The 229,758-nt window shown below is 64.2% G+C and carries 199 protein-coding genes and 1 tRNA gene (1 of these 200 only partly in view); 114 read left to right on the top strand and 86 right to left on the bottom strand.

All coding sequences use genetic code 11. The features are described 5' to 3' along the window. The 8 genes from JJB74_RS18960 to hmpA all read right to left on the bottom strand — a co-directional run. Positions 1-256, bottom strand: the start of a protein-coding gene (locus tag JJB74_RS18960) for a hypothetical protein (RefSeq protein ID WP_200594397.1). 1,154 nt of this gene lie to the left of the window's left edge; the window shows 256 of its 1,410 coding nt (coding positions 1-256); the start codon lies at positions 254-256; the stop codon falls past the left edge of the window. A 42-nt stretch (positions 257-298) separates the two neighbouring features. Further along, entirely contained in the window at positions 299-1,453 is a 1,155-nt protein-coding gene (locus JJB74_RS18955; RefSeq protein ID WP_200594395.1) for an MraY family glycosyltransferase, read from the bottom strand. Between the two features lie 489 nt (positions 1,454-1,942). Further along, positions 1,943-2,914 carry a hypothetical protein gene (locus JJB74_RS18950; protein WP_200594393.1) on the bottom strand — a complete coding sequence of 324 codons (972 nt, stop codon included), beginning with the start codon at positions 2,912-2,914 and terminating at the stop codon, positions 1,943-1,945. Then, positions 2,911-4,143, bottom strand: coding sequence for a hypothetical protein (locus tag JJB74_RS18945; protein ID WP_200594391.1), 1,233 nt, complete (start codon positions 4,141-4,143; stop codon positions 2,911-2,913). The genes JJB74_RS18950 and JJB74_RS18945 overlap by 4 nt, the downstream gene beginning before the upstream one ends. A 20-nt stretch (positions 4,144-4,163) precedes the next feature. Next, positions 4,164-6,425 (bottom strand): polysaccharide biosynthesis tyrosine autokinase, encoded by a 2,262-nt coding sequence (locus tag JJB74_RS18940; protein WP_200594389.1) that lies wholly within the window; start codon positions 6,423-6,425, stop codon positions 4,164-4,166. A gap of 271 nt (positions 6,426-6,696) precedes the next feature. After that, entirely contained in the window at positions 6,697-7,674 is a 978-nt protein-coding gene (locus JJB74_RS18935; protein WP_267913170.1) for a LysR family transcriptional regulator, read from the bottom strand. Between the two features lie 648 nt (positions 7,675-8,322). Continuing rightward, the gene (locus JJB74_RS18930) at positions 8,323-9,459 is read right to left on the bottom strand and encodes an acyltransferase family protein (RefSeq protein ID WP_200594385.1); all 1,137 of its coding nucleotides are present in this window, start codon (positions 9,457-9,459) and stop codon (positions 8,323-8,325) included. A 360-nt stretch (positions 9,460-9,819) separates the two neighbouring features. Continuing rightward, positions 9,820-11,034 carry an NO-inducible flavohemoprotein gene (gene hmpA / locus JJB74_RS18925; RefSeq protein WP_200594383.1) on the bottom strand — a complete coding sequence of 405 codons (1,215 nt, stop codon included), beginning with the start codon at positions 11,032-11,034 and terminating at the stop codon, positions 9,820-9,822. Positions 11,035-11,172: 138 nt separating this feature from the next. Here hmpA and JJB74_RS18920 point away from each other — a divergent pair, with 138 nt between their 5' ends. The 17 genes from JJB74_RS18920 to JJB74_RS18845 all read left to right on the top strand — a co-directional run bounded on the left by JJB74_RS18920 (position 11,173) and on the right by JJB74_RS18845 (position 26,064). After that, positions 11,173-12,003 (top strand): alpha/beta hydrolase, encoded by an 831-nt coding sequence (locus tag JJB74_RS18920; protein WP_234484288.1) that lies wholly within the window; start codon positions 11,173-11,175, stop codon positions 12,001-12,003. Positions 12,004-12,236: 233 nt separating this feature from the next. Then, positions 12,237-13,001, top strand: a complete 765-nt coding sequence (locus JJB74_RS18915) for a class I SAM-dependent methyltransferase (RefSeq protein ID WP_200594381.1) — start codon at positions 12,237-12,239, stop codon at positions 12,999-13,001. Positions 13,002-13,066: 65 nt separating this feature from the next. Further along, positions 13,067-13,354 carry a phosphopantetheine-binding protein gene (locus JJB74_RS18910; protein WP_200594379.1) on the top strand — a complete coding sequence of 96 codons (288 nt, stop codon included), beginning with the start codon at positions 13,067-13,069 and terminating at the stop codon, positions 13,352-13,354. Then, positions 13,354-13,995, top strand: coding sequence for a COG4648 family protein (locus tag JJB74_RS18905; protein ID WP_200594377.1), 642 nt, complete (start codon positions 13,354-13,356; stop codon positions 13,993-13,995). Before JJB74_RS18910 ends, JJB74_RS18905 begins: the two co-directional genes overlap by 1 nt. Positions 13,996-14,016: 21 nt before the next feature. Then, on the top strand, positions 14,017-15,408 hold the full coding sequence (locus JJB74_RS18900; protein WP_325170141.1) for an AMP-binding protein: 1,392 nt from the start codon (positions 14,017-14,019) through the stop codon (positions 15,406-15,408). Then, the gene (locus JJB74_RS33950; RefSeq protein WP_325170140.1) at positions 15,405-15,719 is read left to right on the top strand and encodes an ApeI family dehydratase; all 315 of its coding nucleotides are present in this window, start codon (positions 15,405-15,407) and stop codon (positions 15,717-15,719) included. Before JJB74_RS18900 ends, JJB74_RS33950 begins: the two co-directional genes overlap by 4 nt. 4 nt (positions 15,720-15,723) lie before the next feature. Beyond that, entirely contained in the window at positions 15,724-16,656 is a 933-nt protein-coding gene (locus JJB74_RS18895) for an LpxL/LpxP family acyltransferase (protein ID WP_200594375.1), read from the top strand. Next, the gene (locus JJB74_RS18890; RefSeq protein ID WP_200594373.1) at positions 16,653-17,252 is read left to right on the top strand and encodes a LolA-related protein; all 600 of its coding nucleotides are present in this window, start codon (positions 16,653-16,655) and stop codon (positions 17,250-17,252) included. The genes JJB74_RS18895 and JJB74_RS18890 overlap by 4 nt, the downstream gene beginning before the upstream one ends. Continuing rightward, positions 17,249-19,621, top strand: a complete 2,373-nt coding sequence (locus JJB74_RS18885; protein WP_200594371.1) for an MMPL family transporter — start codon at positions 17,249-17,251, stop codon at positions 19,619-19,621. Before JJB74_RS18890 ends, JJB74_RS18885 begins: the two co-directional genes overlap by 4 nt. After that, positions 19,618-20,313: an alpha/beta fold hydrolase domain-containing protein gene (locus JJB74_RS18880; protein WP_200594369.1), complete on the top strand. Its 696-nt coding sequence runs from the start codon at positions 19,618-19,620 to the stop codon at positions 20,311-20,313. Before JJB74_RS18885 ends, JJB74_RS18880 begins: the two co-directional genes overlap by 4 nt. A gap of 100 nt (positions 20,314-20,413) precedes the next feature. Then, positions 20,414-21,295 carry a polysaccharide deacetylase family protein gene (locus tag JJB74_RS18875; RefSeq protein WP_200594367.1) on the top strand — a complete coding sequence of 294 codons (882 nt, stop codon included), beginning with the start codon at positions 20,414-20,416 and terminating at the stop codon, positions 21,293-21,295. Further along, entirely contained in the window at positions 21,292-22,065 is a 774-nt protein-coding gene (locus JJB74_RS18870; protein ID WP_200594365.1) for a class I SAM-dependent methyltransferase, read from the top strand. Before JJB74_RS18875 ends, JJB74_RS18870 begins: the two co-directional genes overlap by 4 nt. 36 nt (positions 22,066-22,101) lie before the next feature. Further along, the gene (locus JJB74_RS18865) at positions 22,102-23,316 is read left to right on the top strand and encodes a beta-ketoacyl-[acyl-carrier-protein] synthase family protein (protein WP_200594363.1); all 1,215 of its coding nucleotides are present in this window, start codon (positions 22,102-22,104) and stop codon (positions 23,314-23,316) included. Continuing rightward, positions 23,313-24,113, top strand: a complete 801-nt coding sequence (locus tag JJB74_RS18860) for a beta-ketoacyl synthase chain length factor (protein ID WP_200594361.1) — start codon at positions 23,313-23,315, stop codon at positions 24,111-24,113. The genes JJB74_RS18865 and JJB74_RS18860 overlap by 4 nt, the downstream gene beginning before the upstream one ends. After that, positions 24,110-24,583, top strand: a complete 474-nt coding sequence (locus JJB74_RS18855; RefSeq protein WP_200594359.1) for a hydroxymyristoyl-ACP dehydratase — start codon at positions 24,110-24,112, stop codon at positions 24,581-24,583. Before JJB74_RS18860 ends, JJB74_RS18855 begins: the two co-directional genes overlap by 4 nt. A gap of 25 nt (positions 24,584-24,608) precedes the next feature. Then, complete coding sequence (gene fabG / locus JJB74_RS18850; protein WP_200594357.1) at positions 24,609-25,340, top strand: 3-oxoacyl-ACP reductase FabG; 732 nt, start codon at positions 24,609-24,611, stop codon at positions 25,338-25,340. Positions 25,341-25,479: 139 nt separating this feature from the next. Beyond that, complete coding sequence (locus JJB74_RS18845; RefSeq protein WP_200594355.1) at positions 25,480-26,064, top strand: TMEM175 family protein; 585 nt, start codon at positions 25,480-25,482, stop codon at positions 26,062-26,064. A 92-nt stretch (positions 26,065-26,156) separates the two neighbouring features. Here the strand turns inward: JJB74_RS18845 and JJB74_RS18840 are convergent, their stop codons facing one another. Further along, positions 26,157-27,377 carry an MFS transporter gene (locus JJB74_RS18840; RefSeq protein WP_407672385.1) on the bottom strand — a complete coding sequence of 407 codons (1,221 nt, stop codon included), beginning with the start codon at positions 27,375-27,377 and terminating at the stop codon, positions 26,157-26,159. A 61-nt stretch (positions 27,378-27,438) separates the two neighbouring features. Between JJB74_RS18840 and JJB74_RS18835 the strand changes: the two genes are divergently transcribed. After that, positions 27,439-27,828 (top strand): LysR substrate-binding domain-containing protein, encoded by a 390-nt coding sequence (locus tag JJB74_RS18835; RefSeq protein ID WP_200594353.1) that lies wholly within the window; start codon positions 27,439-27,441, stop codon positions 27,826-27,828. On the opposite strand, the gene JJB74_RS18830 is transcribed toward JJB74_RS18835, so the two are convergent. The 3 genes from JJB74_RS18830 to JJB74_RS18820 form a co-directional block, all read right to left on the bottom strand. Next, positions 27,825-30,125 (bottom strand): ATP-binding protein, encoded by a 2,301-nt coding sequence (locus JJB74_RS18830; RefSeq protein ID WP_200594351.1) that lies wholly within the window; start codon positions 30,123-30,125, stop codon positions 27,825-27,827. The genes JJB74_RS18835 and JJB74_RS18830 overlap by 4 nt on opposite strands. 8 nt (positions 30,126-30,133) lie before the next feature. Further along, positions 30,134-33,583 (bottom strand): PAS domain S-box protein, encoded by a 3,450-nt coding sequence (locus JJB74_RS18825; RefSeq protein WP_200594349.1) that lies wholly within the window; start codon positions 33,581-33,583, stop codon positions 30,134-30,136. A gap of 201 nt (positions 33,584-33,784) precedes the next feature. Further along, positions 33,785-34,663 (bottom strand): IclR family transcriptional regulator domain-containing protein, encoded by an 879-nt coding sequence (locus tag JJB74_RS18820; RefSeq protein WP_200594347.1) that lies wholly within the window; start codon positions 34,661-34,663, stop codon positions 33,785-33,787. Positions 34,664-35,091: 428 nt separating this feature from the next. Here JJB74_RS18820 and JJB74_RS18815 point away from each other — a divergent pair, with 428 nt between their 5' ends. Further along, on the top strand, positions 35,092-36,492 hold the full coding sequence (locus tag JJB74_RS18815; protein WP_200594345.1) for an MFS transporter: 1,401 nt from the start codon (positions 35,092-35,094) through the stop codon (positions 36,490-36,492). 10 nt (positions 36,493-36,502) lie between these two features. On the opposite strand, the gene JJB74_RS18810 is transcribed toward JJB74_RS18815, so the two are convergent. Beyond that, complete coding sequence (locus JJB74_RS18810) at positions 36,503-37,771, bottom strand: MFS transporter (protein WP_200594343.1); 1,269 nt, start codon at positions 37,769-37,771, stop codon at positions 36,503-36,505. Between the two features lie 77 nt (positions 37,772-37,848). Between JJB74_RS18810 and JJB74_RS18805 the strand changes: the two genes are divergently transcribed. After that, positions 37,849-38,796: a LysR family transcriptional regulator gene (locus JJB74_RS18805; protein WP_200594341.1), complete on the top strand. Its 948-nt coding sequence runs from the start codon at positions 37,849-37,851 to the stop codon at positions 38,794-38,796. Between the two features lie 22 nt (positions 38,797-38,818). Here the strand turns inward: JJB74_RS18805 and JJB74_RS18800 are convergent, their stop codons facing one another. After that, a complete protein-coding gene (locus JJB74_RS18800) occupies positions 38,819-39,103 on the bottom strand; it encodes a hypothetical protein (RefSeq protein WP_200594339.1) in 285 nt (94 codons plus the stop codon). 212 nt (positions 39,104-39,315) lie between these two features. Next, complete coding sequence (locus tag JJB74_RS18795; protein WP_200594337.1) at positions 39,316-40,098, bottom strand: IclR family transcriptional regulator domain-containing protein; 783 nt, start codon at positions 40,096-40,098, stop codon at positions 39,316-39,318. 122 nt (positions 40,099-40,220) lie between these two features. On the opposite strand from JJB74_RS18795, the gene JJB74_RS18790 reads away from it, so the two are divergent. The 7 genes from JJB74_RS18790 to JJB74_RS18760 all read left to right on the top strand — a co-directional run bounded on the left by JJB74_RS18790 (position 40,221) and on the right by JJB74_RS18760 (position 47,263). Beyond that, positions 40,221-41,108, top strand: a complete 888-nt coding sequence (locus JJB74_RS18790; RefSeq protein ID WP_200594335.1) for a 4-hydroxyphenylpyruvate dioxygenase — start codon at positions 40,221-40,223, stop codon at positions 41,106-41,108. After that, entirely contained in the window at positions 41,105-42,004 is a 900-nt protein-coding gene (locus JJB74_RS18785) for a sugar phosphate isomerase/epimerase family protein (RefSeq protein WP_200594333.1), read from the top strand. The genes JJB74_RS18790 and JJB74_RS18785 overlap by 4 nt, the downstream gene beginning before the upstream one ends. Before the next feature lie 69 nt (positions 42,005-42,073). Further along, a complete protein-coding gene (locus JJB74_RS18780) occupies positions 42,074-42,934 on the top strand; it encodes a shikimate dehydrogenase (protein ID WP_200594331.1) in 861 nt (286 codons plus the stop codon). Between the two features lie 188 nt (positions 42,935-43,122). After that, complete coding sequence (gene aroQ, locus JJB74_RS18775; RefSeq protein WP_200594329.1) at positions 43,123-43,578, top strand: type II 3-dehydroquinate dehydratase; 456 nt, start codon at positions 43,123-43,125, stop codon at positions 43,576-43,578. Between the two features lie 91 nt (positions 43,579-43,669). Further along, positions 43,670-44,827, top strand: a complete 1,158-nt coding sequence (locus JJB74_RS18770) for a porin (protein ID WP_200594327.1) — start codon at positions 43,670-43,672, stop codon at positions 44,825-44,827. A gap of 57 nt (positions 44,828-44,884) precedes the next feature. Then, on the top strand, positions 44,885-46,234 hold the full coding sequence (locus tag JJB74_RS18765; RefSeq protein WP_234484287.1) for an MFS transporter: 1,350 nt from the start codon (positions 44,885-44,887) through the stop codon (positions 46,232-46,234). Between the two features lie 234 nt (positions 46,235-46,468). Continuing rightward, positions 46,469-47,263, top strand: a complete 795-nt coding sequence (locus tag JJB74_RS18760) for an alpha/beta fold hydrolase (protein ID WP_200594323.1) — start codon at positions 46,469-46,471, stop codon at positions 47,261-47,263. A gap of 73 nt (positions 47,264-47,336) precedes the next feature. On the opposite strand, the gene JJB74_RS18755 is transcribed toward JJB74_RS18760, so the two are convergent. From JJB74_RS18755 to JJB74_RS18730, 6 genes are all read right to left on the bottom strand, one after another. Next, complete coding sequence (locus JJB74_RS18755) at positions 47,337-48,839, bottom strand: tryptophan halogenase family protein (protein ID WP_200594321.1); 1,503 nt, start codon at positions 48,837-48,839, stop codon at positions 47,337-47,339. A gap of 32 nt (positions 48,840-48,871) precedes the next feature. Next, positions 48,872-49,306 (bottom strand): hypothetical protein, encoded by a 435-nt coding sequence (locus tag JJB74_RS18750; protein WP_200594319.1) that lies wholly within the window; start codon positions 49,304-49,306, stop codon positions 48,872-48,874. A gap of 44 nt (positions 49,307-49,350) precedes the next feature. Continuing rightward, on the bottom strand, positions 49,351-50,883 hold the full coding sequence (locus JJB74_RS18745; RefSeq protein WP_200594317.1) for a hypothetical protein: 1,533 nt from the start codon (positions 50,881-50,883) through the stop codon (positions 49,351-49,353). 11 nt (positions 50,884-50,894) lie between these two features. Then, positions 50,895-52,220 carry a DUF6765 family protein gene (locus tag JJB74_RS18740; RefSeq protein ID WP_200594315.1) on the bottom strand — a complete coding sequence of 442 codons (1,326 nt, stop codon included), beginning with the start codon at positions 52,218-52,220 and terminating at the stop codon, positions 50,895-50,897. Between the two features lie 135 nt (positions 52,221-52,355). Beyond that, positions 52,356-53,984: an LVIVD repeat-containing protein gene (locus tag JJB74_RS18735; protein WP_200594313.1), complete on the bottom strand. Its 1,629-nt coding sequence runs from the start codon at positions 53,982-53,984 to the stop codon at positions 52,356-52,358. A 716-nt stretch (positions 53,985-54,700) separates the two neighbouring features. Continuing rightward, positions 54,701-54,937, bottom strand: a complete 237-nt coding sequence (locus tag JJB74_RS18730) for a hypothetical protein (protein WP_200594311.1) — start codon at positions 54,935-54,937, stop codon at positions 54,701-54,703. A gap of 173 nt (positions 54,938-55,110) precedes the next feature. On the opposite strand from JJB74_RS18730, the gene JJB74_RS18725 reads away from it, so the two are divergent. The 3 genes from JJB74_RS18725 (at position 55,111) to JJB74_RS18715 (ending at position 58,221) form a co-directional block, all read left to right on the top strand. Next, entirely contained in the window at positions 55,111-55,974 is an 864-nt protein-coding gene (locus JJB74_RS18725) for a LysR family transcriptional regulator (protein WP_200594309.1), read from the top strand. Between the two features lie 549 nt (positions 55,975-56,523). After that, on the top strand, positions 56,524-56,955 hold the full coding sequence (locus JJB74_RS18720) for a PAS domain S-box protein (protein ID WP_200594307.1): 432 nt from the start codon (positions 56,524-56,526) through the stop codon (positions 56,953-56,955). Positions 56,956-57,015: 60 nt separating this feature from the next. Further along, entirely contained in the window at positions 57,016-58,221 is a 1,206-nt protein-coding gene (locus JJB74_RS18715; protein WP_234484286.1) for an HPP family protein, read from the top strand. Between the two features lie 298 nt (positions 58,222-58,519). On the opposite strand, the gene JJB74_RS18710 is transcribed toward JJB74_RS18715, so the two are convergent. Together JJB74_RS18710 and JJB74_RS18705 are read right to left on the bottom strand one after the other, a co-directional pair. Next, a complete protein-coding gene (locus tag JJB74_RS18710) occupies positions 58,520-61,534 on the bottom strand; it encodes an FAD-binding and (Fe-S)-binding domain-containing protein (RefSeq protein ID WP_200594305.1) in 3,015 nt (1,004 codons plus the stop codon). Beyond that, positions 61,531-62,247: a GntR family transcriptional regulator gene (locus JJB74_RS18705; protein ID WP_200594303.1), complete on the bottom strand. Its 717-nt coding sequence runs from the start codon at positions 62,245-62,247 to the stop codon at positions 61,531-61,533. Before JJB74_RS18705 ends, JJB74_RS18710 begins: the two co-directional genes overlap by 4 nt. Before the next feature lie 154 nt (positions 62,248-62,401). Between JJB74_RS18705 and JJB74_RS18700 the strand changes: the two genes are divergently transcribed. The 7 genes from JJB74_RS18700 to JJB74_RS18670 all read left to right on the top strand — a co-directional run bounded on the left by JJB74_RS18700 (position 62,402) and on the right by JJB74_RS18670 (position 68,868). Then, on the top strand, positions 62,402-63,628 hold the full coding sequence (locus tag JJB74_RS18700; RefSeq protein ID WP_200594301.1) for a pyridoxal-phosphate-dependent aminotransferase family protein: 1,227 nt from the start codon (positions 62,402-62,404) through the stop codon (positions 63,626-63,628). A gap of 61 nt (positions 63,629-63,689) precedes the next feature. Beyond that, entirely contained in the window at positions 63,690-64,970 is a 1,281-nt protein-coding gene (locus JJB74_RS18695; RefSeq protein WP_200594299.1) for an MFS transporter, read from the top strand. Positions 64,971-65,074: 104 nt separating this feature from the next. After that, a complete protein-coding gene (locus JJB74_RS18690) occupies positions 65,075-65,854 on the top strand; it encodes an enoyl-CoA hydratase/isomerase family protein (protein ID WP_200594297.1) in 780 nt (259 codons plus the stop codon). Beyond that, the gene (locus tag JJB74_RS18685) at positions 65,851-67,098 is read left to right on the top strand and encodes a CaiB/BaiF CoA transferase family protein (RefSeq protein ID WP_407672384.1); all 1,248 of its coding nucleotides are present in this window, start codon (positions 65,851-65,853) and stop codon (positions 67,096-67,098) included. Before JJB74_RS18690 ends, JJB74_RS18685 begins: the two co-directional genes overlap by 4 nt. Before the next feature lie 143 nt (positions 67,099-67,241). Then, on the top strand, positions 67,242-67,463 hold the full coding sequence (locus tag JJB74_RS18680; protein ID WP_200594295.1) for a hypothetical protein: 222 nt from the start codon (positions 67,242-67,244) through the stop codon (positions 67,461-67,463). 40 nt (positions 67,464-67,503) lie between these two features. After that, positions 67,504-67,974 (top strand): hypothetical protein, encoded by a 471-nt coding sequence (locus JJB74_RS18675; RefSeq protein WP_234484285.1) that lies wholly within the window; start codon positions 67,504-67,506, stop codon positions 67,972-67,974. 99 nt (positions 67,975-68,073) lie between these two features. After that, positions 68,074-68,868, top strand: coding sequence for a molybdate ABC transporter substrate-binding protein (locus JJB74_RS18670; protein WP_234484284.1), 795 nt, complete (start codon positions 68,074-68,076; stop codon positions 68,866-68,868). 125 nt (positions 68,869-68,993) lie between these two features. Here the strand turns inward: JJB74_RS18670 and JJB74_RS18665 are convergent, their stop codons facing one another. After that, complete coding sequence (locus tag JJB74_RS18665; RefSeq protein ID WP_200594293.1) at positions 68,994-70,175, bottom strand: YncE family protein; 1,182 nt, start codon at positions 70,173-70,175, stop codon at positions 68,994-68,996. 1,089 nt (positions 70,176-71,264) lie between these two features. On the opposite strand from JJB74_RS18665, the gene JJB74_RS18660 reads away from it, so the two are divergent. Beyond that, a complete protein-coding gene (locus JJB74_RS18660; RefSeq protein WP_200594291.1) occupies positions 71,265-72,992 on the top strand; it encodes a PemB family protein in 1,728 nt (575 codons plus the stop codon). Positions 72,993-73,056: 64 nt separating this feature from the next. On the opposite strand, the gene JJB74_RS18655 is transcribed toward JJB74_RS18660, so the two are convergent. Both JJB74_RS18655 and bla read right to left on the bottom strand, forming a co-directional pair. Beyond that, complete coding sequence (locus JJB74_RS18655) at positions 73,057-74,454, bottom strand: FAD-binding oxidoreductase (protein WP_200594289.1); 1,398 nt, start codon at positions 74,452-74,454, stop codon at positions 73,057-73,059. A 113-nt stretch (positions 74,455-74,567) separates the two neighbouring features. After that, entirely contained in the window at positions 74,568-75,455 is an 888-nt protein-coding gene (bla, locus tag JJB74_RS18650; protein WP_200594287.1) for a class A beta-lactamase, read from the bottom strand. A 478-nt stretch (positions 75,456-75,933) separates the two neighbouring features. Here bla and JJB74_RS18645 point away from each other — a divergent pair, with 478 nt between their 5' ends. From JJB74_RS18645 to JJB74_RS18635, 3 genes are all read left to right on the top strand, one after another. Continuing rightward, positions 75,934-76,593, top strand: coding sequence for an FMN-binding negative transcriptional regulator (locus JJB74_RS18645; RefSeq protein ID WP_200594285.1), 660 nt, complete (start codon positions 75,934-75,936; stop codon positions 76,591-76,593). Between the two features lie 136 nt (positions 76,594-76,729). Next, complete coding sequence (locus JJB74_RS18640; RefSeq protein ID WP_200594283.1) at positions 76,730-79,066, top strand: hybrid sensor histidine kinase/response regulator; 2,337 nt, start codon at positions 76,730-76,732, stop codon at positions 79,064-79,066. A gap of 153 nt (positions 79,067-79,219) precedes the next feature. Continuing rightward, a complete protein-coding gene (locus tag JJB74_RS18635) occupies positions 79,220-79,726 on the top strand; it encodes a hypothetical protein (RefSeq protein ID WP_200594281.1) in 507 nt (168 codons plus the stop codon). A gap of 73 nt (positions 79,727-79,799) precedes the next feature. Here the strand turns inward: JJB74_RS18635 and JJB74_RS18630 are convergent, their stop codons facing one another. Beyond that, a complete protein-coding gene (locus tag JJB74_RS18630; protein ID WP_200594279.1) occupies positions 79,800-80,354 on the bottom strand; it encodes a hypothetical protein in 555 nt (184 codons plus the stop codon). Positions 80,355-80,532: 178 nt separating this feature from the next. After that, positions 80,533-81,483, bottom strand: coding sequence for a LysR family transcriptional regulator (locus JJB74_RS18625; RefSeq protein WP_200594277.1), 951 nt, complete (start codon positions 81,481-81,483; stop codon positions 80,533-80,535). Between the two features lie 122 nt (positions 81,484-81,605). Between JJB74_RS18625 and JJB74_RS18620 the strand changes: the two genes are divergently transcribed. Next, the gene (locus JJB74_RS18620; RefSeq protein WP_200594275.1) at positions 81,606-83,084 is read left to right on the top strand and encodes an MmgE/PrpD family protein; all 1,479 of its coding nucleotides are present in this window, start codon (positions 81,606-81,608) and stop codon (positions 83,082-83,084) included. Positions 83,085-83,107: 23 nt separating this feature from the next. Here the strand turns inward: JJB74_RS18620 and JJB74_RS18615 are convergent, their stop codons facing one another. Further along, positions 83,108-83,671 carry an isochorismatase family protein gene (locus tag JJB74_RS18615; protein WP_200594273.1) on the bottom strand — a complete coding sequence of 188 codons (564 nt, stop codon included), beginning with the start codon at positions 83,669-83,671 and terminating at the stop codon, positions 83,108-83,110. A 107-nt stretch (positions 83,672-83,778) separates the two neighbouring features. Next, positions 83,779-85,548 carry a hypothetical protein gene (locus JJB74_RS18610; protein ID WP_200594271.1) on the bottom strand — a complete coding sequence of 590 codons (1,770 nt, stop codon included), beginning with the start codon at positions 85,546-85,548 and terminating at the stop codon, positions 83,779-83,781. A gap of 458 nt (positions 85,549-86,006) precedes the next feature. Here JJB74_RS18610 and JJB74_RS18605 point away from each other — a divergent pair, with 458 nt between their 5' ends. After that, positions 86,007-87,371 (top strand): hypothetical protein, encoded by a 1,365-nt coding sequence (locus JJB74_RS18605; protein WP_200594269.1) that lies wholly within the window; start codon positions 86,007-86,009, stop codon positions 87,369-87,371. A 43-nt stretch (positions 87,372-87,414) separates the two neighbouring features. On the opposite strand, the gene JJB74_RS18600 is transcribed toward JJB74_RS18605, so the two are convergent. After that, positions 87,415-87,867, bottom strand: coding sequence for a hypothetical protein (locus JJB74_RS18600; protein WP_200594267.1), 453 nt, complete (start codon positions 87,865-87,867; stop codon positions 87,415-87,417). A 241-nt stretch (positions 87,868-88,108) separates the two neighbouring features. Here JJB74_RS18600 and JJB74_RS18595 point away from each other — a divergent pair, with 241 nt between their 5' ends. Beyond that, a complete protein-coding gene (locus tag JJB74_RS18595) occupies positions 88,109-88,516 on the top strand; it encodes a hypothetical protein (RefSeq protein WP_200594265.1) in 408 nt (135 codons plus the stop codon). A gap of 25 nt (positions 88,517-88,541) precedes the next feature. Here JJB74_RS18595 and JJB74_RS18590 read toward each other — a convergent pair whose 3' ends face one another. Continuing rightward, positions 88,542-88,727 carry a hypothetical protein gene (locus JJB74_RS18590; protein ID WP_200594263.1) on the bottom strand — a complete coding sequence of 62 codons (186 nt, stop codon included), beginning with the start codon at positions 88,725-88,727 and terminating at the stop codon, positions 88,542-88,544. 185 nt (positions 88,728-88,912) lie between these two features. On the opposite strand from JJB74_RS18590, the gene JJB74_RS18585 reads away from it, so the two are divergent. Beyond that, complete coding sequence (locus JJB74_RS18585) at positions 88,913-89,821, top strand: methylglyoxal synthase (RefSeq protein ID WP_200594261.1); 909 nt, start codon at positions 88,913-88,915, stop codon at positions 89,819-89,821. Positions 89,822-89,831: 10 nt separating this feature from the next. On the opposite strand, the gene JJB74_RS18580 is transcribed toward JJB74_RS18585, so the two are convergent. After that, complete coding sequence (locus JJB74_RS18580) at positions 89,832-90,062, bottom strand: DUF3072 domain-containing protein (protein ID WP_200594259.1); 231 nt, start codon at positions 90,060-90,062, stop codon at positions 89,832-89,834. 400 nt (positions 90,063-90,462) lie between these two features. On the opposite strand from JJB74_RS18580, the gene JJB74_RS18575 reads away from it, so the two are divergent. After that, positions 90,463-91,026: a hypothetical protein gene (locus JJB74_RS18575; protein ID WP_200594257.1), complete on the top strand. Its 564-nt coding sequence runs from the start codon at positions 90,463-90,465 to the stop codon at positions 91,024-91,026. A gap of 161 nt (positions 91,027-91,187) precedes the next feature. Here the strand turns inward: JJB74_RS18575 and JJB74_RS18570 are convergent, their stop codons facing one another. Beyond that, on the bottom strand, positions 91,188-92,240 hold the full coding sequence (locus JJB74_RS18570) for a DMT family transporter (RefSeq protein ID WP_200594255.1): 1,053 nt from the start codon (positions 92,238-92,240) through the stop codon (positions 91,188-91,190). A gap of 171 nt (positions 92,241-92,411) precedes the next feature. Between JJB74_RS18570 and JJB74_RS18565 the strand changes: the two genes are divergently transcribed. The 5 genes from JJB74_RS18565 to JJB74_RS18545 all read left to right on the top strand — a co-directional run bounded on the left by JJB74_RS18565 (position 92,412) and on the right by JJB74_RS18545 (position 97,346). Then, positions 92,412-93,371, top strand: coding sequence for a chromate resistance protein ChrB domain-containing protein (locus JJB74_RS18565; protein WP_234484283.1), 960 nt, complete (start codon positions 92,412-92,414; stop codon positions 93,369-93,371). After that, a complete protein-coding gene (locus JJB74_RS18560) occupies positions 93,371-94,543 on the top strand; it encodes a chromate transporter (RefSeq protein WP_200594253.1) in 1,173 nt (390 codons plus the stop codon). The genes JJB74_RS18565 and JJB74_RS18560 overlap by 1 nt, the downstream gene beginning before the upstream one ends. A 17-nt stretch (positions 94,544-94,560) precedes the next feature. Next, positions 94,561-95,469 (top strand): DUF1259 domain-containing protein, encoded by a 909-nt coding sequence (locus tag JJB74_RS18555; RefSeq protein WP_200594251.1) that lies wholly within the window; start codon positions 94,561-94,563, stop codon positions 95,467-95,469. 90 nt (positions 95,470-95,559) lie between these two features. Beyond that, complete coding sequence (locus JJB74_RS18550; RefSeq protein ID WP_200594249.1) at positions 95,560-96,297, top strand: hypothetical protein; 738 nt, start codon at positions 95,560-95,562, stop codon at positions 96,295-96,297. Between the two features lie 20 nt (positions 96,298-96,317). Next, the gene (locus JJB74_RS18545) at positions 96,318-97,346 is read left to right on the top strand and encodes a YncE family protein (RefSeq protein ID WP_200594247.1); all 1,029 of its coding nucleotides are present in this window, start codon (positions 96,318-96,320) and stop codon (positions 97,344-97,346) included. Positions 97,347-97,426: 80 nt separating this feature from the next. Here the strand turns inward: JJB74_RS18545 and JJB74_RS18540 are convergent, their stop codons facing one another. Then, the gene (locus tag JJB74_RS18540) at positions 97,427-99,058 is read right to left on the bottom strand and encodes a Na+/H+ antiporter (protein ID WP_200594246.1); all 1,632 of its coding nucleotides are present in this window, start codon (positions 99,056-99,058) and stop codon (positions 97,427-97,429) included. A 302-nt stretch (positions 99,059-99,360) separates the two neighbouring features. Here JJB74_RS18540 and JJB74_RS18535 point away from each other — a divergent pair, with 302 nt between their 5' ends. Next, complete coding sequence (locus JJB74_RS18535; protein ID WP_200594244.1) at positions 99,361-101,331, top strand: peptidase U32 family protein; 1,971 nt, start codon at positions 99,361-99,363, stop codon at positions 101,329-101,331. A 143-nt stretch (positions 101,332-101,474) separates the two neighbouring features. Here JJB74_RS18535 and JJB74_RS18530 read toward each other — a convergent pair whose 3' ends face one another. After that, the gene (locus tag JJB74_RS18530) at positions 101,475-102,329 is read right to left on the bottom strand and encodes a hypothetical protein (protein WP_200594242.1); all 855 of its coding nucleotides are present in this window, start codon (positions 102,327-102,329) and stop codon (positions 101,475-101,477) included. 403 nt (positions 102,330-102,732) lie between these two features. Here JJB74_RS18530 and JJB74_RS18525 point away from each other — a divergent pair, with 403 nt between their 5' ends. Further along, a complete protein-coding gene (locus tag JJB74_RS18525) occupies positions 102,733-103,023 on the top strand; it encodes a hypothetical protein (protein ID WP_200594240.1) in 291 nt (96 codons plus the stop codon). 94 nt (positions 103,024-103,117) lie between these two features. Further along, the gene (locus tag JJB74_RS18520; RefSeq protein WP_200594238.1) at positions 103,118-104,176 is read left to right on the top strand and encodes an AI-2E family transporter; all 1,059 of its coding nucleotides are present in this window, start codon (positions 103,118-103,120) and stop codon (positions 104,174-104,176) included. A 78-nt stretch (positions 104,177-104,254) separates the two neighbouring features. Here JJB74_RS18520 and JJB74_RS18515 read toward each other — a convergent pair whose 3' ends face one another. Further along, the gene (locus JJB74_RS18515; RefSeq protein WP_200594236.1) at positions 104,255-104,950 is read right to left on the bottom strand and encodes an RES family NAD+ phosphorylase; all 696 of its coding nucleotides are present in this window, start codon (positions 104,948-104,950) and stop codon (positions 104,255-104,257) included. Next, positions 104,943-105,731, bottom strand: coding sequence for a hypothetical protein (locus JJB74_RS18510; protein ID WP_234484282.1), 789 nt, complete (start codon positions 105,729-105,731; stop codon positions 104,943-104,945). Before JJB74_RS18510 ends, JJB74_RS18515 begins: the two co-directional genes overlap by 8 nt. Before the next feature lie 113 nt (positions 105,732-105,844). Between JJB74_RS18510 and JJB74_RS18505 the strand changes: the two genes are divergently transcribed. Further along, positions 105,845-107,896: an NAD(+) synthase gene (locus tag JJB74_RS18505; RefSeq protein WP_200594234.1), complete on the top strand. Its 2,052-nt coding sequence runs from the start codon at positions 105,845-105,847 to the stop codon at positions 107,894-107,896. A 24-nt stretch (positions 107,897-107,920) separates the two neighbouring features. Here JJB74_RS18505 and JJB74_RS18500 read toward each other — a convergent pair whose 3' ends face one another. Continuing rightward, entirely contained in the window at positions 107,921-108,697 is a 777-nt protein-coding gene (locus tag JJB74_RS18500; RefSeq protein WP_200594232.1) for a GNAT family N-acetyltransferase, read from the bottom strand. A 119-nt stretch (positions 108,698-108,816) separates the two neighbouring features. Then, complete coding sequence (locus JJB74_RS18495) at positions 108,817-109,926, bottom strand: substrate-binding domain-containing protein (RefSeq protein ID WP_200594230.1); 1,110 nt, start codon at positions 109,924-109,926, stop codon at positions 108,817-108,819. A gap of 134 nt (positions 109,927-110,060) precedes the next feature. Between JJB74_RS18495 and JJB74_RS18490 the strand changes: the two genes are divergently transcribed. The 3 genes from JJB74_RS18490 to JJB74_RS18480 all read left to right on the top strand — a co-directional run bounded on the left by JJB74_RS18490 (position 110,061) and on the right by JJB74_RS18480 (position 114,788). Further along, complete coding sequence (locus tag JJB74_RS18490) at positions 110,061-110,855, top strand: extracellular solute-binding protein (RefSeq protein ID WP_234484299.1); 795 nt, start codon at positions 110,061-110,063, stop codon at positions 110,853-110,855. Positions 110,856-110,979: 124 nt separating this feature from the next. Further along, complete coding sequence (locus JJB74_RS18485) at positions 110,980-112,089, top strand: patatin-like phospholipase family protein (protein WP_200594226.1); 1,110 nt, start codon at positions 110,980-110,982, stop codon at positions 112,087-112,089. A gap of 353 nt (positions 112,090-112,442) precedes the next feature. After that, positions 112,443-114,788, top strand: coding sequence for a sensor histidine kinase (locus JJB74_RS18480; RefSeq protein WP_200594224.1), 2,346 nt, complete (start codon positions 112,443-112,445; stop codon positions 114,786-114,788). 139 nt (positions 114,789-114,927) lie between these two features. Here JJB74_RS18480 and JJB74_RS18475 read toward each other — a convergent pair whose 3' ends face one another. After that, positions 114,928-115,383, bottom strand: coding sequence for a fasciclin domain-containing protein (locus tag JJB74_RS18475; RefSeq protein ID WP_200594222.1), 456 nt, complete (start codon positions 115,381-115,383; stop codon positions 114,928-114,930). Positions 115,384-115,562: 179 nt separating this feature from the next. On the opposite strand from JJB74_RS18475, the gene JJB74_RS18470 reads away from it, so the two are divergent. Beyond that, the gene (locus JJB74_RS18470; protein WP_234484281.1) at positions 115,563-116,546 is read left to right on the top strand and encodes a MerR family transcriptional regulator; all 984 of its coding nucleotides are present in this window, start codon (positions 115,563-115,565) and stop codon (positions 116,544-116,546) included. A 76-nt stretch (positions 116,547-116,622) separates the two neighbouring features. Then, on the top strand, positions 116,623-117,048 hold the full coding sequence (locus JJB74_RS18465; RefSeq protein ID WP_200594220.1) for a hypothetical protein: 426 nt from the start codon (positions 116,623-116,625) through the stop codon (positions 117,046-117,048). 201 nt (positions 117,049-117,249) lie between these two features. On the opposite strand, the gene JJB74_RS18460 is transcribed toward JJB74_RS18465, so the two are convergent. Together JJB74_RS18460 and modA are read right to left on the bottom strand one after the other, a co-directional pair. Then, a complete protein-coding gene (locus JJB74_RS18460) occupies positions 117,250-117,981 on the bottom strand; it encodes a hypothetical protein (RefSeq protein ID WP_200594218.1) in 732 nt (243 codons plus the stop codon). A 556-nt stretch (positions 117,982-118,537) separates the two neighbouring features. Continuing rightward, complete coding sequence (gene modA, locus JJB74_RS18455; protein WP_200594216.1) at positions 118,538-119,332, bottom strand: molybdate ABC transporter substrate-binding protein; 795 nt, start codon at positions 119,330-119,332, stop codon at positions 118,538-118,540. Between the two features lie 201 nt (positions 119,333-119,533). On the opposite strand from modA, the gene JJB74_RS18450 reads away from it, so the two are divergent. Then, on the top strand, positions 119,534-120,022 hold the full coding sequence (locus tag JJB74_RS18450; RefSeq protein ID WP_200594214.1) for an antitoxin Xre/MbcA/ParS toxin-binding domain-containing protein: 489 nt from the start codon (positions 119,534-119,536) through the stop codon (positions 120,020-120,022). 17 nt (positions 120,023-120,039) lie between these two features. After that, a complete protein-coding gene (locus tag JJB74_RS18445) occupies positions 120,040-120,522 on the top strand; it encodes an RES family NAD+ phosphorylase (RefSeq protein ID WP_407672383.1) in 483 nt (160 codons plus the stop codon). A gap of 17 nt (positions 120,523-120,539) precedes the next feature. Here JJB74_RS18445 and JJB74_RS18440 read toward each other — a convergent pair whose 3' ends face one another. After that, the gene (locus JJB74_RS18440; RefSeq protein ID WP_200594210.1) at positions 120,540-120,944 is read right to left on the bottom strand and encodes a c-type cytochrome; all 405 of its coding nucleotides are present in this window, start codon (positions 120,942-120,944) and stop codon (positions 120,540-120,542) included. Between the two features lie 149 nt (positions 120,945-121,093). On the opposite strand from JJB74_RS18440, the gene JJB74_RS18435 reads away from it, so the two are divergent. Further along, positions 121,094-122,329: an MFS transporter gene (locus tag JJB74_RS18435; RefSeq protein WP_234484280.1), complete on the top strand. Its 1,236-nt coding sequence runs from the start codon at positions 121,094-121,096 to the stop codon at positions 122,327-122,329. Between the two features lie 8 nt (positions 122,330-122,337). Here the strand turns inward: JJB74_RS18435 and JJB74_RS18430 are convergent, their stop codons facing one another. Beyond that, positions 122,338-123,408 (bottom strand): flavodoxin family protein, encoded by a 1,071-nt coding sequence (locus tag JJB74_RS18430; protein ID WP_200594208.1) that lies wholly within the window; start codon positions 123,406-123,408, stop codon positions 122,338-122,340. 248 nt (positions 123,409-123,656) lie between these two features. Here JJB74_RS18430 and JJB74_RS18425 point away from each other — a divergent pair, with 248 nt between their 5' ends. The 13 genes from JJB74_RS18425 to JJB74_RS18365 all read left to right on the top strand — a co-directional run bounded on the left by JJB74_RS18425 (position 123,657) and on the right by JJB74_RS18365 (position 135,210). Beyond that, positions 123,657-124,877, top strand: coding sequence for a zinc-dependent alcohol dehydrogenase (locus JJB74_RS18425; RefSeq protein WP_200594206.1), 1,221 nt, complete (start codon positions 123,657-123,659; stop codon positions 124,875-124,877). 274 nt (positions 124,878-125,151) lie between these two features. Then, positions 125,152-125,331 carry a hypothetical protein gene (locus JJB74_RS18420; RefSeq protein WP_200594204.1) on the top strand — a complete coding sequence of 60 codons (180 nt, stop codon included), beginning with the start codon at positions 125,152-125,154 and terminating at the stop codon, positions 125,329-125,331. Between the two features lie 341 nt (positions 125,332-125,672). Beyond that, positions 125,673-127,454, top strand: a complete 1,782-nt coding sequence (locus JJB74_RS18415) for a methanol/ethanol family PQQ-dependent dehydrogenase (RefSeq protein WP_200594202.1) — start codon at positions 125,673-125,675, stop codon at positions 127,452-127,454. Beyond that, on the top strand, positions 127,451-128,356 hold the full coding sequence (locus JJB74_RS18410; RefSeq protein ID WP_234484279.1) for a substrate-binding domain-containing protein: 906 nt from the start codon (positions 127,451-127,453) through the stop codon (positions 128,354-128,356). The genes JJB74_RS18415 and JJB74_RS18410 overlap by 4 nt, the downstream gene beginning before the upstream one ends. Before the next feature lie 14 nt (positions 128,357-128,370). Then, entirely contained in the window at positions 128,371-128,889 is a 519-nt protein-coding gene (locus JJB74_RS18405) for a c-type cytochrome (RefSeq protein WP_325170139.1), read from the top strand. Further along, positions 128,886-129,905, top strand: a complete 1,020-nt coding sequence (gene coxB, locus JJB74_RS18400; protein ID WP_234484278.1) for a cytochrome c oxidase subunit II — start codon at positions 128,886-128,888, stop codon at positions 129,903-129,905. The genes JJB74_RS18405 and coxB overlap by 4 nt, the downstream gene beginning before the upstream one ends. Positions 129,906-129,913: 8 nt before the next feature. Then, complete coding sequence (ctaD, locus tag JJB74_RS18395; RefSeq protein ID WP_200594201.1) at positions 129,914-131,869, top strand: cytochrome c oxidase subunit I; 1,956 nt, start codon at positions 129,914-129,916, stop codon at positions 131,867-131,869. Next, on the top strand, positions 131,862-132,473 hold the full coding sequence (locus JJB74_RS18390) for a cytochrome c oxidase subunit 3 (RefSeq protein ID WP_200594199.1): 612 nt from the start codon (positions 131,862-131,864) through the stop codon (positions 132,471-132,473). Before ctaD ends, JJB74_RS18390 begins: the two co-directional genes overlap by 8 nt. 52 nt (positions 132,474-132,525) lie before the next feature. After that, the gene (locus JJB74_RS18385) at positions 132,526-132,903 is read left to right on the top strand and encodes a hypothetical protein (protein ID WP_200594197.1); all 378 of its coding nucleotides are present in this window, start codon (positions 132,526-132,528) and stop codon (positions 132,901-132,903) included. Then, complete coding sequence (locus JJB74_RS18380) at positions 132,891-133,811, top strand: cytochrome c oxidase assembly protein (RefSeq protein ID WP_200594195.1); 921 nt, start codon at positions 132,891-132,893, stop codon at positions 133,809-133,811. The genes JJB74_RS18385 and JJB74_RS18380 overlap by 13 nt, the downstream gene beginning before the upstream one ends. A 13-nt stretch (positions 133,812-133,824) precedes the next feature. Beyond that, positions 133,825-134,190 carry a c-type cytochrome gene (locus JJB74_RS18375; RefSeq protein WP_200594193.1) on the top strand — a complete coding sequence of 122 codons (366 nt, stop codon included), beginning with the start codon at positions 133,825-133,827 and terminating at the stop codon, positions 134,188-134,190. Between the two features lie 59 nt (positions 134,191-134,249). Beyond that, a complete protein-coding gene (locus JJB74_RS18370; RefSeq protein WP_200594191.1) occupies positions 134,250-134,960 on the top strand; it encodes a lipid-binding SYLF domain-containing protein in 711 nt (236 codons plus the stop codon). Positions 134,961-134,979: 19 nt separating this feature from the next. Next, positions 134,980-135,210, top strand: coding sequence for a hypothetical protein (locus JJB74_RS18365; RefSeq protein ID WP_200594189.1), 231 nt, complete (start codon positions 134,980-134,982; stop codon positions 135,208-135,210). A gap of 40 nt (positions 135,211-135,250) precedes the next feature. On the opposite strand, the gene JJB74_RS18360 is transcribed toward JJB74_RS18365, so the two are convergent. Both JJB74_RS18360 and JJB74_RS18355 read right to left on the bottom strand, forming a co-directional pair. Continuing rightward, positions 135,251-135,730 carry an HPP family protein gene (locus tag JJB74_RS18360; RefSeq protein ID WP_200594187.1) on the bottom strand — a complete coding sequence of 160 codons (480 nt, stop codon included), beginning with the start codon at positions 135,728-135,730 and terminating at the stop codon, positions 135,251-135,253. Then, positions 135,696-136,112 (bottom strand): DUF1622 domain-containing protein, encoded by a 417-nt coding sequence (locus tag JJB74_RS18355; protein ID WP_234484277.1) that lies wholly within the window; start codon positions 136,110-136,112, stop codon positions 135,696-135,698. The genes JJB74_RS18360 and JJB74_RS18355 overlap by 35 nt, the downstream gene beginning before the upstream one ends. Before the next feature lie 184 nt (positions 136,113-136,296). On the opposite strand from JJB74_RS18355, the gene JJB74_RS18350 reads away from it, so the two are divergent. Further along, a complete protein-coding gene (locus JJB74_RS18350) occupies positions 136,297-137,322 on the top strand; it encodes an SDR family oxidoreductase (protein ID WP_200594185.1) in 1,026 nt (341 codons plus the stop codon). A gap of 6 nt (positions 137,323-137,328) precedes the next feature. Next, the gene (locus tag JJB74_RS18345; protein WP_200594183.1) at positions 137,329-139,143 is read left to right on the top strand and encodes a glycoside hydrolase family 15 protein; all 1,815 of its coding nucleotides are present in this window, start codon (positions 137,329-137,331) and stop codon (positions 139,141-139,143) included. Here the strand turns inward: JJB74_RS18345 and JJB74_RS18340 are convergent. After that, a complete protein-coding gene (locus JJB74_RS18340; RefSeq protein ID WP_200594181.1) occupies positions 139,118-139,396 on the bottom strand; it encodes a hypothetical protein in 279 nt (92 codons plus the stop codon). The genes JJB74_RS18345 and JJB74_RS18340 overlap by 26 nt on opposite strands. Positions 139,397-139,665: 269 nt before the next feature. Here JJB74_RS18340 and selA point away from each other — a divergent pair, with 269 nt between their 5' ends. The 4 genes from selA (at position 139,666) to JJB74_RS18320 (ending at position 145,672) form a co-directional block, all read left to right on the top strand. Beyond that, a complete protein-coding gene (gene selA / locus JJB74_RS18335; RefSeq protein ID WP_200594179.1) occupies positions 139,666-141,114 on the top strand; it encodes an L-seryl-tRNA(Sec) selenium transferase in 1,449 nt (482 codons plus the stop codon). 277 nt (positions 141,115-141,391) lie between these two features. Beyond that, positions 141,392-142,120 carry a lipid-binding SYLF domain-containing protein gene (locus JJB74_RS18330; RefSeq protein ID WP_200594177.1) on the top strand — a complete coding sequence of 243 codons (729 nt, stop codon included), beginning with the start codon at positions 141,392-141,394 and terminating at the stop codon, positions 142,118-142,120. Positions 142,121-142,153: 33 nt separating this feature from the next. Next, positions 142,154-145,021, top strand: a complete 2,868-nt coding sequence (locus JJB74_RS18325) for an AsmA family protein (protein WP_200594175.1) — start codon at positions 142,154-142,156, stop codon at positions 145,019-145,021. Between the two features lie 228 nt (positions 145,022-145,249). Continuing rightward, on the top strand, positions 145,250-145,672 hold the full coding sequence (locus JJB74_RS18320; RefSeq protein WP_200594173.1) for a hypothetical protein: 423 nt from the start codon (positions 145,250-145,252) through the stop codon (positions 145,670-145,672). Between the two features lie 93 nt (positions 145,673-145,765). On the opposite strand, the gene JJB74_RS18315 is transcribed toward JJB74_RS18320, so the two are convergent. The 6 genes from JJB74_RS18315 to JJB74_RS18290 all read right to left on the bottom strand — a co-directional run bounded on the left by JJB74_RS18315 (position 145,766) and on the right by JJB74_RS18290 (position 149,596). After that, positions 145,766-146,530, bottom strand: a complete 765-nt coding sequence (locus tag JJB74_RS18315; RefSeq protein WP_200594171.1) for a DUF4142 domain-containing protein — start codon at positions 146,528-146,530, stop codon at positions 145,766-145,768. A gap of 339 nt (positions 146,531-146,869) precedes the next feature. Further along, complete coding sequence (locus tag JJB74_RS18310; protein WP_200594169.1) at positions 146,870-147,337, bottom strand: hypothetical protein; 468 nt, start codon at positions 147,335-147,337, stop codon at positions 146,870-146,872. Between the two features lie 94 nt (positions 147,338-147,431). Next, the gene (locus JJB74_RS18305; protein WP_200594167.1) at positions 147,432-147,767 is read right to left on the bottom strand and encodes a hypothetical protein; all 336 of its coding nucleotides are present in this window, start codon (positions 147,765-147,767) and stop codon (positions 147,432-147,434) included. Continuing rightward, on the bottom strand, positions 147,724-148,704 hold the full coding sequence (locus JJB74_RS18300) for a mechanosensitive ion channel family protein (RefSeq protein ID WP_200594165.1): 981 nt from the start codon (positions 148,702-148,704) through the stop codon (positions 147,724-147,726). The genes JJB74_RS18305 and JJB74_RS18300 overlap by 44 nt, the downstream gene beginning before the upstream one ends. Positions 148,705-148,776: 72 nt before the next feature. Further along, positions 148,777-148,998, bottom strand: coding sequence for a hypothetical protein (locus tag JJB74_RS18295; RefSeq protein ID WP_200594163.1), 222 nt, complete (start codon positions 148,996-148,998; stop codon positions 148,777-148,779). A 64-nt stretch (positions 148,999-149,062) separates the two neighbouring features. Further along, positions 149,063-149,596 carry a DUF4426 domain-containing protein gene (locus JJB74_RS18290; protein ID WP_325170144.1) on the bottom strand — a complete coding sequence of 178 codons (534 nt, stop codon included), beginning with the start codon at positions 149,594-149,596 and terminating at the stop codon, positions 149,063-149,065. 346 nt (positions 149,597-149,942) lie between these two features. Here JJB74_RS18290 and JJB74_RS18285 point away from each other — a divergent pair, with 346 nt between their 5' ends. From JJB74_RS18285 to otsB, 9 genes are all read left to right on the top strand, one after another. Further along, complete coding sequence (locus JJB74_RS18285) at positions 149,943-150,617, top strand: response regulator (RefSeq protein ID WP_200594159.1); 675 nt, start codon at positions 149,943-149,945, stop codon at positions 150,615-150,617. Next, positions 150,614-152,002 (top strand): ATP-binding protein, encoded by a 1,389-nt coding sequence (locus JJB74_RS18280; RefSeq protein WP_200594157.1) that lies wholly within the window; start codon positions 150,614-150,616, stop codon positions 152,000-152,002. The genes JJB74_RS18285 and JJB74_RS18280 overlap by 4 nt, the downstream gene beginning before the upstream one ends. A 79-nt stretch (positions 152,003-152,081) precedes the next feature. After that, positions 152,082-152,519, top strand: a complete 438-nt coding sequence (locus JJB74_RS18275) for a hypothetical protein (protein WP_200594155.1) — start codon at positions 152,082-152,084, stop codon at positions 152,517-152,519. Positions 152,520-152,637: 118 nt separating this feature from the next. Further along, positions 152,638-153,081 carry a hypothetical protein gene (locus JJB74_RS18270; protein ID WP_200594153.1) on the top strand — a complete coding sequence of 148 codons (444 nt, stop codon included), beginning with the start codon at positions 152,638-152,640 and terminating at the stop codon, positions 153,079-153,081. A gap of 366 nt (positions 153,082-153,447) precedes the next feature. Beyond that, complete coding sequence (locus JJB74_RS18265) at positions 153,448-154,179, top strand: DUF4396 domain-containing protein (RefSeq protein WP_325170138.1); 732 nt, start codon at positions 153,448-153,450, stop codon at positions 154,177-154,179. Between the two features lie 308 nt (positions 154,180-154,487). Next, entirely contained in the window at positions 154,488-155,228 is a 741-nt protein-coding gene (locus JJB74_RS18260; protein ID WP_200594149.1) for a ZIP family metal transporter, read from the top strand. 726 nt (positions 155,229-155,954) lie between these two features. After that, complete coding sequence (locus JJB74_RS18255) at positions 155,955-157,019, top strand: mechanosensitive ion channel family protein (protein ID WP_200594147.1); 1,065 nt, start codon at positions 155,955-155,957, stop codon at positions 157,017-157,019. Position 157,020: 1 nt separating this feature from the next. Further along, complete coding sequence (locus JJB74_RS18250; protein ID WP_407672382.1) at positions 157,021-159,282, top strand: alpha,alpha-trehalose-phosphate synthase (UDP-forming); 2,262 nt, start codon at positions 157,021-157,023, stop codon at positions 159,280-159,282. Position 159,283: 1 nt separating this feature from the next. Further along, positions 159,284-160,054, top strand: coding sequence for a trehalose-phosphatase (gene otsB, locus JJB74_RS18245; protein ID WP_200594145.1), 771 nt, complete (start codon positions 159,284-159,286; stop codon positions 160,052-160,054). Between the two features lie 13 nt (positions 160,055-160,067). Here otsB and JJB74_RS18240 read toward each other — a convergent pair whose 3' ends face one another. Continuing rightward, positions 160,068-160,361 carry a hypothetical protein gene (locus tag JJB74_RS18240; protein WP_200594143.1) on the bottom strand — a complete coding sequence of 98 codons (294 nt, stop codon included), beginning with the start codon at positions 160,359-160,361 and terminating at the stop codon, positions 160,068-160,070. Positions 160,362-160,465: 104 nt separating this feature from the next. Here JJB74_RS18240 and JJB74_RS18235 point away from each other — a divergent pair, with 104 nt between their 5' ends. Both JJB74_RS18235 and JJB74_RS18230 read left to right on the top strand, forming a co-directional pair. Beyond that, positions 160,466-161,827 carry a DUF2254 domain-containing protein gene (locus tag JJB74_RS18235; RefSeq protein ID WP_200594141.1) on the top strand — a complete coding sequence of 454 codons (1,362 nt, stop codon included), beginning with the start codon at positions 160,466-160,468 and terminating at the stop codon, positions 161,825-161,827. Positions 161,828-161,905: 78 nt separating this feature from the next. Further along, positions 161,906-162,439, top strand: a complete 534-nt coding sequence (locus JJB74_RS18230; protein ID WP_200594139.1) for a DUF421 domain-containing protein — start codon at positions 161,906-161,908, stop codon at positions 162,437-162,439. Between the two features lie 12 nt (positions 162,440-162,451). Here the strand turns inward: JJB74_RS18230 and JJB74_RS18225 are convergent, their stop codons facing one another. Further along, positions 162,452-163,699, bottom strand: a complete 1,248-nt coding sequence (locus tag JJB74_RS18225; protein WP_200594137.1) for a cation:proton antiporter — start codon at positions 163,697-163,699, stop codon at positions 162,452-162,454. Positions 163,700-163,841: 142 nt separating this feature from the next. Then, on the bottom strand, positions 163,842-164,132 hold the full coding sequence (locus tag JJB74_RS18220; RefSeq protein WP_200594136.1) for a hypothetical protein: 291 nt from the start codon (positions 164,130-164,132) through the stop codon (positions 163,842-163,844). Positions 164,133-164,172: 40 nt separating this feature from the next. Here JJB74_RS18220 and JJB74_RS18215 point away from each other — a divergent pair, with 40 nt between their 5' ends. Continuing rightward, on the top strand, positions 164,173-164,433 hold the full coding sequence (locus JJB74_RS18215; RefSeq protein ID WP_200594134.1) for a hypothetical protein: 261 nt from the start codon (positions 164,173-164,175) through the stop codon (positions 164,431-164,433). 557 nt (positions 164,434-164,990) lie between these two features. On the opposite strand, the gene JJB74_RS18210 is transcribed toward JJB74_RS18215, so the two are convergent. From JJB74_RS18210 to JJB74_RS18185, 5 genes are all read right to left on the bottom strand, one after another. Then, entirely contained in the window at positions 164,991-165,329 is a 339-nt protein-coding gene (locus tag JJB74_RS18210; RefSeq protein WP_200594132.1) for a hypothetical protein, read from the bottom strand. After that, the gene (nrfD, locus tag JJB74_RS18205) at positions 165,326-166,408 is read right to left on the bottom strand and encodes an NrfD/PsrC family molybdoenzyme membrane anchor subunit (RefSeq protein WP_200594130.1); all 1,083 of its coding nucleotides are present in this window, start codon (positions 166,406-166,408) and stop codon (positions 165,326-165,328) included. Before nrfD ends, JJB74_RS18210 begins: the two co-directional genes overlap by 4 nt. Beyond that, the gene (locus tag JJB74_RS18200; RefSeq protein WP_200594128.1) at positions 166,405-167,316 is read right to left on the bottom strand and encodes a 4Fe-4S dicluster domain-containing protein; all 912 of its coding nucleotides are present in this window, start codon (positions 167,314-167,316) and stop codon (positions 166,405-166,407) included. The genes nrfD and JJB74_RS18200 overlap by 4 nt, the downstream gene beginning before the upstream one ends. Next, positions 167,306-170,428, bottom strand: a complete 3,123-nt coding sequence (gene fdh, locus JJB74_RS18195) for a formate dehydrogenase (protein WP_325170143.1) — start codon at positions 170,426-170,428, stop codon at positions 167,306-167,308. The genes JJB74_RS18200 and fdh overlap by 11 nt, the downstream gene beginning before the upstream one ends. 86 nt (positions 170,429-170,514) lie before the next feature. Further along, entirely contained in the window at positions 170,515-170,760 is a 246-nt protein-coding gene (locus JJB74_RS18185) for a hypothetical protein (protein WP_200594122.1), read from the bottom strand. Positions 170,761-171,044: 284 nt separating this feature from the next. Here JJB74_RS18185 and selB point away from each other — a divergent pair, with 284 nt between their 5' ends. From selB to JJB74_RS18160, 5 genes are all read left to right on the top strand, one after another. After that, positions 171,045-172,988 carry a selenocysteine-specific translation elongation factor gene (selB, locus tag JJB74_RS18180; protein WP_200594120.1) on the top strand — a complete coding sequence of 648 codons (1,944 nt, stop codon included), beginning with the start codon at positions 171,045-171,047 and terminating at the stop codon, positions 172,986-172,988. Positions 172,989-173,204: 216 nt separating this feature from the next. Then, positions 173,205-173,294, top strand: a tRNA-Sec gene (locus JJB74_RS18175). Between the two features lie 28 nt (positions 173,295-173,322). After that, complete coding sequence (locus JJB74_RS18170) at positions 173,323-174,195, top strand: c-type cytochrome (protein WP_200594118.1); 873 nt, start codon at positions 173,323-173,325, stop codon at positions 174,193-174,195. Positions 174,196-174,266: 71 nt separating this feature from the next. After that, positions 174,267-175,214: a cation diffusion facilitator family transporter gene (locus JJB74_RS18165; RefSeq protein ID WP_200594116.1), complete on the top strand. Its 948-nt coding sequence runs from the start codon at positions 174,267-174,269 to the stop codon at positions 175,212-175,214. A 240-nt stretch (positions 175,215-175,454) separates the two neighbouring features. After that, a complete protein-coding gene (locus tag JJB74_RS18160) occupies positions 175,455-175,769 on the top strand; it encodes a BON domain-containing protein (protein WP_200594114.1) in 315 nt (104 codons plus the stop codon). An 858-nt stretch (positions 175,770-176,627) separates the two neighbouring features. Here JJB74_RS18160 and JJB74_RS18155 read toward each other — a convergent pair. The 4 genes from JJB74_RS18155 to JJB74_RS18140 form a co-directional block, all read right to left on the bottom strand. Continuing rightward, positions 176,628-177,296 carry a YbhB/YbcL family Raf kinase inhibitor-like protein gene (locus JJB74_RS18155; protein ID WP_200594112.1) on the bottom strand — a complete coding sequence of 223 codons (669 nt, stop codon included), beginning with the start codon at positions 177,294-177,296 and terminating at the stop codon, positions 176,628-176,630. 84 nt (positions 177,297-177,380) lie between these two features. Further along, a complete protein-coding gene (locus JJB74_RS18150; RefSeq protein ID WP_200594110.1) occupies positions 177,381-177,698 on the bottom strand; it encodes a hypothetical protein in 318 nt (105 codons plus the stop codon). 90 nt (positions 177,699-177,788) lie between these two features. Then, entirely contained in the window at positions 177,789-178,742 is a 954-nt protein-coding gene (locus JJB74_RS18145) for a GGDEF domain-containing response regulator (RefSeq protein WP_200594108.1), read from the bottom strand. 170 nt (positions 178,743-178,912) lie between these two features. After that, positions 178,913-180,196, bottom strand: a complete 1,284-nt coding sequence (locus JJB74_RS18140; RefSeq protein WP_200594106.1) for a hypothetical protein — start codon at positions 180,194-180,196, stop codon at positions 178,913-178,915. A gap of 513 nt (positions 180,197-180,709) precedes the next feature. Here JJB74_RS18140 and JJB74_RS18135 point away from each other — a divergent pair. From JJB74_RS18135 to glf, 3 genes are all read left to right on the top strand, one after another. Continuing rightward, positions 180,710-182,032: an Nramp family divalent metal transporter gene (locus JJB74_RS18135; RefSeq protein ID WP_200594104.1), complete on the top strand. Its 1,323-nt coding sequence runs from the start codon at positions 180,710-180,712 to the stop codon at positions 182,030-182,032. Between the two features lie 261 nt (positions 182,033-182,293). Next, positions 182,294-183,619 carry a dicarboxylate/amino acid:cation symporter gene (locus JJB74_RS18130; protein WP_200594102.1) on the top strand — a complete coding sequence of 442 codons (1,326 nt, stop codon included), beginning with the start codon at positions 182,294-182,296 and terminating at the stop codon, positions 183,617-183,619. A gap of 189 nt (positions 183,620-183,808) precedes the next feature. Beyond that, positions 183,809-184,960 carry a UDP-galactopyranose mutase gene (gene glf / locus JJB74_RS18125; RefSeq protein ID WP_200594100.1) on the top strand — a complete coding sequence of 384 codons (1,152 nt, stop codon included), beginning with the start codon at positions 183,809-183,811 and terminating at the stop codon, positions 184,958-184,960. Positions 184,961-184,969: 9 nt separating this feature from the next. On the opposite strand, the gene JJB74_RS18120 is transcribed toward glf, so the two are convergent. Further along, positions 184,970-185,161 (bottom strand): hypothetical protein, encoded by a 192-nt coding sequence (locus JJB74_RS18120; RefSeq protein ID WP_200594099.1) that lies wholly within the window; start codon positions 185,159-185,161, stop codon positions 184,970-184,972. Between the two features lie 217 nt (positions 185,162-185,378). Here JJB74_RS18120 and JJB74_RS18115 point away from each other — a divergent pair, with 217 nt between their 5' ends. Continuing rightward, positions 185,379-187,088: a ShlB/FhaC/HecB family hemolysin secretion/activation protein gene (locus JJB74_RS18115; RefSeq protein ID WP_200594098.1), complete on the top strand. Its 1,710-nt coding sequence runs from the start codon at positions 185,379-185,381 to the stop codon at positions 187,086-187,088. 21 nt (positions 187,089-187,109) lie between these two features. Next, on the top strand, positions 187,110-195,920 hold the full coding sequence (locus JJB74_RS18110) for a hemagglutinin repeat-containing protein (RefSeq protein ID WP_200594097.1): 8,811 nt from the start codon (positions 187,110-187,112) through the stop codon (positions 195,918-195,920). A 7-nt stretch (positions 195,921-195,927) separates the two neighbouring features. Here JJB74_RS18110 and JJB74_RS18105 read toward each other — a convergent pair whose 3' ends face one another. The 4 genes from JJB74_RS18105 to JJB74_RS18090 all read right to left on the bottom strand — a co-directional run bounded on the left by JJB74_RS18105 (position 195,928) and on the right by JJB74_RS18090 (position 202,503). Further along, a complete protein-coding gene (locus JJB74_RS18105; RefSeq protein ID WP_200594096.1) occupies positions 195,928-196,560 on the bottom strand; it encodes a CDP-alcohol phosphatidyltransferase family protein in 633 nt (210 codons plus the stop codon). 291 nt (positions 196,561-196,851) lie between these two features. Then, positions 196,852-197,916 (bottom strand): AI-2E family transporter, encoded by a 1,065-nt coding sequence (locus JJB74_RS18100; RefSeq protein WP_200594095.1) that lies wholly within the window; start codon positions 197,914-197,916, stop codon positions 196,852-196,854. A gap of 144 nt (positions 197,917-198,060) precedes the next feature. Then, positions 198,061-199,662, bottom strand: a complete 1,602-nt coding sequence (gene gshA / locus JJB74_RS18095) for a glutamate--cysteine ligase (protein ID WP_200594094.1) — start codon at positions 199,660-199,662, stop codon at positions 198,061-198,063. Between the two features lie 165 nt (positions 199,663-199,827). Then, the gene (locus JJB74_RS18090) at positions 199,828-202,503 is read right to left on the bottom strand and encodes an ATP-binding protein (protein WP_200594093.1); all 2,676 of its coding nucleotides are present in this window, start codon (positions 202,501-202,503) and stop codon (positions 199,828-199,830) included. Positions 202,504-202,720: 217 nt separating this feature from the next. Between JJB74_RS18090 and JJB74_RS18085 the strand changes: the two genes are divergently transcribed. Both JJB74_RS18085 and JJB74_RS18080 read left to right on the top strand, forming a co-directional pair. Further along, the gene (locus JJB74_RS18085; protein WP_200594092.1) at positions 202,721-202,948 is read left to right on the top strand and encodes a hypothetical protein; all 228 of its coding nucleotides are present in this window, start codon (positions 202,721-202,723) and stop codon (positions 202,946-202,948) included. Positions 202,949-203,170: 222 nt separating this feature from the next. After that, on the top strand, positions 203,171-203,464 hold the full coding sequence (locus JJB74_RS18080) for a DUF378 domain-containing protein (RefSeq protein ID WP_200594091.1): 294 nt from the start codon (positions 203,171-203,173) through the stop codon (positions 203,462-203,464). Positions 203,465-203,503: 39 nt separating this feature from the next. Here JJB74_RS18080 and queC read toward each other — a convergent pair whose 3' ends face one another. Genes queC through JJB74_RS18065 form a run of 3 tightly spaced genes read right to left on the bottom strand, consistent with a single transcriptional unit; the run spans position 203,504 to position 206,189 of the window. Continuing rightward, complete coding sequence (queC, locus tag JJB74_RS18075) at positions 203,504-204,235, bottom strand: 7-cyano-7-deazaguanine synthase QueC (RefSeq protein ID WP_200594090.1); 732 nt, start codon at positions 204,233-204,235, stop codon at positions 203,504-203,506. 40 nt (positions 204,236-204,275) lie between these two features. Further along, complete coding sequence (locus JJB74_RS18070) at positions 204,276-204,995, bottom strand: DUF3108 domain-containing protein (protein WP_200594089.1); 720 nt, start codon at positions 204,993-204,995, stop codon at positions 204,276-204,278. Between the two features lie 21 nt (positions 204,996-205,016). Further along, a complete protein-coding gene (locus tag JJB74_RS18065; protein ID WP_200594088.1) occupies positions 205,017-206,189 on the bottom strand; it encodes a DUF3108 domain-containing protein in 1,173 nt (390 codons plus the stop codon). Positions 206,190-206,328: 139 nt separating this feature from the next. Between JJB74_RS18065 and JJB74_RS18060 the strand changes: the two genes are divergently transcribed. Beyond that, positions 206,329-207,066: a PhaM family polyhydroxyalkanoate granule multifunctional regulatory protein gene (locus JJB74_RS18060; RefSeq protein ID WP_234484275.1), complete on the top strand. Its 738-nt coding sequence runs from the start codon at positions 206,329-206,331 to the stop codon at positions 207,064-207,066. 39 nt (positions 207,067-207,105) lie between these two features. Here the strand turns inward: JJB74_RS18060 and JJB74_RS18055 are convergent, their stop codons facing one another. Next, complete coding sequence (locus JJB74_RS18055) at positions 207,106-210,024, bottom strand: ATP-binding protein (RefSeq protein ID WP_200594087.1); 2,919 nt, start codon at positions 210,022-210,024, stop codon at positions 207,106-207,108. Between the two features lie 49 nt (positions 210,025-210,073). Next, complete coding sequence (locus JJB74_RS18050) at positions 210,074-210,319, bottom strand: hypothetical protein (RefSeq protein WP_200594086.1); 246 nt, start codon at positions 210,317-210,319, stop codon at positions 210,074-210,076. A 197-nt stretch (positions 210,320-210,516) separates the two neighbouring features. On the opposite strand from JJB74_RS18050, the gene JJB74_RS18045 reads away from it, so the two are divergent. Continuing rightward, positions 210,517-210,882, top strand: coding sequence for a hypothetical protein (locus JJB74_RS18045; RefSeq protein ID WP_200594085.1), 366 nt, complete (start codon positions 210,517-210,519; stop codon positions 210,880-210,882). 206 nt (positions 210,883-211,088) lie between these two features. After that, positions 211,089-214,436 carry a hybrid sensor histidine kinase/response regulator gene (locus JJB74_RS18040; protein ID WP_200594083.1) on the top strand — a complete coding sequence of 1,116 codons (3,348 nt, stop codon included), beginning with the start codon at positions 211,089-211,091 and terminating at the stop codon, positions 214,434-214,436. Positions 214,437-214,596: 160 nt separating this feature from the next. Here the strand turns inward: JJB74_RS18040 and JJB74_RS18035 are convergent, their stop codons facing one another. Then, positions 214,597-216,150 (bottom strand): CYTH and CHAD domain-containing protein, encoded by a 1,554-nt coding sequence (locus tag JJB74_RS18035; RefSeq protein ID WP_200594081.1) that lies wholly within the window; start codon positions 216,148-216,150, stop codon positions 214,597-214,599. A 103-nt stretch (positions 216,151-216,253) separates the two neighbouring features. After that, positions 216,254-216,823 carry a glutathione peroxidase gene (locus JJB74_RS18030; RefSeq protein ID WP_200594079.1) on the bottom strand — a complete coding sequence of 190 codons (570 nt, stop codon included), beginning with the start codon at positions 216,821-216,823 and terminating at the stop codon, positions 216,254-216,256. Positions 216,824-217,106: 283 nt separating this feature from the next. Here JJB74_RS18030 and JJB74_RS18025 point away from each other — a divergent pair, with 283 nt between their 5' ends. Further along, positions 217,107-217,964, top strand: coding sequence for a ferritin family protein (locus JJB74_RS18025; RefSeq protein ID WP_200594077.1), 858 nt, complete (start codon positions 217,107-217,109; stop codon positions 217,962-217,964). Next, entirely contained in the window at positions 217,964-218,449 is a 486-nt protein-coding gene (gene rfaE2 / locus JJB74_RS18020; RefSeq protein WP_200594075.1) for a D-glycero-beta-D-manno-heptose 1-phosphate adenylyltransferase, read from the top strand. Before JJB74_RS18025 ends, rfaE2 begins: the two co-directional genes overlap by 1 nt. Positions 218,450-218,468: 19 nt before the next feature. Here rfaE2 and lysM read toward each other — a convergent pair whose 3' ends face one another. The 5 genes from lysM to JJB74_RS17995 all read right to left on the bottom strand — a co-directional run bounded on the left by lysM (position 218,469) and on the right by JJB74_RS17995 (position 222,274). Then, positions 218,469-218,987 carry a peptidoglycan-binding protein LysM gene (gene lysM / locus JJB74_RS18015; RefSeq protein ID WP_200594073.1) on the bottom strand — a complete coding sequence of 173 codons (519 nt, stop codon included), beginning with the start codon at positions 218,985-218,987 and terminating at the stop codon, positions 218,469-218,471. Positions 218,988-219,205: 218 nt separating this feature from the next. Beyond that, entirely contained in the window at positions 219,206-219,970 is a 765-nt protein-coding gene (locus tag JJB74_RS18010; protein WP_200594071.1) for a BPSS1780 family membrane protein, read from the bottom strand. Positions 219,971-219,972: 2 nt separating this feature from the next. Then, a complete protein-coding gene (locus JJB74_RS18005) occupies positions 219,973-220,929 on the bottom strand; it encodes a homoserine kinase (RefSeq protein WP_200594069.1) in 957 nt (318 codons plus the stop codon). A gap of 47 nt (positions 220,930-220,976) precedes the next feature. After that, positions 220,977-221,420 carry a DUF2782 domain-containing protein gene (locus JJB74_RS18000; RefSeq protein ID WP_200594067.1) on the bottom strand — a complete coding sequence of 148 codons (444 nt, stop codon included), beginning with the start codon at positions 221,418-221,420 and terminating at the stop codon, positions 220,977-220,979. Between the two features lie 116 nt (positions 221,421-221,536). Then, on the bottom strand, positions 221,537-222,274 hold the full coding sequence (locus JJB74_RS17995; protein ID WP_200594064.1) for an LOG family protein: 738 nt from the start codon (positions 222,272-222,274) through the stop codon (positions 221,537-221,539). Here JJB74_RS17995 and polA point away from each other — a divergent pair, their 5' ends adjacent. The 3 genes from polA (at position 222,275) to JJB74_RS17980 (ending at position 227,095) form a co-directional block, all read left to right on the top strand. Next, on the top strand, positions 222,275-225,034 hold the full coding sequence (gene polA, locus JJB74_RS17990) for a DNA polymerase I (protein WP_200594062.1): 2,760 nt from the start codon (positions 222,275-222,277) through the stop codon (positions 225,032-225,034). A 190-nt stretch (positions 225,035-225,224) separates the two neighbouring features. Beyond that, complete coding sequence (locus tag JJB74_RS17985) at positions 225,225-226,109, top strand: dienelactone hydrolase family protein (protein ID WP_200594060.1); 885 nt, start codon at positions 225,225-225,227, stop codon at positions 226,107-226,109. 308 nt (positions 226,110-226,417) lie between these two features. Continuing rightward, a complete protein-coding gene (locus JJB74_RS17980) occupies positions 226,418-227,095 on the top strand; it encodes a ZIP family metal transporter (protein ID WP_234484274.1) in 678 nt (225 codons plus the stop codon). On the opposite strand, the gene JJB74_RS17975 is transcribed toward JJB74_RS17980, so the two are convergent. The 3 genes from JJB74_RS17975 to JJB74_RS17965 all read right to left on the bottom strand — a co-directional run bounded on the left by JJB74_RS17975 (position 227,096) and on the right by JJB74_RS17965 (position 229,615). Beyond that, positions 227,096-227,938, bottom strand: coding sequence for a sulfurtransferase (locus JJB74_RS17975; protein ID WP_200594058.1), 843 nt, complete (start codon positions 227,936-227,938; stop codon positions 227,096-227,098). Between the two features lie 23 nt (positions 227,939-227,961). Then, positions 227,962-229,062: an aromatic ring-hydroxylating oxygenase subunit alpha gene (locus JJB74_RS17970; protein WP_200594056.1), complete on the bottom strand. Its 1,101-nt coding sequence runs from the start codon at positions 229,060-229,062 to the stop codon at positions 227,962-227,964. Positions 229,063-229,315: 253 nt separating this feature from the next. Then, positions 229,316-229,615: a hypothetical protein gene (locus JJB74_RS17965; RefSeq protein ID WP_200594054.1), complete on the bottom strand. Its 300-nt coding sequence runs from the start codon at positions 229,613-229,615 to the stop codon at positions 229,316-229,318. Positions 229,616-229,758 lie beyond the last annotated feature (143 nt).

The raw sequence follows: 229,758 nt of genomic DNA, 5'->3' as shown, positions 1-229,758 counted from the left end.
CCCCTTCACGTGCCACCCATTGCGTGATCGTGTAGGAAAAGCCGAAGTCAAAGACGATATGCAGCCCGAGCAGGGTAAGGAAAGTGAAGTACAGACCCTGCTGCGTGCCGTCCAGGAAATGCACGATGAACAGCATCGTCACTGCATTCGAGCCCAGCATCCATATCCTGTTGATGAGCGTGTAGCCGATGGCCAGGTCGATGTCGGCCCGGCGCAGCAGGCGGCGCAGCGGCTGCATGAGCATGATCGTTTGCATGGTCGATTCCGGAAATGGGCGTTCTTGACCGAGCCGGGCGCTTCAGGCCGGGTTGCCGCGCGCCTCGGGCGCCAGTCCGAGCATGACCTTCGGATCGAAGCACCAGTGGCCTCGCACCAGGCGCGTGTAAAACACCATGTAGACCCCGACCTGTGCCGCCACCAGGAACAGCGCCGACATGCCCGGGCCGAGGATGACGGCCGCCGCGGTGAAGAGCATGGTCCACGGCGCGATGACCAGCACCACCGCCGCATTGCGCATCCATGGCTGGGTCGCGCGGCGCGCCACCTTCTGGCAGATGAAGCGACGGTAGACCAGCATGTGCAGATGCAGGCGGTCTGGAATGGCGGGACTCATCCTGCGCACCATCTTCTTGCGGTAAATGCTGTACAACACCTCGATCACCGGGTAGGCATAGATTGCAAGCACCTGCCATGCATCGATCGATGCATTGCGCCGGATCGCCAACACCGCGACTTCGGCGCACCAGAAGCCGAGCACATAAGCGCCGCCGTCGCCCATGAACAGCTTGCCGCGCGGGTAGTTCACCAGCAGGAAGCCGAGCGCGGCGCCCATGCCGAGCAGGGACAGGTTGACGATGAGCGCATCGCCCGCCTGCCATCCGAGAAGCGCCATCCCGGCCAGCATGACGACCACGGTGCTCGCCGCGATGCCGTTGAAGCCATCGATGATGTTGACCGAATTGGTTACGCCGACCACGGCGAACACCGTGACCGCAATCGCCGCGGGCGCATAGGCCAGCAGATCATCGATCAGCCACAGGTCGACCCTGGGCATCACCGCTCCGACGGCCCAGGCTGCAAGCATTGCCCCGCCCGCAGTAAAGAACAGGCGCGCACGCACGCTGACCTTCTTTGTCGCGTCCTCGATCAGCCCGATCATGAAAACCGGTAGCGCCGAGAGCGACATCCAGAGCGCACCGCTCATCACTTCTTCCGGCACGACGTCCGCATGCAGGAACCGGATCCAGGCGAACCCGCACACCATGCCCAGCATCAGCGCGAGTCCGCCCACGCGCGGAACCGGGACGGTATGGAATTTCTGCTTTCCGGCCAGGTCGCAATCAAGACTGAGAGCGCCATGCCAGTTCTGCGTGACGACGATGAGGCGGCTGGTGAAGAAGCTGACCAGCGCCGCAACCAGCGCGCCTTCGATGAATGCTGTGATATGCATCATGAGATCCTCATTCGAAAATTCGCTTGGCTTGCGAGTCAATGACGCGACGTTCCCGCGCGGACTGCGCCGCGTGGGCGCCTGCTGCATGAAGTCGCGCCTTGCAAACAATGTAATGGCCGCTTCGCGTCTCGAAAATGTGGACTTGGTTATCGATGAAGCAGCACGCTAACGGATCATCGGTCCGCTTTATTGATGAACGATGCGTGTCCCCGGCATGCGGGACGATTGATGATTTCGTCCGCGATGCGGCGGCATGTTTCAGGAGATCTCCAGGAAAGCTTCAATTGTCCGCGCCGCGGCGTGCAGGATGCGGCCCGGAGGGACGCACTGCGGGATCATGTCGATCGGCGCGGCATGGAACGCGGCAAGGGGACGGGAAGCGGCGCGTGCCGCAGATGCAGGAAGCCCGGATCGCGGCGCAGCGACGATCCGGGCCTTTTGATGCAGGGTTTTTTCAGCCGCCGCGGGTACCGAGTCAGTATGCAGGCGTCAGGCCTTCGAGTTCAGCGCCGTCAGCACAGGCATCCAGTGACGCCGGTATGCCGCGCCGCCGAAATGCTCTTCGAACATGCGCAGCGCGGCATCGGAATAGCTATCGAAATGCGCCTCGATGTCGCGGATCGCCGCAGCGATGTGTTCCGTCGCAATCTGTTCACGGTCCAGCACCACGCCGGCGCCGTACGCTCGCACATGCGGCGCGAAAGCGTCCAGTTCCGAGACGATTACCGGGACGCCATAGCGCAGGGAATCGGGCGTGACCCCGGATTGATTGTGCGGCACGCTGTAGATGTTCACGGTACACAGCGCATGCCGCATCAGCTCGTCCTTGTCCGCGGAGGTCTTGCTGTTCTCGGTCGGGAAAAAGGCAATGTCGCCTTCGCGCCCGGCCAGTGACAGCAGGACCTTGCTCGCGACTCCCTCGAAGAAATCCAGGCAGCGGTGGGCAGAGCGCTTGCCGAGGTAGACGACGGCATCGTGCGCTGGCGCATGCGCTTCACCGGGGGGCGTGAAGATAAGCGGGGCATAGCGCATCGCATGCTTCTTGCTGTTTTCGCTGTTTGGCGTGATGACCATGTCGGCGAAGCGAAGGAATAGGCACTCGTACAGGGAAACGACGTGCGAGTAGATGAAGGGATCGCCCTTGCGCAGTCGCTGGCGCAGCCCGCCAGGCTCGTGGCAGACGGCGACGATATGCACCTGCCGGTTCAGCAGGCGTATCAGCGGCAGGAGAAGGTAAGTGATGCCGACTGACCAGAGGATCAACGCAGTGCATTCTTTACGCGCCACGCACAGTAGCAATGCCAGCGGCGAATATCTTTCGGTGGCTTGCTGTCCGGGCGCAAGCTTCGGATGCGCAATCGTTCGGACGCTGGTCGGGCCGTGGCGGCCGGCATAATCGGTGAGCGCTTCGGAATGCTCCATCAGGCCGTAACGCGGCCGGTCGACAATGGAAAGGATCATGCCTTGCTCCTGGAAAGTGACAGACGGGTGTCGAGCGTGGAGGCGATCAGGCCGACCGCCAGGAATCCGGACAGTTGCCACTTGGGCGCCAGGAAGATGGCGTTGGCAAGCAGCGTGTAGACAATGGTCACCTGGCTCGTTCTGAGCGCATAGCGTGCAAACCTGCGGTGCGCCGCATGAAAGAGCAGCGCAATCCAGAGCAGGGCACCGATGATGCCCAGGTCAAGCATGGCTACGCCGATCGCGGAGAACGGCTGCACGATCCAGCCGCTTCCATCGAGACCGTGCAGCTGCAGACCATAGGAAATCGCATCGGCCCAGCCTGCGGCGCTGTGATAGGGAAAGAAGGAAAGCGGCGCCGCCTGGAGGAAGGCAGCGTAATTGGACAGCGTCCGCCAGGAGCCGTATTTCTCGAGAGAGTCGCGGATGAAGGACAGGTCCAGCGTGCCATAGACCAGGAAGGAATAGCCGCCCAGGATGATGGCGACGGCGAACAGCGCGGCCAGCATTCCGGTTGCCGGCCCGGTCCCATCGAAGCGGGAGCCGCTTCCCGCAATCAGGCGCCGCATGCCCAGGAACGCATATATCGCGGCAAAGACGCAGGCTTGCTGGAAGAAGGTGCTGGCGCGTATGAGCAGCATGGCGCCGAGGATGCAGGCACTGGTGCCGCATACCAGCCTGCGCGCGAAGAAAACGTGCACCATCGCCAGCGCGAAAAGCATTTCGGCGGCGAATGAGGGCTCCATCGAAAATGCCGAGGCGCGCGCAAACATGCGTTCGTAGGTCATGAAGCCATCGAGGAAGGGAGCGAAGATCCGGTTCGAAAGACCGGGCAACAGGGACTGGATCACGCATGCCGCGAAGATCAGGCGTGCGGCACAGCCGCAGAATTCATCGATGTCGATACGCATGCGCTGCGTGTCCAGCAGCAGGAATGGCATGCATAGCACGATGAGCGAGATCAGCAGGTTCGCGTTCATGCTGAAGCCATGCAACGCCAGCACGGCAAGCGCGAAGCCGAGCCCCGCCATCAGCTTCAGCGGGCTGGCGCAGGCGAGGAAGGGCGCCAGCGTGCGTATGGAATGGTCCGCCGTGCCGGCGCTCGGGATGGAGATTTCCTGCAGCAGAAATGCCGCGGTCCACAGGTAGGTGCGCGCTCGGCCGCGCGCGCGGGACAGTATTGCCTTCGTCCGGCTCTTCGTGGATGAAGCGCGCATCGTTGCGACCATCGCCGGCTCCCTGTTTCCGCTCAAACGCTGGTGGCGCCGTATTGCCGGTTGCTGTAGCCATACTGCGGATACCGCATCCGACAGTCGTTCATTACCACGCCGGCCAGATGCGCGCCGGCCTGGTTCAACTGCCGGGTCGCTTCTTCGATTTCCGCGGAAGTGGTGACGCCGCTGCGCACGATATGGAAGGTGGCGGCAGCGCCCGCCGCGACCGTCAGCGCATCCGACACCAGCAGCACGGGCGCGGTGTCGACGATCACATGGTCGTAGCGCGCGCCCTCCTGCAGCAGCAATCGATGCAGATTCTCGCTGGCCAGCAGTTCGGCCGGATCACGCGGCAGCGCGCCGGTGGGAATGAAGTCGACGCGCTCGAGCACCTGCCTGCGGATCGCATCCTTGCCTTCCAGGCTGCCCTCGAGGTACTCGGCCAGGCCGAGCTCGCGTGGCACACCGAAGGAGCGATGCAAATACCCGGTGCGCAGGTCGGCGTCGATGAGCAGCACCTTCTTGCCGACCGAAGCCAGTACCCCGGCCAGGTTCGCCGCAACGAAGGACTTGCCTACCCCTTCCGTAGGTCCGGTGATGACGATGATGTTGTTGCTGCAGTTACGCAGGGAGTGCTGCATCGCTGTGCGGAAGCGGCGCAGGCTTTCGATCGCGTTGTCGTCCGGAGTGACGTGCTGCAGCAGCGTTGGCATGTGCGCATCGCTTGCCGCCAGCCCGTGCGCGGAAAGCGCGCGCTGCTTCGCGCTGTGCGGAATGGCGACGCTGACGGTCAGGCCGAATTGCCGTTCCACTTCGGATGGGCCATCCACCTTGCCCGTGTAGATCTTCCTGGCGCTTGCGGCGAACAGGCCCAGCAGCAATCCCGCGGCGGCGGACGCGGCAAGGATCTGGCCCGGCCTCGGCTGCGTCGGATTGACCGGTGTCTCGGCCGCATCGAGCAGGCGGACATTGCCTATCCTGCTGGCCGAAGCCAGCCGCAACTGCTGCGCCGTGGCCAGGACCGAGGTGTATACGTCGGTGTTGACCTTTACATCGCGGCTCAGGCGCACGACTTCCTGCTCTACCGCCGGCAGATTGCGGATGCGCCGGTTGACATCGGTCATTTCCTGGTTGAGCGAGCGGATCTGCTGGTTCGCCGCAAGCATGTAGGGATGTTCTTCTGTGAATCGCGCGGACAATTCCTGCTTGCGCTGCGTGAGTTCCATCATTTTCGTCTGTGCCGTTACCGACAATTGCAGCAGTCCCTTGGCTTCCTCTCCGAGATCGATCGTGCCGAGCCGGTGACGCAGCCGGTTCAGGTTCGCTTCCGAGGATTCCAGCGACAGCTTCAGTTCCGGCAGCTGCCGATCCAGCACGGCAAGCGATTTCTCAGCGCCTTCCGCCTTGCGGTCTTCGTTCTGGCGCAGATACTGGCGCGCGACTTCATTGAGCACCTTTGCAGTACGCTGCGCATCGGTGCCTTCCAGAGCGACGCTCACTACGCCGGACTGCTTGCCCCTTTCGGCTATCTTCAGTGCGCGCTGCAGCGCCTCGATGCTTTCGAGCCGCGCTTCGCGCCTGAGAACGAAGTCGACACCGGCGCGTCCGTGCAGCTGCCGCACCAGCAGGTCGATGCCGCCCTGGTTTGTATCCCAGTGCATCGGCATGCCGACGCGTCCGGCAAGGCGCATCGCGCCGTCTTCATCGATCAGCGTGTAGCTTTCATCGTGGCCTGCGGTCAGCGTGAAGCGGCGGCCTTCGAACGCGGCAGGCACCCGGAAATCGCTGACGACGATGCGCTCGGCGCCCCATGCATAGCCGCCGTGGCCAAACAGCCCGGGCTTTAGCAGATCGTGTTCGTCCTTTGCCAGCCGCGCTCCGATTAGCGGGAAGCGTTTCGGTTTCGCTTCAAGCGACAGATCGAGTTCATCGACCGCGCGGGCAAGCACCATGCGCGAGCGCAGCACTTCAAGTTCGGGCGCGGTTGCGCCATGCAGATCCAGCGTCCTGCTCAATTCGCCAAGCATGCGGTCCGTCGGCTGCGGCTGGTCTTCGATCTGGATCAGGACGCTGGCCTGGTACACCGGGGCGGCGAAATACGCATAGGCGCCGCCGATCAAGGCGCTGATGCAGACGCTGCCGGCAATGAGCAGCTTGCTTGTGCGGGCAGCCGTGAACAGCTTCTGATAGTAGCCCGCGGCGTCAGGCGCAGATTCGTGCAGCGCCGGCACTTCGTGGACGGCCACAGCAGGGCGAGCTGCCGATGTGATGGGCTTCAGGGAGCGGTCATTCTGCATAGTGCTGCACCGTTGGATGATTTCATTGCCCGCGTAGCGCTGCGGCCGCCAGGTGGCAGGGGACATCTGAATCTTAGTGGCGATGGCTTGCTGCAATAAGGCGAATCTCCTTATCGAAATCCGCTGCCGCTCGGATCCATTAATCTGCTTTAAGGTCGTGGAAGGAAACGCAGCGCATGGGCCGCGGAGCCGCTATCGTGCGCGGGCGTGAAAGAGGAGGGGGCAGGAAAGCCGCCGGGCCGCGCGTCAGGGCAAGGTCCGGCGGAGGCAATCAGGCGGCGATGGAGAGATGCGGCATGGATTGGCCGTCAAGCGCGATGGCGTCATGCAGTGTGCGTGCGAGCCGGTTGGCGTCCGTGCTCGGGATTGACGAGGCAAGGTGAACCAGATGGAAGCAAGCGCTCGCGGCTGCGCTGCTGCGCAAGGGAAGGACGGCCAGCTCGCCGCGTACGATGGCATCGCGCACCTGGTAATGCGGCAGCCAGCCGAAACCGATGCCCTTGGCGAGTATCTTTTCTGCCGTGTCCAGGCTGCTGACCGTCCACAGGTTGCGAACAGGATGCGCACCGATCGGGGGCGCATCCTGGTTGGAGCCCACCACCACGCGGGTCTCGTCGTGGAGGTCCTCTTCCGTCAGCGGCGCATCCATCGCGAACAGGGAATGCGAAGGATGCGCTACGGGCAGATAACGTGTCTCAACCAGGACGTCTCCCTGCAGCTCGTGATGAAGCTGCCTGGTAATTGCAAGTTCGGCATTGCGCTCCTGCATGAACTTCGGAATATCGGTGGCGGGCAAGGCCAGCAGTGTGACCTTTGCCGCAGCCTCCTCGCTCGAATGGAGTTGCAATGCGGGCAGCAGCAGTTCCATCGGGAATGCATCGTCAACCACCAGCCGCAGCCGCGGACGCCATGACTTCTTCAGGCCCGCGGCGAATTGCTCCACCTGGATCGCTTGCTGCAGCAATGATTCGACGCGGGCCACGAGTTGCCTGCCGGCTTCGGTGATCCTGGACCTGCGTCCTTCGAGTTGCAGGATGGGAAAGCCGACGTGTTCTTCGATCTTCGTCAGCGCATAGCTGATCGCCGGCTGGCTGACATGCAACTGCTCGGCGGCGTGCGAATAGCTGGTGCTGCGCACGACGGCGACGAGCATGTTCCATTGCTTGAGACTGATGTGTGAATTGGGAAGCTTGCTTCCTGCTTCCGGTGCCGACTGTGCTGTTACGGACCGGTCCGTGTTTTCTGGCATGAATTGTTCAATCATTTTTTTTCCAAACATGTTTTAGTGCTACGCAATGTCCGGACTTGCCGACGGTCTGCTGCCGCCGTGCGTGCCCTCACAATCCCCTGCCATACGCCGTGAGCTTTGCGGCTCGCGGCCAAGCGTTTCAACATGAACAGCGCGTTGAAAGCGTGTATCCGCGTTCGTGCTTCTATTGTCCGTGCGACGCCTCCTTTTCCGTATTGATGACGAGTCGGACTCTCTGCAACCGGGTGTCGCTGAGGTCAGTCATGACGCACAAGGCCAAATCTGAGCCTTGTAACTGGTAGCGGAGAAATCTGGCTTGTAGGTTAAAAGAGGCGATAAACGGTCTCAATGGGCGCTTAGTTAATTGTTAAATGCGCTTGATACGTCTCAAGCCTTTGGGATCTTTCGCAATATGGCCTCGCAATGTATGCCTTTTACCGCGCTGCGCATCGATGATTGTTTCTTTCGCGGCGCGACAAGGACAGACGGCCCGAGCGGCCTTGCAGAAAGGATTGCCTCACGATGAGTGAGTGCGTCGGCTGCGATGCGCGTCTCTGAGGTAAAGACCGTGGGGGCACGGTTTGACGCACGGCAATTGGGGCTGCGGGCCTGCGTGGCGGCGCAGCCCGCTGCCGGGGTGAACTGATGTCAGACCGAAGAGCCAGAGGCCGAGGTCATGGAGGCCGGGGTCCCGCCCGGGGCAGAAGTCCGGATTGGCCCGGCATGGACGATGTCGGCAACCCTGGGTTTCGAGAGCGCTGTGCGCCAGGGTGAAATCAATCGCATCTCCAATGCCAGCATGAGTGCCGAGAGAAGAAGAGCGACCAGAAACGCGGCGCCGGTGAGAGCGTTGTCCGTCATCGGCGATGGGCCATGCGGCACGAGCCCCAGCAGTCTCAACAAAGGTTCATGAAACAGATAAAAGGGATACGAAAGTTCCCCAAGTAGACGATCGACACGCAGATCATGTGTGGCTCGGTACATCGCGGGAATGACAAGGGCGGCGAGGAACGGCGCGACTAGCGTATCGATCTCGATATGGGTATAAGGAATCGGAAATATGGGCTGATGGGACAAGGCGAGCATGGGAAGCATCATGGCCAACGCATAGGCAGCCGGACGCGCCAGTTTCCGCGGCCAGCGCGCTGTCCAATCCAGCGCGCCGCGCCAGCGCCACGCGAGTGCTCCGGCCAGAAAGCATTCGCTGGCCGCCATCAGCGGCGCATGCGTGTTGTAGGGCACCAGGCGCAGCAGCAGGCCAAACGCCATCAAGGCGATGAGCTTTCGATCCGAAAGGCGGAGCAGCCATGGGGCCAGCAGGTAGAAGGAAAGCTCCACGCCCAGGCTCCACGCCGGGCCGACAAGGAGTTGCGAGGATGAGGGAATGTTCAGCCCGATCATTGTGAGCTGGGAGAGCGTCAGCCCGAATGCCATTCCGATACCGGCGGAGCTTCTGGCGTCCGTGGGAGGCGCAAGCGCGTCCGGGCTTGATGCGATGGATGGTTCCTGCAGGGAAAACAAGGCCTGAACGGCGATTGCGATGAGGCAGGCTGCCGCATAGGCCGGATAAAGACGGCAGTAACGTGCCACATGGAACATGCGCCACCATGCCGGGCCGAGCTGCTCAGGCGTATAGCGGGTGGCAAGAACCATCTGGATATAGAAGCCGGAGATCACAAAGAACACATACACCGCCGCGATGCCGGATATCCATGAGAATCCACCGGATGACATGGCGTGCTGGAAGAACACGGCAAAGGCGAGAAGCAGTCGAAGCAATCCCATTGGTGTCCCCTGATGCCATTGGCTGATTGGCCCGCGCTCCGCCCGGCCCCGGCTTCGAAAGCCGGAGCGGCAGTTGGCGGCAGAAAGCGCAAGCGGCATGGCGCTCGCAGACGCGCGCATCATGCTTGTTTCACGACTCGTAGTGTCCCGGGGAAGGCGTTCAGAAAAAATTCAGGCTTATTGATATGTCGATGACCGGGCGTGCTTGTATTTGCGCGCTTTAAGCAATTCTCCGAAGAAATGGGCAGTTGCTGAAGCGGAAAACACGCGCGACCGCCGAGCGACCGGAGGCAAACACCGGGGCCCGGCGCATCGGCTGATGGCGCACGATGTGCGCCGGGTCACTTATTGGACGGCAACTCATTCCGCGAACAGGTCCGGCCCAAATACCTCGTAATGGATGCGCGGCTCCTTGATGCCGCGCGCAATCAACCCGTCATGCTGCAGGCGCATGAAGGGAATCGGGCCGCAGATGTAGTAATCCGCGTCGGGCAGCATGACGCGGTCCTCGATTCTGGCCAGGTCGACGATGCCGGCATAGTCGTAATCGCTTCCTTCGCTGTCTGCGGGCAGCGGATGCTCGTAGAAGATGATGGTGTGAAAGTTCGGATGGCTCGCCGCGGTCTGCTGCAGATGATCCTTCATTGCATGCACCGCGCCGTTGCGCGCGCCATGCACGAAGACCACGTCCCGGCCCGGCGACTGCAGCACCCGGTTCAGCATGCTGATCATCGGGGTCAGGCCGACGCCGCCGGAGATCAGCACCACCGGCGTGGTCGCGTTCACGTCCACATAGAAGGTGCCATGCGGCGCGGCGACCTTGATGTGGTCGCCGACCTGGACCTCGTCATGCAGCAGCGTTGATACGTAGCCCGCCTGGCTGGAATCGGCCCCGCCTTCGCGCTTGACCGAGATGCGGTAAGTCTTGCCGTTGGGCGCGTCCGACAGGCTGTACTGGCGGATCTGCTGTAGCCCGAGCCGCGGCACCTGCAGCGCCACGCTGATGTACTGTCCGGGCTCGAAGCCCACCACCGGCTTGCCGTCTGCCGGCTCGAGCAGGAAGGAAGTGATCACTTCACTCTCGGGCTGCTTGGCGCGCACGATGAAGTCGCGCCAGCCGGCCCAGCCGCCGGGCTTGTCGCAGGTTTCCTCGCGCAGGCCGGATTCCATGCCCATCAGGATATCGGCCAGGTTGCCGTAGGCCTGGGCCCAGGCCGAGATGATGTCCTCGGTGGCCGCGTCGCCGAGCACTGCCTTGATCGCCCCCAGGAGATGTTCGCCGACGATCGGATATTGCTCCGGCCGCACATCCAGGCTCACATGCTTGTTGGCGATGTTCTTCAGCACCGCTTCCAGGCAGGCCGGATCGTCGATGTTGGCCGCATAGGCATACACCGCGCGCGCCAGCGCTTCCTGCTGCTCGCCGCGCTGTTGATGGCGCATGTTGAATACGTTCTTCAGCTCCGGATGCGCCGACAGCATGTCGCGGTAGAAATGCTTGATGATGTCGTAGCCGTGTTGCGCCAGAACCGGCGCGGTAGCCTTGACGATTTCCTTCGTGCGGGGTGTCAGCATGGCGATTCCTCCTGGTCGTAGTCATGCGCCCATGGACGGGGCGGGTCGGCATTGGACGGTGCGCACTGCGCCGGGTTCTCTACCGCGTAGCGAGCTTGCCCATATACAATGCGCGCTCCATCAGGGGGGACGATAAGCATGCATAACGATGAGCAGCCGGGCCGCATCGCGCGATTCACCAGTCCATGGCTGCGCCGCAAGCGTCCGCGCGCGCTTGTGGCCGCGCTGGTGCTCCTGTCTTCGCTGACGGGCTGCGCGCTGTTCTTTCCGACCAAGGACCATCTGGACGTCGTACGCGTGGCGTCAAACTGTCCGACGCGCGCCGATACGTTGCTCGTCTTCCTGCCCGGCCGCTACGACGCGCCGCAGGATCTTGTCGACCACGGCTTCATCGAGGCGCTGCGCGCGGCTGGCGTGCATGCCGACGTCGCTCTGCCGGACCTGCATTTCGGCTATTACCTCAATCGCAGCGCGGTGGACCGCCTGCGCGAAGACATCATCCTGCCTGCCCAGCGCCAGGGTTATCGCCACATCTGGTTTGCCGGGATATCGCTCGGCGGCCTGGGGTCGCTTTTGTACCTGCAGCAGCAACCGGGCGTCATCGACGGCGCCTTCCTGATTTCGCCGTATCTGGGCGGGGACGCGATACACCGCGACATCGCCGCCGCTGGCGGACTGGCGCGCTGGAGCGGCGCATCGCCCAAGGCGGAAGACTTCGAGCGCGACTTGTGGCTCTGGCTGCGTGAGCACGCGCCGCAAGCCGGCAGGGCAGGGGAGCCGCAGCTATACCTCGGCTACGGCGCACAAGACCGCTTCGCCGCCAGCAATGCGCTGCTCGCGGCAGTGCTGCCGCCCGAGCACACGATGACGACCGAAGGCGGGCATGATTGGGCGCCGTGGCTGCGCGTATGGAAGGCGATGCTGGGGAAGGGCGCGCTGCCGGCCTGCACGGCACAGGAACAGCGTTGACCTGCCGGATTTGCCAAGCATGGCGGCGGCACGATGTCAATTCCCAGCTGCAACAAGATTTGCGCTAGCGCATGGATAAACGTTGCGAACGGCCGTCGGTTTGGGTATCGTTACAGCCCGTTGCAAGAAGGCACTTCCGGTATACCAAACTCATAAACCCCGCGTCGCCGCGCTGATGTCCCGCCCTGACGGCCCGCGGGACATGCCCGCGAAGCGCAGCCACAGAACTCATCATGCAGAAATCCCCCGTCAGCAAGGATGACGTGGTGCATGCGCCCCATGCGCCACTGACGGACTACTATCCGAGCGAAGACGCGCGTCGCGGCTGGGTCGCCGACATGTTCGACAGCACCGCGCCGGATTACAACCGCATCGAGCGCATCCTGGGCCTGGGCACCGGCCCATGGTACCGGCGCCAGGCCTTGCTGCGCGCCGGTCTTGCGCCCGGAATGCGCACCCTCGATGTCGGCGTCGGCACCGGGCTGGTGGCGCAGCAGGCGGTGGCCATCCTGGGCGATGCTGCGCTGGTGACCGGCGTCGACCCCAGCCCGGGCATGCTGGCCAACACCGTCGTGCCCGCCGGCGTGGCGCTGGTCGAGGGCAGGGCGGAACGCATTCCCTTCCCGGACAACAGTTTCGATTTCCTCAGCATGGGCTACGCGCTGCGCCATATCAGCGATCTGTCGCTGGCCTTTGCCGAATTCCATCGGGTATTGAAGCCTGGCGGCCGCCTGTGCATCCTCGAGATCACCTGCCCGGAAAAGCCGCTGCAGAAGCTGCTGCTGAAAACCTATGCCCGCCATGTCGTGCCGATGCTGGCGCGACTGGCCGCAAGAAGCGGCAACACCTCGGTGCTGTGGCGCTATTACTGGGACACCATCGAAGCCTGCGCCGTGCCCGCCGACGTGATGCGCACGCTCGAGGGCGCCGGCTTTGCCAGCGTGAAGCGGCATCTCGAACTGGGGATGTTTTCGGAGTACCAGGCGCAAAAGCCCTGAATACAGCGGCAAGCAAGACGACAAACAACGCGCCTTTCGCAAAATCCCATCATTGAAGACCTGACATGAGCATTGAAAATTCCGTAGCTTCCGGCGCCAACATTCAGCAGGAAGTCGCCGCGCTGATCGTTGAAGCCCTGAACCTGGATGTGGCGCCCGCCGACATCCAGCCCGACGAACCGCTGTACGGCGAAGGCCTGGGCCTGGATTCGATCGACATCCTCGAAATCGCGCTGGTCGTCTCCAAGCATTACGGCCTGCAGCTGCGCGCCGACAGCGAAGACAACCATCGCATCTTCAGCACGCTGCGCACCCTGTCGGATTACATCGTCGCGGCGAAACGGGCCGGCTGATGGCGCGCGCCGCTCGCCTTTTCCAGGTGGGCGCCGTCGCGGCGCTGGCGGTGGCCTATGCCTGCCTCGCGCATTACACCAACGCATCTAGCAGCCGCGCAGCCGGCGCCGCGCTGGCCTTGGCCCCGCTCGGCGTGGCGGCGCTGGCGGCCTGCGCGCGCGCCGGCTGGCGCGGCATGCCGGTGGCGCTCGCGCTTTCCGGCGGCATCGCGTACCTGTGGCCGTGGCTGATGTCGCATTACGGCATGCTGTACTGGATCGAGCATGCCGGCACACAGTGCCTGATCGGCTATGCCTTCGCACGCAGCCTGGCGCCCGGGCGCGAGCCGCTGTGCAGCCGTTTCGCGCGCATGGTGCATGGCGCGCTCGAGCCGGCTGTCGCTGCCTACACCCGTGGCCTGACCCGCGTCTGGGCGCTGTTCAGCTTCGCCATGGCCAGCATGTCGACCGCGCTCTATGTGGCCGCGCCGCTCAAGGTGTGGTCGGTGTTTGCCAACTTCATCACCGGCCCGCTGATCCTGCTGATGTTCGTCGGCGAATATCTGCTGCGCCGCCGCCTGCTGCCGCATATCGAGCACGCGAGCATCCTCGCCGGCATCGAGGCTTACCGCGCGTCACCGGGCGTGGCGCGCGAGCACTGAAACCTGTTTCTGATTTTTCGAATGCCGACCTTTCCACTGATTACGCATGACAGCCCGCAGCAGCTCATCGCCTGGCGCGACGGCGCGCCGATCACGGCCGCACGCTTTCTCGCCGACGTCGAGCGGGTGCGCGTGAGTCTGCCGGCCGGCGTGCACATGCTCAATGCCTGCGCCGACCGCTACCGTTTCATGGTCGGCCTGGCCGCGGCCATCACCGCCGGCAAGACCAGCCTGCTGCCATCGACGCAGACGCCGGAAATGATGCGCCACCTGCTGCAATTCGCGCCGGACGCCTTCTGCCTGGCCGATGTCGAAAAGGATGCGCACGGCCTGCCGGTGTGCCGCTTTCCCGATCTCGATGGCATGGCAGCCGTCGACGTCGGCAAATCGGCCGACCGCGCCGTGCCGCAGATCGATGCGACGCAATGCGTGGCCTATGTCTTCACCTCGGGCTCGACCGGCACGCCGCTGCCGCATGCCAAGCGCTGGGGTGCGCTGGTGGCCAATGTGCAGGCCGAAGCGCGGCTATGCGGCCTCGCCGATGGCCGCGCGCATGCCGTCATCGGCACGGTGCCGCCGCAGCACATGTACGGCTTCGAATCGACGGTGCTCATCGTCATGCAGAGCGGCAATGCGCTGGTGGCGGGCAATACCTTTTATCCGGCCGACATCTGCCGCGCGGTGGCCTCGGTGCCGCGGCCGCGCATGCTGGTGTCCACGCCCATCCACCTGCGCTCGGTGCTGAGCGCCGGACTGCCGCTGCCGCCGGTGGACCGGCTGATGTCGGCCACCGCGCCGCTGTCGCCGCTGCTTGCGCAGGAAGCCGAAGCCGCGTTCGGCGCGCCGCTGGTGGAAATCTACGGCAGCACCGAAAGCGGCCAGATCGCGCTGCGCGAATCGGTGCGCACGCAGGAATGGCAATTGTTCCCGGACCTGCGTTTCGTGCCGCGCGAAGGCGTGCACTGGGTCGAGGGCGGCCATGTCGAGACGCCGACGCCGATGAACGATGTCATCGAAATGACTGCGCCGCAGCGCTTCCTGCTGCACGGTCGCATGGCGGACCTGGTCAACATCGCCGGCAAGCGCAATTCGCTGGCAAATTTGAATCTCCAACTGAATGCGCTGCCCGGCGTGGTCGATGGCGCGTTCTACATGCCGGATGAGGAAGGCGCCGACGCGGTCACGCGCCTGGCGGCCTTCGTAGTCGCGCCCGGCGTGGCGGCTGCAGACATTCTGCACGGCCTGCGCCAGCGCATGGACCCGGTGTTCCTGCCGCGCCCGCTGGTATTCGTCGATGCCTTGCCGCGCAATGCCACCGGCAAGCTGCCGCGCGAAGCGCTGCGCGACATGGCTGCGACGCTGACGCGCACACGGGAAGGTCGAAACGCGTCGGAAGACGGGAGCGCAGCATGACGTCGCCGCTTGCCATCTCGATTCCCGCCGACCACCCGGCCTTCGCCGGTCATTTCCCCGGCATGCCTATCGTGCCCGGCGTGGTGCTGCTCGATGAAGCGCTGCATGCGATCGGCGTGGCCTTGGGGCGCGACATCTCGGATTGCCGCATCGCCTCGGCCAAGTTTCTCGCGCCGGTGCTGCCCGGCCAGGCGCTGGCGGTGGAACATGCGTTCGCCGCATCCGGCGCGCTGCGCTTCACCATCTGGCAGGACGCGCGCAAGGTCGCCACGGTTGCCTGCGACCCCGATGCGTCTTCCGCGCAGGCATAGCGACATGCAGACCTCGAAACCGGCCGACGCCGCCTGGCAGCACCGTCCCGAGCGCAGCAACATGACGATGCTGCGCATCATGACCTGGATCTCCCTGAGGCTAGGCCGCAGCGCGGGACGCATCGTGCTGCACGGCATTGCCGCGTATTTCCTCGCGTTCGCGCCAGCCAGCCGTGCCGCCTCGCGCGCGTACCTGACCCGCGCGCTCGGCCGCGCGCCGCGCACGGTGGACATCTACCGCCACATCTTTGTTTTCGCCGCCACCATCCACGACCGCGTCTACCTGCTCAACAACCGCTTCGATCTGTTCGACATCGAAGTCGAAGGCGATGCGCTGATGCGCGGAACGCTGGCCCCGGGCGGCGGCTTGTTCCTGATCGGCGCGCACCTCGGCAGCTTCGAAGTCATGCGCGCGCTCGGCCGGGAAAAAGCCGGTGCGCCGGTGGCCATGGCGATGTACGAGGAAAACGCGAAGAAGCTCAACAGCATGCTGGCGGCGATCAATCCGCAAGCCGGGCAGGAAGTCATCGGCCTCGGTCATATCGATTCGATGCTGAAGATCTCGGCCGCGCTCGATCGCGGCGCGATGGTGGGTGTGCTGGCCGACCGCGGCCTTGGCGGCGATGCCTATGCCAGCCTGCCGTTTCTCGGCGCCGAAGCGCCGTTTCCGCGCGGACCGTTCCGCATGGCCGCGCTGATGCGCCGGCCGGTGGTGTTCATGACCGGCCTGTACCTCGGCGGCAACCGCTACCGCATCCGTTTCGAGCAGCTTGCCGACTTCACCGACATGGCGCGCGGCCAGCGCGAAGCGGCGATCGACGCGGCCATGGCGCGCTATGCGGCGCTGCTGGACGCGCATTGCCGCGCGTATCCGTACAACTGGTTCAACTTCTTCGATTTCTGGCGCCCGGCCGGCGCGGCAAAGGACTCAGCATGATCGAGCGATACGCTTCCCACCTGGTTCGCGCCCTGTCGGCCCTGCTTCTGCTGACGGTCGTGAACGTGGCCGTTGCGGCGGAAGCCGCCTGGAACATCGACAGCCTGATGGCCGCGCTGGGCCGTGTCGGCATGGGCCGCGCCGACTTCACCGAGACCAAGACCATCGCCATGCTGGACAAGCCGGTGGAGTCCTCGGGCCAGTTGTTCTATGTCGCGCCGGACAAGCTGCAGAAGCGCACCGTCAAGCCCAAGCCTGAAGAGCTCATCATCGAAGGCAATACGCTGACCATCGACCGCGCCGGCCGCACGATGACCATGGCCGTGGACAGCGCGCCCGAACTGGCCGGCTTCGTCGACAGCATCCGCGGCACGCTCGCCGGCGACCGTAAAGCGCTGGAGCGCAGCTTCGCGCTCACGCTCGAAGGCCCGCCCGAGCGCTGGGTGCTGGAACTCAAGCCGCGCAATGAGCGCATGGCGCGCGCGGTCAGCGATATCCGCATCTACGGCAGCCGCGACGATGTCAAGCGCATCGAAACCCGCCAGGCCGACGGCGACCGCTCGGTAATGACGATACGCCGCGTCTCCGCGCAATGATTGGGCCGCTCCGCTCCGCGCGCGGTCGGGCGCTCGCGCTGTGGCTGACCTTCGTGCTGCTGTGCGCCGGCGTCATCCACGGCACGCGCTTTTCGGCGGACCTGTCGGCCTTCCTGCCGCAGTCGCCCACGGCCGAGCAACGGGTGCTGCTGGACCAGTTGCGCGACGGCGTGGTGGCGCGGCTGATCCTGGTCGGCATCGAAGGCGGCGACGCCGGCGCGCGCGCCGCGCTGTCGAAAGCGATGGCCGCGCGCCTGCGTGCTGATGCGGGCTTTGCCGCGATCAACAATGGCGAGCCCATCAATGCCGAGCGCGACCAGCGTTTCCTGTTCGAGAACCGTTATCTGCTGAGCCCGGCGGTGGAGCCCGAGCGCTTCCGCGCCGACGGCCTGCGCGAGGCGCTGTCGGCCACGATCGACCTGCTGGCTTCGCCGGCCGGCATGCTCGTCAAGCCGCTGCTGCCGCGCGACCCGACCGGCGAAACCGTGGCGCTGCTCGAAGCGATGGCATCGAACAACCGGCCGCGCAGCGCCGATGGCGTCTGGGTCTCGCGCGACGGCAAGACCGCGCTGCTCTTGGCGCAGACGCGCGCGGCCGGCGCCGACACTGATGGCCAGGCACAGGCGATGCGCAAGGTGGAAGACGCCTTCGCCGCCGCCCGCGCAAGCGTGCCGGGCGCCTCGGCGCTGCGGCTGGAAATGACCGGCCCCGGCGTATTCTCGGTGCGCTCGCGCGACACCATCGAAAGCGAAGCGACGCGGCTGTCCATCATCGGCTCCTGCATCATCATCGCGATGCTGCTGATCCTGTACCGCTCGCCGGTGGCGCTGGCGCTCGGACTGTTGCCGGTGGTCTCCGGCGCGCTGGCCGGCGTGACCGCGGTGAGCCTGGGCTTCGGCGTGGTGCACGGCATCACCCTCGGCTTCGGCACCACGCTCATCGGCGAGGCGGTCGACTATTCCATCTACCTGTTCGTGCAATCGCGCGCGCTGGCCGATGGCGGCGCCGATGCCAAGCGCGGCTGGATACGCGAATTCTGGCCGACGGTGCGGCTGGGCGTGGCCATTTCCATCGTCGGCTTCGCCTCCCTGTTGCTGTCGACCTTTCCCGGCCTGGCGCAGCTCGGCCTGTACTCGATCGCCGGTCTGGTCACCGCGGCGCTGGCGACGCGTTTCATCCTGCCGTATCTGCTGCCGAAGAATTTCCGCGTGCGCGATGTCGCGCCGCTGGGCCGAAGGCTTGCGTCCCTGGCGCAGCGTGCTCCACTGCTGCGCTTGCCGCTGGGCTTGCTGCTGATCGCCGCAGTCGCGCTGGTATGGCAGCACCGGCACGGCTTGTGGAATACCGAGCTGGCTTCGCTGTCGCCGGTGCCGCAGGCCGAGCAGGATCTCGATGCCCGCCTGCGCGCAAACCTTGGCGCGCCCGATGTGCGTTATCTCGTCTCGGTGTCGGCCGACAGCCGCGAAGCGGCATTGATTGCTTCCGAGCGCATTGCGCACCAGCTCGATGCCTTGGTCTCACGCGGCCTGCTCTCCGGCTATGAAAGCGCGAGCCGCTATCTGCCCAGCCTTGCGGCCCAACGCGCGCGGCAGGCGAGTCTGCCGGCCACGGGCCTGGACGATGCGCTGCGCCAGGCAGCCAGCGACCTGCCGGTGCGCGCCAGCCTCTTCGCGCCTTTCCTCGAGGATGTGGAGGCATCGCGTACCAAGCCGCTGCTCACGCGCGCTGATCTCGACGGCACCTCGTTCGCGCAGGCGGTGGATTCCCTGATGTTCGAGCGCGACGGCCGCTGGAGCGCGCTGCTGCCGCTGTCGGCCTCCGCGCAGGGCGGCGCGCTGCCGGTGGATGCGGTACGCGCGGCGCTGGACGCGGCCGGCGAGCCCGGCGCGGTGTTCGTCGACATGAAGACCGAATCGGACCGCATCTACGCCGGCTACCTGCGCCAGGCGCTGCTGTTGTCGGCTGGCGGCGTGGTGGCCATCGTCGCGCTGCTGCTGCTGGCCCTGCGCTCGCCGCGCCGGGTGCTGCTCCTGCTGCTGCCGCTGTCCGCTTCGGTGATCTCCATCGTCGCGATCCTGACCGCCTGCGGCGTGCGCATGACGGTGCTGCACCTGGTCGGGCTGCTGCTGATCGTCGCGGTCGGCTCGAACTATGCGCTGTTCTTCGACAATGCCGGCAAGGCAAAGGCGGGCGGCCCCGCGCCCGAAACCCTGGCCTCGCTGATGTTCGCCAATCTTTCCACCGTGGCCGGCTTCGGCGTGCTCGGGTTTTCGCAAGTGCCGGTGCTGCAGGCGATCGGCGCTACCGTCGGGCCCGGCGCGGTGCTGGCGCTGGTGTATGCGGCGGTATTCGTCGGAGGCAAACGATGACGCTGCGCTGCCTGCACGATGCGCTCGAGCCCGGCCGGCGCGCCGATGCGCTGATGGTGCTGCTGCCCGGCGCATTGCAACGCCCGGAAGACCTGATCGAGCATGGTCATGCGCGCGCCGTGCGCGAGCGCGGCCTGGCCTTCGACATCGTGCTGGCCGACCCGGGGCTGGCGCACATCGGCGAAGCCGCCAATACGCAGGCGGTGGACCGGCTCGATGAAGAACTGCTGCGGCCGGCGAGCCGGCAGTACCGCGAGGTCTGGATTGCCGGCATATCGCTGGGCGGTTTTCTCGCGCTGGCGCATGCGGCGCGGTATCCGGGCGTCACAACGGGACTGTGCCTGCTCGCACCCTATCCGGGCACGCGCATGGTCACGGGCACGATCGCGCGCGCTGGCGGCCTGGACGCATGGATGACGACCGGCGAAGCGCCGCGCGGCTATGGCGGCGAGGATGACGATGAATGCCGCATCTGGCGCTGGCTGGCCGGGCATCGCGGGCAGGCGCGGCCGGAGATGCATCTTGGCTATGGTGTGTCGGATCGTTTCGCGGATGGTCAGCGGCTGATGGCATCGGCGCTGCCTGAGGAGCGCGTGGAAGCGATAGCCGGGGATCATGATTGGCCGACGTGGGAGAGGCTTTGGCGGAGTTTTCTGGACAGACGCTTCGCGCGAGCCGCAAACATTCCGTAGGTTGGGCTGACGCAGGAAGCCCAACGAATGCTCGCGGACCGCAGGCGCCGATGTTGGGCTTGGCAGCCCAACCTACGAGACAACAAGGGATATCGCAACAATGAAAGACAACGCCAATCAGACCAGCCGCGCGCCGACCATGTCGCCCCTGCTGCGTTTCAGCCTCGCGCTGCATGTCGCGCTGGCGCTGGGCCTGGTGCTCGCGCCGCAAGCCTGGCGCTGGCTGCTCGCCGCCTTCATCGCCGACCATGTCTTGCTGACCTTCGCCGGCCTGTGGCCGCGCAGCAGCCTGCTCGGCGCGAACTGGACCGAGCTGCCGCGCGTCTGTGCCATCCGCGGCGAGATTGCGCTGACCATCGACGACGGCCCCGACCCCGAAGTCACTCCGGCCGTGCTCGACCTGCTCGACCGGCATGGCGTGAAGGCGACCTTCTTCTGCATCGGCGAGCGCGCGCAGCGCCATCCCGCGCTGTGCCGCGAGATCGTCGCGCGCGGCCATGCCGTCGAAAACCACTCGCAGCATCATCACCACAATTTCTCGATGCTCGGTCCGCGCGGCTATGCGCGCGAGCTGCGCGCGGCGCAGGACACACTGACCGCCATCACCGGCCGCGCCCCGCGCTTCTTCCGCGCGCCGGCCGGCCTGCGCAATCCCTTTCTCGATGCGCAGCTGCGCCGGCTCGGCCTGCGGCTCGCGGCCTGGACCCGGCGCGGCTACGACACCCGCACCGGCGACGTCGACATCGTGATGCAACGCCTGCTGCCGGGCCTGCGTCCTGGCGCAATCCTGCTGCTGCATGACGGCCATTGCGCCCGCACCAGCGCCGGCGCGCCGGTGATCCTGGCGCTGCTGCCGCAACTCATCGAGCGAGTGCACGCGGCCGGGCTGCGTTTCATCACGCTGCCCGACGCGCTGCAAACCGCAGAACAAACCGAAAAACACATCGCCCCGCATTCCGCCAAGGAGTCCCGCCAGCCATGACCCAAGCCTTTCTCTCGCGCCTGATCGATCGCGCATCCGCTCCCTATCGCAGCGCCGGCCGCTTTGCCTGGCATTTCGCGCGCGGCAAGCTCGGCGGCGATCCGGTATTCGCCGGGCTGCTGCGCCATGGACTGATCCCGGATGGCGCGCGCGTGCTCGACATCGGCTGCGGCCAGGGGCTGCTGGCTTCCTGGCTGCTGTCGGCCGGCGCGCTCGCCGCCGACGGCGACTGGCCGGCGGATTGGCCGCGGCCGCCGCGCGCGGTGGCTATCCATGGCATCGAGCTCATGCCCAAGGACGTGGAACGCGCCCGCGCCGCGCTGGGCGACGCCGCGCGCTTCACCGTCGGCGACATGTGCCGCGCCGATTTCGGCCGTGCCGACGCGGTCGTCGTGCTGGATGTGCTGCATTACGTCGATTACGCCGCGCAGGACGATGTGCTCTCGCGCATCCGCGATGCGCTTGCCCCATCCGGCGTGCTGGTGCTGCGCGTGGGCGATGCCGCCGGCGGCTGGCCGTTCCATTTCAGCGTCTGGGTCGACCGCGTGGTGACTTTTGTCCGCGGGCACCGCAATCCGCGCCTGTATTGCCGCACGCTGGCCGACTGGAAAGCGGCGCTCGCCAAGCTCGGTTTCGCGGTAGAGAGCCTGCCGATGAACGAAGGCACGCCGTTCGCCAACATCCTGCTGATCGCGCGCCTCGGCGTCGATGCCTCCCAAGGGGCCACAGTTACCGATGCGGCAGCGGATTCGGCCAAGGCACTTTGTTAAAATCCGCGCTTTCGCACTCAATCCATCGGCGTCCAAGTGAATCCGCTGCTTCTTTCTCATTACACCGCGACGAGCTGCCTGGGCATTGGCCTGGCGGCGACGCTGCGCGCGCTGCAGAGCGGCGCCAGCGGCCTAAAGCGCTGTGACTTCGACCGCGTCGACCTCGATACCTGGATCGGCGAAGTCGACGGCGTCGAACAGGTCGCGCTGCCCGCCGGTCTCGAAGACTACGCCTGCCGCAACAACCGGCTGCTGCAGCTGGCCCTGGAGCAGGACGGTTTCGCCGACGCGGTGCGCGCGGCGGCCGCGCGCTACGGCGCCTCGCGCATCGGCGTCTTCATCGGCACCAGCACCTCGGGCATCCTGCAGACCGAACTGGCCTATCGCCAGCGCGATGCGCAAAGCGGCGCGCTGCCCGCCGACTTCCATTACGCCACGACCCACAACACCTTTTCCGCGGCCAGCTATGCGCAGCGCGCGCTTGGCCTCACGGGCCCGGCGGCCGCAGTGTCCACTGCCTGCTCATCCAGCGCCAAGGTCTTCGCCTCGGCGCAACGCATGATGGCGGCCGGCCTGATCGATGCAGCCGTGGTCGGCGGTGTCGACACGCTGTGCCTGACCACGCTGTACGGCTTCCATTCGCTCGGCCTGACCTCGCCACGCCCCTGCATGCCGTTCTCGGCCGAACGCAGCGGCATCTCGATCGGCGAAGCGGCGATGCTGGCATTGGTCGAGCGCGCCGGGCCCGATGTGCCCGAGGATGCGATTCTCGTCACCGGCATCGGCGAGTCCAGCGACGCGCATCACATGTCCTCGCCGCATCCGGAAGGCCTGGGCGCGCGCATCGCAATGGAAAAGGCCCTGGCCGCGGCCGGCCTTGCGCCGTCCGACATCGGCTACATCAATCTGCATGGCACTGCCACGCCGGCCAACGATGCGGCCGAGGGCAAGGCAGTGTCCGCGCTGTTCGGAACCTCGGTTCCCTGCAGCTCGACCAAGGGCGCGACCGGCCATACGCTGGGCGCGGCCGGCGGCCTGGAAGCGCTGATCTGCGCGCTGGCGCTGGAACACGGTTTCCTGCCGGGCAGCGCCAATACCGATGCGCTGGATGCGAGCATCGCCGTCGGCTACCTGCTCGAACGCCGTGATGCCCGCGTGCGTCATGCGCTGACTAATTCCTTCGGCTTCGGCGGCAGCAACTGCAGCCTGGTGCTCTCGCGCGCAGATGCGATACAGGGAGCACAGCGATGAGCCGCCTGTTTGCGCATATCGATGGCATCGGCCTGCTCGGCCCCGGCCTGAACGGCTGGGAAGCGGGCAGCGCGGTGCTGGCGCGGCGCAGCGCACATGCGGTGGAAAAGACGCTATTGCCGCCGCCGGCGATGCTGCCGGCCGCCGAGCGCCGCCGCAGCGGCCCGCTGGTGCGGCTCGCGCTCGCGGTCGGCGCCGAAGCCGGCGCCGGGCAGGATCTGTCCAAACTGCCGACGGTGTTTTCCGCCTCCAGCGGCGACGGCGCCAACTGCCACGAGATCTGCCAGATGCTGGCCGCGGGCGACACCATGATTTCACCGACCCGCTTCCACAACTCGGTGCACAACGCCGCATCCGGCTACTGGAGCATCGGCGCCGGCGCGATGGAAAACGCCTCGGTGCTGTGCGCGCATGACGCCAGCTTCGGCGCCGGCCTGCTCGAAGCGATGGCCATGGTCGCGGTGGATGGCGCGCGCGTGCTGCTGGTCGTGGTCGACAGCAGCTATCCCGAGCCGCTGCGCACAGCCCGACCGATACCGGATGATTTCGGCGTGGCGCTGCTGCTGTCGCCGCAGCCGGGCGCCGCAACGCTCGCGCGTATCGGGCTCGAATTCAGCACGGACGCGCCCAGCCGCATGGCTGATGCCGCGCTCGAAGCCATGCGCGAGACGATACCGGCCGCGCGCAGCCTGCCACTGCTCGAAGCGCTTGCGCAACGCGCGAACGGCCGGGTGGTGCTCGATTATCTCGAGCACAGCCGCCTTGCGATCGACATGGAAGCGAGCCCGTCCGCATGAAGCCGGACAGAGAGCCGTTGCTGGCCGATCGCGCCGCCATCCTCGCGCGCATTCCGCACCAATGCAGCATGTGCCTGCTCGACGGGGTCGTTGCCTGCGACGAGACCGAAGTGCGCTGCATCGCCAGCAGTCATCGTGATGCCTCCAATCCCTTGCGCGCGCATGGCCGCCTGGGGGCGGTCTGCGCGATCGAATACGCGGCGCAAGCCATGGCCGCGCACGGCGCGCTGCTCGCCAGCGCCGCCGACAAGCCCGCTCCGGGCTTTCTCGCCAGCGTGCGCGGCGTGCAGTTGCATGTGAAGCGCCTCGACGACATCGACGAGGACCTGGAAGTGACCGCCACGCGCATCAGCGGCGACGCCGCCACCATCCTCTACGATTTCCGCGTGAGCGCCGGCGGCCGCGCGCTTGCCGATGGCAGGGCGGCGGTATTCCTCAACGCTGCCGCCGCACATGCTGCAGCCACCTGATTATTCTCGATAGGAAACAGCAGCAATGAACAAGCCAGCAAGGCGCGCCCTCGTCACCGGCGGCAGCGGCGCCATCGGATCGGCGATCTGCGAGGAGCTGGCACGTGCCGGCTGCCACGTGATCGTGCATGCCAACAGCCGCGCGGAAGCCGCGCAAGCCGTGGCCGCGCGCATCGTGGAAAACGGCGGCAGCGCGGAGACGGTGGTCTTCGATGTCGCCGACGCGCAGGCCGTCGAGGACGCGCTCGCGCCCCTCATCGAGCACGAACCGATACAGGTGCTGGTCAACAATGCCGGCATCCATGACGACGCCGCATTCCCGGGCATGCGCGCCGCGCAATGGCACCGGGTCATCGACGTGTCGCTGCACGGCTTCTTCCATGTGACGCATGCGCTGATGATGCCGATGATCCGCAGCCGCTGGGGACGGGTGATCAACATGTCGTCGGTCGCGGCGCTGGCGGGGAACCGTGGCCAGACCAATTACGCGGCGGCGAAGGGCGCGTTGAATTCGGCAACCAAGTCGCTGGCTATCGAGGTGGCGAGCCGTGGCATCACGGTGAATGCGGTGGCGCCGGGGATTATCGCCAGCGAGATGAGCGCAGAGGCGTTTGATGAGAAGGCGATAGCGGGGCTGGTGCCGATGAAGCGCGCCGGGCGGCCGGAGGAGGTGGCGGCGCTGGTGCGGTTCCTGGCTTCGGAAGATGCTGCGTATGTGACGGGGCAGGTTATTTCGATTAATGGCGGGATGGTTTGACAGCGGGGGTGCAGGCTTGCCGTTAACAGCGCCTAACGAAACGCTCCGGGGCCAGGCGCGGCGCCGCAAACAGTAGACTTCTGCGCACTCCTGTAGTGGCGCAGGCGAAACGCAACCTTTGTGTAAAAGAACGGGAATCATGGGAAAAAGCCGACTCGAGGCGTTCAGTGATGGCGTGATCGCGATCATCATTACCATCATGGTGCTGGAGCTCAAGGTGCCGCACGGGGCTGACCTTGATGCGGTCAAGCCGCTTCTTCCCAGTTTCCTCAGCTATGTGCTGAGCTTCATCTATGTCGGCATTTACTGGAACAATCACCACCACCTGCTGAATGCAGCAAAGCGCGTGTCCGGCACCATCCTCTGGGCAAACCTGAACCTGCTGTTCTGGTTATCGCTGTTTCCCTTTGCGACGGGATGGATGGGAGAGAATCACTTTGCGCCTCTGCCATCGGCAGCCTATGGCTTCGTTCTTCTGATGGCGGCAATCAGCTACTCCCTTCTTCAGCATTTCCTGATTTCCGCGGAAGGCCACGCTTCCGTGCTCCAACGGGCCGTGGGCGCGGACTGGAAAGGCAAGCTTTCGCCCTTGCTTTACCTGATCGGTATAGGCGCTTCCTTTTCGGCGCAATGGATTGCGCAATGCATTTATGTGCTGGTTGCGCTCATGTGGCTGGTGCCGGATAAACGGATTGAACGGACCATCAATCAAATCGAGTCGTAAGCTTCACCTCCAAATCAAGCCTCCATCCAAGGCTTGATTTGGACTCGGAACGATCGCTCCTGCATTTGAGGATCGTGTCAGCCGGCCGGCCCTTATCCTCTCAGAGCGCGCCGAACGAATCCCAATCCGCGAAGCTCTCCCAGCCAATAGACCAGAGCAAGAGCTGGAAACGTCATCCCCGCCAGCAATGCTGCCCTCCAGCCAAACTGCGCATACACCCATGCTCCCGTCGCAGACCCGAGCGCACCGCCCGCGAAGAACAGCGCGAAATACAGGCCGTTGAGACGGCTGCGCACCTCAGCACCCAGCGCAAAGATCGCCCGCTGACCGAGTACAAGGTTGGCCGCGACAGCCATATCGAGCACCACCGAAGCCAGCACCAGCATCGCCAGCGCCATCCCATACGCGTCAGGCGCAAGTAGCGGCAGCGCAAATCCGGCAATAGCCAGCAGCAGGGCGGCCGCAGTGGCTGCCACGGTATGACCCTGATCGGCTAAACGGCCCGCGATCGGCGAAGCGACAGCGCCTGCCATGCCGACCAGGGCGAAGACGGCGATCGCGGTCTGCGAGAGATGGAACATGGGTCCCGCGAGCATGAGCGGTGTGACGGTCCAGAACAGGCTGAATGCGCCGAACAGGCCCGCATGATAGGCGGCGCGGCGGCGCAATACCGGCGTGGCGGCGAACAGGGTCCATAGCGAGCCGATCAGCTGGCCATACGCCAAGGCCGAAGTGGGGCGACGTTGTGGCAGCTTGCTGCGCAACGCGAAAGCCAATGCGGCAATCGCGACGGACGCGCCGCCGAAGACAGCGTGCCAGCTGGCGTGATCTGCGATCAGGCTCGCGGCTGGCCGCGCCAACATGATGCCGATCAGCAGGCCGCTCACGACCTTGCCCACCGTTTGTCCCCGCGTGGCTTCGTGAGAGAGATGGGCTGCAAACGGAACCAGTACCTGGGCGGCCACGGAACCGAGGCCAATGCCGAGCGATGCGCCCAGGAACATCCACGCATTGGAAGCGAGCGCCGCCACGGCCAGCGCGGCCGATGTGCACAGCAGCGCGAAGAAGACGAGCCGGCGGTTTTCAAGCAGATCGCCGAGCGGAACGATGAACAGCAGGCCGAGCGCATAACCGATCTGAGTTAGCGTAACGACCAGTCCTGCCACCTGCGCCGATAGGCCGGTGGCGGCGCTGATCGGGCCGACCAGGGTCTGCGCATAGTAGAGGCTGGCAACGATCAGGCCGGCGGAAAAGGCCAGCAGGCGAACCATCCCCGGCGAGATATCGGCTGTGGAAGCGGACGTTTCATTCATGCTTTTCTCCAATGAGTTGACGGGGCCATTGTAGAAAGCACTTGATGAAAGATAATTACCGATGCCGGCGCTATTCAAATGTGTCGAAGACCTGAAACAACACCAGGTCGTGCAGCATTTCTCAGGGCGAACCGGGCGCGCCTTCGACTGGGAATTCATCATCGAAGGAGAAACGGTGCGCGCCGCTGTGGACGGCCCCATGGCGGTCAACGATGCCGACGCGAACCCGAGCCTCGGCCTGCAAGGCCTGGGCATTGTTCAGGTGGCGACATACCAGGTTCGGAAGCATTTACGCAGCGGCGCGTTGATCGAAGTGCTGTCGTCTTTCCCGAGCCCGCCGATGCCGATATCGCTCGTCCATCAACATGGTCGAAGCGCGGCGCCAAAAATGCGTGCGTTTACGCGATGGATCACCGGCTTGTTTGATGGAGATGCTGAGCTGTGGCGTTAGCCGGGGGTGTTATTGCCGAGCTCCTTCTCCCGCCGCCCCATCGCCCCTATCAACGCTTCTACCGCGCCATCAATTCGATAAGGCTTGGGCAAAAGCACCACCTCCGGAATCGCAACGCGCTGATCGGTATAGCCGCTGGCCAGCACAACCGCCACCCCCGGAAAACGGCTGCGCACCGTCTCCGCCAGCTCGATCCCACCAATCCGCCCCGGCATCGTGATATCGGAAAACACTGCATCCGGCAGCGCACCCGCTTCCAGCAACGCCAGGCCTTCATCCGCTGTCGCCGCTGTCGTCACCGTAAACCCGGCCGCGCCCAGCGCCGCCGCTACGGTATCCCGCACCAGCGCGTCATCCTCAACGAACAGCACGCTGCCACGCGATGCGACACGCGACGCCGCACTCTCAAGCGCATCACCATTCCCGGCCGGCGTCTCCAGCGCGCGCGGCAGGTACATCTCCACCGTGGTGCCGCGTCCTTCGCTGCTTTCCAGCCGCATCGTCCCGCCCGACTGCCGCGCAAATCCATACGCCTGCGGCAGGCCGAGCCCGCTGCCTTTGCCCACTGCCTTGGTGGTGTAGAACGGATCCAGCGCCCGCGCCAGCACTTCGGCCGACATGCCCACGCCGGTGTCGGTCATGCGTATGCGCACATAGTCGCCGGCCGGCAGATCCTGCGGCCCTGGATGCAGGCTCTCGTTGACGGCTTCCAGCAGCAGGCGACCGCCCTGCGGCATGGCGTCCCTGGCATTGATCGCGATATTGAGCAGCGCCAGTTCCAGCTGTATCGGGTCCAGCGTCGCCGGCCATAGCGTCGGCGGGAGCTGCGCGTCGAAGGCGATATTGCTCGGCAGGACGTTGCGGATCAGATCAAGAAAGCCTTCGATGCGCTCGGCCACCGGCACCGTGACCAGGTGCGCATCCTGCACACGGCCGAAGGCGCTCAGTTGCCCGGTCAGCGCGGCGGCGCGCGCCACTGCCTTGTTGCAGGTGTCGAGCAGTGATTGCACCCGTTCCCCGTTCGACAGCATCTTCGCCAGCTGCAGCGCCGTGGTCAGCGTCTGCAGCACATTGTTGAACTCGTGCGCGATGCCGCCGGTGAGCCGGCCCAGGGCTTCGAGCTTCTGGCTCTGCTGCAGCGCGCGCTGCGCCTGTGTCGTCGCTTCCACCGCTTCGGCCACGCGCTGTTCCAGCTCCTGCCGGGCGCGGTGGATCTGCGTGCTCGCATTCGCCATGGTCGCGCCGACCGCGTCGATCTCGACGATGCCCAGCGGCGCATGGCGGATCTCCTCGCCCTTGCCGAGTCGGGCCGCGGTGTCGCCGAGCTGCTCGATCGGCCGGATCGCGCTTCGCGCAACGCCATTGGCTGCAAGCACCGCGCACGCGAGGATGACGCTCATGATCCCGGCCAGCCAGGCCGCGGCGCGCAGCGGTATGCGTCGGATCGAGTCATCCGGAATGTTCAGCAGCACGGTCCAGCTCGACATCGGCACGCGGCTGAAGAACACTTCCACCGGGATGCCGTCGAGGTTGACGCCCGAGGCGAGGCCATCGCTCGCGTTGGTGAGCGCCTGCCGCAGACCGTTGCTTACCAGGGTGCCGACATGGCGCGCGCCATCGCGCGAGCGCGCTACCAGCACGCCCTTGCGATCGAGGATCGATACCGTCCAGTCCTGCGGCACATGCTGGCGGAACAGCAGCCTCTCAAAGTTTGCCGTGTCGATCGCCATGACCAGGAAATAGCGGATCGCGCCGTTCTGCCGCACCGGCACCTGGATCGTGAAGTCGTAGCTGCGATTGATCGGCGCCTTGAACAGATCCGATACCAGCACCCGGTCCGGTCCGTAACGGCCGATCAGCTCCGCCACGCCCGAGGAGCGCCTGGTCGGCAGCGCGCTGCCGAGCGGCTGCCGGGTGTTGAGCAACTGCCTTCCATCCGGTGTATGCAGGATGATCGCGGTGTCCGCCGTGGGCGCCATCTTCTTCGCATGCGCATAGAAGTCCGCCAGGCTGTCGGCTTCGAGCAGCGGCGAGGTGGCCAGCGTGCGCAGGATGCCTTCGCGGCTCTGCAATTCATTGTTCACCGCCAGCGCAAAGGCCCGCGCCGCCTCGGCCATGCTGTGCTGCTGCGCCTGCCTTTCCTCGCGGTAGACATACCAGACGCTCAGGGCGGCCGCGAGGATCGCCGGCAGCAGCACCGACAGCACCAGCACGAAAAAGCGACTGCGTATGCGTACGCCGCCCTCCCGCGCCTCGGCGCGGCGACGCCAGGCCAGCGCGCCAAGAAGGACGGACATATTTCGGTTCACGGCTGCCTGCCGGCCGTCTGGTTGATCCTGGCGATGAGTTCGATGAGTTCATTGAACTCCACCGGCTTGGACAGGTGATGATCGAAGCCCGCTTCCATGGACCTGACCCGGTCTTCCTTCATGCCCCAGCCGGTGATGGCGGCCAGGATCACTCCGGTCATTGCCGGGTCGCTGCGCACCGCTTCGGCCACTTCATGGCCATTCATCGATGGCATGCCGATATCCAGCAACGCCAGATCCGGCGTCTCGCGCCGCATTGCCTCCAGCGCCTGGCGGCCGTCATGCACCACGCGCACGCTGTGGCCGCTGATCTCGAGCAATTCCTTCAGCAGTTCGGCCGCATCGCGGTTGTCGTCGGCCACAAGGATGCGCAGCGACTTGCTCGCCGCCTGCCGCACCGTCTGCAAGGCATCGGCGGCGGCCACATCGGTGTCGCGCTGCTCGATCGGCAGGCGCAGCGTAAAGCTGCTGCCCTGGTCGACGCCAGCGCTCTCGGCCAGGATGCTGCCGCCATGCTTCTCGGTCAGGCGCTTGACCAGGTGCAGCCCGATGCCCAAACCGCCCTGGCCCTGTTCCTGGCCGCGCGCAAGCTGGGAAAACATGCCGAACAGATGCGGCAGGTCATCGGGGGCGATGCCGATGCCGTTGTCGGCGACGCTGATGACGGCTTCGTCATCCTCGCGCGCCAGCGACAGCGTGATCCTGCCGCCTTCGCGGGTGTACTTCGCCGCATTGGTCAGCAGGTTGCTGATGATCTGCCCGAGCCGGTTTTCATCGGCATTGATCCAGATCGGCTCTTCCGGGAAGGCAGTGATGAATTCATGCTTTTTCGCCGTGATCAGCGGCATGCTGATCTCGATGGCGGCGCGCACGATATCGGCCAGCGCATGGCGCGCCTTCTTCAGCTCGATCTTGCCGCTGTTGATGCGCGCCAGGTCCAGCAGCTCATTGACCAGATGCACCAGGTGATCGACCTGCCTGTCCATGACGTCATGCACCTTGGCCACCGCGGGCGACACGTCGAGGCCGGCCTGGATCAAATCCAGCCCGGTACGGATCGGCGCCAGCGGATTGCGCAGTTCATGCGCAAGCATCGCGAGGAATTCGTTCTGGCGCCGGTTGGCCTGGGTCAGGTCGGCGGCGAGGCGGCGCAATTCCTCCTCGTTGCGCTTGCGCTCGGTGATGTCATTGAACAGGATCGCCACCTGCCGCGTCGACGCTTCGCCGATGCGGGTGGCCGACACATCGAACCAGCGTCCGAGCGCAGGCGAGTAATCGGTGAAGCGCGCGGGTTCGCCGGTGCGCGACACCTGGTCGTAGCTGCGTATCCAGTCCAGTTGCGGCGAGGGCACGAAGTCGCGCAGGGTCTTGCCGAGGACATCACGCAAGCCGTTGATGCGCTCGGTCGCCGGGTTCGCTTCGAGGAAGCGGTAGTTGACCGGGTCGCCAGCCTCGTCGTACAGCAGTTCGATGATGTAGAAGCCTTCGTCGATCGAATTGAACAGCGCGCGATACCGTTCCTCGCGCCTCTGCAGCGCGGCTTCGTTGCGCTTGCGCCGGGTGATGTCGCGCACCAGCACGCCGACCTGGTTGTTCGCCTCTTCGCCGATGCGGGTGATGGACACATCCAGCCATTTGCGCCACTGCGGCATGTGGAGCACGACATGGGCCGGCTCCCCGGTTCGCAGCACTTCGAAATAGCGCGCGCGCCAGGACGGGTCGTAGTCCGGCAGCACTTCGCTTGCGTGCCTGCCTGTCATGTCCTGTCCGCCGGTGATGCGGTTCATGGCCGCATTCGCTTCGAGGTAGCGATGGTCGACGGCATGGCCGGCATCGTCGAAGAGCAGTTCGATGATGCAGAAGCCCTCTTCGATGGCATTGAACAGGGCCCGGTAACGCTGCTCGCGCTGCCGCAATTCTTCCTCGGCCATCTTCAGCGCGGTCACATCGATGGCGATGCCGGGCAGCCACAGCGCCGTGCCATCCGCGCCGTATTCGACCTTGCCGCGCGCATGGATGAAGCGGCAGCTGCCTTCGGGCAGGCAGACGCGATACAGGCTCTGGAATGGCTCGCGGCTGGCGATCGCGCGGTCGATGCGCAGTTGCAGCATCTCGCGATCGTCCGCATGGACCATGGCCAGATAGTCGTCGATCGGCCTGCCATCGACTCCGGCATCCGGCAAGCCGAACAGCGCGGCCATGTTCTGATCGGCGTAGATACGGTTGCCCGGCAGGTCCCAGGCCCAGGTCGCGACATCGCTGGCCGACAGCGTGGCTTCCAGGCGCAGGCGCGCTTCCTGCAGCGCCTGCTCGATGCGCTTCTTTTCCGTGATGTCGATGTTTACGCCCATCCATTCGCGCACCGCGCCCTGCGCATCGCGGATCGGCACGCCGCGCGCCACCAGCCAGCGGTATTCGCCGCTGGCATGCCGCACCCGGTACTGGGTTTCATAGAGCGTGCCGTCCCTGGTGGCGCGCATCCATACGGCCATCGTGCGGTCGCGGTCGTCCGGATGCAGCGCGTCGAGCCAGCCGTCGCCGCGGCATTGCGCTTCGGTCTGGCCGGTGAAGGCGCTCCAGGAAGACTGGTCGGGACGCATTGCGCCATCGGGGCTGGTGCGCCAGATCACATGGGAGGTTGCCGTCACCAGCGAGCGGAACAGTTCTTCGCTCTCAGTGAGCCTTGCCTGCGTCGTCTTCTGCTCGTGGATGTCGGTGGTGGTGCCCATCCAGCGCACGATGGCGCCGCTGTCGTCGCGCACCGCTTCGCCGCGCGACAGCACCCAGCGATAGTCGCCATCGGCATTGCGAAAGCGGAATTCCGCCGAATACGGCTCGCCGGTCTGCAGCGAGGCCATCCAGGCCTTGAGCGCGGCGGCCTGGTCGTCCGGATGCACGTAATCCGACCAGCTGTGGCCGAGCAGGTATTCCAGGCTCGCGCCGGTGAAGGCCAGCATGCGTTCGTTCATATAGTCATTGGCGCCATTGGGCAGCGCGGACCAGACCATGTGCGGCGTGGCATTGACCATCGCGCGGAACATTGCCTCGCTTTCGCGGGAGCGCAGCGCTTCAGTGGCTTCACGCAGGGTTTGCGCGAAGCCCACGAGCCTGCCGTCGGCCGTGCGCAGTGCCGCGAGTTTGCCTTCGGCAAGAAAGCGCGAGCCATCCTTTCTGAGATACCAGCGGTTGCCGGACGCGTTGCCATCGCGCTGGGCGCTTGCCATCGCCGCGTCGAGGGCGTCGCCGCGCCGGTCTTCGTCGGTGAACAGGCGCGCCAGCGACGCGCCGATCATTTCCGCAGCCGTCCATCCCGTGAGCCGCTGCGCTGATGGCGACCAGTGCGTGACGATGCCTTCGCTGTCCGTGATGGCCAGCGCGCTGTCGCCGATCTGCCCGATGAACAATTGCAGTTGCTCGTCGGGAGGCAAATCCCGGATGGAAGTCATGAGAATCCCAGGAAAGGAAGGCTGCGAGTTCAGGAGTGGGGGAGCGATCGTTGCCGCCCTGGGCTTCGTCGTCCGCAGGCGGGACGACGTTGAGCGCGGGAACATGGTTGGCATACCGTTGCAGCCGCGTGCGCATCATAGCAGCAATGGTTTCGGCAACATTGATGAAAAGCATTAGCCGAGCGCATGGGGATGCTGGCGTCAAGGCGCAAGCATCGCCCCAAGCTCGCGCGCGGCCCGCGTCATCGGCTGCAGGAATTTCCCGGCCATCGCCTTTTCCGACATCAGGCTGCCCTGGAGGATCACATTGATGCCTGCGACTTCATTGCCGGCAATGTCGCGCACCGGCACGGCCAGCGAACAGATTCGCGGTTCGAGCTGTTCCTTGGAATAGGCGTAGCCGTCTTCCCTGACCCTGGCAAGCGCCTCGCGCAAATCTTCCGGGCGGGTGAGCGTCTGGCTGGTGTAGGCATAGAACTTTCCGCCGGAAAGATAGGCTTCCAGTTCCTGCTCCGGCAGCCGGCTCAGCAACAGGCGGCCGATCGAGGTGCAATAGGCCGGCAGGCGCCGGCCGACGTTCAGCGCCGGCGACATCAGCGGCGAGGACGAGGCGCGGGCCAGGTAGACGATTTCCTCGCCGTCCAGCACCGCCAGCGAACAGGCCTGCTGCAATTCCTCGCCGAGCCGGTCCAGCACCGGCTGCGCCAATACCGCCAGGGGCGTAGCCGACAGGTAGGCATGGCCGATCGACAGCACCCGCGGCCGCAGATAGAAGCGGCGCGCTTCGTCCTGTGCTACGAAACCGAGCTTGACCAGGGTATGCAGGCTGCGCCGGGCGGCGGCGCGCGGAATGTCGGTGAGGTGGCTGACCTGGGCGATCGACATGCGCCGGCGCTTGTCGGCCAGCGCCTGCATGACAGCGATGCCGCGCGCCAAGCCGGTAACGAAATCCGGATCGTCGCCATACCGCGCCGTCAACTGCGCCAGCTGCGCATTGGCGTCCACGGGGATCGCCTCATGCTGTTCGCGCGGCGCGCGCGTCGCGCCGGCGTCCGGAGCCTGGGGAAGCGTCGAGCTCATGGTGTAGGGCTATGCAGTGTGGAAAGGTGCTGCGACGAGCGCAGCCGTTGCCTTCATCTTAACGCAAGCAGTGGGCGATATACGCACAAAACGTCGATTAACGACCTTTACGCTTGGGGGAGCGCTTCCTAACATGTTCATACCGAATGCATAACGAACACGACGACCCCATCACTGGCTGGAAATTACGCCACGCCCGATGGGTCCCCGGACGATGAACAGGAGACAGGCATGAACGGCAGCGACATCACACCATAAGGCGCGGCGAGCGCGACTCAACCGGCCCGACCGCGCCACCGCCACGTGCGGGACTCGCACAGCGGCACGGGTCGCATCACCCTTCGCGCAAAACGATGCATGACAAACCGCACACACGCCGGACGCGACGCCGCCCGGCCGCGAATCTTCCATTCCCGTTGGAGACAAGCATGAACAGCAACACCGCATCCTCTTCCCACGACACCGGCCAGGCCAAGAAGGCAACCGCCAGCGGCTGGATCGGCTCGGTCCTGGAGTACTACGACTTCTTCATCTACGCCACGGCGGCGTCGCTGATCTTTCCGCAGATATTCTTTCCGAAAGGCGATCCGAAAACCGCCATCGTCGCATCGCTGGCCACCTATGGCGTCGGCTATGTCGCGCGCCCGATCGGCGCCTTCTTCCTCGGCCACTGGGGCGACACGCGCGGCCGCAAGCATGTGCTGATCGTCTGCATGTTCCTGATGGGTTTCTCGACGATGGCCGTGGGCCTTCTGCCGACCTATAACCAGGTCGGCATGCTCGCGCCGGTGCTGCTGGTGGTGCTGCGCCTGATCCAGGGCTTCGCGGTCGCCGGCGAGATTTCCGGCGCCAGCTCGATGATCTGCGAGCATGCGCCGTTCGGTCGCCGCGGCTACTACTCCAGCTTCACGCTGCACGGCGTGCAGTTCGGCCAGATCATCGCCGCGGCGGTGTTCCTGCCACTGGCGCACTACATGTCCGAGGATGCCTTCAATTCCTGGGGCTGGCGCATTCCCTTCCTGCTGAGCTTCGTGGTGATCATTGCCGGCTACATCATCCGCAGCAAGGTCGAGGAAACCCCGGTGTTCCGGGAAGAGACCGCGACCGGCGCCCGTCCGAAGTCGCCGGTGATCGAGGCGGTGCGGCACCACTGGGCCGACATGCTGCGCGTGGTCGGCATGGCGCTGATGAACGTGATTCCCGTGGTCACCTCGATCTTCGGCGCAGCGTATGCGGTGCAGCCGGGCTATGGCATCGGCTTCTCCAAGGATGTCTACCTGTGGATCCCGGTGATGGGCAATATCGTCGCGGTGCTGGTGATTCCGTACGTCGGCAATCTTTCCGACCGCATCGGCCGCAAGCCGCTGATCATCGGCGGCGCGCTGCTCTCGGGCCTGCTGTCCTTCGCTTACCTGTATGCGATCAGCATCAGGAGCGTGCCGCTGGCGTTCGCGATCTCGCTGCTGATGTGGGGCGTAGTCTACCAGGGCTACAACGCGGTCTTTCCCGCCTTCTATCCCGAGCTGTTCCCGGCGCGCGCCCGCGTGTCGGCGATGGCGATCGCGCAGAACCTCGGCACGCTGATCACCGCGATGCTGCCGGCGCTGTTCGCCACCGCCGCGCCTCCTGGCGCGGACAATATTCCGCTGGTCGTCGGCGCCATCACCTTCGGCGTGACCGTGATCGCCGCGCTGGCCGCGCTCTCGGCCCGGGAAACCTACCGCGTGCCGATCCGCGATCTCGGCGAACCCGGCGCCGTGCCGATGGAAAAGCGCGAATACGAGCGCATGCGCTCGGAGAGCGTGGCCAACATGAAGGCGCCGGCTTGAGCGGCAGCGTTCATGGCCGGGCTGGCCTGCGCCGCCGCAGCAGCACGGCGCAGGCCAGCCCGGCGAGCGCGGCCAGCGCGGCGAACAGATACACCGCCGCATAGCCGAGCCGCGCCGCGACCAGGCCCGCCAGCGGCCCGGTCGCGCCCAGGCCGAGATCGAAGAACAAGGCGAACACGCTGATGGCCGAACCGCGGCTGGCGCCGGGCACCGGTTGCACCGCTACCATGCCCAGCGCCGGGAACAGCGGCGCGAAACAGAAGCCGGTGATAGCCACGCCGGCGAGCGCGGCCAGTGGCGAGGACGCCTGCCACAGCATCAGCAGCCCGAGGGTTTCGCCGGCGAAGGCGCAGAAGGCGACGCAATAGCCGCCAAAGCGCGGCGCGGCATCCGCCAGCAGCAGGCGCGCCAGCGCAAAGGCGATGCCGAGCACGGACAGCGCGAAGGCTGCATCGGTCCAGCCCATGTGCGCGTAATACAAAGCGATGAAAGACGTGATGGCGCCAAAGCCCATGCCGCCAAGCGCCAGGCAAAGTCCGAAGGGCAGCACGCTGGACAGCACCTGCGCAAATCCCATCCGCTTGCCGGGCGCAGGCAGCGCACCGCGGCTGCGCTGCGCCAGGACCAGGCAGAACGCCGCCAGCGCGGCGGTGGCGACGCCGATCGCTTGCCAGCCCAAGGACTGCGCCAGCCAGGCGCCGACCGGTGCGCCGGCGGCCATGCCGCCGAAGCTGGTCAAACCGTTCCACGAAATCACGCGCGCGGTGCGGCCGGCGCCGGCGCGGGCGATGCCCCAGGTGGTTGCGCCGGTCGTCACCAGGCTTTCGCCGACGCCGAGCAACAGCCGCGCGACGATAATGGTTCCCAGCGCTGGTCCGGCGGCGAGCCCGAAGCCGGCGGCCAGCATGCACACACCGCTGCCGGCGAACATGAGCATGCCGCGCTGCACCGCGATCTTCGGTCCGCGCACATCGCAGAGGCGCCCGGCCCAGGCGCGCGAGAGCAGCGTGGCCAGGTACTGGCTGCTGACTGCCGCGCCCGCCATCACCACGCCAAAGCCCAGTGTTTCATGCACCAGAGAGGGCACGACGGCGATCGGCAGGCCGATCAGGAAATAACCCGCCAGGTTGAACAGCAGCACCGCGACGACCTGGCGCGTCGTTGCGCTTGCGGCTGCATTACCGTGGTCGCAAGCATCCTGCCGCGCCGGCCTGCCTGCCAGTTCGGTTTCGGACCTTGCCCGGGTGCGCGGCCAGCCGCGTTCGAGTCGGGATGTCATTGCCTGTGAAAGATAGGGGGATGGTCTTCGTCGAGCGCGCAGATTACAGTGGAAGCTTCATTGAATAATCCCCGGATATGACAAGTCAGAATTCACGATTGCTGAATAACGATCCGCTGCTGCGCGACCTGGCCTTGTTCTGCGAGATTGCGCGGCGCGCCAGCTTCATCGCCGCGGCGTCCGAGCTCGGCATTTCCGCTGCGCACGCCAGCGGGCGCATCGCGGCGCTGGAAGCGATGCTGGGCGTGAAGCTGTTTCACCGCACCACGCGCCGCGTCAGCGTCTCCGAGGATGGCGAAACCGTGTACCGCTGGGCATTGAAGATCCTGGAGGATGTGGAAGGCATGACCGATGCGGTCGCCAGCGTGCGCAGCGAGCCGCGCGGCCTGCTGCGCATCAGCAGCAGCCGCCGCCTCGGCCATGCGCATCTCGCGCCCATCCTGTCGCTGCTAAGGCAGCGCCATCCGGGGCTGGAGACGTGGCTGGAATTGCTGGACCGCCGCGTCGACCTGATCGGCGAAGGCTTCGACATCGATCTGCGCGTCGGCGCGGTCGAGGAGCCGCACCTGATTGCGCACAAGATCGTCAGCAGCCGCCGCATCCTGTGCGCATCACCCGCCTATGTCGCGCGGCGCGGCATGCCGGCCGTGCCGGCGGACCTGGCGCGGCACGACTGCCTGGTGTTCCGCGATCGGGAAACGATGTTCGGCGCCTGGCGGCTGCAGGGCGACGGTGGCGTCGAGACGGTGAAGGTGAGCGGGCCGATGGCTTCGAATCACAGCGACATCGTGCTGCAGTGGGCGCTCGACGGCCACGGCATCATCATGGCCTCGGTGTGGGACGTGGCCGAGAGCCTGGATGCCGGCGCGCTGCGGCGCATCCTGCCGGGCTGGCACGATCCGGCCGATGTGTGGGCGGTCACACCGGCGCGCTCGACCGAATCGGCCAGGCTGCGGGTGTGCCTGGCCTTCCTGAAGGAACAGTTGACGCAGGGACCGTTCGCGCTGCGCGCCGACGCCGGCTGAGCGCGGCGCGCAGCCTGCGGGTTCACTGCTGTGCGCTGTCGCCCGATGCGGGCTTCTTCGCTCTTGCCTTGTGGTGCCGGGTCTTGCTCTGCTTCTTGCCATCGTTCGAGACGCCGCTGGCGGAAGTGTCGCCGGCGCCGGTGGGGGTGGTCGCGCCGGTGGCGCCGGGCGCCATCACATCGGCATTGGATGCGCCTGCGGCGCTGGAGGCATTGCCCTTGGCGCCGGCATTCTGCGCGCTAACGGGCAGGGCGAAGGATGCGGCCAGCATCATGGCGAAGAGAGGCGTTGCAAGCTTTCGGTTCATCGGTTTCTCCTGTGGCATTCCGTCATGGGACGTGCGGGGCATCATGCCAAACAAGTGCCGGCGCCGGTTTGCGCTTTTCGGCAGCATGTGGCGGGGAGTTGGCTGGAGTGCGTAGGTTGGGCTGACAAGCCCAACGGAACCTCGATCCCATACGAACACCCGTTGGACTTCCTGCGTCAGCCCAACCTACGCCTCTCCGCGCCGACGCAGCATCAGATCCACATCATCAGCGTGTTCGCCGTGCTCTGCAGCGCCGGCACGCAGCGCGCGATCGCTTCTTCGCGCGAGGCGCTGGCGGTGCTCATCGACACGCTGATGGCGCCGATCAGCATGCCATTGCGATTGCGCACCGGCACCGACAGGCCGCGCATGCCGACTTCATACTGGCTTTCCGTGACGCCATAGCCGAGTTCGCGTATCTCCTGCAGCTCGCGGTAGAAGCCCTCGCGATCCGTCACCGTCATGTGGGTATAGGCAACCAGCTCGGTGCTGTCGAGATAGGCCTGCACCTCGGCATCGGGCAGCGCCGCCAGCAGCACCCGGCCGGCCGTGGAGGTGTAGGCCGGAAGACGCGTGCCCGGCTCGAAGCCTGCCGTCACCAGCCGCGGCGCGATCACCCGCGCCAGGTACACCACGTCAGATCCATCCAGCACGGAAAAATTGGTCGACTCCTGCACCTGCTGTGACAAGCGCTGCAGAAAAGGCACGACCGCGCGCGGGAAATGTGCGGAATCAAGATACGAGCGACCCAGATTGAGCACTCTGGGCGTAAGCCAGAACAGCTTGCCGTCGGTAGCAGCCAGGCCGATATGCACCATCGTCAGCAGGTAGCGCCGCGCCGCTGTGCGAGTGATATGCGCGCGTTCGGCGACTTCGCTCGCGCTCAGGTAGCGGGCGTCGCCATTGAAGGCGTTGATCACTTCCACGCCCTTCATCAGGCCTTCGACCAGGTCGCGTTTCGGGATGTCGGGATGAATCGGTTGGCGTTCGGTCATGAGAAAAATCGCAATTTGAGCGCATCGCGTTCGGAGTGCGCGATTATCGCGCAAGTCTTCCATAGCGTGCTATGTCGCACCCCGGCGTTTTCCTATACTGGCCGCGAAATGTGGAGACAGGCATGAGCATTCACGAAAACAATCCCGAACCGAACAACCCGCTAGGCATGGACGGCATCGAGTTCGTCGAGTACGCGACCTCCGAGCCGCTGGCACTGGGCGCCATCCTTGAAAGAATGGGTTTCGCGCAGACCGCGCGCCATCGCTCGCGCGAAGTCGCGCTGTACCGCCAGGGCGGCATGAACGTGATCGTCAACGCCGATCGCGAATCCTGGCTGTCCGCCGGCGAGGATGCACAGTCCACCGTGCTGTCCGGCATCGCGCTGCGGGTGCGCGACGCCAACCACGCCTACCGCCACGCGACCGCGCTGGGCGCCTGGCCGATTCCGACCCGCGCCGATGCGATGGAGCTCAACATTCCCGGCGTGCACGGCGCCGGCGGCTCAGTGATCTATTTCGTTGACCGCTATACCGACTTCTCGATCTACGACGTCGACTTCAAGCCGCTATCGAATGTGAGCGCCGCCCCCGCGGCCCTGGCCGGCATGCACTTCTTCGGCGTGGTGCAGTCGGTGCGGCGCGACCGCAGCCAGCAATGGGTCGACTTCTATGCGCAGCTGATGGGCTTCCGCGTGCTGCCCGAAGGTCGCTATTTCGGCATCCTGCCCAAGGGCACGCTGCTGGAAAGCCCGTGCCGCAAGTTTTATCTGCAACTGATCGAGCCGCCCGAAGGCGGCGACGATGTGCTGTGGGAAGAGGAATTGATCCGCCTTGGAATCGGCACGCCGGACGTGGCCGCGGCCACCGCCGAGCTGGCGCGGCGCGGCGTGGTCTTTGTCGACCGCGAGCCGGTGCAGCCGAGCGAGAAGGGCGCGCTGACCCAGCTGTTTCGCGGCGGCGTGAGCTTTGAACTGGTGAAAAGCCATCTGAACACCGGAGCGGCATCATGAACCTCTCCAGCTTCGGCATGGACACCATCACGCTGCCCGGCAGCCTGGAAGCCAAGCTGCTGGCGTCGAAGGCGGCCGGCTTCGCGCAGATCATGCTGTGGGCGCGCGACCTGGTGGCCTATCCGGGCGGCGTCGACGCGGCGGCGAAACTGGTCAAGGCCAGCGGCCTGCGCGTGACCGGCATCCAGGTCATGCGCGATTACGAGGGCCTGTCGGGCACGCTGCATGAATACAAGATCGATGTCGCCAAGAACATGCTGCGCATCTGCAAGGCGGTTGGCGCGCCGATGCTGATGATGTGCTCGTCGACCTCCACCCATGCCAGCGGCGACATCGAAGTCATCGCGCGCGACCTGCGCAAACTGGCCAATCTGGCGGTGCCGCTGGGCGTGAACGTCGGCTATGAAGCCCTGTCCTGGGGCCGGCATGTGAACCATTACCTGCAATCCTGGGAAGCGGTGCAGCTGGCGGACCATGCCAATCTCGGCGTGGTGATCGACTCGTATCACATCCTCGCCAACGACGCCGCGCTCGACGACCTCGCCGACATCCCGGGCAGCAAGATCGCAATGGTGCAACTGTCGGACTTCATGTGGCGCGAGATCCGCAGCGCGGAGGAGCGCATCGAAACCGCGCGCCATCTGCGCGTGTTTCCCGGCGAAGGCGAGCATGCGCGCGAACTGGCCGAGATCGTGCGTCACCTGTACCGCGCCGGCTATGACGGCGACTACAGCTTCGAGGTCTTCAATGACGACTATCTGCAGATGCCGCTGGATGTGGTGGCGGCGCGAGCGCGGCGCTCGGCGAAATGGGTGACGGACCAAGTGCTGCGCAAAAGCCTCGGCGTGCGCGAGCCGCAGGCCGCGCAACTGGCGCGCGTAGCGGAAGCGGACTGAGGGCAGCGCCGACCTTCTTCGAAGCGCGCGCCGCATGCGCATCTGAACTTGATGCAACGGGAAACTCCAATGAATGAAAGAAAGCTGCTGGTGGGCCTGATCGGCGCCGGCATACAGAAATCCTTGTCGCCGGCGATGCACGAGGAAGAAGCGCGCCACCATGGCATGCGGCTGTTCTACCAGATCATCGACCTCGATGCCGCCCGCGCGAGCGTCGACGATCTGCCGACATTGATCCGCGCCGCGCGCATCATGCGTTTCGCCGGCCTGAACATTACCTATCCGTGCAAGCAGGCCGTGATACCGCTGCTGGACGACCTCTCCGACGAGGCCCGCGCGATGGGCGCGGTCAACACCGTGGTGAACGAAGATGGTCGCCTCATCGGCCACAACACCGATGGCTGGGGCTGGTCCTGGGGCTTCCGGCGGCAATTGCCCGATGCCGACCTGTCGCGCGTGGTGCTGCTCGGCGCCGGCGGCGCAGGCGCGGCGATTGCTCATGCAGTCCTGCGCCTGGGCGCGCAACACCTGGTGCTGGTGGACCAGGACCCGGCGCGCGCGCAGGCGCTGGCCGAGAACCTGAACGCCCTGTATGGCGCGCACCGCGCCAGCGCGCAGGCGCACATTGAGGCGGCGCTCCAAGGCGCAACCGGGCTCATCCATGCCACACCGACCGGCATGGACAAGCTGCCCGGCATGCCGCTGGATGCGTCGCTGCTGCATGCCGGCCTGTGGGTATCCGAGGTGGTGTATTTCCCGCTGGAGACCGCGCTGCTCAAGGCCGCGCGCGCGGCCGGATGCAAGGTCGCGGATGGCGGCGGCATGGCCGTGGGCCAGGCTGTCGGCGCCTTCCGCCTGTTCACCGGCGAGGAACCGGATGCGGCGCGCATGGATGCGCATCTGCGCGCGATGGTGGCGGGCAGTTCGTAGGTTGGGCTGACAAGCCCAACGGAAGTCCGCACGGGAGCAGGCTTCCTGTTGGGCTTGGCAGCCCAACCTACGCGCCTTAGGTTGAGCTGACGAAGTAAGCCCACCATGCCGGCGGCCCGCAAGCGTTCGATGTTGGGCTTGGCAGCCCAACCTACGAAACAGGAATCAAAAAACAACGGAGACAAGACATGAAAACCATCCTCGTCCTGAACGGACCCAACATCAATCTGCTCGGCCGGCGCGAACCGGCCATCTACGGCAGCCAGACCATCGCCGATGTCGAGCGCCTGTGCCGCCAGGCTTGCGAAGACCGCGGCTATGCGCTGGACTTTCGCCAATCGAATCACGAAGGCGTGCTCATCGACTGGGTGCAGCAGGCTGGCATCGACCAGGCCGAAGGCCGCGTGGCCGGCGCGGTGTTCAATGCCGGCGCCTATACCCATACCTCGATCGCATTGCATGACGCAATCAAGGGCGCGCAACTGTCGGTGGTCGAGCTGCACATCTCCAACGTGCATGCGCGCGAACCATTCCGGCATCAATCCTGGCTGTCGCCGGTGGCCGAAGGCGTGATCTTCGGCTTCGGCATCGCCGGCTACACGCTCGCGATCGAAGCAATCGCGATGCGCGAACGAATCGTCTGAACGGACGGATTTACCGGCCGCGCCAGGCATTGCCCTTGCCCGAACGCGGCCACAACCATAACGACAAACCAAAACTTTTGAGGAGAAGACCTTGAAGAAGAAGCTGTGCGCGTACAGCGTGTTCTGCGCCCTCGGCCTTGCGGCCGCATCCAGCCATGCGCAATCGAACGTCACCATCTACGGCGACATTGATCAGTACATCGGCTACATCAAGTCCGCCGGCGGTCATTCCATCGTCGGCCTGAACGATGGCGCGATCCTGCGCAGCCGGCTCGGCTTTCGCGGCGTCGAAGACCTGGGCGGCGGCCTGCAGGCGAAGTTCAATCTCGAACAGGGGCTGGCCGCGGACTCCGGCACCGCAGCCGACAGCAGCCGCCTGTTCGACCGCCAGGCCTGGGTCGGACTGGGCACCGCGAACCTCGGCGAATTCCGCCTGGGGCGGCAGAACACCGAGATCTTCTTCATCGGCGGCGCGATCGATTACACCGAGCGCACCACCTTCGGCTCCATCATCAATACCTTCGGCGTGCCCTCACGCTATGACAATGACATCTCGTACAAGTCGCCGCGCATCGCCGGCTTCCAGTTCAGCGCCCACTATGCGCTGAAGGAAACCACGACCGAAGCCGCCGGCCAGCGCGGCGTGGGCCAGCTGGCGCTGGACTACAGCAACGGCCCGTGGCGCTTCGGCTATGCCGGCCTGGCAGCCAAGCCGGCGTCCACTGCGAAGTTCGACAACGCGGTGCAGTACCACAACCTGTATGCGAACTGGGACTACGGCAAGGGCAAGGTCTACCTGGCCTATGTACGCAGCAACAACATCACCGGCAACGGCGCCGGCGGCGTTACCGCCAACAGCAATGGCCTGACCGCCGGCACCATCCTCTCCAACGTCAGCATCCCGAACAACAGCTTCAACGGCAATGACCCGAACGTCCAGCGCTTCTACAACGTCTACCAGATCTCCGCGGATTATCGGGTGACGCCGCAGCTGCGCGTGGGCGCGCTGTGGGGCACGATGATCGACACCTCCGGCGGCGACGCCGGCGCGCATGGCGGCAACGTCGGCGCCTATTACGACCTGTCCAAGCGCACCACGCTGTACGGCTTCGCCAACTGGATGAAGAACCAGCCGAACGCGGGCTTCCGCTTCAGCGGTTCGGCCGGCCCGTCTGCCAACCTTGCCGGCGCCGACATCAACGGCCGCAACCTGACCGGTCTGCAGGCAGGCATCCTGCACCGCTTCTGATTCATTCCACCTCGCGCGGCCGCCATGCACGCGGCCGCGCGCTACACGGAGACAAGCATGTCCAACACGAATGCGAGCGCGGGGGCGACCAGGTCGCCGCGCAAGGCGGCGCTTGCCAGCTGGATCGGCAGCGCGGTCGAGTACTACGACTTCTTCATCTACGGCACCGCCGCGGCGCTGGTGTTCAACAAGATCTTCTTCCCATCTTTCGATCCGAAAACCGGCACGATCGCGGCCTTCGCCACCTTTGGCGTGGGCTATGTGACGCGGCCGCTGGGCGCGGTCGTGCTCGGCCACATCGGCGACAAGTTCGGCCGCAAGCGGGTGCTGACCTTCACGCTGCTGCTCATGGGACTGTCGACCTTCCTGGTCGGTCTGCTGCCGACCTACGATGCGATCGGCATCTTCGCGCCCATCCTGCTGGTGGTGCTGCGCATGCTACAGGGCGTGTCGGCTTCCGGCGAGCAGGCCGGTGCGAATTCGATGACGCTGGAACATGCGCCGGCGCACCGCCGCGCCTTCTTCACCAGCTTCACGCTTTCGGGCACGCAGGCCGGGCTGATCCTGGCGACGATGGTGTACCTGCCGATCTCAGCGATGCCCGAAGCCGACATGCTGTCCTGGGGCTGGCGCGTGCCGTTCCTGCTGTCGGCGGTGGTGGTGGCAGTGGGCTTCTGGGTGCGGCGCACGCTGCCCGAGACGCCAGCCTTCGAAGAAGAAAGCCGCGCGAAGAAGCAGTCCAAGCTGCCGATCGCCACGCTGTTCCGCGAGCAGCGCGCCTCGGTGCTGCGCGTGATCTTCGCCGCGCTGGTGTCGGTGGTCAGCACCATCTTCAGCGTCTTCACGCTGTCCTATGCGGTCAACACCGCGCATATCCCGAAGCCGACGATGCTCAATGTGCTGGTGTTCGCCAACATCATCGCGCTGGCGGCGATCCCGGCCTGGGCCACGCTGGCCGATCGCATCGGCAGAAAACCGGTCTTCATCTTCGGCGCGCTCGGCTCGGCGGCGCTGATCTGGCCGTACATCTGGGCCATCAGCCGCGGCGACATCACGCTGATATGGGTGTTCGGCCTGCTGCTGTCCGGCGTGGTCTACAGCGCGGCCAACGGCGTGTGGCCGGCGCTGTATGGCGAGATGTTCGACACCCGCGTGCGCCTGTCCGGCATGGCCATCGGCACGCAGATCGGCTTCGCGCTGGGCGGCTTCGCGCCGACGATCTCGGCAGCCTTGATGGGAACCGGTCCGAACGGCTGGATGCCGGTGGCGGCCTTCACCACCGCGACCTCGCTCATCGCCGCCATTTCGGCCGCTACCGCGCGCGAGACCTATCGGGTGCCGATGCATGAGCTGGGGCAGTCGGGCGAGACGCGGCAGGCGACGGTTGGAGGCAGCCTGAAGGCCTGAGCTTTTGCCTCTGGGCGCCTGGCAGACGCGGGACTTTGCCGGAAACGGGGCAATTGACACATCCGGCAACCCTGCCTAATATGATGCGCATCATATTAGGCAGGGTTGCCGGGCGCACAGCCTCAGCCTTAGCCTTAGCCTGTACAAGCCAAGCCGTCCTTCGGGCGGCTTTTTCTGACCGGTAAATATGACGTTCATCATATGAGTCGGTCGTTTAATCGTGGGTGATCCAGCATGAACGCAACGAACAGTTCGGAAGTCATTGCAAATATCAGCCAGGTGGCCGATGCCTTTCTGACCCCGAAGCCACCGAAGGAGCGGCTGCCGCTGTCGCTGCCCCACGGCGAGACGCTGTTGTTGAGCACGCAGGAGGGCAGGGTCCGCATCCTGCGCGCCGGGGAAGGGCCGGCCGTGTTGCTGCTGCATGGCTGGGAAGGGCAGGCATCGGACATGGCCGCGTTCGCGCCGCCGCTGCTGACCGCTGGTTTCACGGTGCTGGCGATGGAGCTGCCGGCGCATGGAGGCTCATCGGGAACACAGGCATCGATACCGGATCTGGCGCGGGCGCTACAGGCCGTTGCCGACGCGCTCGGTCCGCTGCATGCGGTGATTGCCCATTCCATGGGCGGCGCCGTGCTTGCCGAAGCGCTGCATGACGGCATGCAGGCGCAGCGCGTGGTGCTGATCGCGGCGCCGGCTCGCTATGAGCGCTATGCGCGCGCCTTCGGCGCGGCGGCCGGGCTCGACGCTGATGGGATCGAGGCGATGCTGGCTGAGCTGCGCGACGCCAGGGGCGTGGATGTGCGCAGTATTTCCTTGCCGGCGCGCGCGCCCGCTCTGCACCAGCCGGCACTCTTCATCCACTCCGGCGACGATCGCGTCGTGCCGATCGAGGACAGTCTCGCCTCCGCGTCGGCCTGGCCCGGCGCCGGGCACAGGCGCGTCGAAGGGCTTGGACACCGGCGGCTATTGCGGGACCAGCAGGTGGTTGAAGAGGCCGTGCGCTTTGCCACGCTCGGCAGGGCATAGGGCGCACTACGCTTTGCCATCGCACCCGGTGCACTGCCGGGCGCCACATGCCACGCGCAGCGCGCACGTCACCTCATGCCTGCCCGCGCTGCAGATCCTGTAGCCACTGCCCATGGCTCGGCATCGCTTCCACCAGCGATGCGATCGCGCTGCGCAGCGACGCCAGGTAGTCCTCGATATCCCCGCTGTCGACTACATCGAGGATCGCCGCATAGCCTTCCGGCTCGATGCCCTGGCCCTGCAATACCTGCACCCAGTTGCGCTCGGTGAAGATCTCGGGATTGTCTTCGGCGATGCGTCCCTGCGCCCGGTACAGGCGGATGCGCTTGGCAAGGCTCTCGGGGATCTCCATGGTGCGGCAGTGATTCCAGAACGCCGTGTCGTTCCTGCGCGTGGCGTGATAGTGCAGGATCACGAAGTCGCGCACATGCTCGTATTCCTGGCGGCTGCGGCGATTGAATTCGGCGATGTCTTCCAGGCTTTGCCGCTGCGCCGGGAAGAAGGCGAGCAGCCGCGAGATCGCCGTCTGCACCAGGTGGATGCTGGTCGATTCCAGCGGTTCGAGAAAGCCGCCGGCCAGGCCGATGGCCACGCAGTTGCGGTTCCAGGCGCGGCGCCGCATGCCGGCCTTGAAGCGCAGCGTGCGCGGCGCAGCCAGCGCTTCGCCATCGAGATGGCCCAGCAGCGTGGCGACCGCTTCATCCTCGCTCACATGCAGACTCGAATGCACATAGCCGTTGCCGACGCGATGCTGCAGCGGGATGCGCCACTGCCAGCCGGCGCCATGCGCGCTGGCCCGGGTATAGGGCAGCGGCCCACCGTTCGATGCCGAAGGCACGAACACGGCACGGTCGCAGGGCAGCCAGTGCGACCAATCCTCATAACCGGTATGCAGCACTTCCTCGATCAGGCGGCCGCGAAAACCGGAACAGTCGACGAAGAACTCGCCGCTGACCACGGCGCCGCCTTCCATGACGAGCGCCGCAATGTCGCCGCTGACTGGGTCCTGCCGCACGTCCACCACGCGGCCTTCGACGCGCTTCACGCCACGCGCCTCGCTGTAGCGGCGCAGATAGCGCGCATACAGGCTGGCGTCGAAATGAAAGGCATAGGCCAGGTTGTCCAGCAGCGGATGCGATTCATCCGGCCGCATGAACTTGCCGGCGCTCGCCGCCGCGCGGGTAATCGAATAGGCGGACAGCTCATGCGCATGACCATGCCGCCGCATCTTCTGCCAGACCTGCTCGAAGCTGGCGATCTGGATATCGCTGGGAAAATGGCCGAAGGCATGCATGTAGCGATTGCCGATATCGCCCCAGTCGATGAATTCGATGCCGAGCTTGAAGGTGCCTTGCGTGGCGCGCAGGAAATCGTCTTCATCGATGTCCAGCATGCGGTTGAACAGCGTGATGGCGGGGATCGTCGCTTCGCCGACGCCGACCGTGCCGATGTCTTCCGACTCCACCAGCGTGACGGACACCCTGCCGTTGAGCGCGCGCGACAAGGCCGCGGCGGTCATCCAGCCGGCGGTGCCGCCGCCGAGTATCACCAGTTCGCGTATCAGTTCCTGTCCCATGACCCCTCCCTCATGTATGGATAACGAAGCGCTCAGTCGGGCAGGATTTCCAGCACCGCCACTTCGAGGTGCTGTCCATCCCTGGCATGCACATGCATCGGGAAGCGCCCGGTGTGGCTCAGCGTCAGCGGCAGGCTCAGCTCGTGATTGGCGGCCACTGGCACATCGTTGGTGTAGCCGTGTATCGCCAGCATGCCGTCATAGGGCACGGAAACCCGGAAGTCGACCGCTTCGTTCTTGCGCAGCCGCCATACGCCAGGGGCGGCATCGCTGCCGGGCGCGATGCTGATGCGTATCGTGCGCGGCGCTGTGCTGGCAGCAGGCGTTACGGTCCCCGCAACCTGCGCATGCCCGGCATGCGGCGCCGCCGCATCGTGGCTGCCATCGGGACGCATGGCGGCATAGCTCGCGGCCAGCACGATCATCAGGCCGCCCAAGCCCATTCCGAATGATTTCGACATCTGCATTGCCGTCTCCTTGTCGTTGTAATCGGTGTTGCCGCGTTCGTGGATCAGGATGCGGCCGTGGGTAGCGCCACTTGTCCGGAAGCGATCGGCAGCGACAGTATCCACAGCCCGGCCGCGGTCAGGCCCACCATCAGCAGCAGCATCGGCAGCTGGCTGAGCGCGGCCCGGTAGGCGCTGCGGAAGGTCCGCATGGCTTCGATATGCGCGAGATAGACGCTGACCACATGGCCTATGAGGATCAGCCCGACCTGGGTATGCCAGATCACGTTCGCATCGAGCAGGATCGGTTGCGCTGCATAGCCGGCGGTCCCGAACAGATTCCAGCCCAGGCCGAAGGGATCGGAAATCTGCCTGAAGAAGGCGGGCCCCTGCGACAGCAGCAGCGTGTAGTAATGCGTGACGTGATAGACGAAGGCAATCGGCACCAGCGAAAACGCGAAGCGCAATGCCAGCCTGCGTACCGTCTCCGTGCTTGCGGTGAGCATCCTGGCGAGCTTCAGGAAGACGAGATAGCACAGCAGGTAGAGCATGGGTGACAGGAACAGCGCCAGCGACTGCCAGTGATGGAACACCCGCGCCGCAACGGCAAAGGGTTGCTTGCTGCCTGCCGTGATGATCGGCGCAATCAGCGGGTAGATGCCGGCCCAGAAGAATTCCGACCATGGCTGCGATTCATGCATGCCGTCATAGGCCGTGGAGGACAGCATGAACAGTACGAACACCGCCAGGCTCACATGCTCGGCTTCCTGTTCGAGCAGACCGGTGAAGGGCATGCGCCACTGCATGCGGATCGTGGGGGACGTGCCTGGCTCGCCATGGAGCAGCCGCACCGGCGCCATCATCGCGATCAGGCGGAGGAATACCGCGAGGAAGTCGCCATAGCGGAACCAGGCCTCCTTGCCGAACAGCGCCGCGCCGAGCAAGCCGATCGCGGTGTAGAGCAATAGCGCGATCGACAGGCTGCGCGGCGTGGTGTGGCCGAACAGTTCCAGCCAGATGAAGGCCATGTACAGCGCCAGCGCCGGGTAATAGCCAAGCAGAGCGGCGGGATAGCGCAGCCGCGCGCGGAAAGCCGAGGGCAGGAGCCGCTCGATCCAATCGCACAGCGTGCGCCAGGGATTGAGCACGCCGTAGAGATCGCCGCACAGGGCGACCAGGTAGGAGAAACCCAGTACGAAGACGATCCAGAAGAAGGTCATGTTGAAGTTCGCAAACGGATTGCGCGTGCCGAACAGGCCGGTGGCAATGCACAACGCGAGCAGCAGCACGCCTGCCATGCGCAGTGCGGCGAGCAGCGCGCCCGGCATCAGCCACGACGATGTCGCGCTTTTGGCCGGCGTGATGCCGCTTACGGACGTGACGTGCATGAACGGCAGCCGAGCCATCAGCCCGATGATGACGAAAGACAGCACCAGGGCCGCGCAGGCGCCCCAGGCATACAGCGCGAAAGGCACCGGCAGCGTGTACGGCGCGGCGAAGGAATGCGCCAGCGCCGGCAGCGGCATGGCCGCCGATGCGGCCAGGATGCAGAAACGCTTGAGTCTCATCGTCAGAACCTCGGGCTGTATTGGCGTCATCAGGAAGCTCCTCAATGGCTGACTATCGAGATCAGCCGCACAGCCCGCCATGCATCGCCATCCTTCTCGGCGATGATGCCGAGCTCGTCGTAGGGCGCATGCCTGAGCTTGGTCGCTGCGATGGCGCGCCTGCCATCCGAGCCGGGCAGGACATGGATCACGTAAGGCAGTACCGGCGATGCGGCCGGACCCTGCTCCTGCAACGGGTAATACGCGTCCTGCAGACGCGGGTAGCGCGCATAGGCGCCGGGCGCGGTCGCTAGCCTGTCTATGCTTGCCAACTGTTTCTTGTTGAATGGCGCCGCGGCATGCGCCAGCTCCGCCGCAGCGCCATGGTCTCGCAGTCGCCACAACTTGAGGCGTGCCGCAAGTTCGCGCTGCGCGTCCGAGCGGATCGTTGAGCCGACCGCATGCTCCGGCTTGTCTGTCGCCAGCCAGTCGCTGAAAAAGCGGTCGAAGAAATGCTTGAGCTCCTCGCTCACCTCGTATTGCCGCGTCTGCGGGGCTTCCAGCGGTACCAGACGCGCGACGTGCCAGCCGGCCTGAAAGCCTTCGCCGCCGTCGGGCAGCGACACCGTGCCGAGAAAGCTCGTGTCCTCGATGCCCCGCGAGCGGAACCAGGCGCGTTTCTGCGCCTTCGTCGATGCGTTGATGAAGCCGTCGAGCTGCCGCATTACCGCCTCAGACGACTCGGCCCGGCGCTGCTCGCGCGCGATCGGCGCATAACCGGTGAGGAATTCATAAGTGGCCGCGGCCATCGCGCGGACATCGCCAGGCCAAGGCGACGTGAGATCGGCGCGATGCGCATTCCAGCCGCCTCTTGCCGCCGGCGCGGCCCAGGCCAGCTCGGGGCTGCAGGGTATGGCCTTGTCGGCGAAGTCGGGCGTGTCCGGCTCGCCCTGGTAAGCCCAGGAGTCCTGCAGCAGATGCAGGCCCTGGCCCAGCCGCAGCAGCATGGATTCGGCCTTGCCTTCCGCTGCCGCAGCCAGCGCCGCTTCGGCGCCGCGTCGCGCTGCGCGGCTACCCGCGACGATGGCGCGCTGTTGCGGCGACGCCGGCGGCTGCGCCTGGGCCGCGAAGTGGTATCTGGCCGCGACTTCCGAGCCTTCCTGGTGCCGTCCCAGGCAGGCGTATTCGAGCGTGAGCTCGATGCTGTCCATGGTTCCGGAATCGCTGCGCTGGTTGCCGACCGCGATGGTGTCGGCCTGCTGCTCGCTGTAGCCCGCCTTCAGCGCCAGCCATTTCGTCAGCCCGAAATGGACATCGCTTTCATAGGCCTGCGCTGCGAACGGTAAAACGAGTAGCGCGGCAAAAAGTATGCTTGCTGCCTGCTTCATTGGCGCCTTTGTATCGTGAGTACTGTCGATCCGGCGCGCGCGTGCGCGCGCGCTTCGGGCATCCGGGATGCCGCCCCGCCGCTGCGGGCCAGGCCATGCATGGCGGGGCGGTGGATCAAGGCTGCCGGCTCGGGCTCAATCCTCGTCTTCCGCGGCTTCCGCGGAATTGTCGAAGGGCCAGACCCCCTTCTTGAACTTCATCACCAGCAGGCCGTTGTCCTGGCACATGGTGGTCAGGGTGCCGTTCTGATGGTCGAAGTCCAGCCGCGAAGCACACCAGTCCGGTCCGCCCTGGCGCCATTGTCCGAAGCCGACATGGTTCGAACCGGGGACCGCCGTCTTGTCCAGTTGCGAAGGCGGATTGAAGTAGGCGATCTCCTTCGGATGCGCCGGTTCACGGATATCGAAGACGCGGATGCCCGAGTTGAAGTACGAGCAGGCCAGCGTGGTCGCGTTCTCCAGGTTGTCGACCGAGCAGTAATGGCTGCCGTAAGTGAAGATGCCCAGGCCGGCGATGTCGGGAAGCACGGCGTCGCAGTTGTTCGGATCATGCGTCTCGAGTCCGAGCTTGGAGACCGGCTGCGGATGCTTCTCGTCGCTCATGTCATAGATGCGTGCCATCGGGAACGGCGACATGCCCTGGGCGCAGGCAAGCTTCGATGGCACGGTCGCATCGCCGCTGATGCCGCCGGATCCAGCCTCATCCACCATGACGAGATACGGCTTGCCGCGAATCTTCGTGGTGATGGTGTGTTGCGCCAGGCTGCCGTCGCGGAAGGCGGTGGCGGAAATTACCTTCATCTGCGCATTCGGCTTGCGCGCCTGCACTTCCGAGGTGTCGAGCACCAGGAAGCCGTTTTGCGCGTAGGTCGGATCCGCAACCTGTTCCGGCGAGGGAATCCCGACTGCAACCACATAGGCACGGTTGCCATCCTTGCTGATGGAAAGTCCGTGCGGCGTCTTGCCGATCGGCGAATTGTCCATGTTGAAAGTGGCAATGAGCTTCGGCCGGGCCGGGTTGGTGACATCGACGGCGTAATAGCGCCTGTTGGCGAGGTCGCCGATGTAGTAGGTCAGGCCGTCCGGTGAAATGCTGCCTTCATGTCCCTTGGCTGCTGCCTGGGTGGGGGTCGCACCGTCCTTCAGGAAGGTCAGCGCGGTCGTGCTCATCCATTGCGGCGAGCCGCAATCGCCGGACAGATCGTAGACATCGAAATCACCGTTGCCGCCGCCGTTGGCTGCGTTCGCCGAGTACAGCAGCTTGCGGCGCTGATTGGCGCGCAGGCCTTCCCAGGAATCGAGCATGCCGCTGGTGCTCAGCGACATGGTGCGCAGCGGATGCGTCGGATCGGTGATGTCGATGACTTGCGCGCCCTCCGTTCCCTTCGGCCGGTTCGGATTCGGCATCGCAGTGGAGTGATAGGCGCAGGTGCGGCCGGCGCTCTTGAAGCGCGCCGAAGACCAGTTGCCGCCGACACCGCGTTGCTGGCCGATCAGCTCGAGGTTGCAGTTGAAGCCCTTGAACGGATTGGCGCTGGTGCGCATCGCCGCCGGGACCTGGCCTTGCAGCGCGCTTTCGGGATGGTCTCCCGATGCACAGTCGGTCACTTTGGTGGCGTAAACCTGCATCGGCTCGGATGCGGCCGATCCGCCCTTTTTGGCCAGCGCGGCGCTGGAGGCGTCTTCACCTCCGCTGCCGCATCCGGTGAGCGCAAGCGCGCTCGCCGCCAGCCAGAATGGCAGGCACTGCTTTGGACTGATCATCTTTGTCTCCTTGTATATACACGGGCTGTGTATTTTTTATTTTCCTGTTGGCAGCGTATGCATTACTGAACCCAACTCTTGCGCTCTGTTGGCGCGTTTATTTATTAAAGGAAACTGCTGCACTGCGAAAGTTTTATTCTGGAATTAATTCCTTCAATCAACTCACATTTAATTCCTAAGGCGGAATAAATAAACGCTTATTTAATGTTGATGTCCGATCATAATCATGCATCGCTTACATGAAACTGACGTAGCAGAGACATAGTCGAAAGCAATAATGGAATGCTCTTGTCAGTAAAAGCGGGCGAAGAGTCTTTATCGGCACACTGCACGAAAAAGATTCTTCTAGCCGAATGATATTGACGGAAACCGCGTCTTAGATGTCCGTGAAGGCTTACGAAGACAAGCGCGCGTTCCTGCGAAGGAGGGCAAACGATTTTATGCGGTAGGCGAATGATGCTCGATTAGCTACGAAATTCGCGGCGGTATGCCGCTTTGCTGCGGGTTTTATATTTCCCTAAATTTTATTTTTGGTGAAATCAGCTTTTAATTTCTGGTTTAATTTTTGCAAATGTGTGCGCCGTTAGAAATAAAGTTCGGCTTTTAGAATTGTCGAGTAAGAGTGCAGTGCTCGCCGCGGTGACAGCCGGCGGCGGGGAGCCGGTGACCATTGCGCGATTAACGATATGGTTGCAAGCGATATTGGAGCGATCCGATTATTCAGATTTCGCAACGGACATCGCTTTATCCGCCACCTGTGCCTGGTATGGAGAATTCGTCGCTACATTCGAAATGGCAGCATCGTTCGAACGGAACACCTTGACGGGTTCAGCGCCCAAAGCCAAAAGAATTGCGACACATGCTAAAAGAATGCCGACCAATGAATAGAATTTTCGCGATTCCACTTCACGGTTGGTAATGTGAAATTCAGAGTATTTCGTCGAAGTATTCATGGCATCGTCTCAAAGGAGTGGCATGAACAATTCCATCGGCTTGCGGCAAATTACTGAAACGAATAGCTGGATGCAAATGGAATTGGCTTATGAATAAAGTATCTATCATCCTGGTCTGCATATCCAATGCAATATAATGAGTTTTCCTATCAAAGTTATGAATGGAAATCCGGATGGATACCGACCTCGCTCGCACCTTTCTCAGCATTGTTCGGGATGGCAGTTTCATTGCCGCCGCGAAAAGGCTGCATATCACGCAGACCGCGGTCACTGCACGAATCCATAACCTGGAACAGCAGCTCGGCTGCCGCCTGTTCGTGCGCAACCGCGCCGGCGCACGGCTCACGCCCGACGGCGAGCGCTTCATCGCCTATGCGACCCGGCTCGTCGAGACCTGGGAGGGCGCGCGGATGGAGCTCGCGCGGATCGATGGCTATGAGGAATCGATCACGCTGGGCGGGGAGATGAGCGTATGCAGTCCGCTGATGCTGAAATGGGCTACCAGGCTCAAGAGCGAGATGGGGTCGCATGCGATCCGCATCGACGTGGCTGACGGCATGACGCTGCAGGAAAGGCTCGGCCACGGGCTGGTCAACGCGGCCATCGTGTACCGGCCGGAATACTGGCCCAATGTGCAGGTCGAACATCTGATGGACGAGAAGCTGATCCAGGTCGCCTCGGCGGCATGTCCGGAACCGTATGTCTGGGTGGATTGGGGGCCGGATTTCCGCGAGCAGCATGATATTGCGATGCCGGGAAAATCGAAAAGCGCGCTGTCGTTCAGCCTCGGGCCGCTGGCATTGCAATATTTATTGCAATCCGGCGGCACCGGATATTTCCGTGCGCGCGTCGCCGACAGTTATCTGAAAGCAGGGGTATTGAAGAAGGTGGAAAATTCTCCGGAATTTTCCTATCCGATTTATCTGGTTTATTCGCGGGAGAATGTCTCTCCCGCCCTGGAAAAAGCCTTTGCCATTTTGCGTGAAACCGTAAAAGAGGAATCGGATTGGTCGCAGCAATGGGCTTTCGCGATATAGCAGGCGCGGCGATGAATGAAATGGAGACTGCTGATCCTTTTCCATGCCGATGTCATCCCTAAAAATACGCCATGTACTGGATTCACACCATTCTTGAGAAAAAGCGTAGCGATGCTGCAATCTGCTTTCGACAGGAGAGTGGGGAGGCCGTTGGCTTCGGCTGGCCGGGTCGCTGCTCGTCGCTTCGGCGCTGACCGCGCCGTCATGCCTCGTCACACCTGCTGTCCACGACGACGCAAGCCGGGCATATCGTTTCCATCAAAATCTTGAATACAAAAATCCAATATTTTTTATTGTTTAAATATGCACTAGAAAGGCATAATTTCGCCGGAAAATTTCTTTAAGCCATGCCTATGGGTTTCATGCCTCGCAAACGCCGTTCCTACTCGCCCGCATCGCCGCTTCCTGCTCCAACCAGGCATGCGCTGGCGAGCCTGGTTCAAGAGAGTGCATCCTTCCCTGCAACCCGCATCTGATTCCGTGCATGCCGTGCCCATTGCGCTGGCATGTTTTCACTGACCCTTATTCATCTACTGGGAAATTTCGATCATGGAGACCAACCTCGATTTCAGGCAGCTCGTCGATGGCATCGGCGAGGGCGTCGTGGTAGCCAGCGCCGCTGGCGACATCATCTACTGGAATGCCGCCGCAACGCGCATCTTTGGCTTCAGCCAGGAAGAGGCGATGGGCAAGTCGCTCGACATCATCATCCCGGAACGGCAGCGCCAACGGCATTGGGACGGCTATCACAAGACCATGGAAACCGGTCAGACCCGTTACGGCAATGACTTGTTGCGCGTGCCGGCGCTGCACAGGGATGGGCATACGCTGTCTATCGCCTTTACCGTGGCGATGCTGCATGCGCCGGATGGCAAGGTGTCGGCCATCGTCGCCGTCGTGCGTGATGAAACCCAGCGCTGGGCCGAGGAACGCGAGCTCAAGCGCCGCGTCAATGATCTTGAAGCCAGGCTGAAGCAGTAAACCAGCATCCTTCATATCCATGCGCCCACCCATGGCCGCTTCCCATCCCGGAGCAAGAGATTGACTGAGAACTTCCTGAAACGCTTTTGGCCCGCCGCCGCCCACATCGACCGTTTCGAACGGATGCGCGCCTCCACTGGCGCGCTGTTCGGGCTGGTGCTGACCGGTATCGTCACGCATCTGCTGCTCGGCAACACGCTGGGCGCGGCCATGCTGATCGCGCCGATGGGGGCATCTTCGGTGCTGCTGTTCGCGGTGCCGTCGAGCCCGCTGGCGCAGCCGTGGTCCATCATCGGCGGCAACCTGGTGGCTTCGCTCATCGGCGTGACCGTCGGCAAGCTTGTCGGCGCGCCGGTGCTGGCGGCGGGCCTGGCCGGCGGCCTGGCGATCTTTGCGATGTTCTGGATGCGCTGCCTGCATCCGCCCAGTGGCGCGGTGGCATTGACCGCGGTGCTCGGTGGCCCGGCTATTCATGCGATGGGCTACAACTTCGTCGCCGCGCCGGTGCTGATCAATTCCTTCCTGCTCCTGGCCACCGCGCTGTTCTACAACAATGCGACCGGCCGCAAGTATCCGCATGTGGCCACGCCCAGCGTGGCGGTGAGCCATGACACGAAAGACGCGCCGCCGCTGCGCCGTCTCGGCATTACGCCCGAAGACCTCGACGCCACGCTGGCGCGCTACAACGAAGTGCTCGACATCAGCCGTGAAGACCTGCAGGCGATCCTGCTGGAGACCGAGCGCCATGCGTATCAGCGCCGCTTTGGCGTGATCGCCTGCAGCGATGTGATGTCGCGCGATGTGCTGTCGGTCGAGTACGGCACTTCGCTCAATGAGGCATGGCAAATCCTGCACAGCCATCGCCTCACCGCGCTGCCGGTAGTGACCAAGGGCCAGCATGTGATCGGCATCGTGACCAAGGCCGACTTCATCAACCATGCGCAGCCGGACAACCACACGGGTCTGAAGGGCGCGATGGCCAAGCTGTTGCAGCCGGTGAAGAACACACATTCGGCCAAGCCGGAAGTGGTGGGGCAGATCATGAATCGCGAGGTGCGCACCGCGTTCCAGGATCAGCCGGTGGTGGACCTGGTGCCGCTGATGTCGGATGCGGGGCTGCATTCGATCCCGGTGCTGGACGCAGATCGCCGGCTGGTCGGCATGCTGACGCAGTCGGACATGATCGCGACGCTGTACGAGAAGAACCTGCAGCCGCCGCCGCAGCGACCGGCAGTGCTGACGGCGGTGCCGGGCGGGAAGGCCTGAAGGTTGTCGAGTCTGGGTTTGGAGCTTTAGCGTGGAGTGTGATTGCGAAGCCAGCCTTCCCACGGTGGCGCGAAATCGTTTCCGGGAAGGCGTTGCGCGGCCCGCCAGGAAAATCGGATTGCCCATGCAGCAGCTCCGCAGGGTGGGCGCGGCCCACGCGTTCATCGTTGTTCAAGCAGGCGCGTTGGCTTTGCCCACCCTACGTTTCAACGGTCTTGCATTGCCCCCTGGGCGAAGCGAAAGTGCAGCGCATCCGCGCAGCGCAATGCGCCGCACGTCGATCGCCTGCGCGGCCGCATCAACCCAGCGCCGCAGCCAGCACCCTCGCCACATGCACCGCTTCGCGCTGCGCGCCATCGCCGATCTGGTGCCGGCAACTGGTGCCATCCGCGACAATCAGCGTATCCGCATCAGCCGCGCGCACCGCCGGCAGCAGCGCGCTCTCGGCCATGCGCATCGAGACCTCGTAATGCTGCGGGTCGTATCCAAAGCTGCCGGCCATGCCGCAGCAGCTGCTTTCCACCGTCTTCACTTCGAGCCCTGGCACCAGCGCCAGCACGGTCTGCACCGGCTTGAAGGCATCGAAGGCTTTCTGATGGCAATGGCCGTGCAAGAGCGCGGTCTTCTGCGGCAAGGCTTTCAGCTTCAATTCCAGCCGGCCCGCCTTCGCTTCGCGCGCAAGGAATTCTTCGAATAGCAATGCCTGGCTCGCCAGCCGCTTCGCGTCCTCGCCGAAGCCGTATGCCAGGAACTCATCGCGCATCGTCAACAGGCATGATGGCTCCAGGCCGACGATGGGCAGGCCGCGCTCCAGGTGCGGACGCAGCGCGGCTATCGTGCGCCGCGCTTCGGCCTTCGCTTCATCGACCAGCCCCGCGGACAGATAGGTGCGGCCGCAGCACAGCGGCCTTGCCTCATCCTTGGCCTGCGCAATATGCACGCGGTATCCCGCGGCCTCCAGCACCTTCAGCGCCGCATGCGCATTCTCAGCCTCGAAATAGTTGTTGAAGGTGTCGGCGAACAGCACGACTTCGCGCGTGCCCGCAGCTTTCGGGGAACACGTCTTCAGGAAGGTGTCGCCGCGCCACTGCGGCAGCTTGCGCCGCGCGGTGAAGCCGAGCAGTCCTTCGGTGGCGCGCGCCACGCCTGGCAGCGCATCGCGCAGATTGGCCAATGGCGCTAAGCGCGCAGCCCAGGGCGCATAGCGCGGCAGGTAGGCCACAAGCTTGTCCTTCAGCTTCAGGCCATGCTTCTTGCGGTAGTGGTACAGGAACTCGGTCTTCATGCGCGCCATGTCGACCCCAGTGGGGCAATCGCGCTTGCAGCCCTTGCAGGACACGCACAAGTCCATCGTGTCATGCATCGCTTCCGAGGTGAGCGCATCTGGCCCGAGCTGCCCCGACACCGCCAGGCGCAGCGTGTTGGCGCGACCGCGGGTCAGATGCTGCTCATCCTTTGTCACGCGATAGCTCGGACACATCGTGCCGCTGTCGAACTTGCGGCAGTGGCCATTGTTGTTGCACATCTCGATGGCCTTGGCGAAGCCGCCGGTCGCGTCGCCGCCGGTGCCGGGCGCGCTGCTCTCCTCGGTTACCGGGTTGCTCTGCACATTCCATGCGGACCAGTCGAGCGCGGTCTGCAGCGGCGCTTCGCGGTAGCCAGGCTTGAAGCGATACAGTGACGCGTCATCCATCTTCGTCGCGCGCACGATCTTGCCCGGGTTCATCAGGCCTTCCGGATCGAAGGCATCCTTGATCTCGCAGAACGCGCCCATCATGCGCTCGCCGAATTGCCAGTCGACCCATTCGCTGCGCACCAGACCGTCGCCATGCTCGCCCGAGAAGGCGCCCTTGTATTGCCGCACCAGCGCCGCCGCTTCCTCGGCGATGGCGCGCATTTTGGCGCTGCCGTCGCGGCGCATGTCGAGGATGGGCCGCACATGCAGCGTGCCGACCGATGCATGCGCATACCAGGTGCCGCGCGTGCCGTGGCGCGCGAAGACTTCGGTCAGGCGCGCAGTGTATTCAGCCAGGTGCTCCAGCGGCACCGCGCAGTCTTCGATGAAGGACACCGGCTTGTTGTCGCCCTTCAGGCTCATCATGATGTTCAGGCCCGCCTTGCGCACTTCCCACAATTCTTTCTGCTCGCGCTCGTCCGGCATCTCGACCACGCTGCCCGGCATGCCGAGGTCGACCATCAGCTCGGTCAGCGCCTTCAGGCCGCGCAGTTGCGTGGCGCGGTCCTCGCCGGCGAATTCGACCAGCAGGATCGCGTCGGGCGCGCCGATCAGGGCCTTTTCGATGGTGGGGCGGAAGGCCGGGTTGTTGCGGGCCAGCTCGATCATGGTGCGATCCACCAGTTCCACAGCGACCGGTCCGAGCTTGACGATGTGCTGGGCTGCATCCATCGCACGATGGAAATCGGTGAAGTTGACCACGCCCAGCGCCTTGGCCTTGGGCAGCGGCGACAGTTTTAGCTTGATGCGCCGGGTATAGGCCAGCGTGCCTTCCGAGCCGACCAGCAGATGCGCGAGGTTCACGCTGCCGTCCGCGGTATAGGGTCGCTCGGATTGCGGATGGAACACATCGAGGTTATAGCCGCCGACGCGGCGCATCACGCGCGGATAGCGCGCGGCGATCTCGTCGCGATGGCGCGCGGCCACGGCTTCGATGGTTTGCACCAGCGCGCGCAGACGCGGCGCAGCGGCATCACGCATCGCATCGATCGCGCCGAAATGCGCTTCGGTGCCATCCGCAAGCAGCGCATCGATGCCGAGCACGTTGTGCACCATGTTCCCGTAATGCAGGCTGCGCGAGCCGCAGGAGTTGTTGCCGGCCATGCCGCCGATGGTGCATTGCGCGGCGGTCGACACATCGACCGGGAACCACAGGCCATGCGGCTTCAGCCACGCGTTCAAATGGTCGAGCACGATGCCGGGCTGCACGGTGACCGTCATCGCGTCGCGGTCGAAATCGATGACGCCGTTCAGGTACTTGCTGTTGTCGATGATCAGCGCTTCGCCGACGGTCTGCCCGCACTGGCTGGTGCCGCCTCCGCGTGCCAGTACCGGCACGCGCGCCGTGCGTGCCAGTTCAATGGCGCGGACCGCATCTTCTTCGGTCTTTGGAATGAACACGCCGACCGGCTCGATCTGGTAGATCGATGCATCGGTGGCATAGCGGCCGCGCGAGTAGCGGTCGAACAGTACTTCACCGCCGGTGTGTTGCGACAGTTTGGCGGCAAGATCGCTGCAGGCCATGCGGCTTTGCAACTCGCCGCGCAACAGCACTTTCGACGGGACTTCGGCATTCATGATTCGGGGATTCCTTCGGGCTGCGCGCTGGACTCGTCGCGCAGATTGGCCAGGACGGTGTCGCGCTTGCTCTTCAGGTGCCGCATCAGCACCCGGCGCAAGCCTTCGCCGTCACGTTTTTCCAGCAGTTCCAGCATCTCGCTGTGATCCTTCACCGCCTTGTCCCATTTTTCCTGATTGAAGTTGGAGCGAAAGCGCAGGCTCTGCAGCCGGGCATTGAGCCCCTTGTAGGTGCCGGTGAGCACCGTATTGCGCGCCGCGCTGTTGATCAGGTCGTGGATCTCGTGGTTCAGGCGGTAATACGTCGGCAGGTCGCGCCGCGCATGCGCGGCCAGCATCTCGTAATGCAGCGCGCGGATCTCCCGCAACTCGTCCTCGGTGATCTTGGCGCAGGCCAGCTCGCCGGCGAAGCCTTCGAGCGCGCCCATCACATCAAACGATTCCTCGATCTCGACCAGCGACAGCTGCGCAACGATGGCGCCGCGATTCGGCAGCAGCTCGATCAAACCTTCGCCGGCCAGGGTCTTGAATGCTTCGCGCAGTGGCGTGCGCGACACCTGCAGCTGTTCGCACAGCACCCGTTCATTGAGCCGGGCGCCGGGCGCGAGCACGCCTTCGATGATCATGCCGCGCAGCCGGGAGCAGGTGGCCAGCGCCAGTCCCTTGCGGTCCGCGCTCGTTAGGGCTTCAACAGGAATTTCGGTTTGGTTCATAGCAGTTCGAGCCGATTGTATACGATTTATTCTGGCGATAAGGCCAAATCTCCCGCGAATTGCCCCGAAGTTTTTGTTGACATGACAGTTTAAGGAGGTATTGTATGCAAAAACTCCGATTAACCGCGTTGCCATTCTTCACGACAGGACAAGCATGCTGAAGCTGAATTCTCATCCCGCAGGTCGTCATTTCCTGCAGATCCCGGGACCTTCCACCGTCCCTGACCGCATCCTGCGGGCCATGGATTATCCAACGATCGACCATCGCGGTCCGGAATTTCAGGCGCTGGGCAAGAAGGTGCTGGCCGACATACGCAAGATTTTCCAGACTGAATCGCCGGTCGTGATTTATCCGGGCTCGGGCACCGGCGCCTGGGAAGCAGCGCTGGTCAATACGCTCTCGCCGGGCGACGCGGTGCTGATGTATGAGACCGGCCATTTCGCCACCCTGTGGAAGAAGATCGCCGACAAGCTGGGTCTGCAGTCCGAGTTCATCGGCAACGACTGGCGCCGCGGCGTCGATGCATCGAAGATCGAGGCGCGCCTGGCCGAAGACAAGGAACACAAGATCAAGGCGGTCTGCGTGGTGCACAACGAAACCTCGACCGGCGTGACCTCGGATATCGCCGCGGTGCGCCGCGCGATCGACCGCGCCAGGCATCCGGCGCTGCTGCTGGTCGATACCATCTCTGGTCTCGGCTCCGTCGACTACCGCCACGATGAATGGGGCGTCGATGTCACCGTCAGCGGCTCGCAGAAGGGCCTGATGCTGCCGCCGGGCATTTCCTTCAATGCCGTGTCGCAGAAGGCAATCGCCGCCTCGCGCAATGCGAAGCTGCCCAAGGCTTACTGGGGCTGGGACGAAATCCTGGAATCCAACAAGAACGGCTTCTGGCCCTATACCCCGGCCACGAACCTGCTGTACGGCCTGTCCGAGGCTTGCGACATGCTGCTCGAGGAAGGCTTGACTAACGTGTTCGCGCGCCACCAGCGCCATGCGGCCGCGACACGCGCCGCGGTAGAGGCTTGGGGCATGGAAGTGCTGTGCCAGAACCCGGCCGAATACAGCGGCGTGCTGACTGCGGTGGTGATGCCGAAGGATGCGTCCGGGCAGCACTACAACGCCGACGCCTTCCGCAAGGTGGTGCTGGAGAACTTCAACATGTCGCTCGGCCAGGGCCTGTCGAAAGTGTCGGGCTGGGTGTTCCGCATCGGCCATCTCGGCGACTTCAACGACCTGACCCTGATGGGCACCTTGTCCGGCGTCGAGATGGGCTTCGAGCTTGCCGGCGTGCCGCACCAGAAGGGCGGCGTGCTGGCGGCGATGGCGCATCTGGCGTCCACCGCGCCCGGCGCTGCGAAGTTGCAGAAAGCCGCATAAGCCATCACAGCAGCACAGCAGCAAAGATAACGACAACACCTATAAAACAACCGGAGACAACATGAAGAGCAAACGCGCAACGACGCATGTGCTGATTCTGCTATGCGTCATGTACTTCATCACCTATGTGGACCGCGTCAACGTCAGCACCGCCGCGGCGGCCTTCGGCAAGGAGTTCGGCCTTTCCAAGACTGAACTCGGCTTCGTGTTCTCGGCCTTCGCCTATCCCTACCTGGTGTTCCAGGTGATCGGCGGCTGGCTCGGGGACAAGTACGGGCCGCGCAAGACGCTGTCGATCTGCGCCTTCATCTGGGCCGGCGCCACCATCCTGACCGGCCTGGTCGGCGGCTTCACCACGATGATCATCGCGCGCATGCTGCTCGGTCTCGGCGAAGGCGCAACCTTCCCGACCGCGACCCGCGCGATGGCCAGCTGGACCACGCCGGGCAAGCGCGGCTTCGCGCAGGGCATCACCCATGCGTGCGCCCGCATCGGCAACGCGATCACGCCGCCGATGGTGGTGGCGCTGATCGCGGCGCTGTCCTGGCGCGGTTCCTTCGTCGTGCTTGGCTGCGTCAGCCTGGTGTGGGTCGCATGGTGGGCCTGGTACTTCCGCGACAATCCTTCCGACCATCCGGCGATCACGCAGGAAGAGCTGCGCCAGCTGCCGCCGTACGGCCACTTCAAGGACCGTCCGAAGGTGCCCTGGGGGCCGCTGTTCAAGCGCATGATGCCGGTGACCATCGTCTACTTCTGCTACGGCTGGGTGCTGTGGCTGTTCCTGAGCTGGATTCCACAGTACTTCCTGCACAGCTACAACCTCGATCTGAAAAAGTCCGCGGTGTTCGCTTCCGCGGTGTTCCTGGCCGGCGTGGTTGGCGACACCCTGGGCGGCATCGTCTCCGACCATCTGCTGCACAAGACCGGCAACCTGAATGTGGCGCGCCGCAACGTCGTGGTGATCTGCATGCTGCTAACCCTGGCTTCGCTGTTGCCGCTGATGTTCGTGCATGACCTGACGGTCTCGACCATTTGCCTGGCGCTGGGCTTCTTCTTCATCGAGTTCACCATCGGCCCGATGTGGTCGATCCCGATGGATATCGCGCCGAAGTTTTCAGGCACCGCCAGCGGCATGATGAATACCGGTTCGGCCCTGGCCGCAATCATCAGCCCGGTGCTCGGCGGCTGGCTGATCGACAAGACCGGCAACTGGGAACTGCCGTTCGAGTTCTCGATGGCGCTGATGCTGCTCGGCGCGGTGTGCGCCTTCACGATGCGGCCGCAGAACCGCTTCGATGAAACCGCGCATGCCACGGTGAAGCCTGCCACGCAGACGGTCTGATCGTTTGCCTTGGCGATCCGCCGGGCAGCGCGCGGCGGATCGTCCCGCTCTTATTCCCACGCGGCGCGGGTCGCCGCGCGAGGCTTTCTGATTCTGGAGTTCTCATGTCCGACCTGATACTCGTCGAGCGCGACGGCCACATCGTTACCGTCACGCTGAACCGCCCCCACAAGCTCAATGCCTTCACCAAGCCGATGTGGCGCGAACTCGGTGAAACGATTTCCACGCTGTCGGCCGACGACGAGGTGCGCTGCATCATCGTGCGCGGCGCTGGGGAGAAGGCCTTCTCGCCGGGCAATGACATCAGCGAATTCGAGACCGAGCGCTCGAACAAGGCGCAGGCCGTGGAATACGGCCACATCATGCATGCGACCGCGGCGGCCTTCACGAATTGCCGCCATCCGATCGTGGCGCAGATCCATGGCATCTGCGTTGGCGGCGGGCTTGAGATCGCTTCGCTTTGCGATATCCGCATCTGCGGTGAATCGAGCCGCTTCGGCGCGCCGATCAAGAATCTCGGCCTGGTGATGGCCTATCCGGAGATGGCACCGCTGGCGCGGCTGGCCGGTCCGGATGTGGCGCTCGAGATCCTGCTCGAAGGCCGCATCTTCGATGCCGCTGAAGCCTTCACCAAGCGCCTGGTCACCCGCGTGGTGCCGGACGACCAAGTCGCAACGGAAGCGCGCGCCACGGCCACGCGCATCGCCGAGGGCGCGCCGCTGGTGGCGCGCTGGCACAAGAAATTCGCGCGTCGCCTGGCCGATGCGACGCCGATCTCGCCGGCCGAGTACGACGAATGCTTCGACTGCTTCGACACCGAAGACTTCCGCATCGGCTATGCCGCCTTCCTGGCCAAGCAGAAGCCGGGCTTCATCGGCAAATGAAAGAGACCGCAGTGAACCAGACGGAAAAGAAGACCGGCCCGCTGGCCGGCATGAAGGTGCTCGAGCTGGCGCAGATCATGGCGGGCCCGACCTGCGGCATGATGCTGGCCGACATGGGCGCGGATGTGATCAAGATCGAGAAGCTGCCCGGCGGCGACGATTCGCGCGGCTATCGCGAGCCGCGGGTCAACGGCGTGTCCGCGCCGTTCATGATCCTGAACCGCAACAAGCGCGGCATGGCGCTGAATTTGAAGTCGAAGGAAGGGCGCGAGATCCTGCTGCGCATGGTGAAGGACGCCGACGTGCTGACCGAGAACTACCGCCGCGGCACGCTGGAGAAGCTCGGTCTCGGTTATGACGTGCTGTCGGCGATCAATCCCGGGCTCATCTATTGCGCGGTTTCCGGCTACGGCCGCACCGGGCCCTGGGCCGACAAGGGTGGCTTCGATCTGATTGCGCAGGGCTTTTCCGGGCTGATGTCGGTCACGGGCGAACCGGGACGGCCGCCGGTGAAGACCGGCAATTCGATCGCCGACATCAATGCCGGCATCCTCGCCGCCAACGGCATCCTGGCCGCCTATGCGCACAAGCTCAAGACCGGGCGCGGGCAGGTGGTCGACACCTCGCTGATGGAAGCGGCGCTGCAGCAGACCTACTGGCATGCGGCGATTTATTTCGCCACTGGAGAGTCGGCCGGCCCGACCGGCTCGGCCCATCTGCTGACCGCGCCGTACCAGGCTTTCCGCGCCAGTGACGGCTGGCTCAATGTCGGCGGCGCCAACCAGGCGAACTGGGAACGCATCGCCGACGCGCTCGGTCACCCGGAATGGAAGAGCGATCCGCGTTATGCGACCAACAGCGCCCGCATGGCCAACCTGAATGCGCTGACCGAGGAGATGAGCGCCGCCTTCATCACGCGCAGCAAGGATGAATGGATCGCCCTGTTCGATGCCGTGGGCGTTCCGGCGGGGCCGGTCAACACCATCGGCGAAGCGCTGTCGCATCCGCAAACGCTGGCGCGCGACATGGTGGTGGACCTGGAACATCCGCAGGCAGGAGCAACGAAGGCGCTCGGCTGTCCCATCCATTTTTCGGAAACGCCGACGTCCATCACTCGTCATGCGCCGATGCTGGGCGAACATACGCGCGAACTGCTGCGTGAATACGGCTATGACGATGCGCAGATCGATGGCTTTGTGGCCAATGGCGTAGTGGAAGAAGTGGCGGCAGAGCAGCCGGCCTGAACGCCTCGCGCGGACGGAACGCGTCGGCTTGCATGTCTTGTTCAGGCAAACCGACGCAATCGTTAAACTTGTAATGATCGGTAAAAGCACAAAGTGCTTTTTATCGCCGTTCCTATAATGGTTTTCCGAAAGGAGAACCTGTCATGAAACCGATTTTCAAAGCTTTCGCCGCTGCCGGCATGCTGTCTTCGCTGGTCGCCGGCTGCGCGGTGTACACGCCTGCGCCTGCCTACCCGACGGGCGCTTACTATCAGCCGGCTCCTGCCTATGTGGCGCCGGCGCCGGTGTATGCCGCGCCGCCGGTCAGTCTCGGGTTCAGCTACGGCACCTGGGGCGATGGCCATCGTCATCACCATCACTGGTAGGCTGCTGCAAGGCTGGGCGATCCTCGATAGATGGAGGTGCATGATGCGTTTGGCAAAACGTCTGGTCGCTACGCTGACGCTGGCGCTGCTCGCAGCGCCAGCCCTGGCGCAGGAACATCGCCACTGGCACGGCGACCGAGGTTCGCAATGGCACGGTGACCGTGGTTCGCACTGGCGCGGCGATATCCATCGCTTTCATGAGCATGATTACGGCCGCTGGCGCGGCGGGCGCTGGTACAACGGCTATCACGCCGGGCGGCATGGCTGGTGGTGGATCGTCGGGCCGACCTGGTACTGGTATCCGGCGCCGGTGTATCCGTATCCGGACCCGTATGCGCCGCCGGTGGCGGTGGCTCCAGTTGTTCCCATGGCTCCCATGGCGCCAGTCGCTCCTGCCGCTCCTGCAACGCCGCCGCAATCGTATTGGTACTGGTGTCCGGATTCGGGCCAGTATTATCCGTACGTCCCTGAATGCCGCAGCCCGTGGCAGCAAGTACCGGCGCGCCCCTGAGCGCTGTCTTCGCGGGATGCGTTCGCGCTGCATCCCGTTCTTCTTTGCGCAACGATTTCTGCCGGCGACCGGCCATTCTTTGCATTGAGGGAAACGTCCATGGACAAACCGCGCCGTCAATTCCACCTTGCCGCACTGGCCGGTGTTGCCGCGATGACCTTGCCGGGTTGCGCATCCAGGGTGAACTCGGGACCTGAGCCGATCCGGCTGTTGAGCGGCGGCGCAGCCAAGGGGCTGCTGGAGCGCCTGGGTCCCGCGTTCGACCAGGCGAATCACGCACGAGTGGAAGGAGAGTTCGGTGCGGTGGGAGCAATGCGCGACAAGCTCCTGGCGGGAGAGGATGCGGACGTGATGATTCTCTCCAAGCCCCTGATCGATGAGCTCGCGCAATCAGGCCGTGTGCTTGCGGAAACCGTAACGCCCCTGGGCCAGGTCAAGACCGGCGTGTGCCTGGTGCAGGGACGTCCGAAAGTGGAAATCCGTGACGGACAGGATCTGCGCAAGCTGCTGTCTACTGCAAGCGCCATTTATTTTCCCGATCCGAAGAAGGCCACGGCCGGCATTCACTTCATGAAAGTCCTCAAGGCGCTGGGCATGGATGACGCCTCCAGACTGCGCGTCTATCCCGATGGCGCCGTTGCCATGGCGGCGATGGCCAGGGCTCGTGACCCGATGGCGGTGGGATGCACACAAATTACGGAGATCCTGATCACTCCCGGCGTCGAACTGACAGGCTTGCTGCCGCCGCCGTTCGAGCTTTCCACTACCTATGTCGCGGCTGTTGTTGCCGCCTCCAGGCGCAAGCGTTTGGCGCGCGAACTCATCGCCCATCTGGCCGACCCGAAGTACGCATCTCAGCGCCAGCAGGCTGGCTTCGTGCAAGAGCCCGTGTAGCGGGCCGGAGAGGGATTGTATAGCGCCGGAGCCGTCGACATGCGGTTCCTGAAAACCGGACCTTCTCACCGAGCAGGTCCGGCTAGCCGCTATTTTTGAACTGGCCCTCGCAGGGGCCATGCGCATCAATGCGTCGAGTACACGCCTATGCCCGGGTCGGTAAAGGCACTGCCGGCCGACGCTGGCACAAAGACTTGCTGCGTTGCCGGATCAACCACGGCAACGTGTGCGCCCTTGCCGGCTGCGACCTGAAACAGCAGCGCGTGCGTGGCGCCGTCGATGATTCCCAGCACCGGATTGAACGGCAGCGACTTGTTCGCCACGCCACCGGTCTGCCAATTGCGCGCGCCGAGGTAGTAGCGGTTTGAAACGGAATCATAGGAAAGCAGGTCGGCGCCGCCAAACGGAACAGTGGCGACGATCTGTCCGTTCGTCCGATTCAATATCTGGGTAATCAGCTTGGCTCCGTTGGTGCCGCTCATGTCGCAGGCCACGATGAGGTCAGTTCCCGGCCCGAGATCGATGCCGCCAGGGCCGCACTGGCCGAGGGTGAAGCGGTCGCCAGCGGCCAGGCTGATGGGGTTGGTCCCGTTGTTCAGCACTGCGGATGCGGTAATACGGTTCAGTTCGCCGTTCGGATTGGTGTCCGTTCCATCGTTTGCAGTGTAGAACGTCCGCGTCGAGTGGTCATACACGCAGCCTTCGAGACCCGTCGTGTTGTCCGGGTAGGCATACTGCGCCACTACGCTGTCGTTATCGGTATTGATCCATGTAGAGAAGCTGTCTGCCGCATTGTTCACCATGAGCAGATGATCGTCTGCGTCGTAGCAGCTTGCGTCCGCACGGTGACCGGTTCCGGCAGTCGTTCCCGGTGCATTGATGGGAATGACGCCGGTGACCGTGTTGCTGCCGGTGTCGATGATCTTGACCGAGTCGACGTCCGTTGCGTACATCTTGTTGGTTCCGGTCACGGGTGACACGCTGTTCGGGCCGGACGAATCGGTGGACGCACCGGCGCCAGTGAAAGCGGATGCGCCGGTACCCTTGATCAGTCCGACCAGCGCGTGCGTTTTGACGTCATAGACATCAACTGCCTTGTTATTGCGGTCGGTGAGATAAAAGCGCCCCTGATAGACGACCCCGCCATCGTTGGAAAACGATGTGCTGCCAGTCACATTGGGTACGGACATGAAAGTAGTCAGGTGCGGATTGTCGCTTGGGGCATTATTGTCGCCCCCCCCGCATGCAGACAAGGTACTGGCGGCAATGAAGGCTGCGGCAATTCCTGCGTAATTCAGCTTGAACATATGGTCTCCAAATATTTATCGCAACGCATGTTGCGCAGAGCAAGCTATGCTTCGCGAGCATGTGTGAAATTGACCGCGGTCAATTTGAAAATATATGAAGAGACACCGTTGTCATTCAGTGAAAAGTCAGCCTATCGTCAATAGTTACTAAGGATTCCCTGCCATCTTTAAAGGTTTTATTGATGTCGGGCGACACAAGCCTATACACAGGCACGGGCCCGGTTTCCGAAGGCAAGCTATTGATATCGCGAGCAAATGCGGGGATGTTCATGGCCCTGGCTCCCAGGTTTCTCGCTTTCGCTACCGCTCTGGTCACACAGCGTCCATAACAGGGCCTCGAAAGACTATTGCAAACACGCAATCAGCTGCGGGCCTGGGTTGCTTTGCCAGTATGTGCAGTTGCTGAGTGCATCCCAATACGCATCGGGCTCGCCAGGGAAACCAGTGCGGCGGGCGAATAACCAATCGGATGAAAGTGATGGAGAGCGGTGGCCATGGCTATCGCGCGCCCTAAACGATTTCCGGGGAAACCGATGCCGTGCCATGTGGAGTGGTGCAAGGCAAAAAAAATGCCCGTCTGCATAGCGGACGGGCTCAAGAACTTTAAGGGATTGTGCGAGGCACGACGGCATAGTAGCAAAGCCAGAACTGTTTCCTAGTAGGAAAAGCACGCAAAGTCTTGTAGGACAAATCCTTCATTGATCGTACAAAACGGGCTTCGTATCGCGCTTCCGCTGGTCGCACTGCGATGCAGGCCGTCAACTCCCACGATGTTTCATTCGTTCCTGTTTGCCGCTGAAAAATTGCCTTGCGCATCTGATATATTAGAATTACGATTCTGATATATCAAACTCGCCAATGAGCCGGCCGATAAGGCCGCAGAGCAGGGCAAGACAGGAGACAAGCAAGTGCCCCCTTCACCGCCATCGGCGCCGCCGTCAACGCGCCGCGGGATTGTCCGCGCCCACATCGCGAGGCAAGAAAACGGCAGCCTCGCTGCCACGCCGGCCCACAGCACCCGTAGCCCAAATGCCGCTTCTCCGACGCGGCGCCGATTCATCAACAAAAGACCAATATCGAGGTAGACACATGAGTAGAGTCCTTGGGATGCTCGGCATCTCCGCATCCGCCGTTCTGCTGGCCGCCTGCGGCGGCGGTGGGAATGGAGACAACGCATCGGCCACCCCGGCTTCCGGCACTTCAACCGCGGCAGGCAGCGCGCCGATTGCCTACTATCTGCCCGCCAAGGGCGAGCCGGCCGCCTATGTCGACACCCGGCTCCAGATCAACTTTGATGCACCGCCGGTGTTGGGCAGCATTGGCACCATCAAGGTCTACAAGGCAGCGGACAACAGCGTGGTCGATACCATCGACATCAGCAGCGCGGTCGTAAGCGCCGGTGGCGAGACTCAGAGCGTGATGCCTTATACGAACACCGAGATCGACCAGATCGGCAAGAACGTCGCCAATTTGACGCAATGGCGTTATGTGTACTACCAGCCGGTGACGATCGCGGGCAACACTGCCACCATCAAGCTGCACGACGGCGCGCTGTCGTACGACACCGATTACTACGTGACCATGGATCCCGGCGTGCTGTCAGGAAGGGTAAATGGCGCGGGCTTCAATGCCATCACCGGCGCGAAGACATGGGCTTTCCATACGAAGAAGGCGCCGGCTTCGACGACTTCGGTCACCGTGGATGACGATGGCGCCGCCGACTTCCGCAGCGTGCAGGGCGCGCTGAACTGGATCATGGCCAACGGCTGCAATACCACCTGCGCGAATGCGGCGGATGCGAAGACCGTCACGATCCGCAATGGCAGCTACAACGAGATGCTGTTCCTGCGCAACGTGAACAACCTGAGCATCGTCGGCGAGAGCCGTTCCGGGGTGGTCGTGTACTACGACAACTATGAGTCCTACAACCCCAGCACCGGCGGCAGCAAGACCGCGGTGCAGACGACGCTGACCAATGAGCAGGGCGCCACCCGGCGCTCGCTCGGCGGCGGCCGGGCGGTGCTGCTGGTGGAAAACGCCGACCTGCTCAAGCTCAGCAACTTCACGCTGCAGAACACGCACGTGAAGCAGACCATCTTCAACAATCAGGCCGAGACCATCTACTTCAACAGCGCCACGCTCAATGGCAGCCGCTTCGTCGCCACAACCATGAATTTCCTCAGCGCGCAGGACACCATCCAGACCAAGGGTTGGGCCTGGTATTACCAGTCCTATATCGCCGGCGACGTCGACTTCATCTGGGGTTCGCCTTTCGCCGCGCTATTTGAAGAGAGTGAACTGCATACCGTGTTCGATCCGACCGGTGCCGCGTCGGGCGTCTATTCGGGCGGCTATCTGTTCCAGGCGCGCGCGGCTTATGGTTATCCCGGCTTTGTGGTGCTCAACAGTGCGTTGACCGCGGATGCCAATGTGCCGCCCGGCAGCGCCTATCTCGGCCGCTCCGGCGGGCTGACGGTTGCCAACGGCTATTGCAACACGCTGTACACGAGCGGAAGCTTCGGCAATGCCAACCTCGGTTGCGACAACATCGCCTATATCGGCAACCGCATCGGGCCGCATATCGCCAGCGTCGGCTGGTTCACTCAGCCGGCGAACTCGCCCGTTCCCGACCCCGCAACGCCGACCGCGAGTGCCGGCTGGCGTGAAAGCGGCAGCATGAATGCCAATGGCGGCGCTGCTGACATTGGGGCGCGCAGTGCTTATTCGAACGTCAGTGCTGACCTTTCCGCGTTCAGCACCCGCGCCAAGGTCTTCGCCGGCTGGAACAGCGGCGCTGGATGGGTGCCATCGCCCTGAAGCGCCCGGGCATGCACCCGGAGCGCCCGGCCCGGCCGGGCGTTTTCATGGGCGCTGCGACCTTTTAGGCCGCGGTCTCGATTGCCCGGATGTTCTGGTTGGCGCGGAATAAATTCTCCGGGTCATAGCGCTGTTTCAACGAGAGCAGCCGCTCGTAATTGCCGCCATAGGCTTCGCGAATGCGGCTGGCTTCATCGGCGGTGAGGAAGTTCACATACACGCCGCCCGCGGCGAAGGGCATGGAGTTCTTATAGAAGCCGCGCGCCCAGTCGATGCAGCGCTCGTCTTCCCGTGCCTCGGACCAGCGCGCATGCACGTTCAATGCCCACTGCGCATCGCGGTGCGGGTACGCCGTGGCATCCCTATTCTGTCGCGATGCCTGGCCGCCAAGCAGACCCAGAAAGATCTCGCATTGCGACCCCGGCAGCGCGCCGACATAGTCGATGAGCACATCGAGCGCCGCATCGGGCAGCGTGTTGAAGTTGTGGGACTTCCAGTAATTGCGCGCGCCCGGCGTCAGGAGCGGATCAAAGGCCTGTTGCCATTGTTCGTAAGACATCTTGCCGAGGTGCTCGCCGATGGGTTCGCCAAAGCTGCGCGCGGTGGCGAAGGTCGCTTCGCCCATCGCATCACCACCGGTGCAGAAGGCGGCGATCACTACGACCTCCCTGCCATGCATGGCCGCCGGAAGAAAGGGCAGCGGCGGCGCCTGGCGCAGCACTACCCACAGGCTTTGTTCATCCGACAGCGCAGCGATGCTGTCGCGATAGCGGCGCAGCGTTTCCTTCGCCGCGTCGAACGGATACACCACCAGCCCGGCATGAATTTCCGGGCCGACCGGATGCAGCGCATATTCGAATTCGGTAACGACACCAAAATTGCCACCGCCGCCGCGCAGCGCCCAGAACAGATCGGACTCATTTTCGCTGCTGGCGCGTACCCGTTCGCCGCTGGCAAGAATCACATCGGCCGACACCAGGTTGTCCACCGTCAGCCCGTATTTGCGGCTCAACCAGCCGAAGCCGCCGCCCAGGGTCAGTCCGGCCACGCCGGTGGTCGAATTGATGCCCAGAGGCGTGGCCATACCGAAGGCTTGCGCTTCATGGTCGAAGTCGGCCAGGGTCGCGCCGCCATCCACGCGCGCGCGACGGGCAATCGGATCGACATGCACGGCGCGCAGCTGCGACAGATCAACCACCAGCCCATCGTCGCAAAGCGCGCTGCCGGCGATATTGTGGCCGCCGCCGCGCACCGAGAGCGGCATGCCGCGCTGGCGCGCGAAGGCAATCGCGCGCATCACATCGGCCGCGCCGCTGCAGCGCGCGATTGCCGCGGGGTGCCGCTCGATCATCGCGTTCCATATGGTTCTTGCGTCGCTGTATCCGGGATCCTGCGGCCGCAACAGCGGGCCGCGCAGGCGCGGCTGCAATTGTTCCAGCGCCTCGGCAACGGTGTCGGACATGATTGGCTCCTCCAGATGTATCGAATGCTTAGAGCTTCAATATCGTCAAGGATGGGTGCCTTCGCTTGATGCGCATCAGGAAGGGAAGAGTCAAACGGCGTAGGTGCCTGTGCTCAAGCGCCTGCCCAGTCGGCCACTATCCTGGCCGCTGCGGCAATGACATCCTCGCGCGGCTTGGCCTTGGCATGCCTGCGCGTGGTGTAGATGGCGAGGATGAGCGGCGCGCGCTGCGGCGGCCATATCACCGCGACATCGTTGGCGGTGCCGAAGTCGCCGGTGCCGGTCTTGTCGCCGATGGTCCATTCAGCGGGCATGCCGGCGCGTATGCGCGCGGCGCCGGTGGTATTGCCGCGCAGCCAGGCGCATAGCCTTTCCCGATGCGCTGGCGAGAGTGCATCGCCGAGCGCCAGCCGCTGCAGGCTGCGTGCCATGGCCATCGGCGTGGTGGTGTCGCGCGCGTCGCCCGGCAATGCGGTGTTGAGCTCGGTCTGGATGCGGTCCAGGCGAAAGGCATCGTCGCCGATCGAGCGGGCAAAGGCGGTCAATGAGGCTGGCCCGCCCAGGCGAGCGATCAGCAGGTTGGCCGCGGTGGTATCGCTGTAGGCTATGGTGGCAGCGCACAGCTCCCCAATCGACATCCCTTCGGCAGCGCGCCTTGCCGTGATAGGTGAGTAGCCGTGCAGAGTGTGCCCGGCATAGTCGAGTCGTTGGTCCAGCAGGCCTGGCTGCCGTGCATCGCGCGCGAGCATCGCCGCAGCGATCATCAACTTGCAGGTGCTGCAGAAAGCGAATCGCTCGCCTGCGCGCCAGCTCAATTCAGCGCCGCTGCCAATATCGATCGCATGCACACCGAGCCGGCCGTCGAGTGCGGATTCAAGTGCTGCCAGCTGCGCCCGATATGCGGCAGAGCCGGACAAGGCGGCGATCGCATCGCTGCAGGGGAGAAGCGGTAGGGAGCTGGCGGCGATCAACAACCTGCGACGATGGGCATTGTGTGGCATGGAAAGTGTTCTCAATCGGTCCTGAAAGGTGAAGACCTGCTTAGTATCCATCCTTCACGAGGCGTTCCGACAAGCGCTTCACGTTGATCGCTCTTACAGTTGGGCATCCACATCGTCTGCACAACATCCTTGGCAAAGCAAGCATCCGCAAAAATTTGCAACTATCAAACAGTGGATGCCATCGCCACAGCATTATCTCCAGCATCTACAGGTGTGTTACCCCGGTCTAGAAGAGCCTTGCCGAGGAGAAGGGAGGGATATCGACTCGAGAACAGGCTTGACCTCCATCCTTTCCTTCCGGGTCGCAAGCGGCAACATGCCCGGTTCACGCACTGGCAATAGGAAGTCCGGGCGACCGAATTCGCGCCTGGAACAGCCGCGGCTGCCGAAACGCCACCCAGGGTAGTACGTGGAATTCGCCGCATGCATCGCCGCATCGGGCAGAATGCTGGTTCCTGTCATGCAAGGGACCAGCGCTATGTATCTACCCGCCCACTTCGAAGAAACCGAGCTCGCCGCGATGCATGCGCTCATGCGCGCCCATCCCCTTGGCACGCTGGTGCTCCACGGCAGCGCCGGCCTCGTCGCCGATCATCTGCCCTTTCTGCTGGATACCGAGGGCGGCGGTCCCGGCATCCTGCTGGCGCATGTCGCACGCGCCAATGCGCTGTGGCGCGATGCGCTGGCGGGGCAGGGTGGGGCAATGGTGCTGTTCCAGGGTCCATCGGCCTATGTGTCGCCGAACTTCTATCCTTCCAAGGCGGAAACGCACCGCGTCGTGCCCACTTACAACTACAGCGCGGTACATGCCTGGGGCCGCATTACGGTGCGTGACGATGCGCGCTGGCTGCGCGGCCTGCTGGCGCGGCTCACGCGCCGCTTCGAAGCGGATGGACAGGCACAGACGTTGCAGCCATGGCGCATCGGCGACGCGCCGGCCGATTTCATCGAGGCGCAGCTGCAGAAGATCGTCGGCATCGAAATCGCCATCGAACGCATGGAAGGCAAGGTGAAGATGAGCCAGAACCGCAGCGATACCGACCGCCGTGGCGTCATCGAGGGCTTGCGCCGCCGTGCGCAGGGCGAGGATGGGCTGGTAGCGGAGGAGGTCGAGCGCAGGCTGCAGGAGGACTGCTGAGGGACCGCTGGGCCGGATTGCGCATCTTCAGGCTGGCTCGGAAAATCGCGCCGGTGTGACGTTCGGCATGGTGTATGCTCGTCTGCCCTTGCGTTTTTGCAATTCGGCAAGCCGTGCCACTTCCAACAGCGCATCGATGACGTCAAACCAGTCTGCTTCTCCCGTTCCCGACCACGATGGACATCCGCAAGCAGAAGAGCGCTTCCGTACCCTGTTTGAGCAGGCGCCGTTCAGCGTGCAACTCCTGGCGCCGGACGGACGCACCCTCGCCGTCAATCGCGCCTGGGAGCGGCTGTGGAGCGACGAGCAGCATGCGACGCAGCTCAAGGCACAAGTTCTGGACGGCCGCTTCAGCCTGCTCGCCGATCCGCAGCTCGAAGCCAAGGGCATCACGGCCTGGCTGCGGCGCGCCTTCGCCGGCGAATCGGTGACGCTGCCCGCCATCTGTTACGACCCGGTCGAGAACGGCTTGTCAGGCAGGGCGCGCTGGGTCAAGGCCTGGGCGCATCCGATCTGGGACGATGCCGGCCAGGTGCGCGAAGTGATGCTGGTGCATGAGGACATCACCGAGCAGGTGCAGGCTGAAAAGGCGTTGCGCGACAGCGAGCGGCGCTTCAAGCAACTGGCCAATACGATTCCCCAGCTCGCCTGGATCGCTGATGCCTCCGGCGACATCCACTGGTACAACGAGCGCTGGTATGACTACACCGGCACCACGCCGGAACAGATGCTGGGTTCGGGCTGGCAGGCAGTCCACGATCCCGCAGTGCTGCCGGCGGTGCTGGCGCAATGGCGCGATGTGCTTGCCCGCGGCGAACCGGCGCAAATGCGCTTTCCGCTGCGCGGCCGGGATGGCAGCTTTCGGCCCTTCTACACCGTGTTGGCGCCGCTCAAGGATGACGCCGGCAAGGTATTGCAATGGTTCGGCACCAATACCGATATCTCGACGCTGGAGCAGGCGCAGACCGCGTTGCAGCGGGCCGAAGCCTGGCTGCAGCAGGGTTTGCTGGCCGGGCGCATGGCGGTATGGGAATGGGACCTGAAGAGCGGCGACGTCAAATTTTCCGCCGACGCCGACAGCGTGTTCGGCTATGCGTCGGCCACGATCGAACAGATACGGCAGCGGGTGCATCCGGACGACCTCGTCCGGCTGGAGCAGGCGGTCGAGCAGGCGCTGGCCACGCGCGGCGAATTTCATGAAACCTCGCGCCGGATACGTGAGGACGGCAGCGTGATCTGGATCGAGCAGCGCGGCAAGCTACTCATCGATGCGCAGGGCGAGCCGATAGCGATCCATGGAGTGAACGTCGATGTCACCGATCGGGTGCGGGCCGAGAGCGAGCTCAAGGAGGCGAACCGGCGCAAGGATGAGTTCCTGGCGATGCTGGCGCATGAATTGCGCAATCCGCTGGCGCCGATCTCCGCTGCGGCCGAGCTGCTGCGCCTGTGGCCGGGCGATGAGGCGCGGGTGCGCCATGCGAGCGACATCATTTCGCGCCAGGTTCGCCACATGACCGAGCTGGTCGACGATTTGCTCGATGTGTCGCGCGTGACCCGTGGACTGATTCATCTGGAGCGCCTGGCGCTGGATCTGAAATCCGTGGTGTCCGATGCGATCGAGCAGGCGCGCCCGTTGATCGAGGCGCGCAGGCACCGGCTGCTGCTGGCCGTCGATGCCGCGCCGACGCCGGTGCTGGGCGATCGCACGCGGTTGATTCAGGTGGTCGTGAATGTGCTGGCCAATGCTGCCAAGTACACGCCTGCCGGCGGTGAAATCGCGCTTGCGGTCGAAGTGCGCGCCGACGAAGCGAACATCATCGTCAGTGACAACGGCTGCGGCATCGGCGCCGATCTGCTGCCGCTTCTCTTCGAATTGTTCACGCAGGCCAAACGTACACCGGACCGATCTCAGGGCGGGCTTGGCATAGGCCTGGCGTTGGTCAGAAGCCTGGTGCAGCTGCACGGCGGCCGGGTCAGCGCGCATAGCGAGGGCAGGAACCGTGGCAGCCGCTTCACGGTTACGCTGCCGCTGTGCCGCGATCTGGCGCTGCCGCGCCGGGAAGAAGCTTCTCTCTTCCCGGTGTCGCCGAAGCGCATCTTGCTCGTCGACGACAATGCCGACGCTGCGCAGCTGCTCGGCGCGCTGCTCGAAACCGATGGGCACCGGGTGACGATCTGCGACAGCGCCGCCGACGCACTCAACGCACTCAACGCGCTCAACATACTCGATGCATCACCGGCCGATGCGCCGCAGGTGTGCATTCTTGATATTGGCTTGCCGGACATGAGCGGCCATGAGTTGGCGCGCCGGCTGCGAGCGCAGCCGGGCATGGAAGCCGCGCTGTTCATCGCGCTGACCGGTTACGGTCAACCCGCCGACCGGCAGAAATCCGAATCGGCGGGCTTCAATCATCATCTGGTCAAACCGGCGAATCTGCGTGAGCTCGCGGCGATACTGGCAAGCATGGATTGAGCCGCGGCAATCGCATCCAGCACACGGCTTTCCCCGGTGCTGTTCATTTCTTGCCCGCGATCCAAGAGTGGGCCGCGCTTTCCCGATACAGTGCCTGGCTATGGCTTGCACGCCGTCCGCCGTGCTTTCTCTTTTGCATGCATGGAGAACCCGATGAAGCACTTGCTGCGCCTGTCGTCCTACCTGTATGCGGTTCTTACCATGGCTTTCGTTGCGGCCGCGGTCGTGCTTGTCATCATTGCCGTGCATACCGGTTGGCAGAGCGTCGCGCAGGAGGGCTGGACCAGCAATGGCGCGCTTGGCGTGATCGAAGCGGTGGGACTTGTGACGGCTGCCGTGGCTGCGCTGCAGATTGCGCAAACCATCGGCGAGGAAGAAGTGGTGCGCGATGCCCATCTTGGCGCGCCAACCCGCGCGCGGCGCTATGTCACGCGTTTCATGGTGGTGATCGTGACGGCGATGGCGATCGAAGCCCTGGTGGCAGTGTTCAAGGCGATACACGAGGACCTGGCGCTGTTGCCGGCAGTGTCCTCGATCCTGATCGCAGTGGCATTCGTGCTGGCCGGCTGGGGCGTTTTCATCCGCTTCAACCGCGATGCGGAAGAGCTCGAGCCGGAATCGATGCGCGAGGCCAAGCAGGAAGACGAAAAGTTCGACTGAGCCGCGCAGGAGCCTTGCAGGCACCTCGCAGGTGGCTGACAGCGGCAGCCCGGCTGCCGCATCGGGTCGCCAATCAGCCCTTGGGCGTGGCGACGGCGCGCGACTTCTTCGGCCGGCCCAGCTTCAGTGGCGTCAGCGCATTGATCTCGCGGCGCAGGCTTTCGATGTCCATCGCTTTCAGCATGGCCACGCCCACGCGCAGCAGCTGGCTTTTCTTCGCTTCGAAGCCGGCCTTCAGGCACGCGCTCTTGAGCTCGGCCAGCAGCGCATATTCGGACTCGGGCATGGTGAAGCTATCGCGGACCAGCTTGGCCTTTTTCGGTTTCTGTTTGGAAGTCGCTGCGGCGGAGGCCTTGGCAGGCTTTGCCGCCGGAGTGCCTGACACCTTTGCCGGCTTGGCGGCTTCGCCAACCTTGGCGGTGGAACCGGCGTCGGGCTTCGCAGCGTCTGCAGACGCGGATACTGTCTGCGCTGCCTTCGGCGCACTGGTTTTTCGGGAGGGCTTCACGGCTGGCGGTGTCGACGATGCTGCAGGCGCGGTAACGGTCGTTTGGCTTGCAAGCCCATCCGGCGCGGACTGAGCTGCCGCGGGCTTCACCGCCGCGGTTTTCGTGGCTCTGGCATTCATGGCGTTATCCCTTAATGGTATAAACGATTTACCTCATTTTCATGCGCGATGCGAGCATGCACCGCTGTGGGGGTTTGCGCAAGGGGGAAGTTCAAGGATCTGCGCTTCCGAAGTCATGCCGGACACACCGGGCGCAAGGTGTCCATCCTGACATGCAGCGCAAGGAACGCGACGGGTTTCAAACCTTGTGCTTCCTGGCGGCATCGATTTTCTTCGCCGTGCGTCGCCCACGTTTCTGCCGCATCGCGAGGATCATGTCGTGCAGCTGCTGCGCCGCTGGCGCCAGCCGCCGGGCGCGCAGACGGATCAGCCCGATCGTGCGCGTGACCGCCGGCTCCACCAGCGGCACGCTCGCCAGCAGCGGATGATCGCCCGGCGGCATCGCCAGCCGCGGCACCGCGGCCACGCCCAGGCCTGCTTCGACCAGGCTGACCACGGACAGCACATGACGCACTTCGCAGAACCAGCGCGGCGGCGCTGCCGCGCCCGCGAGCGCCTGTTCCAGGATGGCGCGGTTGCCGCTGGCCCGTGTCACCGTCAGGTAGTCATGATCGTTCAGCTCGGCCCAGGTCACCTTTCTGCGCCGCGCCAGCGCGTGATCCTTGCGGCAGGCCAGCACGAAGGGCTCGTTCAGGACTGGTTCGAAATCGATGTCCGGCTCCTGGGTGCCGATGTAGTTCAGGCCGAAATCGGCTTCGCCGCCAGCAACCGCGGCCAGCACGCTGCTTGCGCCCTCATCGATGATGCGCACCACGATTCCCGGATAGGCCGCGTGATATTCACGCAGCACCTGCGGCAGGAAATAGCGCACCGCTGATGGCACGCAGGCGATGGTCACTTCGCCGCGCATCTTTTCCGCCACCGCGCGGATGTTCATCATCGACAGCTCCAGTCCATCGAGCAGCTCGCGCGCGCGGCGCAGGAATTCGCGGCCCTCCGCGGTCAATGCGACCCGGCGCGTGGTGCGTTCGAAGAGGCGCGCCCCGAGCGCGGTTTCGAGCCGGTCGATGCGGCGCGACAGCGCCGACTGCGACAGATGCTGCTCCGCGGCCGCCGCGCTGAAGCTGCCATGGTCGGCCACGGCGATGAAAGCGCGCAGGTCGGCGAGATCGAAATTGATGCGTGACATGCATGAATCTCCGTGAATTTTGCATTTCACATGCTAGCAGGGATGCTGCATCATCCCGGTCCCGGAGCCCGACGCGGCTTCACATCAACCCGCATACAAGACCTATACCGAGGAGAGAATTCATGAACGATCCGAAGCGACGCAACTTCCTGAAAGCCAGCGCAGCGGGTGCGCTGGCAGCCGCCGCGCCCGCGCTGCCCGGAGTGGCCAGCGCCGCGACCGATGACAAGCCCGCCGCCAATGTCCCGGCCAAGGCCCCGGGCAAGGTCACGCAGACGCTGGCGCGCTACATCGTCAATGCCCGCTATGAAGACTTGCCGGCGAATGTGCGCAAGGAAGGCACCCGCACGCTGCTGAACTGGGTCGGCGTGGCCGTCGGCGGATCGCGCCATGAAACCGTGGACCGCGCGGTAGCGGCACTGGCGCCGTTTTCCGGCCCGCAGCAGGCCGGCCTGTTCGGCCGCAAGGAGCGCTTCGACATCATGAACGCCGCCTTCCTCAACGGCGTGGCCAGCCACATCTTCGACTTCGACGACACCCATCTGAAGACCATCATCCATCCGGCCGGTCCGGTGGCATCTGCCATCCTGGCGCTGTCGGAATACCGGCCGGTGTCGGGCAAGGAGTTCCTGAATGCGCTGGTGCTGGGCGTGGAGACCGAGTGCCGCATCGGCAATGCGGTGTATCCGAATCACTATGACGTGGGCTGGCACATCACCGGCACCGCGGGCGTGTTCGGCTCGGCCGCGGCGGCCGGCAAGCTGCTTGGGCTTTCCGAACAGCAGATGGTGTGGGCGCTGGGCCTGGCGGCATCGCAGCCGGTGGGCCTGCGCGAATCCTTCGGCTCGATGAACAAGAGCTTCAACCCGGGCCGCGCTGCCTCCAACGGCTTGTTCGCCGCGATCCTGGCATCGAAGGATTACACCAGCTCGGACGGCATGATCGAAGCCAAGCGCGGCTGGGCCAACACCATCAGCACCAAGCAGGATTACCGCGAAATCACCGAAGGCCTGGGCCAGCGCTATGAAGCGGCGCTGAACACCTACAAGCCTTTCGCCTGCGGCATCGTGATCCACCCGGCCATCGATGCCGCGATCCAGTTGCGCAATGCCGAGCATCTGAAGGCCGATCAGATCGAGCGCATCGACCTGAAGGTGCATCCGCTGGTGCTCGAGCTGACCGGCAAGAAGACGCCGCAGCAGGGCCTGGAAGGCAAGTTCAGCGTGTATCACTCGGTGGCGGTGGCGATCATCGAAGGCGCGGCCGGCGAAAAGCAGTACAGCGACCGCGCGGTGCGCGATCCGCAGGTGATTGCGTTGCGCGATCGGGTCAATGCCGTCGTCGATCCGGCAATCAGGCCGGAGCAGGTCGACATGACGATTACGCTCAAGGATGGCCGCAAGCTGCACAAGTTCATCGAGCATGCGGTCGGCAGCCTCGAAGTGCCGATGACGGATGCGCAGCTCGAGGCCAAGTTCCGCGATCTGGCCCAGGGCGTGCTGCCGGATGCGCAGGTGCGCCGCCTGATGGATGCCTGCTGGCAGGTTGAATCGCTGAACTCGGCGGCGCAGATCGTGAAGGCCGGTACGCTGCAGGCCTGATTCTTCCGACTCGAGGCTGTTGCTCAGCCCGCGCCGCTTTCCAGCAGGGCGATGATTTCCCGCGTCGTCCCGGTTTCGCCCAGGCGCGGGAAGATGCGCGTGACGCTGTGCTCATGCGCTTGTGGGCTGCGGTCCGTCATCGCGTCGATGGCGAGGGCGACGTTGAGGCCGAGTTCGCTGGCAAAGCGCGCGGTCGATTCCACGCCGATGCTGGTGGCAATGCCGGCCAGCACGATCTGGGTGATGTTCAGTTTTCTCAGCGTCGCTTCCAGTCCGGTGCCGGTGAACGCCCCCCAGGTGTGCTTGGTGACGGTGATGTCCGACGGCTGGCGACCGAGCTCGGGCACCAGTTCGGTCCATCCGGCGGGCAGGTTGTCGAGACGGAAGGTTTGCTCGGCACGGCCGGGGGCGCCGCCGGCGACATTGACCAGCACCACCGGCAAGCCCTTCGCACGGAAGGCGGCAGCCAGTTCAGCGGCACGGGCCACGATGTCCGTGACCGCATGCGCGGCCGGGTTGGCGACGATGCCCTGCTGCAAATCAATGACGACCAGCGCGGATCGCGGATCGATTGCGGTAATGCTCATGAGGCTCACTCCTGCTTGTGCCCTGAGGCTGTGATGCACCCTCAAAAGGGTCTATCACAGCCGCTATTGAAGGCGGGCGCCAAGTCTGAGCGTTCCGGGCGCTTTCTTCAACGGCTACGCGCAAGCTCGGCCGCATTCTTGGCCGCGTTCCCCTGTGCGCCGATGGCGCCATCGTTGGCCAGCCAGAGTTCGAAGCGGTGGTGCGTGGCGCGGTCCTCGTATCCCGGCACCAGGTTGACCCGGCGCACGGTGATCCCGGCTTCCCGCAGCGCCTGCTGCATCTTCAGCGCGTCGTCACGCTCGGCGGGAAAGAAATAGCGCAAATCCGACACGCTCGGTCCACGGTCGGCCTGGCTCACCGCAATGATTTCTACGCCCTGGCGCGCGAGCTGCTGCGCGATCGGGCGCACCCGGTCGCGGTCGCCGCTGTTGCTGGCGACGATGTAGAGCGCGGTCCTTGCCGGTTTCGCCGGGTCTGCCGCGCTCGCCGCGGTCGTGCCGGCCGGCTGCGCGGAGGCGCTGGCCGCGGCGGGAATGGCAGCCGCCTTGGTCGGGGCAGCCGGGGCGGCTGGTGCGACGGCCGGCGTGGTGGCTGCCACGGTGGCTGGCGTCGCATGGCCGGCGGTGGTTGCCACTTGCGCCAGTGGCGGACTTTCGGCTTGCTGTGCCGGTTGCGCGCCGGTGGCGCCGCCCTGCGGCGCGCGGTTCAGCAGGATCGCGGCAACCGCCACGGCAGCGATGCCGGCGATGGCGAGATAGCCGGTGCGCATCGTGCGTTTGCGTTGCAGCGTGGCCGGCGGCGCGGTATGCGCAGACGGCACCGGCATTGCCTTGGTCGCCGGCTCGTAGGCGGGGGTCTGTTCGACCTGCGGCACGAGCGCCGGACTCAGCACGGTATTGTCCGCATGCACTGCGTCGGCAGGCATCGCGTCCTGTGGCAGCTCAGGCGGCGCATCGTATTCGGCAACGGCCGCCATCGTTGGAAGCTCGGCATGCGCGAGCGCTGGCTCGGCTGGTGTTGTCTCGGTGGCTGCGCCGGCCGTTTCCGGATGCAGCGCAGGCAAGGCTTCGCCGTGCGCGGCATCAAGTGCAGCGGCCGTGTGCTGCGCAGGCGGCTCGGTCGTGCTTTCGTCATGCCAGAAATTGCCGGCGCCGTATTCCTCGGCCGCCTGGCGCATGTGCGGCATGTCGGCCTGTTGCGCCGTGCGCGCTTCGATTTCCTGCTCGGCCGAAGCCGCCGCGGGCGCTTCGGCGGCGCGCTCGTTCAGACGCTCCAGCAGCGAGCCGAAGGAACGCTTGCGTGGGCTTGCGCCTGCAGGCGTCGGTGCCGGTTGTTCGAGGCTTGCCGCTGGCGGCGGCAGGCGCAGGCTTGCCTCGGCGATGCCGGGAATCTGCGTCGCATAGCGCTGCAGCAGCGGCGCCGCGCTTTCGTCAACGAGCAGCAGGAAATGGATATCGGCCCGCGCATCGGCGGCAAGCTGGCACAAGGTGCGCCCATCCGCTTGCGCGCGCGCATCGTCGGCGGGCAAGCCAAGGTGTCGCTCGAAGCGGTCGAGAATGACCAGCAGCGGGCACGACGAGCGCGAAGGCGGCGAATTCGCGTCGCCGGCCGGCCGCTGCGCGGCATGCAGCGCAGCGGCCAGATCCGGGCCAAGGCTGCCCTCCCAGTCGTCGAACAGCAGCGCCGTTTCCCCGGGAACAGCAGACAGCCGGGCCACCGCCAGCAGCTGTTCGCCGGGATAGGGAGCGCTCTTGCAGACCACCGTCACACGCGACAGCCGCGCCAGGGCAAGAATGCCGGCCAGATATTCGCCGCTGGCGTTTTGCAGTGCGAGCTCGGCCTGCGCCGGGTTTTCGGAATCGTCTCGTTGGGTCATGGATGGCGGGCGAGAACCGTATGTGGATCGGGGGCAATATGTTTCACGACTGGCAATAATACTGTCGAGTATCGTGGTTTGGGAAATTTCCGGATTGTTGCATCACAAAGCCCGGCGCTCGTTGCGGCCGCACGGAATCTGCCATTACCGTGAAATGCCATGCTGATTCTTGCGCAGCGCAGACCAGTAAGGTGATTCATGCCACGCGATGTCGAATTAAGGCCGAGTTCGCGAAAGGGGCGGTACGCACACACACGGCTTCCAACAATGATTAATCCTGTGTGGCTAACAGTAATTCGCTGGAATGCGGTAAAGTGCGCGCTCGGAATTAAAGCGGCTGCGCTTATACTTTGCATCTCGCTGCGAATCATTAAGCCGCTTAACGCCGTGTCGGTGGCAGCAAACTCTCCACCGCTGCGGTTTACTCACTAATCCTTATATCAATCATGCGCACAGACATGAAACTGCCGGCGCCGCCCGCCGCGATCAAATGGACGGACGAAGAATGGGGCCGGATTGCCGACAAGCTGCATGGCGATAAAGGCGACGCGCTGCTGCACTCCATGGATCTGGAAGAAATCAAGGCAAGAGATGTGTTCGAGGCGCAGCAGGTGCTGCCGTCGGAACGCCATCGCAAGCTGATCTCGATCGCTCAGGGTTTCCAGGGCATACGCAGCAGGCTGCACGGCATTTTTCGCAAGATGCAGGCAGACGGCATATCGATCGATAGACCCGCCACCATGCCCGAGGGCGCGAACCCGCCCGGTGAGGCGAACCCGCCCTTTGATAGCGCCGCGCAGCAGGTACTGGCGCTGCAAACGTCCGAAGACGCGAAGCAAGCGCCGCTGGTGCAGTCCGTGTCGCAAGGCAGCGCAGAGCCGTCGGGTTCCGAAGCACTGGTAGAGCCGCCTGCTTTCGCGGCTATTGCAGAGGACAGCGTTCCCGAGGCCGCCGCGCCACCGTCCGCGCCGTCTGCTCGGCTGGCCGCCAGCGCCGAGCCGGCCGTCGCGCAAACCGAGCCGGTCGAAGACGCCGCGCCACACGCCGCGCAGGCAGCTTCCGCTGCCGAGCCGCGCGAAGCCGCCGACACGACGCCAGCGAAACATGACTTCATCGAAATGGCACGTCCCTTCGTGGCAATGGTGTGCGAAGAATTGGCCAGGGCGCTGACGAAAGCCCTGTCCGAGCAGCCGGGCATGGCGCTGCTGTCCAGCCTGAAGGCCGATGCGCCAAGGCCGGCGCAGCGCATGCGCGAGCAGAATCCCCGGCCGCGACCGCAAGGGGAGACGCGGCCGCAAGCGGAGACGCGGGCGCCTGCACCTGCGCCTGCGCCCGCGCCGCGCGCGCCTGTAGCAGCGGAACACTTCGAGGAAGATCCGGCGCATCCGACCGAAGTGCAACCGCTGTTCGATCCGAAGCTGCCGCCATCGGCGAACAGCGACTTCAAGCCGACCATCGGCCTGGTCGCGACCCGTGCGCATGAATATGAGGATCTGCACATGCTGTATCCGCAGTTGCAGCTATCCATCGTGCAGGCGGATGCGATACGCGGTCCGGACGCCTTCCGCAATTGCCAGCGCATTATCGGCCTGCGCGACGAAGTGCCGCCGGCTGTCGACGACATGCTGCGCCGCAGCTTGCGCCACCGCTATGTGCGTCTGAACGGCGGGGCGGCCCGCGTCCGGGAACAGCTCAATTCCTGGCTCGACAAACCAGGATCGATCAATTCCACGCCGCGCCAGCAGCCGCGCAACAACGATAAACGCCAGGGTGTGGGCGGCGGCAAGAAGCGGCACAAATGGCCGCCGCGCGCCGATCGCTGAGGGTAATGCCCGCGTCGGGGTGGCGCGTCTTATCCGGCGCGCCTTATTGCAACATCAGGTTGCCGCGGCAACGCGATGGATCGGCCTTGAGCAGGGCCTTGCGGAAAAAGCTGCTGTGGTGTGCGGTCGATGTATCGAGCAATTCTTTGCCGGTCAGCGCCGCATCGCCACAGAGTTGTTCGATCGCGCCATTGAGCATCCATTCGCCGAAGCGCTGCAGTTCGATGGAGCTCAGGTCGCCGCAGTCGAGCAGGTTCAGCACCTGTGACCAGCCAAGGGTTTCCGGCAGGCGCCCGGCGCCGGCGTCGCCAGCCTCGCCATCTGCGCTCGGGGCCTCGACAGGTTCCAGCAGGCTGCGTATGCCCGCCAGGCGCACGATATCCTCGGTGACGAAGCGGATTTCCACACCGACCGCAACCCGCAACGCTTTCCGCCGGTAGCGGATCTTCAGGATGCGTCCGGCATCGCCGGGGATTTGCTCCATATTGTTGTTCATCTTGGTCCTGGTTTGCATTGCGCTTTGAGCGACGGAAGTGGTTGTTCAGGTTAACGGCGCAGCTGAAGGGAATTTCAGGGCTGCGGTAAAAAATTTTTCCGCATTGCAACTATTTCAAGAGGTGTCGCGGACTGTGGCATGGCGCCGCCTTACCGGGTTATCATTCCGCGCTTCAGCATCCGGATACCGGACACCAATATCGCATACCAATATTTCAGGCCATCATGCCAAAGACGTTACGATGAGCTCTGCCACACCGTTTCCGATTCGCAAGGAATGTCCGCCCGGTGCCTGTACCTGCGGGCGCGACGAGCTGCTCGAGGATCCCACGGCCGACTTGCGTATTCTGCGCCTGACGCGTGACGAGGAAAAGCGCCTGATCGAGCGCATCGAAGTCATTGCCAGCCATGAGGAGCTGATGCGGATCTGCCAACGCATGCATGAGCAGATCGGCCTGGTGCTGAGCATTGCGCCCGGCGCTGAAGAAGTGCGCACGGTGCGCGGGCTGGCGATCACTGTGGAAGATCGGCCCGGGCTATGCCGCAAGCTGCGGCAATCGATTCCGGCGGCAGTGCGGCGCTGCCTCGAGGCGCGTCCGGAAATCGTCTACGCCATCCTGGATGCGCACGACCTGTTTGGCATGGGCTGATGCCGCCCGGCGTATCGCCGTCGGTTCAGCGCGTCCGGTGCACCGCGCTGCCTGTAGTTTCGGTGCATTCACCCGGATAGAACGGTTGATAACTGCGCAAGGCTTCGCAGCGGTTGCGGTCGGCTCTGGCCTGTGCGCTGGGGTCGGCGCCGCCCATCGAAGAGCAGGCGGCGCACAGCAGGCTGATGACGATCGGTACGGTCCATTTCATGATGTTCCCCTTCGCTTGCGCATAGGGTGGCAATGCGCCGCGCAAGGTTTTTACCGCGCGGCGTCCTTCCCTCTTCGACAGCGAACGCGCGATTCGTTCGCACGCGGCAGTGCCATAACCGGGCGAGCACCGGTGCACGGTGCGCTCGCCCTGCTGTCACCCATAACTCACAGTGAGAAGCTTTCATGCCGACATCCCCATCCCGTCCGCCTTACCGTATCGGCCTTGCCGCCAACCGCGCTCACCAGGACGCCGCCGACTCGGCGCTGGTGCAGCTGCTCAGCATGGCGCGCAAGGCGATTGATTTCCTGCAGCCGGAGTTCGTCGTGGTCGGTCGTACGCTGGATGCGATGCGCAGCCACCTTCTGCTTGAAGACTATGCGGACATCGAGCGCTTTCCCTATGGTCGCGAGGGCGGGCTGATGATGCTGGTGTCGCGGGTGGTGGACCCGGATCCGGCCCGCTCGCTCGACGCGGTGATTTACCTGATGGACCCGGTCGATCCTTCGTCAACCTTCCCGGAAGCACTGGCCTTGAAACGCCAGTGTGTCATTCATGGCAAGCCCTTCCTGTCGACCCTGGCCGGCGCGCGGGAGTGGTTCGAATTCGAAGCCATTGCCGCCGGCGCGGCGCCGGATGCATCGCTCGATGGGAGTTTCAGACTGGAAGGAGAGGCGATCGCGCTGATCGCACACGATGCGATGAAGGCAAGCATGCTGCAGTTGGCGGAGCGCCATTTTGCACTGCTCGACCGTTTCGGCATGCGCTGCGCCACCGGCACCACCGGCGGACTGTTGAATGGGTTGGCGCAGCGGATCAAAGGAGAAGAAGCCGGTCGTGACTGGGTGCGGCCATTTCGCAGCGGCCCGCTCGGCGGAGATGCACAGATCGCCGAGCTGATCCTTCGCCGCCAGTGCCGCCGCGTGCTGTTTTTGGAAGATCCGCACGTGGCGCGGCAGCACGAGGCGGATATTCAGTTGCTCGAGCGCGCCGCGCGCACTGTGGGCGATTACGCGTCCTGCAGCAGCGATGTGAAAAGCGTAGACCGCTGGCTCAGTTTGATGGCGCGGCGCGCATTGCCGAGCGTGGACTGAACTTTCGGAATCAATGCCCCTTCTGCGGCTTGTCGCGTCCCGTTTCCTTGCGTAGCTCGTCGATGCGCTCGGAGGCTTCGGCCTTGGTCAGGTCTTCCTCGGATTCCAGGTGCGCTTCTTCGGACAGAGTCTTCAGGTAGGACTTTTGTGCGCCGGTCATTGGCTCGTCGCCAGTAGTCCAGTCCTTCGGATCCTTGATCGTGTTATCGCCAGTTGCGGGTTTCTGTTCCTGTTTGCTCATGATGGCTCCGTGATCGATGGATAAGACGCCAGGCAGCGAGGCCCGACATGCAATTGCATAACTGTATATGCGTACAGTATCTGATGGCTGTGATAGCTGATGGTTCCGCAAACGCCGCGTCTGTTTCGTTTTTTCGAAAACTATTCGTTTCGCAAATCGAAATTGCATCCACTTTTCCAATTTGAAACACGAAGCCGTAATTCAGGATATGTTGCGAAAATTCAATGAATCACAGAAATGAATGTTGTAATTGGTAACAGTTAGAGTTGATATCGATCATTAAAAGCAAATTCCCGGGTGAAAACTACAAACAGTTTTTCTATATGAACTTCTTTTCAGCATGGTCTCGCCTACACTTGTGCCCCACGATTATTACTGATGAGTTTATTTAGGATTACTCATGCAAAAAGGAAAAACGCTTTTTCAAACCGGTGCAATTGGCGCAGCCCTGGTTTGCGCAATTGCAGCAGGAAATGCCCATGCGGGGCAATCGCAGCAATTTAGTGCCACCATCAATACGACCGAGCAATTGGTTATGGGTAACCCGTTATGCCCGGGTCAGGCTGCAGGTGTAGGCGCGGGCACCGGTACTTCAAATGTTTTCGCAAAAAGCCCGAATGGCGCCCCTGTCCCGGTCGGCATGGCTTCGACGGATTGCGTGCAAACCGACGGCGCTCAGCCCCCCCTGACACTAACCTTCCAGAACGGCTATTTCATTCTGACTGGTCCCGGCGGCGATTCCATCATGGCGAAGTACACCGGTTATCTGAATCTCGATCCTGCGAATTCAGTCGTATTGCCGGTTTATAAATTCAATGGATCAACGCAATTTATTATTACTGGCGGCACAGGTCGTTTCGCCCGTGCCTCGGGAGTCGGCACCATTTCTGGCTCGGAAACTGTCAATTTTCTCAACGGGACCTCGCAGGGGATGTTGAATGCGGTCGGTACGATCAATTACTGATTCCGCTTTCGCCTCAAATAATGCCGGCTGCCACGCCGGCATTTTCTTTTTGCGTGCATGGATGAGCAAAGAAAGAAAAGCTTCGGTTTTCCAGCGTTCCGGTCCTTTCCCTGCATTGCATACGAGAATGCAACAATTTCCCGGATCATTGACAGTAGCCTTTAATGCTCGTGCCGATGATGAATATCCGGGACATGCGCATGGCTATGCGTCATCACCTCGTGCCGGTGCGGGTGCGCATGCGGTTCCTGTCCATCCCATGGGAAATCATGCTCGTGCCGATGGTGCTCGTCATGCGTATGCGGGTGCGCATGAAGCATTGATTCATGGGTATGCGGATGCGCATGCTTCTCGGTCAGGTGCAGCCAGATTCCGGCTCCCATCAAGGCGCCGGCGATCCAGAACCCGGGCCCGGGGGCCTCATGGAGTAACACCAGCGAAATCGCAGCGCCAACGAAGGGCGCGATGGAAAAATAGGCGCCGGTCCTTGCCGTCCCCAGATTGCGCAAAGCCAGTACGAAAAACACCAGGCTAAGACCATAGCCGCAAAATCCGACGATGCCGGCGACGGCGACATTGCCGGCGGCGGGCAGCGCCATGCCCAAACTCCACCCGATAGTCAGGTTCACGGCGCCGGCAACCAGGCCCTTGATGCCGGCGATTTGCACTGCATCGCTGGCCGATATGTTGCGGGTCAGATTGTTGTCGATCGCCCAGCACAGGCAGGCGCCGACGATCGCGATCGCGCCCCAGGGCGCGCCGAATTCCGGTCTTCCTTCCCACGCAAGGACTGCGCCGCCGAGCACGATGAAAACCATACCCAGCAGAATCCGGCGGTCGAAGTTTTCCCTGAATACGAACCACGCCAGCAGCGAGGTCAGCACGCCTTCCATGTTCAGCAGAAGCGAGGCCGCCGAGCCGGGCAGGCGTGTCAGGCCGAGCATCAGCAACACCGGGCCCGCGATACCGCCGAAAAGGATGGCTCCGGCCAGCCACGGCAAATCTTTCCGTGTGAGCCGTGAACCGTCGGCATTTCCCAAGCTGGCGGTGATGGTGCGCGACGCAAACCAGACCAGCAATCCCAGGCCGCTACCCAGGTAAAGCAGTCCTGCCAGCACGACCGGCGCCACTTGGCCGACCAGCAGCTTGGCAAAGGGAGTGCTCGCGCCGAAGCTGACGGCGGCGAAAAATGCATACAAAACGCCGGTGTGCATGACTGTCGTTTCCTTCCCTACCTGTTTGTTCCACTACCCACCTTGGACGTGCGTCCCGAGTCAGCATAGGGTGAAGACCGTAGATGCGTATTGCGCGAAGCGCCGCAAACGTCCCGGTTCCTCGTTACAAAGAAATTTGTAAATATCGCTGCATAGTGTAGATTCCTCTACATGAACGAATTCGAGCAGCGCTGGTTACTCCTGATTGCCAGCATCCCGACAGCAGGCGCTACGGCCAGAATGCGGCTTTGGCGCACGATCAAGGGCATGGGTTGCGTGCCCCTGCGCGACGGCGCTTACCTGCTTCCCGAGCGGGATCATCATGCAGCGGCAATGGAGGAACTGGCCGCCCAGACGAATCGGGAAGGCGGTCAGGCATGGCTGCTGGAAGTCGCAGCGCGCTCCAGGGAAGACGAAGCGGCTTTCGTGGCTTCCTTTGACCGCTCCGCCGACTATGCTGCATTTACCGGCCGCCTGGACGAAGCGCGGAAAGCGCTTTCCCTCCGGGATCCGGGCGAGGCAGGCAGGGCCTTGAAGCGCCTGCGCAAGGACTGGGATACGCTGCGGCGCCTGGATTTTTTCCCCAATGCGGCTTCGCTGAGCGCGCAGACCGCCTGGGCGGACTACGAAGATGCAGCCAATGCGCTGCTCTCGCCGGGCGAGCCGCACGCCGCGCAGCGCGCCATTGCGCGGCTGTCCGCAGCAAATTACCAGGGCCGCACCTGGGCCACGCGCCGCCATCTGTGGGTCGACCGGGTCGCCAGCGCCTGGCTGATACGCCGTTTCATCGACCCCAACGCGCGTTTCCTCTGGCTCGACACGCCCGCCGACTGCCCGCAGGAGGCGCTGGGATTCGATTTCGACGGCGCGGCCTTTACCCACATCGGCGACAAGGTGAGCTTCGAAGTGCTGCTGGCAAGCTTCGGACTCGAGGAAGATCCGGGCCTGGCGCATCTGGGCGCGCTGGTGCATGCGCTGGACGTCGGCGGCAGCGCAAACTCTGAGGCAGCCGGCTTCGAAGCCATTCTGTCGGGCGCAAGGTCGCGGCTTCCCGACGACGATGCGCTGCTCAAGGAAATGGGTGCGGTGCTGGATTCGCTGCATATGCATTACGGTAAAAAGGACTCCTGATGAGCGAGACCACGGCAGGGCCGCGATACACCTTGTGGCAAATGGTCCGGTACATGCTGCGCCTCGGAACGCTGGGTTTCGGCGGACCGGTGGCTCTTGTCGGCTACATGCAGCGTGACTTGGTCGAAGAACGCGAATGGATCAGCCAGGAAGACTACAAGGAAGGCTTGGCGCTGGCGCAGATAGCGCCAGGCCCCTTGGCAGCGCAGCTCGGCATCTACATGGGTTATGTCCATTACCGCGTGCTCGGCGCCACGCTGGCTGGCATTGCCTTCGTACTTCCTTCCTTCCTGATGGTGCTCGCGCTGGGCTGGGCTTATGTGCGCTTCAACGGTTTGCCGTGGATGCAGGCGGTGTTCTATGGCGTTGGCGCCGCAGTCATCGGCATCATCGCGATGAGTGCGAAGAAGCTCACGCAGAAAAGCATAGGCAGCGACAGGCTGCTCTGGGCGATCTACCTGCTGCTGGTCGTAGTGACCGTGATCACCGAGTCCGAGCTTGCCTGGATGTTCATTGCGTCCGGCATTCTGGTGTGGCTGCTGCGCGCGCCGCCGAAGTGGCTCGCCCGTGGCAGCGTCCAGGCCGCGGCGCTGACCCAGGCGCCGATGGCGGGCAGCCTGATCGGGGCGATGGACGTTTCCCTGCTTGCACAGATCGGCATCTTCTTCGCGAAGGCGGGAGCCTTCGTCTTCGGCTCAGGCCTGGCCATCGTGCCGTTCCTGTACGGCGGCGTCGTCGCCGACAATCACTGGCTCAACGACAGGCAGTTCGTGGATGCCGTTGCCGTGGCGATGATCACGCCCGGACCGGTGGTCATCACGGTCGGCTTCATCGGCTATCTGATTGCAGGGCTGCCCGGCGCCTGCGTCGCCGCGCTGGCGACCTTCATTCCCTGCTATCTGTTCACTGTCATTCCCGCGCCGTACTTCAAGAAGTACGGACGTCTGCCCGGCGTGCTTGCCTTCGTCGACGGCATCACGGCGGCCGCCATCGGCGCCATTACAGGGTCGGTCATCGTGCTGGCCAGGAGGTCCATTATCGATATTCCCACTGCCTTGCTTGCCCTTGTCACGGTCGTGTTGCTGTGGCGTTTCAAAAAGCTGCAGGAGCCGGCCATCATCGTCGCGGCAGCGCTCGCAGGACTCGTCCTGTACCCGCTGCTGCGCGCCTGACTGGAAGGAGTATTGCCATGTTTTCGCGCATTGTTGTGTGCGCCGCATCGGTGTCGATGGCGGCCCTGGTCTCAGCGCAGACGCCTGCATTCGACACGTCGCCCATCGAAAAGGCGATCGGCATGAAAGGAAGCTATAACGCCGCCGAGCATGTCTACAAGGTCTCCAAGCCACGCGCCGATCTGGCCAGCGTGGATGGATGGAAGCTTCCGCCATTTCTCGGCACAAGCTCTTACGCCGCTTTCACATCGATGGGAAACAGTCGGGTGATGGTGATGGGCGACAACGTGCTCTACGAGGATGAAGTCGCGCCGGCGATGCAGGCTGCCCTGGAAAACGGCCTGGAAGTCACAGCGCTGCACAACCATTTCTTCTTCGAGCAGCCACGTCTGTACTTCATGCATATCAGCGGCATGGGGGATGCCGGCAAGATGGCCGCGGCGGTCAGGAAGGTGCTCGATGCGCCGGACGGGGTGCGTTCGGGCCAGGCCGCTCCCGCGACAAGGTACGCAATGCCTCCGGTGCCGGCGGAAAGCCGCATCAGCGGCGCTCCCCTTGAAAGCATTTTCGGCAAGAAGGGCGAAGCCAATAATGGAATGTTCAAGGTGTCCTTCGGCCGCCCGGTGAAGATGCATGGCGTCACCGCGGGCGATGCCATGGGCGTCAACACCTGGGCCGGGTTCGCCGGAACGGATGAGCAGGCCCTGGTCGATGGCGACTTCGCCGTGCTGGAGAAGGAACTGCAGCCCGTGCTGAAATTGCTGAGCGGCGCCGGCATTCATATCGTGGCGATACACCAGCACATGACAGGGGAAGAGCCCCGGCTGATATTCCTGCATTACTGGGGGCAGGGCAAGGCGCAGGACCTCGCCAAAGCGGTGCGGGGCGCGATCGACCTGACATCAACGAAGACGGCATCCAGATAGCTGACGCGAAAACTTGCCCGGACCTGGCGCATCGTCCTGCGATGCCGCCATCGTTCCGGGGGCTGTCATCTGACGAGAACGGTTCGGCGGATGGATACGAAAGCAATTTTCTGCTTCGCCATGCTGAGTGCCGTTGCGGCCACGCCGGCGCACGCATTGCGGCCCTTCGATGGGACAGATGCCGACGTTGCCGCGCCGGGCATCATGGAACTGGAGTTCGGCTACGCCGGCTATTTGCGCGAAGGCTCGCAGACATCCGTGATCGCTCCGGCAGCGGTGTTCAACCTTGGCCTGGAACACGAGAGCGAACTCGTGGTGGAAGGCCGTGTGCGCAACCGCATCCATCCGGAAGCGGGCATGCCGCGCACAAGCCTGCAGGACGCGGCAATATCGCTCAAGCAGGTTCACCGTCCCGGCGCCATGCAGGATGCCGCCGGTCCAAGCATCGCAAGCGAATGCGGCATCCTGCTGCCAACGTTTGCCGGCGAGCGCACTGGCGCGGTCTGTACCGGCATTCTTTCCCAGCGCTGGGGTGCAACGGCGGTCCACTTCAACGCCGCGCTGGCGAAGAATCGGGAAGGCGACTGGGAGAGGTCCCTGGACGCCATCGTGGTTGGCCCGCGCTTCGGCCTTGCCCGACCCGTATTTGAAATGTTCGCCAGCCGGGATGCCGCTGGCGGATACACGAATGCTGCGCTGGCGGGCGTGGTTTGGACCGTTAGCGACAAGCTCTCCTTCGACTTCGGCTTGCGCAAGGCGCACTCGGATGCATACGGCATCACCGAGCTTCGCTTTGGCCTGACTTGGAGCATTCCCTTGCATCACTAGAGATTTCACTGGAGCCTGAAATGGCAACTTCTCTTTTGGCCCTTTCGCGGCGCGTCATTTGCGCCATCCTTGGCATGCTGATGCTCATGGCCGCGGCGCCGCTACCCTCCCGCAGTGCCGAGCCAGGGCATATCGCGTTGCAGCAGGTGCAGGACTATCCGCTTCCGGGCAGAGCCACGCGCTGGGATTACATGAGCCTGGACGCGAGCCGAAACCGCCTCTTCATTGCGCATCTCGGAGACAGCGCCGTGGTCGTGATCGATACGAAGGACAAGTCCGTGGTCGGCACCATTGCCGGCGTCAGCGATGTGCACGGCGTGCTCGTCATCCCGGAACTCGGGCGCGCATACGCCAGCGCCACGGGAAGCAACGAGGTCGTCGCCATCGATACAGCGTCGTTGCAGATCATCGCGCGCATGCCGGCAGGGAAGTATCCGGATGGTTTGGCCTATGCGCCCGACATGCACAAGCTCTATGTATCGGATGAGTACGGCAAGGCCGAGACCGTCATCGATGTGCGCTCGAACAGGCGCGTGAAGACGATTCCGCTTGGCGGCGAGGCTGGCAACACTCAATACGACCCGGTATCGCGGCACATCTTCGTGAACGTGCAGACCAGCGCCGAGCTGATCGAGATCGATCCGGCCACAGACTCCGTCATGCAGCGGATACGCCTGCCCGGTGCAGCGGGCAATCATGGCCTGCTCATCGAACCTTTCCTTCGGCTGGCATTCATCGCATGCGAAGGCAATGGCAAGCTGCTGGTCCTGGACCTGCGAACAAAGAAGCCAAGGCAAGCGCTTGATGTCGGCGGTAGTCCGGACGTGCTGGCATACGACCCGGGCCTGGGGATGCTGTATGTGGCTACTGAAGCCGGAATCCTCTACCGTTTCAGGGTGGGCCCTAACGAAGTGGTCAAGGCCGACGAAGTGCGAGTCGGTTCGAATGCGCATACGGTGGCCGTGAACCCGGATACGCATGAAGTCTTCCTGCCCTTGAAGCAGAAGGGCAAGCAGCCTGTGCTGCGCGTGATGCGGCCAAAGCCATGAATGCGGATGTATCGGCAGGCGCGCCTGACGGACAGGCCGGCGCTCGGAAAACTGCGCCGGCTCTCCCATTGGCCGGCGGCCTATCGATAACGCGCTTCCTGCAAATCGATTTCCCTGACCAGCTTGCGCGAAGTCTGATCCGAGATGCGACCCAGCCGCGCGAGATTGAAGATCGCCTGGCGCTCGGCCAGCAGGCCGGCCACGCGCAGCGCCTTTTCCGCTTCGTCGGCCTGCCGCATCTGCTGCGCGCCGCCGGCCTCGCCTGCGCGATCGAGCCGACGCTGGTATAGCGCGATCACTCGCGAGGCTGCATTGGCATACAGATCGGCCTCCTCGGCCTGGTGTGTCAAGCCAAGCTGCGCGCGCTCGACCGCCGCGACCGCAGCCAGCGCCGCGTCGCGTCGGGCCAGGTCCTCCTCGCGCGTCTCGGCGCTTTCCTCGGGGAAGTCCATGCCGCGCAATAGCCGCGGCAGCGCCACGCTGGCCAGAATCAGCGACAGCAGGATCACCGAGGCGGCCAGGAAGATCGCCAGATCGCGCGCAGGGAAGGGCGTGCCGTCCGGCAGCAGCAGCGGCAATGTCGACACGCCGGCCAGCGTGATGGCGCCGCGCACGCCGGCCACCGACATGGCCAACACCAGACGCCGCGGCGGCTTGATCACCGTTTCGCCGCGGCGTCCCGCCAGGTACATCGTCATGCGCAGCGAGGCCCACACCCAGACCAGGCGCAGCAGCACCAGGCCGCCGGTCAGCACCAGCGCATAGGCCGCCAGCCACCACGGGTTCACATGACCGCTTTGTTCCACGGTATCGGCCGCGTCGCGCAAGATGCTCGGCAACTGCTCGCCGAGCAGCACGAACATGATGCCGTTGAGCGAGAACTGCATCGTGTCCCACACCGCGGCGCGTTGCAGGCGCGTGGCCGCCAGCGCCCGGCCGCCTATCTCGACATAGCTCATCGTGATGCCGGCCGCCACCGCGGCGAGGATGCCCGACGCGTGCAGCTCTTCGGCCACCAGGTAGGCGCCGAAGGGCGTGAGCAGATTCACCAGGATCGAAGAGCCGCTTTCCTCGCCGACATGGCGCGCCAGCCAGCGCTGCGCCGACGAGATCGCGAAAGTCACCAGCGCGCCGGTCACCATGCCGGCCGCCGCCAGCCACAGGAAGGTGACCGAGGCCGAAGCCAGCGAAAAGCTGCCGGTCAACGCCGCGGCCACCGCGAAACGGAAGCACACCAGGCCGGTGGCATCGTTGAGCAGCGATTCGCCCTCGAGGATGTGCATCATGCGCGCCGGGATGGGCGCGCGCGCCGCGATCGACGACACCGCCACCGGGTCGGTCGGCGAAATGATCGCCGCCAGCGCGAAAGCTACCGGCAGCGGCATGGATGGGATCAGCCAGTGGATCAGCAAGCCCATGCCGACCACGGTGAACAGCACCAGCGCCAGCGCCAGTTCGATGATGATGGCCTTGTCGCGGAACAGCCCGTCCTTGGGAATGCGCCAGCCGTCGAGGAACAGCAGCGGCGGCAGAAACAGCAGGAAGAAAAATTCCGGCTCGAGCCGCACACCGTGGCTGGAGATGCCGGCAATGATCGCGCCCAGGGCGATCTGCACCAGCGGCAACGGCAGCGAAAGCGGCAGGGCGCGCACCAGGTAGCCGCTGGCCACCACGGCCAGCAACATGGACAGGACAATTTCGATGGAATCCATTCCTCTTTCAGCGGTAAGGCGCAAGGCGTTATTGGGCTGACATTGTCCCATGATGCACGCCCGGCATTGGTTAGTCGGCGCAAGGAGGATAAGGACCAGGCGGCCGTTGGGCGTGGCATTGAAGCGCGAATCGCCGGAACCTTGCACGCTGGTGCGCGTCAGAAACAGCGAGCGGTCGCTCGGACCAGCAGCCTTGGCGCCTCTGCCACCTTCAACAAGTCATTCCTCCCCTGGGGCGCAAGCAGCGCTGCCGTTCCGGCGCCTTGGCTATAATTCCCGCCTTCTTTCGATTGGACCCGATCATGTCTCTTGCCAAGCACCAGCTCGAATTGCTCGCACCGGCCCGCAGCGCCGACATCGGCCGCGAAGCGATCCTGCATGGCGCCGACGCGGTATATATCGGCGGCCCGGCTTTCGGCGCGCGGCACAATGCCAGCAATTCGCTGGAAGACATTGCTGGCCTGGTGGCATTCGCGCATCGCTATCACGCCCGCATCTTCGTCACGCTCAACACCATCCTGCACGACGCCGAGCTGGAAGCCGCGCGCCGCCAGGTCTGGCAACTGTATGAGGCGGGCGTGGACGCGCTGATCGTGCAGGACATGGCGCTGCTGGAAATGGATATCCCGCCGATCCAGTTGCATGCCAGCACCCAGTGCGACATCCGCAGCGTGGAAAAGGCCCGCTTTCTCGGCGCGGCCGGCTTCTCGCAGCTGGTGCTGGCGCGCGAGCTGTCGGTTGCGCAGATCCGCGACATCGTGGCGGCGGTCGACACGCCGCTCGAATACTTCATCCACGGCGCGCTGTGCGTGGCTTTTTCCGGGCAGTGCTATATCTCGCATGCCGACACCGGCCGCAGCGCCAACCGCGGCGATTGTTCGCAGGCCTGCCGCCTGCCGTACACGCTCACCGATGCCAAAGGCGGCGTGGTCGCCTATGAAAAGCACCTGCTGTCGATGAAGGACAACGACCAGAGCCGCAATCTCGAAGCCTTGATCGACGCTGGCATCCGCTCGTTCAAGATTGAGGGGCGCTATAAGGATGCCGGCTATGTGAAGAACATCACCGGCCATTACCGGCTGCTGCTGGATGAGATTCTCGAGCGCCGGCCCGAATTCAAGCGCGCCTCCAGCGGCCGCACCCGATTGCTGTTCACGCCGGACGTGGACAAGAACTTCAACCGTGGCCACACCGATTACTTCGCGCAGGGCCGGCAGGACGATATCGGCGCCTTCGATTCGCCGAAGTATCTCGGCGTGGAACTCGGCAGCGTGCTGCGGCTCGGCGCCGATCACTTCGATCTGCTCTCGCAGGAGGCGCTGGCCAATGGCGACGGCCTCAACTTCATGCGCAAGCGCGACAGCGCCGGCATACAGGCCAACCGGGTGCAGAAGCTGGACGAGGATGCGGATGGCCAGCGCTGGCGGGTGTTTCCGAACGAGCCTATGGCCAGCCTCGTCGGCCTGAAACCCGGCGTGACCATTCATCGCAACCGCGATCATCAGTGGGAAGCGGCGTTGAACCGCAAGTCGTCCGAGCGGCGCGTGGGCATCGCGCTGACCTTGTCGGGGCATGACGATGGCTTGCGGCTGACGATCCGGGATGAGGACGGCATCGTCAGCACGACTGACATGGCGATGACACTCGAGCCGGCGCAGCAGCCGGTCCAGGCCGAAGCGTCGCTGCGCGCCAGCCTCGGCAAGCTCGGCAACACGATGTTCGAAGCCGATGCCATCGAGCTGCAACTATCGTCGATTCCCTTCGTACCGGCCGCGGCCATCAACAGCCTGCGCCGCGACGCGATCGCCGCGCAGGAAGCCGCGCGCATGCAAGCCTGGGTGCGTCCGTCGCGCAAGCCGGAAACCGTGCCGGCGCCGGTCTATCCGGACACGCAGCTGAGCTATCTCGCCAATGTCTACAACGCCAAGGCGCGCGCCTTCTATCAGCGGCACGGCGTGCAGCTGATCGATGCGGCCTACGAGGCGCACGAGGAAGCGGGCGAGGTGTCGCTGATGATCACCAAGCACTGCCTGCGCTTTTCCTTCAACCTGTGCCCGAAGCAGGCCAAGGGCGTGCAGGGTGTGCAGGGGCAGGTGAAGGCCGAACCGATGACCCTGGTCAGCGGCAATGAGCGCTACACGCTGCGCTTCGATTGCAAGGCTTGCGAAATGCACGTGGTCGGCGCGATGAAACCAAACATCCTGCAATCGCCGCCGCCGTCGGCGGTGCCGTACAGCCCGGTGGTGTTTCATCGGCGGCGTCCAGGAGCCTGAGACGGAACTGCTTGTGGTGCTGGTTGAGGTTTGCGCCCACCAACCGCCTGTTATTCACGCATGAATAACAGGCGGTTGGTGCGGCAAGTTTTGCGGTCGCAGTGGCATGGACTTGCAGCTACAAGCCAATACCGAAATTCGCGCTACCGCTGAACTGCAAGCAGGTAATGGAAGTTGGGACCACCAGTCGTGTTTCCTGCATTCGTTTGAATCACAATGGCGTGCCTGGTCACTCCATTGACGCCGTACTTGAATACCTGTCCGGAATAACCGCCCTTGTATTTGCTATTTACATTGATGCCGTTGATCAGTGCGCCACCAAAATTCTTCTCGGGATTAAGCATGTCGAAAACCTGGTTTTTCGGAATGCTTTCATTGGAGGTGGACATGATCAGTGAGCCATCTGTATTGATTTGCAGAGTTTCCATTTTTCCCTGCTCAAGGATCGAGCAATCAAACAGATCGTAAGTTGTTCCATTCAAGTCATCGATAAATCCATCTTTTACCCGTTCCAGTGAACTGGATACGAACACCTGGGTTTTTTCGGCTTCGGTAGCGGCACCGGTATTGCAGCCCATCAGAATATCGCCATTGAATTTGTATGCGCCTGTCAGGAATGGCCCCGTCCATTTGACGGTGGCATATCCATCGTTGGTGCTGACAAGTTCATTTACGCCCAACACCGGAAACTGAATGGATCCCTGCTTGCTTGTTGAATTGAAGTTGACAGTCGCGCTCACAGAGGAAACTGAAAAGCTCTTGTCATACATGGCGGTGGTGTTTTGCTGGTACTGACTGTATTTGATCGTGCCAGTGGCTTCAGCAGTGGAAATGGTAGAGCCTGAGCCCGCTGTCGTGGCTGAATAAGCGCTTGGATCACTCCCGCCACCACCGCCGCCGCCGCAGGCAGCCAGGGACAAGGGAAGAATGGCAACTGCAAGTGCTTTATGCATGAATTCCTCAAATAGGTAGTCAGAAGGTAAAAAGGACGGATCCATACAGACCTCCTCCATGTTCTACCAATACTAATTATTGAGAAATGGAACATCCATAGAACATATGTTCTATGAAGATTCAGGGCGGCGAGAGCGTTCACCAACGCTGCCTTGTTTGACGAGCTCGCTTTTTTCAATTTTTTCGATAGAATTTGCCGCCTCTGACTTCAAATTCATGTGGTAGATGTTTGACGAGCTCGGTTGCCTTGGGCGGATGTGGCGCTACCGAGCGAACGGGAATCTTGAAAGGTGGGCGAAGCTTTTTGTCGGAATCGCAATATGGATGATCATATGCCTGTTGCGCCAGCAGATTACTGGCTATGTGCTGAGCTTGTTTCCATCCAGTGCTCATTTTTGTGCCGCCATTTCGTTTTGACCGTCTTTTAAATGGGGTTCGAGGAATTGCATGCCTTTAGATCAATGTGGAGGACAAACTGCCACCCCAGGAAATGATTTATCCATAACGCGTGGTTTCTTGTTGGTTGATCGAAATGAAATAAATCTGATATCTCGTTACCGCGCGAAAGAGGAATCGAATAACGAAATTGGTATCCATCAAGCATGTAATTGCATTGCGATAGAAGCTGATTTTCCTGCTGCAGATAAATATCGACCAGTGCTCATGCAAGCCGTGAGAGCAATATTCAGGTCGGATTCAGTAAATTTTGATTACCAAGGTGATATGGCTGTCGCATGAAAAGGCGTGAAGCAGCCCGATTCGGTAGATCGCTCCGTTTGCCATCACGCGCGCCGTCATTGACGCGGCAAATCGTTTCTCCGAACATGGCGGCATGCCTTCACTTTCCGCTCTTCTTCCCTGGCTGTTCGTCGCCGGCCTGGCGCTGCTGCTGCAGCATTTCCTTGGCGCGCTCGCATGGGCTGCGCTTCTTGCCATCATTACCTGGCCGCTGCACCAGGGCCTGCAGCGGCGCGGTTGGCCGCGCGCCGTCGCCGCGGCAGCACTGGTGCTGGCGCTGGTCATGGCTTTCGTGGCGCCATCCATCTTTCTCTTCAATACGCTGTCGGCCGAGCTGTCATCGGTCGAACGCATCCTGGCCCGGCTCAATGCCACCGGGGTGCCGGCGCCCGAATGGCTGACGCGACTGCCCTTGGTCGCCAAGCCGGTGCTGGCCTGGTGGCAGGAGCATCTCGCGGTGCCCGGTGGCCTGAATGCGCAACTGCAGAGCATTGCCGGCGGCCTGGCGCCGCACCTGACCTCCACCGTGGGCACACTGGGGCCCACCATCCTTGCCAATGCGCTCTACCTGTTCCTGGCGCTGCTGACCCTGTTCGTGCTTTTCGTCGAAGGGCCAGCGGTGATCCGCTATGTCGATCGCGCCGGCATGCGCGTCTCCGCCGAGTACTACCCGGTGCTGCGGCGCCTGCTGCCGCTGTCTGTGCGCGGCACTGCGCTCGGTTTGTGTTCGGTCGCGCTGCTCGAAGGCGTGGTGCTGGGCATTGCTTACATGGTGGCCGGCGCGCCCGCGCCCGCGCTGCTGGGCGTGGTAACCGGTTATATGGCGCTGATTCCGGGCGGCGCGCCGCTGTCCTTCACCGTGGTGTCGCTGTTCCTGCTCGGCAGCGGCAATCCGGGCCCGGCACTCGGCCTGTTCTGCTGGGGTTGCTTCGAGCTGTTCCTGGTGGACAAGTTCGTGCGTCCGAAACTCATCGGACATCGAGTCGACCTGCCTTTCCTCGCGGTGCTGTTCGGCCTGCTCGGCGGTGTCTCGACCATCGGCGTGCTCGGCCTGTTCGTCGGCCCATTCCTGATGGCGGTGCTGTTCTGGTGGCTGCGCGGCGGCAAGGTCGAGGCGGTGATCGAAACCCGTGAAGATGAAATGACGGTGTAATCGTCCGCGGACGGCCGGGCTTGAGGCCGCCGCAACGATGGCTTCGGAAGCCATCCCCATCCGAAAAACGCCGGGCTTTCAGCGCATGCCCTGCAGGATCTTCAAGCCGATCCGGTCGGCCAGATCGAGCACGACATCATAGGCATCGGTATCGGCCAGCAAGCTGCGCGGCGGGCTGATCCGTTGCAGGCTCCCGGCGGCAATGCGGTCGCCGAAAAGCATGGCGGCGCGCGCCGTATCGTCCTGCCGCGAGATCCATGACAATCCCTGGGCAGCAGGGCATAGCCGATGAATGGCGCTGGCCCATAGACGCGTGGCGGGATAGGCATTCTTTTCGGTATCGATCAATTGTTTGCGCGTCACGCCCATCTTCCGCAGGGCCACGCTGGCCAGGTCGACCAATGCGAGTTCGCGTTCGACCCGAATGGTGGAATGCACCTGGCCGGCCAGCTTGCCCTTGTCCATGCTCTTGAACCCGGCGCTGTGCGGCACGTCGTGAAATACCGTTTCCATCAGAGCGCACACCATCGTCGTGCCGCCATACAAAGTCGGGATCGGCTTGCCCTGTTCATCCGTGATCGGACTGAAACGCGCGTTGCCGCTCACGCCGGGATTGAACGCGTCCGCTCGGTATCTGTCGAGGTGAACACGGTGCAGCACTGCGCCTTTGGCGAGGGAAGTGAACGTAATTTGAAGCTGGCCTGGAGGAGCGGGCGTGTCGGACAGAGATCCATCGGAAGACGGCATTTTCCCGCTGGCGACCGATCTACCCATGGGCGATTTCCTGCACCTCATCCATGGCTGCCTCGATCACGCGCTCGGGCGCCGAAGCCAGCAGGTCCTGCGGCTTGCTGCCGCCGAGAAAGCTATTGTCCGAGAAGAACCAGTAGGCCATGCCCCAGCTGTCCTTGCGGCCGGCAAAGATCTCGATAACCTTTGCCAGGGCTTTGATCGGCCGGAAACCGGCATCGCGATCCAGACCGTAGCTCGGGAAGTAATCAACGCCGCCATGATGGATGGCGAAGATCCAGCCCTGCTTCTTCCATTTGTTGGGCTGGGCGCTGGGATTGCGGGTGCTTAATCCCGCCAGCTGCGCGATATCCGCAGCGCTCAACCAGTCGCCGCTCGCCAGCACAGCCTTGCGCGCCCCGATCAGCATGGCGGCTTCCTTCAGCAAGCGGGGCGAGGGCGGCTGACGCGGCACCAGCACCTCGGCCAGGCGCTCCAGGGATTCCCGGTCATGGCGCTCGATCAATACTTCGACCAGCGACGAAGCCACGTTGGCAAAATTTTCCGCCAGGGCGTTGAAGACTTTTGGCTGGATATGATCGAAGGTCACCGCCAGCACGCGCTCGGCGTCGGATTGTTGCAGGCGTGCCCGCACTTCCTTCGGCGTGCCGGTCAGCGTGGAGACCTCGGGATGATCAGTGATGAGGTTCATGTTGCGACCCCTCGGGTTATTAAAGTTATCGGATATTAGCACGTGTTTCATAACCCACCCGCTTGCTGCTTCCTGGCCGACGCCAGACACCTGCATCCGAAGATCCCGCCGCATCCTGTTTCAGCGCATCGTGCGCCGCGACGCCCCGCCTTACAATGGCGCCTCTTGCCGACTTTGCATGCCGCCCTCGCCGCGGCGCATACCGATTACGGAAGGACCAGGCTGACATGACGAACCGCTTCTTCAATCTCTACACCCATCAATTCGCGCGCGTGGCTGTCGGCGTGCCGCGCATCAAGGTGGCCGACCCGGTTTTCAACGCGGAGCAAACCATCGCGTTGGCGCGCGACGCCGCGCAGCAGGGCGCGGTGCTGGCGCTCTTTCCTGAGCTGGGCCTGTCCGCCTATACCTGCGACGACCTGTTCCACCAGGGCGCGCTGCTCGAAGCCTGCGAGGCGGCGCTGGCCACGGTGCTGGCCGCGTCGCGCACGCTGCCACTGACCCTGGTCGTCGGCATGCCGCTACGGGTGTCGCATCAGCTCTTCAACTGCGCGGTGGTGCTGTCCAACGGCCGCATCCATGGCGTGGTGCCGAAGACCTATCTGCCGAATTACGGCGAATTCTATGAAGCGCGCCAGTTCAGTTCCGGCGACTGCGCCGTGGTCAACGAGATCCGCCTGCTCGGCCAGGGCGTGCCTTTCGGCGCGCAGCTATTGTTCGAATTGGCTGACATGCCGCTGTTCCGCTTTCATGTGGAGATCTGCGAAGACCTGTGGACGCCAATACCGCCATCCTCGTATGCGGCGCTGGCCGGCGCCACGGTGCTGCTGAACCTGTCGGCTTCCAACATCGTGGTGGGCAAGTCGGGATACCGGCACCAACTGGTGTCGCAGCAATCGGCGCGCTGCCAGGCGGCTTATCTGTACACCTCGGCCGGCAAGGGCGAATCCTCGACCGACCTGGCCTGGGACGGCCAGGCGCTGATCTGCGAGAACGGTTCGCTCCTGGCCGAATCGCAGCGCTTCCTCGACGACTCGCACATCATTTATGCCGACGTCGACTTGGGCAAGCTGTCGCAGGAGCGCATGCGCCAGGGCACGTTCGGGCAATCGGTGCGGCGTCATGCAAGCGCGGTGGAATCCTTCCGCGTGATCCGCTACAACGCCGAGCTGCCGCTGGAACGCGAGCTGCCGCTGGCACGCACCATCGAGCGCTTTCCCTATGTGCCGGCCGACAGCAGGCGGCGCGACGAACGCTGCAACGAGGTCTACAACATCCAGGTGCAGGCGCTGGTGCAGCGCCTGTCCGCGACCGGCATTTCCAAGCTCGTCATCGGCATCTCCGGCGGCCTGGATTCGACGCATGCGCTGCTGGTCTGCGCGAAAGCCATGGACCGGCTCGGCCTGCCGCGTTCCAACATCCTCGCCTACACGATGCCGGGCTTCGCCACCAGCGAGCGCACGCTGCAGCAGGCGCGGCGGCTGATGGAAGCCATAGGCTGCACCGCATCCGAGATCGACATCCGTCCGAGCTGCATGCAGATGCTGAAAGACCTCGGCCATCCGTATGCGGAAGGGCAGAAGGAATACGACGTCACCTTCGAGAATGTGCAGGCGGGCGAGCGCACCAGCCACCTGTTCCGCCTCGCGAATCATCAGGGCGGCATCGTCATTGGCACCGGTGACTTGTCCGAGCTGGCGCTGGGCTGGTGCACCTACGGCGTGGGCGACCAGATGTCGCATTACAACGTGAACGCCAGCGTGCCGAAGACCCTGATCACCCACCTGGTGCGCTGGGTTGCCGACACCGCGCAGCTCGGCGGCGCTGGCTCGGATGTGCTGATCGACATCCTCAACACCGACATCAGTCCCGAGCTGGTGCCGGGCGAATCGGCCGACAGTCCGGGCCAGAAGACCGAATCTTTCATCGGCCCTTACGAGCTGCAGGACTTCAATCTGTTCTACACGCTGCGCTACGGCTACAAGCCGTCGAAGATTGCCTTCCTCGAATACTCGGCATGGAAGGATCGCAATGACGGACCCTGGCCCGAGGAAGCGCATGTCGTGCGCAACGAGTACGACCTGCCGGCGATCAAGAAGAATCTCGCGATCTTCCTCGACCGCTTCTTCCGCACCAGCCAGTTCAAGCGCAGCTGCATGCCGAATGGCCCGAAGGTCGGTTCGGGCGGCTCGCTGTCGCCGCGCGGCGACTGGCGCGCGCCTTCGGATTCGGAGTCGGTGGTGTGGCTGAAGGATCTGGAGAACATTCCCGAGGCTTGAGCGCTGCGCCGCGGCAGTGGTTAGTCACGCCGCGGCCAGCGCCGCATCCTTTCTCAGGTAATGGCGCGCATAGCGCTGCTCCAGCCGGGTCATCGACAGCATCAGGAACAGGTCGGCGCAATGGAAGTCGGGATCCCATGCCGGCTCGCCGCAGATCCAGGCGCCGCTCTTCAGATAACCCCGGATCAGCGGCGGCACCAGCGGCTCGATGCCCGGCTCTTCCTGATGCAGCGGAAAGGCCAGGCGCGGCGCGACCCGGTATTCCGGCGGCGCCATGTGTTCGCGTGCGAGCCCGTGATAGACCGCGGCCGCGTTGCGCCCGCCATCGGCCAGCGACAGGCTGCCACAACCGATCAGGTAATCACAGCCTTCGCGCTTCATCAGCGCCGCCAGCGCGCCCCACAGCAAGGCCAGCACGGCGCCGCCGCGGTACGCGGGATGGATGCAGGCGCGGCCGGCTTCCATCATGCGGCCGCGCAGATGCTCCAGGCGCGACAGATCGAATTCCTGCTCCGAATATAGACGGCCGTGCCGCGCCGCATTGCGCGGGGATAGCGCACGATAGGTGCCGACCACCTTCAGCGTTCTGGTGTCGCGCACGATCAGGTGATCGCATGCCGCGTCATAGTCATCGCGATCCAGACCATCCGGATTGGCCAGCGACGACAGGCCCATCGCATCGATGAACACCTGGTAGCGCAGGCGCTGTACTTCGCGCACCTCTTCGGGAGTTGAGGCGATGCTGACTGCAAGCTTGTTGAAGGCGACGCTGGAATCGGAAGCGATCGTGATCTGACGCATGGCATGGTCGGGCTGTGAAAAATGCCGCCATGGTAGGGAGCGATTGCTGCAGGGCAGTGACAGCCTGGTGACGAGCCGATGACGCGCGGCCGGCATCGGCTTGTCAGGGCAAATACGCTCTAAGCTTCGTGTCCCGGCTTCGTGCCTTTGAAGCTGTACCACGGAAACGCCGCCTTCAGCGACTGCACCTCGCCCGCGCCGGCGCTGTCGTAACCGGGCAGATCCGCAATCGCTTCCTTCCAACCCTCGCGTCGCAGCAGCTCCATCAGGCGTTTCACCGCAGGCTGCTCCAGCGACTCCTTCAGGCAGGCCAGGTAATACTGCTCGCGCATCATCGGAATGAAATTCAGCCCGTAAGCCGCGGCCGCGGCGCGGATGCCGAAGCCGACATCGGCGCCGTTCGATGCCACCGCGGCAGCTACTGCCAGGTGCGTGGCTTCCATGCGCTCATAGCCATTCACCGCCGAAGGCGCGATGCCGGCGCGCTCAAGCATCTGGTCGATCTCGATGCGGGTGCCCGAGCCGTTCTGGCGGTTGACGAAGCGTACTTTCGCACGCTTGAGATCATCGACGCTCGAGATGCGCAGCGGATTCCCGGGCGCGACCATCAGGCCCTGCTCACGCCCGACGAAGCTGATCAGCTTGTGCAGGCCGGGCTTGAGCAAGCGCTTGAAGGTGCGTTGCGTCAGGCTGCCCGGCGCGCGGTCTTCGCCGACATGCAGGCCGGCCATCATGCACTCGCCGCGCGACAGCGCATTCAATGCATCGGTGCTGCCGCAAAAGCGCATGTCCAGATGCAGCCCGCCTTCCTTCGCGGTGAAGTCCTTCAGGCGCGTCAAGGCGATGTCATGGCTCGCATACAGCGACAGGACATGCACGCCCGGATCGAAGGCCAGCGCGAACTCCCTTTCCATCTCGGCCACGAGATTGGCTACCAGCGGCTGCGCCCGCGCCCGAGCCCGCTCTTCGGCATACAGCAGCTTTTCGCCGAAGAGCGACAGCCGCGCGCGCTTGCCGCGATTCCACAGCAGCAGCTCCTGACCGAGCTCGTCTTCCCACTTCTTCAGCGCGCCCCACACATGGCGGTAGGACAGCTCGAGTTCGCGCGCTGCTTCACCGACCGAGCCCGAGCGGTGCACTGCCGACAGGATTGCGAACAGCGGGTTGTCGAGCTGGCGCTTGGCGCCAGGCTGTGCATCGAAAGCGTAGGCCAGCCTGATGTGCAACATATGAAAATCGGTTCCTATTGGAGGGATGACAAAGGCTGCGTACCATAGCACGGCCTTCGGTCTGGCAGAGCCTTCAGGCCGGCAATTCCTCAATCATCGGAGACCCTCCCACCATGCTGCAAGCCGTAAAGAGAATGTCCGCGTTGCTGCTCGTCCTGGCGGCCGCGCTGCCGGCGCATGCCACGGACATCCTGAAGATGTCCACCACCACCAGCACCGAGAACTCGGGCCTGCTGGAATACCTGCTGCCGGTATATGAGAAGAAGACCGACACGAAGATACAGGTGATCTCGGTGGGCACCGGCAAGGCGCTGGAGCTGGCCAAGAATGGCGACGTCGATGTGACGCTTGTGCATGCGCGTCCGTCAGAAGACAAGTTCGTCGCCGCCGGCTACGGCGTGAACCGCCGCGACGTGATGTACAACGACTTCATCATCGCCGGCCCCGAATCGGACCCGGCCGGCATCCGCGGCAGCCATGACGTGCTGGCCGCGTTGAAGAAGATTGTCGATTCCCATGCGAAGTTCATCTCGCGCGGCGACAACTCCGGGACCGACCAGATGGAAAAGAACTACTGGAAGGAGATCGGCACGAAGCCCGAAGGCGCGAACTATGTGTCCGCCGGCCTCGGCATGGGCGAGGTGCTGAACATGGCCGCCGAGATGAAGGCCTATACCCTCACGGATCGCGCCACCTATGCCGCCTACAAGGCCAAGACGGGTCTGGCCATTGCGGTCGAAGGCGATCCGAAGATGTTCAACCCGTATGGCGTGATTGCCGTGAACCCGGAAAAGCATCCGGGTGTGAACTACAAGGGCGCGATGCAGTTCGTCGAATGGATCACTTCGCCGGAAGGCCAGGCGCGCATCGCCTCCTTCAAGATCAACGGGCAGCAAATGTTCTTCCCGTCCTATAAGGCGACGAAGTAGACCGCAACGCATCGCACTATGCCTCCATGCAGACCCGCGCCGCCATCAGGCCGCGCGGGTCTGCGTTTGTGCCGGCCGTCTATAATGCCGGGCTCAACGAACACGCCGAACACGCGGCATCTCCATGCAAGCCCTACAGATCCACGCCGGACCGGCGGCCCTGAAGCATCTGCGCGAGCATGGCTTGCGTCCCGAGCATGTGCACATGATTCCCGGCGCGGCCGGCGGCCCCAAGGGACTGGCGCTCAATCCGCTGGACCGCTTCCTGTTCGGGCACTGGCTGCCGCAAAGCGACCACATCGTGCACCTCGCGGGCGCATCGATCGGCGCCTGGCGCCTGGCCACCGCCTGCATGCCGGATGCGGATGCCGCGCTGGCCGAGATGGCACGCAACTACATCCACGAATCCTTTGAAGATGCCGCCGGCGGACCGCCGACGCCGGGCCATGTCAGCCAGGTCTTCGCCAGGCAGCTCGATAGCGACTTCGGCGGCCGCGAGCACCTGGTGCTCGGTCATCCGCGCTACCGGCTGCATGTCTTCACCAGCCGCGGCGTGCATCCGCTGCTGCGCCGCGAACAGCAGCGCCTGCGCACCGCGCTTGGCTATCTCGGCGCCTTCACCGCCAATCTGCTGAGCCGGCGCGCGATGGCGAAGTGGCTCGAGCGCGTGGTGTTTTCCGATCCGCGCGATCCCTTGCCGCTGCCGGGCCAGGATTACCGCACCCACCGCGTCGCGCTCGATGCGGCGAACCTGCGTCCCGCGATCCTAGCCAGCTGCTCGATTCCTTTCTGGTTGCGCGCGGTGCATGACATTCCGGGCGCGCCGCCCGGCGCCTACTGGGATGGCGGCATCACTGATTACCATCTGCATCTTGAATATGCGTCGCTGCCCACACGCAGTCACGACGGCATCGAACAACCCGGACCCCTGGTGCTGTATCCGCATTTCCAGTCCTCCATCGTTCCCGGCTGGCTCGACAAGGGCTTGCGCGGCCGCCATCGCGCCACGCCGGCGTTATCCAACGTCGTGCTGCTGTCACCAAACCCGGAATGGGTGCGCACGCTGCCGCGGGGCAAGCTGCCCGACCGCCAGGACTTCAAGGCCTATGGCCGCGACCATGCGGCGCGCATGGCGCATTGGACGCAGGCGGTGGCGGAGAGCCAGCGCTTGGCGGATGAGTTCGAAGCGCTGACGGCAAAGGGTGGGGCGGTAGAGGCATTGCCGCTGGTTTGAGCGCTCGCTGGAGTCCCACGGTATTGCGCGTTCGGCGCTGCGGAAGATGAGCATGCTCACGCCATCATGAATGCAGCTTGTAACGGCCACCGGAACCGCTATTCTTAGTCTTCCGGTAGCGGATGCCCGATATCTTGCCCGGCACACTCCATCGCATGCACGATGGCAATTCTCTACATACCGTTGCGCAGCCACATGAATCCCCGTAAAGGGAACTGATTTGCCGTAGCGTTCGCCTCCCTTCGAGTTCGCCGCTCTTGCCCTATGGCGAGAGCGCAAACGGGGATGCCGCGACATTTCACGCCAAACTGCATTTGCGCACTTTTCCAGACAGGTCCCGGAGACCGGCAAGGATGACTTCAATCCACGATGAGATCAGGCTACGTCTTGGTCTCGTGCCCAATTTTTTTCGCCTCGCGCCGCAAAGCCCGGACACCGCCATGACGCTGTGGCAATCCGCCTGCTCCAACTATCTTGATAACCCGCTGCCTTCGTTATTCAAGGAACGCTTGTTCGTGTGGCTATCGCGCTTTTGCGAAGTTCGTTACTGCATCGCGCGTCATTTGGCCTACATGATCGGCCTCGGCCGTATCGCCGGGGACGCCAGTTGTCAGCCACAGTCGATCGAGGACATGATGCGCTTGCTGCAGCGACCTGTGCCGCGCAACGAAGCATTGCGTGCGCATGTCAGCTATTGCGCAGGCCTGCGTCCAGACTCTGCCTGCATGCCGGTTCCCGATTCGAAGGATGAACAATCCATTTTTGCCTGCGCCACGCATGTGTTCTTGCGCTCGTCGAGCCAATCCGAATGCCTGGATGCGCTTCACCGCGCGCTTGGCGCCACCCGGCTGGAGTACCTGTTGCTGCTGCTGAATTTCGTGCATGCAGAACACGACTGGTCCATGGCGCATCCGGGACTGGTTTTTGATGACGACGTCATCCAATTACTGACTACGCACCGGGCATTGAGCCGATGTCTGCTCGACGATCCCGAAGTCGGTGCAGGCAGGACCGATCAGTCGCATCTCGCAGAACTCTCATCCCAGTGCGAGGAAAAGCGGAAGACGATACGCGAGAGCGAAGGGCGGCTTGCGCAGGAACTGCACAACAGCCGGTTGCTGCACGACATCAGCAACGAACTGATATGCGAGCAGGACATCACGGCGCTACACCACAAGCTCGTCGAAGCCGCGTCGAGCCTCATGCGCTCGCCATGCGCCAGCATGCAGGAATTGTTCACGAATCCGAATGGCGTGGGCGAACTGAAGCTGCTCTCTCATAAAGGTTTCATTCCCGAGGCAGCCGCATTCTGGGACCGGGTGCACATCGACTCGGGAAGCAGTTGCGGCGTCGCGCTGGCCAGCGGGAAACGCATCGTCGTGCCCGACGTCGAACGATGCGAGTTCATGGCTGGCACCGAAGACCTGCACATCTACCTTGAGACGGGCATCCACTCGGTGCAGACCACGCCGCTCTTTTCCCGTGGCGGCACGCTGGTGGGCGCGATCTCCACGCACTGGCACACGCCCCACATGCCCTCCGACCACGAACTGGAACTGTTCGATATCCTGGCGCGCCAGGCGGCTGACCTGATCGAGCGCACCAAGGCGGAAGATGCGCTGCGCTCCAGCGAAGCCCGTTGTCGCCGGGCCTTGCAACCGCAGAATATCGGCGTCATTTTCTTCGATACCGAAGGCAGGATCACCGAAGCCAACGATGCCTTTCTATCGATGAGCGGTTACTCGCGTGAAGAGTTGACGGCACATGGGATGCACTGGAACCAGATGACGCCGCCGGAATGGAAGGAAACCACCGAACACGCGATGCAGGAACTCTGGACCAGGGGCTCCAGCATGCCTTACGAGAAAGAGTATGTCCGCAAGGATGGATCACGCTGGTGGGCCTTGCTGGGCGCGACGCAGCTTTCCGAAAGCGAAGGCGTGAAATTCATCATCGACATCACAAAACGAAAGCAGGCGGAACAGGCGCTCAGGAATGCGGATCAGCGCAAGGATGAATTCCTGGCGACGCTGGCGCATGAACTGCGCAATCCGCTCGCGCCGATCAGCAATGCGATGCACCTGCTGCGCAGACCCGACGGGCGGCGTACTGCCGACAAACTGATGGAGATCGTCGACAGGCAGGTGCGCCAGATAGTGCATCTGGTCGATGACCTGCTCGACATTTCGCGCATTACGAACGGCAAGATCGCGTTGAAAAAGACACCGGTAGCGCTGTCCGATGTCGTGCGCAATGCCGTCGACACCAGCGGGCCCTTGATCGAGCAGGCCGGGCACAGGCTGAGCATGCTGTTGCCTGCCGACGAGATCGTCCTGGAAGCGGACGCCTTGCGTCTGACGCAGGTGCTGACCAATCTGCTGAGCAACGCGGCCAAGTACACAAACCATAGCGGACATATCTGGTTGACGGCGGCGCAGGCCGACGATCGGGTGTCGATCACGGTGCGTGATGACGGTATTGGCATCCCCCAGGACCAGTTGACATGGATTTTCGATCCGTTCGCTCAGGCACATCGCGACACCTTCCGCAGTCAGGGCGGCCTGGGCATCGGCCTGTGCATGGTCCGCCGCCTGGTCGAGATGCATGGAGGCACGGTGGAAGCGCACAGTGACGGGCCGGGGCGGGGCAGCGAATTCGTTGTGCACCTTCCACTGGCGGATGGTGACATGGCTGCATGAAGCCGTTTCCACAAGTTAACATGGTCACAAGCTCATGCGCGGTACACCCGCCAGCACGCTTCGATGCGCAGGTTCGGGTGAAATGCAAAGGCCGCTTGCTTGAGCGGCCTTTTTTCTGTCTCACCGGCTTGCCGGCTTCTCAGTTGGGCATCACCACTGTGTCGATGACGTGGATGACGCCGTTATCCGCGGCGATATCGGTTTTTGCGACATGCGCATTGTTCACCATGACCTTTCCACCGTTCACGCTGACTTTGAGCGGGCTGCCTTCAACCGTCTTGACAGCGCCCGGCTTGACGTCCGCCGCCATGACCTTGCCCGGCACGACGTGGTAGGTCAGCACCTTGGTCAGGGCTGCCTTGTCCTTCAGCAGCGCGTTGAGCTTCTCCGGCGGAATCTTGGCGAATGCTTCGTCGGTCGGGGCGAAGACGGTAAACGGGCCCGGTCCTTTCAGGGTGTCTACCAGTCCGGCTGCCTGCACTGCGGTCACCAGGGTGTTGAAGGAACCGGCCGATTTGGCGGTGTCCACGATGTCCGCAGCCTGTGCGGCACCGAAAGCGAAGGCGATCGAAGCGCCCAAGAGAAAACGTTTCATTGCTGGCTCCTGTAATTCGAAGGATGAACCGCCGCGCCTTGCGGAGCGGCGGGGATGTCGCCGAGGTGGCTCAAGCTCCTTGAACCGGGCGTGGCGCAAATTTATGACGCTACCGGTTCATTGTCCATGGTTTGTTTCGATATAATCGGCGCTTGTTCGGTTCATATACGGGTCACAACATGGATAAGCAAAACGCGATGCAGCGCGGTGATACTGCCGCCGAACCGGGCCGGGCCGCTTACAAGAGCGGCGTGGCGGCGCGGCTGGCGGGACTGTCAGCGGAAACGCTGCGCGTCTGGGAGCGCCGCTATCAGTTGTCGGACACGAAGCGGTCGTCGAGCGGACAGCGCCTGTATTCGCCGGAACAGGTACGTCGGCTCAGCCTGCTCAAGCAGCTGGTGGATCAGGGGCATGCCATCGGCGTCCTGGCAAATCTGCCGATCGAGCAGTTGCAGGAACTGGCCGGAGTGCGCGTCAACGAGCGGTCGCTGGCGGGCCCCATCCGCGTCGTCGTGGTCGGTGAAAGCTTGGCCAGGCGCATTGCGTCAGGCGGGCGCGAAGGTCTCGAGATTGCCGTGCAGTGCAGTTGCCCGCGCCTGGAAACGGCTGCGACGCTGACGCAGGATGCGGACGTGGAGGTCCTGCTGATCGAGCAATCCGAGCTCAACGAAAGCGCGCTGCCGCTGATAGCCGCAGCGCGCGCGGCCTGCGCTGCCACTGCCGTTGTCGTCCTTTACCGGTTCTGCGCCAGTGCAACCATCCGCGCCTTGCGCACGCAGGGCTGTCTCGTTGCACGCATTCCGGCGGAACTCGGCGAGCTCGTGCTGCTGTGCCGCTCAGCCTTGTCCGGGGAAAGGCTTGCGCCGCTGGACCGGCCCGATGTGCCAGCGGTGCGCTTTGACGAAGAGGCGCTGTCCGTGATCACGGCCGCCGGCAGCAGCCTGGACTGCGAATGCCCGCGTCATCTTGCGGATCTGTTGTCCATGGTTGGCAGCTTCGAGCGCTACAGCGCCCAGTGTGCGAACCGCAATGCGGACGATGCGCAGTTGCATCAGGAGTTGCAGCACGCCGCCGGCCGCGCCCGCGCCATCCTGGAAGCGGCCATGGAACGGCTAATGCGTGCCGAGGGCATACCCTTGCCGCGGCAATCACGGCAGCCTTGACTCGGCGTGATGATCACGCCCGAACTTATCCATGCGCGGCAGGGTCTGAGTAGGTCTTCCTCCACACTCTCATTCAATGGAAAAGTCTGCCGACATTCTGATCTGGCTGGTCGTGCCGCTGTTGCTGCTCCTTCCGTTTGCCGTCCATGCCGAGACCGTGCGTTGCAAGACCGAGCTCAGGCGCTTGTGCGACAGCGCTCAGGTCTGCACGAGGACGACGGAGATCCATCCTGTCATCGAGTACATCGTTGATCTCAAGGAAGACCAGAGCTCGGCAAGAATCACGAAAATCGTCGGCGGCAAACGCATGGCCAACTGGAAGGCCATGAATGCTTCCACTTCCACAAGTACCGATCACCTGTATGCGGCGCCGGAAGCGAAGAATGGCCGATTCAGCCTGTCGAAAAATTTCGTGACGTTTTCCTATAGCGTCGCGCAGCGCATCGGCAAAGACGTGGGGGAGGCCAATGAAGTCGGCCTGTGCCTGACTGGAGCGCAGTGATTCCGACGCCTGAATCGGGCACCGGATTGGGCGCAGGAAGGGAAGCATGCGGCGGCTCGCTCGGGCATGTCTTGCGCGGCGCTCTCGAGCTCGGCCATGTTGCCGGCAGCGCGAACCATGTACGCGTGCGTAAAGACAAGACCCCCTTGCGCAGCGACAGGCCGAACAATTGGAGGCAAGGGAGGCAAACCTGGTTGCCGGTCAAGCGAAGTCCGATAGACAGCTTATGTCGGCATGCGACGCTTCAGTAATCGAATCCTGGATCACATCAATCGCCGACTGATTCAATACCACCTCGAAATGATTGCAGTCCACGTCGACGAGGCGAATGTCCTTGCGATGGCGCATTGATTCCAATGTCACCACACCGTCGTTCTGCTCGAGCATGAAAGGCGATGCGCCGGCCAGCGTGACCACGTTGGTCCAGATGCGCGGTGCATCCAGGCGGCTCGCTTCGAGGATGGGGCGGCCTGTGGGCCGGATGTCGTTCATGACGCGGCTGAAAGGCAGAAAGCAGGCAACGACATTTGCGGCTGCACTTCCGCCGTACGGCGTCGACAAGGTGACGCCGCCGACTGCGCGCTTGCCGAGGTGATGTGCCAGATGCAGCGCATGGATGCCGCCGAGCGAATGGGCAATGAAGAAGATCTCATCCTTCCCTTCCAGCTCTCGCATCATGGTCGCGTGATTGTGATAGAAGCCGGCAGCGCTGTCATATTCGAGCATGATCTCGGCATGGCCGGAAACCTGGCTACGGATATGGTTGAAGCTGCTTGCCGTAGCTCTGTTTCCATGGATGTACGCAATATTCATAGTTTCCCCTTGGTGCGGCTTGCATGTGCCGAAGTCAATGAGCAATGATGGCATCCCTATGTTGCGGGGCAACATAGGAGGATGCCGGATACCCGTGTAGGAATTCGTGTGGCGCGGCAAGTGATTCACAAGATCCATGCGGTTCGCGCGTGTATGCAGGCAGGAGCATGCAGACAGGAAAATGCCATCGGAATGCTCGGAAGAACAATTCAGCGTGGAGCGCTTTTGCAGTGCGGCGTCTGCCTGCGCAGATCGTGCCATGCATGCTTCGTTAGACGAGCGAAGACGGCCGGCGTAAATCGCCGGTCGTTAAACACGACCTGCACGGCAAAAGAGAGGAAACCCCTTGGATCGGGAAGATGCCATGACCGCCTCAGCGCCGCCGGCAAAGCTCCTGCAGTGGGTGGCAACAGTGCGAACCTCGGCAAGCTTCTTGCCTACTGTGGCTGACGTGGGGCTTTCCCGGTGTACCGGGACTGCTGGTGCTGGCAATATTCCGCGAGCGCTACAAGCTAGGGCAGGACCCTGACGATTCCTCCCGCACGGCGCCACGAAGCGGCGCGGCCTGACCGAGAGACTGAGCGCGCGTGTTCAGAACAACCCCGCGTTGGCTTGGGGTCGTCCCCGGCCTGCGCCATCGGCAAGTCCGGGCGGGAGCAGCGTAAGAGGTCGGCGCTCAATCGAAGCCATGTTGTTTCAGGATGCGTTTGCCCACGGGACCGAGCACGAACTGCACGTAACGTTCGCCCGTCGCCGAGTCTGGCCGCGCACCTATTCCATAGCTGCTCTCGACATTCAGCGCCTGCGGTATGGCCAGCACCTGAAGATGCGGCAGCGCTGCCCGCGTGCTGGCGGCATTGGTGCAATACATGATGTAGGCATCGGCGCGGTCGTCCTCGAACGCGGTCACATACGGCGGCTTCTCATTCGCAGCCGGAGCAGTCGCGCCCGACAGCCGCAGCGCCTTCGCATCCAGCAACGCATACAGTCCAGGCCTGACGCCGTCGGCCTTACGGAAGAATTGCCAGGTATAGTCGCCCATCGGATCCGACACCGGTGTCGACGTGGCCAATCGCAGCGACGGCCGTGCCAGCGCGTCGAGCAGGTTTGCTTCGCTGATGCCCGCATCCGGCCGCGCGACTACGCACAACGCATTGCGCGCAAAAACGCGCGAATCCGCCAGCAGGCCCTGGGCCTTCAGCGCATCGGTGTGAGCGATGGATGCCGATGCGAATACATCGGCACGGCGACCCGCTTCGATATCCTTGCGCAGCTTGCCCGATGGGCCGTAGGAGGCATCAACAGCGATGCCGGTCTGCTGCCGGAAGGCAGCATCGATTTCAGTGAGCGCGGCGCGCAGGCTGCCGGCTGCGAAAAGCGTGATGGATGGTGGCATCGCTTGCTGGGCAAAGGCTGCGACCGGCGCGGCAAGGGCAAGCAGGCATGCCGCAAGACGGGCCTTGCGCGACATGGGTTTCTCCTGAAGGGAAGTGGCCGGCAAGAGCGCCGGCGCGGCCATCATAGCCGCACCGCGCAAGAGTCAAAATAGGAATGCGCTTGCATACGCCGCGTTGCGTCTGGTGTCTGTGCGGGTTTGGGGCGCTGACTATGCCATGCTAAACTGCATTTTCAATATTCAATTTCGAAGAATTCCAACTTGGTGGAGGCTTTCATGGGTATGTCACCCGGCCGGAAGGCGGCAGCATCGTCAAGGCGCAATGCAGGCCCGGTGGTGAGCGCTGGCGCCCATGTCGGCAAGCGGATTTTTGTCGAGCTGAAAAAGGCAGGATATGGAGCAATGATGCGCAAGGTGGATGCCGGGTTGCCAGTTGCAGTCGTTGATGACGCGGTCGATTATCTTCATATCAGCAAGGGCGAACTGATCGACATCCTTTCCTTCAAGCCCTCCTCATTGTCGACATGGGCGAGAAAGCCGCAAGCGCTGTTGCCGCAACAGGAGTCCGACCGAATGGCTCGGGTTGCCCGCGTGACAGGAGTCGTCGAGCGTATGGTTGGCGGCCATCTGGCGGCAGTGGAATGGCTCAATACGCCTGTCCCTGCCCTTGGTTCGCGTAAGCCGATTTCACTGTTGGGAAGCGATGCGGGTGCAAAGCTGGTGGAAGAGACCCTGTTTCGTTCTCTTGCTGGCGTCTACGCATGACCCGGTCCATATGGCGCATGGGCGCCGCCGTTGGACATTACCGGGCGGATGATCTGTCTGGCGCGGCCGCGGCCAGGGTCGGCGGCCGCTATAACAGCATCGGCACCGCAGTGGTGTATGCCTCAGCGAATGCCGCGTTGACCGTGCTCGAAACCCTGGTTCATTTATCAGGTAGCGCCAGAACGCGAACGGGCAACCGATACCTGATCGAGATCGCTGTGCCGGACGCGGTGTTCGACGCCCGGCAGACTCTGCGCATCTCCGATCTGCGCCGGCGCGGATATCGCTTTTGGGATGCGGTTCCCTTTACCAGCAATGCACAGCGCGTCGGGGACCGATTCGTCATGGACAGCAAAGCGGTGTTGCTCGAACTGCCTTCCGCCATCCTTCCGCACAAGGATGTACCCGACGTGAATTACCTAATCAATCCGGCACATCCCGATTTTCGACAGCTCAAGATCGTGCGCTGCGAGCGGTTTGTCTACGATCCGCGGCTTTGAGACGCCTGGTCCATGCATCATTTGCGCTCAACAGCGCCGCCTTCCAGCGAAAACCCACGCAGATACGCAATCAGGTCCGCAATCCGCCTCTCATCACCGATGCCCCAGAAACGCATGCGCGTGCCGGGCACCACATCGCTCGGTCCCTTGATGAACGCGGCGAGCGTCCTCTCGTCCCAGACAATGCCGGAGCGCGTCATTGCTTCGGAATAGCGGTAATCCTTCAAACTGCCGGCGCGGCGGCCGATGAGGCCGTTAAGCTGCGGCCCGAAGCCGGAATGCGCGCGAGGGCCCACCGCATGGCAGGAAGCGCAGGCTTGAAATGCGCGGCGGCCGGCTTCGGCATCGCCGGCAGGCGCGGCGCAAACCAGCGTTGGCAGCAGGCATAGCGCTGCGAGCAGAAGACGGTTAGCGATGTTCATGAGAGCGCATGTGGCCGAAAGGGACATCGCGCGATTGTAGCGAGCAGCGTGATGACGCGCTCGGCATGGTCGGAACGCAAGCGGCGCTGCCATGGCAATGCTAGGATGCAGCCCATCCCGACGCGCCGACAACAACAAAGAGACATCCGATGCAAGCACCCACCGCCGCCGGCGCCGCTGCCGGCGATCGGGCGATCAAGCCCTGGCCGATGCTGGCCGCACTCATCGCGGGCTTCATGCTGAGCCAGGCGTACCGCACCGCGGCCGCGATGATGGCCAGCCATCTGCAGGCCGATTTCCATCTGTCCTCGGCGCAGCTCGGCACCTATGCCGGCGCGTTTCATTTCGCCTTCGGCGCGCTGCAACTGTTCATGGGCACTGGTATCGACCTGTATGGCATACGACGCACGCTGCTCGCCGTGTTTCCGCTCACGGTGGTCGGCGCGCTGCTGTCCGCGTATGCCGGCAGCTTTGGCACCGCGGTGCTGGGGCAGGCGCTGATGGGCACCGGCTGCGCACCGGCCTTCCTGGTCTGCACCGTCTTCATCACGCGCCGCTTCGCGCCCGAGCGTTTCGCCGCGGTTTCCGGAGCGGTGCTCGGCATCGGCGGCATGGGCATGCTGCTTACCGCGACGCCGCTGGCCTGGGTGGTGCAGGAATTCTCCTGGCGCACCGGCTTTCTGGTGCTGGCCGGCCTGTCGACACTGGCATGGATAGGCATCTTCGTACTCGTGCGCGACACGCCGCGCGCAGCCACGGGCAGCGCCACGGCGCAAATCACGCAAGCCCTGCGCGGCTTCGGCTCCTTGCTGGCAATGCCGCATACGTTGGGCATCATCGCGCTGGGTTCGGTCACCTATGCCTCGTTCATGAGCCTGCGCGGTCTGTGGCTCGGGCCGCTGCTGGTCGACCGCTATGGCTATTCGCTGGTGGCCAGCGGCAATGTGGCGCTGCTGGTGTCGATCGTGTCCCTGTTCGGCCCGCCGCTGTTTGGCCGGCTCGACCCGGGCGCTGCGCATCGGCGCCGCTGGATCATCGGCTTTACGCTGTTCATGGCGCTGCTGTTTGCGCTGATGGCATGGCTGCATTCGGCGCTGGCACTGCTCGGCGGGGCGGTGCTGATTGCCTTCATCTCGGGCTACATGGTGCTGCAGTATGCGGATGTGCGCGCCGCCTATCCAAGCGAACTCACCGGCCGCGCGATGGCAGCGTTCACGATGGGCATGTTCCTCGGCATCGCGCTGATGCAATGGGCCACCGGCGCGGTGGCCTCAATCGCCGCAGCCCATGGCTTTGACGCCTATGCCGCTGCGCTGTGCACGATCGCGCTGATGCTGGGGGCGGGGGCGCTGGCTTTCGTGGCGCTGCCGGCCCCGAAGAAATAGGCACTTGCTTATTTCGGCCGCGGTGGGGTTAATTCTGTGTCCGGCTGTGACAGCCGCCCTGCGCGCAATTCCTGCACTGCATGGACCACCGCGCGCGCGACATTGCGGGTTTCTTCCTGCATCGCCTCGTCGCGGTCAAGCGTTTCATGGCTGTTCGCATACGGCTCGTAATAGCCGATGAAGCGGTCCAGCCGCGCCTTCTGGCCGGCATCGATCAGTCCCATCCAGTCTAGCCAGTCCGACAGCGCGCGCCGCGTGCCTTCGATGCCGGCTACATCGCCATGCACCACCGTGCCATAGGCGCGCCCGGCCAGATGCTTCGGATACGACCATCCGGCCAGCTCCATTTCCTTGGCCTTGCTTGCATCCTTGCCCTGCGTCGATGTTGGATCCGGGTTGCCGCCGTCGGCGCAGACCAGCCTGTCTATCATCAGCTTCAGCGCGCTTGGTGATTGATACCAGTACACCGGCGTGAGCATGATCACCGCATGCGCCGACACCCATTTCTCATAGATCTCCGGCATCCAGTCATTGGTCTGGCCCAGGCTGTGGTTCGGGTAGCAGCTGCACGGCCAATGGCACAGCGGCATCGCGGTCGATGCGCAACCCTTGCACGGATGGATGTGCCAGTCGTAGTCGGAGATCAGGCGCGACAGGTCCAGCACATCGGCTTCGATACCTGCGCCTTCCACGACTTCGCGCGCGAGCTGCGTCAGGCGGAAGGTCTTGGACATCTCGCCGGGGCAGCTGCCGTCATTGCGGTCGCTGGCGCAGATCAGCAGCACCCGCGACGGCGTGGCCGCATCCTTCTGCCGCCGTTCCGCTTCAAGCAGCCGGTCGCGGTTCTCGCGCCATTCGACCGACAGATCGTAGTCGGGGTCGGCAAATCCCGGTCCGGCCTTCGCGGTGCCGGCCGGCTTCTTTTCATCGACATACATCTGCCAGGCGATGGCCTCGATCTCCGCCAGCGCGCTCTCGGCGCGGCGAAAGTCCGGATGACTGAACGAGGAATAAAAGCGCAGCTGAAATTCATTCCGATCGAGCCTGCCCGGATACTGCCCCTTGCGTACCGTGACCATTGATGCTCCTCATGTTTGCCGTGCAGCCATGCACGCGTCCTGTCGGGATAGAACTTGATCGATGGGAAAAGTTCGTAACGGCAGCAAATAAACCATTCGTGTAACGCGGTAATTCCTGCCGTGCAAATCGTGCAGCGCAGTGCGACGACGCGGCGGCACACCTGCGCCACGCCGCTGGCACGGCACCTGCATGACGAGCCGCCTTCCGGCCGCGGCCGGTCCATCATCAAACGTGCAAGGAACTCGAAATGAAAGCAGTGGTATTTCACGCCATCGGGGATATTCGTCTTGAAGATGTGCCCGATCCAACAATGCAGGAACCCACCGACGCCATCGTGCGCCTGACCGCGAGCGCCATCTGCGGCACCGATCTGCACTTCATCCGTGGCACCTTCTCGGGTATGAAGGAAGGCACCATCCTCGGCCATGAAGGCGTGGGCATCGTCGAGCAGATCGGCGCCGGCGTGCGCAACCTGAACGTGGGCGACCGCGTCGTCATTCCGTCCACCATCGCCTGCGGCATCTGCTCGTATTGCCGCGCCGGCTATTACGCGCAATGCGACAACGCCAACCCGGGCGGCCCTTCCGCCGGCACCGCGTTCTACGGCGGACCGCAGGCGGCGGGCGGCTTCAATGGCCTTCAAGCGGAAAAGGCACGCATACCGTATGCGCATGTGAACCTGATCAAGCTGCCGGATGAGGTCAGCGACGACCAGGCGATCCTGCTGTCAGACATCTTCCCGACCGCCTACTTCGGCGCCGACATGGCCGACATCAAGCCGGGGCATACGGTGGCCGTATTCGGCTGCGGCCCGGTCGGACAATTTGCGATCGCCTCGGCCAAGCTGATGAATGCCGGCCGCATCTTCGCCATTGACCATGTGCCGGACCGGCTCGAGATGGCGCGGCGTCAGGGCGCGGAAGTCATCAATTACGACGAGGAAGACCCGGTCGCCACGTTGAAGGAGTTGACCGGCGGCATAGGCGTGGATTGCGTCATCGACGCCGTCGGCGTGGATGCGGAGTGTCCGCATCACGGCCCGGCCGCGCAGCAGGCGCAGAAACAGGCGCAGCAATTCCAGCAGGAGCAGAAGCAGATCGCGCCCGAGCAGCATCCGCATGGCGACAACTGGCATCCGGGCGATGCGCCTTCGCAAGTGCATCAGTGGGCGATCGAAGCTCTGGCCAAGGCCGGCACGCTCTCCATCATCGGCGTCTATCCCCCCACCGACACTTTCTTCCCGATCGGCGCGGCAATGAACAAGAACCTGACCATACGCATGGGTAACTGCAACCATCGGAAATACATACCGCATCTGGTGGAGCTGGTGCGCAATGGCAGCTTCGATCCGCAATCGGTATTGACCAAGGTGGAGCCGATGGCAGCGGTGCTGGATGCGTACAAGGCCTTTGATACCCGCAGCCCGGGATGGATCAAGGTGGAGTTGAAGCCGGGGGCGTCGGCATAAGAGGGCGGGGGCGACATCCGTAATTGCATAGGACTTGCTTCGCCCCACCTTGCAAGGGGCCCGTGATGCGCGTAGGGCCTGCTCCGCCCACGCGGTTGTCGACTACACGCGTGGGCGGAGCAGGCCCTACAAAGGCGCGAGCCGCTTCCGCATCCACGCTCATCTCGCGCCTCCTTGATCGAATCCGAACGGCACGTCAGTAAAGGTGCATCCGCCTGAATCCTCGCCAATTGCCGCTGTCTACGCCACATCACCAACTCGCAAGGAGCCCATCATGCCCAGAGGCGATAAATCGGCCTATACCGACAAGCAGAAACGTCAGGCAGAGCACATCGAGGAAAGCTACGAGAAACGCGGCGTGCCCGAGAAGGAAGCCGAGCGCCGCGCCTGGGCCACCGAGAACAAGATTTCCGGCGGCGGCAGGAAGTCCGGCTCGGGGCGGCAGCATCACTGAAGCGCAATTATCAGGTTAATGCGGGCGTACGTTCCGGTTCCTTGCCGGAAGTCCGCCCGCGCCATTTACGCGCCACAGCGCCGGCGCCGTATAAAACTTACGAGCGGTTACACGCAGTTTTTTCAAGCCGCAATCGCTATGTGTCCTGGATGAATCGCGCAAGGGATCGTGCCGTGATTAAACAGCTTTGCGCAAACATATGAAGCGCTTGCCTTATTGGCATCTCAAGCATGGCGACTGTCCGTTGTCTGCTGAAAATGGCATGGAACTTGCCATACATCGATAGCGGCATGGAAAACGCGCCGCAGTCATGTGGATTCTTCACGCAACGGGAAGCCAGGATGAAACGATGCTTTGCGGCGCTGATCGGGGCCTGTGTCCTCGCCGGCGCGCATGCGGCGCAGAACGACGCGAGCGCCCAAGGGGACGATGGCCAATGGACCATGCCGGCGAAGGACTATGCGTCCACGCGCTATAGCAGGCTCAACGCCATCAATGCCGGCAACGTCGGCAAGCTGCAGGTCGCATGGACCTTCTCGACCGGGCTGGTCCATGGCCATGAAGCCGCGCCGCTGGTCGTGGGCGACACGATGTATATCGTCACGCCGTATCCGAACCTGCTGTATGCCATCGATCTGAAGGCTCCCGGCGGCGAACTGAAGTGGACCTACAAGCCGCATCCCGAGCGCGCCGCGCAGGGCGTGGCCTGCTGCGACGTCGTCAATCGCGGCGCGGTCTATACCGACGGCAAGATCATCTTCAATACGCTGGACGACAACACCGTCGCGGTCGATGCGCAGACCGGCAAGGAGATCTGGAAGACCAAGCTCGGCGACATCAATCTCGGCGAGACCATGACGATGGCGCCGCTGGTGGTCAAGGACAAGGTGCTGGTCGGCAACGCCGGCGGCGAAATGGGCGTGCGCGGCTGGCTCACCGCGCTTGATGTGAAGACCGGCAAGCAGGTATGGCGCGCCTACAGCACCGGCCCGGACAAGGATGTGCTGATCGGCCCGGACTTCAAGCCGCCGTATCCCAAGGATGCGGGACGTGATCTCGGCGTATCGACGTGGGCGCCCGACCAATGGAAGACCGGTGGTGGCACCGTGTGGGGCTGGATCTCCTACGATGCGCAAACCAATCTGATCTTTTACGGCACCTCGAACCCGGGCCCGTGGAATCCGGCGCAGCGTCCCGGTGACAACAAGTGGACCTCGACCATCTTCGCGCGCGACGCCGACACCGGCATGGCCAAGTGGGCGGTGCAATACAACCCGCATGACCTGCACGACTACGATGGCGTGAACGAGAACGTGCTGGTCGACCTGCCCATCAACGGCAAGACCGAAAAGGTGCTGCTGCACCCGGACCGCAACGGCTACCTGTACATGATGGACCGCGCCACCGGCCGCATCCTGTCGGCGCCGCCGTTCGAGCACAACACCGCGATACGCAGCATCGACCTGCAATCCGGCAAGCCGATATTGAACGAGGACAAGACGCCGCAGCCGGGCCGCCTTGTCAAGGACATCTGCCCGTCTTCCTCGGGCGGCAAGGATTGGCAGCCGTCGGCCTGGTCGCCGGACACGCGCCTGCTGTATGTGCCGCACAACCACCTGTGCATGGACGTGACCGCTTCCGAGACCAGCTATATCGCCGGCACGCCCTTCGTCGGCATGGAGCTGAAGTTCTACCGCGGCCCCGGTAATTACGGTGGCGCCTTCTCCGCGTGGGATCCGGTGGCCGGCAAGGCAGCCTGGTCCATCCACGAGCGCTATCCGGTATGGAGCGGCGCGCTGGCGACCGCGGGCGGCGTGGTGTTCTACGGCACGATGGACCGCTGGTTCAAGGCGGTCGATGCCAGGTCGGGCAAGGAGTTGTGGAAGTTTCGCACTGGTTCCGGCGTCATCGGCCAGCCGGTCACCTTCCGCGGGCCGGATGGAAAACAGTATGTCGCGGTGCTGGCCGGCGTCGGCGGCTGGGCCGGCGCCATCGTCGCCGGCGGCCTCGATCCGCGCGTGCCCTATGGCGCGGCCGGCTTCGTGAATGCGACGCGCGATCTGCCGAAGGAAACCGCAGCCGGCGGCACCCTGTATGTATTCGCGATCCCGGAGGCGCAATGACGAAGGCGCGCCCTCTGTGCTCGCTACTGGCCGGCATCTGCTGCGCGCTCGCTGGCTGCGCCACGCAGCAGATGCCGAAGGAGCCCGGACGAGAAGCGAATCAGCAGGCGCGGCAAGAGGATAGTCACGTCGACCAACAGGTATCGCCGCAGGCGATGCAGACACTGCGTGTCTGCGCCGACCCGAACAACCTGCCGTTCTCCAACAAAGCCGGCCAGGGTTTCGAGAACCGCCTTGCGCAACTGCTTGCCGATGCGATGGGCGCGCGCCTGGAAACCGCCTGGGCCGCGCAGCGCCGCGGCTTCATCCGCAACAACCTCAATGCCGGCCGCTGCGACGCGGTCATGGGCGTGCCGGCCGACTATGGCATGACGCTCAACACCCGGCCGTATTACCGCTCGACCTATGTCTTCGTCACCCGCGCCGATGCGCGCTGGCGGCCGCAGGGGCTGGACGATCCGGCGCTGGCGCGCTCCAGGATAGGCGTGCATGTGATCGGCAGCGACAATCCGCCGCCGGCGGTCGTGCTGGCGCGGCGCGGGCTTGTCGACAACGTCGTCGGCTACAGCATCTATGGCGACTACCGCGAGCCGAATCCGCCGTCCGCGCTGATCAACGCGGTGGCCCGCCGTGATGTCGATGTCGCCATCGCCTGGGGGCCGTTGGCCGGATATTTCGCGAAACGCGCGGCCGCGCCGCTGACGCTCACACCGATCGCACAAGAGGCGCCTGCGCTGCCGATGCAGTTCTCGATCGCCATCGGCGTGAGGAAGAACGAGCGCGCGTTGCGCGACCGGCTCGATGCGCTGCTCGAACAGAAGCGGCCCGAGATCGATGCGCTGCTGCGCGAGTACGGCGTGCCGCGCGCCGACGGCGGCGCTGCGCTTTCCGCTTCACGTTAGCCAAAGGAGCAGACGTGCAGACTAGACATTTCGCTGGCATCGCTTCCACCGCAGCCTGCGTCATCGCCTCCCTGGCCATGCCCGCCATCGCGCAGTCGCAGCAGAGCGGGCCGGGCCGGCTGCCGCGCGCGGATCAGCTCATCGCGGTGCCAGTCGGTGGCACCCATGTGCCGGCACAGAAGCAGCCGCAGACGCTGAAGAATCCGTATGAAGGCGATCCGGTCGCCATCGCCCAGGGCCGGCAACTGTTCACGTCGATGAACTGCGCCGGCTGCCATGCGCCGCAGGGCGGCGGCGCGATGGGTCCGCCTCTTTCCGACAACGAATGGATCTATGGCGGCGAGCCGGGCCAGATCTTCATGACCATCATGCAGGGCCGTCCGAACGGCATGCCTTCGTTCGCCTCTGCCTTGCCCGAGGAATCGGTGTGGAAGCTCGTCGCCTATGTGCGCACGCTGTCGCAGCAGCAGGCGCAGGAGCATCCGCAAAAGCCGATGTCGAAAGAGCCGGAACGGGAGAGCGGCAAGCCATGAAGCGCGGCATCGCTCTGATCCTGTCGTGGTTGCTTGCCGCGCCCGCGCTGGCAGATGCCGATGGGCCAATGGGCTATCTGCAGACCCATGCCCGATCGGCCGACCCGGTCACGCGCCTGAACTGGGGGCTGATCGCCATCTCGGTGCTGGTGATGGTCATCATTACCGCGCTGCTGCTGGCCGGCATGCTGCGCAAGCGTGGCCATGCGCCGCGCGATGGCAACGGCATGCCGGAGGTGATGCCCGATACCGGCGGCGCATCCTGGATCTATATCGGCACCGGCGTCAGCGGGCTGGTGCTGTTCGGCGTGGCGATCTGGGTGCTGATGGTGCTGTCCGCAGTGGCCGCGCCGGCGGGCAAGCCGGGGCTGACGATCGAGGTCGCCGGCCGCCAGTGGTGGTGGGAAGTGCGCTACCTCGGCAGCGATGTGTCGAAGACGCTCGTCACCGCCAATGAAATCCACATCCCGGTCGGCGTGCCGGTGCATGTGCGGCTGGTCGGCGGCGACGTCATTCATTCCTTCTGGATACCCAAGCTCGCCGGCAAGACCGACATGATCCCCGGCCAGACCAACACCACCTGGCTGCAGGCCGATAAGCCTGGCGTGTATCGCGGCCAATGCGGCGAATTTTGCGGCGCGCAGCATGCGCACATGGCGCTGTACGTGGTGGCGCAGGATGGGCCCGCCTTCGACGCCTGGATGCGCGCGCAGCTCGCCGATCCGCCAGTGCCAGCCGGCGGCATGGCATTGCGCGGCAGCCAGGTCTTCCTCGAGCACTGCGCCGTCTGCCACGCGGTGCGCGGCAGCCTGGCGGGCGGGCGGCTCGGACCCGATCTCACGCACCTGATGAGCCGCGCCACCATCGCCGCCGGCACGCTGCCCAACAATCTCGGCAACCTCGAAGGATGGATCGCGAACGCACAAGGGATCAAGCCGGGTTCGCGCATGCCGCCGCAAAACCTGAGCCCGGAAGATCTGCATGCCGTGACGGCCTATCTGCAAACCCTGGAGTGAACGCATCCATGTCCACCACCGAACAGCTGCAGCGCATTCCGCTCGTCGTCAGCGCGGACAATGATTCCGCGGTCGCGGAAAAGCTGGAGCGCATCTGGGAAACCGAGCCCGGCCTGCTCGGCTGGCTGGCTTCGGTCGATCACAAGGCGATCGGCCTGCGCTACCTGTTCACTTCCTTTGCCTTTCTCATCATCGGCGGCATCGAGGCGCTGATCATGCGTGTGCAGCTGGCGCGGCCCGGGGCGCACCTGCTCACGCCGGACCAGTACAACCATCTGTTCACGATGCACGGCATGACGATGATCTTCCTGTACGCGCTGCCCGTGCTGTCCGGCTTCTCGAATTACCTGTGGCCGCTGATGCTCGGCTCGCGCGACATGGCCTTTCCTCGCCTGAATGCCTTTTCCTACTGGGTCTATCTCGCTTCCGGCATCTTTCTCTACATCGCCCTGCTGCAGGGCCAGACGCCCGACGCCGGCTGGTTCAACTATGTGCCCTATACGCTGCGCAGCTATGACCCGGGCCGCGGCATCGACATCTATGCGCTCGGCATGGTCTTCCTCGGCATCTCGACCACGGTCGGCTCGATCAATTTTGTCGTCACGATGCTGCGCACCAAGGCGCCGGGCATGTCGATCAACCGCATGCCCATCATCGTCTGGGGCACGCTGACGGCCTCGGTGGGCAACATCTTCGCGGTGCCGGCGGTGAGCCTTGCCTTCTTCCTGTTGTGGACCGACCGCAATTTCGGCACCAACTTCTTCAATCCCGAGCATGGCGGCCATCCGCTGTTGTGGCAGCACCTGTTCTGGATGTTTGGCCATCCGTGGGTGTATGCGATCGTGCTGCCGGCCATGGGAATCGTCTCGGATGGCCTGCCGGTGTTCTGCCGCCGTCCGCTGGTGGGCTATACCCTGGTGGCGATGGGCACGGTGCTGACGATGTTCCTCGGCTTCGGCGTCTGGGTGCATCACATGTTCGCCACCGGCCTGCCGCCGCAATCACTGTCGTTTTTCGGCGCGGCCAGCCTGGTGATCGTGCTGCCGAGCAGCATCGCGGTGTTCTCCTGGCTGGCGACCATCTTTCTCGGCAGGCCGGTGTTCAAGACGCCGATGCTGTTCTTCTGCGGTTTCATCTTCCTGTTCACGCTCGGCGGCGTCTCCGGTTTCATGACCGCCGCGGTGCCGCTGGACTGGCAGCTCACCGATACCTATTTCGTTGTCGCGCACATGCACTATGTGCTCATCGGCATCAACTTCTTTGCGGTGATAGCCGGCATTTACATGTGGTTTCCGAAGTTCACCGGCAGGCTGATGAACGAGCGCCTCGGCAAATGGAACTTCTGGATCATGTTCATCGGCTTCAACCTCGGCTTCTTCCCGATGCACTGGCTGGGCCTGGTCGGCATGCCGCGCCGCGTCTATACCTATCCGAAGGGCATGGGCTGGGATGCGTCCAACATGGTGGCCTCGGTCGGCTCCTTCCTGTTCGCTTTCGGCATCCTGCTGTTCCTCATCAATGTCGCGTGGAGCATCAAGCGCGGCCAGCGCTGCGGCCGCGATCCCTGGGGCGCATCGACACTGGAATGGTCGATCCCATCGCCGCCGCCGCCGTACAACTTTGTCGTGATCCCGAGCATCGCGACACGGCATCCGATGTGGGAAAAGCAGATCGGCGACGCCGAGGGCGGCTCGCGCCTGAAGGAAGGCATGCTGCTCGACCATGGCCGCGAAACCATCGCCACCAATGCGCTGAACGGCGAACCGCTGGCCATCCTGAAAATGCCTGGCGACTCGCTTGCGCCGCTGCTGCTGACGCTTGTGCTGTCGGTGCTGTTCGTGGGCATGCTGTATCACTGGTGGTGGCTCGCTGGCGCGGCCACGCTGGGCTCGATGGTCGCTGGCGTGTTCTGGCTGTGGCCGCGTGAAAAACTGCTGCAGACACTGGAGGGCGGGAATGAATGACATCGTCGGCATGCCCGGTCGGCCGCTGCCCGTGGGCAGCGTCGGGCATCGGGCCTCGGGCTGGTGGGGCATGTGGACCGTGATTGCCACCGAAGCCTCGCTGTTCGCCTACCTGCTGTTTTCCTATGCCTATCTCGCGTCGCAGGCGCATGGCGGCTTCGTTCCCGAGGCGCCGAAGTTCCGGCTGGCCGGGCCCAATACCGTGCTGCTGATCGCCAGCAGCTTCGTGCTGTACTGGGGCGAGAGCGGCATCAAGAAGGGCAAGCGCGGACGCCTGATGGCAGCGCTGGCGCTGACCTTCGTGATGGGCGCGGCCTTCGTGGGCATACAGCTCATCGAATGGAAGGGCAAGACCTATGGACCTTCGACCGATGCCTATGCATCGAGTTATTTCATCACCACCGGCTTTCACATGGCGCACGTGGTCGGCGGCCTGCTGGTGATCGCCGTGCTGTTCCTGTGGGCAGCGATCGGCAAGTTCAGCCATGAGCGCCATGCCGCAGTGTCCATAGGCGCGCTGTACTGGCATTTTGTCGATGTGGTCTGGCTCGCGGTATTCGCGACCTTCTACGTCTCTCCTTACCTGACGGGGCATTATGGCTAGCGCAGAGCACACCGCCGCGGCGCAGCCGGATCGGGCCAGCGCGCCGGTCAGCATGAAAGCACTGACAATCGGCATCCTCGCCGCGCCACTGGCCTGGACCGCGCAGGAACTGGTTTCGTATGGCTTCGTCTCGAGGCTGTGCGGCGACACGAATGCCGCAGCCGTGCAGCACTTTGCCGGCGCCTCGCCGATGTTCCTGCTGATCAGCGCCATCACGCTGGTCATCGCGCTTGCCGGCACCTGGCTCGGATGGAACAACTGGCGTCGCGTACGCGATGTGCGCCGCGAATCGAACCTGGAGCCGCGTGAAATTCATGCCGAGCGCACGCGCTTCATGGCGCGCGTCGGCCTGATCTGCAATGTCGTCGCGCTATGCGCCTTTGCCTTCACGATATCGACGCTGTTCGTCGCGCCGCTATGTCCCGCCTGATCCCGCTGGCCTTCCTGTTCCTGTGCGCAGGCGCGGCACAGGCGCATGGCGGTCATGAACACGGCCATGCGGCGCTGCCCTGGACCTGGGATCCGTGGGTGGTGGTGCCGCTTGCGCTGGCCGGTATCGGCTATGCGGCCGGACTGGCGCGGCTGCTGCGCGAGAAACGCAGCGGCATGATTTCGCGCGCGCGCACACTGGCCTTCGTCGCCGGCATGGCCACGCTGGTCGCCGCGCTGCTGTCGCCGCTCGATGCACTGGCCGATGCGCTGTTCTGTGCGCACATGACACAGCATCTGCTGCTGATGATGGTCGCGCCGCCGCTGCTGGTGGTTTCGCGCCCGGTGCTGATGTGGCTGTGGGCTTTTCCGCTGCCGGCGCGGCGCCGCATCGGCCGCTGGTGGAATGCGAGCCGCTGGCATGGCGCATACGACTTCCTGATGCGGCCGGTCGTGATGTGGTCGCTGGCCACAGCCGCGCTGTGGATCTGGCATGCGCCCGGCGCCTATGACCTCGCGCTGGAGAACGGGGCGGTGCATGCGCTGGAGCATGCGTGCTTCTTTGCGACTTCGCTCGGTTTCTGGACGCTGGTTTCCGAGCCGCAGGGCCGCCATCCCGGACGTCGCGGCTTGGGCGTGGCCATCGTGATGGTCGCCACCTTCGCCATCCACAACGGCTTGCTCGGCGCGCTGCTGACCTTTGCCAACGCGCCGCTGTACCGCTATCACGCGACCGGCGCATTCGGCCTGTCGCCGCTGGAAGACCAGCAGCTCGCGGGGCTGATCATGTGGGTGCCGGCCGGCACGATACATCTGGCAACGCTGGCGGCGCTGTTCATCGGCTGGATGACGCGGGTGCAGGCCTGGCGCGTCGATGCCGGCCGCGCGCCACTGGCCAGGCAGACATGAGGGAGCGCAGAAGATGACGACAATTCCATGCAGGCAAGCGCTGGCAATGGCCGCAATGCTGATGCTAATCGCCGCACGCGCCCATGGCGCCGGGCTTTCCGACGAGGCCAAGCGCGGCCGGGTCGCGATCGAGCGGCTCGGTTGCGCCGCCTGCCACGTGATTCCGGGCGTATCGAATCCGGGCAGCCATGTCGGCCCGTCGCTGGACCGGATCGCCACGCGCGGCTATATCGGCGGCGTGCTCGCCAATACGCCGGAGAACATGATGCGCTGGCTGCGCGATCCGCCGGCTGTGGACCCGCGCACCGCGATGCCGAAAATTCCGATGACGGAGCAGGAAACCAAGGACATGAGCGCGTATCTATACACGCTGAAGTAAGGAGGCGACGACGATCGCCGCGTTGACATCGACATTGACTAGCCACGGAGGTGTACATCATGAAACAAAGAGCATTGACACTTGGCATTGTCGCACTGCTGGGCGCGACGCTGGCCCTGCCGGCGCTGGCGCAGACCGGCCAGAAGTCCAGCAGCACCGACAACAGTCCCGCGCAGAGCAAGGGCGAGGAGCGCGCCGATGCGAACAAGCACGTGGACCGCGCGCTGCAGGCAGTGCAGACGATGGAGAAGGACTTGCGCCTGAAGAAGCTGATGCAGCAGGCCAAGGGCATCTACATCATCCCGGACTATGGCCGCGCCGCGCTCGGTGTCGGCGCACAAGGCGGCGCGGGCGTGCTGCTGGTGCATCAGCAGGGCAAGTGGTCGGGCCCGGGCTTCTACAATTTCGGCGGCATCAGCCTTGGGCCGCAGGCTGGCGTCACCGCCGGGCCGGTGGCGATGCTGCTCATGGGCGACAAGGCGCTCAACATCTTCAACAGCAACAACAAGTTCTCGCTCAGCGCCGATGTGGGCCTCACCATCGCCCGCTATTCCGCGCGGGAGACCGGCACCGCGGGGCAGGGCGACATCATCATGTGGTCGGGCGAGAAGGGCGCCATGGCCGAGATGAATGTCGGCGTCACCGACGTCAATTTCGACGAGAAGGAAACGCGCGGCTATTACGGCAAGGATGTGACGGCGCAGCAGATCGTCTCGGGCGGCATGAGCGCGCCGAAAGCGCAGAAGCTGCTCGGCGCCCTGCCGAAATGAGAACCGCGAGGAGAGCGCGATGAGCGGCAATGACAAGCGTGACGACGGCCGGACCATCGTGCCCTCGCACCATCCCATGCCCGGCGTCGATGACGATGTCATCGACGTGGGCAAGCGCGATGACGGCATCCTGCCGCCGGCCGATGCGCAGAAGAAGACTGAAATCGGCTGGGATAACCGCGAGCATGATGTCGCGCATTTGCCCGAGGCGGCGGATGTGATCAAGCCGGCGGGGACGCAGAAGCGCTAGATAGTGTGCGACCGAAGGGCTGCAACGGTCACGGCAGCCCTCATTCCTTGTGCCGTGCCATGCGTCGCATCATCCACAGTGCCACACGCTGCATCAGCACCAGCGCGGCCGTGATTGTCACGGCCATGCAAAACAGCGCCAGGTTGCTGGCATCCCCGGAGCGCAGGCCAAAGCTCAGCGCAGTCGATACGCCCGGGGGATGCATCGCGTCGAGCACGATCATCATCGCGATCGATGCCACCAACGCTACCCCACCGGACAGATAGCCGGGCCCGAGCATCAGGTAGCAGGCAAGGCCGATGCAGGCCGAGCCGACTTGGGCAATCAGCAGTGTTCGCACATTGTTGACCTCGTTCTCCGGGTCGCGATAGATCAGGAAGGCGCTGGACGCCAGCGAAGCGAACAGCAGCCTCTGGCTCGACAGCGCCTCCACCAGCGCCAGCACCAGCAGCACCGTCGCGGTGGGCAGCAGCGCGAGCAGCAGCTCAGCCCTCAGCCCGAGGCGGCGCCGGCCGGCCATCGTTCGATCCGGGAATGGTGGCAACTTCGCGCTCGGCGCTCGCGCTGGCGCGCTCTTCGCGAATCTCCTTGCTCAGGAAGTAGTTGAGCGCGGTCCGTATCACGGCGATCGCGGCGAGCTTGCCGATGCGTTCCCAAGATGGCGCCACCGATGTGGATAGGATGTCGGCCGCGAGCTGCAGCTCAAGCGCCAATGTGAGATAGCGGCCGAAGGCCAGGCGTATCGGGATGAAGTTGTCGTTGGCGCGGGACAGCGCGTAGCGTATCAGCCCGACGATGACGACCAGCACGCCGGCCGCGATCACCAGCGCGCCTAGGCTTTCGACCAGCAGCCGCAGCCATTCAACATAGGACTGGATCTGCCTTTCGATATCTTCGAACAATGCGGCTCCTCCCCCATGGCGTTTGATGCTGCCATCTTAGGCCGGCGGCATGCGCTGGTTTTGCGCGTGTACGAACAGGAAGCATTTGGCGGCATAGAACTTCAGGCAGGAAAGATGGTCTTGCATATTGAGGCGGGTCGCGGCCCGCATGCAGGCATGTCATCCGCGGCATGGAGGCCAGGCAATGAACAGGATCGCAGTCGTAACCGGCGCATCGGCCGGCGTGGGACGGGCAACCGCCGTCGAGTTCGCGCGCCATGGCTGGCGCGTCGCGCTGCTCGCGCGCGGCGTCGACGGACTTGAAGGCGCGCGGCGCGATGTCGAAGCCGCCGGCGGGAAGGCGATGGCGATACCGACCGATGTCGCCGACCATGCGCAGGTCGAAGCCGCGGCCGAGCGCATCGAACGCGAATGGGGACCGATCGATGTCTGGGTCAATGACGCCATGGCCACCATCTTCTGCGAGTTTCTCGACATCGCGCCCGAGGATTTCCGCCGCGCCACCGAGGTCACCTATCTCGGCACGGTGTACGGCACGCTGGCGGCATTGAAACGCATGAAGCCGCGCAACCGCGGCGCCATCATCCAGGTGGGTTCGGCGCTGGCATATCGCTCCATCCCGCTGCAGTCGGCCTACTGTGGCGCCAAGAGCGCGATCCGCGGCTTTACCGATTCGCTGCGCTCGGAGCTGATTCATGATCGTTGCGACGTGGGACTGACCATGGTGCAGCTCTCGGCCTTCAACACGCCGCAGTTCGACTGGGGCCGCACCTGCATGCCGAATCAGCCCAAGCCGCTGGGCAAGATTTTCCAACCCGAGGTCGCCGCGCGCGGCATCTACTGGGCTGCGCAGCATCGCCGGCGCGAGCTGTGGCTCGGCTGGCCGGCGGCACAGGCCATTCTCGGCACACGCCTGATTCCCGGCCTGCTTGACCGTTACCTCGCCCGGGCGGCTTATGGCGGACAGCAATCGGACAAGCCTGTGTCGCCCGATCGGCGCGACAACCTGTATCAGCCGGTGCCTGGCGACCATGGCGCGCATGGACGCTTTGACGATCAGGCCATTCCCGATAGCGCGCAACTGCACCTTGTAACCCATCGCTGGCTGACGCTGGCGGCGGGCTTGCCGATTCTTGCATTGGGCCTGCTTGCAGCAAGGGGAAGCGCGCGGGGCAGCAAGAAGCGCGCATCGCGCCTGCTCAAGCGCTAAACCGCCATGGACCCCACTGCCCATGCCTACCCGCCGATCGCGGACTACGCGCTGATCGGCAATTGCCAGTGCGCGGCGCTGGTCTCGCGCAGCGGCTCCATCGATTGGTGCTGCATGCCGCGCATCGACGCGGACAGCTGCTTCGGCCGGCTGCTCGACTGGCGTATCGGCGGCCATTGCGCGGTGTTTCCGTCGGACCCGGACGCCCAGGCCAGTCGCCGTTATCTGCCGCACACCATGGTGCTGGAAACCCACTGGCGGACGAAGGATGGCGAAGCGCTGGTGCTGGACTATTTCGCCATGTCCACGCGCGATGAGGACCTGCGTCGGCAACAGGATCACCCGCGCCTGGTGCGGGTCATTCGCGGCATTGCAGGCCGTTGCGCGATGCGCATCGAGATATTGCCGCGCTTCGATTACGGCGCCATCACGCCGCACGTCGCCGAGCGCTGCGGCATGCTGACCGCGATCGGCAGCAATGTTGGCCTGGCGATACGCTGCGATGCGCCGCTGAAGATCGCGCATCGCAGCGACCTGTACGGCGAGTGCAGCGTGTCGGCCGGTGAAGAATGCCTGCTGTCCATCGAATACCATCCGCCGGAAGACCTGGATGATGCGGCGATGCTGGCCGCGCTGGCGGAAGGCCCGCATGAGAGCTGCCTGCAGACGACCTGCGACGCCTGGCAGGCATGGCAGGCACAGATACGCATGTCCCCGGCCTGCGATGAACAGACGCAGCGTTCCGCGCTCGTGCTCAAGTCGCTCGGCTGCGAGCGCACCGGCGCCATTGCCGCCGCGCCCACGACCTCATTGCCGGAATGGCCCGGTGGGGAGCGCAATTGGGATTACCGCTATTCCTGGGTGCGCGATTCGGTATTCACGGTGCGCGCGCTGTACGAGCTGGGCTGCCACCGTGAAGCGGACCGATTCCTTGGCTTTATCACGCGCAGCAGCGCCGGCAGCGCCGAGGAATTGCAGATCATGTACGCGGTTGACGGCAAGCGTCGGCTCACCGAGGTCGAGCTCGGTCATCTCGAAGGTTATGCTCGCAGCCGGCCAGTGCGCGTTGGCAACCTCGCCGCGGAGCAGAAGCAGGGCGATGTGTACGGCGAGGTGATGGAACTGGCCTGGGAATGGCACAGCAGGGGCCGCCCCATCGCGCCGCACTACTGGAATTTCCTGGCGGATGTCGCCAACACTGCGTGTCGCCAGTGGCAGCAGCCGGACAGCGGCATCTGGGAGCTGCGCGGCCCGCCGCGCCATCTCGTGCATTCGAAAGTCATGTGCTGGGGCGCGCTCGATCGCGCGGTGCGCCTGGCAACGGAGCAGTCGCTTCCGGGGCCGGTGGAGGAGTGGGGCCGGGAACGTGATCGTATCCGCGCGGATGTGGAAAAGAACGGGTATGACAGCAAGCGCGGCGTGTTCCTGCAGTGCTACGGCAAGCCCTGGCTGGATGCAGCGCTGTTGCTGCTGCCGCGCATCGGCTTTGTCGCGCATGACGATCCGCGCATGGTCCGCACCGTGGACGCGATCCGGCACGAACTGGATCGCAATGGCCTGCTGCTTCGCTACAACGCGCCGGATAATCTGCCCGGCTCGGAGGGCGTGTTCCTGCCTTGCACCTTCTGGCTCGCGGCGTGCCTGGCGCGGCAGGGGCGCAAGGATGAAGCCTGGGCGGCATACCGCCGCGCGTCGGCCTGCGCGAACAAGCTGGGGCTGTTTTCCGAGGAATACGACCCGGAGGGCAAGCGGATGCTAGGGAATTTTCCGCAGGCCTTGACCCATGTGTCGCAGATCATGGCGCGGCTGGCACTGGGGTAGGGACGACGCTTTCAGTAGGGCCTGGAATCTGCTTTGCCAGGTCCGAATAAAACTGGTACTCCTCCCACGCCTTCCTAGTTTCCTCTTCGTTGCCGGTTCTGGCGGTCTGCACGTAGCGCTCATTCGCTTCGATCAGGCGCCGCCTGACCTCCTGCGCCATCTCAGCCGGGGTGCGGCCTCCCGCAGAGATGGCATTCAATTCTTCATCACTGATCGCAGTCCGGATTTTCCCGTCGGGGTTTGCATTTTTCATTATGAGTTCCTTGACATTGAATGCGGCACATGCCGCTGGTGGGAGCAATCGGCTCTAGCCCGCGGCTGTCAAATGCACGACCGCTGACTGCCCGAGAGGCCTGATGCCGCCGCATGGAATGCAGGCGTCATGAAGGCGGCGTCGTTGCATTCGTGCCCGTATGCAGCGAAGCGGTTCCGGCGCCTGCGCAACGTGCCTTCCTTGCGCGGCAATAACGGGCTACCGGGGGGGATGCCCGACAATCAACTGCAAACAACCGAAATTTCACGATGAGCGACTCGCCCCTGTTAAAAACCGCGACGCTGCATGCCGCGCGCGAAGCGCTGCAGCGCCTGCCGCAATTGCAGCGCTTGCTGGAGACACCGACGGCGCAGGCGTTGCTGCTTCGCTACCGCCGCGAGCATGTGGCCGAGGCGATGCGCGATAGGCTCGACGCGCTGCGCCAGTCCATCTGCGCCGGCGCGGCGAAAGGCGTCGCACCTTACTTCGTCGAAGCCACATTCTTCATCGAAGTTCGCGACGAGCTCGCGCGCCGCCACGCCAGCCGCCTGGTGCGCGTGATCAATGCCACCGGCATCGCGCTGCATACCAATCTCGGCCGCGCGCCGCTGGCTGCGGAAGCGCTGGACGCGATCGTTGAAACCGCCGCCGGCTACTGCAATCTGGAATTCGATCTCGCCACCGGCGAACGCGGCTCGCGCCATGCGCTGGTCGAGGAGAGACTGTGTCGGCTCACCGGCGGCGAGGCGGCGCTGGCGGTCAACAATGGCGCGGCCGCGGTGCTGCTGGCGCTGATGGCATTGGCTGCGGGCGGCGAAGTGATCGTCTCGCGCGGGGAGCTCATCGAGATCGGCGGCTCCTTTCGCATCCCGGATGTGATTGCGCAAAGCGGCGCGCGCCTGGTGGAGGTCGGCGCGACCAACAAGACCCGCATCGATGACTACCGTCGCGCCATCGGACCGGCTACCCGCGTGCTGCTGGCCAGCCATCCGAGCAATTTCCGCATCACCGGCTTCACCGAGCGGCCGCCGCGCGAGCAGCTTGCGGCGCTGGCGCGCGAGCATGGCCTGCCCTTCATCGAAGACCTCGGCAGCGGCGCGCTGGTCGGCATGGAAGCCTTCGGCCTGCCGCACGAGCCCACGGTGGCCGAGACGCTGCGCGCCGGCGCCGACCTGGTGAGCTTCAGCGGTGACAAGCTGCTCGGTGGGCCGCAGGCCGGCATCCTGATCGGTCGAAAGGAAATCGTGGCGCGGTTAAAGCGCCATCCGCTGCTGCGCGCACTGCGCTGCGACAAGCTGGCGCTGGCGGCACTGGAAGCCACGCTGGCGCTGTACGAAGCGCCGACGCCGCCACAGCAGCGCGTGCCGCTGCTGCGCATGCTGGCCGAAACGCCGCAAGCCGTAGCGCGCCGCGCAAGGCGGCTGGCAGGACTGCTGCGCGCGATTCCCGGGCTCGATGTCGTCGTGGCGCAGGATCGTTCGCCGGTAGGGGGCGGCTCGCTGCCCGGCGATACGCTGCCAAGCACGACACTCCTGCTCAAGACCAGCGACATTTCCGCCGATGGCATTGCGCGGCGGCTGCGGCAAGCGCGTCCTGCCGTGATCGGCCGCATCGCCAGGGACCGCTTCATTCTCGACCTGCGCACCGTAAATGACGCAGAGGTGCGCGAGCTGGCGCGTCTCGTCGCGGAGGCGCTGGCCGCCTCATCAGCATCTTGACCCGGCGTCGCCTTAATCTTGACTTAACGCGGTCGGACTAAGCTAGGAGCATGCACGCAAGGCACCGTCCTTGCGACGCTTCTCGCGCGTTCATTCTCATCGCACGCAGGAATGGGATGGACGCATGCAGCGGACGGCCAGGACGCGCGGGCAGGGTTGTATCGCCGGAGACGTCCTTGCCCGGGCATCGTCCAGTCAGCGGCAGAACCGACCGTTCGCGCAGGCTTCGGGATGCCGCCGCCGCGGGGATCCCACCAGTCTTCAAGGAGAACATTCAATGGCTACCACGCGCACCAGAATCAAACTGCTGACCCTGACCTCTGCTTCGCTGTTGCTGATGAGCCTTGCCGCTCCGGGCATGGCGCAGAACACCTCGCCGCAGCCAGCCGCCAGCAAGGCTGCAGCCGGCAAGTCCTACGATGCGTCGGACACCATGGAACAGGTCAGGGAAGCCAGGACGGTGGTCGAAAAGATGAAAGCCGATCCCAACGTCAAGCAGTTGCTCGAACAGTCCAAGGGCGTTTTCCTCGTGCCGACCTATGGCCGCGGCGGCTGGGGCATCGGTATCCATGGCGGCGAGGGCGTGATGCTCACGCATTCCGGGCACAAGTGGAGCAACCCGGTTTTCTACAATATGGGCGGCGTCAGCATCGGCCTGCAGGGCGGCGCCGAAGCCGGGTCGATCGCGATGCTGCTGATGAACGATAAGGCTGTCAGCAAGTTCATGGACGACAATAATTTCTCGCTCAACGCCAATGCCGGACTGACGATCGTCAATTACACCGGCAAGGCACAGGCGGACGTCGGGCACGGCGATATCATCGTGTGGGCCGACACCAAGGGCGCCTACGCCAATGCCAGCGTCGGCGTATCCGACATTCACCGGGACGTCAGCGACACCAAGGCGTTCTACAAGACCGACGCCAGCGCGAAGGACATAGTGAACGGCAAGGTGAGCAGCACTGAGGCCGATGCGTTGAAGCAGGCGCTGCCAACCGGCAAATGAGGCAGGGCCGGCGCAAGCCGGCCTTGCGCCGACATGGCCAGGATTCTTCGATGGGCCGGGGTGATGCTCGCGCTGTGCGCCATCCTCCTAGGGGCCGCCTTGCTGTTTGCAAGGCAGCTTGTGGAGTTCGCGGCCGGCGCCGCCGTAGGGCGCGACGTGCGCATCGAGGGCGATTTGAGCATCGATTACGGGCTGACGACCCGCGTGCATGCTTCGCGGCTGAAGATCGCCAATCCGGATTGGAGCCACTATCCCGATATGCTGACGGTACAGTCGGCGACCGTCGCAATAAGCTTGCGCGCGCTCGCGCATGGCCGCCTGGTATTGCCGGAACTCAGGCTGCAGGCGCCGGCGCTCTATCTGCAGAAAACCACGCAGGGCCTGGTCAGCTGGCACATCGGCGGCACGGCCCATGGCAGCAGGAGCGGCGTCGCGTCAGCGCTGTGGCCGCCGCTCGTTGAGCACTTGTCGATGAGCAATGGCATGCTGGCCTACGACGGCCCGGGCACCAGGAATCCGTTCACGGCAAGGCTTCAGCGGCTGGAGGCCAGCACGGACAGCGCTCAGGGCCTGACCCTGACGGCGAACGGCACCCTGGCCGGCCAGGCCTATCGGCTCGATGCACACGGACCGACATTGCAGCGCGCGGCACATGGGAGCGACGGCACCTATCCGTTCACGCTGCATCTCTCTTCCGCGCTCCTGCGCCTTTCCGCCAGCGGCAGCCTTGGATGGCCGTTGGCGCAAAGGGCATCGGACATGCGGGTGAACCTCGAGGGCGACAGTCTGTTCCGACTCGTGCCGGGTGACCGCAATCACTCGAGCGATCACGGCTTCACGGCCGAGGGCCGTCTTTCCGGCAGCGGCGGCAAATGGGCGCTGACGGATCTGCAGGCGCGCTCGGGCGGGTCGCAGCTGCAAGGTTCGATCGCGCTGGACCTGTCCGGATCCCGGCCTTCCTTGCGTGCCGACCTGAACGCGCCGGCGATCCGCTTCGACCTTGCAAGGCAAATCGCCGCCACATGGAAAGCCCATGCCGCGAGCGCGCATCAGGCCGGACAGCAGGCATCGGCATGGAGCCGGCTCGATGCGCTCGATGCGCAGGCGTATCTGGCCGTGGGCCGGCTCACCGGCAGCGATCCTGCCGTGCACGACCTGGCGCTGGACCTGTCCTTGCACAATGGCGACCTCATGCTGGACCCGATCCGCTTCGCCGTCGGGAGTGATCGGATTTCGGGACGAATCGAACTGCAGGCCGCGCAAGCGCCGCGCAAGGCGCGCCTTGCGCTTCGATACCAGGGCGCAGGCGACGGCTTTGCGACAGCGAAAGCAGAAGCGACCGGCTTTGGCACCGGGCAAGTCAGCGCGGCGTTGCAGGCGCATATCGAGCACCTCAGGCTGTCCGAGGCGCTTGCGCCATTCGGGCTCGGGCAGCGCTTTGCCGGCCTGCTGGATGCGGACATCAACGTCACGACCGACCCGCACGACGCGGACATGGGCCGCATCCGCTATCGCGACGCCGCCGGCACCGACTTCACGCTGCGGCTGTCCGGTGGACCGGAGCGGCTTCGCGTCCGCGGCCGCGGGCGGTTCGAGAAGAGGCCGTTTCGGGTCGACGGCAGCGCCGCGCCGCTGGCGCGGCTGCCGGGTGCCGACGAATTTCCGTTCGATCTGCATGTGACTGCGCTTGACACCAGGGCGCATATCGTCGGCGCGCTTGCCGCGCCGTTCGGCGACAGGCGGCTGCAGTCGACGCTCGATATCCGCGGACCGAATCCGCGCCGGATCGAACCCGTAGTCAGGTTCCGCCTGCCCGAGTTGCCGCATTACCGCCTCACGGGCGCGCTCACCATGCAGGATGGGCTATGGCGCTTCTCCGACTTCAGCGGCAGGGTGGGTGACAGTGACCTGTCGGGCTGGATGGAGGTGGACAACCGCGCTGCGAAGCCGCGCGTAAGGGCGCGGCTGCATTCATCGTTGCTCGACCTGCAGGATCTTGCCGGCATCGTCGGCGCCGCGCCCGGCAAGCAGAGCAAGGTATTCCCAGATGCGAATTTCGACTTCCCGAGTTTTCGTGGCTTCGATGCCGACATACGATATGCGGCCGCGCGCGTGGACGCCGGCAATTACCCGATCCACAGCCTGCGCCTGTCCTTCCGGGTACAGGACGGACGGCTGCGCCTGACGCCGCTGGTGGCGGGCGTCGGCGGCGGCACGGTGAAGATGTACCTGCACCTGGTCGACAAGCCGGGAGAGCGGCCGGTGCGGGGACGCCTGAAGCTCGATGTCGAGCGTGTCAGTCTGGCGCAATTGCTGCGGCCGTTCCCGCTGGCGGCTGGCAGCGCCGGACGGATACATGGGCATGGCAGCTTCCGGACCCGCGGCGAGTCGGTTGCAAAGATGCTGGGCGCCATTGACGGCCGCGCCTGGCTCGCGATGGACCGCGGCAGGCTCAATGCGGAACTGGTCGAGCTGGCCGGCCTGGATCTCGGGGAGACGCTGCTCCTGAAGCGGCAGGGCGAGCGCACCGTCAACCTGAACTGCGCCTATATCGGCGCCCGCGCCCGGCGCGGCGCCCTTTCGATCGGGACCGCGCTTCTCGACACGACCGACACCAGATTCACGATGGAGGGCGCCATCAGCCTGCGCAGCGAGCATTACGACCTGCGCATCCTGCCGCATCCGAAGGACGCCAGCCTGCTCTCCGCGCGCGCGCCGCTGCTGCTGGAAGGCAGCTTCAGGCGCCCGGACTTTCATCCCGCATGGGCCAGCCTGGCCGCGCGCGGCGCGGCCGCCATGGTGCTGGGCGCGATTGCGCCGCCGGCGGCGCTCCTGGCGTTCATCGAGCCCGGCTTGGCGAAGCAGGGTCATGCCGACTGCAACAGGCTGCCGCCGCATTGACACGCCCAGGCCGGGCATTATCCGCCCGGTTGCGGGGCAACGCTTCTTCGCGCGTGACCATAGCGGTCGCGCTCTTTCAACCTGCTTCATGGAGGCAATATGGATAGGAGAATCAGGCGAGCCGTATCCGCGGTACTTGGCGCGGCCATGGCATTGAGTTGTGCTCTGGCAGGGGCGCAGCCGCTTTCACCCGGAGCAGGCGCGGAAGGCGCGAAACCGAGACATGACATGCGGTCCTCTGCACGGGCCGATGCTTCCAGGAACGATGCCGGCAACGGCGGGCGCGATGCACGCCAGGCGCCGGTGCTGGCGATAGTTCCCGCCAACGATCCGGACCGTCCGCCGCGCCATGACGGCGGCGGATGCTGGTTGCGGCTGATGGACAACCTCGGCGCGGCCGGGGGCAGCGCAAGCATGACCATCATCGGAGCCAAATACATGCCCGATCTGAAGACCGTGGCGGGCGAGGACTGGTCGAGGAAGATGGACGGCGTCAGCATCGGCCCCGACGCGCTGGTCACGATACTTCCCGAGCCGGGCTACCGGGGCCACCCGGTAACCCTGCGGCCCAACGAGGTGCTGCAGGACCTGCGCCGGAACAGCGGCTTTCTGCACGGCGTCGAATCGCTGAAGGTCGATTGCAGGGGGTGAATGGCGCACGACCGCGGGGCGCGGGCCGCTGCCTGCGGCGCATCGGCTGGAGAGGTCCCTTCCAGCCGATGCAACGGCGCATGATGCGCAGTCTTACTTCGAGCCCGTGGCCGAACCGCTGTTGCTGCTGTCGGGGGTGCTTGCGCCCAGGTTGACGTTGTTGGCGCCCGGCCGGCCGGTGAATGCCGCGCTGCCGGATGCAACCGGGTGGCTTGCGTGTCCGGCACCGTTGGATGCGCCGTTGGACACCGGGTGCGGACCGGTCATCTTGAGAGCAGCGTCGAGATGCTTGTCAATGACGGGAAGCAGGCCCGATGCGACCTGGATCAGGTCCTGGTCCTTGGCCTGCTTCTGTATCTTGACCAGCAGGTCATGCGTATGCCGATGGTCGGCAACGCCTGCCTGCTGCAGGAATTGCCGGTCGAACTTGTCGCCGGACAGCTTGCGCAGCTTTTTCCTTTCCGCCTCCTGCTTGGCATTGGGATGGTCCGGCAGGGTGACATCCTTCTTTTGCGCGAGGTTTTTCAGCTTCTCGGCCGCGTCGGTGTGATCGTTGATCAGTATCTTCGCGTAGTTCCGGACCTGTTCATCCTTGCTTTTTTCCATGGCCAGGCTGGCGACCGATATCTCCGCCAGGTTGCCCTGGGCGAGATCCCGCATCATCTGCCCGTCGGCAGCTGCAAGCTTGTCGCTGCTCGCGGGCTTCGATGCGGAAGATCCGGATGTGCTGGACAAGTCCGTGCTCGAACTCTTCGTGCCGGAAGTCGCGCCGGTCTGCGCATGGGCCAGCGGCGCGCACAAGGCCATTGCCAGCGCGGTGACGCCGATGGCGCTCCTGATCGGGTTGTCGGTTCTCATTGGTTGTCCTCCAGTATGTTGAAGATACGTTTTCGCATGCGGTGCAGTTCCGCGATTCTGAAGACGCAATCCATGGCCCGCCGTATGCATGCGGCGTTGTTGCGCCCGCCATCTCGGGCCGCGCGCGCGCCGGTGCTGTGCTTAACGAGCATAGGTCTCCAAGGTTAAGCCGGGATTAACCAGCCCAGGCGCGCCCGCATACCGGTCGCTGTTGCGACTGCCGTGTTGCAGTCGTTCCGTCACATGGAGGAAGCCTCTTCAGGGTCCGCTAAGCTGCAGCAGACTACGGCGACGGGCAACGTCAGCCCGCCGTGCTGCGTCGTCGGCAAGCAACCATGCTCAAGGCGCGCAATCGATTTTCAGTGAATCGATCGACTGTGTGAACTTCAGGTTGCCGCGTAACTGCGGCTCGCGCGTGCCGGGCGCCAGGGTCGCGGTCTGGTGACTGTATCGCTGGTTCTCGAATATCGAGACAGTGGCTTTCGGTCCAACGATCACGCTTTCCGTCTTGTGTTTCCAGTAGACCCCGCCCGCCGGAGTGTGCAGCGAAGGCAGCGCGACCGGTCCAGCGATCGTCAAGTCATCGGTACCCTTGAATGCAGGCTCCGGAAACAGCCTTACCCAGCAGCCTTTCGCAAGAGTCGGGTCGGTGCGCACTTCGGTCGGCGCGATGATCAGCTCCGGCGATACGACCGGCGCGAGCGGAATGCCGGCGGGTTTTGCATCCGGGCCAGGGCTTGCGGCGTATGCGTGCGCGAAAAACAGTGCGCAGGCCGCGGGAAAGAACACTCTTGGCAGGTTTCGCATGGGATCTCCTTTTCATCGTGTGCATGATGCTCAGCGGTGACATGTCGGGCTGCATCGCTTTTCCGGGACGCGGGCGCCGCGCCACGATTCGTTTTCAAGGCCAGGACACGCCGTCATGCCTGGCGCCGTGCAGGGCCTTTTTCCATCGGTCATGCTTGCAACTTGCCGTGCTGCGCACATGGATCTTCTCTGCATCGCTCAGTTCCATGGTCCTCCCGCCAATCGCAAGCCAGGTGCGCACGGGCGCTGCAGAGGACATGCCAGGCCAGCGAACATGGCCGCCTGCCAACGCCGCGGCAACGACTTGCCCCTGCTGCCTGCCATGCCGTGCCGCCTGCGAGGCGGTGGCGCGGACAATGGCGGGCGCGCTATCCCTGTCAACGTCTTCATTGCGCGACGCCATCGCTTCGCGCAGGCGCGCCTCGTGCATGGATGGCGCCGGCGATGCTGCGCGGCGCAGGAACCTGGCTGCCGTTTGCCGCCGGCCAGCCTTCGCGCTGCTGCTTGCGGTCGCCATCGGTGTCTTCGGTCTGGTCATGGAAGAGCAGCTGACTGGTCGGGAACGGAAGATCGATGCCGTGCACCGTCAGCGCCAGCTTGACGCGTTCCAGCACCTTGTCGGTAATGTCGAGCGCGTCGGCGCGGCGTGGTGGCTTGATCCACCAGCGCAGGCGTATCGTCACGTTGTAATCGCCATAGCCGATCACCAGCGCATCAGGCACCGGCTCGCTGACAATGCCATCGACGCCACGGACCGCTTCCAGCATCACATGCTTGGCGAGCTGTATATCGTCGCCATTGCCGATGCCGACGTCATACTGCATGCGGCGGATATCCAGTGCGGTGTTGACGATGACGGAGGCCTTGAACAGTTCCGCGTTCGGGATGATGACCGCGCGCCCGTCATACGTGCGAAGCGTGGTGGCCCGGGTTTCTATCTTTTCTATCGTGCCTTCATAGGAGCCGAACACGATCTGGTCGTCGATGCGGAACGGCTCGGTGACGAGTATCAGGATGCCGGCCAGGAAATTCTCGAAGATGTCCTTGAAGGCAAAGCCGATGGCGATGCCGGTAATGCCCAGGGCGCTGATGAGGTTGGCCGGCGTAAAGGAGGGAAAGGCAATGGTGACGGCAAGAAGCAAGCCGAACAGCAGCGTGCCCCACTGCGCCACCCTGCCGAGTACCAGGGCCAGGTTGCGATGACGGCGGCGCGCGGCGAACTGCTGCACCAGGGCCTTGATGCCGCGGGCCGTGAACAGGAACAGGATGAAGACCAGGATGCCGAGCGCGGCACTGGGCAGCAGCCGCATCGCATTCGTGATCAGCTGCTGCAGGCGTTCATAAGCGATCAACAATTCGGATTGCACGGCATCGCCTTTCCAGCGTCAGGATAAGAGCATGTCCTGCCATCGGCGCATGGCAAGTCTGATGGCCTATCGTCAGGCATGTTCCGCATTCCTGAGTATCCTGGCGCGGCGTCTCTTCAGGACTTCCAGGAATTCGGCCATGACAAACAGCACACCGCGTTCCTCATAGGCGAATCGGCCTGCGCTGCTTGCCCGGTCCACCTTTTCCTGCTGCTCCGAGATTCTTGCTCCTACTTCCCTTATGCAAACGCTGATCCGGGACAATTCTTCACTGCTCGCAAATAGGCTTGACATGATGTTTCCATTGTGTGTGAGGAAACCTGGTGCCGGATCCATGCTGCAAGGCTGTCGCGATCTCCTATTTTTCCGTCCAGAGCCGGTCACGGAAAGTCAGCCTGAGCTTGCGGTCGCCTCGCATCGGTTCGGCTTCGATCAAGAAGTCGATGACTTCTCCCTCGACGAAATCGTAGGTTCCGAGGTAGGTCACCGACCCGTTGGAATCGATTTCCCGCATGGGAATGCGGCGTCGCTGACCGGTAAGGTCCCGTGCATCTGCGTGGACCCGGGCATGCGTGGTCAGCAAAGCGCGGTCCTTTTTCTCCGCCACCATCACATTGAGCACGCCGCGCCGCGGATCGTGATGAATGCCGTTCGCACGCGCCGTTTCTTCCGGGAGGCTCTCACTGCTCACGGTGCTGGCCCGCAGCACATAAGGCCCTTCGCTGACGCTATGCGATTGCGCCAGAACGGCGCCGGGCGCCATGACTAGGCCGACAAGGAGCATCACGGAAATCACGAAGGCTGGCGAGAAACTCGGATGCCATGCATGCCGGGTGTTTGCCTGTCGATAAAGAGCATTCATTGCTGTCCGCATCCAAGAGATATTCGGCACCAACGCATTGTCGCGGGTAGATCGGCGCATATGACCGGAGTTCCTTGACAGGCCCGCGCCTTAACGCTCGCTTAATCTTGCCGCTCGAATCATAAGTCGAAGCCCTTTTCGCGCATGCCGAGTCCGGAACTCGGCCGCGGGCAGCATGTCGAATTATATATTTGCAGGAATGCTGTTTTCCCTGGCGTCCGCTCGCTAGCCTGGTCGACTTGTCGTTCCTGACCCGCGGCAGCAGGCGTAAGGGTTCAGGGAGTGCCATTGAAAGGATCGGCAATCCATCGTCAATCAGCCTCGCGGTGCAGAAAGGCGGGAGAGCCGTTTTTGCCGTTGAGCCAGGAGAACTGCCATGCGGGTCTTGCTTGCGGAAGATGATCCAATGATAGGGGCGAGCATCCGCCAGTATCTGCGCAACGAAGGATATGCGGTGGATCACCTGCGGGATGGCCGGTCAGTCAACGAGGTCCTGGACAGCGAGCATTTTGATCTGCTGTTGCTGGATCTCGCGCTGCCGACCCGCAGCGGCATGGAAATCCTGCAGCAGTTGCGCAGCGTCGGCAACGCCATGCCGGTCATCATCGTCACGGCGCGGGATCGGGTAGACGACCGGGTCGCGGGACTCGACTTCGGCGCTGATGATTACCTGGTCAAGCCTTTCAGCCTGCGTGAACTGGCGGCGCGGATACGCTGCGCCTTGAGGCGAAGCGTCGGAAGAAGCGATGCCGACATCGAACTCGATGGAATACGGATCTGCACGCATACCCGTCGTGTGAGCTGCCATGGCGAAGATGTCCTGCTTTCGGCGAAGGAGTATGCGATTGTCGAAGCGCTGACGCGACGGCCGGGAACGATCCTTTCCAAGGCGCAGATCGAGGAGCGCCTGTATGGCTGGGGTGACGACGTGGACAGCAATACCGTGGCAGTCCATATCCATTCGATCAGGCAAAAGCTCGGGCAGAACTTCATCCATACTCTTCGCGGCGTCGGCTATTTCGTTCCGGGATCGGGAAAGGCGGAGCAATGACGTCCCTGCGGATCCGGCTGACGCTGTTCCTGCTGTTGGCCACCGTCATGGTCGCGGCGCTGGTAGGCTGGCTGACCTTCGAGCAAACGCTGTCCCAGAACAAAAAACTGTTTGATTACCAGCTGAAACAGACGGCGCTCACTCTGCGCGACAAGGGCACATCGATACACTGGGAGCCGGATTTCTATATCGGCGAGTCCGCCGACACGGTGGCCCAGGTCCTTTCGGCCGATGGCACGGTCCGATACCGTTCCGATCCGGGCGTCGCCTTGCCGAAGAAGCTCGATCCGGGATTCAACGACGTCATCATCGAAGGCATGCGCTGGCGAATCTACAGCATGCCGCGTAGTGATCGCGTGATACAGGTAGCCCAGCCTTGGGAAATTCGCCGCCGGCTGGCGCTTGCCGCAACCTTCGACAGCCTGGCGCCTATGCTCGCGTTCGTACCGGCCATGGTGGTCTTCATCTGGTGGCTCATCGGTCGCGAACTCAGGCCCTTGCGCCGCCTCGAGAGGGAGGTGGTGAAGCGGCATGCGCGCTCGATGGATCCGGTATCCGAGCAGGGGTTGCCATCCGAAGTCGCGCCGGTGGCGCACGCGCTGAACCGGCTGCTGGGACGATTGCGCCGCGCATTTCACAACGAGCGCGCCTTCATCAGCGATGCCGCCCACGAGCTGCGGTCCCCGGTGACTGCGCTGCAGCTGCAGCTGGAGATGCTGGAACAGGAACTGGCGGTGCGAAGCCGGCCGCAGTCTCTCGACGAGCTGAGCGAAGGCGTCAAGCGCATCAGCCGCCTGATCGAGCAATTGCTGACCGCAGCCTCGACCGATCACGACGAAGAAACCGCGGCGTTCAAGAACCTCGATCTCGTCGAGGCAATGCGGCGCGTCATCGGAGAGTGCTTTGCCTATGCCACGGAGCGGCACATCGACATCCGTTTCGACGCCCCGGACAGCATGCTGGTGCATGGCGACGCGCATCGCCTGCGCATCCTGATGCGCAACCTGCTCGACAATGCGATCCGCTACACGCCGGAACACGGCGTTGTCGCCATCAGGATGGCTTGCCATGACGGGAATGCGCTGCTGAGTCTGGACGACTCGGGGCCGGGCATCCCCGAGTCCGAACGCTGCCAGGTATTCAGGCGTTTTTACCGCGGACGGCATGCCGGTCAGCCGGGGAGCGGATTGGGGCTGGCCATCGTGCGCAATATCGCCACGCTGCATCAGGCGCGCATTGCGCTCAGTGCTTCGGATATTGGCGGGCTCAGGGTCGAGGTCAGTTTTCCGATGACCAGGATCAGATCGCCGCAACCTGCCGCAGATAATCAGCCGCAGGTTGGATCGGCTGACGCGGCGCAGCTGCGCGAGGCCTTGCAGCGGTGAACAGGCTGGGCCTCTGTCATGGACATCGCGCCGGCTGCGCAGCGCAACAGAAGGCCTCATGCCACTTGTGAGAATGGATATGCATAAAAAGCAGACAATACTGCCCTACGATGCGAGCCGCCTGCTCGAATTCCTGCTCGAACGGATCAACGCAAAGCAGGACCGGCAGCTTGCGCAACGACTGGGGGTATCGAGCAGCATCATTCAAGGCATACGCACGCAGCGCATACCTTTGAGCGGGTCGCTTCTGACGCGCATGGCCGACTGCGCCAACTGCGCCGTTGCCGAGCTTCGGTTCGTCCTGGGTGACAGGCGCAGCAGGATTCGCCTGTCGCACTCCATCTCCGCCGCGCCTGCGGCCCAGTATCGGGTCCTTGTCCTTCCAAGCGAACCGGGCAAGGTGAAGCCGGACGTCCGTTGCGCGCACTTCTGTCATGGCGGAACGCCCGATGAAAAATGCGACAAGGGAGTGGAACAAGAGACGTCATCGCTCCTCGGCGCGGTGACGCAGCCTTAAATTTCGCTTAACGCTTCCCGGCTACATTGACAGTACCGGATGGCGCGCGAGCATCGCCGCCCCGTGTTCATCATATGTCCAACCTGTTTCATAACCACGTCAAGGCAAGGAGGGCTTCATGTTCAGTGCAATGCCCAGTTCAAGCGTCGTATGCGCGGTCGCATTGACTGGAGCCGCCCGACTTTCGCTTGCGCAGAGTGCTGTTCCAGTCAAGCCGCAAGTGGCGCCAAACGGCATCAGCTATGTCAGTGGCGGCGCCGGCGAGGCGCAGCAGCAGGCAATGAGGGCCGCGATGCAGGACTATATCCTGCACTTGCTCTTCGTCCGGCCCAAGAGTGGTGAGTACCTCAGCAATGTCAAGATCCGGGTCGATCACAAAGGCCAAGGAAGGAACGACGAGTACATGCTCGATGTGTCGTCCGCCGGGCCGATGCTTTTTGTCCAGCTGCCCGACGGCAGCTACCGGGTAAGGGCCGAACACGGAGGACAGGTCCAGACCAAGGCGATCACGATACGTTGCGATGAGCCCAAGGAGCTGGTGTACTACTTCCCCGAAAAGTAAGGGCTGGGCATTGGCAATGACGCATCTGCCCGTTCCTTGTCCCGCATCGGGCTGCCGGCCGCCGTGCCTTGTCCATACACGTTTCTTGGGGAGTTTGCCGCCGCAGGACAAGTGCCAGTGCTGCATACCATGGACTGATTGCCGTCTGCGCAAAAGCAGTTGTAGGAAGAGTACCTATTTGAAGCGGACCGTGAAGAAAGAGAGGGTTCAGCAACAGCATGGTGAACGGACGCGCACAGGGCGTTAACGGGCATGGATCATGCAACAGCAATACAAACGTTGAGCCGCACACAACATGCTTGCTTCGGCAATTGTGTTTTGGCGGACTATCGCGCCGTAGCGCCAACAGAGTGAAAGGAATTGAACGTGACCCCGCACTGGCTGCATGTCCTGTCCTTATTGTTTCTTGCGCTCGGCTTCGGCTGCGCCTTGTTCATTGCCGTCGATGTACTGCGCCATCCGCAAAAGATGTGGATCATGGATGTGGTCTGGCCGGTGACGGCGCTGTTCGGCACCGTCGCATCCCTCTGGCTGTACTGGCGCTACGGCAGGTTGTCGGCAAAGGATGTCGAGAGCGATGCAAAGGAGCGGGGAGAGCAGCCGCCAGCCAAGCAGTTGCCATTCCCCGTGATGGTGGCCAAGGGCGCCTCGCATTGCGGCAGCGGTTGCTGCATCGGCGACATCATCGCGGAATGGCTGGCCTTCGCCGTTCCCGCGGTCGCGACCTGGTTTGGCTGGCATTCCCTGTTCAGCGAAAAGATCTTCGCGGTCTGGGTGCTGGACTTTGTCCTCGCCTTTCTGATCGGCGTCGCCTTCCAGTATTTCACGATCGCACCGATGCGCCACCTCGGCTTCCTGCAGGGCGTATGGGCCGCGGTGAAGGCCGACACCCTGTCGCTCACGGCGTGGCAGGTCGGGATGTACGGCTTCATGGCGATCGCTTACTTCTGGATCTTCGGGACCTTGCTGCACACGAAGCTGGAAGTCGCCAGCCCGGAATTCTGGTTCATGATGCAGATCGCCATGCTGTGCGGCTTTGCCACCAGCTACCCGGTCAACTGGTGGCTGCTGAAAGCCGGCCTGAAGGAAAAGATGTGAGGTGAACGGTGCGGCAGGCTTTGCGGCGGCATGCGCTCGGGCCGAGATGGACCTGGCGGCGCAAGACGGGACGGGTCCGTGCCGATCATTTGATCCATCCGTATGGAGTTGAGGCATATGAATCACGACAGCGGGCGCGAAGCCGGGCAGGGTGGAGAGGATGGAGCGGCATCGCCGGGTCACGGCGCAGACGCAAGACATCGTTTCCGGCAGGGCAAGCCGGCCCATTGGTACGCCCGCGGCAGAACGAACCCGGCCATGTTGCCGGTCGACGCGCGGGCGGCCATGTACTCCATACCGGGGTGCCCATGAGCCCATACTGGATCGCCATCGGCTACGCCTGCCTGCCGGCCGCCGGCAACTTTGTCGGCGGCGCAATTGCCGAGATGGTCCGGATTCCGCCGTCCGTGCTTGGCTTCGCGCTGCATTTCGCAGCCGGGACCATACTCGCCGTGGTCGGCATCGAATTGATGGGGACGGCTCTGCAAACGGCGCATCCATGGATCATCGCGCTGGCCTTCGTTGCGGGTGGCGCCGCCGCTGCCGGGCTCAGGTCGGCGCTGAACGCCATCGTTGACCGCAGCGGCGGGGCAGGAGGCGGCGCTGGGCCATGGATGATCTATGCCGGCGTGGCGGCGGATCTGATCAGCGACGGCGTGATGATCGGCACGAGCGCCAGCATTTCGGGCAAGCTGGCGCTGCTGCTCGCGCTGGGGCAGGTAGCGGCCGACATCCCCGAGGGCTTCGCCACGATCGCGACTTTCAGGAAGGCGGGCATGGGGCGGGCAGCGCGCCTGGCCCTGACCGCCTCCTTTGCCCTGCCGATCCTGGCGGCAACTACGCTTGGCTACTTCGCGGTGCGCGAGGCGCCAGCCGTCGTCAAGTTCGCGCTGCTGTCCTTCACCGCCGGGATGCTGACCACCATCGCAATCGAAGAGATGATCGAGGAAGCGCACGAGAGCGGCGGGCCGAAGGAAAGCGGCTGGCAGACGCTGGGGCTGGCCATCGGTTTTGCGGCCTTCATCATGCTGTCTTCCTGGCTAGGCTGAGCGCGGAGGGAAGCGCCAGGGCTTTGCCACCGCGCTTCTGCCTATCGCCGCCAACGCGTCAGCGACCCACGGATTTTCCCCACGCCATCTGTGTCTATTGCCGGGGCCTGATTGCCGCAGGCGTTGCGAATGGGGAGCGCGAGGTCGGCCATATGCACATCGGACAGCGTGATGTCGGAGGCCGGCATGGCCAAGCGCACGAGCGCTGGTCCGTGCCTGCCCGCCGCCCGCCATCCACACGGAGATGCAGCACGTTGTCAGGACTGGGCGGCTGTCACCTTGATCGCGTCGGCCCCCTCGCGCGCCATGCGCGTGTACCAGGCACAGGGCATCGCCGTACAGAGGGACGCGTTGCCGCGGCTCGCGTCCTTTTGCCTGGCGCGGCAAGTCGCCGATCGGAACCGCTTAGTTTTAATTGCGGCAAATGTATTTTTGAGGCAATATGGCCGAGCTTGCCGGATCTTCCACACCCGCTATAACAAGCCGGCAAGCCGCGCCGGGCGTCCTGCCGGGCGCTGCAGGGTGAATAACAGGACGAATTCCGGCTCGCCGCATGTTCGGACCACCAGGTTGCGCGCCACGCGCGCCGACCGCCAGCGCTTGCCGCAACGATGCCGTTGCCGCGCAGGCTCCTGGACCCAGGCGCCCGCAAAGACGGGGCTCATTCAATGCCGGCGCGCTGCGTCGCGCGGCTTCGTGCCGCAGCCAGAAACAGGGGAGAACGATATGTTCAATGGCCTGCCATCGTATGACGTAATGCTCGCGGCGACCGTGTTCTTCGGCACGCTCGCCATCCTGCTGATAGCGCGCATGGTGCTCGCGCGGCAGTTGCGCCGACTGTCGACGCTGTCGCATTTCGATTTCCTGGCCTATCCGCTGCAGATCGTGATGGCGACGCGGCTGGGCTTCATGATCGCCGCGGCCCTGCTGGCCGGCCTGGATCAGCTGGCGCTGTCGCCGCGCCAGGAGCGGTTCGTGAACTATGCGTGGATCGTGGTCCTGGTGGCGCAGGTGGCGCTGTGGGCCAACCGGGTCATCACGGTTGCGGCCGAGCGCGCCTTCGAACGCCAGCGCCTGGCGAACCCTTCGGCCGCCACGCATTTGATGCTGGCCGGCCTGGTCGGGCGCATTATCCTGTGGTCGCTGGCGGTGCTGGTGGTGCTGGACAATCTCGGCTTCAACATCACCACGCTGATGGCCAGCCTGGGCATCGGCGGCATCGCCGTGGCGCTGGCGGTGCAGAACATCCTCGGCGACATCTTTTCCTCGGTGTCGATCGCGCTGGACAAGCCTTTCGTGATCGGCGACTTCATCGTCGTCGACAGCTACATGGGCACGGTCGAATACGTCGGCATGAAGACCACGCGGCTGCGCAGCCTCGGCGGCGAGCAGATCGTCATCTCCAACAATGAATTGCTGAAGAACCGCATCCGCAACTACAAGCGCATGCAGGAGCGACGGGTGCAGTTCGAGTTCGGCATCGCCCATGACACGCAGGAAGATCAGGTGCGCGCGCTGCCGCAGCTGCTGCGCGCCATCATCGCGTCGCCCGAACTCAATGCTCGCTTCGACCGTGCCCACTTCAAGGGCTACGGCGAAAGCGCGCTCTTGTACGAAGTCGTCTATTACGTGCTTGACCCGGACTACAACAAGTACATGGACATCCAGCAGCACATCAATCTCGAGCTGCTGCGCGAGCTCCGCGCGCGCGGCGTCGTCTTCGCCCGGCCTACGCGCGTGCTGTATCTCAACCAGAGCGCGCCGCGTGCACAAGCTGCCATGGGGGAATGACATGATGCGACCGCCCTTGACCTCGCTGCGCATGACCCTGCGCTTCGTATTGCCGCTGCTGCTGGTGCTCGGCGCCTTCGCCTATTCCTCGGTGCCGCTGATGGACCAGCTGAACCTGCGCTGGTTCATGCGCGACCTCGACCTGCGTTCTGCGACGCTGGCGGCCACGCTGGAGGATCCGTTGCAGGACTATGTGCCGCAGAAGGCGAAGAGGAAGATCATGCAGCTCTTCGACCGCGCCATCCTCGACGAGCGCCTGTTCGCGCTCGGCTTTTGCGATCCCCGCGGCGAGCTGATCTACAAGACCGCGACCTGGCCGAAGTCGCTGGGCTGCGCGCGCGACGCCGCGCCGGGCCGCGCCGGCGGCCGCCTGGTCGATTTGCCGCAGGGCGCGGTGCATGTGACCGTGAGCACGCTGCAGCGCGAAGGCGAAGCGCTGGGCAAGCTGATCCTGGTACACGACATGAGCTTCATCGAGCGCCGCAGCGCCGACACACGCAAATACGTGATGTCGGTATTCCTGGCGCTCGGCGTGGCGATTTCACTGATCACCGTGGTCATCGCGCGCATCAGCTGGCGCGGCTGGCTCGACGGCGTGCGCGGCGTGCTGCGCGGCGGCATCGCCCAGCGCGCCGGCTTCACTGCTTCGCCGGAGATGCTACCCCTGATCGGCGACCTGCGCGCGCTGCTCAATGAATACCAGCGCGAACGGCTGAGCGACGACGACGCGAAGGTGTCCGCGCCGGACAAGCTGCGCGCGCTGCTGCACAACGAACTGGCAGGCGACGAGGTGCTGGTGGTGTCCAACCGCGAGCCCTACATTCATGTGAAGACGCCGGAAGGCGTGGAAGTGCGCCGTCCCGCCAGCGGCCTTGTGACTGCGGTGGAGGCGGTGATGCGCGCCTGCTCGGGCACCTGGATTGCGCACGGGGCCGGCAACGCCGACCGCGACGTCGTCGATGCGCACGGCCGCGTGCCGGTGCCGCCGGGCCATTCGTCCTATACGTTGCGCCGCGTCTGGCTCAGCAAGGAGGAGGAGCAGGGCTATTACTACGGCTTTGCCAATGAAGGCATGTGGCCGCTGTGCCATATCGCCCATGTGCGGCCGATCTTCCGTTCCTCCGACTGGGAACAGTATGTGGCGGTGAACCGCCGCTTCGCCGATGCGGTGGTGGCCGAGGCGCGCACCGAAGACCCGGTGGTGCTGGTGCAGGACTATCACTTCGCGCTGCTGCCGCGCATGGTGCGCGAGCGCCTGCCGCGCGCGACCATCATCACCTTCTGGCACATACCCTGGCCGAACTCGGAATCCTTCGGCATCTGCCCGTGGCGCGCCGAGATCCTCGAGGGCATGCTCGGCAGCACCATCCTGGGCTTCCACACGCCGCTGCACCGGCGCAACTTCATGGACACGGTGGACCGCTATCTCGAGACCCGCATCGAGGAAGAAGCGTCGACGATTTCCTACGGCGGCAAGCTCACGCAGGTGCAGAGCTATCCGATCTCCATCGCCTGGCCGGAAGCCGAGGCACAGACCGATAGCGTGCCAGCCTGCCGCGCCGCCATCCGGCGCGAGCTCGGCCTGGCGCCGGACCATCTGCTGGGCATCGGCGTGGATCGTCTCGACTACACCAAGGGCATCCTCGAACGCTTTCAGGCAGTCGAGCGCATGCTCGAGCGTTATCCGGAAATGGTGGGCCGCTTCACCTTCGTGCAGATCGCCGCCCCGAGCCGCTCCTCGCTGGATGAATACCAGAACTTCGAAGCCCGGGTGCGCAGCCTGGTGCAGCGGATCAACGTCCGCTTCGGCAGCGGCGGCTACCTGCCCATCGTGTTGAAGGCCGAGCACCATGAGCATGAAGCGGTGAACCGCTATTACCGCGCCGCCGAAGTCTGCATGGTCACGAGCCTGCACGACGGCATGAACCTGGTAGCCAAGGAATTCATTGCCGCGCGCGATGATGAACGCGGCGCGCTGGTGCTATCGCAATTCACCGGCGCGGCAATGGAGCTGCACGCGGCGCTGATCATCAATCCCTATCACATCGAACAGGGCGCAGAGGCGCTGTATCGCGGCCTCATGATGCCGGCGGCCGAGCAGGCCGAACGCATGCGCAGCATGCGCATGCTGGTGCGCGACTTCAACGTCTACCGCTGGGCCGGGCGCATGCTGCACGACGCGGCGCGTCTGCGCCAGCGCGAGCGGGTGATGTCCAAGATCGCCGAGCACGGCGCCGCGCCCGGCCTGCGCAGGGTGGTGTGAAATGACGCAGCCGCTGTTTTCCGCGCCCGGCATGGCGCAGCTCGACGCCATCGTCCGCCCCGGCATGCTCTGCGCCTTCGATTTCGACGGCACGCTGGCCAATATCACGGCGCTGCCCGAAGCGGCGATGACGCTGCCGTCGCTGCTCGCCGGGCTGCGCGAGCTGTGCCATCTCACGCCAGTGGCCGTGATCACCGGCCGGTCGATCGATGATGTGCGACGCCGTCTCGGCTTCGCGCCGGCCCATGTGATCGGCAACCATGGCGCCGAAGGCTTGCCCGGCTGGGAGCGCGATGTGCTCGCTCAGCGCGGCGATGTCGCAGCATGGCTGCGTGTCTTCGCACGCGAGAGCGGCCCGTGGCGCGAGCCCGGAATACAGATCGAGGACAAGGGCGGATCGCTGTCGGTGCATTACCGCCATGCCAGCGATCCGCGCGCGGCCGAGGCTGCGCTCGGCGCGCGCCTGCGCCTGCTGTCGCCGCATCCGCGCGTGGTTGGTGGCAAGGCAGTGTTCAACCTCGTTCCGGAGTCTGCGCCCGACAAGGGCGTGGCGCTGCGCGCACTGATGACGCTGTGCGGCACGGACACTGCCTTCTATGCCGGCGACGACGTCACCGACGAGGATGTGTTCGCGCTGCGCGATCCGCGTGTTTTCTGTCTTCGTGTCGGCGCCGAGCCCGACAGCGCTGCCGACTGGCAGGTCGACGCGCCGGCCGACATGCGCGCGGTGGTGCAGGCGCTGCTTGCGCGCTTGCGCCACAGCGCGCCTTAGAGATCGGGAACTGTCATGGTTCCCGAAACTCAGACATGCATGAAACGGTTTCCCGGCATGTTTTCGACGACTGCCATTTCTGCCGCATCCCGCGGCATTCAGACATGCTTGAAGGAGATTTTCCTATGTACGGGAACAGCAAATTCGCCTGCGCCATCTTTGCAGCCGCCTCGGTCAGGACATCAAGCGCGTCGGCGTCCGCGACCGCGAGCGCACCCACGACCTGCTGAAGAAGGTCAGCGCCAATGCCAAGAATACGCAGCTCAAGGCCTATGCCGCCAGGACCATCGAGGTGGTCGACTCGCATCTGGTCATGGCTTGGAGCATGGAAAAAACGGGAAGGGCGGCAAGTAAGCCGCTTGCAAGCCGGCATCAGCGCGCCGACGCGGGTTTGCAGAACATGACGCCGGCATGCGAGTCCTGCTGAACAAATACTGGGAATACCTCAGCGCCAGCCTGTGGTTCCTGCCTTCGCTGATGGCCGGCGCGGCGATCGTGCTGGCGCAGCTGATGGTCGAGATGGACCGTCGTGGCGCGAATGCATGGCTGAGCCAAATGTCGTGGATCTACGGCGGCGGAGCCGAAGGCGCCAGCGCGGTGCTGCAGACCATTGCCGGCTCCATGATCAACATCGCCGGCGTGGTGTTCTCGCTGACCCTGGTGGCGCTGTCGCTGACATCCTCGCAGTTCGGCCCGCGGCTGCTGCGCAATTTCATGCGCGACCGCTCGAACCAGCTGGTTCTCGGCACGTTCCTCGCCACCTTCCTGTACTGCCTCGTCGTGCTGCGCACCGTCCGGCACGAGGACTATGGCGCGTTCACGCCGCACCTGTCGGTCACTGTCGCCGTGGTCTTTGCGCTGGCCAGCCTCTGGGTGCTGATCTATTTCATTCATCACGTGTCGATGTCGATACAGGCCGATGAAGTGATTTCGCGCGCCGGCACCGAACTGCAGCAGGTGATGGATCGGCTGTTCCCGGAACGCATCGGGCAGGGCAAGAGCGAGCGCGGAGAACACCGCGACCACGATTGGGAATCGCGCGCGCTTGCGGCATTCCGGGAAGGCGGCGAACAGCAGATAGGCACGATTTGCGTTCCCCGCGATGGCTATCTGCAGATGATCGACGCCGACGCGCTGATTTCCGCCGCCTGCGCCGGCGACATGGCGTTGCGCCTGGAACGGCGGCCGGGACAATACCTGGTCGAGGGCATGCCGCTGCTTTCCATATGGCCGGCGCAGCGCCTGGAGCAGCAGCTCGCGGACAGGCTGCTGGCCGCCTTCGCCATTGGCGCCGCGCGCACGCCGACACAGGACATCGAGTTCGCCGTGCTGCAGTTGGTCGAGGTCGGCGTGCGCGCCCTGTCGCCGGGGACCAACGATCCCTTCACTGCGATTGCCTGCATCGACCGGCTGTCCGCGGCGCTGCACCACCTCGCGCGGCGCGACATGCCCGACGCGTGCCGCTATGACAAATATGGCAAGCTCAGGCTGAAAGCGATGGCGGCGGATTTCCCGTCCATCGTCGACGTCGCCTTCAACCAGTTGCGCCAATATGCATCCGGCAACGTCGATGTGATGATGCGCATGCTCGAGGCTATCGCCACCGTGGCGCCGGCTTGCACCCGCGAAGCGGATACGAGGGCGCTGCAGCGGCATGCGGAAATGATTGCCGCCGCCGCGAGCCGGTCGCTGCAGGAAGAGAACGATGCGCAGGCTGTCGCTCAGCGCTATCACGCGGTCAGGCAGGCGCTGGCGCGCAAGAGGGCGGAATAAGGCAAAGGACTGCCCGGCGGATCGGTTATGTAGCGAATGCCGTGGCGATACGGCACGCTCGATGCGAGGAGAATGATCATGTTTTTCGACAGCGCGCGGGACCTGCTTCGTGTCATTGCCGTGGGACTGCTGGCCTACGGCGGATGTGTTTTCCTGCTGCGCATCAGTGGCAACCGCACGCTGTCGAAAATGAATTCCTTCGACTTGATCGTGACTGTGGCTCTCGGTTCGACCCTGTCCTCCATCCTGCTTACCCGCAGCATCTCGCTCAGCGAAGGCTGGCTGGCGCTGGCGCTGCTCATCGGCCTGCAATTCGCGATCACCTGGCTGTCGGTGCGTTCGGGCAGCATCAGTGCCCTGGTCAAGACGCAGCCCACGCTGCTGATGCGCGACGGCCGCATGATCGAAGACGCAATGAGGAAGGTGCGCGTCACGCAGGACGAAATGCGGGCCGCCGTGCGCCGGCAGGGCATAGGCGGCATGGAGCAGGTCGCCGCCGCCATCCTGGAGACGGATGGATCGCTGAGCATCGTGCCGCGTTCCGGCATGGGTTCCGGCTCCGCGCTGGAGCGCGTGGCCGGGGCGACAGAACAGGCGGACGGCGGCGCATGACGCCTGCGGCGTTCAGGACGAGTGCATCGAGCAGGGCATGCTCCTGCGCACCACTTTGCCGATGCTCAGTCCCTGCCCGAGGATGGAAAACACCACCACCATGTAGGTCAGGCCGACGACGATATCGCGCTGCGGGCTCGCCGGCAGCGACAGCGCCAGCGCCACCGAGATGCCGCCGCGCAGTCCGCCCCATGTGAGCACCTTCCATGCGCCGGCGGGCAGGCGGAACACCGGGCGCAGCAAACCGATCGGCATGCCGGCGGTGACCAGGCGCGCGCCCAGCGTGATGGCGATGGCGATCAGGCCGCCCACCGCCAGGCCACTGGAAAAGGCGATCACCACGACTTCCAGGCCGATGAGCACGAACAGCACGGCATTCAGGATCTCGTCGATGAGTTCCCAGAACATGTCGACATGCATCCTGGTCTTGTCCGACATCGCCAGCGCCCTGCCATGGTTGCCGACGATCAGGCCGACCACCACCATCGCGAGCGGTCCGGAAACATGGAGCCTGCTTGCCAGCGCATAGCCGCCGATGACGGTGGCCAGCGTGATCAGCACTTCTTCCTGGTAGCTGTTGATGCTCTTGAGCATGCGGTATGCAACATAGCCGAGCGCAAGGCCGAGGGCGATGCCGCCGCCGGCTTCCCTCATCAGCAGCATCGCGCCCTGGACGGGCGTGGGCGCGTCGCCGCTCACCGCCATCGATGCCAGCAGGGAAAACAGCACCACGCCCACGCCGTCGTTGAACAGCGACTCGCCGGCGATGACGAGCTCCACGTCGCGCGGGGCGCCGGCCGATCTCAGGATGCCCATCACCGCGATCGGATCGGTCGGCGAGATCAGCGCGCCGAACAGCAGGCAGTAGGGCAGCGGCAGCGCCACGCTGGTGAAGGAAAGGCCGTACCACAACACGAAGCCGACCAGAAGCGTCGAAGCCACTGTCCCGACGCCGGCGAGGGCGGCGATCTGCCAGCGGTAGCTGCGCAGCGCGCTCAGGTCCACGTGCAAGGCGCCGGCGAACAGCAGCAGCGACAGCATGCCCTGCATCAGCAGCTCGGAAAAATCGACCGATCGCAGCAGCGATTCCTCGTAGTCCCGCGGCACGCCGACGCCGGCGCGGTCGAGAACGATGGTCACGAGGGAAAGCCCCAGCGCAATGGTCATGACCCCGATGGCAGGGGGCAGGCCGATGTACTTGCGGTTGAAATAAGCGAGGACGGCGGTAATGACAAGAAAGGCGGCGGCGATATCGAGCATGCAAACTCCGGTTACACGTGCCCGACGCAAGCCGCGGGTTGCGAATGCGCCGGAGGCACGGATGGGTCACAGGGGTGGACTGCGAGCTGCCGAAAAGATTGCGTGGCGCCGCTGCAGCACTGCGCTCCCCCATTGCGGTTCCTCATTTCGCGGGAATGCGAGCCATATACGTTGTGATGGCGGGGCCGGCATTCGCGGGATCCGAAGGCTGGCCGTTGCACGGGACGACGCGGCAAAAACGGTTTCGCGATGCATTGCTGATGTCGGCATCTGGAAGGCCACGCGTCCATTGCGCCGGACGCAGCGCACGCAGGGCGACTGGCACGGCCCTTGCAGAGTCATAGTTGTGACGCCGGTTTTGCATCATGCCTGTGCAGCGACGACTATCCGTCGCCGCCTGGCCGTCCAGGGCGGTCGCAAGCAGCTCGACCATGCACCATGCCGAACAACAGGATCCATTTCAGGGAGGGCTCATGTCCAACCAGATCAACACCCGGCAAATCGCCGAACATCTCACCACGCTGGCCAGCCTGCTCGAGGCCGAAGCCATCCGCATGAACACGCTGGGCATCGTTACGAAAAGGAGCGTCGCGCTCGAGGCGCGAGCTGTGCGCGCATTGGCCACGCGGCTCTGGGATGCGGATATGCACATTGCATTGGTCGCGCCGGGCGAGGCCGAGCCACACGAGACGGTTAGCGCCGAGATGCCGGGGAAGCTGGCGCTGGTGCAATAGCGCGATGCAGTCGTGCCTGTGGTCCCGGGCATCCCGGACAACGCAGGCGCGGTGGAACGGGGCAGCAGGATTGGCAGGGCGCAGGGTGGGTGCAGCCACCCCTGTCAACATGCAGCCAGGCACTCATCGCGGCAAATGATCTTGCGCTTTTCCGATGCTTTAAGAAGAACCCGTTCATCCTGAGTAGCCGCGCAGCGGCGTATCGAAGGAAGCCATAGCGGCTGCATACCGAGAGCATGTCTTCATCTGGTGAACGAGCTCTGTCAGCCCCTTCGATACGCCTGCTGCGCAGGCTACTCAGGGCGAACGGTTATTGGTTATACGAAGAAAAGACGTGTCTTTTTGTACGCCACAGAAGCGTTTCATGAACAAGGTATCAGACCGTGCTCGGTAGGCACTTGCATCCCGGCATGTTGACAGGGGGGGTGCAGCCCATCCGGCCAGCGGATAGCCGCGTGGACGCAGCAGGCCCTACGTGTCTGTTGATCTCCGGGGTGTCAGGCCTCGCATGCTTCAGCCGTCTGCTGAAGTCGGCGCACTGCGCTAGTCACCTAGATCTACGCATGCGCTGCCTCTCCCGCCAGGTGCGCAAGCCCATCCCGCAAGGCCTTGACCCGCGGCCAATGGAAGCCCGACAGCGGATATTCAATGCTCACCGCCAGGCTCACCAGGCTGTTCAGATCGCGCAGCAAGCGTTCACCGGCAGCGCCCTTGCCGTCGCGCAGGCGGCCAATCACATCGTTGCGCGCATCGATCAACATCGTTGCCGCATGGCCGAACTCGGCATGCGCTTGCTGCGGTTTGTCATGGCGCATGCCGTCGATCGCATCGAGCTTCGCCACCACCGCTTTCAGCGCCTCGCGCGGCGCATAGGATTGCATCGTCGCGTCCATCATGCGTCTCCCATTGCCGGCGCTTCGGAGGCCGGCAGGCGCTCCGGGCGCGTGAGCTGAAAGTAATCCTGCGGCCGCTTCGCCGACTCATTGCCGGCGCGGAATATCCCGGCGCGCATCATCATGCCGCCCGCGAGTATGCCCAGCGAAGCCAGCGCGGACAGGCCGCGCGCGCGCTTGGGCGCCAGGCCGGCCAGGCCGAAGCACACCAGCGGCAGCAGGTGGCCAAGGTTTTCCGACAGGCTGTTGTAGGTCGCGGTGGCACTGTCCTTGTGCATCACGCCGTCCAGGCCCTCGACCCGGTAGTCGTTTTCCGAGGCTTGCGACAGCGCGGTGCCGGCCAGCGTCGCCACCAGCGCGATGTTGTCCAGCGCGTCGCAATTGCGCGCATCGTCGAATGCCCGCTCGGACAGCGACAGCGCCGCCGCCGCGCTGGCCATCGCCGAACAGGCGAAGCGCGCGCTGATCAGGCGCGGCTGCGCTGCCCAGGTCGGCGAACTGGTCGCTGAAATCAGCGAGCCGGTATAGGTGCTCATGCCAACGCCGGTCAGGCCGGCCGGCAGTTGCGCGGCGCGCGCCAGCGTCCGCGTCCAGCGTCGGCGCGGACTCTTGAAGAATTGCGCAATCGCAGTCAGCCCGGTGAAGCCGGAAAAGCTGGTGAGGATGTACGAGCCGATCGACATCGGCGAAGTCTTGCGGAAGATGCGCAGCATGTTGTACCAGCGCTGCGGCGTATGCAGGTCCGCGATCAGCAGCACCGGCCCGACGATCGAGGCGCCGCTGGCGAGATAGCGGGCATTGCGCACCAGGCTGGCATAGCGCGAGCGGCCGGTGAAGTCGGCCAGCGTGGCGATGATCTGCGCGCTGCCGGCCAGTCCCGCGACCCAGGTGTAGCCCCACACCAGCGCGCCGTAGCCGGCCGGCTTCACAGCGGGATGGCCGTAATAGGTCGGGCCGTCATACGGCGTGGATGTGGCCTGCGGTTGTTCCAGCGGCACTCCCGGCAGCGGTTCGGACTGCAGTGTCGGCGGCAGCGGATACGGCGACAGCTCGGTCAATGGCGTCGGTATCTTCGCGTTCATGCGCCTTTCTCCTTCGCGCCGCCGGAGAGCATCGCCGCGGCGGCCAATGCGAGGCCGGCCATCGTGGCGATGCCCGTCATCAGCGCCGGCGCGATGCGTGTGCGCGGCAGCGTCGGCGCTTCGGGCAGGTTGTAGACCTGCGGCCGGTCGGTAAGCAGGAAGAAGGCGTTCAGCTCTTCAATGCCGCCGGTGGCGCCGGGCGCGCCCGGGGTGCCGTACAGATAGGCGCTCGTCACGCCCATGTCGTGCAGCTGTTCGACGCGCCTGGCCGCGCGCGCATGCAGCTCCGGGATTTCGCCGAACTGTATCGAATCGGTCGGACAGGACTTGGCGCAGGCCGGTTCCATGCCGCCCTTGAGCCTGTCGTAGCACAGCGTGCACTTGTGCGCCTTCCCATCGATCTCGGACAACTCCACTACGCCGAACGGGCAGGCCGGCACGCAATAGCCGCAGCCATTGCAGATGTCCTGCTGCACCACGACGGTATCGAACTCGGTCCGGAACAGCGCGCCGGTCGGGCAGGCTTCGAGACAGCCGGCATTGGCGCAGTGCTTGCAGACGTCGCTCATCATCAGCCAGTGGCTTTGATAGGGCGGCATAGCCGTGGGCCGTGCGCCGCCGTCCTCAAGCTTTTCGATGAAGGCTACATGGCGCCAGGTATTGGCCGACAACGCGCGGGTATTGTCATAGCTCATGCCCGACAGCGACAGATGGTCGGCCGGCAGGCCGTTCCATTCCTTGCACGCGACTTCGCAAGCCTTGCAGCCGATGCAGCGCGTGGTATCGGTGAAGAAGCCGTAACGCCTGCCCGGCGTGATCGTTACGCCCGCGGTCAGTTCGGATTCATTCGGTATCGGATGATGCATCACCGATTCCTGGTGCTCGGTCATTCTGTCCTTAAGCTCCATCGTTTCCTCCGGCGCCGGGGTGCGGATTGCTGGGCAAGCGACCCGGGCGCAGATTGCAGGTGAAGGCCTTGCCTTCGTGGATCGAGGTGTTCGGATCGCCGACCACCGAGGACAGCACATTGGCGATGTCGCCGGTGGCGAAGCCCGCCCAGCCGAAATGGAAGGGCATGCCGATCTGATAGATGCGGCGTCCATCGATCTGGAACGGCCGCAGCCGGTCGGTGACCATGGCCTTGGTTTCGATTTCGCCGCGCGCGGTCGACAGCACCACCCAGTCGAGGTTGGCAATGCCGAGATCCTGCGCCAGCTCGGTCGGTATCTCGGCGAAGCCTTCCGGCTGCAGCTCGGCGGTGGAAGCCACCGAGCGCGTCGGCGTGCCGCCGGAATGATGCTCGGTCAGGCGGTAGGTGGTGAAGGCATACGGATAACGCGGATCGGCCGGCGCATGGTAGACGTTGTACTCGCGCTCGAATTTCTTAGCGGTCGGGTTGTCCTGCTGCGCATACATCGGGTTCTTCACCGGCGACTCCACCGGCTCGTAATGCGTGGGCAGCGGCGCATCCTTCAGGCCCGAAGGCACGAACAGCGAAGACCTGCCGTCGGCGATCATGATGAACGGCTCCGAGCCTGAGAGCGCATCCATGCCTTGCGGCTTGCTGTTCCAGTCCGGCTGGTAATCCGGCCGTTTTTTCGGCTCGAAGTCGAGTGCGTCCAGGCATTGCCATTCGCTCTTGGCCTCGTCCCACCACGTCAGCTTCTTGCGCTCGGACCATGGCTTGCCTTCGGGATCGGCAGCGGCGCGGTTGTACATCGTGCGCCGGTTCGCCGGCCACGCGAAAGCCCAGCCGAGATGTGTGCCCGGGCCGTCGGGCCCGTCCGGCTTGCGCGACTGCGCCTGGTTGTGGTCTTCCTTCGGATAGACGCCGGTATAGATCCAGGCGCCGCAGGCGGTAGAGCCATCGTCCTTGAGATCCTGGAACGACTCGATCTGCTGCTTCTGCGGCCAGGTGTAGCCATTCATCTCCTTCAGCACATCCTCGGCCGCGCAATCGGCATGCTCACCCTTTTCGCCATAGTCCCAGGTGAGGTTTTGGATCGCCGCGTCGCACGGCTTGGTACTGTCGGCATACAGCGCTTTCAGGCGCTTGGCGAGGTGATGCACGAACCACAGGTCCGAGCGGTTGTCGCCGGGGGCGTCAACGATCTTGTCATGCCATTGCACCAGGCGATGGGTGTTGGTGAAAGTGCCTTCCTTCTCGCCGGCAGCCAGCGAGCTCGGCATCAGGAACACCTCGGTGGCGATATCCTTCGGCGCGATGTCGCCGGCCTTCACCGGATGCCCGGCATACCAGAACGATGCGGTCTCAGTCTCGGTAAAGTCGCGCACCACCAGCCAGTCGAGATTGGCCAGGCCGCGCTGCACCGTTTGCGCCGAGTTGCTGCCGCCGATCGCCGGGTTCTGGCCGATGATGAACATGCCGCGGATCAGCCGGTCGCGCATGGCCAGGGTCATTGGCAGCTGCGAATGATCGCCAACGTTTTTCGGCAGCCACTGATAGCCCCACTCGTTTTTCGGCGTCGCTGCATCGCCGTACCAGGCGCGCATCAGGCTGATCATGTACTTCGGGAAGTTGTACCACCAGCCGGTCGGCGTGGTTTCAACTTCGAGGTAGCCCTTCAGCGTGGCATGCGGCTTGAAGGCCTGCGGCTGCGGCAGGTAGCCGGGCAGCAGGTTGTACAGGGTCGGTATGTCGGTCGATCCCTGGATGCTGGAATGGCCGCGCAGCGCCAGGATGCCGCCGCCGGGCCGGCCGGTATTGCCGAGCAGCGACTGGATGATGCCGGCCGCACGGATCATCTGCACGCCGGTGGTGTGATGCGTCCAGCCGACCGCATAGCAGATCGCGCCGGTGCGCTCGCGCCCGGAATTCTTCGCCAGCGCTTCGGCCACGCGCAGAAACGTCTCCTTGGGGCAGCCGGTCACTTCCTCGACCATCTCGGGCGTATAAGCCGCGTAATGGCGCTTGAGGATCTGGTACACACAGAAAGGATGCTGCAGCGTTTCATCGCGCTGCGGCGGCCCTTCGGTCATGCGCTTGGTGCCGTCGCTGAACGACTCGGTGGTGCTGACGTAATGCTCGGCCAGCGAGGACGGCACCACCATGCCCTTGTACTGCCAGCTGTCATAGGTGTATTTGCGGCCTTCCTTGTCCCAGCCTGAAAACAATCCGTCGAGTTCGCTCGCATCGCGGAAGCGCTCGTCGATGATGGTCGACAGGTTGGTATAGGCCATCGCGTAATCCCGGAACCAGAGATCGTTCTCGAGTATGTAGCGAATGATGCCGCCGAGGAAAGCGATGTCGCTGCCCGCGCGCACCGGCGCATAGATGTCGGCCATGGCCGAGGTGCGCGTGAAGCGCGGATCGGCATGGATGATGGTCGCGCCATGATCCTTCGCCTGCAGCGCGAAGCGGAAGGCGATCGGATGGTTTTCAGCCATGTTGGATCCCATCACCAGCACGACGTCCGAGTTGGCGAGATCCCATTGCGGCATGGTGGCGGCGCCGCGACCGTAGGTGGTACCCAAACTGGGCACCGAGGAGCTATGTCATATTCGTGCCTGGTTTTCGATCCAGACCATACCGAGCCCGCCGGAGAAGAGCTTCTTCAGCAGATAGTTTTCTTCATTGTCCAGCGTGGCCCCGCCAAGCGAGCCTATGCCCAGCGTATGGTTCACGGTCTCGCCGCTGGGCAGCTTTTCGACGAAGGTCTCATCGCGGGTTTGCTTGACCAGATGCGCAATGCGGTCCATCGCCCAGTCCAGCGGCCGTTCTTCCCAGCGCTCGCCGTGCGGCGCGCGGTACAGCACGCGGTTGATGCGCGCTTCGCTGGTGGCCCAGCCGAAGGTGGCCGCACCCTTCGGGCACAGCGTGCCCTGGTTGATCGGGCTGCGCGGGTCACCTTCGATGTGAATGATCTTTCCCGACTTCGCATACACCAGCTGCGCACAGCCGACCGCGCAATACGGGCAGATGCTGGTGCCCACGGTATCGGCCTCTTCCAGCCGCGGACGCAGCTTTTCCGACATGCTGCTCTTGGCCGCCTTGGACATCGGGTCCTGACCGGCGGCCTGGCGGGGCAGCGACCAGTCCTTCAGGAAACCGGCAAGGCGGCGTGCCGGCGTGGTGTGGTTCTTGGTCATGCTGGGTTTCCTTGATGTAGCTGTTCAATTTCGACGACATCATGCGCGGTGCGGGCGATCATGCCCGGCGCCGCGTCGTAGCGCACGCGCACATGACTGCCGCTGCGCTCGAAGCTTTCGAGGTCACGCCACTCCAGCGGCGCGTTATGCGCAAGGATGAAGAGCCGGTGGCTGCCGTCCTCGCCGGTCAAATGAAAACGATGTTCCTGTACGAGCGTGATGACGCCGTCGTGGGTATCCATGCTTGCTTGCCCATGTCGAGATATCCGCCTTGCGGTGCAAGACGCATGCCCGCCGATATGGTGTGGAATTTGCAGTGCACCTGACCAACAAACAACGGGGCATTCGATGATCTGCAGCGTATGCAGGCGATTGCGTGTGCATGTTCTGCAAATGCGCCGTGGCAATTCACCTTGTCGCAAGTAGCTTTGTACAAAACTATGAAAAATTTACACGCTTGTGCCTCGTCTGTTTCCTTGATTCAAACTGCTTTGCGCTGCCTTGAGTGCGCGTGGAGCATGCCCGCATGAACGGCGGCAATGCGCACCTGACGCTGGGCGTGATCGGCCACGTCGACCATGGCAAGACCAGCCTGGTACGAGCGCTTACCGGCACTGACACCGATCGGTTGAAGGAGGAGAAAGAGCGCGGCATGTCCATCGTGCTCGGCTTTGCATGGCTGGGCTTCGAAGAAGGCATCGTCGATGTGATCGATGTGCCGGGGCATGAAGCCTTCGTGCGCACGATGATTGCGGGCGCAACCGGCATCGATGCGGCCTTGCTCGTGGTCGATGCGCGCGAGGGCATCAAGCCGCAGACGCTCGAGCACCTGGCCATCATTGAACTCATCGGCGTGTCGCGCGGCGTGATCGCGATCACCAAGAGTGACCTTGTGCCTGGTGCCGAACGCGATGCGCTGCTGCGCCGGCTGCGCATGCGGCTGAAGGGAACGCCGCTGGAATTCGCGCCGGCAGTGGCGACATCAATTATTAGCGGCGAAGGCATCGCCGAGCTCAAGGCGGCGCTGCGCGGCCTGCTCCTCGCGCATGAGGATGCCGCGCCCTCCCTTGCACGCGGCTATCTGCCGATCGACCGGGTGTTCAGCCTGCCCGGCCACGGCACCATCGTTACCGGCACCTTGCGCGCCGGGCGTATTGCCATCGGCGAAGAACTAGAGCTGATGCCTTCAGGCCGGCGCGCCACGGTGCGCCAGCTCGAAATGCACGGGCGCGAGGTGAACATGGTCCATGCGGGTCAGCGCGTCGGCGTGAACCTGCGCCATGTGAAGCCGCAGGACGTGACGCGCGGCGATGTGCTGGCCGCGCCAGGCCTGTTGAAGCTCGGTGAATGGCTCGACGCCGAGATACGCGTCACCCCCGATGCGCCGGCGCCGATTGCCAACGGGCAGACGCTGCGCCTGCTGTTCGGCGCGACCGATGTCGCGGCGCGGGTGCGGCTGCTGGGCAAGGAGACGCTCGCCCCCGGCGAGGCTGGACTTGGGCAACTCCGCACTGCCAGGCCTGTTGCCGCGGCCGCTGGCGAAGCCTTTATCCTGCGGCGCGAATCGCCTGCAGCGACGCTGGGCGGCGGGCGGCTCCTCGATGTCGCCGCGGGCCGCCATCGCCGCGGCGACGGCGCCGTGCGGCAGCGCTTGGCGGTACTGGCGCGCGGCCGCGGCGATGAAGCGCTTGCCGAGCGCCTGCGCGGCAGCGGCATTGCCGGCATGCCGCTGCCGCGCATCGCTGAGATGCTCGGCTGCGACAGTGATGCTGCCCGAGCGGCAATCGACGGCTACGCGCGCTTGCATGGCGCGACTGTGCTGCATCTTCAGCATCACGATGCGCTGTGCGAGGCACTGCTGGCCTGCCTGCGCGACTTCCATCGGCGCGAGCCGGCGCGTGCCGGCGCACCGCTGCCGCTTTGCCGCGCCAGCCTGCCGCGCGAGGTCGATGACAAGCTGTTCAAGTCCATCCTGCGTGGCCTGGCGTCCAGCGGCAACATCGCGTTCGGCAACGGGCTGGCATGGCTGCCCGGCCATGATCCGTTTGCGGCGCTGGATGCAAAGGCGAGGGGGCGGGCCGAGCAGATCGAAGCGCATTTCCTGCAGGGTGGTGTGACGCCGCCGGATGTTGAGGACTACACCATCGAGCGCGCCAGTGCGGCACTGTTCCACATGCTGGTGGAGCAGGGACGCATCCTGCTGCTCACGGGCCAGTTACCCGGGCAGCGCATCGCCTTTCACCGCGAGGCCATCGAAGCGGCGAAGGCACGCATACGCAGCGCCTATCCGGCGCCGGCGCGTTTCACGGTTTCCGAGGCGCGCGGCCTGCTCGGTTCCACGCGCAAGTTCACGGTGCCGCTGCTGGCGCATCTCGATGCCGCCGGCTTCACGCGTCGCAATGGCGATATTCGGGTGTTGCGTGAGGGGCTGCAAGCTGGCGCCGCGGCGAGGTCAGGGGAGGGCGCATGAAGTGTTGTCGGAACGGAGCCCGAGCCGCTGCAATGGCTTGCGGCGATGCGCGGGCAATGGAGATGCCGATGCAACGACGCTGCACCGATGCACTTGCTTGCGATCAGCGGGTTTGCGGAGTGTCGTTGTGGGACGCATGTACTTGGGACAGGAAACGAATGCCAGCCAATAATGCAGATTGTCGCCATGTTGCAAATCCTTGTTTCGTCATCACACGGAGGTGGCTGAGGTCTGGTGGCTTCCCTGGTCTTCAAAACCAGTGGCCTGCCGTAGGCGGGTTGTGGGTTCGATTCCCATCCCCCTCCGCCCTATGTCGAACCGCAGGGAGACAGCGATGAAAAACGCGCATATCGTGATCCAGACCGTTTTCGCGACACTGGGCGCGCTCGTGATTGCGGGCGTGCTTGGCGCGGCGGCCTTCATCTATGCGGGTGTGTTCAACGTAGCCGCGACCAAGGAGCACACGGCGCTTGCCGTCTATGTGCTGCATTACGCAATGCAGCGCTCAGTCAAGGCGCGCATCCATCACATCGAGGCGCCGGAGGACCTCGGCAGCGGTGAACGCATCGCCGCCGGCATGGCCTTGTACAAGGAGCATTGCGCGAAGTGCCATGGCGGCCCGGGCGTCGGGCCCGAGGCGATCGCGCTGTCGATGCGTCCCGAGCCGCCGAACCTGGTCGAGCCGGGCCGCGACTGGCCGGCGAAGGAGGTGTACTGGGTGATACGCCACGGCGTGAAGATGAGCGGCATGCCCGGTTGGGAATATCGACTCACCGACCGCGAGATCTGGGACTTGACCGCATTCACCAAGGCGATGCCGAGCATCTCGCCGATGGACTACAAGCGAGAGGAACCGCCCTCGCCGCAGAACAAGCCGGCGGCGATGCGCAATGTGGTGGCGCAGGCGCAGCTTTCCGGCGACGGCAATCCGAAAGCCGGCAAGCACGCGATCGCGCAGTACATGTGCGCCACCTGTCATGTCATTCCGGGCATCGCCGGCGCCGACAAGAACGTCGGGCCGGATCTGTCCGACATCGCTCACCGGCGCTATATCGGCGGCGTGCTGATCAACACGCCGGACAACATGGTGCGCTGGCTCAGGGATCCGCAGGCGATCGATCCGCAGTCGGCCATGCCCAATCTGCAGGTGAAGGAGAAAGACGCGCGCGATATCGCGGCCTACCTGTACACCCTGGACAAGAGGTAGCGATGTGTCGCGGAACCGTGCGCACCGTGTGCCGGTCGTAAAGCTATTCCTCATCAACGGGACAGGCATGCATGGCTGAATCGCGCATCGTGGTCTTCGCGGCCATCGCTGGCAACGTGGCGATCGCCACGACCAAATTCATCGTCGCCGGCATCAGCGGCAGCTCGGCGATGCTGTCCGAAGCCATCCATTCCACCGTCGACACCGGCAACGATCTGCTGCTGCTGTTCGGCATGAAGCTGTCCGAGCGCAAGCCGAATGCAGCGCACCCTTTCGGCTATGGCCGCGAGCAGTATTTCTGGAGTTTGATCGTCGCGGTGCTGGTGTTCGGCCTGGGTGGCGGCATGTCGATTTATGAAGGCCTGCAGCACATGCGTCATCCCGAACCGCTGAAGGACCCGATGTGGAATTACATCGTGCTGGCCGCCTCCACGGTATTCGAGGGCATCAGCTTCGCCATCGGCGTGCGCGAGGTCTGGAAGAGCAAGGGCGAGCAGGGCTTCTTCACGGCGCTGCATAACAGCAAGGACCCGAGCACCTTCACCGTGGTCGCCGAGGATGCCGCCGCGCTCGCCGGCCTCGGGCTTGCCGCGCTCGGTGTGTTTGCGAGCCACCACTTCAACCGTCCTGATCTCGATGGCGCAGCATCTTTGGCCATCGGTGTGCTGCTGGCCGGTGTGGCGATATTGCTGATCTATGAAAGCCGCGGACTGCTGATCGGCGAAGGCATCAGCACCGACACCGCGCACACGATACGGCTCATGGCGCTTGACGATGCGACGGTGCGGGCGGTTGGTTATCCGCTGTCGATGTATCTCGGACCCGAGGAAGTGCTGCTTACGCTCGATATCGAGTTCGAAGATACCTTGTCGTCCGAAGAGATGACGGCATCTGTACGGCGGCTGGAGTCGGCCATACGCGCGCGTTTCGAACGCATCCGGCGCATCTACATCGAATCGAATCCAGTCGCGGTGCATGAGCAGGCGCAGAGGCTGGGTATGCAGGCCAATGCGGCATGAGTATCCAGCGAAGTGGTCGTAACCCGGGCGCATGCCACCTGTAAAGATTACCGGTCTTGTAATACCTCTTTGTCCAAACGGACGTGATGCGGTTTTGCGAGGCCGTGAACACCCAGTGCGCAACGGGCTTTGCCGGCTTTTCGACGGTGGCATGCTTTCTGCTCTACATGAAACAGCGGCGGCGATGCCGACAAGCGTCGCGGCAGCCGTCACCATCATCGAAACATCAAGGAGGAAATCATGAAAAAGCAAAACATCATCGCGACCCTGTTGCTGTCCGTGGCCCTGGCCGCGTGCTCGTCCACGCCGACGCAGCGCTCCACCGGCGAAACCGTCGACGACGCGAAAGTCAATGCCACGGTGAAGACCCAGCTGGCCAAGACCGAGGGCCTGGGCAATGCGCTGGCAATCAATGTCGACACTTATCGCGGCACCGTGATGCTGTCCGGCTTCGTCGACAACGAGCAGCAGCGCATGGCCGCTGGCCGCGCCGCCGCACAGGTCAAGGGTGTGGAAAAGGTGGACAACAATCTGCGTGTGAAGCCGCGTTCGTGATCATGTGATGGCTTGCGGAGCTTGTCGGCTTCGCAGGCCCGTAGGGTGGGCGCAGCCCACGCGGTGAAGGCTCGAACAACCGCGTGGGCTGCGCCCACCCTACGAAGCGACTGCATACCTGATTTGCTTTTGCCGTTGCCGTTGCCGTTGCCGTTGCTGTTGCCTTTGTCTTTAACCCCGTTGATTGCGCCGTGACGACGATGCCCGGAGCGGATAAGGTGCGGCGTCTGTCTGAGCGAAGCGCAGCGTAGCGAGTTTAGCCGCGCCCCGCTCCGGGCGTCGACGGCACGGGAACCCCGCGCAGCGGGGCGCAATCTCCGGGGCGCCTTTTCTTGCCTACTTCTTTTGGCGCGCAAAAGAAGTAGGCCGGCTGCCGGGCCGGGACCCGGCTAGGTCGAGGGGGCGCTGAACGTATTGCATCACCGGAGTGATGTCGTTGAAGGGGCGGGCTCTTGCCTTGGTCGTCGTCGCGTTGATTGAGGTTTGGATTGAAAGGCCCGCCCGATCGAAGTTTTTAGGCCCGGTGACCCGAAACGGCCATCGCGCTTGGCGAACTAGCCGGGTCCCGGCCCGGCAGCCGGGTCACTTCTTTTGCTCGCCAAAAGAAGTAACCAAGAAAAGGCGCCCCGGAGATCGCGCCCCGCTGCGCGGGGTCCCCGTGTCGCCGGACCCTGAAGCGGGGCGCGGCTAAACTCGCTACGCTGCGCTTCGCTCAGACAGACGCCGCACCTTATCCGCTTCAAGGCCCGGCGCCACGGCGCGATCAACGGGATTAAAAGCAACGGCAACTGCAACTGCAAAGGCAACTGCAACTGCAAAGGCAACTGCAACTGCAAGGCCCAGGCCCAGGCCCCACCATTACCCCGGCTGCGCCCCCGCCGGCGGCTCGGTGTCCGCAACCGGCGTCACTGTCGTGCCTCCCACCGCATCGGCCGCCACCGGTATCGAACCATCCGCGCGGGTATAGCTGCCGATCAGAACACCGCTGGCAATCGCATGCTGGCGCAGCAGGTCGAGCACCGCATCGCGGCCGGGCGTGCCGGACAACTCGGGCTGGACATCCAGCGCAAACAGCTGAAAACAATAGCGATGCACGCCATGGCCAGGCGGCGGATCGGGCGGCAGCCAGCCGGTGCGCAGGTAAGAATTGCGCCCGGTGTGATAGCCCTGGCCCGCATGGTCCGGGCTCTTCAATGCGCCTTCGGGCAGCGTGCCGTCCGCAGGCGGCAAATCGAGAACGATGGCATGCACCAGCGGATGCGGCGTCGGCGCGTCGGCATCTTCCACGATCAACAGCAGCGATGCCGTGCCGGGCGGCACGCCGAACCATTCCAGTGGCGGCGATATGCCTGCGCCATCGGCGGTGTACTGCGCCGGGATCGGCCCATGGTCGACGAATGCCAGGCTGCGCATCTGCAGCGCGGCGGTGCCGGCGCCGGCACTGATGCGATTAAAAGCAATCTGGTCCAGGCCGGCGCGCTGGTCGCGCAGCGCGTGGCCGAGCATGTCGGGAAGTTTTTCCAGCATGGCGGAGGCTCCGTGTCATCTTGGCGAATTGCCGTATTGACAAAGTAGAGCGCGACCGCCGGGTGAAGTTCCTGTCGGGCAGCCTCAGCGTCGCTGGCCGTAATAGATCGGACCGTGTCCGTTCAACACTTCGGATTGACGACGCAGATGATCAAAGCCGGTCAGCGCCGCATGGCTGTCGTGCACCGGCTTGCGCTGCGGGTTTGAGGAATCGGACAGCTCGGTGCGCACCGCCGTCTTGAAGTCTTGCGCGAATGCGGCGCGCTGTTCCTGCGAACGAAAGCACGGGCCGTTGCCGGCGACCGAGATCGATAACGTGCCGTTATCCGAATGGCTGAGTGCGCATTCGGCTTGGCAAAGCGGGGAAAGAAAAAGGAGAAGGTAAGGCAGGCAGCGACGCATGGAGTGAGGAATTTGGGCGGATTTGGTCGCCCGTATTCTAGCGCAAATGTTTCCGTAGAGAAACCACACGCCTCCTGGCTACGCCTGTACTTACATCGCCGCGCCGAGTAAAACCGGCACGTCGCTGAAGTGATAGCGGTTCTTGCCGCCACGCTTGGCGTCGTACAGCGCGCGGTCGGCGCGCGAAATCAGTTCCTCGACATCGTTGCCATCCCCCGGATAAAAAGCGATGCCGATACTGGTGCTGACGCTCACCGTTACACTGGCGACGTCGAAGGGCGTGGACAGAAAACGCAGGATTTTCGACGCCGGCCGCAGCACATCGTCGACATGGGCGATGTCCGACAGCACGATGACGAATTCATCGCCGCCGATGCGGGCCACGGTGTCTTCCTTGCGGGTGGCGCGGCGCAGACGGTCGGCGACGTTCTTCAGCAGCTCGTCGCCACAGCCATGGCCATGGGTATCGTTGACCGCCTTGAAACCATCCAGGTCCAGGTACATCACGGCCATCATGTTGTGGCCGCGGCTGGCATGCTGCATGGACTTTTCTATGCGATCGACCAACAGCCTGCGGTTCGGCAGGCCGGTGAGCGCATCGTGCAGCGCCATTTCCTTCTCCAGGCGCCCCTGCTCCGCGACTTTCTTGTACAGCAGGCGAACTTCCAGCATGTTCCGGATGCGCATCTGGAATTCGGTCATGTCATACGGCTTGGTCAGGAAGTCGCGGGCGCCGGCCTGCAATGCGGCAATCTTGAAGTTGCGGTCGCCAGTGATGGCCAGCACCGGCAGATACGAATCTTTTTCCACTTCGCGCAGTCGTTCCATCACTTCCAGGCCATTCATGCCAGGCATGTGCATGTCGAGCAGAATCAGGTCGTAACTGTTGCGCACATGCAGCGACACCACTTCGCTCGGGTCCCGGCAGGAGCTGACCTCGTTGTAGCCGGCAAGACGCAATATTTCCATCTGCATGAAAACATTGTCCTCGCAGTCGTCGACTACCAGGATTTTTGCGTTTCGAAGTTCGTCTGCAGGGATCATGCTTTGTCTGTTCTCACTGAAATTAAAGCTTTCCGGCGGGGCAAAACGGGAAAGATAACGTTATTTCATGCGGTCGTTTGTGCGCCTGACCACATAGCATGCCCGGGAACAACTAGGACATGTTTCCACAGAAAAAGTTCGTGTGTTTCCGCGTATCACGATGATTTTCATCAACGTTTGAATCGTGCTCTGGTGTGCGGCGGCGCCGGGATATCCGGGTTGGCCTGCGCTGTGTCTGCGCGGCGCGACGCTAGCAATTCCGCAACCACCTGTGCACGTGTCTTGGTTCCGGTGAATCGGATTTCGGGTATTTCGTCGCTGCCCGGTGAACGGGAATGCGGCGCTTGCGCCTGGGCAAGCGTGGCATGTTCCTGTTTCGCTTTCCGGCGTGCGATATGTTTCGCCGTGCGCGGCGGGCCGGCCGCGGCAGCTTTCGGGCGCTCACGCTCGGCCGGGGATGCCGGCAAGGCTTCCGGCGCAGCCGGCTCGGCCTGTGGCGCAAGGACGGGCGCCGCGGCCGGCGGCTGGCTTGCCGGTGTCGACAGCACCGCCGGTTCCGCGGCGGCGGTCCCGGAGCCCGAGACAGTGCTGGCCGGGGATGAAGAGGTGACAACCGTTGCAGCCCGATCCGCTGCGCGCGCCGCAGGCGCCGGCTCGGATCCGACGCCCGGCGCTGGCCGCGAAGACGTCGGGGACGCGGCAACCGCCATGTCGGCGCTGGGCAACAGCTTTGGTGTCGGCGCGGCATAGGCTTGGGCAGCCGGGGCGGGTACTGTGGCCGGCGGCGCTACGGGAGCGCCGCGCAAATCGGGCAGGACGCCGAGCATGGCGGCAATCGCCGTCATGCTGGCCAGGATCACCGCACCCGCCGCGCACAGCACCAGTGGATGGGTGCGTGCACGCGGTGCAGCGGTTGCCTCCATCCCCGCACCGGCGGCAACCGGCACCGGCAGCCATTGCACCGGCGTGGAAACCGGCGGCTCGGCAGCGCTGTCGAGCCAACGCTGCAGCGCCTTGAACAGCGCAGCGGGCGAAGCGAAAGTGCGCGCGGCGACATCGCCGATTTCCGTATTGCCATCGTCTTCGGCGATGGCGCTCCACACCGGGATAGGCATGCGCCGTATCTGCTCCGGGATCATGCGCATCGACTCGGCGATGCCGAGCGCATCAGCGCGACCGTCGAGCAGCAGCACTGCGTCGTAGGGCTGCCTGGCATGCCGTTCGAGAATGCGGTCGAACACCGCCGGCAGCGCTTCGCTGTGCGGCAGCGTGAAGCCGGCGGCGTGATGTTCCGCGTAGAGGCTGGTCCAATCGCCGAGACGCTCGCGCAATGCGGCAAGCCCGGGTGCATCGTCCGGCGCGAGCACGGCGATGCGCCGCAAGGCGAAGGGCCTCGCTTCAGTCTGCGCAAAATCGCCGATGTCCGGCATGCCGTAACGCGGATGCTGCGTCATGGTTTCCCCTCTTGTTGTTATTGATGCGCCGCGCCGGATGGTGCACTGCTGGATAGGGCACTGAGCGGCGCGATGCGAGCTTCGAAAGCCTAATGTGCAGTTTCAATTTTGCAAAGCTCGCCGCGATCTAGATTTGTTGCCGATCAGTATTTCTTCGTTTCAGTAAGCCGATCTTCGTGCCCAACGTCGTACCCACCAGCTTGCGAAAACGCGGGAAATGCGGTGCCGGCATGACACTCGCCTGTCATCGCTGGTCTTACAGGCGTATCAGGTGCTGTCCGATACAGCCGGCTTGTCCAACTGACTAAGCTTGACGCTTCGTGTCGAGAACGCGCTTGACGCGGATCGGTCCCACCGGCAAGGAGAGAACATGTTTGGAAGCAGCCGTCAGCCTGGCCTGGCCCGCCCCCGCGAGAATTCAGCGCAGCGACCGGACATGCCATGGCGTGCGCGACGCCTCTTCCCCGATGAAGAGCTCACTGCGGAAAGCACTGCGGCAAGGATGCCCTTGCCATGACGCCGCCGCCTTCCGAATCCGGCGCCCTGGATGCCGGCGCCGTGCGCAGGGGCGGCCGGGGTTCCGCCGCGCCGCATCCATTGCGACGCCTGCTCGCCTTCATGGGGCCGGGTTACCTGGTTGCCGTCGGCTACATGGACCCGGGCAATTGGGCCACCGATCTTGCCGCCGGTTCCGGCTTCGGTTACTCGCTGCTCTGGGTGGTCATGGCCTCGAGCCTGATGGCGATGCTGCTGCAAACGCTGGCGGTGCGCCTCGGCGTCGTCACCGGCATGGACCTGGCGCAGATTGGCCGCGCCAATTCCTCGCGAGGCAGCGCCATCGCGCAATGGCTGGCGTGCGAAGTCGCGATCTGCGCCTGTGATCTGGCCGAAGTCATTGGCACGGCGATCGCCCTGAAACTACTGTTCGGCGTGCCGCTGACTCTGGGCGTAGCCTTGACCGCGCTCGATGCGCTGCTGGTGCTGGTGCTGTGGCTGCAGGGCAAGGGCATGCGCTGGCTGGAAGCTTTCATCATCGCGCTCCTGACCGTCATTTTCTGCTGCTTCGGCATCATGCTGATCCTGGCGCAGCCCGAGTGGAGCGCGGTTGCCGGCGGCCTGGTGCCGGCGCCCACGGCGCTGGCGCACCCGGAAATGTTGTATCTGGCCACCGGCATCATCGGAGCGACCGTGATGCCGCATAACCTGTATCTGCATTCCTCGATCGTGCAAAGACGCGGCAACCGCGGCACCGGCGCAGGCAAGCGCGAAGCGCTGAAATTCGCGACTGCCGATGTCATCATCGCCCTCGTGTTCGCCTTCCTCGTCAATGCCGCGATCCTCATCGTCTCCAGCGCGGTCTTCCATGCCCGTGGCCATACCGACGTCGTTGAAATCGCCGATGCGCACCGTCTGCTCGCGCCGCTACTGGGCAGCGGCGCGGCCAGTTTCCTGTTCGCGCTGGCGCTGCTGGCCTCAGGACAAAGCTCGACGCTGACGGCCACGATGGCAGGGCAGATCGTGATGGAAGGCTTTCTGCGCCTGAAGATGACGGTCTGGAAGCGACGCCTGTTGACGCGCAGCCTCGCCATCGTGCCGGCGCTGGCAGCAGCCTTCTGGTATGGCGAGACCGGCGTGAGCCGCATGCTCGTCGCCAGCCAGGTGATTCTCAGCCTGCAACTGCCATTCGCGATGGTGCCGCTGATCCGCTACACCAGCAGCCGCCGGCACATGGGTGCGTTTGCCAATCCGCGCTGGATGGCATGGACAGCGGGCGTCATCGCCGCGCTTTTGATCGGCATGAACGTGATGCTACTGCTGCGGCTGCTGCAGGACTGAGGCGGTCCAACGGAACCGCCAGCGGCGCGGCGCTCTCTAAACGTCGGTGATCGTTCGCTGCGAACAGCACGGGGGAGCGGCGAAACGATGGCCTGCGGATGGCGCGGTGCCGATGTGGATGTCCACAGTTGTCGCTGGAATGACCGCTTGTCACAATCCGCGCTCGTTAAAAACGGATGCATTCGCCGATCAAAGAACAGCATCGCCTGCTGTATCGGGATGACCGGCAATGCTATCGATAACCACGCATGGGCGGTCAGGATGACACGGAAACCTCTCTACAAATCGCTTTACATTCAGGTGCTATGCGCCATTTTGATCGGCGTACTGATCGGGCACTTCTATCCCGAAACCGGCGCAGCGATGAAGCCGCTCGGCGATGGCTTCGTCAAGCTGATCAAGATGATCATTGCCCCGGTGATTTTCTGCACCGTGGTGCTCGGCATCGCCGGCATGGAAGACATGAAGAAGGTCGGCAAGACCGGCGGCCTGGCGCTGCTGTACTTTGAAATCTTCAGCACCATTGCGCTGGTTATCGGCCTGGTGATCGTCAACGTGCTCAAGCCCGGGGCCGGCATGCATGTAGACCCGGCGGCAATCGACACCAAGAGCATCGCGGCTTACACCGCGCCGGGCAAGATGCAAGGCACGGTCGACTTCCTGCTGGGCATCATTCCGAGCAGCATGGTCGATGCTTTCGCCAAGGGCGAAATCCTGCAGGTGCTGCTGATTGCGATCCTGTTCGGTTTCGCGCTGCATCGCTTCGGCGGCCGCGGCACGCTGGTGTTCGATTTCATTGAAAAGTTTTCGCATGTGCTGTTCGGCATCGTCGGCATCATCATGAAGGCCGCGCCGATCGGCGCCTTCGGCGCGATGGCATTCACCATCGGCAAATATGGCGTCGGTTCGCTGCTGTCGCTGGGCAAGCTGATGGGCGCCTTCTACATGACCTGCCTGTTGTTCGTCTTCGTCGTGCTCGGCCTGGTGGCGCGTTTCCACGGTTTCTCGATCTGGAAATTCGTGCGCTACATCCGCGAGGAATTGCTGATCGTGCTCGGCACCTCGTCCTCGGAATCGGTGCTGCCGCGCATGATGGCCAAGATGGAAAACGCCGGCGTGAAGAAGTCGGTGGTGGGTCTGGTAATTCCGACCGGCTACTCCTTCAACCTTGATGGCACCTCGATCTACCTGACCATGGCCGCGGTGTTCATCGCCCAGGCGACCGACACGCCGATGACGCTGACCCAGCAATTGACCCTGCTCGCGGTGCTGCTCCTGACGTCCAAGGGCGCAGCTGGCGTGACCGGCAGCGGCTTCATCGTGCTGGCCGCCACGCTGTCGGCGGTGGGCGGCGTGCCGGTGGCCGGTCTGGCGCTGATACTCGGCATCGACCGTTTCATGTCCGAAGCGCGTGCGCTGACCAATCTGGTCGGCAATGGCGTGGCTACCATCGTGGTCGGCAAGTGGAACAACGAGGTCGACATGGAGCGCCTGCGCATGGCGCTGAACAATGAGACGCCAGCCGAAGCGGACGAGCCGGAAAAGGTGCTCGATCTGAGCGAAGCGCACATGCCACAGTCCCATTGATTGCTGCATCAATCATCCCGAAAGGCGGCCTTGGCCGCCTTTTTTCTTGTGCGATTCCCATCACTGTTGCGCTGCGATTCGCTTCACTGTTTGCAATCAAGCCATGCCGAACGGCCGGCAAATAAAATCGAATTACCTTATTTGGGCGATGAACGCCTTCGGTTTTTCCTTCTATTTCAAAGGCGACACGTGAAAAAAATTGCTGTGATCGGCGCGGGCTTTTCCGGGGCGGTGATTGCCCATGAAGCCGCCAAGGCTGGCTACCAGCTCGATGTTTTCGATGCCCGCTCCCATGTGGCGGGCAATTGCCATACCGAGCGCGATGAAGCGACCAATGTGATGGTGCATGCCTACGGGCCGCACATCTTCCATACCAGCAACGAGAAGGTATGGAATTACGTGCAACAGTTCGATGAATTCATGCCTTTCGTGAATCGGGTCAAGACAGTCACCCGCGGCCGGGTGTTCAGCCTGCCGATCAATCTGCTGACGATCAACCAGTTCTTCGGCAAGACATTCAATCCGCGCGAGGCCGAAACCTTCATGGCGTCGGTCGGCGATGCCAGCATCACCGATCCGCAGACTTTCGAAGAACAGGCGCTGCGCTTCGTCGGTCGCGAACTGTACGAAGCCTTCTTCAAGGGCTACACCACCAAGCAGTGGGGCATGCATCCGTCGCAGCTGCCGGCATCGATCCTGAAGCGCCTGCCGGTGCGTTTCAACTACGACGACAACTACTACCCCAGCACCTACCAGGGCATGCCGCGCCACGGCTACACCCACATCGTGCAAAAGATGCTCGACCATCCGAACATCCAGGTGCACCTGAACACGAAGATCAGCAGGACCGAAGCGGGCGGTTACGACCACGTGTTCTACAGCGGCCCGATCGATGCCTGGTTCGGCTACAGCGAAGGCCGCCTCGGCTATCGCACCCTGGATTTCCACGCCGAGCGGCATGAAGGCGATTACCAGGGCAATGCGGTGATCAATTACGGCGACGAGGAAGTGCCTTATACCCGCATTTCCGAGCACAAGCATTTCTCGCCGTGGGAGCGCCACGAGAAGACGCTGATCTTCAAGGAATACAGCCGCTACTGCGAAGAGAACGACACGCCGTATTACCCGATCCGGCTGGCCAATGAAAAGTCGCAATTGCGCCAGTACATCGAGATGGCCAAGCGCGAAAGCGGCATTACTTTCGTCGGCAGGCTCGGCACCTACCGTTATCTCGACATGCACATCACCATCGCCGAGGCGCTGGACGTGGCCGAGCGCTTCATTGCCGGCGCATCGACCGGCGAAACCATGCCCGCCTTCCTCGTTGATCCGCTCGGCTAAGCGGCCTCGTTAGCGCCGACCCGCCTCGCGCAGGCGGCGGCGCTGTTCCATTTCTTCGCACTCCACCACCTCCGCCTGCCGGCGCTGCGCCGGAAAGGCCATCACGCCATCGGCAGTCATCGCCGAATAGGCCGGCAACTCGGTTTCCGCAGGAGTGCTGCGCCGCTTGCTTGGGTCCAGCCGCAAAATTTGGCAACTCATGGAAAGTCCAGGGAAGTAAGGAATTTTCAGTATAGGTGCCGACAATCGCACGGTATGTGACATTTTGTATCGCGGCCCTGCAATAGCCTCAGCCTGAACCCGCACTGTTTCGGGGTTACCCATGCCTTGAAGCGACAACCGAACACATCCCGCAGGTGCTTCACGCTTTCCACCGGTTGGCTTCACCCCTCCCTCTTTTCGAGCCTGGAGCCTTCCCATGGTGAAAACCATCCTGTTCGTGTTGTCCCTGGTTTGTCTGTTCTCTCATCCCATTGCCCATGCGCAGACGCCGGCCGCCGAAGTGGCGCGTCAGGCCGATGTGCTGCAGCGGCAGAGCGAGGAACGCATCCAGCGCGACATCGACCAGGCCATACGCGAGCGTCCCGCCCCGCAAGTCGCGCCAGTCATTCCCACGCCGCGCGTGGATGCTTCCGCCGCCGGACCTTCCTGCCATCAGATCGACAGCATCGATATTCAGGGCGCGCCGCATCTCTCGGCGAAGGCGCGCGAGGATATCGGCAGGCGCTACGCGCAGCGCTGCCTGGGCGTAGCGGAGATCGAAGCCATCCTCGCGGAGATCACCCGGGATTACATCGAACGCGGCTACATCACCACCCGCGCTTACCTGCCGTCTCAGGATTTGTCGCGGGGCCGGCTGGAAATCCTGGTGGTCGAAGGCGTGATAGGAACGATTGAATTGCGCGATGGCGGCACGGGCAGCATCCGGCCGGGACTGGTGTTCCCGGCCGAAGGCGAATTGCTGAACCTGCGCGACTTCGAGCAGGGCATCGAGCAACTCAATCGGCTTTCCTCGAACAATGTGCAGCTCGACATCCAGCCCGGCGACGCGCCTGGATCGAGCCGGGTGCTGATCATCAATGAGCCGACGCGGCCGCTGCATGCCATGATCGGCGCCGACAACTACGGCTCGGACAGCACCGGCCGCAACCAGTTGTCCTTCAGCCTGTCCGCCGACCGCCTGCTCGGCTTGAACGAGCTGATGATTTACACCCATCGCCGCTCGCAACCCTATGACTCGCAGCGCCGCGCATCCAGCGCCGACAGTTTCAGCTTCCTGCTGCCGCTCGGTTATTCCACGCTGAGCGCCTCGGTCTTCGCCTCCCGCTATGCCACCGGGGTGACCACGCCCAACGGCACGCCGCTGCGCTTTCATGGCGACAGCGATGGCTACAACCTGAGGCTGCAGCGCGTGGTGTATCGCGACGGCGGCACGCGCGCCGTGCTCTCGACCGGGCTGGCCGGCAAATCCAGCCGCAATTATCTCGAGGATGAATTGCTCGGCGTCTCCAGCCGCCGGCTCACGCTGTTCGATGTCGAAGCCAGCGCCAGCGCCCGTGTGGCCGGCGGCGCGGCCAGCGGCGCGCTGGCCTATGTGCGCGGCCTGTCGATGCTGGGCGCGCTGCGCGACGCAGCCGACCTGCCAGGCGACGCGCCGCACGCGCAATTCGGCAAGCTGCACTACGAGTTTTCCTGGTTCCGCCCGCTGCAGCTCGGCAGCGTCAACGCGGAATTCTCCACGCAGTGGAGCGGCCAGTGGACGCGCCAGGCGCTGTACGGCAGCGAGCAGCAATTGATCGGCGGCGTCTACAGCGTGCGCGGCTTTTCCAAAAGTACGCTGTCGGGCGACAGCGGCTGGTATGCGCGCAATGAAATCGCGTGGCGCCCGACACTGGAGGCCGCCGGCCAGCTCTTGCCGCTGCGGCTGTATGCCGGTTTCGATCTTGGTGCAGTCAGCAATCAGGCTGCCGGCGTGCCCGGCGGCCACTTGCGCGGCGTGGCGCTCGGCGTTGCCGGCAGCATGCGGCGCCTTTCCTTCGATTTCTTCCATGCGCGCGCGTTGTCGCAACCGGACTTCCTGCCGCGCGAGGGTAGCCAGACCTGGCTGCGCCTGAACCTTGCCATTTGAGCTTTACGAGGAACTTTCATCATGAACCGACATGCCAGCATGAATCGCAGCTTTCGCCTGATCTGGAGCGCCGCGCGCGGCGCGTATCTGGTCGCCCCGGAAACCGCACGCGCCGGCGGCCGGGCGTCGCGCGCCATCCTTGCCGCGGCAACGCTTCTGACCGCCGGTCTGACGCAGGCGCAGGTCACCCCGGTGCCCGGAAATGCAGGCGTTGCGAACGCAGCCAATGGCGTGCCGGTGGTGAACATCGTCAACCCGAACGGCGCCGGGCTATCGCATAACCGCTACGACGGCTACAACGTCGATGCGCGCGGGCTGGTGCTCAACAATGGCATGCAGCAAAGCGTCACCAGCCTGGCCGGCGCAGTCGCGGCCAATCCGAATCTCAATGCTTCCGCGCGGGTGATCCTGAACGAAGTCGTATCGCCGAACCGCAGCACGCTTGCCGGCTTCACCGAAGTCGACGGCGTGAAGGCCGACGTGGTCGTCGCCAATCCGTATGGCATTACCTGCGCCGGCTGCGGCTTTCTCAACACCGACCGCGTCACCCTCAGCACCGGCATGCCCAACTTCGGCGCCGATGGCAGCCTGACCGGTTTTCGCGTCAGCAGCGGCGATGTGCTGATCCGTGGCGACGGCCTGAACGCCAGCGCGCAGCAACTGCTCGACATCGTCACCCGCTCGGTGCGCATCGATGGCGCGGTTCATGCTTCAGACAGCGGCAGCATCGGCATCGTCACCGGAGGCAATGCGTGGGATTACGCGAGCCGGGAAGTCACCGGCAGGACCGTGCCGCAGGGTGCCGCGCCGGGCTATGCAATCGATACCAGCGCGCTAGGCGGCATGTACGCCGGACGCATCCGCCTGACCGCCACCGAAGCCGGCGTCGGCGTGCGCATGCTCGGCGAAGCCGCGGCGCGCGTGGATGATATTCGTATCGATGCGGCTGGTGGTGTCGAACTGCTTGGCAAGCTGGCTGCCGCGCGCGACATCGCTATTGCGCGCACAGCTGACGCGGCGCCGATTGCCTTGAGCAATGGAGGAGAAGTCCTGGCGTCCGGTCGCTTCTCCTTTGATGGCGGCACACTGGTAAACAGGGGATGGATCCAGGGCAGCGGCGTCACGGTACGCGCTTCGACCGCCTTCGCGAACAATCCCTCCGGCACCCTGCTCAGCACCGATACCGGCAGCGATGTCGTCATCGATGCAGCCGGTTTCAACAATGGCGGCAAGTTGCAGTCTGCGGGAGCATTGCGCGTGACGACTCCCGGCGACCTGATCAATCGCGGCACGATGCTCGCGCTGGATCCGAGCGGACGTGGCAGCCTGCTCGGCGCAGCGAACCTGCAGAACATCGGCACGATCTCCATGCTCGGCAGCAGCGGCATCAACCTAGCGTATGGGCTGGACAACAGCGGCTTGCTGCAGGGCCAGAACATGGCACTGGACATTGGATCGACGCTCACCAACCGCGGACGCCTTTTCGCCGAAGGGGCTCTGCACGTGCGGGGCGCTTCCGCCCAGGTGGACAATACCGGCCGCATCGAAGCCGCCGGCGATTTGACGCTCGGCGAAGCCAATGTCGCGCTTGGCAAGATCAGCAATGGCGCTGGCGCAACGCTGCTCGGTCGCAGCCTGCAATTCAAAGTCAGCGGACTGGACAACGCCGGCCTGATCCAGGGCAATGCCGGCGTAGACATCGCCGCTAGCGGTGCGTTCGCCAACGCGGCTAGCGGCCGCCTGCTGCAAACCGGTGCCGATGCGGCGTTGCGCATCGCGGCTAGGCGCGTGGACAACGCCGGCGAAGTGCTGTCCGCCGGAAGCCTCGGCGCCCAAGCGGCCGAGGATCTGATCAATCAGGGAACAATGCAGGCCAATGGCACGCTTTCCGCCATTGCCGGGGCTGTCCTCGACAACGATGGCCCCGATGCGCAAATGATTTCCACCGGCGGCGATGTCGCGCTGCAAGCTGTGATCGTCGAAAACAATGGCCGCCTGCAAGCGGCTCGCCATATCGACGCCAAGGCGACTCGCAGCGTCTTGAACACCGGCGTGATCATGAATCAGTTGACCTCGAGCGATCTGACGCTCGCCGGCGCCTCCTTCGACAATACCGGAACGATACAGTCCGCCGGTGCAGCCAACCTCGCGGCCAATGCGGGAGTACTGACCAATCGCGGCATGATTACGATCGAGGGCGAGCTTGGCATGTACGCCGGTGAGGCAATCCAGAACCTTGGCGCTGGCAGCGGCATCCAGAGCGGCGGCACGATGCGCATTGCGGGCAGCAACGACTTCGCCCTGCGCAATGAAGGACGGATTCAGGCGGGGGCGTTGCTCGACATCGGCGACGGCAGCCTGGGTACGCTCGCCAACGAAAGAGAAGGGGTGCTGCTGGGCGATGAACTGAACATCGCCGGCGACGACATCGACAATCGCGGCAGCATGGGTGCGCGCAGGAAGGCGCAAATCCGGGCGAAGACGCTTGCCAACAGCGGCCAGAATGCCAGGATCGTGGCGGGCGACACACGCATCGCCGCCTCGGGCGCGGTGAGCAATGAAGGCGCGATCCATGGCGATGCCGGTCTCGAAGTCAAGGCCAGCGGTATTGCCAACCGGCGCACCGGCGGCATGTCTTCGCAAGGCGATACGAACCTGGAAGCCGCGCGCGATGGCATCGCCAACGAAGGCGCGCTGTACGCCGGCGGCACGCTGCGCGCAAAGGCGGCGCAAACCGTAAGCAATGGCGCCGACGCCACCATGGATGCCCGCGACATCGCCATTGACAGCGCGCGCTTCGTCAACCGCGGCTCGGTGGATGCCAAGCGCGATATCGCGATTCGCACCAGCGAGTCTTTTGCCAATCTTCCGATCGGTGACATGCCGGAAATCGTGCGCGACGTCTCTACCAGTGAGGCCAAGGAAATCTCGTACGCCAAGAAATACAACAGCGGCGATCCGCTCGGCGCCTTTGGTTATACCGAAGAGCGCGTCTACGAGGTTGTCAGGACGGTGACCGAAGAGCTCGTTGGCAAGGCGTCGCCTCAAGGGAAAATCATTGCTGGCAACAAGCTCGACATCGACTATGGCAAGAGTGGTGAAAACCGGGCCGGGATACTGTCAGCGCGGGAAATGCGCATCGGCAGCGGCGCGAAGGATGCGCAGGCTTTCGTGAACCAGGACCTGCATGTCGAGAAGACCGAGTCGGTGCTGCGTTACAAGGTGGTCCATACATTCAAGAATGTCTGGCGCGAAGAGCATGACTACACCTATTACTACCCGACCAGCGATGCAGAGGCGCTCGATGCGACCGGCAAATCGTTCAGCGGCGTGACGAAGAACAATTCTGCGCCCGTGGATCGGGGGTACTGGCGCGAAACCCAGCGCGAAACCGTGGGCGGCGTCGACTCCGGCATTTATGCCGGCAAGCTCGACTTCAAGGGCGGCACACTGCGCAACCAGGGTTCGCCTTACCAGGCCAAGGTCAAGGCGATCGACGCTCGGCAACTTGCCGCGGTCAGCGCCGCTTCGCAGAAGAGCGTGGAAGGCGTGGCCATGAACGGCGCCGGCGCTGCCGCAATCGGCGGGCTTGCGCTGATCAAGATTGCGTTGCCGACCAATCCGAATGGCTATTTCGTGAAGACCCGCACGCCCGGAGCGCGCTATCTGATCGAAACCAATCCGCTGTTCGTCCATGGCAGCGGCGGCGCGACAAAGCCGGAAACGCCGGCTGGCATCAGTCCCGCCGCGCCGGCCGCTCGCCCGAGCGAGAGCGGCGCCGAGCCGAAGCGGGGCGCCGACGCCGCGCAGCAAACGCGCAATGCCGCAGCCAACGGCGTTGGTCCATCCGACAGCCGTGCCGTCATCGACGTCGATGCTGGCGGCTCTGACTACCTGGTGCAGCAGCTGGGGCAGGACCCGAACGCATTGACGCTGCGCCTGGGCGACGCGAACTATGAACAGCGCCTGATCCGTGAGCAGCTCGTGGCCGAGACCGGCAGGAACCTGCTGCAGGGGCAGGGCAGCGAGTCCGCGCAATTCCAGCAGTTGATGGACCGGGCGGCAGAGCAGGCTTCGGCAATGGGCTTGCGCCTGGGCCTGGCATTGACCCGCGATCAGGCCGCCAAACTGAAGCACGACATGCTGTGGCTGGTGGAGCAAAATGTCGAAGGTCATCGTGTGCTCGTGCCCGTGGTTTATCTGTCGCAGGCGACAAAGGACAGCATTGTCAAAGGCGCAGTCATCGCCGCCGACGACATGCGCATCAACGCCACCGCGCTGGAAAACCGCGGCGGCACGATACAGGGCGGCAAGCTCGACATCAGCGCGCAGAACGATGTGAAGAATCTCAGCGGCCAGATTCGCGGACGCGAGGTCAGCGTCGCTTCGCGCGCCGGCAGCGTGATCAACGACAGCGCCGTCGATGCGGATCGCGGCACGGTCGGCAAGCGCGCCGCGATCGTCAGCGATGCCGGCCTTGCCATCACCGCCGCGCGCAATGTGCAGGCGCGCGGCGCGGATGTCGCCGCCGGCGGCGATGCGACGATCCGGGCCGGCGAGCGCGTGGATATCGGCGCGGCCACGCGCGTGGAACAGCGGGTCGTGACCAAAGAGGAAAGCGGCCGCACCAGCAAGACCAGCACCGAGGTGACCACCACGCGCGCTGCCGAGGGCGCGGAGGTCGTCGCTGGCGGCAAGCTCGACATCGCCGCCGGCCGGGAGATCGCCGTCACCGGCTCGTCGGTGTCAGCGCAAAAGGATGTGTCGCTCGAAGCCGGCGAACGCATCCGCGTGGATGGCGCGCGCGATGTCACGAACAGGACCAGCACCGAGATCGAAACCGGCAAGGGTGTCGGCGGCGGCGTGTACGGCACCCGGCGCACCGACGAACGCGAGGACATCGATCGCAATGCCGCATCCGATATCAAGGCTGGCGGCAATCTGTCGGCCAGCGCCGGCAGCGCAGTGCTCGTGCGCGGCTCGACGCTTGCAGCCGGGGGCGACATGGCGCTGGCGGCGGACGCGGTGCGCATCGAAGCCGGCGAAGACCGCGAGCGCCGATCCACAACGACCCAGACCACGACCTTCCTCAAGACTGATTCCAGCTCGGAGACCAGCACCAATGCCAAGGCGCAGGCGGCGGCCTCGAGCGAAGGACTAAGCGTCGACAAGCGCAGCCGCGACATCGATGGCAAGACCGTAGCCAGCGAAACCGCGACCCGCAAGCGCAGTGGCAGCGCTTCCACGGAAATCGAAGCCGGCAAGGACGCCAAGCCCGATCCGAAGCGCAAGAAAGCCGATGAGCAAAGCGAAAGCACAACGAACACCCAGACGCGCGGCGCTCTGACCGACGATCGCGGCAGGCGCGTCGTCAATGCCAGCGACAAGCAGGACAGCAATCGCAGCAGCCGCTATGACGACGGCAGCGCCAACCGCCGGGCCAGCGCCAGCGCGTCCAGCCGCGAAGACAGCGTCGTGACGCAAGGCGACATGAACGCGCAGGGAAGTCGCGGGGCGCGCGAGCTTTCCGGGGAAGGCAAGGCCTCGGCATCGGCGTCGGCAAGCGCCTCGGCCGATGCGCGCGGCAAGGCTGGCGTGGCCATTGTCGAATCCAGCACGCACACCGAGCGGAGCGACGAGCGCCGCGCTGCAGCCGCGACGCTGGACGCAGGTGGCGCGTTGAAGATCAGCGGCCGCAAGGCAGTGGTGCTGCAGGGTGCGCAAATCGATGCTGGCGGCAATGCCGACATCAGCGGGGGCCGCGTCGATGTGCTTGCCGCGCGCAACGAGAAGACCGAAAGCAGCAGCAGCACGGTGGTCGGCGCCGGCTTTTTCATCGACTCGAAGAACAATGCTTCGGCCAGCGCCTCGGCCAAGGCCAGCGCCGAGGGCAGCGGCGAATTCTCGGTTCGGGAAGCCGCAGGAACCAGTCAGGCGCCGGACCGCGTGTCGGCCAAAGGCGCCGGCAAGGTTGCGGCCAGCGCCGATGCCAAGGCGGCGACAAGCTCGAACAACAACGTCGACCTCGTGCGCGCAGAAACCGAAGACGCCTCGTCGACCGAAATCACCCATCAGGCCAGCGCTATCCGCTCGGGCGGCGTGCTCGCCGTGCGTTCCACCGGCGCGCTGGCGGTCGAGGGCTCCGAGCTGTCGGGCGAGAAAGGGGTCGCGCTGTCGGCCAAGGACATGCAGTTCCGCGCTGCCCAGGACAGCAAGACCACGAGCACGCGCACAAGCCATACCACCGGCGGCCTGTACCTGGATGCCGGCGCCAATGCCGCCGCCAGCGCTTCGGTGGATGCATCGGGACGCACCGGCGTTTCGGCGGGCGACCATGGCGCGCTCAATCAGGATTCGCTGCATGCCGGCGCCAGCGGCGAACTCTCCGCGAAGGCCAGCGCCTCGGCCGAGGCCAAGGCTGGCGCGGGGCTGCAATTCCAGCGCGAGACCGCGGGCGAAGACAAGAGTTCGACGACGGCAAAGGTGACGACGATTCGTTCCGGTTCCGGCGACATCGAGCGCAATGCCGAGGGCCGCATACTCGACGTTGGCACGAGCATCGACGCGGCTGGCGATTTCCGCCAGCGCGCGCAGACCATCGAGAGCCGGGCCGCGGCCAACACCGAGTCCGGCACGACGAACTCCGGCAGCGACGCCGGCAAGCTCGGCGCTTATGCCAAGGCCGGGGCGGGCGCATCGGCTTCCGCCAGTTTCAGCGGCGCTGCTGGCGCCGGCTACACCGGCAACCAGCGCACGGGCGAGCAGTCCGTGGATACCCAGGTCAATGCCAACGCCAGCGTCGGCGGGGAAGCGCAATACCAGCACAAGGAAGGGAACAAGCTCGATACTTCCAGCACCGCCGTGGTGTCCAGCGTCAAGGCCGGCGGCCGCGTCACGAGCGTCTCCACCGGGACGACCACACTGGAAGGCACGAAGATCAGCGGGCGTGGCGTAGAGCTCGAAGCCGCTACGCTCGATGCGCGCGCTGCGGCCAATACCAGGAGCAGCAGCGAGACGAGTATCGATGGCCAGGGCAAGATCAATGCCGGCGCCAATGTCGGCACCGATGGCGCAGCTTCCGGGGCCATATCGGGCAGCTTCGAGAAGAACAGCAAGGGCAGCAGCGCTTCGGAGGCGGTGGTGGCCAGCATTACGGCAAAGAACGACCTGACGATACGCACCGGCGGCGACGCCCGGCTGGAGGGCACGAAGCTGAATGCTGGCGGCGATGCCCGCCTGGACGTCGGCGGCAAGCTCGATGCCGTGGCCGCGCGCAGCACAACGTCGAAGGACACGGAGAAAATCCGCGCTGCCGCATCGGTCTCATCGGTTGAGGCCGATGGCAAGAAAGGCGCGGGGCTGGAAGGCGAGTATGCGAAGACGAGCGAAGCGAGCAGCAAGGCGATGACGGTGGATATCGCCTCCGGCGGCAATCTCGCCATCGCCACCGGCGGCGATGCGCGGCTGGAGGGCGCGCAGCTCAAGGCTGGCGGCAATACCGACCTCGACGTGAAAGGCAAGCTCAAGGTCGATGCCGCGCGTGACACCGCCAGCAGCGAGTCCATCAGCGCCAGCGGCAAGCTCAAGCTCGGCATGGAAAGCGCCACGGACGAGAAAAAGAGGGAGCAGAACGACAAGAAGAGCTTCAGCCTGGACGCGAAAGGGAAATATGCGAAGACCGACAGCGATACCGCGGTGACTGCGACGATGCAATCCGGCGGCAATCTGCGCGTGCGCGCCGGCGGTGATGCCGAACTAGAAGGCGCCGACCTGCGCGCCGGCGGCAAGGCCGACGTAGCGGCGGGACGCGACCTGCAGATCCGGGCGGCGCAGGACAACAGCACTTCCACCGAAGTCTCGGGCGACCTGAAGCTATCCACGAGCCGCAAGACGACGTCCGCGCTGGACGACAAAGGCCAGGCGACGCCGGGCAATGTCGCCGATGGCAACAAGCAGATCCTGAATCTGTCCGGCGACTATGCAACCAGCTCGACCCGGCGTGGCGGCACGATACACGGTGGCAGCGTGGACATGGCTGCCGGGCGTGACCTGGGCATGGAAGGCGGCGCGGTGAAGGCGCAAGGGGAGGTGGGCATGGTCGCCGGGCGCAATCTGACGCTGGATGCGGCCAAGAGCACCGAGAATTCCATCGGCGGCTCGCTCAATGGCAAGCGCGTCGTCGACGACAACACGATCAAGACCGACAAGAACGAAAGCTCGACCAAGGCCGGCGCAGCGGTGCGCGGCGGCTTCAATGAGGGCTACGAAGGCACGGCGCTGACCGGCGAGCGCGTCCGGCTGCAGTCTGGCGGCAAGACCGCGATGACCAACACCGAAATCCGTGCCGAACGCGGCGGCGTCATCGATGCGGGAAGCGGCGTGGAAAGGGCGACGAAGCAGGACCGTGGCCAGACCCTGAACCTGAGCGCCTCGGGCAGTTCGAAAACCGGCGGCACGCCGCAGGCCAAAGAGGCGAAGCCGGAATGGACCGCGGCCAAGCCGACAACGGATGCCAAGCCCGCGGATGCCAAGCCGGGTCCCGTCATCGGCGCGACGCGCAAGGTCGCCGAGAAGAAACCCGTGATCGGTCAGGCGCGTGGGCAAGCCGCGGCGAAGAAAGCCGAGGCGAAAACGACTGACGCAAAGAAGGCTGAGGCAAAGAAGGCTGAGACGAAGACGACCGAGCTGAAGACGGATGAGGCGAAGAAGGCCGCCCTGCCCGGTACGACGGCGACCGAAGGCGCGCGGCGGGACAAAGATGGCGTGCCGATGCCCACGCCGCAGGACAAGGCCAGGAGCGCGGCAGCCCCCGGGCCTGCGCCTGCGCCCTGAGGCCCGCTCAGAACTTCGGTATGCGCAGCGTCTTGCTGATCATCAGGCTGCCCGACAGCACGAACAGCAGCGCCAGCGGATGCAGCGTCCACGGGCCGATCTGCCAGACGCCGCCGACGATGTCCGGGCCGATGCGCCCGACCCAGGCGGCGATGGCGAGGATGGCAGTCAGGGCCACCGAAGTTGGAATCGGCGTGCCTTCGAAATAGGCGACCTTCTCGCCGCCGCCGGACAGGCTTTCCGCAGTGACATTGAAGCGCGCCAGGCGGCTCACGCCGCAGCAGACGAAATAGGCCAGCGCCGCCGCATCCCAGCCGCCGCGCAGGCCGGCGGCAAAAGCCAGCGCCGCCGGCGCCACGCCGAAGGAAATCACGTCGGCCAGCGAATCGAGTTCGCGCCCAAGCGCCGAATGCTGGTGGCGCCAGCGCGCGATGCGCCCGTCCAGCACGTCGAAGATCAGCGCTGCCGGCGCCATCGCCACCGACCAGTAGAAATGCCGCATCTCGCCGCTGACCAGGTACAGCATGGCCAGGAATACTGCGACCACGCCGCAGGCGGCATTGGCCAGCGTGCAGAAATCCGCCAGGTGAAAGCCGCGGATCATCGAGAAATGACGGGGAGGGGGGCCGTTGGTATGCATGGGTCGAGTGTAGCAAGCGGGATCAGGGGCGCATGACGATGGCGTCAAGCCTTATACCAATCCCGACCCATAACGCACCATGAAACCGCGTCTTTTTCCGCATGGCGGCGTTGCGCTCGTCGTGAATAGCCCTTAGCTATTCACTCCTCCCGCGCCTGCAGCGCGCACACTGGCTTGCAAGCCAGTGCCGCTGCGCCGGCGAGCGGCATGCCGCTCGAAACCCCGCCTCCGCCCTTGCCACGCGAAAAAATCCATCGGTTTCATTTGGTACGTTACGGGTCGGGATTGGTATCAGTCACTCGGCGGATGCACTTCCGGCGTTTCCGAAAACAGATCCCAGGCGGCAATGAACAGCGCCGCCACCGCCGGGCCGATCACGAAGCCGTTCAGGCCGAAGACCGCGATGCCGCCGAGCGTGGAGATCAGCACCACGTAATCGGGCATCTGCGTGTCCTTGCCGACCAGAATCGGCCGCAGCAGATTGTCCACCAGGCCGATGACGAGCACGCCGAACAGAATCAGCGTCACGCCTTTCCACACCGGCCCGGCGGCCAGGAAGTACAGCGCCACCGGTGCCCAGACCAGTCCGGCGCCGACCGCGGGCAGCAGCGACAGAAAGGTCATTAGCGCGCCCCACAGCAGCGCGCCCTGGATGCCGAGGAACCAGAACATCAGTCCGCCAAGCAAGCCCTGCGCACCGGCGACCGCGATATTGCCCTTTACCGTGGCGCGGATGACGGTGGTGAATTTCGAGAACAGGTGGCGCTTGTGATGGGTCGATAGCGGGATCGCATCGCGAATGCGCGCGGCCAGCATCGCGCCGTCGCGCAGCAGGAAGAACAGCAGGTACAGCATGATGCCGAAGCTGATCAGGAACTGAAAGGTATTCTGGCCGATGTTGAGCACCTGGCCGGCGATATGCTGGCTGGCTTCGGTGGCGCCGGTCGACAGCCGCTGCCGCAGCGATTCCAGGTTCAGCAGGTCAAAGCGGTCGAGCACATTGCCCAGCCATGGCGGCAGCGCGCCGACCACCTGCTGGAACAGCGCGCCGGCATCGATCTGGCCCGAGCGCACCTGAACATAGAGCTGCGTGACTTCCTGCGCCAGCGCGGTGGCGATGAAAGTTACCGGCAGGATGACGATGAACAGCACGATGGCCAGCGTCAGGATCGCGGCCAGGTTGCGTCGCTTGGGCATGCGCGCGGCGAAACGCCGGTACAGCGGCGCGAACAGGATGGCCAGCACCGTGCCCCAGAACACGGCGCCATAGAACGGCAGCAGAACCCAGAAGAAGGCGAGCGATACCGCGATCAACAGAACGAGAAAGGTTTTCTGCTGCAGCTCGGGATGGTTCATGGTGCGCCTTGGAAGTGTGCCAGCGCGGCATTATGCCAAGGCGCGACGCCGGCCGGCCGCAGGAAGCGGCAAGGGCAAGCGCACACGCAACAATTCATGCGCACACGCAAGCCGGTGGCGCATGCCTGCCGAATCTGCCCGCCTTCAGCCTGCCCCGGCGCCAGCGCACAATTGCGCCGGCGTGCGTGCCGCGTATTGCTGGATGTAGTCGTCGAAGCTGCCGCTCTGGCCGCGCTCCATGCGCTCCTGCTCGGCCAGCGTGGCGCCGGCCATGGCTTCGAAAGCCAGGCGTTCGCCGGGATGCAGCGGCCGTGCGCGGAAGTCCTCGGCATGGCGGCGGCTCTGCTCCAGGCCGAAGGCGACGAAGGAGCCGCCATGCGCGCGTATCGCTTCCAGCGCGCGTGCTGACGGCGTGGCGTCAATTTCGATCAGCTTGTCGCGCTGCGCGGCCAGGGCACGCCTGTGCTCGTCGCCGCCGGCTTCGGCATCGAGCAGTTCCGCCACCGGCGCAATCTGCTCCAGCAATTCCAATCCCCAATCGCGCAGTGCGACCGGCTGCCCCATGCGCGAGAGCATCAGGCCCGGGCGTCGGCCTTCATTGACGGCGAGGCGGAAGTTCGCGCTGTTTTCCGCGCTTTGCGCTTCGTCGGTGCGCGGACTGTCGACCAGCGCGCACCAGGTCAGGTAGGCATCGAGGAAGCGCGCGGTTTCCAGGCTGATGCCCACCGGCGAGAACGGATCCACATCCATGCAGCGCACTTCGATGTACTGCACGCCGCGCGCACACAGCGCCTCCAGCGGTCGCTCGCCGGGGCGGATCACGCGCTTGGGCCGGATCGCCGCGTAGTACTCGTTCTCGATCTGCAGCACATTGGTGTTGAGCTGCACCCATTCGCCGTCGCGGCGGGTGCCGATGTCCTGATACGGCCCGTAAGGCTGGCGCACCGCGCGCGCCAGGCCGGCCATGTATTCGTCCAGCGTGTTATACGGCGGCATCAGGCCGGCCTGCACATTGTTCTGATAGCCCAGGTCGCTCATGCGCAGGCTGGTGGCCCAGGGCAGGTAGAGCGTGTCCTGCGACAGCGTTTGCAGCGCATGCGGCTTGTCGCGCAGGAAGCCCGCGTCCAGCGCCGGCGAGGCGCCGAACAGATACATCAGCAACCAGTGGGTGCGATGGAAGGTGCGCACCGCGGCGATGTAGGACTCGCTTTGCCAGTCGCGCAGGCTGCCCGCGACGCCTTCCTCTGCCTGCAGCAGCCGCCACAGCGAATCGGCCACCGAGAAGTTGTAATGGATGCCGGCGATGCACTGCATCGCGCGGCCGTAGCGCAGCGCCAGGCCGCGTCGGTACACATGCTTGATCATGCCGATGTGCGAAGTGCCATACCAGGCGATCGGTATCTCCGGCTCGGCTGGCAGCGGGCAGGGCATCGACTGGCTCCACAGCAGTTCGCCATCGATGGCCGACACCGCGTAGCGATGGATGGCGTCGAGCCGCGCCAGGCCCTGCGCGATATCGTTTTGCGCCGGCGTGATCAGTTCCAGCAGCGACTCCGAATAATCGGTGGTGATTTCCGGATGGGTCAGCGCCGAGCCGAGCGCGCGCGCATGCGGCGTCATTGCGAGCTGGCCATTGGGCGTAATGCGCAGGGTTTCCCTTTCGATGCCGCGCAATCCGCGCGACAGCAGGGCGCGCTGCTTCGGCGCGGCGAGAATCTTCAGGCGGCGGGCCAGCAGATCTGTCATGAAACTTCCTCTCTTGTTGCTGCCCGCCTGCCGGCGGGATGAGCGGGAAGAATAGCCGAAAACCGGAATTCGAGTTCTTGTCCGCGCATGCCCTTTGCCGCACTCGCAATGGCGCCGTCGCCTGGTCGGGAATGCGCTTGTTTTTGCGGCCCGGATGGCTGCCTGCTACGGCTGGCCGTCCACCTCGCACACGCTGCAAATGGTTTCGATCAGCGTCTGCGCCGAAAGCGGTTTGGCGACATGGCCATCGAAGCCGGCGCCGTAGGCGGCGCGCTGGTCGCGCCCGGTGGCGTAGGCGGTCAGCGCAATGGCCGGCATCTGCGCGCCCTTGTCGCGGGTGCGCTTGCGGATGGCGCGCATGAGCTCGAAACCATCGACGCCGGGCATGCCGATGTCGCAGATCAGCAGGTCGAAATGGCGCGCATCCAGCAGGCGCAGCGTTTCCTGCGCCGATGCCGCCGCGGCCACCTTGGCGCCGAAACTCTCCAGCAAGGCCTTGGCCGCGTGGCGCGCGTCTTCCTCGTCGTCGACCAGGAGGATCTGCATTCCCGCCAGCGGCGTCATCGGATAGCGCTGCAGCAGCGCGCCGGTGCTGTCGCTGATCGGCTCGCCGCCGCCTTCCTGCGCTTGCGGGGCCGGCAGACGGATCGTGAAGACCGCGCCCTGGCCGATGCCGGCGCTTCTGGCTTCGATGCTGCCGCCGTGCAGCCGCACCAGGCTGGCCGCGATCGCCAAGCCCAGGCCGGCGTCGCTGCCCCCGGCCTGGGCCGGATCCTGGTGCAGCCGTTCGAACAGCCGCGGCAAGGCTTCGGGCGCCAGGCCGCAACCGGTGTCCGATACCGCGATCGTTACCGCCTCGGCTTCGCGCGTGGTGCGTATCGTGATGCGTCCGCCGGCGTCGGTGAACTTGATGGCGTTGCAGACCAGGCTCGTCAGCGCCTGGTGGATGCGGCGCTCGTCGGCTTCAATCAAGGCTGCGGGACCGGGCTCGCACTCGAGCAGCACGCCCTTTTCCTCGGCCGCCGGCTTGCTCGACAGGACCACGCTCTGCGCCAACTGCGCCGCATCGACGCGCATCAACGACAGCACGATGTTACCGCCGACGACGGCGCTGTTGTCCTGCAGATCGTCCAGGAGCGCCGCCTGCAGCTGCACATTGCGGTTGATGACGCCGGCAGCGCGCGCGGCCATGCCATCCTGCGGTCCGCGCCGCGCCAGCAGTTCGGCCCAGCCGGCGATGGCGTTGAGCGGCGTGCGCAGCTCGTGCGACAGCATCGCCAGGAAATTCTCGCGCATGCTGGCGCGGCGTTCCGCCTCCTGGCGCGCGGCGCGTTCCTGCGTCAGGGCCACCGCCGAATGCTCGGCCTGGCTGAAGCTGTCGTTGACGTTGGTGATGGTGCCGACCCAGCGCAGCGGCCGGCGCTGTTCATCGTGCAGCGCACGGCCGTCGATGCTGAACCATTCATGTCCGGCCGCGCCTTCCGTGCGCATGCGCACCTTGCAGTGCAGCGCCTCGCCGGAAATGCGGCTGCCGTTCCATGCGTTCATGAAGTTCAGCAGGTCGCCCTGGTGAATCAGCGCGGACAGCTGGTCCAGGCGGTTGATGCGCGCACGGCCAAAGACTTCGCCCCACTGCGCATTGCGGTATTCGATGGTGCCGGCGGCATCGGCCTGCCAGACGATGTGCGGCAGCGATTCGGCCAGAGTGACGAACTGCATTTCACGCATCGTCGCTGCGTTCGACAGCGATTTGCCATCGCTGGCCAGGCGCTGCAGCACGCCCTGCACCTGTGCGATCTCGTTGCCGCGGCGGCCGGCCGAGGTGCCTTCCTGCGGCGCCAGCTGCAGCGCCGAGTTCGCCAGGCGTTTCACGGGCCGCAGCATGCGCGCCGTCAGCAGCCAGGCCAGCGCTGCGGCGATCAGACCGAGCGCGAGCGCGCCGGCGAAGAAGGCGCGGCGCAGCGTCGTCGCCGGCGCCAGTGCAATCGCTACCGGCTGGCGCGCTGCAACCTTCCAGCCAAAGCCGGGGAAGCGACCCTGCGGCTGCGTGTCGGCTTGCGCGCTCAGGTATTCGCCATCGATCCAGGGAATGACGGCGCCGGACGCGCCAATCGGTTTGGCCGCCAGGCTTGCCAGCGGCGCGCCGGAAGCCAGGGTATTGCCGGCGGCCAGCACCAGCTTGCCGGCGCCGTCGGCGATCAGCAGTTCGATGCCGCGCCTGTCCTTCATCGGACCGAGCACCGCATCGCGCATGCTCGATGCCCATTGCCAGCCGATGTGGGCGAACAGCACCCGGATCACATTGCCCTTCGCATCGCGCACCGGCGCGGCCACATCGATGAAGCGCGGCGGTTCGCCGTTGAATGGCTTGGGCAGCAGTTCGGCCAGCCGGGCGGCGTCATGCACATCGCCGAAATAGATTGCCTTCCTGCCTTCCTCGAACAGCGGCCGGCCGCGCAGGTCGCCGCCTTCGAACAGCGTGCTGGTGGCGGCAACGATGCGGCCGCTCGACGCATCGGCCAGGCCCGCATAGCTGATATCCGGATGCGCGGCAATGAAGGCTTCGAGCGCGCTGCGCAGGTCTTCAGTGCGCGCAGCCGCATCGCGCAGCGGCGCGCGCTCGGCTTCGCCTTCGACATCGCGCCCGAATTCATCCATGCCCTGCGACAGGTCGCGCGCCATCTGCTGTGCCAGCGTTTCGACATTGCCCGCCGCCATCGATGACACTTCGCGCACTGCGATCGCGCCGAGCCCGGCGGCCAGCGCCAGCGCCAGCAGCAGAATCAGCGCCGACAGCGCAATACCAAGGGTGACCTGCAGGCTGGAAGCTTTTCTGGGCATGGCGGCGTGGTGACAGCAGAATGGAAGGCGGTGGACGACCGTTCGGGAACGTATGCTTACCCAATATAACGTAGCGGGTCAAGGCAAAGACCGGCCGTGTACGCCTGTGATTGCGCCGCGTTAATTCTCATCAATGGGCGATCATCGGAAACTGTTACCGTTGCGCATGCGTCCGACACGCGGACGTGATCTTCTCCATTCATGAAAGGGAGTTCCAATGAAAGCATTGATCGCTGCGCTGCTCGTCGGCGCATTTGCGCTGCCAGCGCTGGCCCAGAACGTCGACCGCAACGGTCCGACCGCCGGCGAAGCCATCAGACACGACGCCGCGGCGACCCGCGCCGCCACCGAGCGCGGCGCGCACAAGATGCGACACAAAGCGCATCGCGCCAAGGTGAAGACCAAGGCGGCAGCGCATCGGACAAGGGTGCGCGCGGAACGCTAAGCGCAAAATTACGCGCCAAGGCAGGCGCGCGGGACCGAACAGGGAAGGATGGCGAAGGCCATCCTTTTTTCATGGCGCCGTGTTCTGTTCGAACGTAAAGGTGCAACGTGCGAATGTCGGAACTGCCCGTGGCACGCCTCCTCTAATCGCGTGAAATCAGCAAGCCGACCATCTCGTCCCGCGCAGGTTTCTCCCCATCACGCCATTCACAAGGAGTCCGCCATGGCAACAATGAATCCCCATATCACCGAAAGACGCCACATCCCAGATCGTCGGGCCGGCGTCATGCACACCAGCGCGCAGCGCATGCACGCGCTGGACTGGATCGCCATGGTGTTGATGATCATCGGCGGCATCAACTGGGGCCTGGTCGGGATGATGAACATTGACCTGGTGGCCACGATCTTCGGCGAGATGACAACAGCATCGCGCGTGATCTATGCGTTAGTCGGGCTGTCGGCGCTGTACTCGATCTATACGCTGAGCAAGATGGCCGGGGACCGATATCCGCATTGATGCGGATGCCGGCCGCAACGCTAGTCCAGCGCTGATCGTTTAGCTGGCCTCCGCGCGCCGGGCCTGGAACGCGCGCCAGCCGCGCGCGCGCAAATCGCAGGCCGGGCACTGACCGCAGCCATGACCCCAGTCGTGCAGCGCGCCGCGCTCGCCGAGATAGCAAGTGTGGGTATCGACGCGGATCATCTCCACCAGCGCATCGCCGCCGAGCTCGCGCGCCATTTCCCAGGTTGCGGCCTTGTCGATCCACATCAGCGGCGTCTCGATGCGCATGTCGGTGGCCATGCCGAGATTGATCGATTGCTCAAGCGATTGCATCGTGTCGTTGCGGCAGTCGGGATAGCCCGAGTAATCGGTTTCGCACATGCCGCCCACCAGCACATCCAGGCCGCGCCGGTAAGCCAGTGTCGCTGCCACCATCATGAACAGCAGATTGCGGCCCGGCACGAAGGTGTTCGGCAAGCCGTTTTCCTGCATCGCGATCGCCATGTCCCTGGTCAGCGAGGTATCCGAGATCTGGCCCAGCAGCGACAGGTCGATCATGTGATCCTCGCCCAGTCGCGCATCCCATTGCGGCGCGATGCCGCGCAATGCGGCCAGCACCTGCGGCCGCACCTCGAGTTCCACCGCATGGCGCTGGCCGTAGTCGAAGCCGATGGTCTCGACGCGCTCGTATCGCGCCAGCGCCCAGGCGGCGCAGGTGGTGGAATCCTGGCCGCCGGAAAACAGCACCAGCGCGCCCTTGGTCTTTGCATCTTGTGTCGTCGTCATAGGTTCTTTCTTCGTGTTGCTCATGCCGGCGAAGGGCGCGCTATTTCAAGCGCACCTCGCGCAGCGTCTGTTCGATGTAGTCGCCGTCGCTGCGCTCTGAAAAGCGCAGCTTGATCGGATACCAGTTCAATCCCGGCGCCAGCCAGATGTCGACCTGCTGCTCCTTCGAATCCGGCGGCGGATTGCGCGTGACATGCCAGGCCATCGTCTCGCCATTCGGGCCGCGCAGCTTTTCCTGGCCTTCGACCTGGAAGGTCCACGGGTCGCCGTCGCGCTGGCCGATGACGAAGAACTGATAGCTCGCGCCGCTGCGAAATGCCGCCGGATTCGCGCGCGCCATGGCGATCAATTGCCAGATCACGCTGGTGCGGTCCTGTTCGCCGCCGTGGATCGGATAGCGCTTGTCCGACTCCTGGAACGAGATCGTCCCGGCCGCGCGGTCGAAGCTGACCGCAGTGGCATCCTTGCGAAAGCGCTTCTCGGCATAACGCACCGGCGCGAGTCCTTGCGCATCGATGCCGCCTTCGCTGGACTCTTCCAGCACCCGGCCGAGCAGCGCCGCGCGGGTGTCGATGCGCACCGCATAGCTGTTCGCATCATGGCGCCAGTTCAGACGCGCTTCGCCCCCCATGCTGATGCCGCTCTGCCTGGCCTTAACGCCGTATTCGAGTTCGGCCGATGGCGGCAGATTCGTCGCGGCCGCCGCGAAGGCGCCGGGCAGCAGTGCCGCGAGCAGCAATCCGATCAGGTGTTTTCGCATTGTTTTCCTTCCCTTTTCGAATCAGACCGGCGGCGCCAGCGGCGGCAAGGGCGTCACGCTGGAAGCCGACATGTCTAGATATTCGCCATTGGTTTCGGTCCAGCGCAGGCGCATCGGATACCAGTGGCGTTCCGGCGCGAGCCAGATGTCGAGCTTTTGTTCATACGAGCCGGGACGCGGAACGCGCACCACATGCCAGGCACGGATCCGGCCCGAGGCGGTGTCGATGTCTTCAAGTCCCTGCACCTTCATGCTCCAGGTTTCGCCGTCACGCACGCCGGCGACGAAGACATCGATCTGCGCGCCCGGCGCGAAACGCCCGGGTTCGCCCAGCCCGAGCGCGGCGAGCTGCCAGACGATGCTGGCGCGATCCTGCTCGCCGCCGTGGCGCGGATAGGTGACGGTCGACGAGGAAAAGCTGATCAGGCCTTCCTCGCGCCGGAAATGCGTTGCGGTCTCGGACCGGCGAAAGCGCTTCTCGGTATAGATCGTCGGCGCCACCCCATGTTCATCGACCATGCCGCGGCTGCCGAATTCCAGCAGCGTGAAAAACAGCACGCCGGCCTCGCCGCGCACTTCGTAGCCGGTGCCGCCGCTTCTCCAGGCGATCTTGCCGCTGCCGTACACGGTCTGGCCTTCGCGCAGCGCCTGCACCTCGTATTTCAGCTCGGCCGACGGCGGCATGCGGAATACCGGGGGCGGCGCTTCCGCTGCCTTCGGCGTTTCCGGCGCAACCGGCGCGCTTGGCGCTGGGGTCGCCGCCTGCGGCTTGGCGGCTTCGGCGGCGTCGCCTTGCGCCGGTGTCGCGGCGGTCTGTTCCGGCTGCGGCGCGATGTCGGCGGGGGCGGCGGCATCAATCGGCGGCGAGGGCGGAAGCACTGCAACCGGCGGTGCCGGCGGCCTTACTCGCGCCTGCCGGCGCGGTTTCGGCCGGGGCGGCGGCTTAGGCTGCGCCTTGGCTTGTGGCTTGGGAGGCGGCGGTGGCGCGATCGGCACGGCCGCGGGCGCGGACTTCAACTCGACCTGCACCGTCGGCGGCGCCTCGCTGCGCCAGCGCGGCAGGGACAAGCCGCCGCCCGCCCAGTCGATCGCCAGCAAATGCAGCAGCGCCGACAGCGCCAGCAATGCCAGGATGCGGGCGGCGGTCGGAATGCGGCGATGCGGGAAGGAGGACGAAGACGGTGATGCGGACATGGCGCTAGTGTAACCGCAGCATAGGCAGCGCAGACGGCGGCGGTTTTCCGACTGCATCAAGCATTGGCACTCGGCCGGCGGATCCGGCGCCGGACTTTTCTGCTAGGCTTGCCAAGCGATTAATGAACGGGAGACAAAGATGGCTGAATCGGGCATGGCGGGCATACCGGGTATCGGTGCGATGACCGACACTCTGGAATTCGTGAAGAATCTCTGGGGTGGAATGAAAGTGCCGGGCATGGCGATGCCCTCGCTGTCGGTGGACGACATCAACAAGCAGATCGCCGATCTGAAGGCAGTGGAAGCCTGGCTGAATGTGAACATGAACATGCTGCGCAGCACGATACAGGCGCTCGAGGTGCAGAGCGCCACGCTGGCAGCGCTGCAATCGATGAGCGCGAGCATGGCGGCGATGGTCCAGCCCGGAGCGGCCCGGCCCAACGGCCCGGCGCAGGACGGCAAGGCCGGAGCTGGCACAGCGGCGGCGACTGCGCCCTCGGCAGCTCCCTCGGCAGCTCCCTCCTTTGATTTCACCCCGCCGAACGCGGACAAGCCGGCGCCACCGGGAACCGGCGCTGGAACTTCGGCGGCCACTACAAGCTCCGCCGCGCCAACGCCGCCGCAGCCCGAAACCATGGGCATGAACAGCGCCGCCACCTTCGCCAATCCAGCCGCGTGGTGGAATCTGTTGCAGGACCAGTTCCGTCAGGCAGTCACGAGCGCGGTGGCTGCCGAGGCCAAGCCGCAGGCCGAGGTCGCGGCACCCGGCAATGCGGCCGGGAATGGCCCTGATGCGGCCAAGCCGAAATCCCGCGCCAAGCCAAAGACCTCGGCGCCGGCGCCGGCGCCGGCGAAAAAGCGCGCGACCAAATCCTGAACCGGCCCCTTCGCGGCGCAAGCACCGGTCGCAGCCCGTTCAGTGCTGGGCTGCGGGGGCCGGTGCGCCGATGCGCGACAGGATCGCGTTCAGGTTGTCGAGCTGGACCGGCTTGACCAGGTGGTAATCGAAGCCGGCTCGCTGCGAGCGTATCCGGTCCTGTTCCTGGCCGTAGCCGGTGAGCGCGATCAGCACGGCGCCGGCGGTGGCCGGCAGCGCGCGCAGCCGGCGCGCCAGTTCATAGCCGTCGATGTCGGGCAGGCCGATGTCCAGGAGGCATACCTGCGGCGTCTCGCGCTCGGTCCGTGCCAGCGCCGCGCCGGCGTCATACTCCACCGACACCGTGTAGCCCTGCAGCTCCAGCAGCTGCGCCAGGGTGTTGGCCGCATCCATGTTGTCGTCCACCAGCAGCACGTGCGGCCGCATGCGCGGCACATGCTCCTCCTCGGGTTCTTCCCTGGCTGGCGGCAGCACCGTGTCGCCGGCCAGCGGCAGGCGCACCGTGAATTCGCTGCCGCGCCCGGGTCCGGCGCTTGAGACGCTCACCCGGCCGCCATGCAATTCCACCAGGCTCTTGACCAGCGCCAGGCCCAGGCCGAGGCCGCCCTGTGCGCGGTCCGGCGAGCGCTCGGCCTGGGTGAACAGGTCGAACACATGCGGCAGCAGGTTCGGCTCGATGCCAATGCCGTTGTCGCGCACCGCGAGCACCGCGCCATCGCCGTCGCGCTGCGCATGGATGCCGATCTCGCCGCCGGGCGGCGTGTACTTGGCGGCATTGTTGAGCAGATTGGTGAAGACCTGGATCAGCCGGGTGCGGTCGCCCATCACCGGCGGCAGATTCGGCGGCAGCGTCAGCGTGAGCCGGTGGCCGCGTTCCTCGATCAGGGCGCGCACCTGCTCGACGGTGGCAGCAACGATATCCGGCAAGGCCAGCAGCTGCGGCTGCAGCCGGATCAGGCCGCGGGTCACCCGCGACACATCGAGCAGATCGTCGACCAGGCTGGTCATGTGCTCGACCTGCCGGCTGATGATCTCGCTGGTGCGCCGCAGCTGCGGATCCTTGGCCTGCGTGAGCTTGAGCAGATGCGCCGCGGTGGAAATCGGCGCCAGCGGATTGCGCAGCTCGTGCGCCAGCATCGCCAGGAATTCGTCCTTCCTGCGGTCGGCATCGCGCAGCGCATCCTCGGCGCGCTTGCGTTCGGTGATGTCGAGCGAAATGCCGCGGATCGCAATCGGCTGCCGGTTGGCGTCGCACAGCACCTTGCCGCGCGCTTCGATCCAGATCACCGCGCCGTCGTCCGGCCGGATCATGCGCAACGTGGCATCAAAGGCTCCCCGCGCAGCGATCGCTTCATCGACCTTGGCCATGATCCGCAGCCGGTCTTCCGGATGGATCGCGCCCCATTGCGGCGGCGCTTCGTCCGCTTCATGGCCGAACACGTCCATCGTGTTGTCGGAATAGCTGATGCGGTTGCTGCCGAGGTCCCAGTCCCACACCACCATGCGCGCCACTTCCATGCCTTCGCGCAGCCGCTCCTCGCTGTCGCGCACCGCTTCGTCGGCCAGGCGCCGCGCGGTGACGTCATAGCCTTCGATGAAGATGCCCGTCACCGAGCCATCCGCATCCAGCACCGGCTGGTAGATGAAATCCATGAAATGCTGCTCGGGCGGCGCATCCGGGCTCGGCTTCAGGCTCACCAGCGCATCCTGGCCGGAAAACGGCCGGCCGGTGGCATACACCTGGTCGAGCAGGGCGACGAAGCCCTGTTCAGCCAGTTCGGGCAGGGCTTCGGCGAAAGGCCGGCCGAGCAGTTCGCGCTGGCCGACGGTGCGGGTGAAAACCCGGTTGGCCAGTTCGAACACATGGCGCGGTCCGCGCATGACGGCCATGAAGCCCGGCGCCTGCTCGAACAGTTGGCGCAGCCGGTCGCTTTCGGCGACAAGCTGGCGCGCCAGCGCGGCTTCGGCATGGCGGCGCCGGCTTTCGGCATAACCGCGTTCCATCGCCAGCCAGATGCGCTCGGCCACATCCTCCGACAAGGCGACGTTTTCGCGGCGCCACATGCCCGGCTTTTCATGCGCCAGCATCAACAGACTGCGCAGCCGGCCGGACTTGACCAGCGGCACCAGCAGCAGCGCGCCGGCATGCAGCGCCTGGAAGGTGGACAGATACGGCCGGGTACAGGCATCGGTGGCGACATCGGCAAAGCACAGCGCATGGCCGCGCGCCAGCGCGTCGGCGGTCTCGATGCCGAAGTCGCGTATCGTCAGGTGCTCGGGCAGTGCCGGCGCGCGCCCGTCGGTCCAGTCGGCCAGGATGCGCAGCATCTGGCCATCATCCTCAACCTCGGCATAGGCCGCGCGCGACAGGTTCAGATGCTTGCCGAGCAACTCGGCGGCGGTGGCGGCGATATCACGCGGCTCGGCGAGCTCACGCATGCGGTCGGCCAGCTGCAGCCGGAAGCGCTGCCGGCGCTCGGACAGGACCTGCTGCGTGGTTTCGGTGCAGGCGCAGAACATGCCGGCAACCTTGCCCGATTCATCATGGATAGGGCTGTACGAGAAGGTGAAATAGGTTTCTTCCGGGTAACCGTAACGCTCCATGACGAGCATCAGGTTGTCGGCGAAGATCGCTTCGCCCGACATCGCGGTGCGCACCAGCGGCTCGATGTCGGACCAGATGTCGGCCCAGATGTCGGCGAACGGTCGCCCGACTTCGTCCCCATCCTTGCGGCCCATCACCGAGATATAGGCGTCGTTGTACAGGAAGGACAGGCCCGGCCCCCAGGCCAGGAACATCGGATAGCTGGAATTGAGCATGATGCCCACGGCGGTGCGCAGCGAGGACGGCCATTGCCGCGGCGGCCCGAGCGCCGTCGCCTCCCAGTTTTGCCGTCGCATGCGCTCGCGCATCACGCCGGCGCCGGCGAACAGGTCGAAGCCAGTTTCAGCGTTCAATTGCAAGCCTTTCGCGCATATCGCGGCTGTTGCCGGCGCGTCGAACGCATCACGGCCATGGCGTCGGCGCCACGTTCACATACTGGGCGCCGCCCTCTGACGGCGCCAGCGCTTCGCCGTCCGGATGACGCAGGCGCTGCACGATCGCATGCACGGCGCGGCGCGCATCATCCATGTCGGCGGGGGCGAGTGGACGGTCGCGGTCCGGCCAGTTGGAAACCGCCCACTGGACCAGGTCGGAAAAACGCTGCTCGAGATCGGTGGCGAACTGCTCGGTTTGCGGCTTGTCGGTCATGACGTCACCTGCTCGGAATATCGAAGAAGTCACAATTCTAATGCGACCGGTCATCGCCCGCCTTGGGCTTTCGACAAGCCTTGACCGCATCCGGAGAATCAGTGCTTTCCTACGCCGCATCCGCTTGCGCGCCGACAGTGCCGGGGCGCGGACGCGTTTTATGATGGCAAGTCTGAAAACATCAGCAGGAGGCCAGCATGAGCAAGCAGGATCGCGCCAGCGGCAAGGATGGCAAGGAGGGCAAGGATCGCGAATGGGTAAGCGAAACCGGGACGAAGATCACGCATGCGATGGATGGCAGCCAATTGCAGACCGTAGTCGACGAACAATTGTTCATCGAAACCGCGAAGGATGATCAGTTCGCCGAAATGCCGGGCGACCCGCGTTCGCAGCCGCGCCGGGCGCCGCCGGAGAAGGACAAGCCGGTTCCTGCCGGCGCCAGCACTTCCGACACCGAGCCGCCCGAGCGCGCCCGGGAAACGAGCGGCCCGGAGCGTGCGCCGGAGGAGCCGGTGGAAGGCATGGTGCTGGGCAACAGCGGCTTTCCATCGCGCGGTAACTGAAGCATCGTGGCAGCGCCGCATGGCGCTGCCGGCATTCCATGCGCACCGTATGGCGTGTTCCCGAGGAACATTTTCTTCGCCGCACGCGCTCCTGTTGCGCAATTTCCCTTTGCGTTTGCGCAAACCCCACTGCTCAGTTCGGTATTCGGACTTAGAATTCGAGACCCGCAGCTGCTGCTGCATATTTTTCCTCCTTCGAATACCTGATGAACCCGCCTCTACGCTCGCCAGCCATGCGCGAGCGCGTACTGAGCTTTGACTGGTCGCAGACCGCGCTTGGTCCCGTTTCGGCCTGGCCGGCGCCGTTGCGCCTGGCGGTCGACATCGTGCGCGATTCGCCGCTGGCCATGCTGCTGATCTGGGGCGCGGAACAGACACTGATCTTCAACGACCGTTTCGCCGACCTGGCCGGCCCGCGTGCAAAGGAGGCATTCGGCGCGCCCGCGGAGGCGGTTTGGCCGGAATTGTTGCAGGCGAGTGCGCAGGCCGAAGCGCCGTTGCCCGGTTGTCCCGGCTACCGGCTGCATGTCACCAATCTGGGGGACGGCGCCGGGCGGCTGGCACTGGCGCTACCGGATGCGGCAATGCAGACACAGGATGGCGCGCAAAGTGGTGGCGACAATCGCACCGTGCGCCGACTGCAGCAGGCGATCATCAGCGAGCGCCGCGCCGCCGATGCCGCGCGCCATGCGCTGGCCGATGAAACCGATTTCCTGCGCGGCCTGTTCGAACAGGCGCCCGGCTTCACCGCAGTGCTGCGCGGACCGCAGCATGTGTTCACGATGGCCAACGAGCGCTTTCTGGGCCTGGTCGGACAACGCGAGCTGATCGGCCTGCCGGTGCGCGAAGCGCTGCCGGAGCTGCTTGACCAGGACATCATTTCCCTGCTCGACGGCGTGTATGCCGGCGGGCAGCCGTATGTCGGCAAGGAAATGCAGATGCGCTTTCGCACCGCGCCGGGCGGGCGGCTGCAATCCTTCCTGCTCGATTTCGTGTACCAGCCGATCCGCGATGCCGCGGGCAGCGTCGCCGGCATTTTCGTGCAGGGCGCCGACGTGACCGAGAGCGCCGCCGCGGCCGAGCGGCTGCGCATTGCGCAGGAAGCCGGCGGCATCGGCAGTTTTGAATGGTTTCCCGATACCGACGAGTTGATCTGCTCGGATACCTATCGCGAACTCTGGGGTTTGCCCGAACAGGGGCTGATCAGCGGCGCAATGCTGGTGACGATGGTGCATCCGGACGACCGCAACGAAGTCGGCCCGGTCAAGCTGGCGCGCGATGTCAATCCGCTTGAATACGCGGAATACCGCATCAAGCGCGCCGACAATGGCCAGCAGCGCTGGCTGGCGCGGCGCGGCAAGGTGATCGAGCGCGGCAACGGGCGGCGCTATGTCGGCGTGGCCTTCGACATCACCGAGCGCAAGCGCATCGAGGAAGCGCTGCGCGAAAGCGAGGCGCGGCTGCAGGAATCGAGCGAATTCATCCGCCTGCTGCTCGATTCCACCGAGGAGGGATTCTTCTCGGTCGATCTGCGCGGCAAGCTCACGCTGTGCAACCGCGCCTTTCTGCGCATGCTCGGCTATGCGCAGCCGACCGATGTGCTGGGCCGGGATCTGCACGCGGTGCTGCGCCATTCACGCCCGGACGGCAATCCCGACGACGGCCTGGATGCGTCGATACGGCGCGCCGCCGAAGCCGGCGAATCGCTGATCGCCGATGACGAATGCTTTTACCGCGTCGATGGCAGCAGCTTTCCTGTCGAATACCGGGTGCATCCGGTGCGGCGCCACGGCGCGTTGCAGGGCGCGCTGTGCACCTTCACCGACATCGCCGCGCGCCGCCAGCATCTGGACGCGCTGCGCGATCTGAATGAGACCCTGGAGCAGCGCGTGGTCGAGGAAATCGGCCGCCGCGCCGATGCCGAAGCCGCGCTGCGCCAGGCGCAGAAGATGGAAGCCATCGGTCAGCTCACCGGCGGCGTGGCGCACGATTTCAACAATGTGCTGCAGGTCATCGGCGGCAATCTGCAATTGCTGCAGAGCCACCTGGCCGGCGACACCGCTGCGCAGAAGCGGCTCGATACCGCGGTCGCCGCCGTGCTGCGCGGCGCAAAGCTGTCTTCGCAACTGCTCGCCTTCGCGCGGCGCCAGCCGCTGCAGCCGGCGGTCATCAATCTCGGCCGGCTGGTGCAGAACATGGACGACCTGCTGCGCCGTGCGCTGGGCGAGGCGGTGCTGGTCGAGACCCGCATCGCCGACGATTTGTGGAACACCCTGGCCGACCCGGGGCAGATCGAGAACGTGATCCTGAACCTGGCCATCAATGCGCGCGACGCCATGGAAGGCTCGGGCCGGCTGACGCTGGAACTGTCGAATGCGACGCTGGCCGAATCGCGCGACGTCGCCGGCGAAATCGCGCCAGGGGGCGAATACGTGATGCTGGCCGTGGCCGACACCGGCTGCGGCATGTCGCCCACCGTGCTGGAAAAGGCGTTCGAACCCTTCTTCACCACCAAGCCGGAAGGCGAAGGCACCGGGCTCGGGCTGTCGATGGCCTACGGCTTCGTGCGCCAGAGCGGCGGCCATATCCGCATCTGGAGCAAGGTCGGCATCGGCACCACGATACGCATCTACCTGCCGCGCTCGCTGCAGCCGGAAACCGCGGCTTCCGAGGTCTTGTCCGGGCCGGTGGTCGGCGGCAATGAAACCATCCTCGTGGCCGAAGACGATCCGGATGTGCAGGCCACCGTGGTCGATACGCTGACCACGCTCGGCTACCGGGTGCTGAAGGCCGACGATGGCGAAAGCGCGCTGGTGATCCTGCGCAGCGGCATGCCGATCGACATGCTGTTTACCGATGTCGTCATGCCGGGCCCGGTGCGCAGCGTGGAGCTGGCGCGGCAGGCGCGGATGCTGATCCCGGACATCGCGGTGCTGTTCACCTCCGGCTATACCCAGGAAGCGATCATGCACGGCGGCCGCCTCGACGAGGGCGTGGAGCTGCTGTCCAAGCCGTATCGCCGCATCGACCTGGCGCGCAAGATCCGCCACATCTTCGCCAACCGGCAGCAGGTGACGCTGGCGCGCGCCGCGCAACAACCGACCCTGCGCGAAGCGGCGCCGGAGGCGGTGGCAAGCGAAGCGGCGGTGCCGGCATTGCGCGAAGAGCCGGCGCCGACAAAGGCTGCGGAAGGGGCGCTGCGCATTCTCGTGGTCGAGGACAACGAGGATGCGCGAGTGCTGGTCTGCGAGCTGCTGGGCGCGCTTGGCCATGCGGCCACCGGCGTGGGCCATGCCGAGGACGCGTTGACGCGCCTGGATGAAGGCGAATTCGATGTGCTGTTTACCGATGTGAACTTGCCCGGCATGTCCGGCGTGGAACTGGCGCGCAAGGCGGCGCGGCAGCGGCCGGGCATTGCGATCATCTTCGCTTCGGGTTATGGCGCCTCGGTCAGCAATCACCTCGAACTGCCGTCGCGGTCGCTGGCCAAGCCGTATGACATCGGGCAATTGAAGGCGGTGCTGGCGGAGGTTGCCGAGGAAATTACGCCGTAGGTTGGGCTGCCAAGCCCAACATCGAACGACTGTGAGCCGCGAGCATGCCGGGTTTGCGTAGGTTGGGCTGCCAAGCCCAACATCGAACTGCCGCGGGCCGCAAGCATGTTGGGCTTCCTTCGTCAGCCCAACCTACGCCTGCCGTTTTCCTTCCCCCGGCTCACCGCCCCGGCGCAGTCACATGCCGCAGCCGCTTCCACTGCCTGCGCAGCCCGCGCAGCTCCTGTTCGCTTCGCGCCGCCAGGTAGCCCGCGGCGATGCCGGCGCCCAGCGTCTGCGCCGGCTCGCGCTGCGCCAGCTCGCGCAGCAGTGCCTGCGCCACCGCCGCGTCGTTGAGCTGGCCCAGCGTATCCTGCAGCGCGGACAAGGCTTTCACATAGCGCCGCACTTCGCGCTGCGCATACAGCGAGCCAAGAAATTCCGTGGCGTAGCGCATGCGCTTGGCGGCGATGCGCAGGCGGTGACGCTCTTCGGCATCGGCTTGCGCGAGATGCCGGCCGCGCTTTTTCAGGCGGCGTCTGGCGCCGTCCAGCACGTCTGAAGCAAAGGGTTTGACCGCTGCACCAAGCCCGGCTTTCTGCTCGGGATGCGCATCGCGCTGCCAGCGCCGGCCATGGATCCATGCGGCCAGCCACAGCATCATCCGCGCATAGCGCACCGACGACACCGCTTCTGCCGCGCGCGCCCGATTGGCTTGCGCCACGCGCTGCGCTGCCAGCTGCAGCGCCGGCAGCTCGTCTTCCGATGCGCCATGCAGGCTGCTGGCGCGCAGGATGTCGGCCAGCGTGCTGTCGGCCAGCACTTCCCAGTCGCGCGAGGCGCCGAGTTCCGTGCCGAGCCAGGCGAATTCCTGCGCCAGTTCTGGCGGCAAGCTCGCCAGGTCGCGGTAGAGCTTCAGCAGCGAACGCAGCCGGCGCAGGCCGACGCGCATCTGGTGCACATGCTCGGGGTCGGCGCTCCTGACGATGCCGGCTTCGTTGCCCTGGATCTGCTCCAGGCAATTGGCAGCGATGGCGGCGAGCGCATCTTCGGCGCTCATGCCGGCATCGAGCCGCACCGCGCGCGCCTTCACCACCGGCGGCTCCTGCGGCGACAGCATCGCGTAACCGCGCTGCGCCTTGCTTTCATTGCAGATGCGCAGCGGAATATCACGCTGCAATTCGAGCGCGAAGTCGAACAGCGGCGCGGCATCGCCGGAGTCGGATTTGATTTCCAGCTCGATTTCGCTGATCGGCTCGCGCACGTCATTGCGTTCGAGTTCGCCGAGATCGAGCGCCAGTTCCACCATCTGTCCGCCGGGCAGGCGCAGTTGCCAGGCGGTGCGCTCGAAGCGGTTGGAAAACACGGGGATGAGCGCCGATTCCAGTTCCGGGTCGGCCAGACGCGCATGCCAGGGTGAATCGGGTCCAACGAGCTCGCGCAGCGCCGCCAGGTCCGGCGCGCCCGATGCCACCGGCGCTTCCCATTCATTGCGGCTGTGCAGCCCGCCTGACACGCCGCCGCCATCCTTCATGGTCTGCACCCAGCCGCTGTCGGTCTGGCGCACGCGCAGTCCGGCGCGGGGCTTCAGGAAAGTCAGGTCGGGGGTGTCGTAGTAGGTGGAAAACAGGGTCTGGCGCACCGGCTCGCCGACCGCGTACTTTGCAATCAGCGGATGCGCGCGCAGGGCTGGCGCATCCGCCGGGTCGATCTGCAGCTTGAGTTCGATTTCCATCGGCGCGTCCGTATCGGGAAAACGGCCAGTATAGCCATCCGTGCAAGTTGGACGTTGGCGGCCGTCAACCGATGCGAAACGGCGCTGCGGCCGATGGGATCGCTCATTGCTGCTGGGCGAGCGCCTTTTCGATCGCGGTGACGAGCTTGCTGTCGTCCGGCGTGACCCGGGACGGATAGTTGGCAATGACCTTGCCATCGCGGCCGATCAGGTACTTGTGAAAATTCCAGGCCGGCGGCTGGCCGGTTGTCCTGGTGAGATCGGCGAACAGCGGATTGGCATCCTTGCCGAGGACCGAGGTCTTGGCGAACATCGGGAATTTCACGCCATAGGTGTTGAAGCAGAAGTCGGCGATCTGCTTGCTGTCGCCGGGCTCCTTGTCGCCGAAGTCGTTCGACGGAAAGCCCAGCACCACCAGGCCCTGGTCCTTGTACTTGCCATACAGCGCTTCCAGGCCTTCGTATTGCGGCGTGTAGCGGCATTTGCTGGCAGTGTTCACCACCAGCACGACCTTGCCGGCGTACTGGCACAGGTTCTGCGGCGCATCGTCCTGCAGGCGCTTGAACTGCTGGTTGAGCACTGCCGGGCACGAGGCTTCGGCGAAGGCCGGCGCCGCCGCGGGCAGCGCCAGGAAGAGGGCTAAGGCAAGTCGGGAAAGCGGGCGGTGGCGCATGGCACGGCTCCTGTAGGGACGATGGGCCCGGCATTCTATGCCGCGTTCTCGCAGAAGCTCAAGACGCATTCCTGCGCATTTCTTTGAGCCACGCAGAATGCAGGGAAGATCACTCCTGAAGCCGCGCCATAACGACGATCCATCATTGTTAAAAGCTAAAAATGGCGCTTGACTGGAGAGGCATCTATGTCTCCTATTGACCGCAATCCATGCCCTTTCGTGAGAATTCCGGGTTTTACCTGCTAAAATCAAAGGCTTATCCAAATCCACACGAAGGCTTTCAATGCTGTACCCAGAATTGTTTAAATCGCTCGAGCAGGTGCGCTGGAGCATGGACAAGGACATTCCATGGGATCGTTTCGATGGCAGCCTGCTGACCGACGAGCAGGCAAAGACCATCAAGATGAATGCGATCACCGAGTGGTCGGCGTTGCCGGCAACGGAGATGTTCCTGCGTGACAACCGTTCCGACAGTGACTTCTGCGCCTTCATGTCGGTCTGGTTCTTCGAAGAACAGAAACACTCGCTGGTGCTGATGGAATATCTGCGCCGCTTCCGCCCGGACCTGGCGCCGACCGAAGAAGAACTGCACAACGTGCGCTTCGAATTCGATCCGGCGCCGCCGCTGGAAACGCTGATGATGCATTTTTGCGGCGAAATCCGCCTGAATCACTGGTACCGCCGCGCCTCGGAATGGCATACCGAACCGGTGATCCGCGACATCTACAAGACCATCAGCCACGACGAAGCCCGCCACGGCGGCGCCTATCTACGCTACATGAAACGCGCGCTGGCTCAGCATGGCGACGTGGCGCGTGTGGCATTCGCGAAGATCGGCGTGCTGATGGCTTCGGCGCGCCGCACCGAAAAGCCGCTGCATCCGACCAATCTGCATGTGAACCAGGCGCTGTTCCCGAACGACACTGTGCAAAGCCGTCTGCCGGACCCGGAATGGCTGGAAGCCTGGCTCGATGACCAGATCCGCTTCGATGCCGAATGGGAAAAGAAGGTGGTCGACCGCATTCTGCACAATCTGTCGCTGCTGTTCGATCGGCCGCTCACCACAGTGCAGGAGCTGAACCGCTATCGCAAGGAAGTCGTGACCAACATGGCGGCCGAGTCAGCGCCGCAGGAAGCCTGATGCGCGCGGCGCCGGATTTCGAACGCAAGCTCTGTTCCCGCGAAGAACTGGCGCAGCGCATCGCGCACTTGCCCAAGCCCGTGGTGCTGACCAATGGCGTGTTCGACATCCTGCACCGCGGCCATGTGAGCTATCTCGCCGAGGCGCGCGCCCTTGGCGCCTCCCTGGTCGTCGCCGTCAATACCGATGCCTCGGTCAAGCGTCTCGGCAAGGGGGACGACCGGCCGCTCAATGCCTGCGAAGACCGCATGGCCCTGCTGGCGGCGCTGGAATCGGTGTCGCTGGTGGTGGCTTTCGACGAGGACACCGCGCTCGAAACCGTGCAGATCGCCCGCCCGGACATTTATGTGAAGGGCGGCGATTACGACATGGCATCGATCCCGGAAGGGCAAGCGGTGCTGGCAGCCGGCGGCCGCGCGGTCGCCATCGATTTCCAGCACGACCGCTCCACCACCAAGCTGCTGAAGCGGATCAGGGCCTCCTGATCCCTTCGATCAACGCGAATCAGGCCTGCGCCGGAATGCGCAGCATCTGGCCCGGATAAATCTTGTCTGGGCTGGTCAGCATCGGCCGATTCGCTTCGAAGATGGTGTTGTACTTGTTGGCGTCGCCGTACATTTCCTTCGAAATCTTCGACAGCGTGTCGCCGCTCTTGACCGTGTAGAACTTTGCTTCCTGCGCCGGCTGCGCCACGCTCAGCTGATCGTCCACCTGCGCCACCGAATGGATGTTGCCGCAGGCAAGCAGCACCTTTTCCTTCGTCGCCTGATCCTGCGCCTGGCCTGATACCGTCGCGGTGGCGCTGGCCCCGTCGTAAGTCACCTTCAGATCGTTGACCGGCAGGTTCTGAGTCTTGATGTAGTTCAGGATGGCATTGGCCGCGGTCTCGTTCAGCGAGGCCACTTCGGCGCCGCTGGGCGCGGCAGCCGGCGATGGCGCGGCGCCGGAGGCTGCCGGTGCGGCGTTCTGGCCGGTGTGAAACAGTTTCTCGCCGGCTTCCTTGACAAAGGACAGAATTCCCATGGTGCACTCCTTGCAGTCATTGTTGAGCCGTCAAGGGTAGCCGCGGTGGGGCAAGTCATCTGTGCGATTTCGCACATACAGGCGAATCAGCTTGCGCCATGGGTAACTTGGGCTGCAAGCTCATGCGCTTGTCGTACCGTTGGGCTGCGTAGGTTGGGCTGCCAAGCCCAACATGAAGCCCGAGCCCGTGCGGACTTCCGTTGGGCTTTCAGCCCAACCTACGCGGATTCCGGCCTCGGGAAAAACGCGACATAGGTCGCATAGAACGAGCAGTACATCGCCACCGTCAGGATGACCGACAGCGGAATCAGCACGATCATCATCAGCGAGGTCGATTGCGTCACCGCTCCCAGCACCGAGGAAAACAGCAGCGGCAGCATTACGCCCATCAGCATCCAGCCCAGTCCGTAGATCAGGAAGGCGCCCTTGGCCCGCAGCACGGCGAAGAAGCTGTAGAACAGCGCCTTGAAGATGCCCATTTCCTGCCAGGTCACCAGTGGCGCCGCGTACCAGAACGCCATTGCCGCCGGCGTATAGATCGTCGCGGCGGCAAGCATTGCCAGGGGCAGGCGCAGCCCCGGCATGTTTTCCGGATCGACCTTGCCGGATCCGGTCATGATGTCGAGCAGCGCGCCACCGTCGATGAGCACCGACACGCCGATGGCCAGCGCCGCTGCCAGCACGTACAGCGCGCCGAGCTTGACCAGGTTGCCGAAGGCCTTCGAGCGGAATCCGTATAGCAGCAGGCTGGGCAGCACGCGCTTGCGCTTTTCGACCAGCACGCAGGCCTGCATGAAGGCCATCGAAAACACCGGGATCAGCAGCAGCGGCAGCAATTGCCCGGCGACGGGTATGAAGCTCAGCGCCAGCATCAGGAACAGGTAGGACAGGAACAGCGTGCACAATTCGGCCGGCTGCCGGCGCAGGAGGGTGAAGCCGTCGCGCACCCATTGCCATCCGGCGCTTGCGGGAAGGGTATCCATGCTCAGACCAGTGGCGGTATCGGCTGCGCGATGCGCTCGCGCAGGATGCGCTCGAAGTGCGCGGGATCGTGCGGCGTGAGCATTTCCGCGTCGCGCGGCAGATGCAGGTCGTACAGCCGCGACAGCCAGAAGCGCAGCGCGCCGGCCCGCAGCATCGTGCGCCAGCCCTGCGCTTCCTCATCGGTGAAGGGCCGCACCGCGTGATACGCGGCCAGGAGCGCGCGCACCCGCTCGACATCGAGCGTGCCGTCCGGTTCGTTCACGCACCAGTCGTTGACCGTGACCGCGACATCGAACAGCCAGGTATCGACGCCGGCGAAATAGAAATCGAAGAAGCCGGTCAGGCGTTCGCCATCGAACATCACATTGTTGCGGAACAGGTCGGCATGCACCGGGCCGCTGGGCAGGCGGGCATAGGCCGGGCTGGCTGCATAGTCTTCCTGGAAGGCCAGTTCCTCGCGCAGCAGCGCCTGTTCCGCCGGCGGCAGAAAGGGCATCACCACCGGCGCGGTTTCGCGCCACCATTCCAGGCCGCGCAGATTCGGCTGGCGCAGCGCATAGTCCTGCGCGGCGAGATGGAGTTTCGCCAGCATCGCGCCGACCTCGGCGCAGTGGCGCGGCTTCGGCGCCATCTGGCATGCGCCTTCAAGCTTGGTCACCAGCGCGGCCGGCTTGCCGTGCATGGCCGTCAGCAGTTCGCCGCTGCGGTTGGCGATCGGTTGCGGCACCAGCACGCCGCGCTCGGCGACATGGCGCATCAGATTCAGATAGAAGGGCAACTGCGCGAAGCTCAGCTTCTCGAACACCGTCAGCACATATTCATTGCGCTCGGTAGTGACGAAGAAATTGCTGTTTTCGATGCCCGAGGAAATGCCCTTGACGGCAAGCACCTTGCCGATGTCGTACTGGTCGGCCCACAGGGCGAGGTCGTCGATGTCGACCGGGGTGAAAACAGCCATGAGATTCGTATCGTTGGAGTGCGGGGAAAGGGTCGGCCTGTGTGGCGTTACTTGGCGATCGGCGCAGCGGCGGCGCCCGATGCCGCCGGCGCTGCCGGCGCGCCGGGCTGGGCCGCGGCTTCGGCTTCTTCCTCGTTCTTCGGCTTGGGCACCGGGAAACGCTTGATCGTGAATTGCGCCGCGCGGTTGCGATTGCTTTCGGCGTCGCCCGGCAATGCGCTGCCCGGCTGCTCGTTCGGCCGCACCGTGTAGCTGCTCGACGGCGTATGCACTTCGACCTCGGTCACGCGACCCTGCTTGCGATGTTCGATGATTTCCTCGCGGCGCTGGCCGCCGGGAATCGTCACGGCCGGCGCTTCGCCTTCTTCCAGCGGCATGGTTTGCGGCGGCGGCGGCGCCTGCACCTTCGCGGGCGCCTGCTGTTGCGCCAGGGCCGCAAGCGGCATGAGGGAAGCGAAGGCGAATGCTGTCAGGGTGTGCTTGGTGCGCATGAACGAGGTCGGCAGTCGGGTTGAGCGCGCCGGCGGGCAGGATCGCGGGGGCGGTGCGCAAGGGCCCACATTGTAGCAAACCGGATGCGCGAACCCGGGGCTTGCGGCCCCGAAAGTCAGAGCAGGGCGCGGCGTTCGCTCAGCTCTTCCTCGGACGGCATCGGCTGCGCTTCATAGAACGCGAAGATCGCATTGACCACGTTCGCCGGCTCGTCGATCAGTTGCACCAGGTCCAGGTCTTCGGCGGCGATCATGCCGTCGGCGAGCAACTGCGTTTTGAACCAATCGATCAGCCCGCTCCAGAAGGCGGTGCCGACCAGGATTACCGGAATGCGCCGCGTCTTGCCGGTCTGAATCAGCACCAGCACTTCGGTCAGTTCGTCGAGCGTGCCGAAGCCGCCGGGCAGCACCACGTAGGCATCGGCATGCCTGACGAAGGCGACCTTGCGCGCGAAGAAGTGACGGAAGGACAGCGAAATGTTTTGCCAGGTGTTGCGCGCCTGTTCGCGCGGCAGCTCGATGTTCAGGCCCACCGATGGCGAGGCGCCTTCGAAGCCGCCCCGGTTGGCCGCTTCCATGATGCCCGGGCCGCCGCCCGAGACCACCGCGAAGCCTTCGTCGGAGAGCCGGCGCGCGATATCCACCGCCGCGGCATACCAGGGATGATCCGGCTTGATGCGCGCCGAACCGAAGATGGAAACCGCCGGTCGCAGCTCGGAGAGCCGTTCGGCCGACTCCACAAACTCTGCCATAATCGTGAACATTTGCCATGACTCGCTGGCCTTCTGCGACGTGGCGCGCGCCATGTCCTTCACCTGTCTCAGCTGCGGCACAACTTTTCTATCCCTGTCCATATGAACGAAACCCTGTTGTTGGTGGATGGCTCGAGCTATCTGTACCGGGCATTCCATGCGATGCCGGACCTGCGCAATGCGCAAGGCGCGCCGACCGGCGCGATCTACGGGATGATCAACATGCTGCGCCGGCTGCGCAACGACTACCCGGCAGCTTACATTGCCTGCGTCTTCGATGCGAAGGGCAAGACCTTCCGCGACGAGATGTACCCGGAGTACAAGGCCAACCGCGCCTCGATGCCCGAAGACCTGGGCCGGCAGATCGAGCCTATCCATGAAGCGGTGCGCGCGATGGGCTGGCCGATACTCGCGGTCGAGGGCATCGAGGCCGACGACGTGATCGGCACGCTCGCCGTCGAAGCGGCCAAGCATGGCATGAAGGTCGTGGTCTCCACCGGCGACAAGGACCTGGCGCAACTGGTCAACGACCATGTCACGCTGGTCAACACGATGAGCAACGAGACGCTGGACCGCGCCGGCGTGATCGAGAAGTTCGGCGTGCCGCCGGAGCGCATCGTCGATTACCTGTCCCTCGTCGGCGACACGGTCGACAATGTGCCGGGCGTCGCCAAGGTCGGACCGAAGACCGCGGTGAAATGGCTTGCGCAATACGACTCGCTCGATGGCGTGATGCAGAACGCCGAGCGCATCAGCGGCGCGGTTGGCAACAACCTGCGCGAAGCGCTGGACTGGCTGCCGAAGGCGCGCGAGCTGGTGACGGTGAAGACCGATTGCGACCTGGCCGCGCACATGGCGCAGTTTCCCAAGGACCTGGAGCACAAGCCCGAAGACAGGCACGCGTTGCTGGACTTCTTCAAGCGCTATGGTTTCCGCACCTGGCTGCGCGAACTGAGCGAAGAACTCGGCGTTGAGGCGGGCGGGAAGGGCAACGCGAACGACGAGGGTGCAGGCGCAGGCGATGCCGCCACGCCGGCCAAGCCTGCGGCGCCGCAGAGCGTCGAGTATGAAACCGTGACCACCGACGCGCAGCTCGACAAATGGCTCGCGATCATCGACGCCGCCACGCTCACCGCGCTAGATACCGAAACCACCTCGCTGGACCCGATGACGGCGCAGCTGGTCGGCATCTCCTTGTCTTGCGAGCCCGGCATTGCGTGCTACATCCCGGTGGCGCACAGCTACCAGGACGCGCCGGAGCAACTGTCACGCGAGCATGTGCTGGAACGCATGCGGCCCTGGCTCGAAGCCGAAGACAAGCCCAAACTGGGCCAGAACATGAAGTACGACGCGCACATCTTCGCCAATCACGGCATTACGCTGGGCGGCGTGCTGCACGACACGCTGCTTGAATCCTATGTATTCGAGTCGCATCGCAACCATGACATGGACAATCTCGCGCTGCGCCACCTCGATCGCAAGACCATCACCTTCCATGAGGTCTGCGGCAAGGGCGCCTCGCAGATTTGCTTCGACCAGGTCGCGCTCGACCGTGCCACCGAATACGCGGCCGAGGATGCCGACGTCACGCTGCAGCTGCACCATGCGATGTGGCCCAACATCGAGCCCAGTGACAAGCTGCGCTATGTGTATGAAGCCATCGAGATGCCGACCTCGAAGGTACTGCTGCGCATCGAACGCAATGGCGTGCTGATCGATGCCGATCTGCTGGCCGCGCAATCGAACGAGCTCGGGCGGCGCATGCTCGAGATCGAGCGCGAAGCCTATGACCTCGCCGGCCAGCCGTTCAATCTCAATTCACCGAAGCAGATCGGCGAGATCCTGTTTGACCGACTGCAGCTGCCAGTGGTGAAGAAGACGCCGTCCGGCACGCCGTCCACCGACGAGGAAGTGCTGCAGAAGCTGGCCGAGGACTATCCGCTGCCGAAGGCGTTGCTGGACTATCGCGGCATGTCGAAGCTGAAGTCCACCTACACCGACAAGCTGCCGAAGATGGTCAATTCCGCTACCGGCCGGGTGCATACCAACTATGCGCAGGCGGTCGCGGTGACCGGGCGGCTGGCATCGAACGAGCCGAATCTGCAGAACATCCCGATTCGCACCGCCGAAGGCCGGCGCATCCGCGAAGCCTTCATCGCGCCGAAAGGTAGCGTGATCATGTCGGCCGACTATTCGCAGATCGAGCTGCGCATCATGGCGCATCTGTCCGGCGATGAAGCGATGCTGCGCGCTTTCGCCGAGGGCGAGGACATTCATCGCGCCACCGCCGCCGAGATCTTCAGCGTCAAGCCGGCCGAGGTCGGCGGCGAGCAGCGCCGCTATGCGAAGGTCATCAACTTCGGCCTGATCTATGGCATGAGCGCCTTCGGCCTGGCATCCAACCTCGGCATCGAGCGCGCCGCCGCGCAGATGTACATCGACAAGTATTTCCAGCGCTTTGCCGGCGTGCGCCGCTTCATGGATGAAACCCGCGTGCTGGCCAAGCGCGACGGCTATGTCGAAACCGTGTTCGGCCGCCGCCTGTGGCTGCCCGAAATCAATTCGCCGAACGGCCCGCGCCGCCAGGGGGCCGAGCGCGCCGCGATCAATGCGCCGATGCAGGGTACCGCGGCCGACCTGATCAAGCTGTCGATGATCGCGGTGGAACGGTGGCTCGACGATGAGGGCTTGGCATCGAAGATGGTGATGCAGGTGCACGATGAACTGGTGCTGGAAGTGCCGGAGAGCGAGCTCGAGCTGGTGAAGCGGCGCGTACCGGAACTGATGGCCGGCGTGGCGACGCTGAAGGTGCCGCTGCTGGCCGAAGTGGGTGTCGGGCCGAACTGGGACAAGGCGCATTGAGCTTGGAGCAGGCGCAAACGGGGCGCAGCCGTTTGCGCCTATGATGGCGCGCGTTACCGTTTGTGAATGGAAACATCGATCCGTAGGGTGGGCGCAGCCCACGCGTTGATCGAACACGCGTGGGCTGCGCCCACCCTACGGGCTTGCGGAAATGACCCGTAATGCCATTCCCTCGAACCCGGAGCCCCGCATGCAAAGCATCAAACAGGAAATCGACAGCCTCGTTCCTCCCACGTCCTTCTCCGACGGCCTCGTGCGCCGCGACTTTCTGAAAGCCGCGCTCGGCGCCGGCATTGCCGCGGCAGCCTTGCCGGCGCGCTCGGCCACCATGATCGCCACCGATGCCAATGGCCTGACCGCGGGCACCGTCAGCATCCCGGCCGGCGACCGCGACATCCCCGCCTATCTGGCGCAGCCCGAAGGCAAGACCGGTCTGCCGGTAATCCTGGTGGTGTCCGAGATCTTTGGCGTGCATCACTACATCGCCGACGTCGCACGCCGCTTTGCCAAGGCGGGCTACCTGGCGCTGGCGCCGGATTTGTTCGTGCGCCAGGGCGATCCGAATGCCTATGCCAGTGTCGGTGAATTGGTGAAGAACCTGATCGCCAAGGTGCCCGATGCGCAGGTGATGAAGGACCTCGATGCCTGCGCCGCCTGGGCCGGCACGCATGGCGGCGATGCGAATCGACTCGGCATCAACGGCTTCTGCTGGGGCGGGCGCATCGTCTGGCTGTATGCCGCGCACAATCCGAAGCTCAAGGCCGGCGTGTCCTGGTACGGCCGGCTGGTCAATGACAAGACGCCGGCCACGCCGACCGAGCCGCTGGACCTGGTCGCTGACATCAAGGCGCCGGTGCTGGGCCTGTACGGCGTGCGCGACGCCGGCATACCGGTGGCGACGGTGGAGGACATGCGCCTGAAGCTGCAGCGCGCCGGCAAGGAATCGGACTTCGTCATCTACCCGGACGCCGGCCACGGCTTTCATGCGGACTACCGGCCGGGCTATGTGAAGGAGGATGCGGAGGATGGCTGGAAGCGGGCGCTGGAGTGGTTCGGCAAACATGGCGTTGGCTGATCGCGCCGGTTCGGGGCCGCTTCGGACAAGGCGATGACGCGGCATGACCGGCTCCTGAAAAAGTGAGCGAGCAACTATCCATATAGAATCCGGTACGAGTTCCATCCGCGTCGCGTGCAGCGGTATTGCCGCTGCCAATTTGTAAAAACCGCTGCTGCCATGCTTTAATCCGCTGTTGTTTCACGCCGAGGTTCAAAATTCATTCCACCCTGCTATCGATCCTGCTGGCAACCGCGATTGCCGGCGTCATCAGCATTTCCGCGGCCGCGGTATTTTCGTTTTCGCTGCTGTCGAGAGTGGTGGAACGCATGGTCAGCCTGTCGGTCGGTATCCTGCTGTCGACTTCGCTGCTGCATGCGCTGCCCGAAGCCTTCGAATCCGGCGCTGATCCGCGCACGCTGTTCGGCGCCCTTCTGGCCGGGCTGCTCGGTTTCTTTCTGCTGGAAAAGATGGCGATTCTGCGGCACTCGCATCATTACGAAGGCGACGGTCATGGTCATGAGCATGGCCATGACAAGCATGAGGCCGGTAAGGCAGGCTGGATGATCCTGGTCGGCGACGGTCTGCATAACTTCACCGACGGCATCCTGATCGCCGCGGCTTTTCTTGCCAATCCGCAGCTCGGCATCGTCACTGGCCTGGCCATCATCGCGCACGAGATTCCGCAGGAAATTGGCGACTTCATCGTGCTGCTCAACGCCGGCCTGTCGCGCACCCGCGCCTATGTCTACAACCTGATTTGCAGTTTGATGGCGGTGGTGGGCGGCGTGCTCGGCTATTTCACGCTCGAGCGCGGCATGCAGTGGATACCGTATGTGCTGGTATTTGCCTCATCCGGCTTCATCTACATCGCCGTCAGCGATCTGATGCCGCAAATGCAGCGCCGCGCGACGGTGCGCGAGACGATACCGCAGGTGGTATTGATCGCGCTCGGCGTAGGGCTGGTACTGTTTCTCACCGCGCACGAGCGCGCGCACGGCCATTGATCAATCGCCGGCAGCCACGGGCCGCGCCGGGTCCGCGCACCATTCGCTCCACGACCCCGGATACAGCGCCGCGCCCGGCAGGCCGGCCACTTCCAGCGCCAGCAGATTGTGGCAGGCGGTCACGCCCGAGCCGCATTGCATCACCGCGCCTTCCATCGAAGGCAGCAGCGCGCTCCATTCACTGCGCAATTGATCGGCCGGCTTGAAGCGGCCATCGGCCTGCAGATTATTCTTGAAGAAACGGTTGGCCGCGCCGGGAATGTGGCCGCCGACCGGGTCCAGGGTTTCGTTCTCGCCGCGGAAGCGGTCGGGGGCGCGCGCGTCGACCAGCTTCAGTCCGCCATGCAGGATGTCTTTCGCGCCCACCGTCGATACCAGCGCCGGCCTGCGTTCGATGTTCCCCGACGGCCGCTTCACTTCTTCGGTCGACAGCGGCAAACCCGCCGCCTGCCAGGCCGGCAGCCCGCCGTCCAGCACCGCCACCGCCTCGTGCCCAACCCAGCGCAGCATCCACCACAGCCGCGCGGCGAACATGCCGCCGTGCGCGTCATAGGCCACGACCTGGCTGTCGGCATTCACGCCCCAGCGCCGCAGCGTGGCGACGAAGGCGTCGATCTCGGGAAGCGGATGCCGACCGCGAAAGCTGCCATCGGGCGCAGGGCTCAGATCGGCGAGATCGGTATCCAGATGCGCGAATTGCGCACCCGGGATATGACCGGCATGAAACGCGGCGCGGCCCGCATCGGGATTGGCCAGGTCATGGCGGCAGTCGAGCAGGATCCAGCGCGGATCCTGCAGATGCGACGCGAGCTCGTCCGCGACAATCAGCGTGGTGCAAGGCATGGCGGCTTCCTTTCCTGTGGGCGTTACAACGCGATCTGCGACCGGTACCACTCGTGGAAATGCTGCATGCCGTCTTCCATCGGTGACTGGTACGGTCCGACTTCATTGACGCCGCGATCCACCAAGATGCGGCGGCCCGCATCCATGCGCAGCGCGATTTCGTCATCCTCGACGCAGGTTTCCGTGTAGGCGGCGCGCTCGGCGTCGACGAAGTCGCGCTCGAACAGCACAATCTCTTCCGGGTAATAGAACTCCACCACGTTGACCGTCTTCTGCGGGCCCTTCGGCCACAGCGTCGACACCACCAGCACATGCGGATACCACTCGACCATGATGTTCGGATACAGCGTGAGCCAGATCGCGCCATACGGCGGCGCTTCGCCGTTGCGGAACTTGAGCACCTGTTCCTGCCATTTGCGATAGGCCGGCGTGCCGGACTTTTTCAAAGCGGCGTTCACGCCCACGGTCTGCACGCTGTAGCCCGCGCCGAATTCCCATTTCAGGTCCGAGCAGGTGACGAAGCTGCCCAGGCCCGGGTGGAAGGGCTCGACGTGGTAATCCTCGAGATAGACCTCGATGAAGGTCTTCCAGTTGTAGTCGCATTCATGGACTTCGACGTGGTCCAGCATGTAGCCGCTGAAGTCCAGGTCCTTCGTGACCGAGAGCTTCGCCATCAGGCCCGCGACATCGACGCCATTGCGCTCGAACAGCAGGCCGTTCCAGTTCTGCAGCGGCGTTTTCGACAGGTTCAGGCAGGGCGTTTCGCCGAAATGCGGCGCGCCGATCAGTTCTCCCTTCAGGTCGTAAGTCCAGCGGTGCAGCGGGCAGACGATGCTCTTCGCATTGCCGCGGCCGGTATACATCTTTGCCTGCCGGTGGCGGCAGACGTTGGAAACGAGTTCGATGCCGCCGGCATTACGCACCAGCATGCGGCCTTCGTTTTCCCAGGCGAGCGTTGCATAGTCGCCCGCCTCGGGCACCATCAATTCGTGGCCGACATAGCGCGGCCCTTTATTGAACAGCTCGGAAATTTCTTTTTTCAGCAGTGCATCGTCGAAGTAGACGTTGACCGGAAGTTGCGCGTCGGAACGCGCCAGCTTGGCGAGATTAGCCAGATCGGACATCCCTACCCCCCAAATTAATTTTCACCAACCTAAGAGAGAAAGAATCCGCAAACACCTGATTTCAAACGAGATGAAGAGGGAATTTTTGGACGAGGGGCGGATTATACCCGAGGAGCGGTTTTTGTCTGCCTTGTTGGGTCAGACTGATAGGATGGGGAAGGTTCCGGGGCCTTGAATGAGGGCGCACACGGTTTGCGGGGCGGAAGGCGGCGCCGGCGCAGTTATACAAGTGCTGCGCCAGCGGGATGAACACTCAGGAACGGAAGGGCGGGTCAAGGTGGCGAGCGGCGTATTCGGCTTTCATGCAATTTATTTCAAGTCGGCACTCTCTATATAGCCTTGCAATATCGGAATTCTCATTAAATCCCATCTTCAACAAGCCTCTTGCAGTGGTGTGGACTGACTCGTACTCTGCGTCCAAGTCTGCCTTTTCATATTTCTTGAGTTTTGCCGCGTACGCGGCGGCGTCAAATCCTGCAGAGATGAGATCGAGGTTTTCGTCTGAAAGAATGGCGTTTTGCGATTCGGTATCGGCTACTCCAGGTTTGCTCATGACGGGATCTCCATTTAGAGCCTATTCCAGTAGGGATAAGAATTGAAGTAATGCTTGTCCAAGCCAGTGTTTTTGATGGAGGACATCATGGGCATGGTCAAGCAGGACGACGGATGGCGCTTGCCGGATGAATTATGGGAACA

This window comes from Noviherbaspirillum pedocola, assembly GCF_016632335.1.
GTDB classification, from domain to species: Bacteria; Pseudomonadota; Gammaproteobacteria; order Burkholderiales; family Burkholderiaceae_D; genus Noviherbaspirillum_A; species Noviherbaspirillum_A pedocola.
The sequence above is the reverse complement of the archived record's forward strand: the minus strand, read 5'-3'. Positions and strand labels throughout refer to the sequence as shown.

Excerpts from the sequence above, each read along its gene's own strand:
- JJB74_RS18955 (WP_200594395.1), bottom strand. The coding sequence starts at position 1,453 with ATGATGCATATCACAGCATTCATCGAAGGCGCGCTGGTTGCGGCGCTG.
- JJB74_RS18950 (WP_200594393.1), bottom strand. The coding sequence starts at position 2,914 with ATGATCCTTTCCATTGTCGACCGGCCGCGTTACGGCCTGATGGAGCAT.
- JJB74_RS18945 (WP_200594391.1), bottom strand. The coding sequence starts at position 4,143 with ATGGTCGCAACGATGCGCGCTTCATCCACGAAGAGCCGGACGAAGGCA.
- JJB74_RS18940 (WP_200594389.1), bottom strand. The coding sequence starts at position 6,425 with ATGCAGAATGACCGCTCCCTGAAGCCCATCACATCGGCAGCTCGCCCT.
- JJB74_RS18935 (WP_267913170.1), bottom strand. The coding sequence starts at position 7,674 with ATGCCAGAAAACACGGACCGGTCCGTAACAGCACAGTCGGCACCGGAA.
- JJB74_RS18930 (WP_200594385.1), bottom strand. The coding sequence starts at position 9,459 with ATGGGATTGCTTCGACTGCTTCTCGCCTTTGCCGTGTTCTTCCAGCAC.
- hmpA (WP_200594383.1), bottom strand. The coding sequence starts at position 11,034 with ATGCTGACACCCCGCACGAAGGAAATCGTCAAGGCTACCGCGCCGGTT.
- JJB74_RS18920 (WP_234484288.1), top strand. The coding sequence starts at position 11,173 with ATGCATAACGATGAGCAGCCGGGCCGCATCGCGCGATTCACCAGTCCA.
- JJB74_RS18915 (WP_200594381.1), top strand. The coding sequence starts at position 12,237 with ATGCAGAAATCCCCCGTCAGCAAGGATGACGTGGTGCATGCGCCCCAT.
- JJB74_RS18910 (WP_200594379.1), top strand. The coding sequence starts at position 13,067 with ATGAGCATTGAAAATTCCGTAGCTTCCGGCGCCAACATTCAGCAGGAA.
- JJB74_RS18905 (WP_200594377.1), top strand. The coding sequence starts at position 13,354 with ATGGCGCGCGCCGCTCGCCTTTTCCAGGTGGGCGCCGTCGCGGCGCTG.
- JJB74_RS18900 (WP_325170141.1), top strand. The coding sequence starts at position 14,017 with ATGCCGACCTTTCCACTGATTACGCATGACAGCCCGCAGCAGCTCATC.
- JJB74_RS33950 (WP_325170140.1), top strand. The coding sequence starts at position 15,405 with ATGACGTCGCCGCTTGCCATCTCGATTCCCGCCGACCACCCGGCCTTC.
- JJB74_RS18895 (WP_200594375.1), top strand. The coding sequence starts at position 15,724 with ATGCAGACCTCGAAACCGGCCGACGCCGCCTGGCAGCACCGTCCCGAG.
- JJB74_RS18890 (WP_200594373.1), top strand. The coding sequence starts at position 16,653 with ATGATCGAGCGATACGCTTCCCACCTGGTTCGCGCCCTGTCGGCCCTG.
- JJB74_RS18885 (WP_200594371.1), top strand. The coding sequence starts at position 17,249 with ATGATTGGGCCGCTCCGCTCCGCGCGCGGTCGGGCGCTCGCGCTGTGG.
- JJB74_RS18880 (WP_200594369.1), top strand. The coding sequence starts at position 19,618 with ATGACGCTGCGCTGCCTGCACGATGCGCTCGAGCCCGGCCGGCGCGCC.
- JJB74_RS18875 (WP_200594367.1), top strand. The coding sequence starts at position 20,414 with ATGAAAGACAACGCCAATCAGACCAGCCGCGCGCCGACCATGTCGCCC.
- JJB74_RS18870 (WP_200594365.1), top strand. The coding sequence starts at position 21,292 with ATGACCCAAGCCTTTCTCTCGCGCCTGATCGATCGCGCATCCGCTCCC.
- JJB74_RS18860 (WP_200594361.1), top strand. The coding sequence starts at position 23,313 with ATGAGCCGCCTGTTTGCGCATATCGATGGCATCGGCCTGCTCGGCCCC.
- JJB74_RS18855 (WP_200594359.1), top strand. The coding sequence starts at position 24,110 with ATGAAGCCGGACAGAGAGCCGTTGCTGGCCGATCGCGCCGCCATCCTC.
- fabG (WP_200594357.1), top strand. The coding sequence starts at position 24,609 with ATGAACAAGCCAGCAAGGCGCGCCCTCGTCACCGGCGGCAGCGGCGCC.
- JJB74_RS18845 (WP_200594355.1), top strand. The coding sequence starts at position 25,480 with ATGGGAAAAAGCCGACTCGAGGCGTTCAGTGATGGCGTGATCGCGATC.
- JJB74_RS18840 (WP_407672385.1), bottom strand. The coding sequence starts at position 27,377 with ATGAATGAAACGTCCGCTTCCACAGCCGATATCTCGCCGGGGATGGTT.
- JJB74_RS18835 (WP_200594353.1), top strand. The coding sequence starts at position 27,439 with ATGCCGGCGCTATTCAAATGTGTCGAAGACCTGAAACAACACCAGGTC.
- JJB74_RS18830 (WP_200594351.1), bottom strand. The coding sequence starts at position 30,125 with ATGTCCGTCCTTCTTGGCGCGCTGGCCTGGCGTCGCCGCGCCGAGGCG.
- JJB74_RS18825 (WP_200594349.1), bottom strand. The coding sequence starts at position 33,583 with ATGACTTCCATCCGGGATTTGCCTCCCGACGAGCAACTGCAATTGTTC.
- JJB74_RS18820 (WP_200594347.1), bottom strand. The coding sequence starts at position 34,663 with ATGAGCTCGACGCTTCCCCAGGCTCCGGACGCCGGCGCGACGCGCGCG.
- JJB74_RS18815 (WP_200594345.1), top strand. The coding sequence starts at position 35,092 with ATGAACAGCAACACCGCATCCTCTTCCCACGACACCGGCCAGGCCAAG.
- JJB74_RS18810 (WP_200594343.1), bottom strand. The coding sequence starts at position 37,771 with ATGACATCCCGACTCGAACGCGGCTGGCCGCGCACCCGGGCAAGGTCC.
- JJB74_RS18805 (WP_200594341.1), top strand. The coding sequence starts at position 37,849 with ATGACAAGTCAGAATTCACGATTGCTGAATAACGATCCGCTGCTGCGC.
- JJB74_RS18800 (WP_200594339.1), bottom strand. The coding sequence starts at position 39,103 with ATGAACCGAAAGCTTGCAACGCCTCTCTTCGCCATGATGCTGGCCGCA.
- JJB74_RS18795 (WP_200594337.1), bottom strand. The coding sequence starts at position 40,098 with ATGACCGAACGCCAACCGATTCATCCCGACATCCCGAAACGCGACCTG.
- JJB74_RS18790 (WP_200594335.1), top strand. The coding sequence starts at position 40,221 with ATGAGCATTCACGAAAACAATCCCGAACCGAACAACCCGCTAGGCATG.
- JJB74_RS18785 (WP_200594333.1), top strand. The coding sequence starts at position 41,105 with ATGAACCTCTCCAGCTTCGGCATGGACACCATCACGCTGCCCGGCAGC.
- JJB74_RS18780 (WP_200594331.1), top strand. The coding sequence starts at position 42,074 with ATGAATGAAAGAAAGCTGCTGGTGGGCCTGATCGGCGCCGGCATACAG.
- aroQ (WP_200594329.1), top strand. The coding sequence starts at position 43,123 with ATGAAAACCATCCTCGTCCTGAACGGACCCAACATCAATCTGCTCGGC.
- JJB74_RS18765 (WP_234484287.1), top strand. The coding sequence starts at position 44,885 with ATGTCCAACACGAATGCGAGCGCGGGGGCGACCAGGTCGCCGCGCAAG.
- JJB74_RS18760 (WP_200594323.1), top strand. The coding sequence starts at position 46,469 with ATGAACGCAACGAACAGTTCGGAAGTCATTGCAAATATCAGCCAGGTG.
- JJB74_RS18755 (WP_200594321.1), bottom strand. The coding sequence starts at position 48,839 with ATGGGACAGGAACTGATACGCGAACTGGTGATACTCGGCGGCGGCACC.
- JJB74_RS18750 (WP_200594319.1), bottom strand. The coding sequence starts at position 49,306 with ATGCAGATGTCGAAATCATTCGGAATGGGCTTGGGCGGCCTGATGATC.
- JJB74_RS18745 (WP_200594317.1), bottom strand. The coding sequence starts at position 50,883 with ATGACGCCAATACAGCCCGAGGTTCTGACGATGAGACTCAAGCGTTTC.
- JJB74_RS18740 (WP_200594315.1), bottom strand. The coding sequence starts at position 52,220 with ATGAAGCAGGCAGCAAGCATACTTTTTGCCGCGCTACTCGTTTTACCG.
- JJB74_RS18735 (WP_200594313.1), bottom strand. The coding sequence starts at position 53,984 with ATGATCAGTCCAAAGCAGTGCCTGCCATTCTGGCTGGCGGCGAGCGCG.
- JJB74_RS18730 (WP_200594311.1), bottom strand. The coding sequence starts at position 54,937 with ATGAATACTTCGACGAAATACTCTGAATTTCACATTACCAACCGTGAA.
- JJB74_RS18725 (WP_200594309.1), top strand. The coding sequence starts at position 55,111 with ATGGATACCGACCTCGCTCGCACCTTTCTCAGCATTGTTCGGGATGGC.
- JJB74_RS18720 (WP_200594307.1), top strand. The coding sequence starts at position 56,524 with ATGGAGACCAACCTCGATTTCAGGCAGCTCGTCGATGGCATCGGCGAG.
- JJB74_RS18710 (WP_200594305.1), bottom strand. The coding sequence starts at position 61,534 with ATGAATGCCGAAGTCCCGTCGAAAGTGCTGTTGCGCGGCGAGTTGCAA.
- JJB74_RS18705 (WP_200594303.1), bottom strand. The coding sequence starts at position 62,247 with ATGAACCAAACCGAAATTCCTGTTGAAGCCCTAACGAGCGCGGACCGC.
- JJB74_RS18700 (WP_200594301.1), top strand. The coding sequence starts at position 62,402 with ATGCTGAAGCTGAATTCTCATCCCGCAGGTCGTCATTTCCTGCAGATC.
- JJB74_RS18695 (WP_200594299.1), top strand. The coding sequence starts at position 63,690 with ATGAAGAGCAAACGCGCAACGACGCATGTGCTGATTCTGCTATGCGTC.
- JJB74_RS18690 (WP_200594297.1), top strand. The coding sequence starts at position 65,075 with ATGTCCGACCTGATACTCGTCGAGCGCGACGGCCACATCGTTACCGTC.
- JJB74_RS18685 (WP_407672384.1), top strand. The coding sequence starts at position 65,851 with ATGAAAGAGACCGCAGTGAACCAGACGGAAAAGAAGACCGGCCCGCTG.
- JJB74_RS18680 (WP_200594295.1), top strand. The coding sequence starts at position 67,242 with ATGAAACCGATTTTCAAAGCTTTCGCCGCTGCCGGCATGCTGTCTTCG.
- JJB74_RS18675 (WP_234484285.1), top strand. The coding sequence starts at position 67,504 with ATGATGCGTTTGGCAAAACGTCTGGTCGCTACGCTGACGCTGGCGCTG.
- JJB74_RS18670 (WP_234484284.1), top strand. The coding sequence starts at position 68,074 with ATGGACAAACCGCGCCGTCAATTCCACCTTGCCGCACTGGCCGGTGTT.
- JJB74_RS18665 (WP_200594293.1), bottom strand. The coding sequence starts at position 70,175 with ATGTTCAAGCTGAATTACGCAGGAATTGCCGCAGCCTTCATTGCCGCC.
- JJB74_RS18660 (WP_200594291.1), top strand. The coding sequence starts at position 71,265 with ATGAGTAGAGTCCTTGGGATGCTCGGCATCTCCGCATCCGCCGTTCTG.
- JJB74_RS18655 (WP_200594289.1), bottom strand. The coding sequence starts at position 74,454 with ATGTCCGACACCGTTGCCGAGGCGCTGGAACAATTGCAGCCGCGCCTG.
- bla (WP_200594287.1), bottom strand. The coding sequence starts at position 75,455 with ATGCCACACAATGCCCATCGTCGCAGGTTGTTGATCGCCGCCAGCTCC.
- JJB74_RS18645 (WP_200594285.1), top strand. The coding sequence starts at position 75,934 with ATGTATCTACCCGCCCACTTCGAAGAAACCGAGCTCGCCGCGATGCAT.
- JJB74_RS18640 (WP_200594283.1), top strand. The coding sequence starts at position 76,730 with ATGACGTCAAACCAGTCTGCTTCTCCCGTTCCCGACCACGATGGACAT.
- JJB74_RS18635 (WP_200594281.1), top strand. The coding sequence starts at position 79,220 with ATGAAGCACTTGCTGCGCCTGTCGTCCTACCTGTATGCGGTTCTTACC.
- JJB74_RS18630 (WP_200594279.1), bottom strand. The coding sequence starts at position 80,354 with ATGAATGCCAGAGCCACGAAAACCGCGGCGGTGAAGCCCGCGGCAGCT.
- JJB74_RS18625 (WP_200594277.1), bottom strand. The coding sequence starts at position 81,483 with ATGTCACGCATCAATTTCGATCTCGCCGACCTGCGCGCTTTCATCGCC.
- JJB74_RS18620 (WP_200594275.1), top strand. The coding sequence starts at position 81,606 with ATGAACGATCCGAAGCGACGCAACTTCCTGAAAGCCAGCGCAGCGGGT.
- JJB74_RS18615 (WP_200594273.1), bottom strand. The coding sequence starts at position 83,671 with ATGAGCATTACCGCAATCGATCCGCGATCCGCGCTGGTCGTCATTGAT.
- JJB74_RS18610 (WP_200594271.1), bottom strand. The coding sequence starts at position 85,548 with ATGACCCAACGAGACGATTCCGAAAACCCGGCGCAGGCCGAGCTCGCA.
- JJB74_RS18605 (WP_200594269.1), top strand. The coding sequence starts at position 86,007 with ATGAAACTGCCGGCGCCGCCCGCCGCGATCAAATGGACGGACGAAGAA.
- JJB74_RS18600 (WP_200594267.1), bottom strand. The coding sequence starts at position 87,867 with ATGAACAACAATATGGAGCAAATCCCCGGCGATGCCGGACGCATCCTG.
- JJB74_RS18595 (WP_200594265.1), top strand. The coding sequence starts at position 88,109 with ATGAGCTCTGCCACACCGTTTCCGATTCGCAAGGAATGTCCGCCCGGT.
- JJB74_RS18590 (WP_200594263.1), bottom strand. The coding sequence starts at position 88,727 with ATGAAATGGACCGTACCGATCGTCATCAGCCTGCTGTGCGCCGCCTGC.
- JJB74_RS18585 (WP_200594261.1), top strand. The coding sequence starts at position 88,913 with ATGCCGACATCCCCATCCCGTCCGCCTTACCGTATCGGCCTTGCCGCC.
- JJB74_RS18580 (WP_200594259.1), bottom strand. The coding sequence starts at position 90,062 with ATGAGCAAACAGGAACAGAAACCCGCAACTGGCGATAACACGATCAAG.
- JJB74_RS18575 (WP_200594257.1), top strand. The coding sequence starts at position 90,463 with ATGCAAAAAGGAAAAACGCTTTTTCAAACCGGTGCAATTGGCGCAGCC.
- JJB74_RS18570 (WP_200594255.1), bottom strand. The coding sequence starts at position 92,240 with ATGCACACCGGCGTTTTGTATGCATTTTTCGCCGCCGTCAGCTTCGGC.
- JJB74_RS18565 (WP_234484283.1), top strand. The coding sequence starts at position 92,412 with ATGAACGAATTCGAGCAGCGCTGGTTACTCCTGATTGCCAGCATCCCG.
- JJB74_RS18560 (WP_200594253.1), top strand. The coding sequence starts at position 93,371 with ATGAGCGAGACCACGGCAGGGCCGCGATACACCTTGTGGCAAATGGTC.
- JJB74_RS18555 (WP_200594251.1), top strand. The coding sequence starts at position 94,561 with ATGTTTTCGCGCATTGTTGTGTGCGCCGCATCGGTGTCGATGGCGGCC.
- JJB74_RS18550 (WP_200594249.1), top strand. The coding sequence starts at position 95,560 with ATGGATACGAAAGCAATTTTCTGCTTCGCCATGCTGAGTGCCGTTGCG.
- JJB74_RS18545 (WP_200594247.1), top strand. The coding sequence starts at position 96,318 with ATGGCAACTTCTCTTTTGGCCCTTTCGCGGCGCGTCATTTGCGCCATC.
- JJB74_RS18540 (WP_200594246.1), bottom strand. The coding sequence starts at position 99,058 with ATGGATTCCATCGAAATTGTCCTGTCCATGTTGCTGGCCGTGGTGGCC.
- JJB74_RS18535 (WP_200594244.1), top strand. The coding sequence starts at position 99,361 with ATGTCTCTTGCCAAGCACCAGCTCGAATTGCTCGCACCGGCCCGCAGC.
- JJB74_RS18530 (WP_200594242.1), bottom strand. The coding sequence starts at position 102,329 with ATGGATCCGTCCTTTTTACCTTCTGACTACCTATTTGAGGAATTCATG.
- JJB74_RS18525 (WP_200594240.1), top strand. The coding sequence starts at position 102,733 with ATGCCTTTAGATCAATGTGGAGGACAAACTGCCACCCCAGGAAATGAT.
- JJB74_RS18520 (WP_200594238.1), top strand. The coding sequence starts at position 103,118 with ATGCCTTCACTTTCCGCTCTTCTTCCCTGGCTGTTCGTCGCCGGCCTG.
- JJB74_RS18515 (WP_200594236.1), bottom strand. The coding sequence starts at position 104,950 with ATGGGTAGATCGGTCGCCAGCGGGAAAATGCCGTCTTCCGATGGATCT.
- JJB74_RS18510 (WP_234484282.1), bottom strand. The coding sequence starts at position 105,731 with ATGCGGCGGGATCTTCGGATGCAGGTGTCTGGCGTCGGCCAGGAAGCA.
- JJB74_RS18505 (WP_200594234.1), top strand. The coding sequence starts at position 105,845 with ATGACGAACCGCTTCTTCAATCTCTACACCCATCAATTCGCGCGCGTG.
- JJB74_RS18500 (WP_200594232.1), bottom strand. The coding sequence starts at position 108,697 with ATGCGTCAGATCACGATCGCTTCCGATTCCAGCGTCGCCTTCAACAAG.
- JJB74_RS18495 (WP_200594230.1), bottom strand. The coding sequence starts at position 109,926 with ATGTTGCACATCAGGCTGGCCTACGCTTTCGATGCACAGCCTGGCGCC.
- JJB74_RS18490 (WP_234484299.1), top strand. The coding sequence starts at position 110,061 with ATGTCCGCGTTGCTGCTCGTCCTGGCGGCCGCGCTGCCGGCGCATGCC.
- JJB74_RS18485 (WP_200594226.1), top strand. The coding sequence starts at position 110,980 with ATGCAAGCCCTACAGATCCACGCCGGACCGGCGGCCCTGAAGCATCTG.
- JJB74_RS18480 (WP_200594224.1), top strand. The coding sequence starts at position 112,443 with ATGACTTCAATCCACGATGAGATCAGGCTACGTCTTGGTCTCGTGCCC.
- JJB74_RS18475 (WP_200594222.1), bottom strand. The coding sequence starts at position 115,383 with ATGAAACGTTTTCTCTTGGGCGCTTCGATCGCCTTCGCTTTCGGTGCC.
- JJB74_RS18470 (WP_234484281.1), top strand. The coding sequence starts at position 115,563 with ATGGATAAGCAAAACGCGATGCAGCGCGGTGATACTGCCGCCGAACCG.
- JJB74_RS18465 (WP_200594220.1), top strand. The coding sequence starts at position 116,623 with ATGGAAAAGTCTGCCGACATTCTGATCTGGCTGGTCGTGCCGCTGTTG.
- modA (WP_200594216.1), bottom strand. The coding sequence starts at position 119,332 with ATGTCGCGCAAGGCCCGTCTTGCGGCATGCCTGCTTGCCCTTGCCGCG.
- JJB74_RS18450 (WP_200594214.1), top strand. The coding sequence starts at position 119,534 with ATGGGTATGTCACCCGGCCGGAAGGCGGCAGCATCGTCAAGGCGCAAT.
- JJB74_RS18445 (WP_407672383.1), top strand. The coding sequence starts at position 120,040 with ATGGGCGCCGCCGTTGGACATTACCGGGCGGATGATCTGTCTGGCGCG.
- JJB74_RS18440 (WP_200594210.1), bottom strand. The coding sequence starts at position 120,944 with ATGAACATCGCTAACCGTCTTCTGCTCGCAGCGCTATGCCTGCTGCCA.
- JJB74_RS18435 (WP_234484280.1), top strand. The coding sequence starts at position 121,094 with ATGCAAGCACCCACCGCCGCCGGCGCCGCTGCCGGCGATCGGGCGATC.
- JJB74_RS18430 (WP_200594208.1), bottom strand. The coding sequence starts at position 123,408 with ATGGTCACGGTACGCAAGGGGCAGTATCCGGGCAGGCTCGATCGGAAT.
- JJB74_RS18425 (WP_200594206.1), top strand. The coding sequence starts at position 123,657 with ATGAAAGCAGTGGTATTTCACGCCATCGGGGATATTCGTCTTGAAGAT.
- JJB74_RS18420 (WP_200594204.1), top strand. The coding sequence starts at position 125,152 with ATGCCCAGAGGCGATAAATCGGCCTATACCGACAAGCAGAAACGTCAG.
- JJB74_RS18415 (WP_200594202.1), top strand. The coding sequence starts at position 125,673 with ATGAAACGATGCTTTGCGGCGCTGATCGGGGCCTGTGTCCTCGCCGGC.
- JJB74_RS18410 (WP_234484279.1), top strand. The coding sequence starts at position 127,451 with ATGACGAAGGCGCGCCCTCTGTGCTCGCTACTGGCCGGCATCTGCTGC.
- coxB (WP_234484278.1), top strand. The coding sequence starts at position 128,886 with ATGAAGCGCGGCATCGCTCTGATCCTGTCGTGGTTGCTTGCCGCGCCC.
- ctaD (WP_200594201.1), top strand. The coding sequence starts at position 129,914 with ATGTCCACCACCGAACAGCTGCAGCGCATTCCGCTCGTCGTCAGCGCG.
- JJB74_RS18390 (WP_200594199.1), top strand. The coding sequence starts at position 131,862 with ATGAATGACATCGTCGGCATGCCCGGTCGGCCGCTGCCCGTGGGCAGC.
- JJB74_RS18385 (WP_200594197.1), top strand. The coding sequence starts at position 132,526 with ATGAAAGCACTGACAATCGGCATCCTCGCCGCGCCACTGGCCTGGACC.
- JJB74_RS18380 (WP_200594195.1), top strand. The coding sequence starts at position 132,891 with ATGTCCCGCCTGATCCCGCTGGCCTTCCTGTTCCTGTGCGCAGGCGCG.
- JJB74_RS18375 (WP_200594193.1), top strand. The coding sequence starts at position 133,825 with ATGACGACAATTCCATGCAGGCAAGCGCTGGCAATGGCCGCAATGCTG.
- JJB74_RS18370 (WP_200594191.1), top strand. The coding sequence starts at position 134,250 with ATGAAACAAAGAGCATTGACACTTGGCATTGTCGCACTGCTGGGCGCG.
- JJB74_RS18365 (WP_200594189.1), top strand. The coding sequence starts at position 134,980 with ATGAGCGGCAATGACAAGCGTGACGACGGCCGGACCATCGTGCCCTCG.
- JJB74_RS18360 (WP_200594187.1), bottom strand. The coding sequence starts at position 135,730 with ATGGCCGGCCGGCGCCGCCTCGGGCTGAGGGCTGAGCTGCTGCTCGCG.
- JJB74_RS18350 (WP_200594185.1), top strand. The coding sequence starts at position 136,297 with ATGAACAGGATCGCAGTCGTAACCGGCGCATCGGCCGGCGTGGGACGG.
- JJB74_RS18345 (WP_200594183.1), top strand. The coding sequence starts at position 137,329 with ATGGACCCCACTGCCCATGCCTACCCGCCGATCGCGGACTACGCGCTG.
- JJB74_RS18340 (WP_200594181.1), bottom strand. The coding sequence starts at position 139,396 with ATGAAAAATGCAAACCCCGACGGGAAAATCCGGACTGCGATCAGTGAT.
- selA (WP_200594179.1), top strand. The coding sequence starts at position 139,666 with ATGAGCGACTCGCCCCTGTTAAAAACCGCGACGCTGCATGCCGCGCGC.
- JJB74_RS18330 (WP_200594177.1), top strand. The coding sequence starts at position 141,392 with ATGGCTACCACGCGCACCAGAATCAAACTGCTGACCCTGACCTCTGCT.
- JJB74_RS18325 (WP_200594175.1), top strand. The coding sequence starts at position 142,154 with ATGGCCAGGATTCTTCGATGGGCCGGGGTGATGCTCGCGCTGTGCGCC.
- JJB74_RS18320 (WP_200594173.1), top strand. The coding sequence starts at position 145,250 with ATGCGGTCCTCTGCACGGGCCGATGCTTCCAGGAACGATGCCGGCAAC.
- JJB74_RS18315 (WP_200594171.1), bottom strand. The coding sequence starts at position 146,530 with ATGAGAACCGACAACCCGATCAGGAGCGCCATCGGCGTCACCGCGCTG.
- JJB74_RS18310 (WP_200594169.1), bottom strand. The coding sequence starts at position 147,337 with ATGCGAAACCTGCCAAGAGTGTTCTTTCCCGCGGCCTGCGCACTGTTT.
- JJB74_RS18305 (WP_200594167.1), bottom strand. The coding sequence starts at position 147,767 with ATGCACGAGGCGCGCCTGCGCGAAGCGATGGCGTCGCGCAATGAAGAC.
- JJB74_RS18295 (WP_200594163.1), bottom strand. The coding sequence starts at position 148,998 with ATGTCAAGCCTATTTGCGAGCAGTGAAGAATTGTCCCGGATCAGCGTT.
- JJB74_RS18285 (WP_200594159.1), top strand. The coding sequence starts at position 149,943 with ATGCGGGTCTTGCTTGCGGAAGATGATCCAATGATAGGGGCGAGCATC.
- JJB74_RS18280 (WP_200594157.1), top strand. The coding sequence starts at position 150,614 with ATGACGTCCCTGCGGATCCGGCTGACGCTGTTCCTGCTGTTGGCCACC.
- JJB74_RS18275 (WP_200594155.1), top strand. The coding sequence starts at position 152,082 with ATGCATAAAAAGCAGACAATACTGCCCTACGATGCGAGCCGCCTGCTC.
- JJB74_RS18270 (WP_200594153.1), top strand. The coding sequence starts at position 152,638 with ATGTTCAGTGCAATGCCCAGTTCAAGCGTCGTATGCGCGGTCGCATTG.
- JJB74_RS18260 (WP_200594149.1), top strand. The coding sequence starts at position 154,488 with ATGAGCCCATACTGGATCGCCATCGGCTACGCCTGCCTGCCGGCCGCC.
- JJB74_RS18255 (WP_200594147.1), top strand. The coding sequence starts at position 155,955 with ATGTTCAATGGCCTGCCATCGTATGACGTAATGCTCGCGGCGACCGTG.
- JJB74_RS18250 (WP_407672382.1), top strand. The coding sequence starts at position 157,021 with ATGATGCGACCGCCCTTGACCTCGCTGCGCATGACCCTGCGCTTCGTA.
- otsB (WP_200594145.1), top strand. The coding sequence starts at position 159,284 with ATGACGCAGCCGCTGTTTTCCGCGCCCGGCATGGCGCAGCTCGACGCC.
- JJB74_RS18240 (WP_200594143.1), bottom strand. The coding sequence starts at position 160,361 with ATGCGAGTCGACCACCTCGATGGTCCTGGCGGCATAGGCCTTGAGCTG.
- JJB74_RS18235 (WP_200594141.1), top strand. The coding sequence starts at position 160,466 with ATGCGAGTCCTGCTGAACAAATACTGGGAATACCTCAGCGCCAGCCTG.
- JJB74_RS18230 (WP_200594139.1), top strand. The coding sequence starts at position 161,906 with ATGTTTTTCGACAGCGCGCGGGACCTGCTTCGTGTCATTGCCGTGGGA.
- JJB74_RS18225 (WP_200594137.1), bottom strand. The coding sequence starts at position 163,699 with ATGCTCGATATCGCCGCCGCCTTTCTTGTCATTACCGCCGTCCTCGCT.
- JJB74_RS18220 (WP_200594136.1), bottom strand. The coding sequence starts at position 164,132 with ATGGTCGAGCTGCTTGCGACCGCCCTGGACGGCCAGGCGGCGACGGAT.
- JJB74_RS18215 (WP_200594134.1), top strand. The coding sequence starts at position 164,173 with ATGTCCAACCAGATCAACACCCGGCAAATCGCCGAACATCTCACCACG.
- JJB74_RS18210 (WP_200594132.1), bottom strand. The coding sequence starts at position 165,329 with ATGATGGACGCGACGATGCAATCCTATGCGCCGCGCGAGGCGCTGAAA.
- nrfD (WP_200594130.1), bottom strand. The coding sequence starts at position 166,408 with ATGAACGCGAAGATACCGACGCCATTGACCGAGCTGTCGCCGTATCCG.
- JJB74_RS18200 (WP_200594128.1), bottom strand. The coding sequence starts at position 167,316 with ATGGAGCTTAAGGACAGAATGACCGAGCACCAGGAATCGGTGATGCAT.
- JJB74_RS18185 (WP_200594122.1), bottom strand. The coding sequence starts at position 170,760 with ATGGATACCCACGACGGCGTCATCACGCTCGTACAGGAACATCGTTTT.
- selB (WP_200594120.1), top strand. The coding sequence starts at position 171,045 with ATGAACGGCGGCAATGCGCACCTGACGCTGGGCGTGATCGGCCACGTC.
- JJB74_RS18170 (WP_200594118.1), top strand. The coding sequence starts at position 173,323 with ATGAAAAACGCGCATATCGTGATCCAGACCGTTTTCGCGACACTGGGC.
- JJB74_RS18165 (WP_200594116.1), top strand. The coding sequence starts at position 174,267 with ATGGCTGAATCGCGCATCGTGGTCTTCGCGGCCATCGCTGGCAACGTG.
- JJB74_RS18160 (WP_200594114.1), top strand. The coding sequence starts at position 175,455 with ATGAAAAAGCAAAACATCATCGCGACCCTGTTGCTGTCCGTGGCCCTG.
- JJB74_RS18155 (WP_200594112.1), bottom strand. The coding sequence starts at position 177,296 with ATGCTGGAAAAACTTCCCGACATGCTCGGCCACGCGCTGCGCGACCAG.
- JJB74_RS18150 (WP_200594110.1), bottom strand. The coding sequence starts at position 177,698 with ATGCGTCGCTGCCTGCCTTACCTTCTCCTTTTTCTTTCCCCGCTTTGC.
- JJB74_RS18145 (WP_200594108.1), bottom strand. The coding sequence starts at position 178,742 with ATGATCCCTGCAGACGAACTTCGAAACGCAAAAATCCTGGTAGTCGAC.
- JJB74_RS18140 (WP_200594106.1), bottom strand. The coding sequence starts at position 180,196 with ATGACGCAGCATCCGCGTTACGGCATGCCGGACATCGGCGATTTTGCG.
- JJB74_RS18135 (WP_200594104.1), top strand. The coding sequence starts at position 180,710 with ATGACGCCGCCGCCTTCCGAATCCGGCGCCCTGGATGCCGGCGCCGTG.
- JJB74_RS18130 (WP_200594102.1), top strand. The coding sequence starts at position 182,294 with ATGACACGGAAACCTCTCTACAAATCGCTTTACATTCAGGTGCTATGC.
- JJB74_RS18120 (WP_200594099.1), bottom strand. The coding sequence starts at position 185,161 with ATGAGTTGCCAAATTTTGCGGCTGGACCCAAGCAAGCGGCGCAGCACT.
- JJB74_RS18115 (WP_200594098.1), top strand. The coding sequence starts at position 185,379 with ATGGTGAAAACCATCCTGTTCGTGTTGTCCCTGGTTTGTCTGTTCTCT.
- JJB74_RS18110 (WP_200594097.1), top strand. The coding sequence starts at position 187,110 with ATGAACCGACATGCCAGCATGAATCGCAGCTTTCGCCTGATCTGGAGC.
- JJB74_RS18105 (WP_200594096.1), bottom strand. The coding sequence starts at position 196,560 with ATGCATACCAACGGCCCCCCTCCCCGTCATTTCTCGATGATCCGCGGC.
- JJB74_RS18100 (WP_200594095.1), bottom strand. The coding sequence starts at position 197,916 with ATGAACCATCCCGAGCTGCAGCAGAAAACCTTTCTCGTTCTGTTGATC.
- gshA (WP_200594094.1), bottom strand. The coding sequence starts at position 199,662 with ATGACAGATCTGCTGGCCCGCCGCCTGAAGATTCTCGCCGCGCCGAAG.
- JJB74_RS18090 (WP_200594093.1), bottom strand. The coding sequence starts at position 202,503 with ATGCCCAGAAAAGCTTCCAGCCTGCAGGTCACCCTTGGTATTGCGCTG.
- JJB74_RS18085 (WP_200594092.1), top strand. The coding sequence starts at position 202,721 with ATGAAAGCATTGATCGCTGCGCTGCTCGTCGGCGCATTTGCGCTGCCA.
- JJB74_RS18080 (WP_200594091.1), top strand. The coding sequence starts at position 203,171 with ATGGCAACAATGAATCCCCATATCACCGAAAGACGCCACATCCCAGAT.
- queC (WP_200594090.1), bottom strand. The coding sequence starts at position 204,235 with ATGACGACGACACAAGATGCAAAGACCAAGGGCGCGCTGGTGCTGTTT.
- JJB74_RS18070 (WP_200594089.1), bottom strand. The coding sequence starts at position 204,995 with ATGCGAAAACACCTGATCGGATTGCTGCTCGCGGCACTGCTGCCCGGC.
- JJB74_RS18065 (WP_200594088.1), bottom strand. The coding sequence starts at position 206,189 with ATGTCCGCATCACCGTCTTCGTCCTCCTTCCCGCATCGCCGCATTCCG.
- JJB74_RS18060 (WP_234484275.1), top strand. The coding sequence starts at position 206,329 with ATGGCTGAATCGGGCATGGCGGGCATACCGGGTATCGGTGCGATGACC.
- JJB74_RS18050 (WP_200594086.1), bottom strand. The coding sequence starts at position 210,319 with ATGACCGACAAGCCGCAAACCGAGCAGTTCGCCACCGATCTCGAGCAG.
- JJB74_RS18045 (WP_200594085.1), top strand. The coding sequence starts at position 210,517 with ATGAGCAAGCAGGATCGCGCCAGCGGCAAGGATGGCAAGGAGGGCAAG.
- JJB74_RS18040 (WP_200594083.1), top strand. The coding sequence starts at position 211,089 with ATGAACCCGCCTCTACGCTCGCCAGCCATGCGCGAGCGCGTACTGAGC.
- JJB74_RS18035 (WP_200594081.1), bottom strand. The coding sequence starts at position 216,150 with ATGGAAATCGAACTCAAGCTGCAGATCGACCCGGCGGATGCGCCAGCC.
- JJB74_RS18030 (WP_200594079.1), bottom strand. The coding sequence starts at position 216,823 with ATGCGCCACCGCCCGCTTTCCCGACTTGCCTTAGCCCTCTTCCTGGCG.
- JJB74_RS18025 (WP_200594077.1), top strand. The coding sequence starts at position 217,107 with ATGCTGTACCCAGAATTGTTTAAATCGCTCGAGCAGGTGCGCTGGAGC.
- rfaE2 (WP_200594075.1), top strand. The coding sequence starts at position 217,964 with ATGCGCGCGGCGCCGGATTTCGAACGCAAGCTCTGTTCCCGCGAAGAA.
- lysM (WP_200594073.1), bottom strand. The coding sequence starts at position 218,987 with ATGGGAATTCTGTCCTTTGTCAAGGAAGCCGGCGAGAAACTGTTTCAC.
- JJB74_RS18010 (WP_200594071.1), bottom strand. The coding sequence starts at position 219,970 with ATGGATACCCTTCCCGCAAGCGCCGGATGGCAATGGGTGCGCGACGGC.
- JJB74_RS18005 (WP_200594069.1), bottom strand. The coding sequence starts at position 220,929 with ATGGCTGTTTTCACCCCGGTCGACATCGACGACCTCGCCCTGTGGGCC.
- JJB74_RS18000 (WP_200594067.1), bottom strand. The coding sequence starts at position 221,420 with ATGCGCACCAAGCACACCCTGACAGCATTCGCCTTCGCTTCCCTCATG.
- JJB74_RS17995 (WP_200594064.1), bottom strand. The coding sequence starts at position 222,274 with ATGGACAGGGATAGAAAAGTTGTGCCGCAGCTGAGACAGGTGAAGGAC.
- polA (WP_200594062.1), top strand. The coding sequence starts at position 222,275 with ATGAACGAAACCCTGTTGTTGGTGGATGGCTCGAGCTATCTGTACCGG.
- JJB74_RS17985 (WP_200594060.1), top strand. The coding sequence starts at position 225,225 with ATGCAAAGCATCAAACAGGAAATCGACAGCCTCGTTCCTCCCACGTCC.
- JJB74_RS17980 (WP_234484274.1), top strand. The coding sequence starts at position 226,418 with ATGGTCAGCCTGTCGGTCGGTATCCTGCTGTCGACTTCGCTGCTGCAT.
- JJB74_RS17975 (WP_200594058.1), bottom strand. The coding sequence starts at position 227,938 with ATGCCTTGCACCACGCTGATTGTCGCGGACGAGCTCGCGTCGCATCTG.
- JJB74_RS17970 (WP_200594056.1), bottom strand. The coding sequence starts at position 229,062 with ATGTCCGATCTGGCTAATCTCGCCAAGCTGGCGCGTTCCGACGCGCAA.
- JJB74_RS17965 (WP_200594054.1), bottom strand. The coding sequence starts at position 229,615 with ATGAGCAAACCTGGAGTAGCCGATACCGAATCGCAAAACGCCATTCTT.